212 protein-coding genes, 1 tRNA gene and 1 pseudogene (2 of these 214 only partly in view) are annotated in these 226,208 nt (G+C 74.1%); 86 read left to right on the top strand and 128 right to left on the bottom strand.

The genetic code is table 11. The features are described 5' to 3' along the window. Positions 1-1,017, bottom strand: partial view of a sensor histidine kinase gene (locus I598_RS10370; protein WP_068202893.1) — the 5' portion only. It extends 57 nt beyond the left edge of the window; the window shows 1,017 of its 1,074 coding nt (coding positions 1-1,017); it begins with the start codon at positions 1,015-1,017; its stop codon lies beyond the left edge, outside the window. Positions 1,018-1,186: 169 nt separating this feature from the next. On the opposite strand from I598_RS10370, the gene I598_RS18300 reads away from it, so the two are divergent. Then, positions 1,187-3,526 carry an LPXTG cell wall anchor domain-containing protein gene (locus tag I598_RS18300; protein ID WP_068202894.1) on the top strand — a complete coding sequence of 780 codons (2,340 nt, stop codon included), beginning with the start codon at positions 1,187-1,189 and terminating at the stop codon, positions 3,524-3,526. Between the two features lie 88 nt (positions 3,527-3,614). Here the strand turns inward: I598_RS18300 and clpB are convergent, their stop codons facing one another. Further along, positions 3,615-6,248: an ATP-dependent chaperone ClpB gene (gene clpB, locus I598_RS10380; RefSeq protein ID WP_068202895.1), complete on the bottom strand. Its 2,634-nt coding sequence runs from the start codon at positions 6,246-6,248 to the stop codon at positions 3,615-3,617. 156 nt (positions 6,249-6,404) lie between these two features. Here clpB and I598_RS10385 point away from each other — a divergent pair, with 156 nt between their 5' ends. Together I598_RS10385 and I598_RS10390 are read left to right on the top strand one after the other, a co-directional pair. Next, positions 6,405-7,385, top strand: a complete 981-nt coding sequence (locus I598_RS10385; protein WP_068202896.1) for an LppM family (lipo)protein — start codon at positions 6,405-6,407, stop codon at positions 7,383-7,385. A gap of 10 nt (positions 7,386-7,395) precedes the next feature. Beyond that, positions 7,396-8,394: an alpha/beta hydrolase gene (locus I598_RS10390; protein ID WP_198155676.1), complete on the top strand. Its 999-nt coding sequence runs from the start codon at positions 7,396-7,398 to the stop codon at positions 8,392-8,394. Positions 8,395-8,400: 6 nt separating this feature from the next. Here the strand turns inward: I598_RS10390 and I598_RS10395 are convergent, their stop codons facing one another. Beyond that, the gene (locus tag I598_RS10395; protein WP_068205200.1) at positions 8,401-9,864 is read right to left on the bottom strand and encodes an MFS transporter; all 1,464 of its coding nucleotides are present in this window, start codon (positions 9,862-9,864) and stop codon (positions 8,401-8,403) included. Between the two features lie 82 nt (positions 9,865-9,946). Between I598_RS10395 and I598_RS10400 the strand changes: the two genes are divergently transcribed. The 4 genes from I598_RS10400 to I598_RS10415 all read left to right on the top strand — a co-directional run bounded on the left by I598_RS10400 (position 9,947) and on the right by I598_RS10415 (position 13,285). Further along, positions 9,947-10,387 carry a hypothetical protein gene (locus tag I598_RS10400; RefSeq protein ID WP_157557207.1) on the top strand — a complete coding sequence of 147 codons (441 nt, stop codon included), beginning with the start codon at positions 9,947-9,949 and terminating at the stop codon, positions 10,385-10,387. 85 nt (positions 10,388-10,472) lie between these two features. Further along, positions 10,473-11,162 carry a DUF6766 family protein gene (locus tag I598_RS10405; protein WP_068202897.1) on the top strand — a complete coding sequence of 230 codons (690 nt, stop codon included), beginning with the start codon at positions 10,473-10,475 and terminating at the stop codon, positions 11,160-11,162. 66 nt (positions 11,163-11,228) lie between these two features. Further along, the gene (locus I598_RS10410; RefSeq protein ID WP_068202898.1) at positions 11,229-12,782 is read left to right on the top strand and encodes an AlkA N-terminal domain-containing protein; all 1,554 of its coding nucleotides are present in this window, start codon (positions 11,229-11,231) and stop codon (positions 12,780-12,782) included. Next, on the top strand, positions 12,779-13,285 hold the full coding sequence (locus tag I598_RS10415; RefSeq protein WP_068205203.1) for a methylated-DNA--[protein]-cysteine S-methyltransferase: 507 nt from the start codon (positions 12,779-12,781) through the stop codon (positions 13,283-13,285). Before I598_RS10410 ends, I598_RS10415 begins: the two co-directional genes overlap by 4 nt. A gap of 28 nt (positions 13,286-13,313) precedes the next feature. Here I598_RS10415 and I598_RS10420 read toward each other — a convergent pair whose 3' ends face one another. Continuing rightward, positions 13,314-14,441, bottom strand: a complete 1,128-nt coding sequence (locus tag I598_RS10420; RefSeq protein ID WP_068205204.1) for a hypothetical protein — start codon at positions 14,439-14,441, stop codon at positions 13,314-13,316. A gap of 104 nt (positions 14,442-14,545) precedes the next feature. Then, positions 14,546-15,121, bottom strand: coding sequence for a dCTP deaminase (gene dcd, locus I598_RS10425; RefSeq protein ID WP_068202899.1), 576 nt, complete (start codon positions 15,119-15,121; stop codon positions 14,546-14,548). Positions 15,122-15,347: 226 nt separating this feature from the next. Here dcd and I598_RS10430 point away from each other — a divergent pair. Further along, positions 15,348-15,421, top strand: a tRNA-Gly gene (locus I598_RS10430). Between the two features lie 124 nt (positions 15,422-15,545). After that, positions 15,546-16,283, top strand: coding sequence for a class I SAM-dependent methyltransferase (locus I598_RS10435; RefSeq protein ID WP_068202900.1), 738 nt, complete (start codon positions 15,546-15,548; stop codon positions 16,281-16,283). Here I598_RS10435 and I598_RS10440 read toward each other — a convergent pair. The 6 genes from I598_RS10440 to I598_RS10465 form a co-directional block, all read right to left on the bottom strand. After that, complete coding sequence (locus I598_RS10440) at positions 16,245-16,760, bottom strand: GtrA family protein (RefSeq protein ID WP_068202901.1); 516 nt, start codon at positions 16,758-16,760, stop codon at positions 16,245-16,247. The genes I598_RS10435 and I598_RS10440 overlap by 39 nt on opposite strands. Before the next feature lie 15 nt (positions 16,761-16,775). Further along, entirely contained in the window at positions 16,776-18,287 is a 1,512-nt protein-coding gene (locus I598_RS10445; RefSeq protein ID WP_068202902.1) for a hypothetical protein, read from the bottom strand. Further along, positions 18,284-18,823, bottom strand: a complete 540-nt coding sequence (locus I598_RS10450) for a hypothetical protein (protein WP_068202903.1) — start codon at positions 18,821-18,823, stop codon at positions 18,284-18,286. The genes I598_RS10445 and I598_RS10450 overlap by 4 nt, the downstream gene beginning before the upstream one ends. After that, positions 18,820-19,773, bottom strand: a complete 954-nt coding sequence (locus I598_RS10455) for an NAD-dependent epimerase/dehydratase family protein (protein ID WP_068202904.1) — start codon at positions 19,771-19,773, stop codon at positions 18,820-18,822. The genes I598_RS10450 and I598_RS10455 overlap by 4 nt, the downstream gene beginning before the upstream one ends. Continuing rightward, entirely contained in the window at positions 19,763-20,779 is a 1,017-nt protein-coding gene (locus I598_RS10460) for a glycosyltransferase (protein WP_198155677.1), read from the bottom strand. Before I598_RS10460 ends, I598_RS10455 begins: the two co-directional genes overlap by 11 nt. Before the next feature lie 101 nt (positions 20,780-20,880). Then, complete coding sequence (locus I598_RS10465; protein ID WP_083973176.1) at positions 20,881-21,930, bottom strand: GmrSD restriction endonuclease domain-containing protein; 1,050 nt, start codon at positions 21,928-21,930, stop codon at positions 20,881-20,883. Between the two features lie 196 nt (positions 21,931-22,126). Here I598_RS10465 and I598_RS10470 point away from each other — a divergent pair, with 196 nt between their 5' ends. Continuing rightward, positions 22,127-23,467 (top strand): hypothetical protein, encoded by a 1,341-nt coding sequence (locus I598_RS10470; RefSeq protein ID WP_157557208.1) that lies wholly within the window; start codon positions 22,127-22,129, stop codon positions 23,465-23,467. Between the two features lie 28 nt (positions 23,468-23,495). Here the strand turns inward: I598_RS10470 and I598_RS10475 are convergent, their stop codons facing one another. The 3 genes from I598_RS10475 to I598_RS10485 all read right to left on the bottom strand — a co-directional run bounded on the left by I598_RS10475 (position 23,496) and on the right by I598_RS10485 (position 26,852). Beyond that, on the bottom strand, positions 23,496-24,536 hold the full coding sequence (locus I598_RS10475; protein ID WP_068202906.1) for a pirin family protein: 1,041 nt from the start codon (positions 24,534-24,536) through the stop codon (positions 23,496-23,498). Positions 24,537-25,259: 723 nt separating this feature from the next. Continuing rightward, entirely contained in the window at positions 25,260-26,249 is a 990-nt protein-coding gene (locus I598_RS10480) for a hypothetical protein (RefSeq protein ID WP_068202907.1), read from the bottom strand. A gap of 54 nt (positions 26,250-26,303) precedes the next feature. Next, the gene (locus I598_RS10485) at positions 26,304-26,852 is read right to left on the bottom strand and encodes a DinB family protein (RefSeq protein ID WP_232314131.1); all 549 of its coding nucleotides are present in this window, start codon (positions 26,850-26,852) and stop codon (positions 26,304-26,306) included. Positions 26,853-26,903: 51 nt separating this feature from the next. On the opposite strand from I598_RS10485, the gene I598_RS10490 reads away from it, so the two are divergent. Together I598_RS10490 and I598_RS10495 are read left to right on the top strand one after the other, a co-directional pair. After that, the gene (locus tag I598_RS10490; RefSeq protein WP_068202909.1) at positions 26,904-27,509 is read left to right on the top strand and encodes a TetR/AcrR family transcriptional regulator; all 606 of its coding nucleotides are present in this window, start codon (positions 26,904-26,906) and stop codon (positions 27,507-27,509) included. Between the two features lie 52 nt (positions 27,510-27,561). After that, positions 27,562-28,497, top strand: coding sequence for a cation efflux transmembrane domain-containing protein (locus I598_RS10495; protein WP_083973177.1), 936 nt, complete (start codon positions 27,562-27,564; stop codon positions 28,495-28,497). Between the two features lie 47 nt (positions 28,498-28,544). Here I598_RS10495 and I598_RS10500 read toward each other — a convergent pair whose 3' ends face one another. From I598_RS10500 to I598_RS10515, 4 genes are read right to left on the bottom strand one after another with little or no spacing between them, the layout of a single operon-like run. Further along, complete coding sequence (locus tag I598_RS10500) at positions 28,545-29,063, bottom strand: DinB family protein (protein WP_068202910.1); 519 nt, start codon at positions 29,061-29,063, stop codon at positions 28,545-28,547. 36 nt (positions 29,064-29,099) lie between these two features. Continuing rightward, positions 29,100-29,957, bottom strand: coding sequence for a sugar phosphate isomerase/epimerase family protein (locus I598_RS10505; protein WP_068202911.1), 858 nt, complete (start codon positions 29,955-29,957; stop codon positions 29,100-29,102). A gap of 1 nt (position 29,958) precedes the next feature. After that, a complete protein-coding gene (locus I598_RS10510) occupies positions 29,959-30,936 on the bottom strand; it encodes a DMT family transporter (RefSeq protein ID WP_068202912.1) in 978 nt (325 codons plus the stop codon). Beyond that, positions 30,933-31,562 (bottom strand): TetR/AcrR family transcriptional regulator, encoded by a 630-nt coding sequence (locus tag I598_RS10515; RefSeq protein WP_068202913.1) that lies wholly within the window; start codon positions 31,560-31,562, stop codon positions 30,933-30,935. The genes I598_RS10510 and I598_RS10515 overlap by 4 nt, the downstream gene beginning before the upstream one ends. A gap of 65 nt (positions 31,563-31,627) precedes the next feature. Here I598_RS10515 and I598_RS10520 point away from each other — a divergent pair, with 65 nt between their 5' ends. Next, on the top strand, positions 31,628-32,272 hold the full coding sequence (locus I598_RS10520) for an HAD family hydrolase (protein ID WP_198155680.1): 645 nt from the start codon (positions 31,628-31,630) through the stop codon (positions 32,270-32,272). A gap of 173 nt (positions 32,273-32,445) precedes the next feature. Here the strand turns inward: I598_RS10520 and I598_RS10525 are convergent, their stop codons facing one another. Both I598_RS10525 and I598_RS10530 read right to left on the bottom strand, forming a co-directional pair. Next, a complete protein-coding gene (locus I598_RS10525) occupies positions 32,446-33,117 on the bottom strand; it encodes an NYN domain-containing protein (protein ID WP_157557209.1) in 672 nt (223 codons plus the stop codon). A gap of 80 nt (positions 33,118-33,197) precedes the next feature. Then, a complete protein-coding gene (locus tag I598_RS10530) occupies positions 33,198-33,959 on the bottom strand; it encodes a GAP family protein (RefSeq protein WP_068205209.1) in 762 nt (253 codons plus the stop codon). A gap of 117 nt (positions 33,960-34,076) precedes the next feature. On the opposite strand from I598_RS10530, the gene I598_RS10535 reads away from it, so the two are divergent. Further along, positions 34,077-35,375, top strand: coding sequence for a sensor histidine kinase (locus tag I598_RS10535; protein WP_068202915.1), 1,299 nt, complete (start codon positions 34,077-34,079; stop codon positions 35,373-35,375). Next, positions 35,372-36,028 (top strand): response regulator, encoded by a 657-nt coding sequence (locus I598_RS10540; RefSeq protein WP_083973178.1) that lies wholly within the window; start codon positions 35,372-35,374, stop codon positions 36,026-36,028. Before I598_RS10535 ends, I598_RS10540 begins: the two co-directional genes overlap by 4 nt. A gap of 2 nt (positions 36,029-36,030) precedes the next feature. Here the strand turns inward: I598_RS10540 and mnhG are convergent, their stop codons facing one another. From mnhG to I598_RS10590, 10 genes are all read right to left on the bottom strand, one after another. Next, positions 36,031-36,435, bottom strand: a complete 405-nt coding sequence (mnhG, locus tag I598_RS10545) for a monovalent cation/H(+) antiporter subunit G (RefSeq protein ID WP_068202916.1) — start codon at positions 36,433-36,435, stop codon at positions 36,031-36,033. Then, positions 36,432-36,746 (bottom strand): MrpF/PhaF family protein, encoded by a 315-nt coding sequence (locus tag I598_RS10550; protein ID WP_068202917.1) that lies wholly within the window; start codon positions 36,744-36,746, stop codon positions 36,432-36,434. Before I598_RS10550 ends, mnhG begins: the two co-directional genes overlap by 4 nt. Further along, on the bottom strand, positions 36,743-37,363 hold the full coding sequence (locus tag I598_RS10555) for a Na+/H+ antiporter subunit E (RefSeq protein ID WP_083973179.1): 621 nt from the start codon (positions 37,361-37,363) through the stop codon (positions 36,743-36,745). The genes I598_RS10550 and I598_RS10555 overlap by 4 nt, the downstream gene beginning before the upstream one ends. After that, on the bottom strand, positions 37,360-38,979 hold the full coding sequence (locus I598_RS10560; protein WP_068202918.1) for a Na+/H+ antiporter subunit D: 1,620 nt from the start codon (positions 38,977-38,979) through the stop codon (positions 37,360-37,362). Before I598_RS10560 ends, I598_RS10555 begins: the two co-directional genes overlap by 4 nt. After that, positions 38,976-39,470, bottom strand: coding sequence for a Na(+)/H(+) antiporter subunit C (locus I598_RS10565; protein ID WP_068202919.1), 495 nt, complete (start codon positions 39,468-39,470; stop codon positions 38,976-38,978). The genes I598_RS10560 and I598_RS10565 overlap by 4 nt, the downstream gene beginning before the upstream one ends. Then, complete coding sequence (locus tag I598_RS10570) at positions 39,467-42,346, bottom strand: Na+/H+ antiporter subunit A (RefSeq protein WP_068202920.1); 2,880 nt, start codon at positions 42,344-42,346, stop codon at positions 39,467-39,469. Before I598_RS10570 ends, I598_RS10565 begins: the two co-directional genes overlap by 4 nt. A gap of 135 nt (positions 42,347-42,481) precedes the next feature. Then, positions 42,482-44,497: an NHL domain-containing thioredoxin family protein gene (locus I598_RS10575; RefSeq protein ID WP_068202921.1), complete on the bottom strand. Its 2,016-nt coding sequence runs from the start codon at positions 44,495-44,497 to the stop codon at positions 42,482-42,484. Then, positions 44,476-45,132, bottom strand: a complete 657-nt coding sequence (locus tag I598_RS10580; RefSeq protein WP_068202922.1) for a hypothetical protein — start codon at positions 45,130-45,132, stop codon at positions 44,476-44,478. Before I598_RS10580 ends, I598_RS10575 begins: the two co-directional genes overlap by 22 nt. 47 nt (positions 45,133-45,179) lie before the next feature. After that, a complete protein-coding gene (locus I598_RS10585; protein ID WP_068202923.1) occupies positions 45,180-45,611 on the bottom strand; it encodes a hypothetical protein in 432 nt (143 codons plus the stop codon). 586 nt (positions 45,612-46,197) lie between these two features. Further along, positions 46,198-47,562, bottom strand: coding sequence for an MFS transporter (locus I598_RS10590; protein WP_068205212.1), 1,365 nt, complete (start codon positions 47,560-47,562; stop codon positions 46,198-46,200). 62 nt (positions 47,563-47,624) lie between these two features. Here I598_RS10590 and I598_RS10595 point away from each other — a divergent pair, with 62 nt between their 5' ends. Then, positions 47,625-48,851 carry a GNAT family N-acetyltransferase gene (locus I598_RS10595; RefSeq protein ID WP_068202924.1) on the top strand — a complete coding sequence of 409 codons (1,227 nt, stop codon included), beginning with the start codon at positions 47,625-47,627 and terminating at the stop codon, positions 48,849-48,851. A gap of 43 nt (positions 48,852-48,894) precedes the next feature. On the opposite strand, the gene I598_RS10600 is transcribed toward I598_RS10595, so the two are convergent. Beyond that, positions 48,895-49,269 carry an ArsR/SmtB family transcription factor gene (locus I598_RS10600; RefSeq protein ID WP_068202925.1) on the bottom strand — a complete coding sequence of 125 codons (375 nt, stop codon included), beginning with the start codon at positions 49,267-49,269 and terminating at the stop codon, positions 48,895-48,897. An 83-nt stretch (positions 49,270-49,352) separates the two neighbouring features. Here I598_RS10600 and I598_RS10605 point away from each other — a divergent pair, with 83 nt between their 5' ends. Then, complete coding sequence (locus I598_RS10605; RefSeq protein WP_068202926.1) at positions 49,353-50,768, top strand: FAD-dependent oxidoreductase; 1,416 nt, start codon at positions 49,353-49,355, stop codon at positions 50,766-50,768. A 94-nt stretch (positions 50,769-50,862) separates the two neighbouring features. Here I598_RS10605 and I598_RS10610 read toward each other — a convergent pair whose 3' ends face one another. From I598_RS10610 to I598_RS10635, 6 genes are all read right to left on the bottom strand, one after another. Next, the gene (locus tag I598_RS10610; RefSeq protein WP_068202927.1) at positions 50,863-51,297 is read right to left on the bottom strand and encodes an arsenate reductase ArsC; all 435 of its coding nucleotides are present in this window, start codon (positions 51,295-51,297) and stop codon (positions 50,863-50,865) included. 32 nt (positions 51,298-51,329) lie between these two features. Beyond that, positions 51,330-52,355, bottom strand: coding sequence for a metalloregulator ArsR/SmtB family transcription factor (locus I598_RS10615; RefSeq protein ID WP_068202928.1), 1,026 nt, complete (start codon positions 52,353-52,355; stop codon positions 51,330-51,332). Beyond that, entirely contained in the window at positions 52,352-53,458 is a 1,107-nt protein-coding gene (gene arsB / locus I598_RS10620) for an ACR3 family arsenite efflux transporter (protein WP_068202929.1), read from the bottom strand. Before arsB ends, I598_RS10615 begins: the two co-directional genes overlap by 4 nt. Beyond that, the gene (gene trxB / locus I598_RS10625; protein ID WP_068202930.1) at positions 53,455-54,459 is read right to left on the bottom strand and encodes a thioredoxin-disulfide reductase; all 1,005 of its coding nucleotides are present in this window, start codon (positions 54,457-54,459) and stop codon (positions 53,455-53,457) included. Before trxB ends, arsB begins: the two co-directional genes overlap by 4 nt. A 90-nt stretch (positions 54,460-54,549) precedes the next feature. After that, complete coding sequence (locus I598_RS10630) at positions 54,550-54,771, bottom strand: hypothetical protein (RefSeq protein ID WP_068202931.1); 222 nt, start codon at positions 54,769-54,771, stop codon at positions 54,550-54,552. Positions 54,772-54,833: 62 nt separating this feature from the next. Then, positions 54,834-55,286, bottom strand: coding sequence for a hypothetical protein (locus tag I598_RS10635; protein ID WP_068202932.1), 453 nt, complete (start codon positions 55,284-55,286; stop codon positions 54,834-54,836). Positions 55,287-55,360: 74 nt separating this feature from the next. Here I598_RS10635 and I598_RS10640 point away from each other — a divergent pair, with 74 nt between their 5' ends. Together I598_RS10640 and I598_RS10645 are read left to right on the top strand one after the other, a co-directional pair. Continuing rightward, positions 55,361-55,789 carry a MarR family winged helix-turn-helix transcriptional regulator gene (locus tag I598_RS10640; protein WP_068202933.1) on the top strand — a complete coding sequence of 143 codons (429 nt, stop codon included), beginning with the start codon at positions 55,361-55,363 and terminating at the stop codon, positions 55,787-55,789. Beyond that, complete coding sequence (locus I598_RS10645; RefSeq protein WP_068202934.1) at positions 55,786-56,628, top strand: aldo/keto reductase; 843 nt, start codon at positions 55,786-55,788, stop codon at positions 56,626-56,628. The genes I598_RS10640 and I598_RS10645 overlap by 4 nt, the downstream gene beginning before the upstream one ends. 408 nt (positions 56,629-57,036) lie before the next feature. Here I598_RS10645 and I598_RS10650 read toward each other — a convergent pair whose 3' ends face one another. Next, positions 57,037-57,897 (bottom strand): ABC transporter permease, encoded by an 861-nt coding sequence (locus I598_RS10650; RefSeq protein WP_232314132.1) that lies wholly within the window; start codon positions 57,895-57,897, stop codon positions 57,037-57,039. Beyond that, a complete protein-coding gene (locus I598_RS10655; RefSeq protein ID WP_068202935.1) occupies positions 57,894-58,874 on the bottom strand; it encodes an ABC transporter ATP-binding protein in 981 nt (326 codons plus the stop codon). Before I598_RS10655 ends, I598_RS10650 begins: the two co-directional genes overlap by 4 nt. Before the next feature lie 91 nt (positions 58,875-58,965). On the opposite strand from I598_RS10655, the gene I598_RS10660 reads away from it, so the two are divergent. The 3 genes from I598_RS10660 (at position 58,966) to I598_RS10670 (ending at position 61,463) form a co-directional block, all read left to right on the top strand. Beyond that, complete coding sequence (locus I598_RS10660; RefSeq protein WP_068202936.1) at positions 58,966-59,733, top strand: TetR/AcrR family transcriptional regulator; 768 nt, start codon at positions 58,966-58,968, stop codon at positions 59,731-59,733. A 35-nt stretch (positions 59,734-59,768) separates the two neighbouring features. Next, a complete protein-coding gene (locus I598_RS10665; RefSeq protein WP_068202937.1) occupies positions 59,769-60,059 on the top strand; it encodes an HPr family phosphocarrier protein in 291 nt (96 codons plus the stop codon). A gap of 153 nt (positions 60,060-60,212) precedes the next feature. Next, on the top strand, positions 60,213-61,463 hold the full coding sequence (locus tag I598_RS10670) for an ATP-binding protein (protein ID WP_068202938.1): 1,251 nt from the start codon (positions 60,213-60,215) through the stop codon (positions 61,461-61,463). 4 nt (positions 61,464-61,467) lie between these two features. On the opposite strand, the gene ptsP is transcribed toward I598_RS10670, so the two are convergent. Next, positions 61,468-63,141, bottom strand: a complete 1,674-nt coding sequence (ptsP, locus tag I598_RS10675) for a phosphoenolpyruvate--protein phosphotransferase (RefSeq protein ID WP_068202939.1) — start codon at positions 63,139-63,141, stop codon at positions 61,468-61,470. A gap of 113 nt (positions 63,142-63,254) precedes the next feature. On the opposite strand from ptsP, the gene I598_RS10680 reads away from it, so the two are divergent. Both I598_RS10680 and I598_RS10685 read left to right on the top strand, forming a co-directional pair. Then, on the top strand, positions 63,255-63,701 hold the full coding sequence (locus I598_RS10680) for a PTS sugar transporter subunit IIA (protein WP_068202940.1): 447 nt from the start codon (positions 63,255-63,257) through the stop codon (positions 63,699-63,701). 58 nt (positions 63,702-63,759) lie between these two features. Further along, positions 63,760-64,500 (top strand): GntR family transcriptional regulator, encoded by a 741-nt coding sequence (locus I598_RS10685; protein WP_068202941.1) that lies wholly within the window; start codon positions 63,760-63,762, stop codon positions 64,498-64,500. Positions 64,501-64,504: 4 nt separating this feature from the next. Here the strand turns inward: I598_RS10685 and I598_RS10690 are convergent, their stop codons facing one another. Beyond that, on the bottom strand, positions 64,505-65,569 hold the full coding sequence (locus tag I598_RS10690; RefSeq protein WP_198155681.1) for a chymotrypsin family serine protease: 1,065 nt from the start codon (positions 65,567-65,569) through the stop codon (positions 64,505-64,507). 156 nt (positions 65,570-65,725) lie between these two features. Between I598_RS10690 and I598_RS10695 the strand changes: the two genes are divergently transcribed. Then, positions 65,726-65,938 carry a hypothetical protein gene (locus I598_RS10695; protein ID WP_068202942.1) on the top strand — a complete coding sequence of 71 codons (213 nt, stop codon included), beginning with the start codon at positions 65,726-65,728 and terminating at the stop codon, positions 65,936-65,938. Here the strand turns inward: I598_RS10695 and I598_RS10700 are convergent, their stop codons facing one another. Both I598_RS10700 and I598_RS10705 read right to left on the bottom strand, forming a co-directional pair. Then, complete coding sequence (locus I598_RS10700; RefSeq protein ID WP_068202943.1) at positions 65,939-68,296, bottom strand: YhgE/Pip domain-containing protein; 2,358 nt, start codon at positions 68,294-68,296, stop codon at positions 65,939-65,941. It lies immediately after the preceding gene. Then, the gene (locus tag I598_RS10705) at positions 68,293-71,205 is read right to left on the bottom strand and encodes an efflux RND transporter permease subunit (protein ID WP_083973183.1); all 2,913 of its coding nucleotides are present in this window, start codon (positions 71,203-71,205) and stop codon (positions 68,293-68,295) included. Before I598_RS10705 ends, I598_RS10700 begins: the two co-directional genes overlap by 4 nt. Before the next feature lie 127 nt (positions 71,206-71,332). Between I598_RS10705 and I598_RS17875 the strand changes: the two genes are divergently transcribed. Then, positions 71,333-71,971, top strand: a complete 639-nt coding sequence (locus tag I598_RS17875) for a TetR/AcrR family transcriptional regulator (protein ID WP_068202944.1) — start codon at positions 71,333-71,335, stop codon at positions 71,969-71,971. A 123-nt stretch (positions 71,972-72,094) separates the two neighbouring features. On the opposite strand, the gene I598_RS10715 is transcribed toward I598_RS17875, so the two are convergent. After that, on the bottom strand, positions 72,095-74,212 hold the full coding sequence (locus tag I598_RS10715; RefSeq protein ID WP_068202945.1) for a S9 family peptidase: 2,118 nt from the start codon (positions 74,210-74,212) through the stop codon (positions 72,095-72,097). Positions 74,213-74,362: 150 nt separating this feature from the next. On the opposite strand from I598_RS10715, the gene I598_RS10720 reads away from it, so the two are divergent. Then, positions 74,363-75,529, top strand: a complete 1,167-nt coding sequence (locus I598_RS10720; RefSeq protein WP_198155682.1) for an FAD-dependent oxidoreductase — start codon at positions 74,363-74,365, stop codon at positions 75,527-75,529. Between the two features lie 58 nt (positions 75,530-75,587). Here the strand turns inward: I598_RS10720 and I598_RS10725 are convergent, their stop codons facing one another. Genes I598_RS10725 through I598_RS10735 form a run of 3 tightly spaced genes read right to left on the bottom strand, consistent with a single transcriptional unit; the run spans position 75,588 to position 78,865 of the window. Next, positions 75,588-76,703 (bottom strand): Gfo/Idh/MocA family protein, encoded by a 1,116-nt coding sequence (locus I598_RS10725; protein ID WP_068202946.1) that lies wholly within the window; start codon positions 76,701-76,703, stop codon positions 75,588-75,590. Further along, complete coding sequence (locus I598_RS10730) at positions 76,682-77,380, bottom strand: ThuA domain-containing protein (protein ID WP_068202947.1); 699 nt, start codon at positions 77,378-77,380, stop codon at positions 76,682-76,684. Before I598_RS10730 ends, I598_RS10725 begins: the two co-directional genes overlap by 22 nt. A gap of 57 nt (positions 77,381-77,437) precedes the next feature. Continuing rightward, on the bottom strand, positions 77,438-78,865 hold the full coding sequence (locus I598_RS10735; protein ID WP_068202948.1) for an aminotransferase-like domain-containing protein: 1,428 nt from the start codon (positions 78,863-78,865) through the stop codon (positions 77,438-77,440). 70 nt (positions 78,866-78,935) lie between these two features. Here I598_RS10735 and I598_RS10740 point away from each other — a divergent pair, with 70 nt between their 5' ends. After that, on the top strand, positions 78,936-79,649 hold the full coding sequence (locus I598_RS10740) for a pyridoxamine 5'-phosphate oxidase family protein (RefSeq protein ID WP_068202949.1): 714 nt from the start codon (positions 78,936-78,938) through the stop codon (positions 79,647-79,649). A gap of 18 nt (positions 79,650-79,667) precedes the next feature. On the opposite strand, the gene I598_RS10745 is transcribed toward I598_RS10740, so the two are convergent. The 6 genes from I598_RS10745 to I598_RS10770 all read right to left on the bottom strand — a co-directional run bounded on the left by I598_RS10745 (position 79,668) and on the right by I598_RS10770 (position 86,349). Further along, positions 79,668-79,964, bottom strand: a complete 297-nt coding sequence (locus tag I598_RS10745; RefSeq protein ID WP_068202950.1) for a DUF4287 domain-containing protein — start codon at positions 79,962-79,964, stop codon at positions 79,668-79,670. A 66-nt stretch (positions 79,965-80,030) separates the two neighbouring features. Next, a complete protein-coding gene (locus I598_RS10750) occupies positions 80,031-82,067 on the bottom strand; it encodes a bifunctional copper resistance protein CopD/cytochrome c oxidase assembly protein (RefSeq protein ID WP_157557210.1) in 2,037 nt (678 codons plus the stop codon). A 116-nt stretch (positions 82,068-82,183) separates the two neighbouring features. Further along, positions 82,184-83,647: a dihydrolipoamide acetyltransferase family protein gene (locus I598_RS10755; RefSeq protein WP_068202951.1), complete on the bottom strand. Its 1,464-nt coding sequence runs from the start codon at positions 83,645-83,647 to the stop codon at positions 82,184-82,186. Positions 83,648-83,666: 19 nt separating this feature from the next. Continuing rightward, positions 83,667-84,653, bottom strand: coding sequence for an alpha-ketoacid dehydrogenase subunit beta (locus I598_RS10760; RefSeq protein WP_068202952.1), 987 nt, complete (start codon positions 84,651-84,653; stop codon positions 83,667-83,669). Continuing rightward, complete coding sequence (pdhA, locus tag I598_RS10765; protein WP_068202953.1) at positions 84,650-85,840, bottom strand: pyruvate dehydrogenase (acetyl-transferring) E1 component subunit alpha; 1,191 nt, start codon at positions 85,838-85,840, stop codon at positions 84,650-84,652. The genes I598_RS10760 and pdhA overlap by 4 nt, the downstream gene beginning before the upstream one ends. A 242-nt stretch (positions 85,841-86,082) precedes the next feature. Next, positions 86,083-86,349: a DUF805 domain-containing protein gene (locus tag I598_RS10770; protein ID WP_068202954.1), complete on the bottom strand. Its 267-nt coding sequence runs from the start codon at positions 86,347-86,349 to the stop codon at positions 86,083-86,085. 120 nt (positions 86,350-86,469) lie between these two features. On the opposite strand from I598_RS10770, the gene I598_RS10775 reads away from it, so the two are divergent. After that, a complete protein-coding gene (locus I598_RS10775; protein WP_068202955.1) occupies positions 86,470-87,171 on the top strand; it encodes a hypothetical protein in 702 nt (233 codons plus the stop codon). Between the two features lie 38 nt (positions 87,172-87,209). On the opposite strand, the gene I598_RS10780 is transcribed toward I598_RS10775, so the two are convergent. Further along, complete coding sequence (locus I598_RS10780) at positions 87,210-88,424, bottom strand: pyridoxal phosphate-dependent aminotransferase (RefSeq protein WP_068202956.1); 1,215 nt, start codon at positions 88,422-88,424, stop codon at positions 87,210-87,212. A 224-nt stretch (positions 88,425-88,648) separates the two neighbouring features. Between I598_RS10780 and I598_RS10785 the strand changes: the two genes are divergently transcribed. After that, on the top strand, positions 88,649-89,326 hold the full coding sequence (locus I598_RS10785) for an SDR family oxidoreductase (RefSeq protein WP_068202957.1): 678 nt from the start codon (positions 88,649-88,651) through the stop codon (positions 89,324-89,326). Positions 89,327-89,407: 81 nt separating this feature from the next. Here I598_RS10785 and I598_RS10790 read toward each other — a convergent pair whose 3' ends face one another. Continuing rightward, positions 89,408-90,175, bottom strand: coding sequence for a DeoR/GlpR family DNA-binding transcription regulator (locus I598_RS10790; RefSeq protein ID WP_068202958.1), 768 nt, complete (start codon positions 90,173-90,175; stop codon positions 89,408-89,410). A 62-nt stretch (positions 90,176-90,237) separates the two neighbouring features. Here I598_RS10790 and I598_RS10795 point away from each other — a divergent pair, with 62 nt between their 5' ends. Beyond that, positions 90,238-90,618 carry an NUDIX hydrolase gene (locus I598_RS10795; RefSeq protein WP_068202959.1) on the top strand — a complete coding sequence of 127 codons (381 nt, stop codon included), beginning with the start codon at positions 90,238-90,240 and terminating at the stop codon, positions 90,616-90,618. Positions 90,619-90,633: 15 nt separating this feature from the next. On the opposite strand, the gene I598_RS10800 is transcribed toward I598_RS10795, so the two are convergent. Together I598_RS10800 and I598_RS10805 are read right to left on the bottom strand one after the other, a co-directional pair. Next, on the bottom strand, positions 90,634-90,909 hold the full coding sequence (locus I598_RS10800; RefSeq protein WP_068202960.1) for a hypothetical protein: 276 nt from the start codon (positions 90,907-90,909) through the stop codon (positions 90,634-90,636). A 100-nt stretch (positions 90,910-91,009) separates the two neighbouring features. Continuing rightward, positions 91,010-91,408 carry a VOC family protein gene (locus I598_RS10805; RefSeq protein ID WP_068205217.1) on the bottom strand — a complete coding sequence of 133 codons (399 nt, stop codon included), beginning with the start codon at positions 91,406-91,408 and terminating at the stop codon, positions 91,010-91,012. Between the two features lie 109 nt (positions 91,409-91,517). On the opposite strand from I598_RS10805, the gene I598_RS10810 reads away from it, so the two are divergent. After that, the gene (locus I598_RS10810) at positions 91,518-93,257 is read left to right on the top strand and encodes a pyruvate dehydrogenase (protein ID WP_068202961.1); all 1,740 of its coding nucleotides are present in this window, start codon (positions 91,518-91,520) and stop codon (positions 93,255-93,257) included. 18 nt (positions 93,258-93,275) lie between these two features. Here the strand turns inward: I598_RS10810 and hisC are convergent, their stop codons facing one another. Next, on the bottom strand, positions 93,276-94,364 hold the full coding sequence (hisC, locus tag I598_RS10815) for a histidinol-phosphate transaminase (protein WP_068202962.1): 1,089 nt from the start codon (positions 94,362-94,364) through the stop codon (positions 93,276-93,278). Between the two features lie 141 nt (positions 94,365-94,505). On the opposite strand from hisC, the gene I598_RS10820 reads away from it, so the two are divergent. Next, positions 94,506-94,901: a phage holin family protein gene (locus tag I598_RS10820; protein WP_068202963.1), complete on the top strand. Its 396-nt coding sequence runs from the start codon at positions 94,506-94,508 to the stop codon at positions 94,899-94,901. Between the two features lie 12 nt (positions 94,902-94,913). Here the strand turns inward: I598_RS10820 and I598_RS10825 are convergent, their stop codons facing one another. Together I598_RS10825 and I598_RS10830 are read right to left on the bottom strand one after the other, a co-directional pair. Then, the gene (locus tag I598_RS10825) at positions 94,914-96,494 is read right to left on the bottom strand and encodes an alpha/beta hydrolase family protein (RefSeq protein WP_157557211.1); all 1,581 of its coding nucleotides are present in this window, start codon (positions 96,492-96,494) and stop codon (positions 94,914-94,916) included. Beyond that, entirely contained in the window at positions 96,491-96,721 is a 231-nt protein-coding gene (locus I598_RS10830) for a hypothetical protein (RefSeq protein ID WP_068202965.1), read from the bottom strand. Before I598_RS10830 ends, I598_RS10825 begins: the two co-directional genes overlap by 4 nt. A 129-nt stretch (positions 96,722-96,850) precedes the next feature. Between I598_RS10830 and purB the strand changes: the two genes are divergently transcribed. Then, positions 96,851-98,350, top strand: a complete 1,500-nt coding sequence (gene purB, locus I598_RS10835) for an adenylosuccinate lyase (protein ID WP_068202966.1) — start codon at positions 96,851-96,853, stop codon at positions 98,348-98,350. Positions 98,351-98,423: 73 nt separating this feature from the next. Here the strand turns inward: purB and I598_RS10840 are convergent, their stop codons facing one another. The 3 genes from I598_RS10840 to I598_RS10850 all read right to left on the bottom strand — a co-directional run bounded on the left by I598_RS10840 (position 98,424) and on the right by I598_RS10850 (position 101,618). Then, entirely contained in the window at positions 98,424-99,626 is a 1,203-nt protein-coding gene (locus tag I598_RS10840; protein WP_068202967.1) for an SH3 domain-containing protein, read from the bottom strand. A gap of 85 nt (positions 99,627-99,711) precedes the next feature. Beyond that, on the bottom strand, positions 99,712-101,076 hold the full coding sequence (locus tag I598_RS10845; protein WP_068202968.1) for a hypothetical protein: 1,365 nt from the start codon (positions 101,074-101,076) through the stop codon (positions 99,712-99,714). Continuing rightward, positions 101,073-101,618, bottom strand: a complete 546-nt coding sequence (locus tag I598_RS10850; RefSeq protein WP_068205218.1) for a SigE family RNA polymerase sigma factor — start codon at positions 101,616-101,618, stop codon at positions 101,073-101,075. The genes I598_RS10845 and I598_RS10850 overlap by 4 nt, the downstream gene beginning before the upstream one ends. Positions 101,619-101,785: 167 nt before the next feature. On the opposite strand from I598_RS10850, the gene I598_RS10855 reads away from it, so the two are divergent. After that, positions 101,786-103,372 (top strand): Na+/H+ antiporter NhaC family protein, encoded by a 1,587-nt coding sequence (locus I598_RS10855; RefSeq protein WP_068202969.1) that lies wholly within the window; start codon positions 101,786-101,788, stop codon positions 103,370-103,372. 20 nt (positions 103,373-103,392) lie between these two features. On the opposite strand, the gene I598_RS10860 is transcribed toward I598_RS10855, so the two are convergent. Continuing rightward, complete coding sequence (locus tag I598_RS10860) at positions 103,393-104,241, bottom strand: peptidoglycan-binding domain-containing protein (protein WP_068202970.1); 849 nt, start codon at positions 104,239-104,241, stop codon at positions 103,393-103,395. A 111-nt stretch (positions 104,242-104,352) separates the two neighbouring features. Between I598_RS10860 and pgm the strand changes: the two genes are divergently transcribed. Next, on the top strand, positions 104,353-106,038 hold the full coding sequence (pgm, locus tag I598_RS10865; protein WP_068202971.1) for a phosphoglucomutase (alpha-D-glucose-1,6-bisphosphate-dependent): 1,686 nt from the start codon (positions 104,353-104,355) through the stop codon (positions 106,036-106,038). 49 nt (positions 106,039-106,087) lie between these two features. Here the strand turns inward: pgm and I598_RS10870 are convergent, their stop codons facing one another. The 3 genes from I598_RS10870 to I598_RS10880 all read right to left on the bottom strand — a co-directional run bounded on the left by I598_RS10870 (position 106,088) and on the right by I598_RS10880 (position 107,993). Continuing rightward, positions 106,088-106,393 (bottom strand): GNAT family N-acetyltransferase, encoded by a 306-nt coding sequence (locus I598_RS10870; protein ID WP_068202972.1) that lies wholly within the window; start codon positions 106,391-106,393, stop codon positions 106,088-106,090. Then, complete coding sequence (locus tag I598_RS10875; protein WP_198155683.1) at positions 106,393-106,725, bottom strand: GNAT family N-acetyltransferase; 333 nt, start codon at positions 106,723-106,725, stop codon at positions 106,393-106,395. Before I598_RS10875 ends, I598_RS10870 begins: the two co-directional genes overlap by 1 nt. Positions 106,726-106,901: 176 nt before the next feature. Then, a complete protein-coding gene (locus tag I598_RS10880) occupies positions 106,902-107,993 on the bottom strand; it encodes a VIT1/CCC1 transporter family protein (RefSeq protein ID WP_083973192.1) in 1,092 nt (363 codons plus the stop codon). A gap of 211 nt (positions 107,994-108,204) precedes the next feature. On the opposite strand from I598_RS10880, the gene I598_RS10885 reads away from it, so the two are divergent. Further along, entirely contained in the window at positions 108,205-108,798 is a 594-nt protein-coding gene (locus tag I598_RS10885) for an RNase H family protein (protein ID WP_068202974.1), read from the top strand. Between the two features lie 125 nt (positions 108,799-108,923). Here I598_RS10885 and I598_RS10890 read toward each other — a convergent pair whose 3' ends face one another. Together I598_RS10890 and I598_RS10895 are read right to left on the bottom strand one after the other, a co-directional pair. Continuing rightward, on the bottom strand, positions 108,924-110,369 hold the full coding sequence (locus I598_RS10890; protein ID WP_068202975.1) for a flotillin family protein: 1,446 nt from the start codon (positions 110,367-110,369) through the stop codon (positions 108,924-108,926). 41 nt (positions 110,370-110,410) lie between these two features. Continuing rightward, positions 110,411-110,881 carry an NfeD family protein gene (locus I598_RS10895; RefSeq protein WP_068202976.1) on the bottom strand — a complete coding sequence of 157 codons (471 nt, stop codon included), beginning with the start codon at positions 110,879-110,881 and terminating at the stop codon, positions 110,411-110,413. A gap of 95 nt (positions 110,882-110,976) precedes the next feature. Here I598_RS10895 and I598_RS10900 point away from each other — a divergent pair, with 95 nt between their 5' ends. Together I598_RS10900 and I598_RS10905 are read left to right on the top strand one after the other, a co-directional pair. After that, complete coding sequence (locus I598_RS10900; RefSeq protein WP_068202977.1) at positions 110,977-111,606, top strand: histidine phosphatase family protein; 630 nt, start codon at positions 110,977-110,979, stop codon at positions 111,604-111,606. 117 nt (positions 111,607-111,723) lie between these two features. Then, the gene (locus I598_RS10905; protein WP_068202978.1) at positions 111,724-112,251 is read left to right on the top strand and encodes a PH domain-containing protein; all 528 of its coding nucleotides are present in this window, start codon (positions 111,724-111,726) and stop codon (positions 112,249-112,251) included. Positions 112,252-112,355: 104 nt separating this feature from the next. Here I598_RS10905 and idi read toward each other — a convergent pair whose 3' ends face one another. From idi to I598_RS10950, 9 genes are all read right to left on the bottom strand, one after another. Then, positions 112,356-112,949, bottom strand: coding sequence for an isopentenyl-diphosphate Delta-isomerase (idi, locus tag I598_RS10910; RefSeq protein ID WP_068202979.1), 594 nt, complete (start codon positions 112,947-112,949; stop codon positions 112,356-112,358). A gap of 172 nt (positions 112,950-113,121) precedes the next feature. Beyond that, positions 113,122-113,787 (bottom strand): MOSC domain-containing protein, encoded by a 666-nt coding sequence (locus tag I598_RS10915; RefSeq protein ID WP_068205220.1) that lies wholly within the window; start codon positions 113,785-113,787, stop codon positions 113,122-113,124. Positions 113,788-113,818: 31 nt separating this feature from the next. Further along, positions 113,819-115,252, bottom strand: a complete 1,434-nt coding sequence (locus I598_RS10920; protein WP_198155684.1) for an amino acid permease — start codon at positions 115,250-115,252, stop codon at positions 113,819-113,821. 120 nt (positions 115,253-115,372) lie between these two features. Continuing rightward, on the bottom strand, positions 115,373-117,025 hold the full coding sequence (locus I598_RS10925; protein ID WP_068202980.1) for an ABC transporter permease: 1,653 nt from the start codon (positions 117,023-117,025) through the stop codon (positions 115,373-115,375). Further along, the gene (locus I598_RS10930) at positions 117,022-118,005 is read right to left on the bottom strand and encodes an ABC transporter ATP-binding protein (RefSeq protein ID WP_068202981.1); all 984 of its coding nucleotides are present in this window, start codon (positions 118,003-118,005) and stop codon (positions 117,022-117,024) included. The genes I598_RS10925 and I598_RS10930 overlap by 4 nt, the downstream gene beginning before the upstream one ends. Before the next feature lie 9 nt (positions 118,006-118,014). Next, positions 118,015-118,785, bottom strand: a complete 771-nt coding sequence (locus I598_RS10935) for a TetR/AcrR family transcriptional regulator (RefSeq protein WP_083973194.1) — start codon at positions 118,783-118,785, stop codon at positions 118,015-118,017. A 255-nt stretch (positions 118,786-119,040) separates the two neighbouring features. Further along, positions 119,041-120,921: a hypothetical protein gene (locus tag I598_RS10940; protein WP_157557212.1), complete on the bottom strand. Its 1,881-nt coding sequence runs from the start codon at positions 120,919-120,921 to the stop codon at positions 119,041-119,043. A gap of 85 nt (positions 120,922-121,006) precedes the next feature. Beyond that, positions 121,007-122,647 carry a hypothetical protein gene (locus tag I598_RS10945; protein WP_068202983.1) on the bottom strand — a complete coding sequence of 547 codons (1,641 nt, stop codon included), beginning with the start codon at positions 122,645-122,647 and terminating at the stop codon, positions 121,007-121,009. 117 nt (positions 122,648-122,764) lie between these two features. Then, positions 122,765-124,201, bottom strand: coding sequence for a class-II fumarase/aspartase family protein (locus I598_RS10950; protein ID WP_068202984.1), 1,437 nt, complete (start codon positions 124,199-124,201; stop codon positions 122,765-122,767). A gap of 106 nt (positions 124,202-124,307) precedes the next feature. Between I598_RS10950 and I598_RS10955 the strand changes: the two genes are divergently transcribed. Next, a complete protein-coding gene (locus I598_RS10955) occupies positions 124,308-124,706 on the top strand; it encodes a VOC family protein (protein WP_068202985.1) in 399 nt (132 codons plus the stop codon). Next, the gene (locus I598_RS10960) at positions 124,703-125,443 is read left to right on the top strand and encodes a VOC family protein (protein ID WP_068202986.1); all 741 of its coding nucleotides are present in this window, start codon (positions 124,703-124,705) and stop codon (positions 125,441-125,443) included. Before I598_RS10955 ends, I598_RS10960 begins: the two co-directional genes overlap by 4 nt. A gap of 13 nt (positions 125,444-125,456) precedes the next feature. Here the strand turns inward: I598_RS10960 and I598_RS10965 are convergent, their stop codons facing one another. After that, complete coding sequence (locus I598_RS10965) at positions 125,457-126,071, bottom strand: nucleoside/nucleotide kinase family protein (RefSeq protein WP_068202987.1); 615 nt, start codon at positions 126,069-126,071, stop codon at positions 125,457-125,459. Positions 126,072-126,221: 150 nt separating this feature from the next. Here I598_RS10965 and phnD point away from each other — a divergent pair, with 150 nt between their 5' ends. From phnD to I598_RS10990, 5 genes are read left to right on the top strand one after another with little or no spacing between them, the layout of a single operon-like run. Further along, a complete protein-coding gene (gene phnD, locus I598_RS10970; RefSeq protein ID WP_068202988.1) occupies positions 126,222-127,148 on the top strand; it encodes a phosphate/phosphite/phosphonate ABC transporter substrate-binding protein in 927 nt (308 codons plus the stop codon). Between the two features lie 4 nt (positions 127,149-127,152). Continuing rightward, on the top strand, positions 127,153-127,983 hold the full coding sequence (locus I598_RS10975; protein WP_068202989.1) for a phosphonate ABC transporter ATP-binding protein: 831 nt from the start codon (positions 127,153-127,155) through the stop codon (positions 127,981-127,983). Further along, entirely contained in the window at positions 127,970-128,815 is an 846-nt protein-coding gene (gene phnE / locus I598_RS10980; protein WP_068202990.1) for a phosphonate ABC transporter, permease protein PhnE, read from the top strand. Before I598_RS10975 ends, phnE begins: the two co-directional genes overlap by 14 nt. Continuing rightward, entirely contained in the window at positions 128,812-129,636 is an 825-nt protein-coding gene (locus tag I598_RS10985) for a tyrosine-protein phosphatase (protein WP_068202991.1), read from the top strand. The genes phnE and I598_RS10985 overlap by 4 nt, the downstream gene beginning before the upstream one ends. After that, positions 129,633-130,298, top strand: a complete 666-nt coding sequence (locus I598_RS10990) for a TetR/AcrR family transcriptional regulator (protein ID WP_232314133.1) — start codon at positions 129,633-129,635, stop codon at positions 130,296-130,298. Before I598_RS10985 ends, I598_RS10990 begins: the two co-directional genes overlap by 4 nt. Positions 130,299-130,308: 10 nt before the next feature. Here I598_RS10990 and I598_RS10995 read toward each other — a convergent pair whose 3' ends face one another. The 3 genes from I598_RS10995 to I598_RS11005 form a co-directional block, all read right to left on the bottom strand. After that, positions 130,309-130,638: a TraR/DksA family transcriptional regulator gene (locus I598_RS10995; protein ID WP_068202992.1), complete on the bottom strand. Its 330-nt coding sequence runs from the start codon at positions 130,636-130,638 to the stop codon at positions 130,309-130,311. A 50-nt stretch (positions 130,639-130,688) separates the two neighbouring features. Then, on the bottom strand, positions 130,689-132,281 hold the full coding sequence (locus tag I598_RS11000; protein WP_068202993.1) for an amidohydrolase: 1,593 nt from the start codon (positions 132,279-132,281) through the stop codon (positions 130,689-130,691). Positions 132,282-132,348: 67 nt separating this feature from the next. Next, a complete protein-coding gene (locus tag I598_RS11005; protein ID WP_068202994.1) occupies positions 132,349-132,831 on the bottom strand; it encodes a heme-degrading domain-containing protein in 483 nt (160 codons plus the stop codon). 202 nt (positions 132,832-133,033) lie between these two features. Here I598_RS11005 and I598_RS11010 point away from each other — a divergent pair, with 202 nt between their 5' ends. The 4 genes from I598_RS11010 to I598_RS17650 all read left to right on the top strand — a co-directional run bounded on the left by I598_RS11010 (position 133,034) and on the right by I598_RS17650 (position 136,415). Further along, on the top strand, positions 133,034-133,837 hold the full coding sequence (locus I598_RS11010) for an amino acid ABC transporter substrate-binding protein (protein WP_068202995.1): 804 nt from the start codon (positions 133,034-133,036) through the stop codon (positions 133,835-133,837). Between the two features lie 87 nt (positions 133,838-133,924). Then, positions 133,925-134,578 carry an amino acid ABC transporter permease gene (locus I598_RS11015; RefSeq protein WP_068202996.1) on the top strand — a complete coding sequence of 218 codons (654 nt, stop codon included), beginning with the start codon at positions 133,925-133,927 and terminating at the stop codon, positions 134,576-134,578. Further along, positions 134,571-135,371, top strand: a complete 801-nt coding sequence (locus I598_RS11020) for an amino acid ABC transporter ATP-binding protein (RefSeq protein WP_068202997.1) — start codon at positions 134,571-134,573, stop codon at positions 135,369-135,371. Before I598_RS11015 ends, I598_RS11020 begins: the two co-directional genes overlap by 8 nt. Before the next feature lie 84 nt (positions 135,372-135,455). Continuing rightward, positions 135,456-136,415, top strand: a complete 960-nt coding sequence (locus I598_RS17650; RefSeq protein ID WP_068202998.1) for a hypothetical protein — start codon at positions 135,456-135,458, stop codon at positions 136,413-136,415. Positions 136,416-136,556: 141 nt separating this feature from the next. Here I598_RS17650 and I598_RS11030 read toward each other — a convergent pair whose 3' ends face one another. Further along, a complete protein-coding gene (locus I598_RS11030; RefSeq protein WP_068202999.1) occupies positions 136,557-136,967 on the bottom strand; it encodes a hypothetical protein in 411 nt (136 codons plus the stop codon). Positions 136,968-137,010: 43 nt separating this feature from the next. Beyond that, entirely contained in the window at positions 137,011-137,769 is a 759-nt protein-coding gene (locus tag I598_RS11035) for a MerR family transcriptional regulator (RefSeq protein WP_068203000.1), read from the bottom strand. A 124-nt stretch (positions 137,770-137,893) separates the two neighbouring features. Here I598_RS11035 and I598_RS11040 point away from each other — a divergent pair, with 124 nt between their 5' ends. Beyond that, complete coding sequence (locus I598_RS11040; protein ID WP_068203001.1) at positions 137,894-139,891, top strand: CDP-glycerol glycerophosphotransferase family protein; 1,998 nt, start codon at positions 137,894-137,896, stop codon at positions 139,889-139,891. Positions 139,892-139,936: 45 nt separating this feature from the next. Here the strand turns inward: I598_RS11040 and I598_RS11045 are convergent, their stop codons facing one another. Then, complete coding sequence (locus I598_RS11045; protein ID WP_068203002.1) at positions 139,937-140,404, bottom strand: ribonuclease FAU-1 family protein; 468 nt, start codon at positions 140,402-140,404, stop codon at positions 139,937-139,939. Positions 140,405-140,585: 181 nt separating this feature from the next. On the opposite strand from I598_RS11045, the gene I598_RS11050 reads away from it, so the two are divergent. Continuing rightward, positions 140,586-141,245 (top strand): PepSY domain-containing protein, encoded by a 660-nt coding sequence (locus I598_RS11050; RefSeq protein WP_068203003.1) that lies wholly within the window; start codon positions 140,586-140,588, stop codon positions 141,243-141,245. Positions 141,246-141,269: 24 nt separating this feature from the next. Here the strand turns inward: I598_RS11050 and I598_RS11055 are convergent, their stop codons facing one another. The 3 genes from I598_RS11055 to I598_RS11065 all read right to left on the bottom strand — a co-directional run bounded on the left by I598_RS11055 (position 141,270) and on the right by I598_RS11065 (position 143,666). After that, positions 141,270-142,178 carry a ribokinase gene (locus tag I598_RS11055; RefSeq protein WP_068203004.1) on the bottom strand — a complete coding sequence of 303 codons (909 nt, stop codon included), beginning with the start codon at positions 142,176-142,178 and terminating at the stop codon, positions 141,270-141,272. Between the two features lie 96 nt (positions 142,179-142,274). After that, positions 142,275-143,153 (bottom strand): alpha/beta fold hydrolase, encoded by an 879-nt coding sequence (locus I598_RS11060; RefSeq protein WP_068203005.1) that lies wholly within the window; start codon positions 143,151-143,153, stop codon positions 142,275-142,277. 33 nt (positions 143,154-143,186) lie between these two features. After that, positions 143,187-143,666 carry a hypothetical protein gene (locus I598_RS11065; RefSeq protein WP_157557214.1) on the bottom strand — a complete coding sequence of 160 codons (480 nt, stop codon included), beginning with the start codon at positions 143,664-143,666 and terminating at the stop codon, positions 143,187-143,189. Between the two features lie 143 nt (positions 143,667-143,809). On the opposite strand from I598_RS11065, the gene I598_RS11070 reads away from it, so the two are divergent. The 3 genes from I598_RS11070 to I598_RS11080 are packed head-to-tail and all read left to right on the top strand — an operon-like array spanning position 143,810 to position 147,200. After that, a complete protein-coding gene (locus I598_RS11070; RefSeq protein ID WP_157557215.1) occupies positions 143,810-144,181 on the top strand; it encodes a hypothetical protein in 372 nt (123 codons plus the stop codon). Then, entirely contained in the window at positions 144,178-146,298 is a 2,121-nt protein-coding gene (locus I598_RS11075) for a hypothetical protein (RefSeq protein ID WP_068203008.1), read from the top strand. Before I598_RS11070 ends, I598_RS11075 begins: the two co-directional genes overlap by 4 nt. After that, positions 146,295-147,200 carry a hypothetical protein gene (locus I598_RS11080; RefSeq protein WP_068203009.1) on the top strand — a complete coding sequence of 302 codons (906 nt, stop codon included), beginning with the start codon at positions 146,295-146,297 and terminating at the stop codon, positions 147,198-147,200. The genes I598_RS11075 and I598_RS11080 overlap by 4 nt, the downstream gene beginning before the upstream one ends. Here the strand turns inward: I598_RS11080 and I598_RS11085 are convergent. After that, complete coding sequence (locus tag I598_RS11085) at positions 147,166-147,648, bottom strand: nitroreductase family deazaflavin-dependent oxidoreductase (protein WP_068203010.1); 483 nt, start codon at positions 147,646-147,648, stop codon at positions 147,166-147,168. The two genes, I598_RS11080 and I598_RS11085, sit on opposite strands and share 35 nt — an antisense overlap. A gap of 56 nt (positions 147,649-147,704) precedes the next feature. On the opposite strand from I598_RS11085, the gene I598_RS11090 reads away from it, so the two are divergent. The 4 genes from I598_RS11090 (at position 147,705) to I598_RS11105 (ending at position 151,593) form a co-directional block, all read left to right on the top strand. Beyond that, the gene (locus I598_RS11090; protein WP_068203011.1) at positions 147,705-148,982 is read left to right on the top strand and encodes a sensor histidine kinase; all 1,278 of its coding nucleotides are present in this window, start codon (positions 147,705-147,707) and stop codon (positions 148,980-148,982) included. A 119-nt stretch (positions 148,983-149,101) separates the two neighbouring features. Next, complete coding sequence (locus tag I598_RS11095) at positions 149,102-149,941, top strand: hypothetical protein (RefSeq protein ID WP_068203012.1); 840 nt, start codon at positions 149,102-149,104, stop codon at positions 149,939-149,941. 63 nt (positions 149,942-150,004) lie between these two features. Further along, positions 150,005-150,679, top strand: a complete 675-nt coding sequence (locus I598_RS11100) for an RNA polymerase sigma factor (RefSeq protein ID WP_068203013.1) — start codon at positions 150,005-150,007, stop codon at positions 150,677-150,679. After that, positions 150,676-151,593 (top strand): cation diffusion facilitator family transporter, encoded by a 918-nt coding sequence (locus I598_RS11105; RefSeq protein ID WP_068203014.1) that lies wholly within the window; start codon positions 150,676-150,678, stop codon positions 151,591-151,593. The genes I598_RS11100 and I598_RS11105 overlap by 4 nt, the downstream gene beginning before the upstream one ends. A 58-nt stretch (positions 151,594-151,651) precedes the next feature. Here the strand turns inward: I598_RS11105 and I598_RS11110 are convergent, their stop codons facing one another. Beyond that, positions 151,652-152,077, bottom strand: a complete 426-nt coding sequence (locus I598_RS11110; protein WP_068203015.1) for a phage holin family protein — start codon at positions 152,075-152,077, stop codon at positions 151,652-151,654. Positions 152,078-152,212: 135 nt separating this feature from the next. Between I598_RS11110 and galE the strand changes: the two genes are divergently transcribed. After that, positions 152,213-153,304 carry a UDP-glucose 4-epimerase GalE gene (galE, locus tag I598_RS11115; protein WP_068203016.1) on the top strand — a complete coding sequence of 364 codons (1,092 nt, stop codon included), beginning with the start codon at positions 152,213-152,215 and terminating at the stop codon, positions 153,302-153,304. Between the two features lie 4 nt (positions 153,305-153,308). Here the strand turns inward: galE and I598_RS11120 are convergent, their stop codons facing one another. The 5 genes from I598_RS11120 to I598_RS11140 all read right to left on the bottom strand — a co-directional run bounded on the left by I598_RS11120 (position 153,309) and on the right by I598_RS11140 (position 161,002). Then, positions 153,309-154,292, bottom strand: a complete 984-nt coding sequence (locus I598_RS11120) for a TAXI family TRAP transporter solute-binding subunit (protein ID WP_068203017.1) — start codon at positions 154,290-154,292, stop codon at positions 153,309-153,311. Beyond that, on the bottom strand, positions 154,289-155,632 hold the full coding sequence (locus tag I598_RS11125; protein ID WP_083973198.1) for a sensor histidine kinase: 1,344 nt from the start codon (positions 155,630-155,632) through the stop codon (positions 154,289-154,291). Before I598_RS11125 ends, I598_RS11120 begins: the two co-directional genes overlap by 4 nt. Before the next feature lie 16 nt (positions 155,633-155,648). Next, positions 155,649-156,329, bottom strand: coding sequence for a response regulator transcription factor (locus I598_RS11130; protein WP_068203019.1), 681 nt, complete (start codon positions 156,327-156,329; stop codon positions 155,649-155,651). Positions 156,330-156,392: 63 nt separating this feature from the next. Next, a complete protein-coding gene (locus tag I598_RS11135; protein WP_068203020.1) occupies positions 156,393-158,507 on the bottom strand; it encodes an acyltransferase family protein in 2,115 nt (704 codons plus the stop codon). A gap of 98 nt (positions 158,508-158,605) precedes the next feature. Further along, on the bottom strand, positions 158,606-161,002 hold the full coding sequence (locus tag I598_RS11140) for a beta-L-arabinofuranosidase domain-containing protein (protein WP_068203021.1): 2,397 nt from the start codon (positions 161,000-161,002) through the stop codon (positions 158,606-158,608). Positions 161,003-161,092: 90 nt separating this feature from the next. Between I598_RS11140 and I598_RS11145 the strand changes: the two genes are divergently transcribed. After that, the gene (locus I598_RS11145; RefSeq protein WP_068203022.1) at positions 161,093-161,947 is read left to right on the top strand and encodes a Cof-type HAD-IIB family hydrolase; all 855 of its coding nucleotides are present in this window, start codon (positions 161,093-161,095) and stop codon (positions 161,945-161,947) included. A 4-nt stretch (positions 161,948-161,951) separates the two neighbouring features. On the opposite strand, the gene I598_RS11150 is transcribed toward I598_RS11145, so the two are convergent. Beyond that, positions 161,952-162,554 carry a TetR/AcrR family transcriptional regulator gene (locus tag I598_RS11150; protein WP_068203023.1) on the bottom strand — a complete coding sequence of 201 codons (603 nt, stop codon included), beginning with the start codon at positions 162,552-162,554 and terminating at the stop codon, positions 161,952-161,954. A 59-nt stretch (positions 162,555-162,613) separates the two neighbouring features. On the opposite strand from I598_RS11150, the gene I598_RS11155 reads away from it, so the two are divergent. Beyond that, positions 162,614-163,504 carry an ABC transporter ATP-binding protein gene (locus tag I598_RS11155; RefSeq protein ID WP_068203024.1) on the top strand — a complete coding sequence of 297 codons (891 nt, stop codon included), beginning with the start codon at positions 162,614-162,616 and terminating at the stop codon, positions 163,502-163,504. Next, entirely contained in the window at positions 163,501-165,090 is a 1,590-nt protein-coding gene (locus I598_RS11160) for an ABC transporter permease (protein WP_068203025.1), read from the top strand. Before I598_RS11155 ends, I598_RS11160 begins: the two co-directional genes overlap by 4 nt. Before the next feature lie 76 nt (positions 165,091-165,166). On the opposite strand, the gene I598_RS11165 is transcribed toward I598_RS11160, so the two are convergent. From I598_RS11165 to I598_RS11175, 3 genes are all read right to left on the bottom strand, one after another. After that, positions 165,167-165,430, bottom strand: coding sequence for a GlsB/YeaQ/YmgE family stress response membrane protein (locus tag I598_RS11165; RefSeq protein WP_068203026.1), 264 nt, complete (start codon positions 165,428-165,430; stop codon positions 165,167-165,169). A 97-nt stretch (positions 165,431-165,527) separates the two neighbouring features. After that, the gene (locus I598_RS11170) at positions 165,528-166,031 is read right to left on the bottom strand and encodes an FBP domain-containing protein (protein WP_068205223.1); all 504 of its coding nucleotides are present in this window, start codon (positions 166,029-166,031) and stop codon (positions 165,528-165,530) included. A gap of 240 nt (positions 166,032-166,271) precedes the next feature. Then, on the bottom strand, positions 166,272-171,386 hold the full coding sequence (locus tag I598_RS11175; protein WP_157557216.1) for a DUF7927 domain-containing protein: 5,115 nt from the start codon (positions 171,384-171,386) through the stop codon (positions 166,272-166,274). Positions 171,387-171,613: 227 nt separating this feature from the next. Here I598_RS11175 and nhaA point away from each other — a divergent pair, with 227 nt between their 5' ends. From nhaA to I598_RS11195, 4 genes are all read left to right on the top strand, one after another. Further along, the gene (nhaA, locus tag I598_RS11180) at positions 171,614-173,446 is read left to right on the top strand and encodes a Na+/H+ antiporter NhaA (protein ID WP_083973204.1); all 1,833 of its coding nucleotides are present in this window, start codon (positions 171,614-171,616) and stop codon (positions 173,444-173,446) included. Between the two features lie 137 nt (positions 173,447-173,583). Then, positions 173,584-173,919, top strand: coding sequence for a PadR family transcriptional regulator (locus tag I598_RS11185; RefSeq protein ID WP_068203028.1), 336 nt, complete (start codon positions 173,584-173,586; stop codon positions 173,917-173,919). 1 nt (position 173,920) lies between these two features. Then, positions 173,921-174,913 (top strand): permease prefix domain 1-containing protein, encoded by a 993-nt coding sequence (locus tag I598_RS11190; protein ID WP_068203029.1) that lies wholly within the window; start codon positions 173,921-173,923, stop codon positions 174,911-174,913. Between the two features lie 80 nt (positions 174,914-174,993). Beyond that, positions 174,994-175,629 (top strand): hypothetical protein, encoded by a 636-nt coding sequence (locus I598_RS11195; protein ID WP_068203030.1) that lies wholly within the window; start codon positions 174,994-174,996, stop codon positions 175,627-175,629. 37 nt (positions 175,630-175,666) lie between these two features. On the opposite strand, the gene I598_RS11200 is transcribed toward I598_RS11195, so the two are convergent. Both I598_RS11200 and I598_RS11205 read right to left on the bottom strand, forming a co-directional pair. Further along, the gene (locus I598_RS11200) at positions 175,667-176,281 is read right to left on the bottom strand and encodes a dihydrofolate reductase family protein (RefSeq protein ID WP_068205225.1); all 615 of its coding nucleotides are present in this window, start codon (positions 176,279-176,281) and stop codon (positions 175,667-175,669) included. Positions 176,282-176,332: 51 nt separating this feature from the next. Beyond that, positions 176,333-176,977, bottom strand: coding sequence for a hypothetical protein (locus I598_RS11205; protein WP_068203031.1), 645 nt, complete (start codon positions 176,975-176,977; stop codon positions 176,333-176,335). A gap of 98 nt (positions 176,978-177,075) precedes the next feature. Here I598_RS11205 and I598_RS11210 point away from each other — a divergent pair, with 98 nt between their 5' ends. From I598_RS11210 to I598_RS11220, 3 genes are all read left to right on the top strand, one after another. Further along, positions 177,076-178,068, top strand: a complete 993-nt coding sequence (locus I598_RS11210) for a GlxA family transcriptional regulator (RefSeq protein WP_068203032.1) — start codon at positions 177,076-177,078, stop codon at positions 178,066-178,068. A 65-nt stretch (positions 178,069-178,133) separates the two neighbouring features. Next, positions 178,134-178,364, top strand: a complete 231-nt coding sequence (gene vapB, locus I598_RS11215; protein WP_068203033.1) for a type II toxin-antitoxin system VapB family antitoxin — start codon at positions 178,134-178,136, stop codon at positions 178,362-178,364. Next, on the top strand, positions 178,361-178,771 hold the full coding sequence (locus I598_RS11220; RefSeq protein ID WP_068203034.1) for a type II toxin-antitoxin system VapC family toxin: 411 nt from the start codon (positions 178,361-178,363) through the stop codon (positions 178,769-178,771). The genes vapB and I598_RS11220 overlap by 4 nt, the downstream gene beginning before the upstream one ends. Before the next feature lie 35 nt (positions 178,772-178,806). Here I598_RS11220 and I598_RS11225 read toward each other — a convergent pair whose 3' ends face one another. The 4 genes from I598_RS11225 to I598_RS11240 form a co-directional block, all read right to left on the bottom strand. Further along, a complete protein-coding gene (locus I598_RS11225) occupies positions 178,807-180,075 on the bottom strand; it encodes an arginine deiminase (protein WP_068203035.1) in 1,269 nt (422 codons plus the stop codon). Positions 180,076-180,097: 22 nt separating this feature from the next. Continuing rightward, positions 180,098-181,471 (bottom strand): basic amino acid/polyamine antiporter, encoded by a 1,374-nt coding sequence (locus I598_RS11230; RefSeq protein WP_232314338.1) that lies wholly within the window; start codon positions 181,469-181,471, stop codon positions 180,098-180,100. 215 nt (positions 181,472-181,686) lie between these two features. Beyond that, positions 181,687-182,637, bottom strand: coding sequence for a sugar phosphate isomerase/epimerase family protein (locus I598_RS11235; protein ID WP_068203037.1), 951 nt, complete (start codon positions 182,635-182,637; stop codon positions 181,687-181,689). Between the two features lie 105 nt (positions 182,638-182,742). After that, positions 182,743-186,057, bottom strand: coding sequence for a PQQ-dependent sugar dehydrogenase (locus tag I598_RS11240; protein ID WP_068203038.1), 3,315 nt, complete (start codon positions 186,055-186,057; stop codon positions 182,743-182,745). Positions 186,058-186,469: 412 nt separating this feature from the next. On the opposite strand from I598_RS11240, the gene I598_RS11245 reads away from it, so the two are divergent. Next, positions 186,470-187,699, top strand: coding sequence for an ROK family transcriptional regulator (locus tag I598_RS11245; RefSeq protein ID WP_068203039.1), 1,230 nt, complete (start codon positions 186,470-186,472; stop codon positions 187,697-187,699). Here I598_RS11245 and I598_RS11250 read toward each other — a convergent pair. From I598_RS11250 to I598_RS11280, 7 genes are all read right to left on the bottom strand, one after another. Continuing rightward, the gene (locus I598_RS11250; RefSeq protein ID WP_068203040.1) at positions 187,659-189,053 is read right to left on the bottom strand and encodes an alkaline phosphatase family protein; all 1,395 of its coding nucleotides are present in this window, start codon (positions 189,051-189,053) and stop codon (positions 187,659-187,661) included. The genes I598_RS11245 and I598_RS11250 overlap by 41 nt on opposite strands. Next, a complete protein-coding gene (gene eboE / locus I598_RS11255; protein ID WP_068203041.1) occupies positions 189,050-190,225 on the bottom strand; it encodes a metabolite traffic protein EboE in 1,176 nt (391 codons plus the stop codon). The genes I598_RS11250 and eboE overlap by 4 nt, the downstream gene beginning before the upstream one ends. A gap of 1 nt (position 190,226) precedes the next feature. After that, positions 190,227-191,102, bottom strand: a complete 876-nt coding sequence (locus I598_RS11260; protein ID WP_068203042.1) for a TatD family hydrolase — start codon at positions 191,100-191,102, stop codon at positions 190,227-190,229. 85 nt (positions 191,103-191,187) lie between these two features. Continuing rightward, positions 191,188-191,778, bottom strand: a complete 591-nt coding sequence (locus tag I598_RS17880; RefSeq protein WP_068203043.1) for an EboA domain-containing protein — start codon at positions 191,776-191,778, stop codon at positions 191,188-191,190. Next, complete coding sequence (locus tag I598_RS11270; RefSeq protein ID WP_068203044.1) at positions 191,775-192,677, bottom strand: sugar phosphate isomerase/epimerase family protein; 903 nt, start codon at positions 192,675-192,677, stop codon at positions 191,775-191,777. The genes I598_RS17880 and I598_RS11270 overlap by 4 nt, the downstream gene beginning before the upstream one ends. Further along, a complete protein-coding gene (locus I598_RS11275) occupies positions 192,674-193,516 on the bottom strand; it encodes an SCO3242 family prenyltransferase (RefSeq protein WP_068205226.1) in 843 nt (280 codons plus the stop codon). Before I598_RS11275 ends, I598_RS11270 begins: the two co-directional genes overlap by 4 nt. Next, positions 193,513-194,724, bottom strand: a complete 1,212-nt coding sequence (locus I598_RS11280; protein WP_068205227.1) for an inositol-3-phosphate synthase — start codon at positions 194,722-194,724, stop codon at positions 193,513-193,515. The genes I598_RS11275 and I598_RS11280 overlap by 4 nt, the downstream gene beginning before the upstream one ends. A gap of 112 nt (positions 194,725-194,836) precedes the next feature. On the opposite strand from I598_RS11280, the gene I598_RS11285 reads away from it, so the two are divergent. From I598_RS11285 to I598_RS11295, 3 genes are read left to right on the top strand one after another with little or no spacing between them, the layout of a single operon-like run. Further along, on the top strand, positions 194,837-195,979 hold the full coding sequence (locus tag I598_RS11285; RefSeq protein ID WP_068203045.1) for a winged helix DNA-binding domain-containing protein: 1,143 nt from the start codon (positions 194,837-194,839) through the stop codon (positions 195,977-195,979). Between the two features lie 43 nt (positions 195,980-196,022). Next, a complete protein-coding gene (locus tag I598_RS11290) occupies positions 196,023-196,334 on the top strand; it encodes a type II toxin-antitoxin system prevent-host-death family antitoxin (RefSeq protein WP_068203046.1) in 312 nt (103 codons plus the stop codon). Then, the gene (locus tag I598_RS11295; protein ID WP_232314135.1) at positions 196,331-196,729 is read left to right on the top strand and encodes a PIN domain-containing protein; all 399 of its coding nucleotides are present in this window, start codon (positions 196,331-196,333) and stop codon (positions 196,727-196,729) included. The genes I598_RS11290 and I598_RS11295 overlap by 4 nt, the downstream gene beginning before the upstream one ends. A gap of 8 nt (positions 196,730-196,737) precedes the next feature. On the opposite strand, the gene I598_RS11300 is transcribed toward I598_RS11295, so the two are convergent. Continuing rightward, entirely contained in the window at positions 196,738-197,202 is a 465-nt protein-coding gene (locus I598_RS11300) for a DUF2255 family protein (protein WP_157557217.1), read from the bottom strand. Between the two features lie 174 nt (positions 197,203-197,376). Here I598_RS11300 and I598_RS11305 point away from each other — a divergent pair, with 174 nt between their 5' ends. Then, positions 197,377-197,745, top strand: a complete 369-nt coding sequence (locus tag I598_RS11305) for a hypothetical protein (protein ID WP_068203048.1) — start codon at positions 197,377-197,379, stop codon at positions 197,743-197,745. Here the strand turns inward: I598_RS11305 and I598_RS11310 are convergent. From I598_RS11310 to I598_RS11320, 3 genes are all read right to left on the bottom strand, one after another. Continuing rightward, on the bottom strand, positions 197,723-198,616 hold the full coding sequence (locus I598_RS11310; protein ID WP_083973206.1) for a hypothetical protein: 894 nt from the start codon (positions 198,614-198,616) through the stop codon (positions 197,723-197,725). The genes I598_RS11305 and I598_RS11310 overlap by 23 nt on opposite strands. Then, positions 198,613-199,293, bottom strand: coding sequence for a hypothetical protein (locus I598_RS11315; RefSeq protein ID WP_068203049.1), 681 nt, complete (start codon positions 199,291-199,293; stop codon positions 198,613-198,615). Before I598_RS11315 ends, I598_RS11310 begins: the two co-directional genes overlap by 4 nt. A 93-nt stretch (positions 199,294-199,386) precedes the next feature. After that, entirely contained in the window at positions 199,387-202,125 is a 2,739-nt protein-coding gene (locus tag I598_RS11320; protein WP_068203050.1) for a cation-translocating P-type ATPase, read from the bottom strand. A 189-nt stretch (positions 202,126-202,314) separates the two neighbouring features. Here I598_RS11320 and I598_RS11325 point away from each other — a divergent pair, with 189 nt between their 5' ends. The 3 genes from I598_RS11325 to I598_RS11335 are packed head-to-tail and all read left to right on the top strand — an operon-like array spanning position 202,315 to position 204,166. Next, positions 202,315-202,794, top strand: a complete 480-nt coding sequence (locus I598_RS11325) for a DUF2975 domain-containing protein (protein ID WP_068203051.1) — start codon at positions 202,315-202,317, stop codon at positions 202,792-202,794. Then, positions 202,794-203,021 (top strand): helix-turn-helix domain-containing protein, encoded by a 228-nt coding sequence (locus I598_RS11330; protein WP_068203052.1) that lies wholly within the window; start codon positions 202,794-202,796, stop codon positions 203,019-203,021. Before I598_RS11325 ends, I598_RS11330 begins: the two co-directional genes overlap by 1 nt. Continuing rightward, a complete protein-coding gene (locus tag I598_RS11335) occupies positions 203,018-204,166 on the top strand; it encodes an NAD(P)/FAD-dependent oxidoreductase (RefSeq protein ID WP_068203053.1) in 1,149 nt (382 codons plus the stop codon). Before I598_RS11330 ends, I598_RS11335 begins: the two co-directional genes overlap by 4 nt. A gap of 123 nt (positions 204,167-204,289) precedes the next feature. Here I598_RS11335 and I598_RS11340 read toward each other — a convergent pair whose 3' ends face one another. Together I598_RS11340 and I598_RS11345 are read right to left on the bottom strand one after the other, a co-directional pair. Then, on the bottom strand, positions 204,290-204,661 hold the full coding sequence (locus I598_RS11340; protein WP_418268512.1) for a (R)-mandelonitrile lyase: 372 nt from the start codon (positions 204,659-204,661) through the stop codon (positions 204,290-204,292). 62 nt (positions 204,662-204,723) lie between these two features. Further along, positions 204,724-205,659 (bottom strand): helix-turn-helix transcriptional regulator, encoded by a 936-nt coding sequence (locus tag I598_RS11345; protein ID WP_068203055.1) that lies wholly within the window; start codon positions 205,657-205,659, stop codon positions 204,724-204,726. 156 nt (positions 205,660-205,815) lie between these two features. Here I598_RS11345 and I598_RS11350 point away from each other — a divergent pair, with 156 nt between their 5' ends. The 3 genes and pseudogenes from I598_RS11350 to I598_RS11360 all read left to right on the top strand — a co-directional run bounded on the left by I598_RS11350 (position 205,816) and on the right by I598_RS11360 (position 208,962). After that, a complete protein-coding gene (locus I598_RS11350) occupies positions 205,816-206,718 on the top strand; it encodes an aldo/keto reductase (protein ID WP_068203056.1) in 903 nt (300 codons plus the stop codon). A 118-nt stretch (positions 206,719-206,836) separates the two neighbouring features. Beyond that, positions 206,837-207,874 (top strand): alcohol dehydrogenase catalytic domain-containing protein, encoded by a 1,038-nt coding sequence (locus I598_RS11355; RefSeq protein WP_198155685.1) that lies wholly within the window; start codon positions 206,837-206,839, stop codon positions 207,872-207,874. A 105-nt stretch (positions 207,875-207,979) separates the two neighbouring features. Further along, positions 207,980-208,962: pseudogene (locus I598_RS11360) on the top strand (aldo/keto reductase). A gap of 67 nt (positions 208,963-209,029) precedes the next feature. Here I598_RS11360 and I598_RS11365 read toward each other — a convergent pair. From I598_RS11365 to I598_RS11390, 6 genes are all read right to left on the bottom strand, one after another. Continuing rightward, positions 209,030-213,232, bottom strand: a complete 4,203-nt coding sequence (locus I598_RS11365; RefSeq protein WP_083973208.1) for a PQQ-dependent sugar dehydrogenase — start codon at positions 213,230-213,232, stop codon at positions 209,030-209,032. A gap of 200 nt (positions 213,233-213,432) precedes the next feature. Then, positions 213,433-214,203, bottom strand: a complete 771-nt coding sequence (locus I598_RS11370) for an ABC transporter ATP-binding protein (protein ID WP_068203058.1) — start codon at positions 214,201-214,203, stop codon at positions 213,433-213,435. Next, complete coding sequence (locus I598_RS11375) at positions 214,193-214,951, bottom strand: ABC transporter ATP-binding protein (protein WP_068203059.1); 759 nt, start codon at positions 214,949-214,951, stop codon at positions 214,193-214,195. The genes I598_RS11370 and I598_RS11375 overlap by 11 nt, the downstream gene beginning before the upstream one ends. Then, positions 214,948-216,129: a branched-chain amino acid ABC transporter permease gene (locus tag I598_RS11380; protein ID WP_232314136.1), complete on the bottom strand. Its 1,182-nt coding sequence runs from the start codon at positions 216,127-216,129 to the stop codon at positions 214,948-214,950. The genes I598_RS11375 and I598_RS11380 overlap by 4 nt, the downstream gene beginning before the upstream one ends. Then, entirely contained in the window at positions 216,113-216,997 is an 885-nt protein-coding gene (locus tag I598_RS11385; protein WP_068203060.1) for a branched-chain amino acid ABC transporter permease, read from the bottom strand. The genes I598_RS11380 and I598_RS11385 overlap by 17 nt, the downstream gene beginning before the upstream one ends. A 4-nt stretch (positions 216,998-217,001) precedes the next feature. Then, complete coding sequence (locus I598_RS11390; RefSeq protein ID WP_232314137.1) at positions 217,002-218,249, bottom strand: amino acid ABC transporter substrate-binding protein; 1,248 nt, start codon at positions 218,247-218,249, stop codon at positions 217,002-217,004. A gap of 159 nt (positions 218,250-218,408) precedes the next feature. Between I598_RS11390 and I598_RS11395 the strand changes: the two genes are divergently transcribed. Next, on the top strand, positions 218,409-219,455 hold the full coding sequence (locus tag I598_RS11395) for a LacI family DNA-binding transcriptional regulator (protein ID WP_068203061.1): 1,047 nt from the start codon (positions 218,409-218,411) through the stop codon (positions 219,453-219,455). A 94-nt stretch (positions 219,456-219,549) separates the two neighbouring features. On the opposite strand, the gene I598_RS11400 is transcribed toward I598_RS11395, so the two are convergent. The 4 genes from I598_RS11400 to I598_RS11415 form a co-directional block, all read right to left on the bottom strand. Then, positions 219,550-220,575: a bile acid:sodium symporter family protein gene (locus tag I598_RS11400; protein ID WP_068203062.1), complete on the bottom strand. Its 1,026-nt coding sequence runs from the start codon at positions 220,573-220,575 to the stop codon at positions 219,550-219,552. Between the two features lie 88 nt (positions 220,576-220,663). Further along, positions 220,664-221,461 carry an ABC transporter ATP-binding protein gene (locus I598_RS11405; RefSeq protein ID WP_068205232.1) on the bottom strand — a complete coding sequence of 266 codons (798 nt, stop codon included), beginning with the start codon at positions 221,459-221,461 and terminating at the stop codon, positions 220,664-220,666. A 17-nt stretch (positions 221,462-221,478) separates the two neighbouring features. Further along, the gene (locus I598_RS11410) at positions 221,479-222,441 is read right to left on the bottom strand and encodes an ABC transporter permease (RefSeq protein WP_083973210.1); all 963 of its coding nucleotides are present in this window, start codon (positions 222,439-222,441) and stop codon (positions 221,479-221,481) included. Beyond that, on the bottom strand, positions 222,441-223,400 hold the full coding sequence (locus I598_RS11415) for an ABC transporter substrate-binding protein (protein WP_068203063.1): 960 nt from the start codon (positions 223,398-223,400) through the stop codon (positions 222,441-222,443). Before I598_RS11415 ends, I598_RS11410 begins: the two co-directional genes overlap by 1 nt. 265 nt (positions 223,401-223,665) lie before the next feature. Between I598_RS11415 and I598_RS11420 the strand changes: the two genes are divergently transcribed. From I598_RS11420 to I598_RS11435, 4 genes are all read left to right on the top strand, one after another. After that, positions 223,666-224,379 carry a FadR/GntR family transcriptional regulator gene (locus I598_RS11420; protein ID WP_068203064.1) on the top strand — a complete coding sequence of 238 codons (714 nt, stop codon included), beginning with the start codon at positions 223,666-223,668 and terminating at the stop codon, positions 224,377-224,379. 34 nt (positions 224,380-224,413) lie between these two features. Beyond that, a complete protein-coding gene (locus I598_RS11425; protein WP_068203065.1) occupies positions 224,414-225,187 on the top strand; it encodes an acyl-CoA thioesterase domain-containing protein in 774 nt (257 codons plus the stop codon). Between the two features lie 106 nt (positions 225,188-225,293). Next, positions 225,294-225,857 carry a type 1 glutamine amidotransferase domain-containing protein gene (locus I598_RS11430; RefSeq protein ID WP_068203066.1) on the top strand — a complete coding sequence of 188 codons (564 nt, stop codon included), beginning with the start codon at positions 225,294-225,296 and terminating at the stop codon, positions 225,855-225,857. Between the two features lie 118 nt (positions 225,858-225,975). Continuing rightward, on the top strand, positions 225,976-226,208 hold the 5' end (the start) of the coding sequence (locus tag I598_RS11435; RefSeq protein WP_157557218.1) for a fasciclin domain-containing protein. It continues 424 nt past the right edge of the window; only the first 233 of its 657 coding nucleotides appear in the window; the start codon lies at positions 225,976-225,978; its stop codon lies beyond the right edge, outside the window.

The following is a 226,208-nucleotide window of genomic DNA, read 5'->3' on the forward strand; positions in this document are numbered from 1 at the left end:
CCCTGCGTGCAGGGTGCCTCCCAGCAGCGAGATCCGCTCGCGCAACGCGTCGATCCCGAACCCTCCCGTCGTGAGCCCGGTGGGTGGTCGCGTGGGCCGCTCGTTCTCGACCGTCACCCGCACCTGGTCGTCCGACCGCGCGACCTCGACGGCCGTGGGAGCGCCCGGCGCATGCCGGACGGCGTTGGTGAGGCCCTCGGAGACCACCCGCAGCACGGTGCGGTCGATCAGGTCGGGCGGGTTCCGCAGGGGAGCACCCGCGACCCGCACCGGCTGGCCGACCCTGCGCGCCTCCGCGGCGAGCGCGTCCACGGTGTCAGGACCGCTGCCGTCCTGCGGGGGCGCCGCGGGTGCGTCGCTCAGCACCTCCAGCACCGTCCGCATCTCGGCGAGCGACGCCCGGCACCCTTCCGCGATCTCGGTGGCGGCCCGGCGCACCTCGTCGTCCCGGGTGCTGGTGCCCAGCACCTCCGCCTCGACCACGGCGTAGCTCATCCGCCGGGAGACGACGTCGTGCAGGTCGCGGGCGAGCGCGTCCCGCTCGGCGCGCCGGGCCCGGCCCTCGGCGGCGGCCGACGCGCGGCGGTCGGCCTCCGCCTGCTGGTGCTGGAGACGGCCCGCGGCATAGGCGGCGAGCAGGACCAGGATGCCCAGCCACAGCAGCGCGGGGCTGGCAGCCTCGGTCGTGATCAGCCAGGTGGGCCACGACACCGCGACCGCTGCCAGCACCGCCGCGAGGCTGGTGCGCGACGACGTCACGCGCAGTCCGACCGCGTGCAGCGCACCGAGCGCCGCCACCACGGGAGACACGAGGCTGGCGACGGCGCACCCGGCGAGGACGAGCACGGGGTGGCGGGTGCGGAAGATCAGGAGTGCGGCCGCACAGGTCTGCGCCGCGAGCTCGAGGCCGACCGGCGCCCACCCCGTGCCGGACCCGGCGAGCAGCACCAGGAGCACCCCCGCGACCGCGCACGCGACGGCGACGACCGTGTCCTCCCGCGTCGGGGCGCCGTCCACCCGGCCAGCCTAACGAGCGACGCCTCCCAGTGCGGTGCGGGGCGGCCGCCGGACGACCGACTTTCGGCGGTAGCGACGACCACCGTTCGGGCGTGCCGGGCGACCCCCTCCCGGCGGGAACGTGGAGTCATCAGCAAGAGCACGTACCGACCGAGGACAGGGAAGCATCATGAAGGCACTGCGCACCGTCACCGTCTCCGCCGTCTCGACCGCCCTCGCGCTGGGCGTGCCGCTGACCGCGTTCGCCGCCGAGGGGGACACCTCCCCCGCGACGGCGCCCACCTCGTCGGCCCCGGCCGAGGAGCAGGCCGCCGAGCCCACCGAGGAGTCCACGGAGGAGTCCGGCACCCAGGACGTCGCGACCTCCGACACGTCGACCGAGAGCGGGTCGTCGCCGGCCCCGGTCGACCCGGTCGTGGCCCCCGCACCCGAGGAGCCCACCGACGCGGCGGCCCCCGAGGAGCACGCCGAGGACGTCGAGGACGCCGAGGACGCCGACGAGAGCGCACCGGCCGTGGAGCCCGCCGAGGACGCCGCCGAGGAGCCCGCCTCCGACGAGCAGGCCTCCGACGACGCGACCGACGAGGCCGACGCCCCCGCCGACGAGGCGTCCCCGAGCACGGACACGGACGAGCCGCCCGCCCCCGAGGCAACCGAGGCCACCGAGGAAGCGACGGCTCCCGTCGCGACGGACGCGACCGACGCCGCGACCACGCAGGCCCCGCAGGCGTCGGCTCTCGCCGCGTCCGCGGGCGGCGCCACCGCGCTCTCCGCCACGCAGGCCTCCTACCCCGACTCCGCGTACGAGCCGCACTGGCACGACGGCGGCCAGGACGGCTTCGGCTGCGACTACTGGTACTTCCTCGACCCCGTCGACGGCGGCTCCGGCAAGGACTGGTCGGGCTGGGGCGGGACGCCGCAGCTGCACATCCTGCACCACACCCTCGTGGACGACGACGGCACCGTGCACATGGTCTACGACCGTGACATCGCCGGCTCCTGGTACCACGCGTGGTCCGGCGACGAGACCGTCTCACCCGACCCCGACGGCATCCACTGGGAGAACACCTCGGCCCAGCAGACGATCCTCGTCAACGGGTACCAGGGCGGGAACGACATGACCGCCCGTGCCGCGGACGCCCAGCGGCTCTTCGACCGCGCCGGCGTGGCCGTCAGCCCGCGGATGACGTGGGAGGCCTACCTCGGCCAGTACCAGAGCAGCATTGACGCCGGGTCCTTCACGGAAGCGCAGGTGCGCGAGTGGTTCGACGCCGAGATCGGCAACCGGATGGAGCAGCGCCTCGACTACACGGCGTACGAGGCCACGCAGTTCGCCGTCTGGTACTTCTCCACCGGCCACGACGTCATGGGCCTGATGTTCGACGTCGACGAGAACGACCACGTGACGATCTCGGACAAGGCGCTGCAGCAGTTCGAGGCCATGCCGTACCCCGAGGACGGCAACTGGGACGGTTACGACTCCACCCGCGACTGGGCCTCCGCCTACAACAGCGACCGGATGGCCACCCTGCAGACGGCGGCGTGGCTCATCGAGCAGGCGCTGACGGCCAACGTCGTCATGCCCCAGCCGGGCTTCGTCTCCGACGGGTACGTGAAGCGTGCGGACGGCGCGACGGACTACGGCTTCACCGCCTCGCTGGTCGGCGGGACGGGTGACGTCCACGTCGAGCTCCGCACGGCCGACGGTTCGGCGATGCCCGAGGGCGTCGTGCTCGTGGACGGCCAGGGGCGTGTCGTGGACAGCGTGACCCCCGGGCAGAAGGTGTTCGTCCGGGTCCCGGCGGGGATGTCGGTGGCCGACCTGCCGGCGTTCCAGCTCTGGGGATCCGCCCAGGGCACCCAGCAGGGCAGCCCGCACTTCTACACCGGCATGGACCACACCAACAACGGCGGGGGCACCACCGACCCCGAGACGGGCGAGTGGACGCCGTCGGAGTTCCAGCACTGGTTCATCGGCCTCGGCGAGCTCGACCGGCCGACGACCGCCTGGGACTGGATCGGCGTGACGCTGGCGGACGAGCCCGAGCAGCTGGTCGACCCCGTCGACCCCACGGACCCCGTCGACCCCGCGGACCCGTCCGACCCGACCGAACCGGTCGACCCGGCGGACCTTGAGGACCCGCAGGAGGGCCCGCAGGACCCGGCAGACCCGCGCGACCCCGGCACGACCGACGGTCGCGACGACACCGGGACCGCACGCGGGACCCACCGGGACGGCGACACGGGCGGCAGGCTCCCCGTCGCGCCGATCTACGTGGCCACCGGCGGCGACGTCGTCGAGGGCGGTGCCGACGCGACCGACCCGGCCAACATCCCGGCCGCCGCGGAGACCGCCACGGTGACGGGTCCGCAGACCCTGCCCCGGACGGGCGCGGACGCCGACGCGAGCCTGCTCGCCGCCGCCGCGGCGATCACCCTCGCGGGGACCGGCCTGGTCCTGGCCTCCCGCCGCCGCACGGGGCGCGCGGACGACGGCGAAGGACGCTGACGCGCCGCCGCCAGCGCGGAGCACCACGAACGCCTCCCGACCGGAGCTCCGGTCGGGAGGCGTTCTCGTCGTGCCGGCGGGTCGTCCGTCAGCGGGTCGCGACGCCGGGCTCGGCGGCGAGGCTCAGCGCGAGCCCGGCGCCGTCCCGGTCCACGACGACGGTGTCCCCGTCGGCGACGTCCCCGCCGAGCAGCAGCCGGGCGAGCCGGTCGCCGATCTCGCGCTGCACGAGGCGGCGCAGCGGGCGGGCGCCGTAGGCGGGGTCGAAGCCCTCCAGCGCCAGCCACTCCCGGGCCGCGTCGGTGACCTCCAGCGTGATCCGCCGGTCGGCGAGACGCCGGGCGAACGCCTGGACCTGCAGGTCCACGATCCGGCCCAGCTCGTCCAGGCTCAGCGCGTCGAACAGCACGACGTCGTCGAGCCGGTTGAGGAACTCCGGCTTGAACGCCGCCCGCACCGCCGACATGACGCCCTCGCGCTTCGCCGCGTCGTCCAGGGTCGGGTCGACGAGGAACCCCGAGCCGAGGTTCGAGGTCAGCACCAGGATGGTGCTGCGGAAGTCGACCGTGCGGCCCTGACCGTCGGTGAGGCGGCCGTCGTCGAGCACCTGCAGCAGGACGTCGAACACCTCGGGGTGCGCCTTCTCCACCTCGTCCAGCAGGACGACGGAGTAGGGCCGGCGCCGCACGGCCTCGGTGAGCTGGCCGCCCTCGGCGTACCCGACGTAGCCCGGAGGCGCCCCGACGAGCCGGGCGACGCTGTGCTTCTCGCCGTACTCGCTCATGTCGATGCGCACCATGGCGCGCTCGTCGTCGAACAGGAAGTCCGCGAGCGCCTTGGCGAGCTCGGTCTTGCCGACGCCGGTGGGGCCGAGGAACAGGAACGACCCGGTGGGACGGTCGGGGTCGGCGACGCCGGCGCGGGCGCGCCGGACGGCGTCGGACACCGCGCGCACGGCGGACTGCTGCCCGATGAGCCGCTGGCCGAGCACGTCCTCCATGCCGAGGAGCTTCTCGCTCTCGCCCTGGAGCAGACGACCCGCGGGGATGCCGGTCCAGGCCGCGACGACCTCGGCGACCTCGTCCGCGCCGACCTTGTCGGCGATCATGGGCGTCTCGTCGGCGACGACCTCGGCCTCCTCGAGGGAGGCCTCGGCCTGCTCGGCCTCGGCGAGCTCGCGCTCGACCTGCGGGATCTCCCCGTAGAGCAGGCGGGCGGCGGCCTCGAGGTCGCCCTCGCGCTGGAGCCGGTCGGACTCGGTGCGCAGCTCGTCGATGCGGGCGCGCAGGTCGCCGACCCGGTTGTGGCCCGCCTTCTCGGACTCCCAGCGGGCGGTGAGCGCGGCGAGCTCCTCGCGCCGGTCGGCGAGGTCGGCGCGGAGCCTCTCCAGCCGGTCGGCGGCGGCGGCGTCCCCCGAGTTCTGGGTGTCCTTGAGGACGACCTCCTCCATCTCCAGGCGCGTGACGACGCGCTGGAGCTCGTCGATCTCGACGGGCGAGGAGTCCATCTCCATGCGCAGGCGCGACGCGGCCTCGTCGACGAGGTCGATGGCCTTGTCGGGGAGCTGGCGCCCGGGGATGTACCGGTCGGAGAGGGCGGCGGCGGCCACGAGCGCGGAGTCGGCGATGGTCACCTTGTGGTGCGCCTCGTACCGCTCCTTGAGGCCGCGCAGGATCGCGACGGTGTCCTCGACGGACGGCTCGCCGACGAAGACCTGCTGGAAGCGCCGCTCCAGGGCGGGGTCCTTCTCGATGTGCTCGCGGTACTCGTCGAGCGTGGTGGCGCCGACCATGCGGAGCTCGCCGCGGGCCAGCATCGGCTTGAGCATGTTGCCCGCGTCCATGGCGCCGTCGCCGCCGGCGCCCGCGCCGACGACGGTGTGCAGCTCGTCGATGAACGTGATGACCTCGCCGTCGGAGGCGGTGATCTCCTCCAGGACGGCCTTGAGGCGTTCCTCGAACTCGCCGCGGTACTTGGCGCCCGCGACCATGCCGACGAGGTCGAGCGCGATGAGGCGCTTGCCCTGCAGGGAGGTCGGGACGTCCCCGGCGACGATGCGCTGCGCGAGGCCCTCGACGACGGCGGTCTTGCCGACGCCGGGCTCGCCGATGAGCACGGGGTTGTTCTTGGTCCGGCGGCTCAGCACCTGCACGACGCGGCGGATCTCGGCGTCGCGGCCGATGACGGGGTCGAGGCGGCCGTCGCGGGCCCGCTGGGTGAGGTCGCTGCCGTACTGCTCGAGCGCCTTGTACGTGCCCTCAGGGTTCGGGCTGGTGACGCGGGCGGAGCCGCGCACGGCGGGGAGCGCGGCGCGCAGCGCGTCGGCGGTCGCCCCGGCGGAGGTGAGGGCCTGCGCGGCGGACGACGAGCCCGCGGCCACGGCGATGAGCAGGTGCTCGGTGGAGACGTACTCGTCGCCGAGCGCCTGGGCCTCCTGCCCGGCGGAGGTGAGCACGGTCTGGAGCGCGCGCGACGGCGACGGCTGGGCGACGCTGCCGCCGCTCGCGGTCGGCAGGGCGACGAGCGCGGCGCGGGTCGCACGGCCGACCTGCTGCGGGTCCGCGCCGACGGCCTCGAGCAGCCCGACGGCGACGCCGCCCGTCTGGGCGAGCAGCGCACCGAGCAGGTGGGCGGGTTCGAGCTGGGGGTTGCCGGCGGCCGACGCGGTGGCGACCGCGTCGCCGATGGCCTGCTGCGACATCGTCGTGAACTTCGTGTCCATGGATCCTCCGGTGTCCGTCGTCGTGGTCTACGGATGCCAACGGGTGCAAAGTTGAGTCTATTCCACTCAACTTTCGTCCCGCACCTCCCCGCTCGCCGGGCGTCCGGGACCCGGGGCGGGGATGACGGACGGGGCACGGTGCGGGATGCTGGAGGGGTGACCCACCTCACCACCGCCGCCGGAGCCGCTCGCCAGCGCACCCGCCGCGCCCTCGCCGCCCTGCTCGCCGTCACCGGACTGCTCGTCCTGGCCGGCTGCATGAAGATCGAGATGAACATGACCCTCACGGAGGACGACTCCGTCTCCGGGACGATCGTCATGGCCATCTCCAACGAGGTCGCCGAGTCGATGGGCATGGACGCCGGCGAGCTGTGGGACCAGGCCGGTGGCGAGATGGGCGCCGAGCTGCCCGACGGCGCGTCCCAGGAGCCGTACGCCGACGACGAGTACACCGGCACCACCTTCACGTTCGAGGACCAGCCGATCGAGGAGTTCTCCGGGGCCGACGAGGAGCTGTCGATCGCCCGCGAGGGTGACGAGTACGTCGTCTCGGGCGTCATGGACCTCAGCGAGGGCGCGGAGGGCATGGAGGGGTCCCAGGAGATGCCGCAGGAGATCCTCGACACCTTCCTCGTGACGATCGCCGTGACCTTCCCGGGCGACGTGACCGAGACCAACGGCACCGTCGACGGCACCACCGTCACCTGGAACCCGGCCTTCGGCGAGACCACCGAGATGTCGGCCCGCGGCTCGGCCGTCGCGGGCGGGGGCGCCGCCGGCGGCGGTACGGAGCCGGGCACGGAGGCCTCCGAGGGCTCCGGGGCCGGCACGGACACCGGCAGCACCGACGCGCAGGACGTCGCGGCGACGGACGACGCCGGCTTCCCCTGGTGGATCGTGGGCCTGGTCGCCGGGCTCGCGGTGATCGGCCTCGTGGTCACCCTGATCGTGCGCAACAACCGTCGACCGGAGCCTGCCGCGGCGCCGCAGGGCGACGTCTTCGGGTCCCTGCCCGGCCAGCAGGCGCCCGGCCACGGGTCGCAGCCGGGGCAGACGCCGCCCGCCCCCGGCCAGAACCCGCCCAGCGTCCAGCCGGGCCAGCCGCCGGTCGACCCGTACGACACCAACCCGCGCTGACGGCCGCCCCGTGACCTCCGCACGCGACGACACCGCCCGCCGCCACGCCGTCCCGCCGTCCCCCGGGCCGGCGGACGGCTGGCACGACGACCTGCTCGGCCCGGGCTTCGAGGCCCGGGCCCTCCCCCTGCCCGGCGGCGCCGAGGCGACGCTCGTGCGGCACACGCCTTCCGTCGCACCCGGCGGCGCTCCTGCCCGTGTCGCGGTGCTCGCGGTGCACGGGTTCGCGGACTACTTCTTCCACCCGCACGTCGCCCGCGCGTTCGCCGCCGCCGGGCACGCCTTCTACGCCGTCGACCTGCGCGGGCACGGGCGGTCCTGGGACAGCCACGTCGCGGCGGGCGGTGACCCGAACCTGGTGCCGGACGTCGCGGTGTACGCGCAGGACCTCGACGCCGCCGCCGCCGAGATCCGTGGGGCGGGGCACGACCGGCTCGTCGTGCTCGGGCACTCGACCGGCGGGCTGATCGCCCCGTTGTGGGCGGCGGCGCGCGCCGGGCGGGCGGACGCGCTCGTGCTCAACAGCCCCTGGTTCCAGCACCACGCCGGGCTCCCGCTGCGCTGGGCGGCCGCGGCCCTGGCCGAGGTGCTCGCCCCGGTCGCACCGCGCGCCGTCGTCTCGCACCTGGGCGACGACTACGCCCGCGCCCTGCACCTCGACCACGGCGGGGAGTGGTCGTTCGACCCGGCGTGGAAGCCGCACGCCCCCTTCCCCGTGCGGGTGGCGTGGTTCCGGTCGGTGCGCCGCGCCCAGCGGCGCCTCGCGCGGGGCCTGGACCTCGAGATCCCCGTGCTGGTGCTCACCTCGGACCGCACCACCGCCTCCGAGCACCTCACGTCGGACACCGTGCTCGACGTCGCGCACATGCGCGCGATCGCGCCACGGCTCGGCGACGACGTCAACCTCATGACGATCGCCGGCGGCGCCCACGACCTGTCGCTGTCGCGCTCGCCCGCGCGCGAGGAGTTCCTGCAGGCCGTCGTCGAGTGGGTCGACGCGAGCGTCTGAGCCGGTTCAGCCCTCGCGGGCGTCCTGGGCCGACAGCGGCTCGGCGACGTCCTCCAAGGACCTCCGCTCGGCCCCGACGCCGAGGAACATCGCGACCACTCCCCCACCGATCATGAGCGCGGCGCCGATGTAGTAGCCCACGGCGATGCCGGTGATGTCCCCGGAGCTGCTCGCCGACTCGATGAGCCGCCCGAACAGCAGCGGGCCCGAGATACCGCCGACGGCCGTCCCGATCGCGTAGAAGAACGCGATGCACAGCGCCCGGGTCTCCATGGGGAAGATCTCGCTCGCCGTGAGGTAGGCCGAGCTCGCGCCGGCGGACGCGACGAAGAAGACGACCATGCCGAAGAACGTCAGGGTCCACGCCGTCAGGTCGCCGAGGACCAGGCCCGCCACGGCCAGCAGCACCCCGGACACGATGTACGTGGCCGAGATCATGCGCACCCGCCCGACGCTGTCGAACAGCGGTCCGAGAGCGAGGGCCCCGAGGAAGTTGCTCACCGCGAACAGTGCGATGTAGACGCCCGTCTGGTCGACCCCGAGGAACGTCTGGAGGGTGTCGCCGAACGTGAAGAAGAACGCGTTGTAGAGGAACGCCTGTCCGATGAACATCGCCAGGCACAGCACCGTGCGGCGCGGGTAGTCGCGGAACACCGTGCGGGCGACCCGGGCGAGGCTGATCGTGCGGCGCTGCTTGACGGTGATGTCGGCGTCGGGCTCGGCGAGGTCGCCGCCGTGCTGGTCGACCACGCGCTCCTCGATGTCCGTGACGATCCGCTCGCTCTCGTCCTCGCGGCCGTGGATGAACAGCCAGCGAGGGCTCTCCGGCACGTTGCGGCGCACGAACAGGATGCACAGGCCGAGCACGGCGCCCAGCGCGAAGCAGAGCCGCCAGCCCAGCCACGCGGGTACCAGCTCGGGGTTGAGCAGCGGGATGGTCAGCAGGGCTCCCCCGGCCGCACCCAGCCAGTACGACCCGTTGATGAGGATGTCGATGCGCCCGCGGTACTTCGCCGGGATCAGCTCGTCGATGGCGGAGTTGACCGCCGCGTACTCCCCGCCGAGCCCCATGCCGGTGAGGAACCGCATCGCGTAGTAGTACAGGGGGTTCATGGAGAACGCCGTGAGCACCGTGCCCACCAGATATACGGCGAGGGTGAGGATGAACAGCTTCTTGCGCCCGAACCTGTCGGTCAGCTGCCCGAACAGCAGCGCCCCGAAGCACGAGCCGGTGACGTAGACGGCACCTGCCAGCCCGATGTCCGCGCTCGTCAGCCCCAGTCCGTCCGGCCCCTTGATGGCGTCGGAGAGGTTGCCGACGATCGTGACCTCCAGGCCGTCGAGGATCCACACGGTGCCCAGTCCGACGACGATCATCCAGTGCCACCGGGACCACGGCAGACGGTCGAGGCGTGCCGGGACGTCGGTCGTGATGGTGCGCAGCGGTGCGCTGCTCTTCGTCGAGGCCATGCTCCGGTTGTACGCCTGGGCATCCGTCTTGGCATCCCGAGCCCCGGTTGCGCGCTCGCCCGGGGCGAGCAGCATGGTGATGGTGCAGCCTCGTCGAACGCGCCGCAGGTCCTCTGCAGCGCTCGTGCTGCTCGCCACGGCGGGACTCGCCGGGTGCGGCGCCGGCGAGGACGCGGACGTCGCCGGTGTCGTGACCCGTTTCTACACGGCCGTCGCCACGACGGACGGCGAGGCCGCGTGCGCGGCCCTCGCCCCGGACTCCCGGTCGGAGGTCGTCGGCACCGACCCCGACGGGCGCGCCTGCCCGCAGGCGCTGCTCGCGCCGGAGGGCCCGGGGAGCGTCCTCGTCAGCAGGGCCGCCGACGCCACCGTGCTGGAGGTGCGACGGGCCGGCGGGCAGGCGCAGGTCGTCACCGAGACAGACACGGTCTTCCTCGCCGTGGACGGCACGAGCTGGGTCGTCACCGCGGTGGGCTGCGACCCGAGGGGCGAGCGCCCCTACGACTGCGTGGTCGAGCCGTGAAGGGGCCCCGGGTGTTGTTCGTCACCACGCTCGTCCTGGTGGCGCTCGGGCTGCTGGCCGCCGCGCTCGTCGCCGGGCTGCAGCGATGAGCGGGCGGACCGGCGCGCGCCTGCTGCGCGAGAGCTCGCTCGGCCTGTCCTTCCTGGCCCTGTTCCTGCTCACCCTGGCCGGCCACGCCTGGGCCGGGCACGCCCGCCACGACCGGGAGCAGGTCGCGGCCGGTCTCGATCCGCTCCGACTGGGCGACTACCTCACCTCCTCGGCGTTCTGGGTGGACGTCACCGAGAACTGGCAGTCCGAGTTCCTGCAGTTCCTGCTGTTCATCACCCTCACGGTCTGGTTCGTCCAGAGAGGCTCCCCCGAGTCGAAGCCGGTCGGAGCGGCGGGGCGCGAGTCCGACGCGGAGCAGCAGGTGGGCTCGCACGCCCGCGCCGACTCGCCGGCGTGGGCGCGCGCCGGCGGGTGGCGGCTCGCCGTCTTCTCCAGGTCGCTGACGCTCACGATGGGCGCGGTCTTCGTCGGCTCCTGGCTCGCCCAGGTCTTCACCGGTGCGGTCGCGTACAGCGAGGAACAGCTCCGCGGGCTCCAGGACCCGGTGACCTGGACCGAGTACGTCCTGCTGCCGGACTTCTGGGACCGCACCCTGCAGAACTGGCAGTCGGAGATGCTCGCCGTGCTGGCCATGGTGGTGCTCTCGGTGTATCTGCGCGAGCGCGGGTCGCCGGAGTCGAAGCCTGTCGGTCAACCGCACGACAGCACGGGCGTCGAGGGCTGACGGCAACCACCGTCGTGTCCGATTCCCGCTAGCCCGGGATGGGGTGCGCGGGCGACGATGGACGGCATGAGCACCACGCCCGCCCTCTTCGACGAGCGCTACCGCGTCATCACGGCGCGCGACGTCCGGTTCGACGGGCAGTTCTTCACCGCCGTGCGCAGCACCGGGATCTACTGCCGCCCGTCCTGCCCGGCCCGCACTCCCCTGCCCCAGAACGTCACCTTCTACCTGACGAGCGCCGCCGCGCACGACGCCGGGTACCGGGCCTGCAAGCGCTGCCTGCCGGACGCCGCCCCCGGGACCCCCGCGTGGGACCTGCGCCGCGACCTCGCCGGGCGCGCGATGCGGCTCGTCGCCGACGGCGTGGTGGACCGGGAGGGCGTCACGGGGCTCGCCGCGCACCTGGGCTACACGCCACGCCACCTGCACCGGGTGCTCGTCGCCGAGCTCGGGGCCGGGCCCCTCGCCCTCGCCCGGGCCCAGCGCGCCCAGACCGCGCGGACCCTGCTCACCAGCACCGACCTGCCGGTGGCCGACGTCGCGTTCGCCGCCGGCTTCGGCAGCATCCGCCAGCTCAACGACACGGTCCGCGAGGTCTTCGCCACGACGCCCACCGAGCTGCGCGCCCGGCGACGGACCCCGACCGTCCGCACCGGCACCGGCGGGGACGGCGCTGGTGCCGTGGACTCCCCGGCTGCCGGTGCACCGGGGCGCGTCCGGCTCGACCTCGTCCTGCCGGTGCGCGAACCCTTCGACCTGGCGGACGTCGTCGCCTACCTGGCGGCCCGGGCCGTCGACGGCGTCGAGCAGGCCGACCCGGCAGTCCCCCGCTACGCCCGCACGATGGCGCTGTCGCACGGTCCCGGCGCGGTCGAGGTCACCGGCGCCGGGCCGGGGCGGGTGGCCCTGCACCTCGAGCTCGCGGCGCTGGCGGACGTCGCCACCGCCGTCGCGCGGGTGCGTCGCCTCCTCGACCTCGACGCCGACCCCGTCGCCGTCGACACCGCGCTCGCCGACGACCCGGCCCTCACGGCCGCCGTCGCCGCCGCGCCCGGCCTGCGGGTGCCCGGCACGACCGACCCCCACGAGCTCGTCGTGCGCGCCGTCGTCGGGCAGCAGATCTCCGTGGCGGCCGCGCGCACGCACCTGTCACGCCTGGCCGCCGCGACGGGCACGCCCTACGACTCCGGCCTGCCCGGGCTGACCCGGCTCTTCCCGACCGCCGCGCAGGTGGCCGACGACGGGGCGGGGCACCTCGCGCTGCCCGCCCGGCAGAAGGACACGGTGACCCGGGCCGCGCGGGTGCTGGCCGACGGCGACCTCGCGGTGGACGTCGGCGCGGACACCGCCGCCCTGCGGGCCGACCTCGAGGCGCTGGCCGGCATCGGCCCGTGGACCTCGGGATACGTGGCGCTGCGCGTCCTCGGCGACCCCGACGTCTGGCTCACCGGCGACGTCGCGCTCCGCGCCGGCGCCCGCGCGCTCGGCCTGCCCGACCACCCCCGCGCGCTCGCCGAGCGCGCCACCGCGTGGGCGCCCTGGCGCTCGTACGCGGCCCGACACCTGTGGCGCGCCGCCGTCGGCGCCCGCGTCGCCACCACCCCGAGGAGGACCCCATGACCGCCACCACGACCCTCGCCACCGCCGACGGCCCGTTCACGATCCTCGCCGACGACGGCGTCGTCCTCGCCTCCGGCTGGACCGACGACGTCGCGGGGCTCGTCGCTCTCGTCCACCCCGGCCTGCGGCCCGACGACGTGGAGCCCGTCGACACCGACGACGCGCGGGTCGCCGCTCCCGTCGCCGCGGTGCGCGCCTACTACGCGGGCGACCACGCCGCCGTCGGGCGGGTGCCGGTGCGGCAGCGGTCCGGGGAGTTCCGTCAGCACGCCTGGGACGTGCTGCGCGACGTCGCCCCCGGCGACCCGGTGACGTACACCGAGTACGCCGCCCGCGCCGGTCGGCCCGCGGCGGTGCGCGCCGCCGCCGGGGCGTGCGCGCAGAACGCGGCGGCACTGTTCGTGCCCTGCCACCGGGTGCTGCGCTCCGACGGCACCCTCGGCGGGTTCCGCTACGGGCTCGCCGTCAAGGAGTCGCTGCTCGCCCGGGAGCGCACCGCCTGAGCGGCCCGGTCCTGCGGACCCGACGACCTCAGCCGAGGTCCTCGGGGGCGAGCAGGAACTCCGCCTCGTCGGCGATCTCCCCGCCGACCGCCCGGTGGAGCGCCGCCGCCACCCGGCCCACCAGGTCGGACGCCCGCTTGCGCGCCACCACCAGGGACGGCTGCGGGAACTCCATCTGCGCCTCGTGCAGGTCCGGCGGGTCCCAGACCACGCGGTAGCAGATCGCCCCGTTGCCCGCCCACGGCAGCTCCTTGACGAGGAGCGGCAGGACCTCCTCGCCGTTGACCTCGACCGTCACGTAGCCGTCGTGGCCGAGGTCGATCGTCAGGCCGTACCCGTCCAGCACGACCGGCGCCTGGAGGGCCGCGATGTCGACGTCGTCGGCGCGGGCGTGCAGCTCGCGGCGCAGGTCCGGGTCCATCTTCTCGCCCGGGTACAGCGGCTTCTCCGCGATCCCGGCGGGCGGGCCCTGGTAGTCGGCCCCCTGAGTGGCCAGCACGACACGCGGGTGCACCGCCTGCAGGACGCGGTGCGCGGCCTGCGGGTCCAGCCAGATGTCCGACCAGACGGTCAGGTCCACCGACGCCCCCGGGTCGGGGGTGAGCACGACACCCGCGCCGGCACCGCGTCGGGTCGCCTCCGCCGGGTCGAAGATCCCCGCGACGTCGAGCCGGACCGACCCGCCGAGCCGGCGCGCCGCCGCGACCAGCCAGGCGACGACCCGCTCCTCCTCCCGGTTGGGCAGGGCGCCCGGGAACGCGCGGGCCAGGCCGTCGCGGTCGCCGCCGCCGGGGTAGGGCGGGTCGTCCCACCGTTCGCGGGGCGTCACGACGTCGAACACCATCGCCGTGCCGCCGGGGACCCCGAGCTCGAACCCGTCGCCCTGCGGCGCGTACGGCCCGATGACGTGGCTGTGCCGGCTCAGGCGCAGCACCCCCGGCTCGCCGGGTCCGGCGATCCGCCCGGCGGGCAGGTCGGCGCCCGGCAGGTCCGACGGGACGACGTCCCAGCGCGTCCCGCCGAACCGGGACAGCGCCAGCACCTCCACCTCGTCGACCATGACGTCGTCCGGCACGGCGAGCAGGTGCCGCGCCTGGTGACCCTGCGTCGTCGACCTCGGCAGGCGAGGCAGGGGCGTGGGGGTGGACCGGGCCATCTGGCGCAGCTCCTTCCGGGACCGTGGCGTGCTGACGTGCGAGGTCACCGTACCGGCGCGCCGCGCCGCCGCATACCGCCGTCGTCCGTCCCGGTGGTGCCCGCTCATACGTCGGTGCGGTGGAAGGACTGCCACGACCGGCTCGCCGTCGGCCCCCGCTGGCCCTGGTAGCGCGAGCCGTAGGCGTCCGAGCCGTACGGGTGCTCGGCCGGGGACGACAGCCGGAAGAAGCACATCTGGCCGATCTTCATGCCGGGCCACAGCGTGATCGGCAGCGTCGCGACGTTGCTCAGCTCCAGCGTGACGTGCCCCGAGAACCCGGGGTCGATGAACCCCGCCGTGCTGTGGGTGAGCAGACCGAGCCGGCCCAGGCTCGACTTGCCCTCCAGCCGGGCCGCGACGTCGTCGGGCAGCGTCACCGCCTCGTAGGTGGAGCCCAGCACGAACTCGCCGGGGTGCAGCACCAGCGGCTCGCCCGCGTCCACCTCGACCAGCCGGGTCAGGTCCGGCTGCTCCTGCGACGGGTCGATGAACGGGTACCGGTGGTTGTCGAACAGCCGGAAGAACTTGTCCAGGCGCACGTCGACGCTGGACGGCTGGATCATCGCCGGGTCGTCGGGGTCCAGGACCACCCGCCCGGCGTCGATCTCGGCACGGATGTCGCGGTCGGAGAGCAGCACGTGGACACGGTAGCCCGCCGCCCGGCCGCGCGCGGCCCACGTCTCGCCGGCAGCCCGAGTCTCGCCGACGAGCGTCTCTGGATGTCGCGTTCCGGCCGCTGATCCCCGACGTTCAGAGACGCTCGACGCGCGGCCGGGACGAGCCGGTTCGGTCCAGCGGCCAGGTTTGGGTATGATCACCGGTGCGCGCATCTCGACGGTCCGCCAGGACCGCAGGGACGACCGTGCGGGTGTAGTTCAATGGTAGAACTTCAGCTTCCCAAGCTGATAGCGCGGGTTCGATTCCCGTCACCCGCTCCAGCACGAAGCCCCCGGCCCATGGGCCGGGGGCTTCGTCGTTCCCCGACCCGGCCGCCGGCACGAGGACGCCCGCCGCCGGGTGTCCCTCCACGACGCCCGCGCGTCGCACGGCTAGGTTCGTGCCGTGGAGACGACCGCGCACGGCGGGTCGGCATCCCTCGCCGGCTCCGACTACTGGTGGTACCGCACCCGCGCGCGCCTGCTCCGGACGGTGCTCGGCCCGTACGCCGACGGCGCGGGCGACGTCCTGGACGTGGGGAGCGCGGACGGCCCCAGCGTCGCGTGGCTGCGGGGCCTGCACCACCACGTCACCCTGGACATCGACCCGCGGGGTCTCACGCCGGGCTCGTGCGTGTGCGGGTCGGCGACGTCGCTCCCCTTCGCGGACGCCACGTTCGACCTGGTCGGCGCGTTCGACGTCCTCGAGCACTGCGAGCCCGAGGACGCCGTCCTGGCCGAGGTCCGGCGGGTCCTGCGCCCGGGCGGACGCTTCCTGCTGACCGTGCCCGCCTACCAGTGGCTCTGGAGCGACTTCGACGTCCGGAACGGGCACGTCCGGCGGTACACCCGCGGGCGTGCCGTGGCGGCGCTGGAGGACGGCGGCTTCGAGGTGCGCCGGGCGACCTACGCGTTCGCCGCGACGTTCCCGGCCTTCGTCGTCGAACGGCTCGCGCGGCGGGCCCGCGGGCTGGTGCGGCCCGACGACGGACGTCCCGCCGACGTCGTCCGGCTCCCGCGGACCCCGCCGGCGGTCGACCGGGTGCTCATGGCGCTGGGGTCGGTCGACGACCGGGTGCTGGCCCGCCGGGACCTCCCGTTCGGCTCATCGGTCGTCGTCGCGGCCCGCCGGCCCCTCGCCTGACGCGGGGTCCTCGTCTGACGCGGGGTCCTCGTCGCGCGCGGGTGCGGCGGGGCGCCGGAACGAGAAGTACAGGTGGGCGAAGTAGGTGGCCACGACCGTCAGGGCCAGGGCGACCACCTGCGCGGGCAGGACGGGCAGGCCCGCGAGCTCGACGAAGGCGGGCAGGAGCACGGCGTTGACCGCGAGCGCGCCGAGCTGCACGCCCACGAAGCGGACGAGGTCGAGCCAGACGTCGCCGCGCACCCGGAACACGAAGCGGCGGTGCAGCGTGAAGCCGACGGCGATGCCCACGGCGTAGGCGAGCACGAGCGCGCCGAGGTAGCCGACGACGTCGCCGAGGAGCTGCTCGAACAGCGCGAACGACGCCAGGCCGACGAGCGTGTTGACCGCGCCGACGGCGAGGTACGCGGACTCGCGGCGGCGCAGGACCGCCACGGCGCGCCGCCACCACGGCGGTCGGGTCCGGGGATCGTCCATGGTCGCCGACCTCCGTCAGCCGGCGACGAGGAACAGGGCGCCGACGACCACGACCCATCCGACGGCGAGGACGAGCTGCGTCCGCCGCAGGGCCGTGCTCGACGCCGCAGGGTCGGCGGGGGCGAGGAGGCCGGCGATCGCGATGCCGAGCAGCGGGACGAAGACCGGCCAGTACCTCCCGCTGGAGACGTGCACGAACGGCTGGGACATGAGCAGCGCGAGCAGGAGAGAGGCGGTGACCACCAGGACCTGGGCGTCGGACCGCACGCGTCGTGGGACCAGCAGTGCGCCCGCGGCGACGGCGACGGCGCCGAGGTAGAGCCAGGTCGTCACGGTGATGTTCACCGTGTCGGGGGCTCGCTCGGGGGGCTTCTCGACCCCCTCCAGCGGGGGTCGGAACACGTGGTCGTAGCTGGCCGGGGAGAACGCGTACCGGTGGAAGTTGTCGAGCACGGAGGCGGCGTACCCCGACGGCGTGACGTCGCGCATCGCGTAGTCGCGCATCTGTCGCCGGACCTCCAGGGGGTTCTCCCCGGTCTGCTCGCCCACGGCCCGGGCGTAGCGGGCCATGTTCGTCCAGATGTTTCCCTCGACGCAGGGGCCGAAGCAGAGCTCGTCCCGGTCGCCGAACGCGTAGGCGAGCGAGAGGGACATCGTGGTGGTCGTCGTGACGGGTTCGCCGAAGGTGCGGCTCATGTGCGCGGACCAGGGCGCCATGAGCACCACGACGACGCCCACCGCCACCGCGCACGCGGCGAGGGAGCGGGCGAGCGCCCGGCCGCGCGTGCGCAGGAGGGTCACGACGACGAGCAGGACGAGGACGGCCACGACCAGGGGCAGCGTGCTGGACCGCAGGTAGAGCGCGACCACGAGGGCGAGCCCGAGCAGCGCGGCGTCGCGGAGGCGGACGACGCCGTCGGCGTCGAGCCGGCGCCACATGACGACGAGCAGGGGCACCGTCGCGAGGATCGCGAGGCCCGCCCACCCGTCCCCCCAGGCGCTGGAGCCGAAGAGTGCGTACATCGGGACGAGGCCCGGCACCACGAGCAGCACGGCCGCCGTGCGCCATCCGACCGTCCGGGCGACGACGGCCACGAGCGCGAGGAAGACGGCCGTCGACAGGACTCCGAGGTAGACGCGGACGGCGGCGTCGTCGGCCGCCGGGTCGAGCAGGAACAGCGGGGCGATGAGCAGGGGCATCCCCGGCATGAACCACCCGTTGCCGACGAGGCGCGCCTGGAGCTCGTCCGTCGGGACCTCGTCGCCTTGGACCAGCGCACGGGCGGAGTCGGCGAGGGCGCGGGCACCGGCGGTGTAGGAGACCTCGTCGCCGGCGAGCGGGGCCGGCAACGCCTTGTGCGCCATGACGACCCGCAGCGCCACGTTGAGCAGCACCAGCACGCCGACGACGACCACGGGCATGACGGGCCACCGCGTCCTGACCGCTGGGCCGTTCCCCGCGCCCGTCACGGGCGGCGGCGGGGCGGACGCGGCGGGGTGGACCCGGTCGGCGTCGGTGTCGGTCATGACGGTGCACCCCCCAGCACCGTGGCACCGTCCTGCGGCGGGTCGACCATGTCGATCGCCGGGCAGCCTCGCTCCCCTCGCGGGTCCGCGGCGTCCCGCGGCAGGTCGAGGCGGAAGGTGCCCTGCACGAGGGTGTCGGGCGTCGCGTCCTCGAGCGGCGTGACGTCGAACGCGACCGCACCGTAGCCGGGGGCCTCGAAGAGTGACCAGCCGTCCCGGGTGCCCAGCGAGGTGAAGCCGCCGTCGACGAGGCTGTCCGTGAGGCTCGTCGCGAGGTCGTCCGCGCTCCACCGGTCCCACTGGGCGACCAGGACCCAACGGTCCCCCACGACGTACTGCCGCATGACCTGGTGCCCGACGTCGATCCGTACCTCCTCGGGCAGCGGCCAGCACGGCCCGGCGAGCGGCGGGTCGAGCGCGGGCGGCCCCTGGTACCCCGCCGACAGGTCGGCGCACGACGCGGTCCCGAGGACGCACGTCAGGGTGGCCGCCACGGCGACGGCGCGGTGGAGCGGCCGTCGCCCGCCACGGTTCATCGGGCGGCTCCCGGGCGTCGCAGGGACGCCGAGACGTCCGCGAACGTGGCGCCGATGCCGCTCGCGAGAGTGGTCGTGGCGAGCTCGTCGACCTCGGGCCACACGGTCGACCGGAACCGGAGGTCGCGGGTCTGGAAGGGGGTGCTCGCCGACGTGCCCAGCACGATGGGCGCCCGGCGCTTGGTGATGCGGGAGAGCTCGCCGACGATCGTCGCGAGGGTGACCGCCGTCTGCGAGGCGAGGATCTTCACGACGACGGTGCCCGGCCGGACCTCGGCGAGCCGGTCCACCCCGGCCAGCACCATGCGCGCGGCGTCGCGCACGTAGACGTAGTCCCGCGCGGTGTCCAGGGACACGTAGATCAGCAGCGGCGAGCGCTGGACCTCCGCACGGCAGAGCTGGGTGATGATCCCCTGCGGCTTGCCCAGGTTCTGGCCCGGGCCGTACAGGTTGGCGATCCGCCCCACCAGGACGGTGGCGCCGGACCCTGTCAGTCGGCGCACCGCCGCCTCGGCGGCGAGCTTCGCCGTGCCGTAGGGCGACACCGCCAGGGGCGGCGTGGCCTCGGTGAACGGCGGGTCCGTCGACCCGGAGTAGACGCCGCCCGCGGACGACGCCAGGAAGACGCGCAGGATCGTCCCGGGGTGCCGGTCGCCGGCGGCGAGCAACTCGTCGACGAACGCGTCGAGGACGGCCACCTCACGATCGAGCGCGTCCTGCCCCGTGGCGACGACGCCGGCGCCGGCCGCCCAGAGGAGGTCGACGCGCCCGTACCCGCCCAGCAGCCGTTCGGCGTCCCGGGCCAGGGCCGAGACGGCGTGCGGCGGGTCCTGCCAGGGCACCTTGCTGACGTGGACGGTACGGCCTGCCGTCGCGGCGCAGCCGACGAGCTGCCTGCCCAGCAGGCCGCCGCCACCGACCACCCAGGTCACCCGACCGTCACGTGCCACGGCCGCTCCTGCCGAGGGGCCCCGCCTGGGGGTCGCTCATGATGAGGTACGGCGGCTTGCCCATCGCCATGTTGACCGCCACCCCGATGTACTCGGCGACGATGCCCAGGGCGTAGAGGATGAGTCCGGAGCACAGCAGGACGATGACGACGGTCGAGGTCCAGCCCTCGGGGACGTTCCCGCCCGCGAGCCGGTCGACGGCGAGGACGACGGCGAGGACGACGCCGAAGGTGGCGAACGTCGCGCCGATGAGGCTGACGACACGCAGCCCGCGGGTGCCGCTCGTCATCACCATCCGCCAGAAGTGGGAGACGAGCGTGCGCACCGAGTAGCCGGAGACGCGGTCACCCTCCGAGCGCATCGTCACCGGGCACGTGGTCACCCGGTCGGCGACCCAGCTCAGCGCGACGTCGAGGTAGACCCCCTGCCCGGCGTACGCGGCGACGCTGCGCCCGACCTCGCCGAGCACGAGGCGGTAGCTGTGGAACTTCGTCGCGTCGGCGTCCCCGCCCGAGAGCATGTTGATCAGCAGCTTGGACGCGCGGGACGTCGTGTTGCGGAACGCGGTGTGCGGAGTCTCGTTGCGCGGCGCCGCGTAGACGAGCGCCGACCTTTCCCGCAGCGCGGTGTCGAGGAGCGCTCCCACGTCCGCCGGGTCGTGCTGGCCGTCCTCGTCCATCGTCACCACCCAGTCGCCCGACGAGCTCGCGATCCCCGCGATGGTCGCGGGGTGCTGGCCGAAGTTCCGGCTGAGCCAGACAGGGCGGACCCAGGGCCGTCCCTCCGCGAGCTCGCGGATCACGCCGGCGGAACCGTCGGGTCCGCAGTCGTTGACGAGGATCACCTCGGTCACCCGGTACGGGTGTCCCTCGGGGGTGCGCTGCGTCTCCGTGAGCGGGGCGAGCTCGGCGACGAGTCCGGGCAGATGCCGCTCACCCCTGTAGACAGGGATGATGACCGACAGCGTGTGCTCCTGGCTGTCGCCTGACCGGGCGGCGTCTCCCATGGGGCTTCACTCTAGGTCGCCGTGGTCCCGGCGGCGCGGCGGCCCCGCGGCGCGGCGGTAGCGCGGCGGCCGACCTCAAGGGTGGCCGCCGTCGGGCAGGGCTACTCGCAGGCGACGCCGTCGCCGTCGCGGTCGAGGTGCCGGCCGTAGCCGGGGTCGCCGCGCCGGATCGGGTCGGCGCCGGCGTCGCGTACGGCGGTGCAGTTGTCGTAGCTGACGGCGGCCTCGGCGTCGTCGGCGGGCGCCTCGGTCTGCTCGTCGCTCGGCGCGGGCTCCGACGGCGGCGCGGCGGTCGCGGTCGGCTTCACCCTGATGGCGTCGGCGTCGGCCGGCAGCGGCTCGTCGGGGCAGCCGTCGAGCACGCGTGCCATGGCGTCCTGCTCGGCCTGGGTGACCCACAGCTCGTGGGTCTGCTTCACGGCGACCTGCCGGGCGACGTACGCGCAGCGCACCGCCTTGTGCGGCGGCAGCCAGGTCGCGGCGTCGCCGTCCCCCTTGGCGGCGTTGGTGGGGCCGTCGACGGCGAGGAGGTTCAGCGGGTCGTTGGCGAGCAGCTCGCGCTCGTCGGCGGACAGTTGCTGCGCGCCCTTCTGCCACGCGTCGGACAGGGCGACGACGTGGTCGATCTGCACGGCCGTGGACGTCGACTGCCCGCGCTGGAACGGGATCTGCGTGGCGGTGTACGGGTCGTCGAGGGTGCCGGTCAGGACGACGCAGTCGTGGGTGCCGGCCTTGAAGGTCTCGCCCGTGAGGTCGCGGGCGAGGATGTCGTTGCGGGTGTCGCAGCCGTTGTGGTCGACGTCCGCCCAGGCGGGGCCGAACTCGTCACGGTCGTAGCCGGTCTTCGGGGCGCGCCCCTTGACGGTGAGATCGGCGAGCGCGGCGCGGGCGGTTCCGGCCTCGGGCGTGCCGTCGTCGGACGCCTCGCGCGTGGGCCGGGCGCTGCCCGGCTCCGCGCCGGTGGCCGCCTCGTCCTTCGCCGTCGCCGTCGCCGTCGCCGACGCCGACGGCGACACGTCCACGACGAGCGAGGCGGCGCTGTCGACGGTGGCGCACCCGGTCAGGGCGAGCAGGGCGAGCAGGCTCGCGGTGACGATCGGCGTGCGGCGTCGCGCGGTGGGCCGGTCGGTCGGGTGGTGCGGTGCGGGCAACGCGGGCTCCGGTGCTTGTGGACGGACGAGGGCTGTGGACGGACGACGCCCATTGTGGGGGCTACGTCCGACAGGTCCTGCCCGAGCGGTGGTCGCGGACCGTCGCCGCGCCCGCCGGAGCCCGCTCGCCGCGCGCCCCGGGCAACCGCTGGTTACGCTCCCGAGAGAGGTCGAGGTCGACGCCGTGGGGGCTGGGATGTCGTTGCGTACGGGAATCGTGGCCGCCGCCGTCGGCGCCCTGCTGCTGGTCGACGGCGCCGCCGCCGTCGCAGCACCGGACCTGCGCGAGCCGCACGGCGACGAGCCCGTCTCCTGGCAGTCCAAGACGAGCTCGACGCGGACTCTCCGCGCGGCCGACGCCCGCACGACCGCGGCGTCGACGACCGCGAGCAAGCGCGTCCACACCCTCCAGGTGGTCGTCGCCACCCCGAAGGGCATGACGAAGTCCCAGGTGGCCCGCTACCTGCGCACCTCCGACGTCGACCGGCTGGTCGACGGCGTCGCCCGGTACTGGCGCGAGCAGTCCGCCAACCGGATCACGTTCGTGCGCACCGGCAGCGTGAAGCGCATCGCGACCGGCGACGGCGCCTGCCGCACCCAGCAGCAGATCATCAAGCAGGTGAAGCGGGGCGGCGCCCAGTTCTACGGCAAGGACTGGTACTCGTCGTCGACGCGCGGCCCCGGCCGGCGCGCCCACCTCGTCGTGCTGTACCCGTACCGCAGCGGCGACCACCCCGGCGGGGGCCGGTTCGGGTCGACCTGCGGCGGCACGGTGGGGCTCGGGTCCATCCCGTCGACGACGGGTCGCAACTCCCCCGGCGGCTGGTCGTTCGCGCTCGCGGGCGGACCGAACGGTGCGGCGTCGGGCCAGCGGTGGAGCCACGAGCAGTACCGTCGCGGCGTCGCCACCCTGGCGCACGAGCTCGGGCACAACATGGGCCTGGAGCACTCCGGGGTCGGCTGGTGCTCCGGCAAGAAGGACGGCGGCTTCCGCAGCGACCGGTGCGGTGCGGCCGAGGGCCTGGACCCGCTGGACCTCATGGGGGCCGACTTCGCGGCGCGCGGCGTCCCGGACCTGTCGGGAGCGCAGCGACAGCGGCTCGGCGTGCTGCCGACGAGCGAGCGCCGGGACGTCAAGGGCACCCGCAGCCGCACGGTCCACCTCACGGCACGGGACCGGGACACGAAGCGCCCCACGCTCGTGCGGGTGCGCGACCCGCGCAGCGGCGAGACGTACAACATCGAGCTGCGGCGCAAGGACCCGGGCGTCAGCTACCCGTGGGCGAGCATCCCGTACCGGGCGAGCCGCGACTACACGGTGCGGTACGGCGTGACCGTGAGCCGGGTCGCGGGCGGCCGCTCCACGTGGGCCTATCCCGGGGAGCACCTCGTCGTCCCCATGGGCCCGTCGTCCGCCCGGCGCTCGACCATGCGCGAGGGGCAGACGTTCACGACCCGCACGGGCGGCGTGAAGATCACCCTCCAGAACGTCTCGGACGGCAAGAAGAACGCGCGGCTGCGGATCGTGTTCCGCTGACGCCGCGGCCGCGACGACCGTCGCGGCCTCAGGGCCGTGAGCGCGGGCGCAGCCGGACGTCCGGCAGCACGGGGGCGCGCAGCGGGCCCGAGGAGTACCCGTCGACCTGCCCGAACCGCCGGTCGCCGGCCCCCGGGGTGTACGTCGTCGCGCCGTCGGGCTCCTCGCCGACCTGCGCCGCCCAGGCGTCGCGCGCGGCGACGATCTCGTCGTGGTCGCGGGCCACGAAGTTCCACCACATGACGACGTCCTCGGTGAACGGCGCGCCGCCGATCAGCACGGCACGGACAGGCCGCTCCCCCGCCGCGACGGTGAGCGTGCCGCGGCCCGGTGCGACGTAGCCGAGGGTGGCGGGCGGCACGGCGGCGCCCTCGAACGCGACGTCGCCGGCGTCGACGAGGAGGCCGTGCTCGAAGCCCGGGTCGACGTCCAGGACGACCGAGGTGCCCGGGGCGAGGTCCACCTGCGCGCCGACCAGCGGGGTGTAGGTGCGGGCCGGGGAGACGAGGGTCTCGCCGAGCACGGTCAGCTCCCCCATGAACACATGGACCCGCACCCCGTCCGCGGCGGCGACGGGCAGGTCGCCGTGGTGCTCGAAGTGGGGTGCGACGTCGCGGGCGTCGGACGGCAGGACCGTCCACAGCTGCACGCCGTGCAGCACTCCCGGGCGCACGCGACCGGGCTCCGGCGCGGGCGTCTCCTCCGAGTGCGAGATGCCGTGGCCGGCCGTCATGAGGTTGAGCTCGCCCGGCAGCACCGCCTGGAGGGAGCCGACGGAGTCGCGGTGCAGGATCTCCCCGGCGAACAGCCAGCTCACCGTCTGCAGCCCGATGTGGGGGTGCGGCGGTACCTGCATCCCCTCCGACCCGGAGACGTCGTCGGGGCCGTAGTGGTCGCAGAAGCACCAGGCGCCCACGAGCGAGCGGCTGCGCTGCGGGATGGTGCGCCGCACGGACATGGCGCGCGGCCCGCCGAGCGGGACGTCCCGGGCGTCGAGCACCTCGACGTCGGCCACGGGCGCACCGACGGCGCACACCTGCTCGGTGGGCCGGGTCTCGAGGTTGCTCATGGTGCCGAGGTTACGCGTGGCAGCGCTACCGCGTGCGGCCGAGGCCCCCGGGGCGGCCGGGGGCCTCGGCGTGCCACGTTCCCCGCGCGATCGCTGGCGGGGGCCGTGTCGACGTCACGGCTCCGGTGCTCCTGTCGGTACGACCTGGACCTGGTGCGTCGGTGTCCTGGCCGCGCCGTTCTCCACAGGAGACCGGACGTGGTTGGTCTTCCGGCGCCGCCGGACACCCGCGTCGTCACCCGCGGCCCGCACTCGGTGCGGATCGGCCCGTCGTTCTCCGGTCGACCGTGTCTCTTCGGGTGCTCCCCGTCGAGACCGTTAACGACGTTTCTAGACCCGCCTCGGGACGACGGCAAGAGGTGGGGGCGGGAGATTTCTCGGTCACAGGTTCGTCCACAGTCCGAGGCGCGGAATCCCCACACCGTCCACAACGCTGTGGACAAAATCTGTGGACGACGGCGTGTGCGCGCTCCCGCCCGGCGCCGCGCCGGACCTCGCGACACCCGTCCGACGCCGCACCCGGACCGACCAGGTCCGACGCCCGAGGCACCAAGATCCGCAGGAATCCGCGGATCCGTCGGGAAGTGCCCCGGATGTCCCGTTCCCCGGGGCGGTCCTGCACCGCGCCCGACCGACCCCCACGAGACGCATCGGTGCAGGTGCAGGCGGGGTGCGGTCCCGGCCCGGCCGGTCGTCCACAGCGTTGTGGACAACCGCGGGGCGTCAGATCCAGGCGCGGCCCACCGACTGCTGCTCGACCGTGCGTCGTTCCACGTCCGCGGGCGAGATCAGGAACGCGTCGTCGTCGACCATCATGCCGCCCGCCGCCGCGTGCACCAGCAGCGCCAGCCGGGCCACCGTCGCCCGCATGCGCGCCCGGGCGATCGCGTGCAGGCCCGACGGATGCTCCACCTGGAGCTCGTACGGGTCCTGCGGGACCCACGCCATCCGTACGACGTGCGGCCCGTACTCCCGCCAGTCCACCGCCGCGAGCGCCCGCGGCACCCGGTCCACCCGCTCGGTGGTCACGACGACGGCGCCGTCGTAGGGGGTGCGGGCGACGAGCCGCTGACCGGCGGGGGCCGACGGGTCGGCCTCGGCCGTGGCGACCTGGGCGCGCAGCATCGCCAGGAGCTCACCGGTCGCCACGGGGTGCGCGGCGTACAGGGCGAGGTCGATCGCGGCGGTCGGGTCGGGGAGCAGGAGCTGGCGGCCGTCGGCGAGGAGCCCGCCGCCGTGCCGGCGGGCCACCGCGACGCCCCACTGCACCAGCCGCAGCTCCTCGCCCTCGGGCAGCCCGGCGGCGAACGCGCGGGAGATGCCGTCCCGGTCGTCGGGCGTGGCAGGTCGGCCGACCCGCTGGTCGAAGTTCCCGTCGACGCGGCCGAGCGCGTACGAGACGGCGGGGCCGGGCGCGGCGAGCGGGGAGCTCTCCGCGGCGACGGGGAAGGGTCCGGCGAGGCCGTGCTCCGCGCCGACGCCGAGGACGCCGGGGGCGGCCGGGCCGGGGGTGGGGTCGGCCACGATGCCGCGGAAGCGGGCGCCGGTCATCGGCCGCGAGACCACCGTCGCGGCCGGTTCTCGCAGCCAGCGCACGTCCGCGAACCAGGCGTCGGCCAGCGTCCTGACGGTGGAGGGCTCCGGCCCGGCCGGGAGCACGAGCACGTGGTTCGACGCGTGCTCCGCGGGGACGAGTGCCTGCACGTACGACATGGTGCGCAACCTACTCGCGGTCGTGTTGCGGGCGTGTGTCCGGCCGGACTCGGTTCAGGCGCGGACGTCGTGCAGGTGGTGGACGACGTCGTGCAGGAAGTAGCGGCCGAAGGTGCGCACCGTGAACTCCGAGCCGTTGGACCGTCGCCCGTGGCGGTCGAGGTCCTCGGGCCGCACCGTGTCGAAGCGGGCGGCCACCTGCTCGCCGGCCGTGGTGAGGTCGGTGGCGACGGTGGCGGGCTCGAGCTCGGCGTAGCGGCCCTCCAGCGCGGCGGCGTCCTGGTCCCAGTCGTCGAACGCGGCGTCGTCGTGCGTGAGCATGAGCGTGAGGCGGCGGTCGAAGACGGTGAGGACGTCGCGCACGTGGGCGCCGTACTCGAGGGTCGACCAGACGTCCGGCGCGGGCCGATCGCGGACGTCGTCGCGGCCGAGGGCCGCGCGCCAGCGGGGCAGGGTGTCGCGGACGACGTCGCCGACGCGCGTCGGGTCGACGTCGGTCGGGACGAACCCGCAGTCGGGGCAGGGACGGTCCACGACCCAGGTCCAGTCCTTGGTGTCGGGCACGATGGCGTCGGCCTGGCGGGTGGGGGTGTCGTCGCTCACATCCCGGACCATACACACGGTGTCCTGACACGCGCCGCCTATAGTGTCAGCATGCCCAAGATCATCGGGAACAGCCTGCACGAGCACCGCCAGATGACCCGGCACAAGCTGTTCACCGCGTTGTCCACGCTCATGGCCGAGCGGGGTTTCGACACGATCACGCTCGCCGACATCGCCCAGGCGGCAGGTGTGGGACGCACCGCCGTCTACAACCACTTCTCCGACAAGGAGTCGCTGCTGCTCGGGTTCATCACCCACGAGACCGAGCAGTACGCCCTGACGCTGGAGCGCTCGCTCGCGGAGGTCGAGGAGCCGGTGGACCAGCTGCGCACCTACATCCGCCAGCAGGCCCAGCTCACCCGGGTCTTCCACCTCGCCCCGGGGCCCGACCTGCGCACCGTGCTGTCCCGCAGCACGCTCGCCCGCCTGCGCGAGCACGCCGTCGTCGTCGAGTCGATCCTCAAGCGGATCCTCCACGACGGCATCGAGACGGGCGCGTTCCCGCCCCAGGACATCGACCCGACCGTGCAGCTCGTCAACGCGTGCCTGTCCGGCCGCCTCATCCCCGAGGAGCCGCAGGCCCGCGAGCGCGCGATCCGCGCCACCGAGACGTTCGTGCTGCGCGCCGTCGGAGCCCGGCCGACCGTCGCGGCCTGACGCGCCGCTCCCCCGCCAGGAGAGCGGCGCCACCTCCTCCTATCATCGGGAGATGCCAGCGCCCGCCGAGCCCGGCGTCCTGCCCACCGAGCGGCACAGCCTCACGCTGAGCCTCGTGGCCACGTTCGCCGTCGGCGGCCTCGGCCTCACCTGGGGGATCATCAGCGGCTCACGGGTGATGGTCTTCGACGGCATCTACACGCTGGCCGGGATCGTGCTCACCTGGGTGTCCATGCTCGCCGCGCGCGCCGCCGCCTCGGCCCCGTCCACGGAGTTCCCGTTCGGCCGGAACGCCGCGATCCCGCTGGCGGTCACCGTCCAGGGCGCAGCGCTGCTCGGCACCGCCGGCTACGGCGCCGTCGACGCCGTGATCTCGATCTCCGAGGGAGGCTCCGCCACCAGCGCCCTCCAGGTGATGCTCTACGGCCTCGTCTGCGCCGCCGCGAGCCTCGTCGTGATGCTGCTGCTCCGAGGCCCCGCCCGCCGGTCCGACCTCGCCCGGGCCGAGCTGGTCTCCTGGCGGGCAGGAGTCCTGCTCAGCGCCCTCTTCGCCCTCGGCGGCGGCATCGCGGTGCTGATGGCGTCGAACGGGATGACCGCGGTCGCGGGGTACGTCGACCCTGTCCTGGTGATCGTCGCCTCGGCCGTCGTCATCCCGATGTCGCTCGGGCTCGTGCGCGACGGCGTCCGGGAGCTGCTCGAGGCCGCCCCGACGGCGGCGCTGTCGGCGGCGATCGACGAGGCCGTCCGGGCCGGCACGGCGGCCGGGCTGCCGGCCGACCGCACGCTCCCGCCGCCCATCGTCCGCGCGACCAAGCTGGGTCGCCGCGTGTACGTCGAGGTCGACTTCGTCGTCCAGCAGGACAGCTGGACGGTGTCCGAGGAGGACGACGTCCGCCGCAGCATCACGGCGCACCTCGACGGGCTCGGCTACCGCGTGTGGGCCAACGTCGAGATCACGACCGACGCGCACCTCGCCGCGGACTGAACGCCGCTACCTGCTGTCCCGACGGCCCTGGGGCCCAGGCTCCGGACCTACTCGCCGAGGCCGCCGTCGACGAGCTCGCGGGCGACGTCGAGGTGCCCGGCGTGCCGGGCGTACTCCTGCAGCACGTGGAAGCAGATCCACGTCAGGGTCGGGGGGTCCGACGCGAACCGCCCGCCGACGGCGGCCCGCTCGTCCAGCGGGTGGCCGGTCAGGACGGCCCGGGTCCGGGCCCCCTCCTCGTGCAGCGCGGCCACGAGGGCGTCCTTCGTCGTGCCCGGTGCGACATGCCACGGCGCGTGCGGGTCGCCGTCGACGTGGTCGCCCCAGGGGTCCTCGACGGCCTCGCCCAGGAAGCCCCAACGGAACCAGCGCCGCTCCATGTGCACCAGGTGCGTGAGCAGCTCCAGGGGTGTCCACCCCGAGGGCAGCACGCTCGCCGCGAGCTGTTCGTCGGAGAGGTCCTCGAGCTTCCGTGCCACCGCAGAACGGTAGTAGTCGAGGTAGGCGACGAACTGCGCGGCGACGTCGGAGGAGTCCAGTCGAGGCTCGACGGCGGAGAGAGGCATCCGGTCATTATGACGCGGGCCCGGACCGACCCCGCGTCACCAGGCGTCGGCGGGGCGGTGGTGGTGCTCGGGCGGCGGCGGCGAGTACGGCACCGGCACGGGCGAGGTGTACGCCCGCGCGAACTCCAGGCTCGCCTCGAGGTCGGTGTGCCGCTCGTGGGCGTCGCGCGCCTTGCGGGTCGAGATCTCCAGCACGACGTCACCGGTGAAGCCGCGGCGCGCGAGCTCGGTGAGGACCTTGTCGCAGTGCATGTCGCCGCGGCCGGGGACGAGGTGCTCGTCGCGGGCGTTGAAGGTGCCGTCGGCGAGGTGCACGTGCCGCAGGCGGTCCCCGAACTCGTCGAGCAGCTCCATGCCGTCCTGCTGGGCGATGGCCGCGTGGGACAGGTCGAGGGTCACCGAGTCGTAGCCGTGCTCGGACGGGTCCCAGCCGGGCAGGTACGCCTTGAGCTCGCGGTCGAGGCGGGAGTGGGGGCGCCACGGGTACATGTTCTCCACCGCGACGACGACGTCGCCGGACGCGTTGAGCTCCTGGACCTGCTCCTCGAACCCGCGGGCGTAGCGGTACTGCCAGCGGAACGGCGGGTGCACGACGACGGTGCGCGCCCCGAGCTCGGCGGCCATGTCGACGGTGCGGGCGAGCTTCTCGGCCGGGGACCGGCCCCACACGCGCTGGCTGACGAGCAGCGTCGGCGCGTGGATCGAGCGGATCGGCATGCCGGTGTCGGCGGACAGCCGCTGCAGCGCCCGAGGGTCCTGCGTGACGGGGTCGGACCACACCATGACCTCGACGCCGTCGTACCCGATCTGTGCCGCGACCTCGAACGCGAACGGTGCACGGCGCGGGTAGACCGACGCGGTGGACAGGGTCACGGGGATCGTCGGGGCAGTCATGTCACCACCTTAGGTCCGGGTCCTGAACGTCGCCTGAACACGATCCGCCCGCCCGCCGAACCCCGTTCGAACCGGACACCACGGGCGGCAGCGGGGTCGTGGCCGGCGCGAGGGCGAGGACGAGGAGCGACAGCGCGAGGACGCCGAGCCCCACCCAGCCCCACCAGGCGAGCCGTTCTGCCACGACGACGACGGCGAGCACGGCCGCGACGGCCGGCTCCAGGAGGGTGACGGTGGTGGCGGTGCTGGCGGGCACCCGGGCGAGCCCGACGCCGAACAGGAGGTACCCGGCGAACATCGGGACGAGCGCCATGTACGCGGCGACGGTGAACGCCTCGGGGGTCGCCACGAGCGGCGCGCCCGTGAGCGCCAGGACAGGCAGGAGGAGGAGCCCGCCACCGCCGAACACGGCGCCCATCGCGGCCGGGCGGGCGACGCCGCGCTGCATGAGCCCGTGCACGGCCCACGAGTAGACGGCGTACGTGACGCCCGCGACGAGTCCCAGCAGCACCCCGGCGGCCGTGCCGCCCGCCGTGCCCTGCTCCTCGACCCGGCCCGTGGCGAGCGCCGCGCTGCCGACGACGCCGAGCACCGCGGCCAGCATCCACCACCGGCTGAGCCGCCGTCCGTCGACCCAGCGTTCCAGCAGCCCCGAGAAGAGCGGCGCGGAGGCCAGCGAGACGACCGTCCCGACGGCGACGCCCGCGAGGTGCATGGAGGAGTAGAACGCCAGCGGGTACACCGCGACGCAGACCGCGCCGACGACGACCGTGCGCCGGTGCTCGGCCAGCGCGGGGCGGGCGACCCGCAGCGCGGGCACCGCGACGGCCGCCTGGAGCAGCCCGCCGATCCCCAGCGCGGCCGCGCCGATCGCGAGCGGCCCGGCGTCGGGCGCGAACGTCGCCGCCGTGCCGGTGGTGCCCCAGAGCACCGAGGCGATGGCGATCGCCGCGATCCCGGCGCCCTGCGCACGGTTCACCGCGCGGCCAGGAGGTCGCGGGCGAGGTCGCGGGCGCGGACGAGCCGGGCCGGGCCGCCCTCCAGGCCCGCCCGGCTCGTGGCGCCCTCCAGGAGGAACGCCAGGTGCTCGGCGAGGGCGACGGCCGCGGGCGCCGCGCCCCCGTCCGGGGTCCCCACCGGGTCGCCGCCCGCCCGGGCCGGGTGCGCGAGGTGGGCCTGGAGGTGCTCCGCGAGCAGCGCCTCGACCTCCTCCTTGTGCCGCCGCACGACGTCCCGGCCGGGCGCACCCACGGGGAGCTCGGCGGCTGCGTTGAGCAGCCCGCAGCCACGGAACCCGTGCTCGTACGCGGCGTTCGCGTGGTCGAGGTAGGCGTCGAAGACGGCGAGCACGCGCTCGGACGGGACCTGCGCCCGCGCGACCCGCGCCTCGTAGAGCGCCAGCCACTCGGCGTGCCTCGCCTCCAGGTAGGCGAGCACCAGGTCGTCCTTGGAGCCGAAGTTGTTGTAGAGGCTCATCTTCGCCACGCCGGCCTCCGCGACGATCGCGTCGACGCCGGTGGCGGTGGTGCCGCGCGCGTAGAACAGGCGCGCGGCGGCGGCGAGCAGGCGGTCACGGGCGGGTGCGCCGGATGTCGGAGCGGCCATCGCTCCCCCTCTCGATGAGTAGACAGACCAGTCTACCCAGGAGCGGAGCCGGATAGGCTCGCCCCATGGTGCGTGCGGTGGTGTTCGACGTCGGCGAGACCCTCATCGACGAGACCCGGATCTTCAGCCGGTGGGCGGACCGCCTCGGCGTCCCCCGCGGCACCTTCCTCGGGCTGATCGGGGCGTGCGCCGCCACCGACCGGCCGCTCGCCGACGCGTTCCGGCTCACCCGCCCCGACGTCGACCTCGACGCCGAGATCTCCCGCTGGGCCACCGACGACCCCACCGGCCTGCGCGAGAACTTCGACGCCGACGACCTCTACCCCGACGTCCGCCCGGCGCTCGCCGCCCTGCGGGACGCCGGCCTCGGGGTCGTCGTCGCCGGGAACCAGCCGCCCCAGGCGCGCGCCGCGCTGGAGGCGATGGACCTGCCCGTCGACGCGATCCGCACCTCCGACGAGTGGGGCGTCGAGAAGCCCGCCCCCGAGTTCTTCGCCCGCGTCGCCGACCTCGCCGGGCTCCCCGCGGACGAGATCGCGTACGTCGGCGACCGGCTCGACAACGACGTCCTGCCCGCCGCCGCGGCCGGGATGCGGCCCGTGCTGATCCGGCGCGGCCCCTGGGGGTACCTGCACGCCGCCCGCCCCGACGCCGCCCGCGTCGAGGTGGTCGACTCCCTCACCGAGCTGCCCGCCCTGCTCTCCCGCTGAGCGGCCACCCCTCCGGGCCCCGGGTTCGGTGCGTACGTCGCGGCGACGGCGATCCCCACGAAGTCTTCCCTCTTGCGCACGGACGGCGAGATTGCCTAGATTGGCACCACCCACCCGCGCTACCTCGGTAGCCGGGCCCAGAGCCAGATCCCTTCGGGGATCTGGCTCTTTGTCTATGCCCAGGGGCCCGGCCGGGTGATCGCGCGGCCCGCATCGTGCACGACGTCGGGGAACTGGGCCCGGACCAGAGCGTTGCGTCGCACCTGACGTCGTTCGTCACCGATGAGCGACGGGTGCCTGCTGTTTCTCGGGTCCGCGACGACCACCCGCTTGCCGAGCTGATCGCGGACGACGTCCACCGCCGGCTGGATGTCCGAGTCGTTGCTCACGATCAGCGCGGTGTCGAAGCGGTCCTGAAACCCGTCCGCGACGAGCTGCACGGCGAGGTTGACGTCCGAACCCTTCTCCTCGGTCTTCACGACCTGGACCGTGCTGGCACGACAGCATGAGCACGACGGCTGGTGGGCGTTGCAGCAGGAGCACGTCACGGAAGGAACCCGGAACATCCTGGGCTTGGACACCTTGAACGTTCCCTCGAGGATGTCCACCGTCGGCAGCGTGGCCAGTGCTCGCAGATAGGCATCCTGCCGGACGTGCGCTCGAGGGTCGTCCGACCGCGCGGTGATACGGGCAGTGCAGTACGCGATGCGTACCACTGTGAGGCCCGGCAACATCAACGAGCTCCAGGCCGCGAGGTCGAGCCACTTCTCCGACGTGCCCTTGAGCGCGCCGTAGTACAGGTTGAAACCGTCGATGTAGACGCACGCCCGACCGCTCGAAGCCATGCGGGAGACCCTACTGACCAGGCATGACAGGCACCCCCTCGATCCACAGATGCCCTCCGACGTCCTGCTCGAAAGGGCGGTCACGCCCAGTCGAGCCGCCCCAGGGCGTCCAGCGCCAGGAGCACGCCGACGATCCCCAGCACCCAGCCGGTCATCTCCGCGGCGTTGCGGGTCAGCCACGCCTCGACACGTCGCAGGAACGGGTCGACGGCACGCGCCGCGACCAGGCGCCCGCCGAGCAGCAGCAGCGCCGGGGCGACCATCACCAGGCAGTACGCGGCGAGCACCCCCACCGAGGCGGGCGTGGCGAGGTCGGACGACGCGAGGAGCCCGAGCGCCGCGAGGTACGGCAGCATCGACGCCACCTCGACGGCCACCGCCCCGAGCGCCAACCCCATCAGCGGGCCGACCCCACCGCCGCTCGCGTCCACCCCCATCGCCCGGTGCCGCCACCGCACGAGCCGGCCCGGCCCGGCGCCCGCCGCCTCCCGGCGACGCGCCCGCCTGCCGTCGAACCGGAAGCTGAGCGCGAACAGGCCGACGCCCAGCAGGAGCTGGACGACCAGCACCGGTCGCGCGTCCAGCAGGTCGCCGTACCGGTCCAGCAGGGCCGTGCCGCCGAGCAGCACCAGCACCCCCACCGCCAGGTACGCGGCCGCGACCGTCCCCAGGTAGACGAGCACCCGACCCGCCCGCACCCGACCCGGGGTCAGCAGCAGCCACACCGGCACCAGCAGCGTGCCGAAGCTCGTCGAGTCCACCAGCGCGAGCACCACGAGCACGCCCGCGAGCGCCGCCGGGCCGGCGCCGTCCACACCACCGAGATCCACCGGGAGGTCCATGGCGCCCACCCTGCCGTCCCGCACCGGGTGCCGCGTCCCCCGGTCGGGCGAACCGCGACCACCCGCCTACATCCTTCGGACGACCCGCCGCGCTGTCCCCTGTGCTGGGATGGCACGGTGAGCAGCCACTCCGCGGACACCCCTGGGCGGTGGCGTCGGTGGTCCGCCGACGGTCCGCGGCGGGACGTCGTCGACGCCGCCGCGATCTTCGCGCTCGGCACGCTGCTGCTCGCCGTCGACCTCGTCGGGGTGACGCCCGACGCGGCCCGGATCCTCGACCTGCCACCGGGCGTGCATCTCGCCCTGCTCGCGGCCGGCTGCGTCGTCGTCGCCCTCAAGCGGCGCGGCCCCCTCGTCGCGCTCGCGACCGGCGCCGCCGTCGTCGCGGTCGACCTCGCGGGCGGCGGCAGCCTCGCCCTGCTGCTCGTGCTGTGGGACCTGCTGTTCTCCGCGACCCTGTGGGTGTCGCAGCGCGCCCGGACGATCCTGTGGACGGTCGCGGGGACCATCAGCGTCGTCGGGGCCGTCCTCGCCGCCGAGGCGACGCGCGACCTGCGCGTCCTCGTCTACGCCGTCATCCAGCTCTCCGCGCTGCTGCTCGTCCCGATGTGGTGGGCCGACAACGTCCGGCAGAAGACGGCGCTGGCCGACGCCGAGCGGGAGCGCGCCGACGCCGCCGCCCGCACCGCCGATCTCGAACGCCGCCGCGCCGCCGATCTCGCGCGGCTGGCCGCCGCGGAACGGCACGAGGCCGTGCAGGCCGAACGGGCCGCCATGGCCCGCGACCTGCACGACGTCGTCGCCGGGCACCTGTCCAGCATCGCCATCCACTCCGGCGGGGCGCTCGCCGCACGCCCCGACCCGACCCGCGACCGGGCCGCGCTGGAGCAGGTGCGGGCCAGCGCCGTGGAGTCGCTCACGGAGATGCGGTCGATGATCGAGCTGCTGCGCGCCGACGCCCCCGCCGAGCCCGTGACGGCACCGGGTCGCCTGGCCGGGCTGCACCGGCTCGTGGAGCAGGCTCGGGCGGGCGGGACCGACGTGACGCTCGACGTCGCCGCCGGCGCCCTGCACCCGCCGTCGTCGGCGGTCGTGGAGCAGGCCGTGCACCGGATCGCGCAGGAGGCGCTCACCAACGCCGCGAAGCACGCCCCCGGGCGGCCCGTCACCGTGCGGCTCGACGCCCCCGACGGCCGGCTCGAGCTCCGGGTGGCCAACCCCGTCGCCCCCGGGCCGGTCCCGCCCGCCGACCCGGCCCTGCACGCCGGCACGGGTCTGGTCACGATGGCCGAGCGCGCCCAGGCGCTCGGCGGGACGTTCCACGCCGGGCCCGACGACGGCACCTGGCACGTGCACGCCGTGCTCCCCCGCGCGAGCGCGAGCGCACCGGCCGCGACCGTCGGGGGCCCCGCGTGACCGCGCCGCGCGTGCTCCTCGCCGACGACCACGCGGCGATCCGCGCCGGCCTGCGGATGCTGCTGGCCGACGCCGGCATCGTCGTCGTCGGGGAGGCCGCCGACGGCGACGCCGCGGTGACGAACGCCCGGGCGCTGCGGCCCGACGTCGTCCTCATGGACCTGCGCATGCCCGGCACCGACGGGATCGCCGCGACCCGGACGATCACCGCGGAGGGGCTGGCGGACGTGCTGGTGCTCACGACGTTCGACCTCGACGAGTACGTCGACGGGGCGCTCGCCGCGGGGGCAGCCGGGTTTCTGCTCAAGAGCGCCGAGCCCGCGGCCCTGGTCGACGCGGTGCGGCGGGTCGCCGCGGGCGACGGCGTGCTCGCCCCCGAGGTGACGCGGCGCGTGCTCGCCCGGCTCGTCGCCCGGCCGCCCGCCGTCGTCGTCCCCGCGGCGGCGGCCGTCGACCGGGTCGCGGCGCTCACCGACCGGGAGCGCGACGTCCTCGCGGCGCTCGGCCGCGGTCTGTCGAACCAGGGGGTCGCCGCCGACCTGACCATCAGCGAGGCGACCGCGAAGACGCACGTGTCCCGCGTGCTCGCCAAGCTCGGGGTGACCTCGCGCGTGCAGGCGGCGATCGTCGCGCGCGACGCCGGGCTCGTCTGACCTCAGGCCCGGTCGGCGTCCGGTCCCGGCTCCGCGTCCGTGGGGTTCTCGACGTCGGGCGGCCCCATCTCGTTGGGCACGAACTCGGTCTCGTCGACCTTGCCGGTGCGGAACCCGGCACGGCTCAGCAGGTGCGCCGCGACCGGCGCGGTCGCGAGCTGGAACACGACCACCAGGGCGAGCATCGCGACGGCCGACCAGCTGCGGATTCGCAGCGCCAGGGCGAGCAGCAGCAGGACCAGGCCCAGCACCTGCGGCTTGGTGATCGCGTGCAGGCGGCCCATCAGCGAGTCGAAGCGCAGGGTGCCGATGGCGGCCGCGGCGGTGAGGAACGCGCCCGCGAGGAGGAAGACGGCGGCCGCGACGTCCGCGGCGGTCGTCCAGAAGCCCGGGTCGACGGCGGTCATGGTTCCTCCACCGGGTTGTCCGTCTGGTCGGGGTCGTGCTTCTTCTCCTCGCCCTCCGGCTCCCGGGCCGCGAACCGGGCGATGACGACCGACCCCACGAACCCGACGAGCGCGAGCGCCACGAGGATCGGGATGGTCTCGGTGCGCCGGTTCCACGCGGCCTCGACGGCGATGACGCCCACGAGGGTGGACGCGAGCAGGTCGAGACCGAGGGAGCGGTCGAGCATCGACGGTCCGCGCTCCACCCGCACGAGGGCGAGCAGGGCGGCGACCGCCACGAGCGCCGCGGCGACGACGTAGACGACGATCATCGGTCACCTCCCTGGTCGGCGCCGCCCTGGGCGGCGGTCGTCGCGCCGGCCGCCCCGTCGGGGCCCAGCCCGCAGCGGGCGAGCACGTCGTCGGGCGCGAACGCGCGCAGCACGCGCTCCTCGAGGCGCAGGATGTCGGCCCGCACCGCCTCGGTGCCGCCCGACCGCTCGAGGTCGAGCACGTGCAGGTACACCGCCCCGGTGCGGCGCCGCGTCTCGATGACGAGCGTGCCCGGCACCAGCGTGGACAGCACGGCGGTCGCGGTGAGGAACAGGTCGTCCGGGTTGCGCAGCTGGACCTGCACGACGGCCCCGGACGGCCGGTACCCGGGTCGCAGGGCGAGGAACGCGACCTGGAACGACGCGACGACGAGGTCGAGGGCGAACCGCCAGACGAGCACGACGAACGGCCACGGCCGGAACCGTCCGCGGGCGCTCACGGACGGCAGCGGGAACAGCAGCAGCACCACGAGGGCGAGCGTGGCCCCGCCGACGAGGTTCGCCCACGACAGGTCGCCCCACAGCAGGACCCACACGAGCGTGAGGAACAGCAGCGCGGGCCACTGCCCGAGGGTGTGGCGCAGCCGGCGCGCGAGGGTGCGGCGGGCGGCGATCACGAGTCGTCCCCCGTCGCGTCGTCGGTGATCTCGTCGGACTTGCCGGTGCCGCGGTCGGAGCCGTCGGGGAAGACGGCGTCGACGTACGTCGTGCCGTCCATCGAGGACTCCGCGGCGCGCTCCGCGTACCCGTACAGCGGGCCGGCGGCCACGGTGATCGCCAGCCCGAACGCGATGAGCGCTCCGGCGGGCAGCACCATGCCGCGCGGGAGGCGCACGTCCTCGGGGACGTCGTCGGGGGCGTCCTGCCAGAACGCCTTGTTCCAGGCCTTGACGACGGCGTACAGCGTGAGCAGGGACGTCACCACCGAGCCGATCACCAGCGCCCACGCGAGGCCGGAGCCGTCGCGCACGCCCTCGGTGAGCAGCCCGACCTTGCCGAGGAACCCGGACAGCGGCGGGATGCCCGCGAGGTTGAGCGCGGGGACGAAGAACAGCACCGCGAGGCCCGGCGCGAGGCGGGCGAGCCCGCCCAGCCGGTCGAGCGACGTCGACCCGCCGCGGAACTCGACCAGCCCCACGACGAGGAACAGCGCCGTCTGGACGGAGATGTGGTGCACGACGTAGAAGATCGCCGCCGCCGTGCCCGCCTGGGAGGCCAGGGCCACGCCGAACACCATGAAGCCGATGTGGCTCACCAGGGTGAAGGACAGCAGACGTTTCACGTCGTTCTGCGCGACCGCGCCGAAGATGCCGATCACCATCGTCAGCAGCGCCACGACCATCAACAGACGGTCCACGGCCGGGTCGTCGGGGAACAGCAGCACCTGGGTGCGCAGCATCGCGTAGACGCCGATCTTCGTCAGCAGGCCCGCGAACACGGCCGTGACGGGGGCGGGCGCCGTCGGGTAGGAGTCCGGCAGCCAGAACGACAGCGGGAACACCGCCGCCTTGATGCCGAAGGCGAGCAGCAGCAGGAGCTGCAGCGCCGTGCGCACCGTCGGGTCGATCTCGGGCAGCCGCTCGGCGAGCTGCGCCATGTTGACGGTGCCCGTGGCGGCGTAGACCAGCGCGATGGCCGCGAGGAACACCAGCGACGACATCAGCGTGACGATGACGTACATCGACCCCGCCCGGATGCGTTCCGCCGTCCCGCCGAGCGTCAGCAGGATCGCGGACGCGGCGAGCAGGATCTCGAACCCGACGTACAGGTTGAACAGGTCGCCGGTGAGGAACGCGTTGGCCACGCCCGCGGCGAGCACCAGGTAGGTGGGGTGGAAGATCGCGACCGGGATCGTCTCGCCGACCCGGCTGCCGCCGTCGAGGTCGTCCCCCTCGGGCACGCCCTGGCCCAGCGAGTACAGCAGGACGCACAGCAGCATGACGCCGCTGACGGTCAGCATGAGGGCGGAGAGACGGTCCGCGACCAGGTTGACGCCCACCGGCGCCGCCCAGCCGCCGACGTCCACGACGACGGGGCCCGCGTCCGCGAAGAACATCAGGGCGGCCGACGCGAGGGTCGTGATCGTCAGCGCCGTGACGCTGATGGTCCGCTGCACGTTCGCGTACCGACGCAGCGCGAGCGTGAGGCCCGCGGCGAACAGCGGGACGAGCACGGGCAGCGGGACGAGGGTCGCCGCGTTCCAGGTCTCCGGTCCGGGGATGAGGTCGCTCATCGGGCGCGCTCCTCGTCCTCGTCGCCGACGGTCTCGTCGTGCACCGCGGCCGCTTCCTCGTCCAGCGTCTGCCCCGTCTCCTCGGCGTCCGCGTCGGTGTAGGCCGGGGCGTTCGCCGCGGCGGCGCGCGCGACGCGCTTGTCCTCGACGTCGTCCGCGACCTCGTCGTGCCCGTGGATCTGCCACGAGCGGTACGCCAGCGCCAGGATGAACGCCGTCAGCGCGAGCGTGATGACGATCGCGGTGAGGGTCATCGCCTGCGCGAGCGGGTCGGCCATCGGCTCGTCCTGCGGCGCGTTGCCCACGATCGGCGACGCCCCGGCCCGGCCGCCCGCGACGAGCAGCATGAGGTTCACGGCGTTGCTGATGAGGATGAACCCCAGCAGGATCCGGGTGAGCGGCCGCTCGAGCAGCAGGTAGACCCCGGTGCCGAACAGCACGCCGATGGCGAGCACCAGCACCGCGGAGGGCGTGTTCTGCAGGACGGTCATCGGTTCACCCCCGCCTCGGCGAGCTCGGCCGACGACAGCTCGCCCTGCCGATCGATCTCCGCACCGAGGGTGCGCAGCAGATCGAGCACCAGCCCGACGACGACGAGCATGACGCCGACGTCGAAGAACAACGACGTCACGAGGTGGATCTTGCCGAGCACCGGGACGTACAGGTCGACGATGAAGCTCTCCAGGACCTCGTGGCCGAGCAGCAGGGCGGCCAGCCCCACCCCGGCGGACAGGAACAGGCCGGTGCCGAGCAGGAGACCCGGCTGCACGGGCAGCGCCTCACCCAGCTCGTACCGTCCGCCCGCCAGGTACCGCACGGCCAGCGCGATGCCCACCATGAGGCCCGCGGCGAACCCGCCGCCGGGCGCGTTGTGGCCGCTGAACAGCAGGAACAGACCGAACACGACCATCGAGTGGAAGATCGTGCGGGTCACGACCTCGAACATGACCGAGCGGCGCTCGGGGGCGAGCGTGCTGCCCGCGGCGAGCCAGACCGTGCGGTCGTGGCTCTGGGAACGCTGCGGGTCGGGCGCACGGGACAGCCGCAGGACCTCGCCGCTGCGCTGGCGCAGGAACACCAGCGACGCGACGCCCGTGGCGGCGACGAGCAGCACGGAGATCTCCCCGACGGTGTCCCAGGCGCGGATGTCGACGAGGATGATGTTGACGATGTTGTGCCCGCCGCCGAACTCGACGGCCTCGCCGGGGAAGTCCACGCTGATCGGCGTCGCGACCCGCGCGAGCGGCGCGGCGACGGTGAGCCCCATGATCGCGAGGCCCGACGTCGCGGCGAGGGCGAGCCGCACCCAGCGGCTGGTGGCCAGCGGCCGGTCCGTGAAGTACGGGGGCAGGCGGCGCATGACGAGCACCATGACGACCAGCGTCACGGTCTCGCACAGGACCTGGGTGAGCGCGAGGTCCGGTGCGCCGTGCAGCAGGAACAGGGCCGCGTTGGCGTACCCGACCACGCCCACGAGCAGCACGGCCTTGAGGCGGCGGCGGGCACGCGTCGCCAGGACCGCCGCGACGACGACGATCGCCACGACCGCGGCCTGCGCCGGCTCGTCCCACGGCACGACGTCGACCGGGACGGTGGTGCCGCGCAGCAGGCCCGACGCGATGACCGCACCGGGCGCGACGGCGAGGACGACCAGGACGATGCCGAGGTAGAAGGGCAGCGAACCGCGCTGGGTGAAGGCCGTGACGTCGGCCGCGAGGTCGTCGAGGCGACGCATCGACCGGCGGTAGACGACGTCGGCACCCGTCACCGAGGGCAGCGTGGACTGCCAGCGCTCGATGCGCGTGCGCTGCCAGAACAGCACCGCGCCGGCGATCAGCACCGCCGCGGTGATCGCCAGGACAGGGGTGAAGCCAGCCCAGATCACCAGGTGGCCCGGCTCGCCCGCCGGGTAGAGCGCGGCGTGCGGGGCGAGCAGCGACTCACCGGTCGCGGGCAGGAACGCCAGGGCGACGCCGAGCAGCGCGAGCGTCGCGGGCGGTGCGACCAGCAGCCAGGCCTGACGGCGCACCGGCGTCGGCGAGGCGGCGTCGTCGGGGACGGCCTTGGTGGCGAACGCGCCCCAGGCGAAGCGCAGACCGTAGGCGACCGTCAGCGCGGACCCGACGACGACCGCGGCGAACGCGATCCACTCCACGGCCCCGGCGCCGTGCGTGACGTCGTGCCACAGCCCTTCGAGCGCCGCCTCCTTGGCGACGTACCCGGTGGTGACGGGCACGCCGATCATCGACACGGTGGCGAGGACGCCGGCGCCGGTGGTGATCGGCATGGTCCGCCACAGCCCGGTGAGGCGGCGCAGGTCGCGGGTGCCGGTGGCGACGTCGATCGCACCGACCACGAGGAACAGCGTCGCCTTGAACATGGCGTGCGCGCCGAGCAGGGCGAGCCCCGCCAGGGCCAGCGACTGCGAGCCGAGGCCGAGCAGGAGCACGATGAGCCCGAGCTGGGAGACGGTGCCGAACGCGAGGACGAGCTTGAGGTCGTGCTGGCGCAGCGCCCGGTACCCGCCGAGCAGCAGGGTGCCGCCGCCCAGCAGCACCACGGACCACCGCCACACCGGCAGGTCCGCCAGCGCGGGCGCGAACCGGGCGACCAGGTAGACGCCCGCCTTCACCATCGCGGCGGCGTGCAGGTACGCGGACACCGGCGTCGGCGCGGCCATCGCGGCGGGCAGCCAGAAGTGGAACGGGACGAGCGCGGACTTCGTCGCCGCCCCGGCGAGGAGGCACACGGCCGCGACGACGGCGGCCGCGCCGGTGGGCGGGGCGGCCACCACCTCGGAGATGCGCCACGTGCCCGCCGCGACGCCCAGGACGATCAGCCCGACCAGCATGGCCAGGCCGCCCGCCGTCGTCACGACGATCGCCTGCATCGCCGCACGACGGGACGCCTTGCGGTCCGCGTAGTGACCGATGAGCAGGTAGGAGAAGACGGTGGTCAGCTCCCAGAAGACGAACAGCATGAGCAGGTCGTCGGCGGTGACGAGCCCGATCATGGCGCCCGCGAAGGCGGTGAGGACGGCGGCGAAGCGGCCGGTGCCCAGGGCGTCGCGGGAGAAGTAGGCCGAGCAGTACAGCAGGACCAGCGCCCCGACGCCGCCCACGACGAGCAGCATCAGCCAGGACAGGTGGTCGAGGCGGAAGTCGATCGACAGCTCCAGGCCCGGCACCCAGGAGATGCTCTGTTCCGGGAAGTCACCGTCGAGGACCCGGCCGGTCTGGGCGATCGCGTAGCCGGCGGCAGCCGCGGGACCGAGTGCGAGCACCCAGAACGCGGATCTCCCCAGCCACGCCACGAGAGCCGGCGCGGCGAGCGCCAGCAGGAACACGAGCATGAGCAGTTGGAGCACTGCACTCCGTCCGGTCGGTGGGCGGGGCGAGTCGTCATCCTATCGTTTCGAACCCGCCACCGATGACCGCACGACGACCGGTTGAACACCACAAGGCAGAGCCCGTGCGCCGGATCGGTCGGTCCACCGACGTGGTCAGCCCCGCAGGGGCAGGGTCAGTGTGGCGTCACCGGTGGTGGTCACCCGCACGGGCACGCCCCAGTCCTGCTGCGCGAGGTGGCAGGCGGGGAACACGTCGGGGTCGGGCTCGCCGTCCGGGCCGAGCGGCACGACGTCGCACGACGCCGCCTTGGCGGTGACGTGCAGGACGCCCTCGGTGACGTCGGGGTTGATCCGCAGGCCGCGCGCCAGGTCGGTGCCGGTGCCCGCGCCGTCGAGCAGCAGCTCCGGGGGCGTGGCACTGACGGTGAGCTCGGTGGACGGGCCCCAGCGGTCGTCGAGCTTCTGCCCGGGGGCGGGCGCGAACGGCACCTCGAGGCGGACCTCGCCCGCCGCGACCTCCGTCGCCGGGCGCGCCACCCGGTGGGCGCCGGCGTCCAGCACCTCGCCGGCGACGTCGGCAGGCAGCGCCACCCGCGTGATGCGGTGCGCCGCGGACTCCACGACCAGCAGGTGCACGCCGTCGTCCGTCACCTGCACGACGACGTCGCTCGGCTCCGCGAGCCCCGTCGCGAGCGTCGTGACCGGGCCGCCGAGCCGCGCGCCCGCACCGTCCCCGACGTCACCGGTGGCGTCGTCGCCGTCCGGCACGAAGCGTCGCAGCGCCCCGTTGTAGGTGTCCGCGACGACGACCGAGCCGTCGGGCAGCACCGCCACGCCGAGCGGGTGCTGCAGCAGCGCCTGCCCGGCGTCGCCGTCCCGGTGCCCGAAGTCGAACAGCCCCTGCCCGACGGCGGTGCGCACCCCGACCTCGGAGCCGTCCACCGGTACGACCTGCCGCAGCGCGGAGGTCTCGGCGTCCGCGAGCCACAGCGACCCGTCCGCCGCGGGCGCCAGCCCCGACGGCTGCGCGAACCACGCCGACGCCCCGGGCCCGTCCTCCAGGCCCTCGTTCATCGTCCCGGCGAGCAGCGTCAGCGACCCCTCCTTCTCGTCCAGCGCCCACAGGGTGTGGTTGCCCGCCATCGCCACGACGAACGCCGCGAGCTCAGCCGACCAGGCGACGTCCCACGGCGAGGACAGGTTGACCCAGGTCGGCGGGAGCTTGTCCCCCTGGCCGTGCGCGCGGGGCGCCTCGCCCTCGGGGTGCACGTTCTCCTGCCCGCCCACCATGTACTGGTCGCCCGTCCCCGCGACGGTGGTGACCTGCCCGTCGGCGAGGCGGACGCCGCGCAGGGCATGGTTGACGGTGTCGGCGACGAGGACGTCGTAGCCGAGCCAGGTGCGCAGCTCCTCGGGCACGAGGCACAGCCCGTTGGGCTCGCTGAACCGGGCGGTGTGGACGCCGTCCGGGCCGACGCCGCCGTCGACGAGGCCTCGCTCGCCCGAGCCGATGCGGCGCACGAAGGTCTCGCCGTCGGGCGCGAGCTCCGCGAGGGAGTGGTGCCCGGCGTCCGCGACGAGCAGGTTGCCGCCGGGCAGGGTGACGGCCTTGGCGGGGAACCGCAGCGTGGTGGGTTCCGGGGTGGGCGGCACGTACGGGCCGTCACCGCGGTGGAGCGTGCCCTTGGCGTCGTGCTCGGCGATCAGTTCCTCGACGATCGCCTCGATCGCGGACGCGTGCCCCTCCCCTGCCATCTGGGCGACGACGTACCCCTCCGGGTCGATGACGACGAGCGTCGGCCACGCACGCGCCGTGTACGCACCCCAGGTGACGAGCTCCGGGTCGTCGAGGACGGGGTGGTGCACCTCGTACCGCTCGACGGCGGCGGCCAGCGCGTCGGGGTCCGCCTCGTGCGCGAACTTCGGCGAGTGCACGCCCACGATCACCAGCACGTCGCGGTGCTTCGCCTCCAGCTCGCGCAGCTCGTCCAGGACGTGCAGGCAGTTGACGCAGCAGAACGTCCAGAAGTCGAGCACGACGACCTTGCCCCGCAGGTCGGCGAGGGTGACGTCACGTCCCCCGGTGTTCAGCCAGCCCCGACCGACGAGCTCGGACGCGCGGACACGAGGGAGGGAAGGCGAGGAAGTCACCGGAACATTCTGCGCCATCGAGGGGAAGGGCCGAGCGCCCCCGAGGGCGCGCCAGGGAGGACTCCACGAGCGGCTCGACGACGCCGGGCAGGTCGCAGAGCTCGGCGGAGGGAGGCGCCCTGCCGGGTGACCAGGGCGCGGATCTGCTGGTCCCGGACGGCGGGGTCGGTGAGCTCGACGGTCATCCAGTGGTCGGGCAGGTTCAGCTCGATGCCGATGCCGCGCGACCCGCCGGGGGAGTCGATGCTCGCCATCGCGTGCAGGCCCTCGATGCTGATGCCTGCCCCGGAGTCGTCGCGGAACCTGGTCGGGTCGGTCGAGTCCGCGGCGTCCTCGAGCGCGGCGAGCACGTCGGCGACGTCGAGCTGCATCGGGTCGGGACCCGCCGGGTCGACCACCACGCGCGCCAGGACCGCGCCGTGCCGACGCAGGAACGGCGCGAGCGAGTCGCGCCGCCGCAGGCTGTACGCGCGACCGGGGTCGTCGCCGAGGTGCGCCTCCAGCGCCCGGGGCGAGGTGAACAGGCGCAGCTCGTACGGCTTCGCAGACCCGGGTGCGGCGTCGAACACCCGCACCTGCGGGGTGCCGTCCTCGCGTTCCAGGTGCGGCACGACCACGGCTCCGCCGCCGCGCAGGAGACTCAGGAAGTCCACCGGACATGGGGCTGTCGGTCGTGCCTCCGCGACGAGATCGTCCATCGTCATGGCGCCCCAGTGGGCCTGTCGTCGGCGACGAGGATCCACGTCTCGTCCTCTTCCGACGTGACGCCGATCGCCACGCTCCGGTCGATCGAGGTGGCGACGAACTCTGGCACACCGTAGGTGAGTCCGAGTGCAAGTATCTGTGCGTCAGGTGCGGTGCGGACTCGAATCCACGGAAGTCGAGACGTTCCCTCTCCGCCGACGCTCAGAAGAAACTCGCCCGAGGTGTCGAACAGCCCGGTCGCGGCGGTGATGTGAACCCAGGCGGCTTCGACGGCGCGGGGGTCCGGGTCGTCGTCGGGAACGCGGAGCGTCGGGACGGCCGAGTCGGCGATGAACATACGCCAGACGGCCCAAGCTTCCTCGGCGGTGCCCTCGTGGCCGATGACCGTGAAGCCGGCTTCTCGTGCGGTCGTGAGGGGATCAGCCATCAATTCGGCCCTTCGGGATAGTAGAAGTGGTGCTTTTCACCGACCGGCGCATAGCGCTCAGAGTTGTTGCCCATCCGAAATCGACACCGTCTCTTGAGGTGTCACCCTTGGGCTGCCCAGCGTGGAAGTGAGACGACGAGGCGTTGGGGTCGTTCGTGTGATTCACCACCACGCGCGACCCCGCCTCGGTCTCGAACTGCTCGTACGTGCCGTGCGAACCGCGGTTGGCGCTGTATCGGTCGACCCAGGGCGGTCGCGGCGTCGTCGATCGCCCCGGCGACGTCCTGGTAGTCGCGCCCCCCGGCGAGGACGAGGACGGGGTCGCCGGGGGTGGGGTCGACGTCCAGCCCGACGGGGGACCAGTCGGCGGGCCTCACACCGGCCCGCCCGGACCGGCCGGCGCAGCCGGTGCCGTGGAGCCGTCGCCCTGGATACCGCGGGCGAGATCGGCGTCGAGATCCATCCGCAGATCAGCCACCCGGCACCACCTCCGACCAGGGACGTTATCGATCCGGAACCATCCACGCCATGGGGAACACGCCCCGTCCCGGGCTGGACGGCGATGGGCTCGCACCCGGCAGCTCCCTCAGCTGGCTGCCGCGGCACCCCCGGTGCGGTCACGGATGCCGACGAGGCTGACGAGGCCGCCGACGACGAGCAGCCCGGCGACGACCAGGAGGGTCCGGTGGAAGGAGTCGACGTCGAGGACGCCGCCGACGATGACGCCGGCCAGTGCGATGGCGACGAGCCCGGCGACGCGGGAGACGGCGTTGTTGACGGCCGACGCGATGCCGGCGTCGTGCGGCGGCACGGCGCCGAGGATCGCGGAGGTCAGCGGCGCGACGGTGATGGCGAGGCCGACGCCGAACACGACCATGCCGGGGAGCACCTGGGTGAGGTACGCCGCCCCGGCGTCGGTGGTGAGCAGCAGCAGGTACCCGGCCGCCGCGACGACCGGCCCGACGGTCATGAACCAGCGGGCGCCGTAGCGCCCGGTGAGGGTGCCGAAGCGGGTGGACAGGGCGAGCATCGCGAAGGTGGTGGGGAGCTGGGCGACGCCCGCCGCGGTCGCGGAGTACCCGGCGACCTGCTGGAGGAACAGGGTGACGACGAAGCCGCCGAGGGCGAGCGCGCCGTAGACGGCGGCGGTGGCGATGTTCCCCCACGCGAAGTTGCGCACGGCGAACAGGTGCAGCGGCAGCATGGGGTCGCGGGCGCGCCGCTCCCAGACGACGAACACGACGAGCAGCACGAGCCCGACTCCGAGCACCACCCAGTACCCCTCGACGAGGCCGAGGACGGCCGCGGCGAGGCCGAGCGCGGCGAGCACGGCCCCGGGGACGTCGAGGCGGCGGCCGACCTCCGCCACGGACTCGGGCACGCCCCGCAGCAGCAGGAACGTCACCGCGATGACCGGCAGGTTGATCCAGAACACCCACCGCCACGACAGCAGGTCCACCAGGCCGCCGCCGACGAACGGGCCGACGATCATCGCCGTGCCCGTCCACGCCGTCCACCGGCCGATGGCACGGCCCTGCGCCGCGCCGTCGAACGTCGAGATGATGAGCGCCAGCGAGCTGGGCACGAGCAGCGCCCCGGCGACACCCTGGAGCAGCCGCGCCACGACCAGCACCGCTCCGGTCGGGGCGACGGCGCACAGCACGGACGCGGCCGCGAACCCCGCGAGCCCGATCGCGAGGACGCGGCGGCGGCCGTGCACGTCGGACAGGGAACCGGCGAGCAGGATGAACGACCCGAGCGTGACGAGGTAGCCGTCGACGACCCACTGCTGGAGCGTCAGCCCGGCCTCCCCGGGGCCGCCCAGCTCGTCGGCGATCGCGGGCAGCGCCACGTTGACGACCGTCCCGTCGAGGAACGACACGAACGACGCGAGGATCGCGACCAGCAGCACCCGGCTCCGGGTGCGGTCGGCGGCCGTGGGGCTGCTCACGCGTCCCACGCTAGACCTCGCCCGTACGGTGGCGCCGGTCGGGCAGCGCTAGCGTCGCTCCCATGACCCTGGAGATCCGCCGCAGCGTCCTCGCCGACGTCCCCGCGGCCCGTCGCCTCGGCGACGAGGCGTTCGGCGTCCCGACCCGGCCTGCGCCGGTACCCGACCCGGACGACTGGCCGCGACCGCACACCCGCCCGTGGGTCGCGGCGGTGGACGGCGAGGTGGCCGCCGGGCTGGCGGTGCGGTCCTTCACCTCGTGGTTCCACGGCGCACGGCTGCCGACGGCAGGCTTCGCGGGCGTCACCGTGGCGGCCGAGCGCCGCGGGTCCGGCCTCCTGCGCCCCCTCATGGAGGCGGCGCTCGCCGAGGCGCGCGACCTGGACGAGACCGTCTCGACCCTCTACCCGTCGTCGGCGGGCATCTACCGGGGCCTCGGCTACGAGGTGGTGGGCGCGTTCGAGGACGTGCGGATCCCGATGGCGTCGCTCGCCGCGGTGGCCCCGGCCGGCGACGGCGTGCGGACCCGGCGTGCCACGGCGGCGGACCTCCCGGCGGTGCGGCGCGTGTACGAGGCGTGGGCGTCGGCGCAGAACGGCCCGCTCACGCGCGCCGAGGCACCCTTCACGATGGAGCCGGACGAGATGGTGGGTCCGGGGGCGGACCTCACCGGGGTCAGCCTGGCGGTGCGCGGCACCGGGACCGAGGAGGTGCTCGGCTTCGCGAGCTGGTCGCGCGGGACCGGGTACGACCGCACCACCACCATCGCGGTGGACGACCTCGTCGCGTTGACGCCCGACGCGGCGAGGGCGCTGTGGCGGATGCTGGGCTCGTTCGCGTCGGTGGTGGGCCAGGTGGAGGTGTGCACGTCCGGGGGCTGGTCCGGGACGGACGTCTCCCGGCTGGTCCTGCCGGACCATGCCGCGACGTCGTCGCCGCGCCCGTACATGCTGCGCCTGCTCGACGTGCCGGGTGCGCTGGGCGCGTGCCGGGTACCACCGGTGCGGGCGCGGGTCCCGTTCGCCGTCGCCGACCCGCGGACCCCGGACCTGGCGGGTGCGTGGACGCTCGAGGCTGCGGAGGGCACGGTGCGGGTCGTCCCGGACGACGGTGCGAGCCCGGGCGACCGTCCGACGTTCACCTCCGGGGGGCTCGCCCTGACCTGGTCCGGCGCGCAGTCGACGGCGAACGCTCGCCTCGCGGGCGGTCTGACGGGACCTGGGGAGCACGACACGACGTGGGACGCGCTGTGGGGCGGCCGCCAGGTGCACGTGCGCGACTATTTCTGACGTCCGGACTCCTGACACCCGGTCGCCGCGGAGGCGCGCGGAGTCAGGCCTCGACGCGGGTGACGGCGGCGAGCGCCGCGCCCAGGCCGCTGACGGCCTGCGGCACGAGCGAGTAGTAGGCCCAGCGCCCGCGCTGCTCCCGGTGCAGGAGGCCGGCCTCGACGAGGATCTTGAGGTGGTGGCTCACGGTCGGCTGCGACAGCCCGACGGGGGCGGTGAGGTCGCAGACGCAGGCCTCGGCGTCGGGGCTGGCGGCGACGGTGGCGAGGAGCTGGACGCGGGCGGGGTCGCCGAGCGCCTTGAAGGACCGGGCGAGGTCCTGGGCGACCGCGGGCTCGACGGCGGGGGCGTCGGCGGGCGCGCAGCAGCCGCCGACCGTGACGCGGTCGGCCAGGGGCAGGGGTGCGAGCGCGGTCATGGAGCCATCGTCGCACATATTGACATTCTTCGATACGCGGTCCAGGATCGCCATATCGATGTTTCTCGATGTGAGGAGTGGTGATGAGCGAGGTCGCTCGGAACGATCTGCCGGTGGTCGTCGTCGGCGCGGGGCCCGTGGGGCTGGCCGCGGCGGCGCACCTGCTGGAGCGCGGGCTGGAACCGCTGGTGCTGGAGGCCGGCGACCGGGCCGGCGCGGCGATCGACTCGTGGGGTCACGTCCGCCTGTTCTCGCCGTGGCGGTACGACGTCGACGCTGCGGCACGACGCCTGCTCGCCCCGACCGGCTGGGCCGAGCCCGACCCCGACGTCCTGCCGACCGGCCGCGAGCTCGTCGACGCGTACCTCGCGCCGCTGGCCGCGACCCCGCAGCTCGCCGCCCGCCTGCGCACCGGCACCCGCGTGCTGGCGGTGGCCCGCGACGGCGCCGACAAGACCCGCTCGCTCGGCCGCGAGCGCCGCGGCTACCGCGTACGGACCGTCGACGCGGGTGGTCGCGTGACCGACGTGCTCGCCCGCGCCGTCATCGACGCGTCCGGCACGTTCTCGACGTCGAACCCGCTCGGCGTCAGCGGCCTGCCCGCGGCCGGCGAGGCCGACGCCACCGGGTTCGTCACCGGCCCGCTGCCCGACGTCCTCGGCGCCGATCGCGAGCGCTTCGCGGGCCGGCACACGCTCGTGGTGGGCATGGGCCACTCCGCGGCGAACACCCTGCTCAGCCTCGTGGAGCTCGCGGAGACCACGCCCGGCACGACGATCACGTGGGCGATCCGCGGCGGGTCGGCGCGCCGGCTGTTCGGCGGCGGCACCGACGACGAGCTCCTGGCGCGCGGGCTGCTCGGCACGCGCCTGCGGGACGCCGTGGACGCCGGTCGGCTCCAGCTCCTGACCCGGGTGTCGATCGAACGCCTCGTCCCGGGCGACGGCTCCGTGCAGGTGCTCGGCACCACCAAGGACGCGCCGCTGGCCCTGGACGTGCACGCGATCGTCAACGCCACCGGGTTCCGGCCCGACCTGGGCATGCTGCGCGAGGTGCGTCTCGACCTCGACCCCGTCGTCGAGGCACCGAGCGCGCTGGCGCCGCTCATCGACCCGAACCAGCACTCGTGCGGCACCGTGCCGCCGCACGGCGAGCAGGTCCTCGCCCACCCGGACGACGGCTTCTACCTCGTCGGCATGAAGTCGTACGGCCGCGCGCCGACGTTCCTGCTGGCCACCGGGTACGAGCAGGTGCGGTCCGTCGCGGCGGCGCTGGCGGGCGACCGGGCGGCGGCCGACGCCGTCGAGCTGGACCTGCCTGCGACCGGCGTCTGCTCCAGCGACCTCGCGCTGGAGGCCGACGGCGACGCCGCCGGGTCCTGCTGCGGGACCGCGTCGAGCGAGCCGCAGCTCGTCACGCTCGGCGTCGGCGCACCGTCCGGCGTCGGCTTCGCCTCGGGCGTCCCGCACGGCCGCTCGGGCGACGGCGAGGACGCCTGACCCCGACCGGTGGACAACGCCAGGTCACGACGACGCCGGCCGCCCCGTGGGGTGCGGCCGGCGTCGTCGTCGGTGGGAGGCCCGACCGCCGGACTCAGACGGCGGGCAGCGCGACGGGCTCGACGTCGAGGGAGGCGAGCAGCTCGCGGATGCGACGCTCGATCTCGTCCCGGATGGGGCGGACGGCGTCGATGCCCTGACCGGCGGGGTCGTCGAGCTGCCAGTCCTCGTAGCGCTTGCCGGGGAAGATCGGGCACGCGTCGCCGCAGCCCATCGTGATGACGACGTCGGAGGCCTGCACCGCCTCCGTGGTGAGGACCTTCGGCTGCTCGGCGGTGATGTCGATGCCGCGCTCGGCCATGGCCTCGACGGCGACGGGGTTGATCGTGTCCTTCGGGGCGGAGCCGGCCGAGCGGACCTCGACGGCGCCGCCGGACAGCTCGCGCAGGAACCCGGCGGCCATCTGGGAGCGTCCGGCGTTGTGGACGCAGACGAACAGGGCGGACGGCTTGGTGGTCGTGTCGGTCATGGTGCGGCTCCAGTCGATCGGGGTGAGCGGGCTCAGCGGGTGGTCAGGTCGAGGTCGGGCAGCAGGTCGGCGAGCAGGGCCCGCACCCGGGTGTCGAGCTCGTCGCGGATGGCGGCCACCCCGGCGGGGGACGCCAGGGCGGGGTCGCCCACCAGCCAGTCCTCGTAGCGGGTGCCGGGCAGGACGGGGCAGACGTCGCCGCAGCCCATCGTGACCACGACGTCCGCGGCGCGGACGGCGTCGTCGGTGAGCGGCTTGGGGAACGGGTCTGTCGTGCCGAGCGCGGCGAGCTCGGGCCGCACGGCCGGGTGGACGTCCGCGGCGGGCGTGGACCCGGCGGAGCGGACGACGACGCGGTCGCCGGCGTAGTGGCGCACGAGCGCGGCGGCGAGCTGGGACCGCCCCGCGTTGGCGACGCACACGAACAGCACCTGCGGGCGCGCGTCCTGCGGGAGCCGGGCGAGGTCGGCGAGGCGCTGGCGCGCGAACCGGTCGGTCAGGGCGAGCAGGTGCGCCGACACCTTCGCCGACCGGGCGAGCGCGGTGTACGACTCGCGCACGGTGCGCAGCACGACGTCGGCCCCCACGCCGGGGTGGGTGGCCGTCAGCTCGGCGGCGAGGTGCTCCAGGGCGGCGTCGGCGTCCTCGAGCACCGTGAGGTGCGGGTGCTCGCCCAGGGCGTGGACCGCCGCGGGGGCGAACGACTCCAGCAGGGTGCTGGTCGCCGCCTGATACCCCGGGGTGATGCTGTACCAGACCCACGTGCCGCGACGCTCGGAGGTCAGCACGCCGACGTCGCGCAGCACCTTGAGGTGGTGGCTCACCGTGGGCTGGGAGACGTCGGTCAGGTCCGCCAGGTCGCAGACGCACGCCTCGCCGTCCCGCGCGGTGGCGATGAAGGACAGCATCCGCAGCCGCAGCGGGTCGGCCAGCGCCTTGAGCGTGGTCGCGACGGTGGCGGCGGCGTCGGTGCCGATGGCGTGCGACTCGACCCGTGGACCGCAGCCCGGGTCCTGCACGGTCAGCGGCAGCGCGCCCCGGTTCGTCTCGGTGGTCATGACCTCACCTCGTCCAGCTCTCGTCCCACGCCGTCCGGGCGGGCGGCGTACGGGTCGACGCCGAACCAGCGGCGGGCGACCCCCAGCGACACGTAGACCAGGCCCACCAGCACGGGGACCTCGATGAGCGGCCCGACGACACCGGCCAGCGCCTCGCCGGAGGCGGCGCCGAAGGTGCCGATCGCGACCGCGATGGCGAGCTCGAAGTTGTTGCCCGCCGCGGTGAACGCGAGCGTCGTCGAGCGGGCGTACCCGAGCCGCAGCGCGCGGCCGAGCACCATCCCGAGCCCCCACATCGCCGCGAAGTACACGAGCAGCGGCACGGCGATGCGGACGACGTCGAGCGGGTGGGACGTGACCTGCTCACCCTGGAGGGCGAACAGCAGCACGATGGTGAACAGCAGCCCGTACAGCGCCCACGGCCCGATGCGGGGCACGAACCGCTCCTCGTACCAGTCACGGCCCTTGACCCGTTCGCCGACGAGGCGGGAGGCGAACCCGGCGGCGAGCGGGATCCCGAGGAACACGAGCACGTTGAGCGCGATCTGACCGACGGAGACGTCCAGACCCTGCGTGTCGAGGCCCAGCCAGCCGGGCAGCACGGTGAGGTAGAAGTAGCCGAGCAAAGAGAACGCGACCACCTGGAAGACGGAGTTGACCGCCACGAGCACGGCCGCTGCCTCCCGGTCACCGCACGCGAGGTCGTTCCAGATGACGACCATCGCGATGCAGCGCGCCAGCCCCACGATGATCAGACCGGTGCGGTACTCCGGCAGGTCGGGCAGGAAGATCCACGCGAGGGCGAACATCAGCGCGGGGCCGACCACCCAGTTGAGCACCAGCGAACTGACCAGCAGCCGCTTGTCCCCCGTGACGGCGGCGACCTTGTCGTAGCGCACCTTGGCCAGCACCGGGTACATCATCACCAGCAGGCCGAGCGCGATCGGCACCGAGATCCCGCCGACCTCGAGCGCCACCAGGACGTCCGACAGCGCGGGCACGAACCGGCCCAGCAGCAGTCCGACCACCATCGCCAGCCCGATCCACGCCGGCAGCCAGCGGTCGAGCGTCGAGAGCCGCGGCGCGGCCGGTGCGGCGGTCATCGGGCCTCTCCCAGGTCGGTGTCGAGCGCGTCGGGAAGGTTCTCGGGGTCGGGCTGGTCCTGGCCGGCGAGGTCGGCGAGGTAGGCCTGGGCGTCGAGGGCGGCGGCGCAGCCGGACCCGGCGGCGGTGATGGCCTGGCGGTAGGTGTGGTCGACGAGGTCGCCGCAGGCGAACACCCCGGGCTGGTTGGTGCGGGTGGTGCGGCCTTCGACCAGGACGTAGCCCTCGTCGTCGAGGTCGATCTGCCCGGCCAGGAGCTCGCTGCGGGGGTCGTGGCCGATGGCGACGAACAGGCCGGTGGCGTCCAGGTCGGTCTCGAGGCCGGTGACGGTGTCGTGCAGGCGCACGCCGGTGACCTTGTCCTGGCCGTGGATGGCCACCACGGCGCTGTTCCACGCGAAGTCGATCTTGGGGTCGGCGGTGGCGCGGTCGGCCATGATCTTGGAGGCGCGCAGCGCGTCGCGGCGGTGCACCACGGTGACCTTCGAGGCGAACCGGGTCAGGAAGGTCGCTTCCTCCATGGCGGAGTCGCCGCCGCCGACGACCACGACGTGCTGGTCGCGGAAGAAGAACCCGTCGCAGGTCGCGCACCAGGACACCCCGCGCCCGGACAGGCGCTTCTCGTCGGGCAGGCCGAGCTCACGGTAGGCGGACCCGGTGGCCAGGATGACGGCGCGGGCACGGAACGTCTCCCCGCCGCCGGTGGTGACCGTCTTGACCTGGCCGGTCAGGTCCAGGGTCTCGGCGTCGTCCCACAGGACCTTCGCGCCGAACTTCTCGGCCTGCTCACGCAGCTGTTCCATGAGGTCGGGGCCCTGCACCCCGGTGGGGAACCCGGGGAAGTTCTCCACCTCGGTGGTGTTCATCAGGGCGCCACCGGCGGTCACCGAACCCGCGACCACGACCGGGGCGAGCCCGGCACGGGCCGCGTAGATCGCCGCGGTGTACCCGGCAGGGCCGGAACCCACGATGACGAGGTCGTGGAGGTTCTGTATCGACATGCTTCTATATTGACAGAGTTCAATGCAGGCGCGCAAGACCGCCGAGAGACAACCCTCTGCGGGTGGCGGGGACCAGTGGGCCCGGGGCGATCAGAGCGTGGTGACCGCGCCGACGACGCTGACCCGCACCGGCACGCCGTGGACGTCCGGCGGGACGTCCTTGCGGGCGCGGACGTTGAGGACGTTCACCTGCAGCACCCAGTCGTGGTCGTCCCCGCGCCGGGCGAGCCCGACGCCCTGGACGCCGTCGACGCTGCGCAGCGACTCGCGCAGTTCCGCCTTGGCGGATCGCGCCTCGTTCATGGTGACCATCGAGCACCTCCTGGTGTACCTCCATTGTGCCCCCGACCGACCCCGTCGGCCCAGGGGTGCCGTCAGGTCGCGGCGGCGGCGAGCGCGCGGCGCACCCCGGCCCGCAGGGCGTCCAGGGCGCGGGCGGCGGCGGCCGCGTCGGCGGGCGGCAGGTCCGCCAGGACGGGGCCGACGACGGCGCGCACCCGGGCCTGCACCACGTCGACGAGGTCGCGCCCGGCACAGGTGGGCTCGTCGCCGTCCAGCAGCCCGGCGGCCCGGAGGTCACCGACGAGACGCGGGGCGTCGTCGAGGTGGGCCCGCGCGATGACGTGCTCGGCGAGGCCGGTGCCGTCGTCGGGCGACCTGGCGCCGAGAGCCCCGCCGTCGCGAACACCGTCGCGCTGGAGGGCGAGCCGCAGCGTGACCCAGTGCCGCGGGGTGAGCCCGGTGGGGGCGAGCTCGCGGCGGAGCAGGGCGTCGAGCGCCTTCTCGGTCTCGCCGACGAGCTGCGGGCCGAAGGGGATCTGGTCCACGGGAAGCCTCCATATCGTTGGTGTGGCCAACGATACGCTTTCGTTGGTTGCACCAACAGTCCTATCCTGACTCCATGCCCCACGACAGGATCTCCGCCTTGCCCACCTGGCTCCTGTCCCGCGCCAACCTGCGCGCGCAGCGCCTCCTGCACGGCGCCCTCGCCGCCGCCGGCAGCCGCGGGTACCACTACCGGATCCTCGCCGCGCTCGAGCACGACCACCTCAGCCAGGCCGAGCTCGGCCGCCGCGTCGCCGTCGACCGCAGCGACGTCGTCGCCACCCTCGCCACGCTCGAGAGCGACGGGCTCGTGCACCGCTCCCCCGACCCCGCCGACCGCCGCCGCAACGTCGTCCGCCTCACCCCCGCCGGACGCACGGAGCTCGACCGGCTCGACGCCGTCGTCCGCAGCGTCCAGGACGAGGTGCTCGCACCCCTGGGCCCCGAGGACCGCCGACGGCTCGCCTCGCTCCTCGCCCGACTCGGCGACAGGATGGACCGATGAGCACCACAGCGATCCCGTCCCTGCCCCTCAACAACGGCACGTCGATCCCGCAGCTCGGGTTCGGCACGTTCAAGATCCCGCCGCAGGACACGCGCGACCTGGTCCTCACCGCGCTGGAGACCGGCTACCGGCACATCGACACCGCGCAGATGTACCGCAACGAGGCCGGCGTCGGCGAGGCCATCGCGGCGGCCGGCCTGGAGCGTGACGAGCTGTACATCACCACCAAGCTCAACAACGCGTTCCACGCCCGCGACGACGCGCTCGCCGCGTTCGACCGGTCCCTGGAGACCCTCGGTCTGGAGCACGTGGACCTGTTCCTCATCCACTGGCCGCTGCCCGCCGTCGGGAAGTTCGTCGAGGCGTGGGGAGCCCTGGAGGAGATCTACGCGTCCGGCCGCGCCCGCGCCATCGGCGTCTCCAACTTCCAGCCGCACCACCTGCGTCACCTGTTCGCCGACACCACCGTCGTGCCGGCCGTCAACCAGGTCGAGGTGCACCCGTGGCTCGGCAACGAGGAGGTCCGCGCGTTCGACGCCGAGCACGGCATCGTCACCGAGGCCTGGTCGCCGCTCGGCCGCGGCGCCGTCCTGGAGGACCCGACCGTGGTCCGCATCGCCACCGACCACGGCAAGACCCCCGCCCAGGTGGTCCTGCGCTGGCACCTCCAGCGCGGCGACGTCGTCTTCCCCAAGTCGGTGACGCCGTCCCGCATCGCGGAGAACTTCGACCTGTTTGACGTCGAGCTCTCGCAGGCCGACATGGCCGACATCACCGCCCTCGACCGCGGTGAGCGCATCGGCTCGCACCCGGACGAGATGAACAACACCGGCCGCTGACGGGCGGGTTCGGGGTGGGGGTGGGGGTGGAGGTGGTGCTGCGCGCGGCCGCGTTCACGGTCGCAGGGCGACCTGCCACTTCGGGAAAGAGACGGCCGCGCGCAGCACCACCCCCACCCCGACGGTGGCCCGCTCGCCCCGGGCGCGCCAACGGCACGGCGGAGGGCGTCACGTCGGGTGAGGGCAAGGACGGCGGAGGCCACGGCGGTGACGACCCAGGCGAGTGGCGGGTCCGCCCGCGCCCGTCTCTCTCCCGAAGTGGCAGGTCGCGCAGCGACCGTGAACGCGGGCGGGGTGTGGCGGGGTCCGCGCGCGCCCGTCTCCTTCCCGAAGTGGCAGGTCGCGCAGCGACCGTGAACGCGGGCGCGCGCGGACCCCGCCACACCCCGGCCACCCGAGCAGCGACGATCAGGTGAGGCGGCGCGTCGCCCGGATGCCCACGACCAGCCCCACGGCGCAGGTGATCGCGGCCGCCAGCACTCCCCACAGGACGACGGGGTCCCCGATGTCTCCGGCGAAGAGCGCCCGTTCGGCGTCGACGATGTAGGTGAGCGGGTTGAACTTCGCCGCGACCTGCATCCAGCCCGGGCCGGCCTCCAGGGGCAGCATCATCCCGGAGAGGATGAGCAGCGGGAACAGCAGCGCCTGCTGCACGCCCCAGAACAGCCATTCGCGGTTCTTGGCGGCCAGGCCGAGGGCGTAGGACAGCGCGCCGATCCCGACACCGAACACGCCGAGCAGCACGAGCCCGGCGAGCGCGTACAGGGGGTTGAAGGTGAAGCCGAACGGCAGGCACAGCACGGCGATGAGCAGGCCCTGCACGACCAGCGGCGCGAACTCCTTGAGCGCCCGGCCCACGAGGATCGCGGAGCGCGACAGCGGGGTGGCGAGCACCCGCTCGTAGGAGCCGGTCATGAGCTCGTAGAGCAGGTTGGACCCGGTCATGGAGGTGCCGAACAGCGAGATCATGACGATGACGCCGGGCACGAACCACTGGAGGGTGTCGGCGGTGGACATGCCGGTGCCGCCGAACGTGCCGGTGAGCAGCGGCGCGAACAACCCGAGGAACACCAGCGGCTGGAGCAGGGAGAAGACGAGCGTGAACGGGTCGCGCAGCGTCAGCAGGATCTCGCGGTGGAACACGGCTCGGGTGTCGGCGACGAACTTGCCGGGTCCGGTGCGCGTGACGATCCGCGCCTCCTCGTGGACCGTCCCGGGCGTGGCGGTGGTGGTGTCGGTGGTCATCGGGGCCCCTCCTGCGGTGCTCATGCGGCCTCCTCGCGCAGGCTGCGGCCGGTCAGGTTGAGGAACACGTCGTCGAGGCTGGCCTGCTTGGCGGTCGCCGACGTGGTGGCCAGGCCGACGCCGCGCAGGGCGTCGATGGCTTCGGGGAGTCGTTCGGCCCCTTGGGCGGTGGCGATGCGCACGGTCAGGCCGTCGGGCGCCTCGTCGACCTCGACGGTGCCGGTGTGCGGCGTGCCGTCGCCGACGACGGCGCCGAGCGCCCGCCGGGCGGTGTCGGGCGAGCCGGGCGTGGTGCCGAGGGTGACGACGTCGTCGGCGTGCTCGCGCTTGAGGGCGGCGGGCGCGGCGTCGGCGATGATCTCGCCGTGGTCGATGACGACCACGCGCTCGGCCATGCCGTCGGCCTCCTCGAGGTAGTGCGTGGTGAGCACGATGGTCATGCCGAACCGCTCGCGCATGGCGGTGATGTGCTCCCACAGGTTGGCGCGGGCGTGCGGGTCGAGGCCGGTGCTGGGCTCGTCGAGGAACAGCAGCGGCGGGTGGTTCATGAGGCCGAGGGCGACGTCGAGCCGACGTCGCTGCCCTCCGGAGAGCGACTGCACGGTGCGCTTCTCGAGCCCGCCGAGCTCGAGCGCCTCGATCAGGTCGGCCGCGCGGCGGCGGTACTCGGCGGGCGCCAGCCCGTAGAAGCGCCCCTGGTTGTCCAGCTCGTCGCGCACCTGGTAGCTGAAGCCGCCGCCGTTGCCCTGGCCGATGAACCCGAGCCGGGCCCGCACCTGGGTGGGGTGGGTGACGACGTCATACCCGGCGACGCTCGCGGTGCCCGCGGTGGGGGCCAGCAGGGAGGTGAGCATGCGCAGGGTGGTGGACTTGCCGGCGCCGTTGGGGCCGAGGAAGGCGACGAGCTCGCCCTCGGCGACGTCGACGTCGATGCCCTTGACCGCCTCGACCTTCTCCTTGCCGCGCTGGAAGGTCTTGGTGAGACCGCGCGCTCGGATCATGAGGACCCGCCTTCCGTACGTTGTACTGAAATGGAGCGACGAACGTTAGCATACGCTGTACGGGAAAGCGACGGAAGACCCGGAGGCCCCGATGACCGACACCCGCCCGGCCGAGGACACCAGCCGCCGGCTCGCCCTGCTCTGGGACCCGCCGCAGCCCTCCACCCGGGGCCGGCGCGCCACCCTCACGCTCCCCGACGTCGTCGCCGCGGGCATCGCCGTCGCGCACGCGGGCGGGCTGGAGGCGCTGTCCATGCGCAAGGTCGCGGGCCACCTCGGCGTCGGCGCCATGACCCTCTACACCTACGTCCCCGGCCGCACCGAGCTGATCGACCTCATGATCGACGCCGCGTTCGCCGAGCTCACGCTGCCCGAGCCCGGCGCGCCCTGGCGGGACGCCCTGACCCGGTACGCCACCGAGCACCACGACCTCTACCTGCGCCACCCGTGGATCCTGCAGACCAACATGTGGCGGCTCCCGCTCGCCCCGCACGTGCTCGACGCCGAGGAGGCCGGCCTGCGCGTGCTGTCCGAGGCCGGCCTGCCCGCCGGACGCGTCGTCGAGGTCATCGGGCTGGTCGACTCGACCGTCCGCGGCCTCGCCCGCGCCGCCGTCGCCGAGCAGGCCGAGGGATCGAGCACCGGCACCAGCAACGACGACTACTGGGAGTCGATGTCCGAGTTCTGGGGCACCTGGTTCGACCCCGCCCGCTACCCCACCATGACCCGCGTCTGGGAGGCCGGGGGCTTCGACACCGGCCACGCGTCGTTCGAGGCCACGTTCCAGCGTCTGCTCGACGGCGTCGAGCTCGCCGTCGACCGCGCCGCGGCCGAGCACGGAACCACCGGCCGGGGCTGACGGCGCCGCGCCCGCCGATCCGTCATGATGCGTCCATGGAACGCCACACCGTCGTGGAGATCGCCGAGGGCCTGCACGCCCGCACGGCGGCCCGGTTCGCCCGTCTCGCCGCCGATCAGGGGGTCGCGCTGCGCATCTCGCGCGCAGGCGCCGGTCCCGTGGACGCGGCCAGCGTCCTGGGAGTGATGACGCTCGGCGCCGACGCCGGCACCGCCGTCGTCCTGCACGCCGACGACGACGCCGACCCCGCCACCGCGACCGCCGCCCTGGACGCGCTGGAGGAGTTCCTTGCCAGGAGGGGCGGCGCCCCCGAAGGGACCCCGTGACCCCCGGGCGCAGGCACGGTCGAACGCACACCGCACACACCGGATCGCCCAGGCTGGTTCCGACCCAGAAGGGCGGCCAGTTCCGACTTTCTGATCCGGCGAGATCCGATGAAAGCCTGCGGCAGGTTCCGACTTCACGCTATCGTCGAGGGCATGGAGCACTTGATCGAGCGTCGCATGTCCAGGATCGTCCGTGATCGCTCGGCGACGGCCCCCGTCCTCCTTCTCGAAGGGCCCCGTGGCGTCGGAAAGTCGACCTTGCTCCGTGAGGTGGCGTCAGCCACGGACGCGACGGTGATCGACCTTGATCGCGAGGACTACCTCCAGCTCGCCCACAGCAGTCCGTCGACGCTCGTCGGGGCAGACCTACCGGTGCTCATCGACGAGTACCAGAAGGCCCCGCTGCTCCTGGACGCGATCAAGGCTCGGCTCAACCAGCACACCCAGGCCGGGATGTTCGTCCTCGCGGGATCGACCAGCTACGAGTCCCTTCCGCAGGGAACGCAGGCGCTCACAGGTCGTCTCCAACGGCTGTCGGTCGCACCACTCACGCAGACCGAGATCGACGGGACCGACAACGACCTCATCGCCCGAGCATTCGACGGAGACATCCAGCACCGCCTCGCCGCAACGGCGACCTCGCGGACGGAGTATGTCGCTCGCGTGACACGCGGCGGCATGCCGCTCGCTCTCACCCAACCGACAGATCCCGACCGGTCACGCTGGTTCGAAGCACACGTGCGACAGTCGATCGAGCGCGACGCCGGCGAGCTGCGTCGTATCGGCCGCCGGTCGGACCTCAGGGACGTACTGACGCGCACCGTCGGACAGACCGCCAGCGTCCTCAACATCTCCAAGGTCACCCAGGATGTGGCGCCGTCGTGGGACACCACGTCGGCCTACGTCGAACTCCTCGAAGCACTGTTCCTCGTCCGTCGGCTCCCCGCATGGGGAACGACCGTCCTGCCGCGAAGCATCGAGGCCCCGAAGATTCACGTCGTCGACTCGGGGATCGGCGCCCATCTGCTGCGACTGAGTCCGTCCAAGCTGCGACGACTCGATCCATCCGCCCTCACCGAGTTCGGGCACCTGCTCGAGTCGTTCGTCGTCCAGGAGGCCATCCGGCAGTCGACCTGGATGCACGAACCGGTGACCGCCGGCTACTGGCGCACGCGGGACAACGTGGAGGTCGATCTCGTGCTCGAGCGCTACGACGGCACCGTCGTCGCCATCGAGGTCAAAGCCGGGGACCATGTGAAGAAGGCTCAGATCTCACCGCTCGTCGCACTCCGAGACCGCCTCGGCCCGTCGTTCGCCGCAGGGATCACCTTCTACACCGGCGAGACCGGATATCAGATGGACGACCGCATCCATGCACTTCCGGTCGACCGGCTCTGGACCTGACCTGTCAGAGACCCAGGTCGGTGAGGACGGGACGGATCGCGTCGCGCACCGCCGACCGGGCGGCGATGGGGTCGTCGACCGCCAGCGCGAGGTCGGCGAGACGCCGGCACTCGTCGAGGTCGACGCGCGCCAGGACCGCCGCGACGTCGGCGAGCGCCCGCGGCGTCATCGACAGGGAGCGCACGCCCAGCCCGACGAGCACGGGCGCGAGGGTGGCGTCGGCGGCCGCCTCGCCGCACACCCCGACCGGGCGACCGTGGACGGCGGCGCCGTCGCACGTGGCCCGCACCAGGTCGAGCACGGCGGGCTGCCACGGCGTCGACAGGGTGGCGAGGTCGCCGAGCATGCGGTCCGCGGCCATCGTGTACTGCACGAGGTCGTTCGTGCCGAGGCTGCCGAACGCGGCGTGCTCGAAGACGCTCGCGGCCCGCAGCGCGGCGGCCGGGACCTCGATCATCACCCCGGCCGTGCTCAGCCCGTGCCGGGCGCACGCCGCGACGAACTCGGCGGCCTCGGCGGCGGTGGACACCATGGGCGCCATGACCCACACGTCGGCGTTCTCCGCGTCGGCCGCCGTGGCGATCGCCTGGAGCTGACGGTCCAGCACCGCGGGACGCCGGACGGCGGTCCGCAGACCCCGCACACCGAGCGCCGGGTTGGGCTCGCCGTCGGACGTCACGAACGGCAGCGGCTTGTCGGCGCCCGCGTCCAGGGTGCGCACCACGACCTTGCGGCCCGGGAACGACGCCAGCACCCGCCGGTACGCCGCGACCTGCTCGGACACCGCCGGCTCGGCGCTGCGGCCGAGGAAGCAGAACTCGGTGCGGAAGAGTCCCACGCCCTCCGCGTGCGCCTCGGTCGCGGCCTGCGCCCCCGCAGGGTCGGCCACGTTGGCCAGCAGCTCGACACGGGTGCCGTCGGCCGTCCGGCCGGTGCCGTCGAAGGCGCGGCGGGCCGCCTCGCGCTGCTGCGCCGCGGCGACGGTCGCGGGGTCCGGCGCGCGCACCACGACGCCCGCACCGCCGTCGAGCAGGATGATCTCGCCGTCGACGATCTGCTCGGCGCCGCGCACCGCGACGACCGCCGGGATGCCGAGGGCGCGGGCGAGGATCGCGGTGTGCGACGTCGGGCCGCCACCGCTCGTGACGACGCCGAGCACGACCTCCGGGTCGAGGGTGGCGGTGTCGGCCGGGGCGAGGTCGTCGGCCACGAGGACGAACGGGTGGTCGGGGCGCGGCACGCCCGGCGGGCGCACCCCGATGAGCTCCGCGACGATCCGGTCCCGGACGTCGCGCACGTCCCGGGCCCGCTCGGACAGCGGCGGGCCGATCTTCTCGAGCTGGCGCGCCAGCCCGCGGGCCGCGTCCCAGATGGCGCGCTCCGGGGTGAGCCGGTCCACCCGGATCCGCCGTTCGGCGTCGGACACCAGCGCCGGGTCCGCGGCCATCGCCGCCGTGACCGCCAGCAGGTCCGCAGCCGTGCCCGTCGCTGCGGCGGCCCGCTCCGTCAGCTCGTCGCGCACGCTGCGCGCGGCCTCCCCCAGCCGTTCGACGGCGGTCTCCACGTCCGTTCCGGCGAGGCGGCTCGTGCGGGGCTCCGGCACGGGGTCCGGCATCGTCACCGCTGGTCCTGCCGCGCGGCCCGGGCTGACGGGCGCCCCGGTGAGCGTCGTGCTCACACCGCTCACCTCCCCGGGTCGCGCGAGGGCACGGTGGCCCGGCCCCCTGGCTGGCAGAGTGGTCGATGGTGCAGCCTGTGTCAACAGGTGCCGTCGCCCGACCAGGAGGATCCGTGCCGCTCACCGTCCTGTCCCCCGTCGCGGGGACCGTCGTCGCCGTCACCGACGTCCCCGACCCCGTGTTCGCCGAGCAGATGGTGGGTCCCGGCGTCGGCGTCGAGCCCGCCGACGGCGTCGTCGTCGCCCCCGTCGACGGCCGCGTCGTGTCGCTGCACCCGCACGCGTTCGTCGTGCAGGCCGCCGACGGCGCGGTGCTCGTCCACCTCGGGATCGACACCGTCCAGCTCGGCGGCGCGGGGTTCGACGTCCGCACGACGGTCGGCGACGACGTCACCGCCGGTCAGCCCCTCGTCGCCTGGGACCCGCCCGCCGTGCGTGCCGGGGGCCGCGCCACCGTCTGCCCTGTCGTCGTGCTCGAGGCCGACCCGGCCGCCCTCGTCGTGCTCGCCGCGCCGGGGAGCGTCGTCGCGCCCGGCGACCCGCTGCTGCGCGTCGGCTGAGAGGTCCGGGCGTCTGCCAGACTGCACCGACGGCTCGACGTCGCACCGGGAGGGGACCATGTCGACGGCAGCGGACGCCGCACCGGCCCACCGGTCCGACCGGCTGCGGGCGTACCTCACGGAACTCGTGCGCGAGCTGGCCGTCGGCGACCTCGTCCCGTCCGAGCGGGAGCTCACCGCCCGGTTCGGGGTCGCCCGCACGACGGTGCGCCGGGTCGTGGACGTCCTCGTCGCCGAGGGCCTGCTGGAACGGGCGCAGGGCCGGGGCACGTTCGTCGCCCCGCCGCGTGCGGACTTCCAGATGCGGATCACGACGTTCGGCGAGGAGGTCCGCCGCCGCGGCATGACGCCGGGCTCGCGGGTGCTGGTCGCCGTCACCCTGCCCGCCCCCGCCGGCGTGGCGGACACCCTCGCCCTGGACCCCGGCGCCCTCGTCCACCGCGTGCAGCGGCTGCGCACCGCCGACGGCGAGCCCTGGGCCGTGGAGGACGCGTGGATCCCCGCCGGGCTCGCCCCGCAGCTGCTGCACGGGGGCGTGCCGGAGTCGCTGGACGCCGCCCTGCGCGCCCACGGCCACCCGCCCACCGACGGGGCCGAGACGATCTCCGCCGCGGACGCCACCGAGGAGGAACGCAGGCTGCTCGGCATGCCGGGCACGCGGGCGGTGCTGCGGATCGACCGGCGCACGTTCGCCCACGACGTCCCGCTCATCCACTCGCTGACGTCGTTCCGCGGCGACCGCTACGCCATGTTCGTGCCGCTCGACGGGGCACGTTCCCCCGGGCCGGTCGGCGGCTGACGGGTCACACCAGCCGCACGCCCAGCGCGTCCAGCACGGCGCCGATCGGGTTGACGTACGTCAGCCCGGTGCCGTCGGTGCCGCCCGTCTCCGACCCGGCGAACAGCAGACCGAGCGCCACGCCGTCCGACCGGTACACGACCGACCCGGAGTCGCCGCCCTCGGAGAACGACCCGTCGCGCGTGGACTCCACCTCGATCTGGTCGTCGAACGCGAGGACCCCGAGCTCCGGCCCGTACCCGACGAGCACGTCGTCCATCTCGATGGCGGTCACCCGGCCGAACGTGTGGCCCGTGGTGCGGCCGATCTTCTCCACGGTGTCGCCCGGCACCGCGACGGCCGTGGTCGACACGCGGCCCACGGGGTAGGTGGGGTCGACGTCCGGGTCGTCGAGGAGCGCGACGGCGGCGTCCACCGCCGCGCGCTCCCCGCGCGCCAGCGGCACGACGGCCCCGACGACGCCCACCCGGTCCGCGGGGTCGGTGCCGCCGTCCGCCGGGCCGGGCTGCAGCACGCCGTCGCCGGGCGCGCCGTCGAGGACGTGCCGGTTCGACAGCGCGTAGACGGATTCCGGGGTGCCGGGGAGGGTGACGACGCCGGTGCGGTCGGGGTCCGCGACGACGAACCCGCCGAGGGTCCCCGCCGTGACGTCCACGTGCGCGACGGACACCCCGGGACGCAGCGGTCGCACGCGACCGGTCTCGCCGAGCGCGTAGGCGGTGGCGACGGGCGGCTGGGGCCGCAGGACGCGCTCGCCCGCCGGACGGCCCGCGTCGAGGCGGTGGATGCGGCCGGTGCGGCGGACGTCGACGGCCGCGACCTCCGCGGCGACGCGCCGGACGACGGCACGGGCGGCGGGGACCCCGAGGCGGTAGCGCACCGCGATGGCGAACTCGCCGGGCTCCGCGGCGGGCGCCAGGCCGATCGCGATGGTCGGCGCGCGCACGGCGTCGGCGGGCGCCGCGTCGGGAGCCGTCTGCGCCGTGACACCGACGCCGTAGCGTTCGGCCAGGTCACGGGCGTAGTCGGTGAGCTGTGCCTTCGTCTCGCGTGCCTCCGTCAGGTCCATGCACGCGAGTCTGGCGGACACCTCCGACGTCGTCGCGGCGAACGCGCCGGTACGACGCGACGCCTCGGGCGACCGGTTGAGGAACTTCTGAGGTGTCCGGGGCGATCCGACCCCCGATGGGCGTCACGAACCCGCCGACCGGGGCTCTCTGACGACGTGAGACACGCGACGATCCACGACGTGCACGCCGCGGTGAGCTGGGCCCTGACCCACGACCTGCCGGCGCTGCTGGCGTACCGACAGGTCGCCCACACCGACCGTGGCGCCCGCCCGAAGGCGGATGCCGCGCTGGTCGCGCACTGGCAGCAGTCGACCGGCAGCGGCCGGCCCGCGGTCCTGCCGGGCGGGCCGCTGCCCCGACGGCGCTGATCAGCCCGGCAGCAGCGCGGCCACCCGCGTCCGGCGGGCCCGGGCGGCGGCGCCGAGGCCCAGGCCCAGCCCGGCGAGCAGCCACAGCACCAGGACGGTCAGCGCGCCGGCCAGGCCCCCGACCCCCGGGACGACGACGGCGCTCAGCGCGTCCGACCCGGCGCCGGTCGGCAGGAAGTCGGCCACCGCCACGAGCACCGGCGGGACCGTCCCCACAACGGCCGTGCCGATGAGCAGCACCGTGATGAGCAGGCTGATCCCCCGGCCCACGTTGCCCAGCCAGGCGAGGAACCCGAGGTGCGTGACGACGAACGTCACCGACACCAGGGCGCCCACCCCGATCGCGCCGACCCACGCCCACGCGGACACGCCCTCGACCGCGGCGAGGACCGCCCCGACCAGCGCGCCCGTGCCCGCGCCGATCGCGGCCGGCACCGCCCCGGCCGTGAGCGTCAGGCGCAGCGCGGAACGCGTGGAGCCGAGCGCGTGCGCCACCACCGGCGGGAAGATCGTCATGAGGGCCAGCGCCCCGAGCCACAGGGCCACGACCGCGAACAGCGGGCCCGTCGCCCCCGTGGACAGGTCGGCCACGCCCGGTGCGGACACCGGGTCCGCGACGACCGTCGCCAGGTTCTCCCGCTCGGAGTCGCTGTAGGTGGGGATGCCGTCCACGGTCTGGTCCAGGCCGCCCGCGAGGTCGTCCGTGCCCGAGGCGAGCTGACCGACGCCGTCGGCCAGACCCACCGTGCCCTCGGCGACGCCGTCCGCACCCGTCGCGAGGTCCGTCGCACCGGACTCGAGCTGCCCGAACCCGGACGCCAGGCCCTGCGCGCCGGTCGCCAGGCCCTGCGCACCCGAGTCGAGCTCCCCGAACCCGGACGCCAGCCCGGACACCCCGGTCGCCAGCCCCGCGGCACCCGAGTCGAGCTCCCCCAGGCCGTCCGCGAGCTGCGAGACGCCGTCGGCGACGCCGTCCGCGCCCGCGGCGAGGTCGTCGTTGCCGACGGCCAGCTCGCGCAGACCGTCCGCGAGGTCGGCGTTGCCGTCGGCGATGCCGCGCGTGCCCGTCGCGACGCCCTCGGCGCCGGCGGCGAGCTGTGCGGTGCCGTCCGCGAGCTGCGTGACCTGGTCGCGCGCCCCGACGAGTGCCTCGGAGAACGCGTCGAAGTCGCCCGTGACGTCGTTCGACAGGCTCGACAGGCTCTCCTCGACGGCGGCGAGCTGCACGCACGCCTCCGACGTCGGGGTGGCCTCGCAGCCCAGCGCCGTCGCCGCCTGGTCGAGGGCGTCCTCGACCGCAGCGGCGTTCTCGTCGTAGCCGGCGGCGATCTCGTCGAGGCCCGCCTCGATGTCACCCTCGGACGGGAGCTCGGCGTCGATCGCGCCCGCCTGCTCGGCGAGCCCGCCGATCCCGGCCGCCACCTGGTCCGCGCCGTCGGCGAGGTCGTAGCCGCCGTCGGCGAGGTCGTCGGCGCCGTCCGCGGTCTCCCGGATGCCGCCCGAGACGCCCGCGACGCCGCCCGCCACCTGCTCCGCGCCGTCCACCAGCGGCTTCGTTCCCGACGCGGCGTCCGAGACGCCGTCCGCGAGCTGGTCCGCGCCGTCGGCGAGCTGGTCCGCGCCGTCCGCCGCCGCGCCCACGCCCGCGGCGTACTGCGAGGCACCGGAGGCGAGCTCGTCCGCGCCGTCCCCGGCCTGGCCGACGCCCGCCGCGTACTGGTCGGCACCGTCCGCGAGCTCGCCGGCGCCGTCCGCGAGCTGGTCCGCGCCGTCCGCCGACTGCTCCGCGCCGTCGGCGAGCTGGTGCGCCCCGTCGGCCGCCTGGCCGATGCCGTCGGAGAGCTGGTCGAAGCCGATGAGCACGTTGTCCACGTACGTCTCCGTGAGCGACGACCCCATGACCGACGTCGCCGTCGTCGCGACGATCCGCGCGAGCGCGTCGTCCACCACCCGCCCGCCGGGCGGCGTCGAGATGTCGATGGTGGCCTGCCGGGCGTCCGACGGGTCGTCCGACCCGAACGACGTCGCCGCGGCCGAGAAGCCCTCCGGGATCGTCACGACCGCCGCGTACGTGCCGTCGGCCAGGCCGTCGGCGGCGTGCTCCGCGTCGGTGATGTTCCAGTCGTAGTTGACGTCGGAGTCCTCGGCGCCGCCCACCAGGCCCGCGGTGAGCTGGCGGCCCAGCGGCACGGTCTGGCCGTCCACCTCCACCGGCTCGTCGTCGTTGACGATCGCGGCCTGCACCGTGTCCAGGCGGTCGATCGGGTCCCACAGCGAGGCCAGCAGGATGCCCAGCGCCAGCAGGGGAAGGAGCACGACGGCCGCGACCGCCCACGGGTTCTGCCGCACGCGGTTCATGCCCGCACCTCCTGGGTGGTCGTCGTCGGGGAGTCGGCGGTCGAGGGGTCCTCGCCCGCGGGTGTCCCCGCGAGGTCGGGGTCACCGTGGTCACCGTGGTTGTCGTGCTGGGTGCTCTCCGGCGGAGGCGGTGGCGGCAGCTCGCCGCCGCGCAGCCTCGCCGGGGCGCCGAAGCCGGCGCCGACGTCGAGGACGGGCGTGCCGTCGGGCAGCAGGTCGGTGGCGGACACGCCCGTCGAGCCGACGACGACCGTCACGCCCGCGGCGCGGGCCGAGGCCAGCGCGCCGGCGAGGTCCTGCCGGGGCGTCAGCCCGGTGACGACGTCCGCACGGTCCAGGACCAGCACCCGGGCGCCGGCGCGCACCGCGTCGGCGACCGCCGCGGCGGGTGCCCCGCCGACGTCGGCCGCGTCGACCACGGCGACGCGGGAGCGGACCGACGTGGCCCGCTCCGGCAGCACGAGGCCCTCGACCTTCGCGACGCCCGCGTCCGCGGGGAGCCGCCCGGCGACCGCCAGCAGGAGCGCGCTGACGGGCGCCGAGGAGTCGCCGTGCACGACGAGACCGTCACCGGCCGCGACCCGCACGCTCACGGGCCCCACCACCGGCGGCTCGCCCAGCCCGGGGCCGCGCGGGCCGGCGACCTCGAGGTCGCTCACCACGACGGCGTCGGGGCGGCCGTCGGTGCGCGCCCCGGGCCACGACGCGAGCCGCAGCTCCTTGGCCACGCCCTCGCCCTCGACGTCGAACGTCGGCAGGACGCGGTCGAGCCAGCGCGGGATCCACCAGGCGCGGTCCCCGAGCAACGCCATGACGGCGGGCACGAGCACCATGCGCACCACGAACGCGTCGACGGCGACACCGACGGCGAGGCCCAGCGCGATGGGTTTGAGGGTCATGTCGCCCTCGGGCACGAACGCCACGAAGACGGAGAACATGATGATCGCGGCGGCCGTGACGACCTTTGCGGCCCCCTGGAAGCCGGTCGTGATCGCCAGCCGCGCGCGGCGCCCGTTGTGGACGAAGTCCTCGCGCATGCGGGACACGAGGAACACCTCGTAGTCCATCGCGAGGCCGAACAGCACGCCCATGAGGATGATCGGCATGAACGAGATGACCGGCCCCAGCTTGGTCACGTGCAGGGCGTCGGCGAACACGCCCTGCTCGAAGACGAGCGCCACGGCACCGAACGCCGCCGCCACGCTGAGCAGGTAGCCCACCGTCGCCTTGACGGGCACCCACACCGACCGGAACACCATCATGAGCAGCAGCAGCGACAGCCCGACGACGACGAGGGCGAACGGCAGCAGCGCCTCGCCGAGCTTGTCCGACACGTCGATGCCGACGGCGGTGAAGCCCGTGACGGAGAGGTCGACGTCGTACGTCTCGAGGTAGTAGTCGTGCCGGTCGCGGATCTCCGCGACGAGCGCCTTCGTCTCCTCCGAGTCCGGCGCACCCGTCGGGACGACCTGGATGATGCCGGTGTCGGCGCTCGGGTTCGGGGTCGCCAGCGGGACGTCGGCGACGCCGGGCAGGGAACGCATCTCGTCGGCGAGGTCGTCCATGAGGCCCAGCGGGTCGGTGCTCTCGACGATGGTGCCGGTGACGACGAGGGGGCCGTTGAAGCCGTCGCCGAAGTACTCGGCGACCAGGTCGTACGTCTGGCGCGCCTCGTTGTCCTCCGGCAGGTAGCCGGCGTCGGGCAGCGCGAGGCGCAGGTTCAGCGCGGGCACGGCGAGCGCACCCAGGGCGACGACGACGACGAGGATCGTGGCGATCGGGACCTTCGTGACGGCCTTGACCCAGCCGGTGAAGAAGCGGCTCTCGTGCGCGTCGGCCGGTGCGGCCTGCCGGCGGCCCTTGGCACCCTTGCGGACCTTCTTCGGCTTGGGGCGCAGCCGGTCGCCCGCCATCGCGAGCAGCGCCGGCAGCAGCGTGAGGGACACGAGGACGGCGAACCCGACGGACACGGCCGCCGCGATACCCATGATGGCGAGGAACGGGATGCCCGCGACGCTGAGGCCCACCAGCGCGATCATGACCGTCAGGCCCGCGAACACCACCGCGGAGCCGGCCGTCGCCGTCGACCGGGCGATCGACTCCTCGACGTCCACGCCGTCGCGCAGCAGCTCCTGGTGCCGCGACACGATGAACAGCGCGTAGTCGATGCCCACGGCCAGGCCCAGCATGAGGCCGAGCATCGGCGTGGTGGAGTTGATCGGGCCGAACGCCGTCGCGGCGAGCAGGAGCAGCATCGACACCCCGACGCCCACGAACGCGTTGACCAGCGGCAGTCCCGCCGCGACGAACGAGCCCAGGGTGATCATGAGGACCACCAGCGCGACGACGACGCCGATCGCCTCGATGATGCTCAGCGCCGGCAGCTCGGTGGCGTAGAGCTGGCCGCCGAGGCTCGCCTGCGCGCCGTCCGGGAGGGCGGCCTCGAGCTCGTCGGTGATGTCGTGGAGCTCGTCCTTGGTCGCGTCGCTGATGGCGAACGCGTCCCCGTCGAGCTGGATCTGCACGATGGTGGCCTGGTCGCCGTCGCTGACCGGGGCGGCCGCCTGCTCGTCGTAGGGGGTCGAGACGGCGACGACCTCGTCGATGTCGCCGAACGAGTCCGCGGCCTGCTCGACCGGGGTGCGGACGTCGTCGTCCTCGATGCTCCCGCCGTCGGGGGCGACGACGATCACCTGCGCGGAGACCCCGCTGACCTCGGGGAACGTCGCGGCGAGCTGGTCGAGGGCCTCCTGCGACTCGGTGCCGGGGATGGTGATCGAGTTGTCGAAGCCCTGGAAGACGATCCCTCCGACGCCTCCGACCACCACGAGGACGCCGATCCACGCCGCGACGACGAGGCGGCGGGCGCCGGCCGCCCAGCGGCCGAGCGAGTACAGGGCGGAGGACACAGGCGCTCCCGAGGAGAGGTACGTGCGACGGGCGAGTCGATACGGCACTGTATCCGATACGGAAACGTATCCGATACACCGCTGTATTGGCTAGAGTTTGGTCCGCAACCACCTCCAGGAGGCCTGTGTGACCACCGAGCCCGCCACCAGCGTGCGCTCCCCGCGCCGCGAACGCACGCGCGAACGGCTCCTCGACGCCGCGTTCGCCGTCTTCGCCGACGCCGGCGTGCAGGCCACCTCCATCGAGGCCGTCTGCGAGGCCGCCGGTTTCACCCGCGGCGCCTTCTACTCCAACTTCGCCACCAAGGAAGAGCTCTTCCACGCCCTGTTCGAGCGCAAGGCCCGCGAGCACCTCCAGGCCCTCGAGGCCATGACCAGCACCGTCGACGCCGACTCCGTCGCCACCCCCGAAGGATTCCGCGACACCGTCCGTCGCGTCCTGTCCTCCTTCGAGCTCGACGAGCCCGCGCACCGCCACTGGTGCCTCATGAACGCCGAGTTCGAGCTCCTCGCCATGCGCCACCCCGACGTCGCGCCCGAGTACGTCGCCATCCAGCAGCGCCTGCGGGACGAGGTCGGCGCCGTCCTCGACCGCATCCTCGAGCACTTCGGCCTGCGCTTCGCCGTCCCGACCCCGGCCGCCGTCGACCTCCTCGTCGACGCCGAGATCGCGGGCTCCCGTGCCGCCGTCCTCGGCGCACCGGCGGAGCAGCAGTCGGCCGCCCGGCTCGAACGCCTCGTCGACCTCCTCGTCGTCCCGCACTGACTCGCGGGAACCTGTGCTGACTCGCCGACGTCTGCGCTGACTCGCGAGTCAGCGCACGGACGACCGCGCCGTCGTCGTGGCGGGCACAACGACGGCGCGGTCGACCGGGACGCGAGGGCCAGGTCAGCCCAGGACGGCGGGCAGGACGGTGTCGCCCTCGCCGGCGGGGACGTCCAGGACGTGCTCGGCGAGGAACGCGAGCACCCCGGCGTACCAGACCTTGGCGTGCTGCGGCTTGAGCACCCAGTGGTTCTCGTGCGGGAAGTACAGGAACCGGTGGACGGTGGTGCCGTCGTCGGCGGCCGGCAGCCCCGACTTCGTGAGCAGCTCCTGCCACAGGCGCAGCCCCTCCCCGATCGGCACGCGGTAGTCCTTGTCGCCGTGGACCACCAGCATCGGCGTGCGGATGTCACCGACGTACTTGTGCGGGCTGTGCTGCTCGCCCATCTCCGGCGTCATCTCCCGCGCCCAGTACCAGGCGGCGTCCGTCGTCGGGCCGAACTGGTCGAGCGCCCACAGGGACGCGTGGGTGACGATCGCCCGGAACCGGTCGGTGTGCCCGGCGACCCAGTTCGCCATGTACCCGCCGAACGACCCGCCCATCGCGGCGGTGCGGGTGGCGTCGACGTCGTCGCGCGTCTCGACGGCGTCCGTGATCGCCATGAGGTCGGTGTACGGCGCGTCGCCCCAGGCGCCCCAGCCGCGCTGCACGAACTCCTGGCCGTAGCCGGTGGACAGCGCCGGGTCGGGGAGCAGGACGGCGTATCCGCGCGCCACCATCAGCCACGGGTTCCAGCGCCACGACCAGGCGTTCCACGAGTTCAGCGGGCCGCCGTGGATCCACAGCAGCAGCGGCGCCGGTGCCGCGGACGACGCGCCCTCGGGCAGCGCGAGCCAGCCGCGCACCCGCGAGCCGTCGGCCGCGGTGGTCTCGACCTCCGTGAGCGTGCCGGGCAGCGGCGGGGCGGGGGCGGGCGACGGCAGCGCGACGGCGGCGACCGGCTCGCGCTCCCCCGGCACCCCGGACGCGACGAACGCGGCGAGATCGACCCGCACCGGCGCCGCGGGCGCCGCGTACGACGCGCGCAGGGCGTAGAACGCCACCCCGTCGGGTGCGACGACGACGTCGGAGAACGTCGCGGCGTCGGCGGTGACCCGCTCCACCGTGACCGACGCGCGGTCGGTGTCGAGCGTCAGCAGGAACACGGGGCCGCGGCCGTCCTCGTCGGCGGTCACCAGCAGGCCGGAGGAGTCGGGCAGCCAGGTCGCGCCGGTGGGCCAACGGTCCCAGTCGTCCGCCAGGATCTCCGGCTCGCCCGACCCGTCGAGGGCCACCAGCCCGAGACGCACCACGGGCGCCTCGGTCGGCGACGTGATCGACGACGTCACGTAGGCGACCCAGCGCCCGTCCGGCGAGACCGCGGGGTGGCCCGCCTCGGCGTCGGGGTCGTCGACGAGGGTGCGTCGCTCCCCCGTCGTGGTGTCGATCGCGACGAGGGTCTCGCGGCGGGCAGCACCGGCGTCGGCCACCGTCCACGTCGTGACGAGGGTGGCGCCGTCCGGGGAGAGCGCGGCGCTCGCCTCGTCGAGCTCACGGCCCGCGCCGGTGAGCTGACGCAGGTCGGCGGTGCCGTCGGCGACGTCGGCGAGGGAGAACGCGAAGCGGCGATCGGCGTCGGGGCCGAGGTCGTGGTCCCAGTACCGCACCGGGTAGCCGGTGTGCCAGATCGCGTCGACGGCGAGGTCCTTGCGCTGCTTGCGCAGCTCGGCGTCCTGGGCGAGGTCGTCCGCCGACGGCAGCACCGGGGCCGTGAGGGACACGACGTCGGCGTCCCGGGCCGTGAGCACGCCGCCGACGCCGCCGGGGGCCGTCGCGACGACGCGTGCCTCACCGCCGGCCGGCAGCAGCCACAGCGCCGCCTTCGGGTCACCGGCGTCCTTGCCCGCCTCCGGGTCCGGCCGGGCGGAGGTGAACAGCAGGTCGCCGGTCGCGGCGAACCGTGCGCCCGCCTCACCCTTCGCGCTGCGGGTCAGCCGGCGGGCGGGCCGCTCGCCGGTCGGGTCGACCTCCCACAGGGCGGTCCGGTAGGAGGTGCGCTCCGGGTCCAGGGTCTGCACGGAGGTCACGAGCCGGGTGCCTGTCGGGTCGAGCGTGAGGCCCGCGACGCGGCCGAGGGCGACGTACGCGTCGAGGTCGTGGAACGGGGTGGGCGGGGTCTCCGCCGGGGTGTCGTCGGTCACGACTCGGGTCTACCACACGCGGCCTCCCGGGGGCGCAGACCGACCCTCCGGGAACGAGGCGCCGAACCCCAGGTGAACACCTGTCGAACACCTCGTCGGTTGGTCACCCCCGCCTTGAGAACACCTCGTCGGCTCAGGCAGATTCTGTGCGTGAACCGCGACAGCCACCTGCCCCCGCTCCCGACGAAGGTCGATCTCGCGGTGGTCGGTGCCGGCGTGGTGGGTCTCGCGCACGCCGTCGAGGCGCACGCCCGCGGCCTCTCGGTGCTCGTCGTCGACGCCGCCGCGCGTCCCTCGGGGGCCACGGCGCGCCGTGGCGGGCACGTCGCCGTCACCACGCAGGCGGCCACGGCGCTGGCGTGCGCCCTGACGTCGCGCGAACGCTGGCTGAAGCTCGGCCGGGACGCCGGGTTCGGGGTGCGCGAGTGCGGGTCGGTCGTCGTCGCGCGACACCCGGACGAGCTCGCGGTGCTCGACGACCTCGTGGCGGCCCGCGCCGGGGACGCCGTCGCGCTGGACGGCCGCAGCGTGGCCGAGCGGACGGCGGTCCCCGACGCGCTCGGCGGCGTCTTCCTGCCGCTGGACCTGCGGGTCGAGCCCGCCGCCGCCCTCACCGCCGTCGCCGACTGGCTGGACTCGCACCCGCAGGCGCACGTCGCGTGGGGCACGGCCGCGCAGACCTTCGACGCGGGCAGCGGCTGCACGCTCGTGCGCACGGCACGGGGCGAGGTGGTGGCGCGACGTGTCGTCGTCGCCGTCGGGCACGACGTCGGGCAGCTCTTCTGGGAGGCCGGCGCCGCGGTGTCGACGCTGCGCCGCCAGATGCTGCGGGTCGAGCCGCCCACGCCCGGCGACCCGGGTGCCGGGGCGCGCCTGACCACGGGACCGGTCGTCGTCGGCACGACGACGTTCCTGCGCGACGGCGCCTACACGGCGTCCCGCACGGTCGGGGCCGTGCAGGAGCGGTGGCGGGCCACCCGCCCCGAGGTGCTCGACCACGACCTCCACCTGACGCTGTGCGCGCAGCCGGACGGCTCGCTCGTCGTCGGCGACGGCCTGATGCCCGCCGGCCCCGCCCGCTCCGAGGCGGTGGACGAGCTGCTGCTGCGCGAGGCGGCCGAGCTGCTGGGCGTGGACCGGCTCACCGTGCGCTCCCGCTGGTCGGCGCCGGAGCTGGTGCGCGCCGACGGGGCGGACCGCGACCCGTTCGTCGTCACCGAGCCGCTGCCCGGCGTGCGGACGGTGAACGTGACCGACGGGCTGGCGACCACCACGGCGCTCGGTCTGGCGCCCCGCGCCCTCGACGCGCTGTTCTGAGGTCCGCGCACGGGCGCGGGTGGTGCCCGGGCCTCCCGGGCACCACCCGCGGCGTCGCTCAGCCCCGCCAGACCTCGGGCGCGGTGAGCGGGACGAGCGGCGGGACGGCGGGGGCCGTCGTCATCGCCAGCCGCTCCCCCGTGCCGGCGGACGTCAGCAGACCGGACATGACCTCCATGACGTGCAGGCCGACGTCGCCGCCGGCCCGCGGAGCGCCACCGGCGTCACCGGTCCCGGCGGCCCCGGCCATCTCCAGCAGGCCGATCCCGCGCCCGGCATCCGCGAACCCGGCACTGGGCTCCAGCACCTCCCAGCCGTCGCCGCCGAGCCGGTTCAGCTCGACGTCGCCGGCGAACCGGTTGGGATCGGGCACCACGAGCGAGCCCTCGGTGCCGTGCACCTCGATCGGGCGCGCGTGCGAGGCGACGGCGTCGAAGCTCACCGTGACCGTCGACAGCGCCCCGCCGACGTGCCCGAGGACGCCCGTGACGTGCGTGGCGACCTCGACGGGGACCTGCTCCCCCGCCCGCGGGCCCGACCCGATCGTGCGGGCGTCCCGCGACCGCGACGCCGCTCCCTGCACCCACGCGACCGGGCCGAGCAGGTGCACCAGGCTGGTCAGGTAGTACGGGCCCATGTCGAGCAGCGGGCCACCGCCCGGCGCGTAGTAGAAGCCGGGGTTCGGGTGCCACCGCTCGTGGCCGGCCGACACCCAGGTCGCCACGGCCGCCGTCGGCGTCCCCAGCAGCCCGGCCTCGACCGCCGCCCGCGCCGTCTGGACCCCCGTGCCGAGCACCGTGTCCGGGGCGCAGCCCACCCGGGTGCCCGCCGCCGCGGCGGCGTCCATGACCGTGCGGGAGGCGGCCAGGTCGACCGCGAGCGGCTTCTCGCCGAACCGGTCCTTGCCCGCCGCGGCGCAGGCGAGCGCGACCTGCGCGTGCACGCCGGGCGTGGTGAGGTCCAGCACCGTGGCGACGTCGTCGCCCGCGAGCAGGTCGTCGAGGTCGGCCGCGACCCGCGCGCCCGGCAGGCCCGCGGCGACCTCGTGCGCCCGATCCCGGTCGAGGTCGGTCACCGCGGCCACCCGCACCCGCGGGTGCCCGGCCAGCGTGGCCAGGTACTGCTTCGAGATGACCCCCAGGCCGACGATCCCTACACCGTGCGGCTCGCCCACAGCAGCCCCCTCTCCACGATGGTGCGGACGGTCGGCTCCGCCAGGACGTCCGGCGCGTGCCCCGGGGTCGCGACGAACACCCGGCCCGCGCCCCACTGCCGCGTCCACACGGCCGGGGACATCACCGGGCGGTGCCACGGCTGGTCGTCCCGGGCGGGGTGGGTCGTGGTGGCGAGCACGTCGATCAGGTCGTCGTGCAGCACCCAGTACTGCTCGGTGACCAGCTCGACGTCGTCGAGGCCGCGCGTGATCTCGTGCTCCCGGCCGAGGTCGGTGAGCTCGATCGTGTGCGGCACGAAGTTGTCCGCCGCTCCGCCGGCACGCTCCGCGACCGGCTTGCCGGGGTGGCTCGCGAACTGCCCGCCGACGAGCTGCAGGTAGTCCGAGCTGGCGCGGAACGAGTCCGCGATGCCCCCGTGCCACCCGGCCAGGCCGGTCCCGGCCTCCACGGCGGCCCGCAGCCCGCCGAGCGCGTCGCCGCTGATCTGCGCCATCGTGACGCACTGCAGGACGAGGTCCGTGGCCGCCATCGTGGCGGCGTCGGCGTAGACCTCGACGTCCTCCTCGACGCGCACCTCGAACCCCTCGGCCCGCAGGAAGGGGATGAACAGGTCGGTCGTCTCGCGGGGGGAGTGCCCCTCCCAGCCGCCGCGGACCACCAGTGCTCTGCGTGTCATGACACCTCTTCGTCGTCGAATGTGAGCGATCACCACCCTAACCATCCGGCCGCGGGGTCAGTCGGGAGAACCCGCGGCGAGACCCGAGACGATGGCGTCGAGCGCCCGGTCGAGCTCGTCGTCGGTGACGCCGCCGAACCCCAGCACCAGCCCGGTGAGCGGCGCGCTGCGGCAGTGGTCGGCCAGGAGGGGGAGCCGGAAGCCGGCGCGGGCCGCGGCGTCACGGGCTCGCCGCGCCGCCGCCGCCGAGGTGAGCCACGTCGAGTACATCCCGGCCGACGTCGCCGCGGGCGTCGCGTGGGGCGACAGCCGGTCGGCGACCCGGCGCGCCCGCCGCGCGTACACCCCGCGGGCCGTCCGCACGGTGACGTCCAGCCAGCCGTCGCGGAGCAGGGCCAGCATCGCCCGCTGCGACGGCCACGAGAAGTCGCCGTGCACCGCCTCGCGCCGCGCCAGCACGGCCTCGTGCAGCGGGCGGGGAAGCACCGCCCAGCCGAGCCGCAGGCCCGGCGGCGCCGACTTCGACGCCGTCCCGAGGTACGCGACGCGGTCCCGGTCGAGCGCCGCGAGCGCCGGCACGGGGGCGACGTCGTAGCGCAGCTCGGAGTCGTAGTCGTCCTCGACGACCAGGGTGCCGGTCGCGCGGGCGGCGTCCAGCAGGGCGAGGCGGTCGGCGGCGGGCATGACCCGGCCGAGCGGGTGCTGGTGCGCCGGGGTGACGTAGGCGGCCACGAGCCCGTGCAGGCCGGCGGCCGTGTGCTGCTGCTCGGCGGGCAGGTCGACGACGTCGCGCCCGCCGTCCCGCGCGGTGGCGACGGCCGCGCGGTAGCCCGGGTCCTCGATGCCCACCGGTCCGGGCGGCAGGGTGGCGAGCACCTCGCGCAGCGCTGCCGTGATGCCGGCGGTGACCAGCACGTCGTCGGCGTCGACGACGAGCCCGCGCGTCGTGGCGAGCCGGGCGGCGAGCGCCGTCCGCAGCTCGGGCAGCCCGGCGGGGTCGCCGTAGCCGCGTGGCGGCGTCGCGGTGGACACCTCCCGCCACGCGCGCCGCCACACCGCCGCGTGCCGCGGGTCGATCCACGGCTCGCCCGCGCTGAGGGGGACGAGCCCGGCCGGTGCGCTCGGTACGCTCGCGCCCGCGCGATCCCCCGCCGGGCGGCCGGGTCGCGGTGCGCCGGGAGCCGCCCCGACGTCGGCGCGCGACGTCCTGCCGTCGTCCGGCCGCACGGTTGCGCGGACGGCGTGCGACGCGACGAAGGTCCCCGCGCCGCGCCGGGCCTCGAGCCAGCCCTCGGCGAGGAGCTGGTCGTAGGCCTGCTCGGTGACGGACCGCGAGACGCCGAGCTCGGCGGCGAGCGCGCGCGTGCTGGGCAGCCGGTCGCCCGTGCGCAGCGTGCCGGCGGCGAGCAGGTCGCGGACCTGCCGGGCGAGCTGGGCGGTCAGCGGGTCGGTGGAGCGGCGCTCGAGGTGCACGGGCAGCGGCACGACAGTGTCCTGTTCGACTGGGCGAGAAGTGGCCCTTCCGAGCAGGCCAATACACCTCCAGGGTAGGACCATGACGACGCTCTCCCCCGCCGGGCTGTCCCCCACCGAGCGGACCACCGTGCGCCGCGGCCGGAACCGGGCCGTGACCGACCGCGACGCCCTGCACGACCTGCTCGCCGACGGTCTCGTCGCGCACCTCGGCGTCGTCGTCGGCGACCACCCGGTGGTGCTGCCCAGCGCGTACGCCGTCGACCTCGACGGGCCCGACGACGGCGGCACCCTCTACGTGCACGGCTCCGTCGCGGCCCGCTGGCTCACCACCGCGACGGACACCACCGTCTGCGTCACCGTCACCGAGCTCGACGGCCTCGTGCTCGCCAGGTCCGGGTTCCACCACTCCATGAACTACCGCTCCGCCGTCGTCATCGGGCGGGCGCGGCTGGTCGTCGACGACGCCGAACGGGTGCGCGCGCTCGACGCGATCGTCGACCACCTGGCACCCGGCCGGTCCGCGACCCTGCGCCCCGCCACCCGCAAGGAGCTCGCCGCCACCGCCGTCCTCGCCGTCCCGCTCCGGGAGGCGTCGATGAAGGCCCGCGCGGGCGGCCCGGTCGACGAGGAGGCCGACGTCGCCGCCGGCGGCTGGGCCGGGCACGTGCCCGTGCGCCGCGTCCTCGACCCCGCCGTCACCGCACCCGACGCTGTCGGGCCGGTCCCGGCGCACGTCGTCGACCGCGTGGCGACGCCGCCTGCCCCCCAGCAGCCGGCAGACGCGCCCGCCTAGTCGGCGCCGGTCGTCAGGTCACGTCGCGGGTGCGGGCTTCGTCGCGGCGCCGTCGAGCCAGAGGGTGTCGGACTCGTCGCGGTGGGTGCCGGTGGTGCCGACGTGCTTGTCACCGATGCCCGGGCCCTTGGTGATCACGTGCACCATCGCCATGCCGTGCCCGCGGCCGAGACCGTAGTCGGCGGCGAGCCACTCGAGGATCGGGGCGGCCTTCGTGTCGGGGCCGAACCCCTTCGCCGTGGCCTCGTCGAGCAGGGCACGGGGGGTCTTGCCGGTCTTCTTCTCGACGGCGTCGAGGTAGGCCTGGAACGACATGCTTCCTCCTTGAGCAGGGGCCGCCGTGCGCGGCCCGTCAGATCGGACGTCCGACGCACCCCGGACTCATCGGTCGTCGGGGCGGTCGCGATCCGCCATCTGCGCGAGCATCGCGTTGTAGGCGACGAGGTCGGCGTCGCCGTCCCGCTCGGCCTTGCGGTCCTGGCGGCGGGCCTCCCGCTCGTCCGAGCGGGTCCACTGGATCGCCACGGCGATGGCGAGCACCACGGTGGGCAGCTCGCCGATGCCCCAGGCGATGGCTCCGCCCAGCTGCTGGTCGTCGATGGCGGACTCGCCCCAGGGGCGGCCCATGTTGCCGTACCAGTCGGCCACCAGCAGGGACGTGCCGGTGGTGAGCACGACCCCGAAGAAGGCGTGGAACACCATCGTGGCGAACAGCAGCAGCAGCCGCTGCGGGTACGGCGGGCGTTGCGGGCCCGGGTCGATGCCGACGAGGGCGTTGGCGAACAGGTACCCGGCGAGCGTGAAGTGGACGACCATCCACACGTGCCCGGCGTGGTTGGTGAGCGCCCACTCGAACACGGGCGTGAAGTAGAACGCGACCATGCCGCCGGCGAACAGCACCGCGGCCACCACGGGTCGGGCCATGAACTCCCCGACGCGGGAGTGCACGAGCCCGAGCACCCACTCGCGCGGCCCGCGGGACCCGTCCTTGCGGACGGGCACCGCGCGCAGCAGCAGGGTGACGGGCGCCGCGAGCACCAGCAGCAGCGGCACCACCATGGCGAGGATCATGTGCTGCGTCATGTGGCCGCTGAAGACGACGTGCCCGTAGACCGCGGGGCCGCCGTTGGTGACCCACAGCATGACGACCATGCCCGCGCACCAGGAGATCGTGCGGCCCACCGGCCACCTGTCGCCGCGACGACGCAGCCGCAGCGCCCAGCGCACGTAGACCACGGCCCCCGCCACGCACGCGACGGCGAACAGCGGGTCGAACGACCACTCGGTGAAGTACCGCCCCACCGTCGACTCGGGCGGCAGCGGGTAGCCGGTGAGCTGGTAGGCCGGGGAGGCGTCCACCGGGGTCTCGTCCGGCACGGGCGGTGCGGAGGATCCGAGGGCGACGGCGACACCGGACACCGCACCGATGGTCGCGAGCTCCGCGGCCAGCAGCTGCCAGTACAGGCGCCGCACGCGCCCCGGGTCGCGCTCCAGCCGACCGACGACCCACCGGCGGTGTGCGAGACCGAACCCGCCGAGCGCGAGCAGCAGCACCGCCTTGACGATGAGCAGGATCCCGTACCGGGTGAGCAGGTCCGCGGGCTCCTCGATGCGGATCAGGCCGCTCAGCACCCCGGACAGGCCCACGAGCACGAGGCACCACGCGGCGACCGGGGAGAACCGGGCGACGGCGGACGCGGCGAGCCGGTCGTCGTCGCGGGCGCTGCCGGTGCGGGTGAGGACGACGACGAGCAGCGCCGCGAGCCCACCCACCCACAGGGCGGCGCCGACGAGGTGCAGCAGCATCGCGTTGACGGCGAGGTCGTGGTTGACCGCGCCCGCCGCGTGCCCGGTGGTCGACTGCAGCGCGAGGGCGATCGCGGGCAGCGCGGCCGTCCACAGTGCGCCGACCGGCCCGCGCACCCCCAGGGCGAGCGCGGAGGTCACGGCAGCCAGCAGGATCGTCCACAACCGGATCTGGCCGAGCTCGACGTCCTGCACGAACTGCCACAGGCCCTGACCGAACGCCTGGTCGGACGGCGAGATGGTCGAGACGTACGAGTACTCCAGGACGAGCTGGACCACCGCCGCGACCGCCCACGCGCTGGCGGCCCACCCGGCCACGCTGAGCACACGTTCCAGGTGGCGGCCCGGCGGAAGCAGGAACGCGGCCGCGAACAGCCCGCCGAGCGTCACCGCCACCCCGAGCTCGGTGAGCACCCCGGCGACGGGCAGCCCGAACCGCACGAGCGCCCCGGGGTCGCTGAACGTCCCCAGGGGGGCGAAGGCGTCGGTGAACGACCCGGCGAGGAGCAGCGCGAGCAGCGCCACCACGACGGCGCCCGGCCCGGCGGCGACCAGCCACCAGGGGCGCGCGGACGCCGGTGCGCGACGGGACGTGGTGGCGGTGGCGGTCACGCCGTCCAGCCTAGGCGCAGCCGGGGCGCCGCCCCGACGGCCCCGCTGTGACACTGACCGCCGCGATCTGACACCGACCACCACGAGATCGACCCACCCGGGCCGATCTCGGCGGCTCAGCCCCAGACGAGGCCGTGCGCCGGGTCCTCCAGCACGCGGGCGACGTCGGCGAGGAACCGCGAACCGAGCCCGCCGTCGACGAGGCGGTGGTCGACGCTCAGCGCGAGCTGCGTGACCCAGCGCGGCTTGATCTTCCCCTTGTGCACCCACGGCTGGCGCCGGATCGCGCCGAACGCGAGGATGCCCGCCTCCCCCGGGTTGAGGATGGGGGTGCCCGTGTCGATGCCGAACACGCCCACGTTCGTGATGGTGAACGTGCCGTCCGACATCGCGGTCGGCGTCGTCCGCCCGGCGCGCGCCGTCGCCGTCAGCTCCCCGATCGCCTGCGCGAGCCCGAGCAGCTCGAGGCGGTGGGCGTCCTTGACGTTCGGCACGACGAGCCCGCGCGGGGTGGCCGCGGCGATCCCCAGGTTCACGTAGTGCTTGTAGACGATCTCCTGGGCGGCGTCGTCCCAGCTCGCGTTGATCTCCGGGTGCCGCTTGACCGCCAGGAGCACCGCCTTGGCGGCGATGAGCAGCGGCGTGACGCGGACGTCGGCGAAGTCGCGGTCGGCCTTGAGCTTCTCGACCAGCTTCATCGTGCGCGTCACGTCCACCGTGTGGAAGACCGTGACGTGCGGGGCGGTGAACGCGCTGGCCACCATCGCCTCGGCCGTGCGCTTGCGGACGCTCTTGACCGGCACGCGGGTGGTGCGGCCGTCGTAGGACACGTCGCCCGACGACGCCCACGGCGCGTCGTCGTCGGGGTACGTCGCGAGCCGGCGCGGCTCGGCCGCGTCGTGGTGGGCGACGACGTCCTCCCGGGTCACGATGCCGCCCGGACCGGTGGGGTGCACCGACGCGAGGTCCACCCCGAGGTCCTGGGCGAGCTTGCGCACCGGCGGCTTCGCGAGCACCCGGGGACGGGCGGACGACGGCCCACCGGTCACGGGATCAGCGGCCGGCACGCTCACCATCGCCCGCGCGAGGCCGGGCTGCTGCTCGGGTACCGGTGCGGGCGCCGGTGCCGGAGCGGGAGCCGGCGCGGGGGCCGGCGCGGGGGCCGACACCGTGGCGGCCGGCGTCGGCGCGGCAGGAGTACCGGCGGCGCGGCGACGGCGACGTGCACCGCCCGCCTCGCCCGTGCCGTACCCGACGAGCACGGCACCGGACCCGGCGTCGGCCGCCGGCGTCTGCTCGGGAGCGGGGGCGGCGTCGGCCGAGGAACCAGAGCCGGAGCCGATCTCGATGATGGGGACACCGACGTCGACCGTCGTGCCCTCCTCGGCCAGCAGTGCCGTCACCGTGCCCGCCCAGGGCGACGGGAGCTCGACGAGCGACTTGGCCGTCTCGATCTCGACCAGGACCTGGTTGACCGCGACGGTGTCGCCGACGGCGACCTTCCACTCGACGATCTCGGCCTCGGTGAGACCTTCGCCGACGTCCGGCAGGGGGAAGCGCTGCGTGCTCTGCGTGGTCATCTCGGGTTCTCCGGCGTTCTCAGTGGGCCAGCGCGCGGTCGACGGCGTCCAGGACGCGGTCGACGCTCGGCAGGTAGTCGTGCTCGATCTTCGCCACCGGGTAGGGCGCGTGGAACCCGCCGACGCGCAGCACCGGCGCCTCGAGGGAGTAGAAGCACTCCTCCGAGATCCGGGCGGCGAGCTCGGCGCCCGCACCGAGGAACGTCGGGGCCTCGTGCACGACGACGCAGCGACCGGTCCGGCGCACCGACGCGGCGACCGTGGGGACGTCCATCGGGGAGATCGACCGCAGGTCGACGACCTCGGCGCTCGTGCCCTCGGCGGCCAGGGCGTCGGCCGCGGACAGCGCGGTCGCGACCGTCGGGCCGTAGGCGACCAGCGTGACGTCGGCGCCGTCTCGCACGACCCGGGCCGTGCCCAGCACGTCGGCGGGCACCGGGGCGTCGAGGTCCACGTCGCCCTTGGTCCAGTAGCGGCCCTTGGGCTCGAAGAACACGACCGGGTCCGGCGACGCGACGGCCGCGCGGATCATGTCGTAGGCGTCCTGCGGGGTGGACGGCGACACGACCCGCAGCCCGGCGGTGTGCGCGAACAGCGTCTCCGGCGACTCCGAGTGGTGCTCGACCGCGCCGATACCGCCGCCGTACGGGATGCGGATGACGACGGGCACCTGCACCCGGCCGCCGGTGCGCGAGTGCAGCTTGGACAGCTGGGTGGTGATCTGGTCGAAGGCGGGGAACACGAAACCGTCGAACTGGATCTCGCACACCGGGCGGTAGCCGCGCATCGCGAGCCCGATCGCCGTGCCGACGATCCCCGACTCCGCCAACGGCGTGTCCACGACGCGGTGCTCGCCGAAGTCCTTCTGCAGGCCGTCCGTCACCCGGAAGACCCCGCCGAGCCGGCCGATGTCCTCCCCCATGAGCATGACCTTGTCGTCGCCCTCGAGGGTGGCGCGCAGCCCGGCGGTGATCGCCTTGGCCAGCGGCATCGTCTGCGTGCTCATCGGGCGACCTCCTCGGCGCCGGCGGCCTGCGCCGTCTCGGACTCGTAGCGTGCGAACCACTCGCGCTCGGCGGTGACCTGCGCGTGCTCGGTGGCGTACACGTGGTCGAACATCGTGGCGGCGGGCGGGCCGTCGAGGGCGCGGACACCGGCGCGCAGCGTCTCGCCCAGCGCGTCGGCCTCGGCGTCCAGCGCGGCGGACCAGTCGTCGTCCCAGTGCCCCTCGGCGCGCAGCAGCGCCGCCAGCCGGTCGATCGGGTCGCGCCGGCGCCAGTACTCCTCCTCGGCGCGCTCCCGGTACCGGGTCGGGTCGTCAGAAGTGGTGTGGGCGCCCATCCGGTAGGTGTACGCCTCGACGAACGTGGGGCCGTGACCCGCGTGAGCGCGCTCCAGCGCCTCCGCCATCACGGCGTAGCAGGCCAGCACGTCGTTGCCGTCCACCCGCACGCTCGGCACGCCGAACCCCTCGCCGCGCCGGTACAGCGGCACGCGGGACTGGCGGGTCGTGGGCTCGGAGATCGCCCACTGGTTGTTCTGGCACCAGAAGACCACGGGGGCGTCGTTGACGGCGGCGAACACCAGCGCCTCGTTGACGTCGCCCTGGCTCGTGGCGCCGTCGCCGAAGCACGCCACGACGGCGGTGTCCCGGGCCGGGTCGCCCGTGCCGACAGCACCGTCCCGCTGCACGCCCATCGCGTAGCCGGTCGCGTGCAGCGCCTGCGAGCCGATGACGAGCGTGTACACGTTCACGTTGAACTCGGCCGGGTCCCAGCCGCCGTGGTCCACGCCGCGGTACAGGCGCAGGCGGTCCACCGGGTCGATGCCGCGCACGTGCAGCATGCCGTGCTCGCGGTACGACGGGAAGATCACGTCCTGGCGGGACAGTGCGTGCGCCGGGCCCACCTGGGCGGCCTCCTGGCCCATCGACTGCGCGAACAGCGCGAGCTCGCCCTGGCGCTGCAGCGCGGTGGCCTCGTCGTCGAACCGCCGGGTGAGGATCATGTCGCGGTACATCGCGCGAAGGTCGTCACCGGTCAGGTGCGCGACGCGGGCCGCGTAGGCCGCGTGGTCGAGGTCCCCGGCGTTGTCGGGTTCGACGATCCGCTCGCCGGTGGGGGTGACGAGCTGGACGAGCGGGGTGACGTCGACGGGAGCGTCGTCGGCCCCGTCGGTGGCATGGTGCGGCACATGGTCTCCTTCGCTGGCGGCCCCGGGCGGGGCTGTTCTGCTCCGGCTGCGCACGAGGTTCCTGCCCGTCCGACGGTGCGGACGCGGAGGAACCTACGCCTACGTAGCCTACGCCAGCGTAGGTTGCGGACCCGGGGCGGCACCCCCTGACGGCGCTGCCAATGTCGCGCGACGCGTTTTGGAGGAACCCTCCAAGCCGCCGTCCTCACCAGGGCAGGGACGGGACCGCCCGCACCGCCCTGTCAGCGCTGGTACGGCTGCCCGGACCGCGTCGCGTCCAGCTCGCGCAGCACCGGCCACCGCGAGAACGCGAACACCAGGAACATGATCACGTTGACGACCGGCACCAGCCCGATCAGCACCCACCAGCCCGAGTAGCCGGCCTTCTGGATGACGCGGACGTACGCGATCATCACGACGACCAGGAAGACGAGGTAGACGGCCAGCGCCGCCCCGCCGACGAGCCAGCCGTAGTCGTCGGAGAGCTGGTCGTAGTCCACGGAGTCCATGGCAGCAGTGTTCCCCCGGCCCGCGCCGCCCGCACGGTGACGGACAGTCTGCCTGACCTGGGCCGACGGCTCGTGGTTTGATCTGACCACTTCGCCAGTCTCCGACGGGAGCTCCGCCTCATGCGACGACTTGACCGGGTCTCGCTCGCGCTTGCCGGCTCGGCGGCCGTCTTGATCGGGCTCAGCGGCTGCGGGAGCGACGCAGGTGGCGAGGACTTTGCGCGCGCGCTGGCCTCGGCGTCCGAGAACGTCACCTGGGAACCGTTCCCGGACGACGTCCTCGCCGCCATGCCGTCGACGCGCTACGTCAGCGGAAGCGAGGTGGACATCACACTGTCCGACGCGGTCGTCACCGGGAGGTTCACCACGTGGGAGCCGGGAGAGTCCCTCACCTGGGAAGGCGACTCGGACACCGGCACCGAGGTCGGCTCGGACGACTCTCCGATGGTGCGCCGGGTCGTCCTGGAGCTCCAGGTCGACTCCGTGATCGACCTGCGCGACGGCGTCGAGCTGGGTGACACCGTCTCCGTCACCATTCCTGTCGATGCCACCGCCTCAGCGGACGCGATGGGTGACGGACTGGTCGGTCTCGGCGACGTCGTCGTGTACCTCACCCCCTTCCACGACGACAGCTGGGCCATCTCTCTCGAGTCCGCGCTCGTCGGCGAGGTCATGGACGACGGGACGGTTGATCTGCCCGTCCTCGATGCTGCCCAGGACGGGACGGCACTGAACATGCTCCGCGCCGCCAGCCCTGCGTTGACGCTCGGCGACATGGAGCGGGCCGCGGACGCGGACGTCGTCGTCGATCTCGCCGACTAGGCGGTCACCTCGCGGCGGCCCCTCCTGGCTCGCTCCACCTAGCGACGCTGCGCCAGGAACTCCGCGATCCGGCCGATGGCCTCCTCCAGCACCTCGACGTCGGGCAGCGTGACGAGACGGAAGTGGTCCGGCTCGAACCAGTTGAACCCGGTGCCGTGCGTGACGAGGATCTTCTTGGCCCGCAGCAGGTCGATGACGAACGCCTCGTCGTCGTCGATCTTGTAGACCTCGGGGTCGAGCCGCGGGAAGCAGTACAGCGCGCCGCGCGGCCGCACCGACGTCACGCCCGGGATCTCGTTGAGCAGCCTGTCGGCGAGCATCGCCTGCTCGTGGAACCGCCCGCCCGGCACGATGAGCTCGTCGATCGACTGGTAGCCGCCGAGCGCCGTCTGGATGGCGTGCTGGCCCGGCACGTTGGCGCACATGCGCATGTTGGCCAGCAGCGTGAGCCCCTCGAGGAACTCCGTCGCCCGCTCCTGCGGGCCCGAGACCATGACCCAGCCGGCCCGGTAGCCGCACACCCGGTAGGCCTTCGACAGGCCGGAGAAGGTCAGGCAGAGGACGTCGTCGCCCGCCGCCTTGGCCGCGTGGTGGTGCACGGCGTCGTCGAACAGGATCTTCTCGTAGATCTCGTCGGAGAAGACGACGAGGTCGTGACGGCGGGCGATGTCGACCAGCGCCTCCACCATCTCCTTGCTGTACACCGCACCCGTCGGGTTGTTCGGGTTGATGATGACGATGGCGTGCGTGTTCTCCGTGATCTTCGACTCGATGTCCTCGAGGTCCGGCATCCAGCCGTTCGCCTCGTCGCACCGGTAGTGCACCGGCGTGCCGCCGGTCAGCGACACCGCGCCCGTCCACAGCGGGTAGTCGGGCGCGGGGACGAGGATCTCGTTCCCCTCGTCGACGAACGCCTGCAGCACCATCGAGATGAGCTCGGACACCCCGTTGCCGATGAAGACGTCCTCCACCGACGTGTCCCGCAGCCCGCACGACTGGTAGTACTGCGCGACCGCGGTGCGTGCCGACCAGATGCCGCGCGAGTCGCTGTACCCCTGGGCCTCGGTGAGGTGGTGGGTCATCGACGCGACGATCGACTCCGGCGCCTCGAAGCCGAACGGTGCCGTGTTGCCGATGTTCAGCTTGAGGATGCGGTGGCCCTCTGCCTCGAGGCGCTGGGCCTCGGCCAGGATCGGACCGCGGACGTCGTATCGGACGCCCCGAAGCTTGTTGCTCTGCCGGATGGTACGCACGGGCCCATCTTCGCAGGCGTCCGGGCGTGGTCGTAGGGCCAACCGGCGACAAGTGGACCCCTGTCCTCGGACGTCGAGCGTCTCTGAAGGTCGGGAGTGCAGGCTCGGAACCCGACCTTCAGAGACGCTCGGCCGGGCGGCCTCGAGCAGGACGACCGCAACAGGTGGCACCCGGGCCGTCCGGGTGACACGGTGGAGGGGTCCCCACGTCACGGAGGTCCGTCATGAAGGTCGTCGTCATCGGTGCGCTCGGCAAGGTCGCCCGGCTGCTCGTCCCGCTCCTGGCCGACGGCGGTGCGGGCCCCGGCGTCGACGTCGCGGGCGTGGTGCGCAAGCCCGAGCAGGTGGACCGCGTGGCCGACCTCGGCGGCGAGCCCGTGCTGCTCGACGTCGGGTCGGCGTCGACCGACGAGATCGCGCGTGCGCTCCAGGGCGCCGACGCCGTCGTCTGGTCCGCGGGCGCCGGCGGCGGGAGCCCCGAGCGCACCTACGCCGTCGACCGTGACGCCGCGATCCGCTCCATGGACGCCGCCGCGCAGGCGGGGGTGCGGCGATACGTCATGGTGTCGTGGATCGGGTCGGTCCCCGAGCACGGGGTGCCCGCCGACTCGTCGTTCTTCCCCTACGCGGACGCCAAGCTCGCCGCCGACGACCACCTGCGCGGCACCGACCTCGACTGGACGATCCTCGGCCCCGGCACCCTCACCGACGGCCCGCCCACCGGGCGCATCCGGGTGCTCGGCGCCGGCGAGCACATCGGTCAGGGCGGGGGCGAGGTCCCGCGCGCCGACGTCGCGCAGGTCGCCGCCGCGGCGCTGCGCATCCCCGAGACGGTCGGGCAGTTCGTGCGCTTCTCCACCGGCGACGTCACCATCCCGGCGGCGCTGCGCGACCTGCCCTGAGCATTTCCGGATCAGTTCGGTCGATCGTCACCGGTTCGGTCACTCCTGCGACCGAACCGGTGACGACCGACCGAACCGATCTCATTGCGACGGCTCCCCGGCGTGCACCACACGGACGTGGTCGCGGAGCCGGTCGACGACGCCGGACCCGGCCGGCGCGTCCGTGATGACCGCCGTCACGGCGTCGAACGGCAGCACGGAGTACGGCGACGCGGCACCGATCTTCTCGGCGGACCCGAGCACGTAGGTCTCGGCGGCCCGGGAGGCCAGCAGCCGCTTCATCGCGGCCTCGTCGGCGTCGCCGGTGGTCAGCCCGGCGTCGGGGTGGACGCCGGTGACACCGAGGAAGAACACGTCGGCGGAGACCTGCCGGGCGGCCTCCACGGCGGCGGCGCCCGAGGCGACGGCGGAGTGCTTGAACAGCTTGCCGCCGATGACGAACACGTCGACGGTCGGGTGGGCGACGAGGGCCGCGGCGATGGTCGGGCTGTGCGTGACGACGGTGCAGCGCAGGTCTGCGGGCAGCACTGCGGTGATCGCGAGGGCGGTGGTGCCGCCGTCGAGGAGCACGGTGCTGCCCGGGTCGATGAGGCCGACGGCGGTCGCGGCGACGAGCCGCTTGCTGTCGACGGCGACCTCCTGCCGCCCGGCGTAGTCGGCGAGCGCCGGCGAGACCGGGAGCGCTCCGCCGTAGACGCGCTGGCACAGGCCCTCGGCGGCGAGGTCGCGCAGGTCGCGACGAATGCTGTCCTCGGAGATCCCGAGGTCGGCGGCGACGGTCTTGGCGACGATCTTCCCGTCCCGGTGGAGCACCTCGAGGAGGTGCTCACGGCGCTGGGCAGCCAGCATGAATCCTTGTTCCTTCCGATTTGTTTGCACGTTCCTGCACACTTGTGCCTATTCTAGGCGGCATGACACCGATGCTCATCCTCGTCGCCGGCCCCTACCAGTCCGGCACCGACGGCGACCCCGCCAGGATGCGGGCCAACCTCGACCGCCTCGAGGCCGCCGCCTGGCCGATCTTCCAGGCCGGCCACGTCCCCATGATCGGCGAGTGGGTCGCGCTGCCCGTGCTCCGCTCCGCCGGCGCGACCGTGCACGACCCCCTCGCGAACGACGTCATGTACCCGACCGCCCAGCGCCTCCTGCAGCACTGCGACGGCGTCCTGCGCCTCCCCGGCGAGTCCCGCGGCGCCGACCAGGACGTCGCCATCGCCCGCGAGCGCGGCATCCCCGTGTGGTTCGACGTCGCCGACGTCCCGCGGATCACCCCGGAGCAGTCGGCGGCCTGACCGTTCGGTCGGTCCTCACCGGTTCGGTCGCAGGGATGACCGAACCGGTGACGACCGACCGACCCGACGGCGGGCGACGACGGCCAGGTGCGGTCGCACGCCGGGCACGTGCCGCCGCTCGACCTCGACGACGTCGAAGCCTGCCGCGTCGAGCCGCTCGGCCGCCCCGTCGGCGGACCACGTCCACGCCGGGGCGACCCGGTGGTCGAACGGCGCGAGGTCAGCGCCGTCGAACAGGCCGAGCAGCAGGCCGCCGCCCGGGGCGAGCGCCCGCGCGACACCGACCAGCACCCGGGGTCAGTCGCTCGCGGGCTTGGTCCGTACGCGCCAGGATCTTCCCTCGGGTTTGAACGACCCGTCAACGAGGACAACCGCGACGTCACGTCGACTGTCAGCGCGCTCCGCCCGACGCGACGACCTCCACCTTGAAGCCGTCAACGTCCTCCAGCCACCCGGCGTAATGGGCCGGTCCGCCTGCGCGCGGATACCTGTCTGCGTACAGCGGCGTCCACCCGTGCTCTGTGGCCTCTACCATCAGCACGTCGACGTCGTCGGGCGTGCCGCCGTGAAAGGCGACGTGGTTGAGGCCGGGCCGCCGCCGGTCATGCGTGTCGCCGGAGAGGTTTGGCGACTCTGTGAGCGTCAGGTACGCGCCGCCACACGACCACGACCGGCCCTCGGGCCACACCTGGTCGAGGACAAACCCGAGTCTGCCCAGCAACCAGGACCAGGCAGGTTCAGCAGCGCCCGCGTCGCGCACCCAGAGCTCGAGGTGGTGGATTCCCGGCACCCGCCCACCCAAGCAGGGGTGACGGTCACCACCGGGACCCGACGCGCGCAGCGAGGTCATCCGGGGCAGGGTGGAAGGACCGCCATCCCACGTCTCGGAGGTCCTGACCATGGCCCGCACCGTCGCCGAACACCTTGTCGACCAGCTCGTCGCCGCGGGTGTGGAACGCATCTACGGGATCGTCGGGGACTCGCTGAACCCGGTGGTGGACGCGGTGCGCCGCACCGAGGGCATCGACTGGGTGCACGTGCGGCACGAGGAGGCGGCGGCGTTCGCCGCGGCGGCCGAGGCCGAGGTGACCGGGAAGCTCGCGGTGTGCGCCGGGTCGTGCGGGCCGGGCAACCTGCACCTCATCAACGGCCTGTACGACGCGAACCGCTCGGGCCTGCCCGTGCTGGCGATCGCCTCCCACATCCCCAGCCCGCAGATCGGCACGAAGTTCTTCCAGGAGACCCACCCGGACCGCCTGTTCAACGAGGCGTCGGTGTTCTCCGAGATGATCTCCACGCCGGCGCAGCTCCCCCGCGTGACACGTTCGGCGATCCAGCACGCGCTCGCCGCGCCGGGGGTCGCCGTCCTCACCCTGCCCGGCGACGTCGCGGACGAGCACGTGCCCGACGACGCCGCCCCGATCCTCATCCCCGGGGCGTGCCCGGCGCGCATCGTCCCGCAGGACGCCGACGTCGCCGCGCTCGCCGAGGCGATCGCCGCGGCCCGCAAGGTCATGCTGTTCGTCGGGGCCGGGGCGCGCGGCTCCCGCGACGAGGTGCTGCAGCTCGCGGACCTCGCGGCCGCACCGGTCGGGCACTCGCTGCGCGGCAAGGAGATCATCCAGTACGACAACCCCCACGACGTCGGCATGTCCGGCCTGCTGGGGTACGGGTCGTGCCACGAGGCGATGCACTCCGCGGACCTGCTGATCCTGGTCGGCACCGACTTCCCGTACGACTCGTTCCTGCCCGCGGACGTCCCGACCGCGCAGATCGACGTCGACGCCTCGCACCTGGGCCGGCGCACCCGCCTGGACATCCCCGTGCACGGCGACGTCGGCGAGACGCTGCGGCTGCTCAACCCCCGCCTCGAGCGCAAGCGTGACCGCAAGTTCCTGCGCTCGATGGTGGACAAGCACGCGAAGCTCATGAACAAGGTCGTGGGGGCCTACACGCGCAACGTGGAGAAGCACACGCCGATCCACCCGGAGTACGCGGCCGTCGTGCTGGACGAGGCGGCGGCCGACGACGCCGTGTTCACCGTCGACACCGGCATGAACAACGTGTGGGCCGCCCGGTACCTCACGCCCAACGGGAAGCGGCGCGTCATCGGGTCGTTCATCCACGGGTCGATGGCGAACGCGCTGCCGCACGCCATCGGTGCCGCGTTCGCGCAGCCCGGCCGCCAGGTGGTGGCGCTCGCCGGGGACGGCGGCCTGTCGATGCTGCTCGGCGAGCTCATCACCGCACGCGTGTACGACCTGCCCGTGAAGGTCGTCGTCTTCAACAACGCCACGCTCGGCATGGTGAAGCTGGAGATGCTGGTCGAGGGCCTGCCGTCGTACGGCACCGACTCCCCCGAGGTCGACTACAGCGCGATCGGCACCGCCGTCGGCATCCCCTCGACGCGCGTGACGAAGCCGAAGGACCTCGCCAAGGCGTTCGCGAACGCGTTCGCCACCGACGGGCCCGCGCTGGTCGAGGTCATGACCGACCCCAACGCGCTGTCCATCCCGCCGTCGATCACGTCCGGGCAGGTGCGCGGGTTCGCCACCGCCATGACCAAGCAGGTCCTCGGTGGCGGCATGGGCGAGGTCATGTCGATGGCCCGCTCCAACCTGCGCAACCTGCCCCGCTGAGGGAGGCCGGCAGGACACTCAGCGCCAGGTGGCGGCGAGCTCCAGGAACGCATCGTTGGCGGCGACCTCGCCGATGCTGACGCGGATGCCCTCGCCCGCGAAGGGACGCACGAGCACGCCGGCGGCGGTCGCGGCGGCGGCGAGCTCGCCGGTCCGTTCCCCGGTGGCCAGCCAGACGAAGTTGGCGTGCGTGACCGGGACCTCCCAGCCCTGCGCACGCAACGCGTCCCACATTCGGGTGCGCTCGGCGACGAGGGCGTCGACGTGCTGCGCCATCTCGGCCTGCGCGGGCGGCTGGAGCGCGGCGATGGCGGCCCGCTGGGCGAGGTGGTTGACGCCGAACGGCGTGGACGCCGCCCGGATGCCCGCGGCGAGGCGCGGCTCGGCCAGCGCGTAGCCGACGCGCAGGCCGGCGAGGCCGTAGGCCTTGGACAGGGTGCGCAGCACGACGACGTTCGGGTTGTCGCGCAGCACGGCCAGCGCGTCGGGCGCCTGCTCGTCGCGCACGAACTCCAGGTAGGCCTCGTCGACGACGACGAGCACGTCGCGCGGGACGACGGCGAGGAACCGCTCCAGCTCGTCGGCGTGCACGACCGGACCGGTCGGGTTGTTGGGCGTGCAGACCAGGACGACGCGGGTGCGCTCGGTGACGGCGGCGGCCATGGCGGGCAGGTCGAGCCGGCCGTCGGCGCCCACCGGCACCGTGACGGGCACGCCGCCCGCGACGGCGGTGATGATCGGGTAGGCCTCGAAGGAGCGCCAGGGGAACAGCACCTCGTCACCGGGCTCGACGACGGCCTCCAGCACGTGCTGGAGCACGGCCACGGAACCGTTGCCGACGACGACCTGCGCGGCGTCCACCCCGACGTACCCGGCGACGGTCTCCACCAGCTCGGTGGCGTACATGTCCGGGTACCGGTTGACGTCGGTGGCCGCGGACTGGATCGCGGCGAGCACGGACGTCAGCGGCGGGTACGGGTTCTCGTTCGACGACAGCTTCCACGCGGCCCCGGTCGGGCGGGCGCCCGGCACGTAGGCGGGCAGCGCCGCGATCGCGGCACGCAGCGGGACGGTGGACGACGCGGGGTCTGCGGCAGGGGTGGTCACAGCCGTCAAGGATGCCACCTCGTACGGGCGCCCGGCTCTCGACGGGGTCGACCCGGCCTGGACGGCGTCGCGGGGAACGCACCCGGACGAACCGCGCGTTTCCACTGTCCGAGCGGGGCGCCCCGTGCCACGATGACGGGCATGAACTTCATCCTGCGAGTCCTCGCGACGGGCCTGGCGCTCTGGCTGTGCGACCTGATCTTCGACAGCGTGGAGATCTTCCCGACCGACGACGTCCTCGGCTACATCCTGAGCCTGGCGGGCGTCGCGGTCGTCTTCTCCCTGGTGTCGATGGTCGTGAAGCCGATCGTGACGATCCTGTCCATCCCGCTGCTCATCCTCACGCTCGGGCTGTTCTACCTCCTCATCAACGCCTTCATGCTCTGGCTGACGACCTGGCTGACGAGCCAGGACTGGCTGGGCGACTGGGGCATGACGATCGACGGCGGGTTCTGGTGGTACCTGTGGGTCGCCCTGATCCTGGCGGTCCTGCAGGCACTGGTCGGCCTGGTGGTCCCGAACGGCGACCGCGACTGACGACCGTCGTCCCTAGGGTCGGGAGCGCCCCACCTCGAAGTACGAGGTGCGGGCGCTCTCGCCGTCCAGGTGCTCCTCGATGCGGCCTCCGACGTCCGCGACCTGCTCGTTGCGGGCCTGCCGAGCGAGGTCGAGGGTGCGCAGGTGGGTACCGACCTGGTGCGCCCGGGACACGCTGCCGGACGCGGCCCGGTCGGCGGGGTCCGCGGAGGCACCGAGATCACGGCTGAGGGTGACACGGTCGCGGGAAGCGGGGTTCTCGGAGGCGGAGCGGCCGTCGAGGGAGGACACGAGCTCCTCGGTGTTCTCGACGTGCAGCACGGGCACGCCGCGCGGGGTGGTGAACGTGGCGGTGGGAGCGCCGACGGTGACGACGCCCGCGACGGGGTGCCGTGCGCGGAACCGCGGGTCGGCGGCGAGCGCCGTGACTCCGATCCCGCCGAGCGAGTGGCCGGTGAGGACGACCGGTTCGTCCGGGGCGGCCCCGGCGGCCTCGAGGGCCTGCACGACGCCGGTCATGACGTCGGCCACGCCGTCGAGGCCCGGTCCGGCCATGAGGTCGAGGTCGGTGTCGACGTCGAACGCGTGCTCGCCGGAGACGAGGGCCTGGGTGCCGGGCACGGTGACGACCCAGGTGGCGGGACCGTCGGCGTGCTCGATCCGCTGCACGGCGACGGTGCCGGACGGCACCCCGGGGACCTCACGGTCCGCGACGCCGTTGCCGGCGGGGTAGAGGTCGCCGGTGCGGGCGACGAGCTCGTCGACGGTGCCCGGCGGCTGCCCGCTCCAGCTCGGCTCGCGTCCGCCCAGCTCCGGCGTCACGTCACGCACCCGCAGGTCCCGACGGGGCGCGAAGGCGTCGACCACGGTCGACAGGACGCGGGCGCCACCCGTCACGGAGGCGTCGTGGAGAGCGAGGGCGGGTGCGCCGAGCGCGACGCCCGTCCCCGCGCCGGTGATGGCCTCGTCCGTGTACGGGGCGAGCGCGCGCAGCAGGTCGTCGAGGATCCCGCCGTCGCCGGTCCCGTCGTCCGTCCCGGCGGGGGCGGGCGCTGCGCGTGCCACGGGCGGTGCCGTGCCGACGTCCTCCCCCGCGCCGTCGGCGCCGCCGAGCGCGTCCCACACCCGCGTCGCGCCCCACAGGGAGACGAGCCCGGGCAGCCCGAGGGCAGGATGCAGCGCGATCGACGTCACCGCCAGGCCGAGCGCCCCGGTCACGGCGACGACCGCACCGCCGATCGCCCGCTCCACGGCGGACTCGGCGTCCTCGACGAGTCCGGCGGCGACGAGCAGCCGGTCGGACAGCGAGGTGCACCCGTCCGCCCGCGCCGCCAGCGCGTCGACGGCCTGGTCCACGAGCGTCAGCGCCCACCGGACCCGGCCGGGCAGCGCCGGGTCCGGCTCGCCGAGCGGCGGCGTCCACAGGATCCGTTCGAGCCGGGACCGGGCGCCGAGGCAGTCGCCGACGGCGGCGCCGAGCACGGCGGCGGCGTCCTGGGCCCGCAGCGCGGCGGTGCGCACGGCGTCGCTGTCCACCCGGGACGGGCCGCGACCACCGGTGACGACGAGCGTGTCCCGGGGGTCGCGCGTCACGACGGCTCGCACCCGGCGGCGACCATGGCGGCGAGGACGAGGGCTGCGCCGTCCGCGTCGAGCGTGGTCAGCAGGGCGCCGGACTCCTCGCGGAACGCGTCGCCGCCCGGCGCGGCCCAGTCGAGCGCCGCGGCGAGCCGCAGGGTCGCGGTGGCCTCCTCGAGGCGGCGGCGGGCGGTGCGCAGGTGGTCGGCCGCGGTGGCGATGTCGCTGGTGGTGAAGGACATGGCGCGACGCTAGGTGCGCGGCCTGCGCCGCGGGGCCTGGTGCGCGCCGACCTGTGGACGAGCACCCGGTGGGGACCGCCCTCCCCGGCTGCGGGACGCCACGGCGTCCGCCCGGCGCCCCGTGGGAGAATGCAGCACGTGACCTCCACCTCGCCGCAGCCCGACCAGTCCGCCGCGCCCGCCCGGGTGAGCCTCGCCGACGTCACCCCGCCGATCGCGCTCGGCCCGCTCGACGGCCGCTACCGCGCCGCGGTGGCCCCGCTGGTGGACCACCTCAGCGAGGCGGCCCTCAACCGGGCGCGCATCCACGTCGAGGTCGAGTGGCTGATCACGCTGTGCAACGGGACGGCCGCCGCGCCGGGCGCCGTCGTGCCGGGCGCACCCACCCTCACGGACGCCGAGATCGCCTACCTGCGCCGGATCCCCGCGACGTTCGGCGCGGACGAGATCGCCGAGCTCGCCGCCATCGAGCGCGAGACCGTCCACGACGTCAAGGCCGTCGAGTACTTCATCAAGCGCCGCCTGGCGGCCGACGTCGCCGGGGCCGCCCTCGGGACGACGAGCCTGCCCGCCGCGAGCGAGCTCGTGCACTTCGCGTGCACGTCCGAGGACATCAACAACCTGTCGTACGCGCTCATGGTGCGCGGCGCCGTCGTCGACGTGTGGCTGCCCGCCGCGACCGCCCTCGGCGACCAGATCGCCGACATGGCGCGCGAGCACGCCGAGGTCCCGATGCTGAGCCGCACGCACGGCCAGCCCGCCACCCCGACGACGATGGGCAAGGAGCTGGCGGTGCTCGCGCACCGGCTGCGCCGTCAGGTCCGCCGCGTCGCGGGCGCGGAGTACCTGGGCAAGCTCAACGGCGCCACCGGCACCTACGGGGCGCACACCGTCGCCGTCCCGGGCGCCGACTGGCCGGCCGTGTCGCAGGCGTTCGTGGAGCACCTGGGTCTCACCTGGAACCCGCTGACCACGCAGATCGAGTCGCACGACTGGCAGGCCGAGGTCTACGCCGACGTCGCCCGCTTCAACCGCATCCTGCACAACCTCGCGACCGACGTGTGGACGTACATCTCGCTCGGGTTCTTCCGGCAGATCCCCGTCCCGGGCGCGACCGGCTCGTCGACGATGCCGCACAAGGTCAACCCGATCCGGTTCGAGAACGCCGAGGCAAACCTCGAGATCTCCTGCTCGCTGCTCGACACCCTGTCGGCCACGCTGGTCACGAGCCGCCTGCAGCGCGACCTCACGGACTCCACGACGCAGCGCAACATCGGCCCGGCGTTCGGGCACTCGCTGCTGGCGATCGACAACGTGCGCCGTGGCCTGAAGGCCCTCGCGGTGGACTCCGACCTCATGGCCGCGGACCTCGACGCCAACTGGGAGGTGCTCGGCGAGCCCGTGCAGTCGGCCATGCGTGCCGCCTCCGTCGCGGGCGTCGAGGGCATGGAGAACCCCTACGAGCGCCTCAAGGACCTCACCCGCGGCCAGCGCGTCGACGCCGCCCGCATGCGCGAGTTCGTCGCAGGTCTCGGCCTGCCCGACGACGTCGCCGCGCGGCTCGCGGACCTCACCCCGGCGGGGTACACCGGCGTGGCCGCCCGCCTGGTCGAGGACTACCTGGCCTGACGCACCGCCTCGGGAGGACGGCGCGGCCCCTGCAGGGTGCCGCGCCGTCGTCGTGCTCAGGCCGGGACGCGCGTCACGGGCGGTCCGACGTCAGGTACCGGGACGCGACGTAGCCGGTCTTCGAGCCGACCTGCACCTTGATCCAGCCGCCCGACATCGTCGCGAGGTGCTTGACCCGGGCGTCCCGCTTCAGCGTGGCCACCTTCGCCGTCGACGTCGACGCGCCCTTGCGCAGGTGCAGGGTCGACACGTCGACCCACGAGTACGTGCTCCCCGACGGGTTGCGCACCACCTGCGCGCCGTCCCGCGTGTCGGACAGGTACCGGGCGTGCACCCACCCGTTCGTGCTGCCGTACCGGACGCGCTGCCACGACCCCTTGAGGCTGCGCAGCATCGTCAGGTGCGCGTCGGCGGGCAGCGCCCGGACCACGCGCGCGGACGTCGACGGCTTCGCCCGCAGGTTGAGCTGGGCCAGCGTGTACCGGGACCCCTGCGACGTGTACGACGGCGACACGTAGTCGCGGTGCACCCAGCCGGTGCGGCCGTTGCGGGTGACCTGACGCCACTCGCCCGGCGCGACCCCGGGCTTGCCCTTGATCACGACGTTCGGCTGGAGGGTCCGCAGGATCTTGTACCCCGTGCCGGGCCCGGAACGCAGGTTGACCTTCCCGGCCGTGAAGTAGCCGCACGACGCCGGCGGCGTGGACCGGGTGTAGTTGCGGATCGACCGCTTCGTCAGGTCGACGCCGCGGTACCGGAGGAACTTCAGCGGGTCCACGGTCGAGCCGGAGCCGTACCCGCCCTTCCAGATCTCCAGGTGCAGGTGCGGCGACGTCGACGTGCCCGTCGACCCGACGTCGGCGATGTGCTGCCCCTTCTTCACCGTCTGGCCGACCTTGACCCGGCCGTCGCCGTCGATGACGTGCGCGTACAGCGACGAGAACTTCTTGCCGTCGAGGGTGTGGTCGACGACCACCCACTGCCCGAAGCCGCGCACCGCGCCGGCCTTGACGACCTTGCCCTTCGCGACCGCCCGGACGTCGGTCCCGCTCGCCGCACCGAGGTCCTGCCCCAGGTGGAACGTGGACGCCGAGCGCACCGGCATGCAGCGGGCGCCGTAGTAGGAGGACAGCACGTACGTGTCGTCCTTCAGCGGCGGGGAGACGACCGTGGCCGCCGACGCCGACGGCGCGACGGCGGCGCCGGCCACGACGAGTGAGGTGGTGGTCGCGACCGCGACGAGCGCGCGGCGTGCTCCTGCTCGGATCCGTCCCATGATCTGGCTCTTCTCGTGAGGGGATGGGACGAGCCGCACCGCCCGCCCCTCACGAAGGTAGGTCGCCCCGGGCGACAGCGCGCGTTCACGGCACGACGACGCCCGCCTCGTCGAGAACCTTGTTCGCATTCGTCAGCATTCGGTCGCCGATCTCGTGCCGGCTCTCGAAGTACGCGGGGTTGTCGGCGATGTACCGCACCTGGACGGCGGCATCGAGGTCGGCCAGCCGCTGCACCGTGCCGAGCGTCTGCTTGCACCGGACGTCCACCTCGACGACGCGTGCCCGTTCCGCCGTGCTGCCCACGAGGAGCGGTCGCGGTGCCGGCTCGTCCTGGAAGGCGAGATCGTCCTCGGTGTACCCCAGGGCGAGGAACTCCTCCATGATCGACTCCTCGTCGACGAAGAAAGCGTCGGAGCCCGCCTCGGTCGACGCGCGGTCGATCGCCGCCGCGCGGACCTCGGCAAGGACGGCGAGGGCCTCCTGCTGCTCCGGGGTGTACGCGCCCTCGAAGTCCAGCATCCCGTCAGGGACGAGCGCCTGGGCCTCGGCCGGCTCCAGACCCTCGGCGGCCAGGCACTGCTCCCATTCCTCGACGACGGCGACAGCTTGTCGGGCCACCTTGCGCATCGACGGTTCCAGGTCCTTCCGGCTGGACGCCGTCCGGTAGCCCGAGAGTTCGAGCGTCCCCTCGGGCCTGCCCGTCGATGTCCCTCGCCCCCAACCTGTGGCGAGGAATTCGTCGTGGGTCATGCCCTCGATGCGCTCGGTCGCGGCGTCGGCGCAGTCCTGCCACCGCTCGCCGGCGTCCGGGTCGTCGGCCACGGGAGCGTTGTCCCCCGGGATCGAGGTGTCGTTGAGGTGCGCGGGGTCGTCGGCCCACCCGTACCAGTAGGCACCGCGGTCGATGACCGCGTCGTAGTCGAGTGCCAGGTCCTCCCGCGACCACAGGCCGTACCCGCGCAACCGCTCGTCCCGGACCGGCACGGCCCCCACGAACTCGACCTCGTCCCCGTAGCCCAGGTCCTCCAGGCAGGTGACGTGCAGGTACTGCTCGGCCGTGTCCACCACCGCCTGCTCGCGCGCGGTCAGCACCCAGTCGTCCTCGGGGAACCTGATGGTCCCGGCCTCGTGATCGACGACGGCGTGCTCACCGTCGTCGGGCGACGGCGGGTACACCTCCCAGCCGGGAGACGCCGACGGCGACGGCGAGGTCGAGACCTCCGGCGCCGCGGGCAGCGGGTCGGGCCGCGGGGCGGACGAGGTGCCGGCCCAGGCGAGTCCCCCGGCGACCAGGCCCGCGCAGAGCAGCCCCGTCCCGCCGACCCCGGCGACGGTCCGCCGGGTCCGGCGCCGGTGCCCGAGCGCGAGCACGCGGTCCCGGTCGACGGTGACCTCCGGCGTCCGGTCCGCCAGCGCACGCAGGTTCTCGATCAGCTGGTCGTCGTTCATCGCGAGACCTCCGTCCCGACCGCGGGGACGGAGGAACCGGCGAGCTCGCCCCGCAGCTGCGCGAGCCCCCGGGACGCGGCCGACTTGACCGCTCCGACGGTGATGCCGAGGTCCTCGGCGACCTCGCGCTCGCCGAGGTCGACGAGGTAGCGCAGCACCACGACCCGGCGCCGCCGCTCGGGCAACCTGGCCAGCGCCCGCACCAGCAGGTCCCGGTCGGCGTGAGCGTCGTCCGGCCCCGCCTGCCGGCCGTCGGGCAGGTCGTCCGCGGCGAGCAGGACCTCCCGGCGGTGCTTGCGCCACGTGTCGATCCGGGCGTTCGCCAGCACCTTGCGTGCGTAGGCGAGCGGGTCTCGCGCCCGGGCGCGCGGCCATGCGACGTACGTCCGCACGAGCGCCTGCTGGACGAGCTCCTCCGCGCGGTGCCGGTCGCCCGTGAGCAGGTAGGCCGTCCGGCCGAGCAGCGGCTCCGCCTGCGTCATGAACGCCTCGAACTCGGCGTCGCGATCGACGTCCCCCTCGGGTGCGACGACCACCGGCATCCACCGTTCCGGCACGGTCACGTCCTCTCGTAGCGCTGTCACACGGGGAACACGGGTGACGTCCGGGTAAGGTTGCCCGGCCCTCGGACCAGCGTCGTGGGCGTCCGGATGCCGGGCGGGTGGACCCGCCCTAGCGTCGTGCCTACCCCGACCCGGAGGCTCCCGTCATGATCGAGACGTACCCGGTCCTCACCCTCGTCCCGCCGGTGCTCGCCATCGTCCTGGTCGTCGCCACGCGGAAGGTGCTGCTCAGCCTGGGGGCGGGTGTCCTCGCGGCGGCGCTGCTCGTCGCGGACCTCGCCCCGCTCGACACCCTCCGGCTCGTCTGGGAGGCGTTCGCGGGGATCTTCTGGACGGACGGCGCGGTCAACACCTGGTACGTGTACATCCTCGCGTTCGTGCTGATCCTCGGCGTGATCGCCGCGTTCATCATGATGTCCGGCGGCACGTCCGCGTTCGCCGACTGGGCGGTGCAGCGCATCCGCACCCGCCGCGGCGCGCAGGTGCTGCCCGCGATCATGGGGATCGTCATCTTCATCGACGACTACTTCAACGCCCTCGCCGTCGGGCAGGTCGCCAAGCCGGTCACCGACCGGCACCGGGTCGCCCGCGCGAAGCTCGCCTACATCATCGACTCGACGTCCGCGCCCGTGTCGGTGCTCGCCCCGTTCTCGAGCTGGGGCGCCTACATCATGGGCATCCTCGCGCCGATCATCGCGGCCTCCACGCTCGGCATCTCCAGCGTGCAGGCCTTCCTCGGTGCCGCCGCGAACAACTTCTACGCCATCGCCGCGGCGCTCACCGTGTGGCTCGTCGTCGTGCTGCGGCTCGACGTCGGCCCGATGCGCCGCGAGGAGCTCCGCGCCGTCGAGCACGGGCAGACGTTCGGCGACGACGCGACCGTCCCCGGCCAGCTCTCCGAGGACCTGCCCGTGCACGAGCCCGGCGCCAAGCGGGCGCTGTTCGTGCCGTTCGCGCTCCTCGTCCTGGGCGTGCTCGGCGGCATCGTGTGGACGGGGCACGCCGCCGCCGGGACCTGGTCGCCGGTGGAGATCCTCGCCGAGACCGACCCCGCCGGTTCCCTCCTCGTCGGCGGCGTCCTTGGTCTGGCGGCCGCGATCTACTACTACCTGCGCTACACCGCACCCAACCCGAGGTTCTCCCGGCAGCACTTCGGGCAGGGCTGGGTCGAGGGCGTCAAGGCCATGTGGCCCGCCGTGAGCATCCTGGTGCTCGCGTGGATGCTCACCGGCCTCATCGACCAGCTCGGCACCGGCGCGTACCTCGGCGGGCTCGTCGAGAGCGCCGACCTGTCCCCCGCCTGGCTCGTCCCCATCACGTTCGTCGTCGCCGCGGCGATGGCGTTCGCCACCGGGACGTCGTGGGGTTCCTTCGCGCTCCTGCTGCCGCTGGTCGGCGGCATCATGAACTCCGTCGGCGAGCCCGACCTGCTGCTCCCCGCCCTCGGCGCCGTCCTCGCCGGCGCCGTCCTCGGCGACCACGTCTCGCCCATCAGCGACACGACGATCCTGTCGTCCACCGGCGCCGGGTGCGACGTCATCGTGCACGTCGTCACGCAGCTCCCCTACGCGGGTGCCGCCGCCCTGGCCTCCCTCGTCGGGTACGTCGCCCTCGCCCTCGGTGCGGGGACCGCCGTCGGGCTGGCCGTCACCGTCGTCGTGCTGGTGGGCACGGTGCTGGTGGCCCGTGCCGTGAGCCGGCCCGTCGAGGAGTCCGTGCCCGCGACGACCTGACCGCCCGCGGGCCGCGACGGTCAGTCGGGCCGGCGCAGGGTGAGAGCGTGCCAGGTGCCCGGCCCGACCACGCCGTCCGACGGACGGTCGGACGCCGGGGCGGACGCCGACCGGAAGGCCCGCACCGCCTCCTCGGTGCCGGGACCGAACCGTCCGTCGGCCGGTACGCCGAGCAGCACCTGGGCGGCCCGCACCGCCTCGCCGTCGTCGCCGCGGCGCACCGTCACGACGAGCCCCGGCCAGTCCAGCTGCCCGACGGTCGTGCACAGGAACCGCGTGCGCAGGCCTTGCTGGAAGGCGCGCACGGCGGCGCCGGCCGACGGCCCGAACACCCCGTCGGCGGCCACGTCCGCGCCGTGCGCCCGCAGCAGGTGCTGTGCGGGGCGCACGCGCCAGTTCTCCTCCTGGCGGGACCCGACCTTCACCAGCGGCCACGGCCGCGGGCCGGCCAGCAGCGTGCTGAGGAACGACCACGTCTCCTCGCCCGCCATCCCGTCGACGGTGAGCCCCCACGACTCCTGGAACGACCGCACCCGCTCGGCCGTGCGCGGCCCGAACTCGCCGTCGACCACGAGCGGCGGGTCGCCCGGGGAGCGCGGCAGCCCGAACTGCTGGACCGCCCGCACCGCGTGCCCGGAGTCGCCCCGCCGGGTGCCGACCACCAGGTGCGGCCACGTGCGCGCCCCCACCACGCCGTCGACGTCCAGGCCGTGCGCCGTCTGGAACGCCCGCACGGCCGTGCGCGTCCGCGGGCCGAACACGCCGTCGGCCATCACCGCGTACCCCTGGTCGCGCAGCAGGTACTGCATCCCCTGGACGGCAGGCCCCTCGTCGCCGGTCCCGATCGCGCGCCACGGCTCCACGTTCATCCTGCCCCCTCGATGCCTCTCCGGGAGGGAGCGGGGGCGCACCGCCGCTGATACCCGGTCCGGGAGCGCCGAGGGGGCGACACACCCCCTGGCGACTGGCAGGATCGAGGCATGCACCCTCGCGCCGGTCAGGTAGCCCTCCCCGAAGACCTCATCGACGTCGACCAGGTGGTCGGCGCGTACTACGACCGCACCCCCGACGTCGACGACCCGGCCCAGCAGGTCGTGTTCGGCACGTCCGGCCACCGCGGCTCCTCGCTGGACTCCGCGTTCAACGAGGCCCACATCGCCGCGATCACCCAGGCGATCGTGGAGTACCGCGCAGCCCAGGGCACGGACGGTCCGCTGTTCATCGGCCGGGACACGCACGCCCTGTCGCTGCCGGCGTGGCAGACCGCGCTGGAGGTGCTGGCCGCCGCGGGCGTCACCGTCATGGTCGACGCCCGGGACTCGTTCACCCCGACCCCGGCGGTGTCGCAGTCGATCCTCATCCACAACGGGGCGGCCACGGACGAGGGGGTGCGCACCTCCGGCCCCGGCCTGGCGGACGGCATCGTGGTGACGCCGTCCCACAACCCCCCGCGTGACGGCGGCTTCAAGTACAACCCGCCGCACGGCGGCCCGGCCGGGTCGGAGGCGACGGGCTGGATCGCGGACCGCGCGAACGAGATCCTGCGCGGCGGCGGCCTGGCGTCGGTGCGCCGTGTGTCGCTCGAGGACGCGCTGGCCGCAGGCACGACGCACCGCCACGACTTCCTGTCGACCTACGTGGACGACCTGTCGAACGTCCTCGACCTGGAGGCGATCCGCGGTGCCGGGGTGCGGATCGGCGCCGACCCGCTCGGTGGCGCATCGGTGGAGTACTGGGGGGCGATCGGCGAGCGGTACGGCCTCGACCTGACCGTGGTGAACCCGCAGGTCGACCCCCGGTGGGCGTTCATGACGCTCGACTGGGACGGCAAGATCCGGATGGACTGCTCGTCGCCGTCGGCGATGGCGTCCCTGGTGCACCAGATGCGGCCCGAGGGTGGCGGCGACGCCCCGTTCGACGTCGCGACGGGCAACGACGCCGACTCCGACCGCCACGGCATCGTCACGCCCGACGCGGGGCTGATGAACCCGAACCACTACCTCGCGGTCGCGATCCGGTACCTGTACGGCGGGGCGCGGCCCGACTGGCCGGCGGGTGCCGCGATCGGCAAGACGCTCGTGTCGTCGGCGCTGATCGACCGGGTCGCGGGCGACCTGGGACGCACCCTGACGGAGGTGCCGGTCGGCTTCAAGTGGTTCGTGCCCGGGCTGCTCACGGGCGAGGTCGGGTTCGGTGGCGAGGAGTCCGCGGGGGCGTCGTTCCTGCGCAAGGACGGCCGCGTCTGGTCGACCGACAAGGACGGCATCCTGCTCGCGCTGCTCGCGTCCGAGATCATCGCGACGACGGGGCGGACGCCGTCGGAGCACCACGCCGACCTCGTGGACCGGTACGGACAGTCCTGGTACGCCCGCATGGACGCCGCCGCGTCGCGCGAGCAGAAGGCGCGGCTCGCGGCCCTGTCCCCCGAGCAGGTCACCTCCACGACGCTCGCCGGCGCGGAGATCACCGCGAAGCTCACCGAGGCGCCCGGCAACGGCGCGTCGATCGGTGGCCTCAAGGTCACCACGGAGAACTCGTGGTTCGCCGCCCGGCCGTCCGGCACGGAGGACGTCTACAAGATCTACGCGGAGTCGTTCGTGTCCGCCGAGCACCTGGAGCAGGTGCAGGCCGAGGCCGAGCAGGTCGTGGGCGACGCCCTCGCCTGACCCGCTGCCGCGCGTGCCCCCGTCCGCTGCGGTCGGGGGCACGCGCGCGTCACGGCCGGTCGACCAGGAGGTCCTGCTGCTCCGGGTGCCGGGCGATGTACGCCTTGATGAACGGGCACAGCGGGACCACGCGCTCGCCGGCGGCCCGGACGGTGGCGAGCGCCCCGGCGGCCAGGGCGGAGCCGACGCCCTGCCCCTCGAACTCGGGCGACACCTCGGTGTGCGTGAAGGTGACGACGCCGTCGCGGCGCCGGTAGTAGGCGCCGCCCGCCTCGGTACCGTCGTCGAGCAGGGCGAGGAAGACGCGGCGGTCGGGGTCGTCGCGGACGGTCACGGCAGGTCGTGGGTCGGTCATCAGGCCATCGTGCCCTGGTGATCGTCCTCGGACCAGAGCACGTCCTGGGACTCGGGGTGCCGGTCGAACCACCGGGCGACGTACCAGCAGTCGGGCCGCACGCGCAGGTCGGCGGAGCGGGCGTCGTCGAGGACGTGGGCGACCAGGGCCGCGGCCACGCCGTGGCCGCGGAACTCCGGGACCACGACGGTGCTGGGGATGGTGACGACCTGGTCGGTGCACTCGTAGCGCAGGACCCCGACGACCCGGGCCTCGCCGTCGACGACGACGGACGCCTCGTACCGCTGGTGGTCCGCGTCGTGGCGGACGTCGATGTCGACGGTGGTGGTCACCCCAGGCAATCTACCCGCAACGGCCGACGGCGGGGCGGCCTCGGCGCCACGGAACGGCCGTGACGCAGCACGTGGCAGCCGAGCCCCCTGCGCTCTGCTGCCACGTCCGACGTGGCCTCCACGCTGCTCGATCGGTCCGACCCGTGCAAGGTCTCCCGGGGATTTCACCCGGGTGGTCAGGCGACGGTGGTGCCGAACGCGAGACCCAGCCCGTAGGTGACGGCGGCGGCACCGAACCCGATGACGAGCTGGCGCAGGGCGCGCGACACCGGCGACGTGCCGGACAGCAGTCCGGTGACGGCGCCGGTGACGGCGAGGCAGACACCGACGAGCACGCTCGCGACGACCACGGCCGTCATGCCCTCGAGGCCCAGCAGGTACGGCAGCACGGGCACGATCGCGCCCGACGCGAAGAAGCAGAAGCTGGAGATCGCGGCGCCCCACGCCGTGCCGTGGGTCTCGAGGTCGTCCCCGGCCGCCGCCTCGGCGTCGGCGTCGATGCCCTCGGTGACCCCCGTCGCCGCGAGGCGGGACAGCACGAGGTCGGCCCGCTGCTGCGCGTCGCCGGCGTCCATGCCGCGCGCCCGGTAGACGAGGGCGAGCTCGTTGGCGTCGACGTCGAGGTCGGGCAGGGCGCGGGCCGTCTCCGGGTCGGGGTTCGACGCCTCCAGCAGCTCGCGCTGGGACCGCACCGAGATGAACTCCCCCGCGCCCATGGACAGCGCCCCGGCCAGCAGGCCCGCGACGCCCGTGACGAGCACGGTGCCCGTCGCGACACCGGACGCCCCCACGCCGAGCACGAGGGCGAGGTTCGACACGAGGCCGTCGTTCGCGCCGAAGACGGCGGCGCGGAACGTCCCGGAGAGGCGGTTGCGGCCGCGCGTCGCCAGGGACCGCACGACCTCCTCGTGGATCTGCTCGTCCGCCGCCATCCGCGCCGTCGCGTGCTCCTCGCGCCCGTACACCGAGCGGGCCTCGGCGCGCTGCACGAGCGCGAGGACGAACACCCCGCCGAACCGGCGCGCGAGGAACGCGAGGAACCGGGTGCGCACGTCACCCTGGAGCGGCATGCCGACGTCGTCGCCGAGCAGGTCCAGCCAGTGCTGCTCGTGCCGCTTCTCCGCCGCGGCGAGGGCCAGCAGGATCTCCCGCTCCTCCCCCGAACGTCGGGACGCGAGGTCCCGGTAGACGGCGGCCTCCGCGCGCTCCGCGGCGAGGTACCGGCGCCAGCGGCGGATGTCGGCCGGGGTGCGAGCGGGTGCGTCCATGACCCTCATCATCGCCGCAGGTGGTCGCGCACGGGTTCCGGCCGCCCGACCTGGGCGTCTGCGGACGCCGGGACGGTCGTTTTCGGGCGTCCGTACCTGTACCGTTCACCCGACTGTCACCGGGGGAGGGCACAATGGACCTGTCGCCCGTCCAGGCGACGTTCCACCGAGGGAAGACAGACGGAATCTGCGGAATCCGAGGGACATCGGCGTGATCATTGTCAGCACCGACGGCACCGGCCCGCGCGACGGCGGCGCGATCGGCTGGGCCTGGGTGGCCCACGGCTCGGGCCGGTTCGACTCCGGTGGTGCCGCCGACGGCACCGCCCAGGTCGCCGAGCTCGTCGCGCTGCGCCAGGCGGTCGAGGCCCACCCCGGCGACGAGCCTCTGTTCGTGGAGGCGTCGTCGCAGTACGCGGTGCGGTGCGCGTCGGAGTGGCTGGACGCCTGGAAGGCGCAGGGCTGGCGGACGGCGTCCGGCGGTGAGGTCCCCCACCTCGACCTGGTGCGGGGGATCGACGACGTCGTGACCGGCCGCGGCGGTCCCGTCCGGTTCCGGTGGGCGCGCGGGCACGTCGACAGCCCCTTCACGCAGCGGGCCCAGGAGCTCGCCCGCCTCGCCGCGGAGGACTGGGCCGCCGGCCGCGGCGACCTCGACGGCACCCTGCTCGCCGACCCGATCGACAGCGCCGCCACCCCGGCCGAGCGCCAGCCCGAGCCCGTGGGGGCGCGGCACGGCCGCGACGACCACCGCGGCCCGGTCACCTCCGGCCCCGACTGGGAGCTCGGCACCCTGTTCGACTGACCGGTGCCCGACCGCGACGTCTTCGGTCCCGTTCCGCGGTGCGTCGTCGTCGGACGGGAAGCGCAGGTCGCGCAGCGACCGTGAGCGCGACGACGCACCGCGGGGACGGGCCGGCCGTCACCCCATCAGTTGGACGACCCGTTCGAGGCCGGGACCTCCTTGGCCGCCAGCCCGGAGATGAGCTGGTTGATGTCGACGCCGGTCAGCTCCTTGATGACGGCCTGTCCCTCACCGAGGACGTTCGAGACGTTCTTGGTGAGCGCGGACGCACCGTCGGTGGAGATCACGGTCATGCCCTGGATGGCCGCCATCGGCTCGGCGGCGGCGCGGACGATCTCGGGCAGGCGCTCGATGAGCTCCTGCACGAGGGCGGCCTCGCCGTACTTCTTCAGCGCCTCCGCCTTGGCGTCGGTCGCGATGGCCTCGGCGCGGCCCTCCGCCTCGGTGGCGGCGGCGCGCGCCTCACCCTCGGCGCGGATACCGGCGGCGAGCGCCACCTGGCGGTCACGCTCGGCCTCACCGGCACGACGGACGGCCTCGGCGGCCGCCTCGGCGTCCTGGAGGGCGGCACGCTTGTTCGCCTCGGCGATGGTGGTGCGCTTGAACGCGTCGGCCTCGGTCGCGGCGTTCTGCGAGTCGCGGCGGGCGTTGGCGTCCTGGACCTCGGCGTACGCCTTGGCCTCGGCCGGCTTGCGCACCTCGATGTCGAGGCGCTCCTGCTCCACGCGGGCCTTCTCGGACAGCGCCTCACGCTCCTGCTGCGCGACCAGGCGGTCCTGCTCGGCACGCGCGAGCTGGCCGGCGGCCTCGGCCTCGGCCTGGGCGCGGTCGGTCTCGGCCTTGATGGACGACTTGCGCAGGTCGAGCGCCTTCTGCCGCTCGGCGATCTGCTCGGCGGCCTCGATGACGGCGAACTCCGACGCCCGGCGTGCCTCGGCCTCGGAGACCTCGGCGACCTGGCGGGCGCGGGCGGACTCGGCACGGCCCAGGTTCGCGAGGTAGTCGGAGCCGGGCGTGGAGATGTCGGAGATGTTGAGGATGTCGACCTGGAGGCCCTGCTCGGCGAGGTCGATCTTCGTCGACTCGACGACGCGGTCGGACAGCCCCTTGCGGTCGGAGATGATCTCCTCGATCGTCATGTCGCCGACGATGGAGCGCAGCGAGCCCTCGAGGGACTCGGCGATGATCTCCGTGAGGAGCTCCTGCTGGGAGAGGAACCGCTGGGCGGCACGGCGCACGCCCTCCTCGTCACCGCGAACCTTGAAGTTGATCGACGCCTTGATGGCGATCTTGATGCGCTTGGAGTCGACGCCCTCGACGGTGATGCCGATCTGGCGCTGCTCCAGGGAGATCGCGAAGCCCTGCTGGAGGATCGGCCAGACGAACGTGCGGCCGCCGATGACGACCTTCTGGCCCTGGACGTCCTTGCGGCCGGCACCGCGACCGACGATGACGAGCGCCTGGTTCGGGGGGACGCGGCGGATGCGCTGTGCGACGAAGACGCCGATCGCCAGGAAGGCGACGACGACGGCGGCCACCGCGATGGTGGTCACGAAGGATGAGTCGTTCATGGTGTGCGCGCCGGGGGCGCGGTTCCTCTCTGGTGGGTTGTTCAGGCTTCGGGGCGGTACGGGCCGACCCGCACGCTGTTCGGCTGGTGCTCGAGGACGACGACGCGGGTCCCCGCGGCGATGGGTTCGAGCGACCACGCGAGGCGGCGCTCGAGCTCGCTGGCGGCGTCGAGCGACACCTCGCCGGAGGACTGCGTGATGTCGGTGGTGGCGGTCCCCTGGACGCCGACGAGGTCGACGGCGACGCCGTCCTCGGAGGCGGCGAGGCGTCGGATCATCACCTGGGCGACGACGACGGCGAGGAGCCCGACGACGGCCGACGCGACGTAGGCGACCCAGGTGGGGAGGTCGTTGACGGTGACGATCGTGCCGACGGCACCGAAGACGACGGCGCCGACGCCGAGCGACGTGCCGGAGAGGGCGCCGTCGCCGAGGTCGACGAGGTCACCCACCACCAGGGAGGCCAGCAGCAGGACGAGTCCGAGGGCGCCGATGATGGCGAAGACGAGCACGGGTACTCCGGGTGCGTAGATGTGTCGGGATTGTGAAGGATGCCACAGATATGCCTCCGGATGTCACCCCCTCCGCCGTGCGGGACGATCGAGCCATGAGCGTTCTCGACGACGGCGGGCCACATCTGGTGCTCCTGCGGCACGGTGACACGGAGTGGGCCCTGGCCGGACGGCACACCGGACGCACCGACGTCCCGCTCCTGCCCGCCGGCGAGGAGCAGGCGCGAGCCGCGGGCCGCCGCCTGGCCGGGCTGGCACCCGCCGCGGTGTTCTGCTCGCCCCTGACCCGGGCCCGCCGGACGGCGGAGCTCGCCGGGTTCGGCGCCGGGACGGTCGACGACGCGCTGGCCGAGTGGGACTACGGGCCGGTCGAGGGCCGGACGTCGGCCGAGGTCGCCGCGGCGACCGGCCGTCCCTACGAGATCTTCCGCGACGGCGTCCACGTGCTGCCCGCCACCGCCGACGGGTCGCCCGGCGAGACCCTGGCCGACGTCCGCGCGCGCACCGACGCGTTCCTGGACCGGGTGCGACCGGTGCTGGACGCCGGCGGCGGGCCGGTGCTCGTCGTCGCGCACGGCCACCTGCTGCGCATCCTGGCGACGGCCTGGCTCGGCGTCGAGGCGACGTTCGGCGCCCGGCTGGAGCTCGGCTGCGCCGCGATCAGCGTGCTCGGCACCTCGCACGACCTCCCGACCGTCGAGCTGTGGAACCTCGCCGACCACTGACCGGTCGCGAGGTAGTACCGGAGGTCGTGAGGTAGTGCCCCAGGGGTACTACCTCACGACCTCCGGTACTACCTCGCGGGTCGAGACGCGCCCGCGGGTGGTGCAAGGATGGCGGCCATGGCGTTGAGCGAACGGAACCTCACCGACGGCGAGCAGGTCGTCATGGAGCTGCGGGAGCACCCGAAGGCCCTGGTCTGGCCGATCGTCCTGCTGATCGTGGTGCTCGTCGGGGCCGTCGCCGCGGGTGCGCTGGTCCCCGAGGGGCCCGGTCGGTGGGCCGCCTGGGCGGTGCTCGCCGTCGTCGCCGTCGTCTGGGTGCTCGTGCCGTGGCTGCGGTGGCGCTCGACGTCGTTCACCGTGACGAACCAGCGCATCGCGATGCGCTCCGGCATCACCACGCGCGTCGGCCGCGACATCCCGCTCTACCGCATCAACGACATCTCGATGGAGAAGGACCTGGTCGACCGGATGTTCGGCTGCGGCACCCTCGTCGTCTCCGACGCCACCGAGAAGGCCGGCATGCGCCTGCCCGACGTCCCCGACGTCGAGGACGTCCACCGCCGCCTCCAGGAGCTCCTGTTCCGGGCCGACGACGGCTCCGACGACGGCGAGTGGCCCCCGACCGAGCCCCGTCGTCGGCGCTGACTCACCGAACTCTGCGCTGACTCGCGGGCCGGACCGGGCGCGAGTCAGCGTGAAATGCGTTCAATCAGCGCGGATCGGCGCGAGTCAGCGCAGGTTCCGGTGAGTCAGCGCAGACCGAGGGCTGCGGCGAGGGCGACGGCGCCCGGCGTGCGCTCGGCGGTGGGGACCGCGGCGAGCGCCTCGACCTGCTCGACCATCCACGGGCTGAAGGCCCACGGGGTGGCCTCGACGGCGGTGCGGAACGCGACGGGGTCGCTCCAGGCGTGCTCGGCGACCTCGTCGGGGTTGGGGTCGAGGTCACCGACGACGCGCGCGACGAAGACCGGGCAGATCTCGTTCTCGACGACGCCGGACGCGTCGACGGCGCGGTAGCGGAAGTCGGGCAGCGCCACCTGGACGTCGGTCACCTCGGCGCCGAGCTCGTGGACGACGTGCCGCTGGAGGGAGTCCTCGGGTGCCTCGGTCCAGCGCTGGTGCCCGCAGAACGAGTTGGTCCACACGCCCGGCCAGGTGCGCTTGACCAGGGCGCGACGGGTGACGAGCAGCCGACCGGCGTCGTCGAACAGGTAGCAGGAGAACGCGAGGTGCAGCGGCGTCTCGGTGGTGTGCACCTCCGCGCGCGGGATCGTTCCGGTGCGGTTCCCGGCGTCGTCGCAGGTGACGACGTGGTCCTCGGTCACGGGGGTGTGGGTGCTCATCACCTCATCGTGTCACGGCTGCCGGCGTGCCCGACGTCACGGTTTCTCCCGCATCAGGAGCTCACGCCGCAGGAGTCGCAGCACCCCGCCGACCCGTGCCACGGAACCTCACGCGTCAACCGTCGATGCCGGAGGAACCGCCGCGCCGGGCAGCTCGGCCGACGACGGCCCGTCAGCGGGCGAGCGCCTTGGCGACGCGGGAGCCCATGTCGTCGCTGAGCCGGAGCTCCCCGGCGTCGGCGGCGGCGCGCAGCGCGGCGGCGAGCCGGGCGGTCTCGGCGAAGGCGGGGCGGCCGCCGTTCCACGCGGTGAACCACCCGGCGACGGTGACTCCGTGAGAGGGGCGGTGCACCACCTCGACGGCGTCCCCGGCGGTCAGCTCACCGGTCTCGACGACGCGCAGGTACGCCCCGGTGCGGCCCACCTCGGTGAAGCGTCGCACCCAGCGCGGCGGGGAGCCGAGGCGGCGGGCGAAGGTGGCGCAGGGGGTGCGCGGCTGGGTGACCTCCAGGACGGCGGTGCCGATGCGCCACCGCTCCCCGATGGCGGCCCCGGACACGTCGAGACCGCGGGTGCGCAGGTTCTCGCCGAACAGGCCGGGGGTGACCTCGCGGTTGAGCTCGGGCTCGAAGAACGCGGCGTCCTCGGCGGCGTAGGCGTAGACGGCCTGGTCCTCGCCGCCGTGGTTCGCGCGGTCGGCCTGGACGTCGGCGTAGAGGCCGAGCCGCCCGGCCTTGACCGGCCCCTCGACGGGTCGCTTGTCGATGGCGGTCACGCCCACCGTCCCGGCGTCGGGCAGGAGCTGGTGGACACGACAGACCGCGAGGACCTCACTCATGGGCGTCATGCTGGCACACCGGCGGCGGCCGTCACGCCTCGTCGACGGCGGCCGTCACCCCCCGGCGACGACGGACGGCCTGCAGCGCGGCGTAGGCGACGAGGATCACGACCACCACGCCGGCGGTGGCGGCGAGCTGGGCGCGGGCGGCGGCGTCGGACAGCATGAGGACCACGAGCGCTGCGAGCGCCACGAGCACGGCCCAGGTGAGCCATGGGTAGCCCCAGGCGCGCAGCGGCATCGCTGCGCCGGACTCGCGGGCGGCGGCCTCGAGGCGGGGGCGCAGGCGGAGCTGGGAGACGGCGACGAGCACCCACACGACGAGCAGCACGGCGCCGACGGCGTTGAGCAGGATGGCCAGGAGCGTCTCCGGCAGCAGCCAGTTGAGGCCGACGGCGACGACGCCGAACGCGACGGACACCCACACGGCCACCGCGGGGACGCCGCGCCGCGAGACGCGGGCCGCGACGGCCGGAGCGTCACCGCGGCCGGCGAGGGAGAACAGCATCCGGGAGGTGCCGTAGATGTTGGCGTTGAAGGCGCTGAGCAGCGCGATGACGACGACGACCTCCATGAGCCGCGCGGCGCCGTCGAACCCGGCCATCTCCAGCACGGTGACGAACGGGGAGGCGAGCGCGTCGGCGTCGTCCCAGGGGATGAGCGCGACCATGATCGCGACGGACCCGATGTAGAACGCGAGGATGCGCCACAGGATGGTGCGCGTGGAGCGGACGACGGCGGTGGCCGGGTCGCGGGCCTCGGCGGCGGCGATGGTGACGATCTCGATGCCGCCGAACGCGAAGACGACGGTGAGCAGGCCGGCGGCGATCCCGGCCCAGCCGGCGGGCGCGAACCCGCCGTGCTCGGCCCACCCGCCCAGCACCGACCCCTCGACGGGGATGATCCCGACGACGATCAGCACGCCGACGACGAGGAACCCGACGATGGCAGCCACCTTGATGAGCGCGAACCAGAACTCGGCCTCGCCGAAGTGCCGGACGCCGACGAGGTTGATCGCCCCGAACACCGCCACGACGACGGCCGCCGCGGCCCACTGCGGGACTCCGGGCCACCAGCCGTTGACGATCTCCGCGACGCCGGTGATCTCGACGCCGAGCACCATGATGAGCATGAACCAGTACAGCCAGCCCAGCAGGAACCCGGCCCAGCGGCCGAGCGCGGTCTCCGCGTAGACGGAGAAGGAGCCGGAGGCGGGCAGCGCGGCGGCCATCTCGGCGAGCATCCGCATGACCAGCACGACGAGCACGCCGGCGATGGCGTAGCTGACGAGCACGGCCGGTCCGGCGGTGGCGATGCCGACGCCGGAGCCGAGGAACAGCCCGGCACCGATGGCGGAGCCGAGCCCCATCATCGTCAGGTGGCGGGTCTGCAGGCCGTGCGTCAGCGGTGCGGCACCGGTGCCGGCGGTGGCCGGGGCGGCGTCGGGGGTGGGTGAGATCGTCACCGGGACACGCTAGCCCGGCCTCCTCCCCCGCCGGGCATCGAGCGTGCTGACTTGGCACCTCTTGACCCGGTTTGAGGGGTCGAGCCGGCACGCTCGATGCGTCACACCCGGTGCGGGGCGTCAGGCGGTCATCAGGTCCCGGCGGCGGAACCCGACGAACCCGAGGACGACCAGCACGGCCGTGACGCCCCACAGGACGGCGAGGTCCCCGGCGGCGAAGTCGCCGGAGAACGCGGTGGGCACCCAGTCGAAGGGCGACAGCCGGAACACCCAGTCGGGCAGGTCGAACAGCGCGCCGAACATCCCGATGACGAACGTCCAGGCGAGCAGCGCCCACGCGAGCCCGGTGAGCCGCGGCGCCCACCCGTACAGCGCCACGACGAGCCCGAGGAAGACCCCCAGCGCGGGCAGGTACGTCCACAGCACGGTCGTGTAGTCGCCGAACGTCTGGTCGTCCCAGCCGACGACGACGGCGCCAGCCCAGGTGGTCCAGACGCTGACGGCCAGGAGCACGACGGTGCCGAGCGCCGCCACCGCGACCTGCGCGCCGAGCCAGCGGTGCCGGGACACAGGCAGGGAGAACAGGACTTCACCGCGGCCGGAGGTCTCCTCCGCCTTGGGTCGCTGGGCGACGACGACGGCGTACGCGGCGCAGCACAGCGCCGCGTAGAGGATCATCACGCCGAGGAACGTGACGGAGAGCTGGGACGGGTCGGCGCCGAAGATCTGCTGCGCCACGGGGTTGTCGGCGATGATGTCGCCGACCATCGTGTCGATCTCGGGCATGAGGGTGCCGGTGGCGAACCACAGCAGGCCGAGCCCGAGGCTGCTCCACAGCAGCATGCCGCGCTGCTGCAGCCAGGCCATCGCGAACGGGGAGCGCAGCGACGCCCGCGCGTCGGCCCGCCCAGGACGGGACCGCAGCAGCGCCCCGCCGAAGTCGCGGCGCGACGCCAGCACCGACGCCACCCACAGCAGCACGACGGCGGCGACGACGGACAGCACCGCGGGCCACCAGCGCAGGTCGACGAACGCCCGCATCTGCTGCGCCCACGCGATCGGGGACAGCCAGGACAGCGGGGAGCCGCCCAGCTCGCGCATGTCGCCGACGGCGCGGACGACGAAGGCGGCGCCGAACGCGGCGAGGCTGAGGCCGGTCGCGGTGCGGGCGTGCTCGGTGACCTGGCAGGCCACCAGCGCCACCCCGCCGAACACGAGGGCGCTGAGCCCGGACCCGACGGTCATCGCGAACGAGTCGGCGACGGCGAGGTCCCCGACGGCGACCATCGCCAGCGCCGACAGCACGGCGATGACGGCCTGGGCGATCACCAGGGTGAGCACCGCCGCGACGGCGTGGGCGTGCCGCCCGACGACGGCGGCGCGCACGAGCTCGGAGCGGTTCGACTCCTCCTCGGCGCGGGTGTGGCGCACGACGTGCAGGATCGAGAAGATCGCGAGCGCCAGCACCACCCAGACGATGCCCTCGTTCGCCATGGCGGGCCCGGTCGTGTAGTGGTCGAGGCCGTACCCGGGGCCACCCATGACGATGCCCGCCGGGGTCTCCATGACGGCGGCGCGGCCCTGCTGGGCGACCGGGTCGGCGAAGACGGTGTCCAGCGCGTAGGTGAAGTAGGCGTAGAACGCGACCATCGAGGCGGCCCACACGGACAGCCGTACCCGGTCGCGGCGCAGCACGAACCGCACGAGCGAGCCCGTCCCCGTGAGGGTGCTCCCGCGGGCCACGTCGACGTGCGGCGCGACGGCGGTGCTCATCGCGCACCCGCCTCGACGTCGGACGCCGACGACCCGACCGGGGCGGCGTCACCGGCGGTGAGGTCGTCGCCGTAGTGCCGCATGAACAGCTCCTCGAGCGACGGCGGGGCCGCGGTGAAGGAGTGCACGCCCAGGCCGGACAGCACGGTGAGCACCTGCCCCATGGCGGAGTGGTCGACGTCGAAGGACAGACGCGTGCCGCCGACGTCGTCACGCACGTCGACGTCGTGCACGCCGGCGACGTGCGCGAGGCCGGACGGGTCGCCGTCGACGACGGCGGTGACGTTCGTGCGCGTGAGGTGCCGCAGCTCGTCCAGCGTCCCGGACTCCACGGCCTTGCCCGCGCGGATGATGGTCACGGTGTCGCAGACCTTCTCCACCTCGGACAGGATGTGGCTGCTCAGCAGCACGGACACCCCGCGGGACCTGGCCTGGCGCACCTGCTCGGTGAACACGGCCTCCATGAGGGGGTCGAGGCCGGACGTCGGCTCGTCGAGCACGAGCAGGGAGGCGTCGGTGGCGAACGCCGCGACGAGCGCGACCTTCTGCCGGTTGCCCTTGGAGTAGGTGCGGGCCTTCTTCGTCGGGTCGAGCTCGAACGCCTCCAGCAGCTCCTGGCGACGGCGGCGGTCGGGCTTGCCGCGGAGCCGGGAGAGGTAGTCGATCGCCTCCCCGCCGGTGAGGTTCGGCCAGAGCGTGACGTCGCCGGGCACGTAGGCCAGGTGACGGTGCAGCGCCACGGCGTCGGACCACGGGTCCGCGCCGAGCAGCCGGGCCGTGCCCGACGTCGGGCGCAGCAGCCCCAGCAGCACGCGGATCGTCGTGGACTTCCCCGCGCCGTTGGGGCCGAGGAACCCCGCGACCTCGCCGTGCGGCACGGTGAGGTCGAGGCCGTCGAGGGCGCGGGTGGAACCGAAGTGCTTGTGCAGGTCGTGGATCTCGATCGCGAGGGCGTCGGAGCCCGGTGCGGTGGTGGTCATGGCTACCTCTCAGGGGGAGGGCGGAACGGGGTCGGGGAGGGGCGACGGTGCGTCCGGGCCGGCCTGGTCGGGGCCGGCGGTCGCCGACGACGCGGGTGCGGCGGACGACGGCGGGTCCCCGACGTAGAGGAGGTAGTCGTCGAGCATGCGGCGGCTCGTGAGGAAGCCCTGGGTGTAGAGCTCGACCATGGGCAGGTACTGCTCGTCGAGGAAGCGGCGGACGTACGTCCCGAGGTCCTCCGGGGTCTCGGGCTCGTCCAGCGTCAGGGCGAGCAGCAGGGTGCCGAGCGCGGACAGCACGAGGTAGCGGACCCGCGCCGCCTCGTCGACGGACGGCTTGGCGATGCCCTGGGCGACCGCCTCGCCGGTGTAGACGAGGGCGTCGTCGATCATGTGCTGCACGAACGTCCGCGCGACGTCCCCGCCGGCCTGGAGGGAGCGCAGGACGTAGCCGAGCAGCGGCGCGTACTCGTCGGCCTCCGCGAGCACCTGGAGGAGCTGCCCGTTGGTGGCGCGGCTCATGTTGGCCCGCTTGGCCTCCACGATCCACGCCAGCACGTGCTCGTCGCACGCGGCGTGCAGGGCGCCCTTGGACCCGAAGTGGTGGATGACGAGCGCGGGGCTCACCCCGGCGTCGGCCGCGACGGTGCGCACCGACGCCCCGAACCCGGAACGCGCGAAGCGCACCACGGCGACGTCCCGGATGCGGTCGCGTGCCGACGGCGTGCCGTCGGCGCCGGCTGTCGCACGCAGGTTCTCGCCCGCGGTGGCTGACCTCATGAGGCCAGACTAAACACTTGTTCAGGCTGGTGGCAACGGCTGACGGCGACGGCTGGCGGCCGCTCACCGGGCACGCCAGGGCGCGGGTCCGGTGCGCTCCCCAGCGAGCACCGGCCCCGCGCCCCCTCCCCACGGCCGACCACGTGACGGCCGACCGTGGAGCTCATGGCGCCCCGCGGGCGCAGCGTGGCCTGCCAGCCGGGCGTGGTGCGTCCCCCTGCGACGCTCCACGCCCGGCCGCGGCCGTCGGACGGCTCAGGCGCGGGCAGTCACCCGCCGCCGCGCCGCCAGCAGCACGAGCCCGAGGGCGACCAGCGCCCCCGCGAGCCCGAGCAGACCCGGCTCGGCGCCGGTCGCCGCCAGCGCCCCCGTCCCCGAACCGGCGCCCGACGCGGACGCCGTGACGACGGGCGAACCGTCACCCGTCGCCGCGGTCGGACCGGTGGGGCCGGTCGGACCGGTGGGGCCGGTGGGACCCGCCGGGACGGACGGGCCGCCGGTCGTCGGACCACCCGCGTTGCCGTCGCCGGCGTCCGCGGTGCCGTCGGAGCCGTTCGTGCCGTCGGTGCCGTCGGCGCCGTCAGACCCGTTGGTGCCGTCCGAGCCGTCAGACCCGTCAGAGCCGTCGGACCCGTCCGAGCCGTCGGCGCCGTCCGAGCCGTCGGACCCGTCCGAGCCGTCGTCACCGCCGTCCGACCCGTCGTCACCGCCGTCGTCACCGCCGCCGTCGCCGCCGTCGGAGCCGTTCTCGAGGATGTCGTCGACCAGGCCGTCCTCGGCGAGGATGCTGTCGACGACCCCGGCGAGGTCGCCCTCCAGCAGGTTCGAGACGGTGTCGTCGAGGTCGTTGCGGATCTCGTCGAGCAGGCCGTCCGTGACGCCCTCCTCCGGCTCGTCCGGACCGACGACGTCGTCCACCAGCCCGTCCTCGCCCAGCAGGCCGTCCACCGTGCCCTCGACGAGGTCGCCGGTGCCGAGCAGGTCGTCGACCGCCCCGGTGCCGTCCACGACGTCGGCCACGACCGTGTCGACGCCGCCGTTCTCCAGCACGTCGTCGACCACGCCGTCCTCGGCGAGGACGTCGTCCAGGACGGCGGGCACGTCACCGGCGAGGAGCTCGTCGGTGGCCGAGTCGACGTCGTCGAGCACCGCGTCGACCAGGCCGTCGGTGACGCCGCCCTCCGGCTCGTCCGGGCCGACGACGTCGTCCACCAGCCCGTCCTCGCCCACCAGGCCGTCCACGACGTCCGTGAGGGCACCGTCGGTGCCGAGCGCCTCGTCGAGGTCGCCCGTGGTGCCCTGGAGGCCGTCGAGCGCGGTGTCCACGCCCCCGTCCTCCAGCGCGTCGTCGACCACGCCGTCGTCGGCGACCACGTCGTCCACGACGCCGTCCAGGTCACCGGCCGCGAGGTCGTCCACCGTGTCCTCGACGTCGTCGAGGACGGCGTCGAGGACCTCGTCCGTGACGCCCTGCTCCGGCTCGTCGGCCCCGAGGACGTCGTCCACGAGTCCGTCCTCGCCGACCAGACCCGAGACGGCACCGGACACGGTGTCCTCCGCGCCCAGGGCGTCGTCCACCGCGGCGCCGGTGTCCTCGACGGCGCCCGCGGCACCCTCGACGACGTCGGTCACCGCGTCGGCGGCGTCACCGGCAGGGTCTCCCCCGCCCGATCCGGCACCGTCGCCGTCACCGGCGGGAGCGTCCTCGACGACGTCGTCGAGGAGCCCGTCCTCGGCGACGACCTCGTCGACCGCTGCGGCCACGTCACCCGAGGCGACGTCGTCGACCGCGTCGCTGACGTCCTCCGCGACGGCGTCCACGACGTCGTCCGTCGTCGTGTCGGACGGCTCGTCGGCACCGAGGACGTCGTCCACCGGACCGTCCTCGCCGACGAGGTCGTCCACGACCGTCTCCACGGCCTGGGTGTCGACCTCCGGGAGGTCGACCGGGGTGTCGAGGGTGGCGTCGGACGCCTCCTCGGTGATCTCGGACAGGTTCAGCTCGACCGAGGTGTCCTCGCCGATCTCGACGTCCACGACGTCGCCGTCGGCAGCGTGGGCCGTGACGGCCCCGGCGACCACGAGGCCGCCCGCGAGGAGTGCTGTCCGCAGCACTCGGCGCGCAGTTGTACGCATGTTGTCTCTCCTGTTGTCTGACGGGTTCCGCGGGCGGCGGGTGCTGCCCGCGCCGTGGCCGCGCTCGAGGCGCGGCGCGGGGCCGTCAGGCGGGAGAGACCGGGATGTCGAAGGCCGGCACCGGGAGCGGTGCGAAACTCTCGTGGGCCGGCAGGAGCCACTGGACCGCGCCTGCTCGCGGGTGGTCGGCGAGCGACGCGTGGAGGTCGGCGCCACCGGCACCGGCGCGGGCCGCGCCGGACGGCGCGGCGGGCGCACCGACCGTCGCCGGCTGCGGCGCGGTCGAGGGCAGGTCGGTGGACGACGACGTCGCGTCGACGATGTCCGTGGGTGCCTGGGCGTCCGCCGCGTCGACGGCGGGGGGCGTCACCGGGGCCGCCTGGACGGGCGCCACGGCGACGGCGGTGGCAGCGGGGACGGCGGCGGGAGCGGGGACTGTCCGACCGCCGTCCGTCGGGGCCGGCTGGCCGCCGTCGGGCACGGGTGCCGCGACGACGTCGGCCGGGGTCGCCGCGGGGTCCTGCGCCGTCGGGTCTGCGGCCGCGGGTGCACCGCCGTCGGGCGGTGTGGTGCCAGGGATGCCGCCGGGCGGCGAACCGTCGGGCGCCGAGCCGTCCGGCAGCACGCCGTCAGGGACGAGACCGCCCGGCACGACAGGCTCCAGGCCGTCGACCACCGGACCCGTCACGGGCGCCAGCACGTCCGTCACCGGCGTGACGACGGAGTCGAGGGCGTCCAGGACGGGCCGCGTGACCGGGTCGAGGACGGGTCCCAGCCGGTCGGTCACCGGGGTCAGCGCCCCCGTCACGGGGTTCAGCACGCCGACGACAGGGTCCAGCACCGGCGCGACGGCCTGGACCACCGGGCCGATGGTCTCGGTGACGGGCGCCAGGACCGGCGTCACCGCCTCGACCACCGGGGACGCGGCGTCGGTCACCGGCTGCAGGACGCCGCCGACGAGCTCGACCGCGGGTGCGGCGGTCCCGCTGACCGCCCCCACCAGGTCCAGGACCGGGTCGGTGACGGGCGTGACAGCCTCGACGGTGTCACGCAGCGGCGTGGACCCCGCCTCCGTCGTCGCGGCGTCGGCCTTCGCGCTGACGTCCTTCGCGCTGTCGTCCTTCGCGCTGTCGTCCTTCGCGCTGTCGTCCTTCGCGCTGTCGTCCTTCGCGCTGTCGTCCTTCGCGCTGTCGTCCTTCGCGGCATCGTCCTTCGCACCGCCCGACGTGGCGGAGTCCGTGGTCTTCGCACCGTCCGTCGTGGCGGCGTCGGTCTTCCCTGCGCCGGCCTTCGCGCTGTCCGTCTTCCCGCCGTCAGCCTTCGCGCCGTCAGCCTTCGCGCTGTCCGTCTTCGCGCCGTCAGACGCCGGGGCAGCAGGCTCCCGGGGAGCAGTCGTCTCCTCCGGCGTCGGCTCCTGCGCCGGCCGGTTCGCCTTCTCGACGGCGCGGGTCACGGGTTCGGCGACCTTCTCGACGACGTCCACCACCGGGGCGGTCACGTCTTCGACGACCTCGCCGGTCGCGCCGAGGACCGGGTCGAGCACGTCGTCGGTGACCGTGCCGAGCAGGCCGGCGACGACACCTCGGGGCCTCTCGCGCTCCCCGTCGTCGGCGGAGGCAGCGGTCGCGACGCAGAACGTCGTGACCGTGGCGCCGAGCAGGACGGTCGCGCCGCGCAGCACCACGCGGCGGAGGATGCCCTCCGTGGCGCTCGCCCGGCGTGTCATGCCGCCCCCTGACTGGTGCACGTCCTCACGGCTGGTCGACCGTGATGTGCATCACTCTGGAACAGTTGCCCGCGTCGTGCAACCGCAGCATCGCGAGTCAGCGCACGACGGCGCGAGTCAGCGCACCTGTGTGCGGTTGAGCGAGGGCTGGCGGGCGTCGTGCGTGAGGACGGGGATGCGCTCGGGCAGCTGGGCGAGCCGCTCCGACGTGGCGATGGCGGCCGCGGCGAGGTCGTCGGCGATCTCGGCGCTGAGCCCGAGATAGGCCGCCGGGTCGATGAGGTGGCGCAGCTCGGTCTCGTCGAACACGCCCCCCACCAGCGGGTCGGCGCGCAGCATGTCCAGGAAGGGGACGTCCTCGCGGGCGGCCTCCTGGGCGACCTCGAAGACGATGTCGTGGGCGCGCTGACGGCCGATCTTCTCCCCGAGGGCGAGCATGAGGGACTCCGACCCGATCATCCCGGCGGACAGCGCGATGTTCGCCCGCATCCGGTCGGGGTTGAGCTCGAGGCCGTCCATGATGACTTCGAGCCGCGCCAGCATGTCCCCGGCGAGGACGGCGGCGGACGCCGAGACGTCCTCCAGCAGCGCCGTCATCGCACCGTTCGCCTCCTGGTCGTGGAGCATCGACTCCAGCGCGGGGGCCGCGAGCGCCCGCAGCTCGGCGGACATGGTGAGCAGGTCGAGCGCGAGCTGCGGGTTGCGCTTGTGCGGCATGGTCGACGACCCGACGGTGCCCTCGGGGACGGGCTCGAACGCCTCCCCGAACTCGGGCTGCATGAGCGCGTAGACGTCCTTGCCGATCTTGCCGATGGTCGCGGCGAGCTGGGCGAGGACGAGCACGAGCTCGACGATCCCGTCGTTGACGGACCGGGACGGCACCCGCATGGGGTGCAGCCCGAGGCGGCGTGCCACCCCGGCCTCGATGACGCGGCCGACCTCGCCGAAGGACGCGAAGGTTCCCGCGGCACCGCCCATGAGGACGCAGAACAGGCGGTCGTCGAGGCGTTCGAGGCGCTCGGTGTGCGCGACGAGCTGGTCGATCCACACGGCGACCTTGAAGCCGAAGGTGACGGGCACGGCGTGCTGGGAGTGGGTGCGCCCGGCCATCGGCAGCCCCGCGGAGGCCTCGGCGAGCGTGGCGGCGGACCGCAGCACACGGGAGAGCTGGTGCAGCAGCACGCGGTGGGCGTCCCGCAGCACGAGGACGTCGGCGGTCTGGGTGATGTTCTGCGTCGTCGCGCCCCAGTGCACCCACCCGCCGTGCTTGGAGCCGACGGCGCGCGCGAACTCCTCGATGAGCGGGACCAGAGGGTGGCTGGCCTCGGCGGTGGCGGCGAGCACCCGCTTGATGTCGAGCTTCTCGATGCGTGCCGTCAGGGCGATGGCGCGGGCCGACTCCTGCGGGATGAGCCCGGCGTCGGCCTCGGCGAGGGCGAGGGCAGCCTCGACGTCGAGCCGCGCCTGCCAGCGGTTCTCCCGGGTGAACAGCCTGGCCATGCCAGGGTCGGGCACACGGCCCTCGGTGAACCGGCCGAACGGCGCGACGATCATGGCGGCCTCCCTGGAGGTGCTTGGCTGCTCTCGCATTCTGCCTCAGCCGTGTTGCGGGCATGTGAGGGACAGGTCTCGTGTGGGTGGCCGGGTCCACACTGGACGGATGGCACGCGGTGAGATGTTCCCGATCGTGAACTGCCGGGACCTGGCGGTGGCACGCACCTTCTACGAGCGTGCGCTCGGCGGCGTGGAGGCCTACCGCTTCCCGCCGGACGGCGACCCGGTGTACCTCACGCTGCGGGTCGGCGCCGGTCAGGTGGCGCTGGCCCTCGGCACCACGCCGGCGATGTACGGCGAGGTGCCGCTGCCGGCCTCGGGGCACGCCGTCGACGTCTGCGCGTACGTGCCGGACCTCGACGCCGCGGTCGCCGCGGCCCCCGCCGCGGGGGGCGCCGTGGCCGTCCCGCCCGCGGACATGCCGTGGGGCGAGCGGGTCGCGTACCTGCGCGACCCGGACGGCACGATGCTGCTGATCATCCAGGACGAAGGAGTCGACGCATGACGCAGGACACGACGGGCCGCGTGGCGGCCGTGGACGCACTGGTGCTGGACGTCCCGGACCCGCAGCGGTCCGCGGCGTTCTGGCGTGATCTGACGGGCGGCGAGGTCGAGCAGGCCGCCGAGGGCGACGACTGGGTGACGCTGACCCTGCCGGGCGGGTGGTCGCTGGCGTTCCAGCCGGCGCCGGAGCTCGTGCCGCCGCGCTGGCCGGGGCAGGAGCACCCGCAGCAGCTCCACCTGGACCTGCTGGTCGGTGACGTCCCGGCGTACACGGCGAAGGCCGGGGAGCTGGGCGCGACGGTGCTGCGCGAGTCGGAGCGCTGGACGACGCTCGCCGACCTGGACGGGCACACGTTCGACCTGTGCGTGGGCGACGTCGCGCCGGGGCCGCTGGAGGTGTTCGGCGTGACGTTCGACGTCGCGGACGCCTCGGCGACTGCGGCGTTCTGGGCGCGGCTGCTCGGCGTGGAGGTGACCCACGACGCGGACGGCATGGCGATGATCGGCGGCGACCGGCCGTTGCTGTTCCAGCAGGTCGAGGGCTACAACCCGCCGCGCTGGCCGGACCCGGCGTACCCGCAGCAGGGCCACCTCGACCTGGCGATCGGTGCGCAGTCCCTCGACGACGCGGAGGCCGCCGCCCTGGCGGCGGGCGCGACCAGGCTTCCGGGCGGGGGCGAGACGTTCCGCGTGTTCGCGGACCCGGCCGGGCACCCGTTCTGCCTCTGCCGGATCTGAGCGACCCGGCGGGTCAGCGCAGGAGGAGCGCGGGCCGGTCGGGGTGGTCGACGCGGACGACGACGTCGGCGCGCCGCTCGGGCTGTACCTCCCGCCGGTAGCGGCCGTAGGCGGCGAGCTGCCAGGCGTCGTCGAGCGGCGTGTGGCGCGTCTCGGTGGCCGGCGCGAGCGCGAGGTGGACACCGAGGTCGACGTCGAGCCCGCGCCGCAGCGCGAGGGTGCCGTCGAGCACGACGACGGTGCCCGGCGGGGCCTCGACGTACCCGGCGCGGGTGGAGCGTCCGGTGTCCGGGTCGCGCAGGCTGGGCAGGTAGCGTCCGCGCCGGACGACGGACCGGAGCACCTCCCGGTTCAGGGCCTCCACGTCGATCCACGCGTCCAGCAACGCGTCGGGGTCGCGTCGGCCCTGCTCCAGCCGCACCGACCTGGCCCGGAGGAAGTCCCGCGCGGCGACCCGGCCGACAGGCCGACCGGCGGCGCGCAGCGGCCCGACGAGCGCGTCCGCGAACCGTGCCGTGCCGGTGGAGGGGTGCCCGTCGACCAGTACCCGCACGGTGCCGTCGGCAGTGAGGACCTGCTCGACGACGTGCGCCACCGCCCCGTCGGGAGTCACCGGCTGCGCGCGCACCCCGACATGCTGGCACAGGCGGGTCGCACCGACTGTTCACCCAGGCTTCGGTTCCAGGTCCGGCGGTCTCGTAATTCACGGTCACCTCGCCCGGCTGTAGTTCCCGTATCGCCCGTCGCGATACCCACAGCCCTGTGTGAAAGGACCGCCATGCGCACCCGCGCCCTGCCCGCTCTCGGTGCCCTCGGCCTCGGAGCCGCCCTCCTGCTGTCCGCGTGCTCCGGTGACGCCGAGGCCGACGACTCCGCGCCCGCGGCGTCGGACCCCGACGCGCCGATCACGTTCGCCACGACCCCGCTGGGCGACGACCCCGGCGCCGAGAACCCGATCGAGGCCTTCGCCGAGCTCGTCACCGCCGAGACAGGCCGCGAGGTCGAGATCGTCGACGTGCCCGACTACACGGCGGTCGTCGAGGCCCTGCGCAACCACCACGTCGACATCGGCTTCATGAGCGGCTTCCCGTCCGCCCTCGCCGTCAACACCGGCGAGGTCGACTCCCTGGTGGCATGGCCGGGCAACGACGAGCCGGTCTCCACGTGCCTCGTGCTCGCCGACTCGGAGCTGGAGTCCCTGGCGGACGTCACGCCGGAGACGGTCGTCGCGTTCGCCGACCCGGCATCGAGCTCCGGCTACTTCATGCCGGTGGCGATGCTGCACGAGGCAGGCCTGGAGAAGGACGTCGACTACACGTCGATGTTCTCCGGCGGCCACGACATGAGCTTCGTCGCCCTCGAGGAGGGGCAGGTGGACGTGGCGTGCACGTCGACGACGCTGACGGCGATGGTCGGCACCGACTACTTCCCCTTCGCGGAGGGTGAGACCCGCTCGATCGGCGAGTCAGGTTCCATGCCGGTCGCCGTCACGGTGCTCGCCGACCAGGGCCTCGCCGAGGACAAGCGCTCCGAGCTCCTGGAGGCCCTGCCGCAGGTCTTCACCGAGGAGAACGCCGACCAGCTCGGCGCGATGCTCGAGGCCATGCAGGGCACCGAGCCGATCCTCGAGCCCGGCACCGAGATCTTCCAGCCGTTCGTCGACATCGCGGCGATCGCGGACGTCGACATCTCGGACCTCGGCTGAACCGATGACCACCCTGACCACTCTCCCGCCGTCGGCGCTCGGGACGACGTCCCCGTCGCCGCTCGTGTCCGTGCGGGGCCTGCGGGTCGCGTACGGCGACGGCCCGCTCGTGCTCGACGGCGTCGACCTCGACCTGTTCCCCGGCGAGACGGTCGCCCTGCTCGGCTCGTCCGGGTCGGGCAAGTCGACGCTCATGAAGAGCCTCACCGGGTTCGCCCCGATCACCGGCGGCTCGGCGCACGTCGCCGGGCACGACGTCGGCACGCTGCGCCGCGGCCGGCTGCGCGGCCTGCGCGCCGACGTCGGCCAGGTGTTCCAGCAGTTCAACCTGGTGGGCCGGCTCAGCGTGCTGACGAACGTCCTCACCGGCGCCCTGCACTCCGCCGGCCCCGTCAACGCCGTGGGCGGCTTCACCGGCGCCGACAGGCGCCGGGCCATGGAGCTCCTCGACCGCGTGGGCATCGCGCACAAGGCGACCGACCAGGCGCGCACCCTGTCGGGCGGCCAGCAGCAGCGCGTCGCCATCGCCCGCGCCCTCATGCAGCGCCCCCGCCTGATCCTCGCCGACGAACCGGTGGCATCCCTCGACCCGACCATGTCGCACCAGGTGCTCGACCTGCTGCAGGAGATCGCCCGCACCGACGGCATCCCCGTGCTCGTCAGCCTGCACGTGCTGCACCTGGCGCTGGAGCACTCGGACCGCGTCGTCGGGCTGCGGCACGGCGAGGTGCTGGTCAGCGCGCCGACCGCCGAGCTGGACGCCGAGCAGCTCGGCGTCGTGTACGACGACCCGACCGAGGCGCACGACCAGGAGGCCGACGATGCCGACCGTTGAGACGACCGACCGACGCCGGGCGTCCGAGAAGCCGCGGCTCGACCCCGCCGAGCGGGCTCGGCTGGAGCGGGCGTTCAACGTCCCGCGCGCCCGGTTCCTGCTCGGGGTGCCGGTCGCGATCGCCGTCCTGTACTGGTCGGCCGTGGGCGCGGAGTTCGACTTCGCGAAGCTCGGAGAGGGCGCCGCCAACATGGGCGAATTCCTCGCCCGGATGTTCCCGCCGTCCTGGGACGAGCTCGACGTCATCGTGGAGCAGCTGGTCGAGACGCTCCAGATGGCGGTCGTCGGCACCGTGCTGGGCGCCGGCCTCAGCCTGTTCATGGCGTTCGGCGCGGCATCCAACATCGCCCCGCGCTGGGTCTACTACCCGTGCCGCTGGGTCATGAACGTCATCCGGTCGCTGCCCGACCTGGTGTTCGCGCTCATGTTCGTCTCCGCGGTCGGGCTCGGCCCGTTCGCGGGCATCCTCGCCATGACGATCGGGTCGGTCGGCTCGATCGGCAAGGTGTTCGCCGAGGCGATGGAGGCCGTCGACGACGGCCCCGTCGTGGCGATGCAGGCCGTCGGCGCGTCCAAGCGCCAGGTCGTGCAGTACGGGGTGCTTCCCCAGGCAGGTCCCCTGCTCGTCTCCTACACGCTCCTGCTGTTCGAGGGCAACGTCCGCGGCGCCACCATCCTCGGGATGGTCGGCGCGGGCGGCATCGGCCTCGAGCTCACCACCGCCATGAAGATGTACGACTACGGCCACCTGTCCGCGATCGTCATCTGCATCATCGTGCTGGTCACCGTCATCGACCAGCTCAGCGCCATCATCCGGAGGAAGATCACGTGACCACGCTCGCCCCTGCCCTCGCGGACCTCCCGCTGTCGGCGCCCGTCAACCTGCGCGACCTGGGCGGGATCCCCGTCGCCGGCGGCACCGTCCACCCCGGCGTGGTGCTGCGCGCCGACGACCTGGCGACGATCGACCAGGCCTCCGCGGACGGCCTCGTCGCTCGGGGCCTGCGCGCCGTCGTCGACCTCCGCTCGGCCGACGAGGTGGCGCTGACCGGACGCGGCACGCTCGGCGTCGCACCGCAGGTGACCTACCACCACGTGCCCTTCATGGCGAACATCGGCCAGGCCGCCGACGACACCGGTCGTCCGGGCGGCCGCACGGCCACCGCCGACATGCTCGACCAGTCCCGGTTCGGCGCGATGTACCTGCGCATGTTCGAGGGGGCGGCCAGCCAGATCGTCACCGCGCTCGCCGTCATCGCCTGGTCCCCCGGCGCGGTCGCGTTCCACTGCGCGGCCGGTCAGGACCGCACGGGCGTGCTGGCGGCCGCGGTGCTGCTCACCCTGGGTGCCGAGACCGAGGACGTCGTCACCGACTACTCCCGCACCGGCGCGAACTCCGCGGCGATCCAGGAGCGCATCGCACCCGTGATGGCTCCCCTGCTCGCCCGGTTCGGGTTCGACCTCGACGCCGCCGCGCGGGCCGCGGTGCGCGCCGAGTTCTCCGACGCGCCGATGCGCGAGCTCATCGCCACCCTCACGGAGCGGCACGGCGACCCCCTCGCGCCGCTGCGCGCGGCGGGCCTCACCGACGGTCTCGTCGCCCGCCTGCGCGAGCGCCTCCTGCGGCCCGCCGACGACGCGGACGTGGCGTGACGCCGTCGGTCACCCCGACCCGGCCGGTGCCGGCCCGCCACGAGCGGGCCGGCGTCGGCCACGTCCCCGCCGAACCCGTCCGGCGGCGTCCGGGGCGTCCCCGCGCCGAGGGGCACGACGAGCGCATCCTCGCCGCCGCCGTCGAGCTCGTGGAGTCGGGCGAGGAGGTCACGGTCGGGAAGGTCGTGGAACGCAGCGGCGTGAGCCGGGCGGCGATCTACCGCCGCTGGCCGGGCATGACCGACCTGGTGGCCGCGGCCCTCGACCACGGTCGGGAGCCGTACGACATCTCGCTCGACGGCGACCTCCTGGCGAACCTGCTCGCCGCGTTCACCCCGGACGCGCACCCTGCGGCCGGCGGCTACTCGGAGGAGCGGTTCCGGCTGCGGCTGCGGCTCGCCCTGACGGACCGGCGGCTCGCGCAGGCGTACTGGCGCTCCCACGTGGCCCGGCGTCGGCCGGGGCTCGAGGCGGTGCTCCGCGCCGGGATCGAGCGCGGCGAGCTGCGGGACGACCTCGACCTGGACGCCTGCATGGACCTGCTCACCGGCGTCGTCTACTACCAGTACGTGGTGCGCGGCGAGTCGCTCGACGACCCGCAGGTGGTGCGCCGCTGCCGCGAGGCGATCCGCGTCGCGTGGCACGGGATGCGCGCCGCCTGACCTCGTCCGGTCAGGCGTGCTCGACGCAGCGGGTGGTGGACGGCCGCACCGCGAGCCGCTCGGCGGGGATCTCCCGACCGCAGACCTCGCACACGCCGTAGGTACCGGCCGCCCACCGGTCGAGGGCGTCGAGCGCGGCCCGACGGTCGGCCTCGGCGTCCGCGAGCAGCGCGGCGGCCTGCTGCCGCTCCCACGCGAGCGTCGCGCCCTCGGGGTCGTGCTCGTCGTCGACGTTCTCCGAGCGGACGGACGCGACGATGCCCTCGACGGTCGCGCGGTGCCGGGCGATCCGCTCGTCGGTGGCCGCGACCCGCGCGCGCAGGTCCTCCTCGACTCCCATCCGGCCAGTCTGCCCCCGACGACCGACACCCCGACGGGCCGGGGTCGGGCTCAGAACGCCCGGTACGTCCAGCGCCCGGCGACGAGCGTCCCCGCGACGGGCAGCTGCCGCAGCCGCCGCGCGAGCGTCGCGGCGTCCCCGCCGACGGCGAGCGGGTCGACGTCGAGCACGGCGACGTCGCCCGGGTCGCCGACACGCACGGTCGTGCCGCGCCCGTCGGTGGACGCCGCGAGCGCCACGGCGACGTCGATGCGCTGCTCCGGGTGCCAGGAGGGGCGGCCGTCGCGCTCGCGGGTGACGGCCGCGGAGATCGCCGCCCAGGGGTCGAGGGGGGCGACGGGTGCGTCGGAGCCGAAGGTGAGCGTGACCCCGGCGGCGGCGAGGTCGGCCAGGGGGAAGGTGCGTGCACCGCGGCCGGCCCACAGGGAGTCGGTGGCGTCGCGGTCGTCCATGGCGTGCTCGGGCTGCACGCTGGCGGTGACGCCGAGCGCGGCGAAACGGGCGACGTCGGCGGGGCGCAGGAGCTGGGCGTGCTCGACGGAGCCGCGCGCGCCGGACGCCTCGAACGCGTCGAGGGCGAGGGCGTTGGCGTGGTCGCCGATGGCGTGGATCGCGCAGCGCAGCCCGGCGGCGTGGGCGCGTGCCATGAGGGGGACGAGGTGGTCGGTGGCGACGTTGAGGATGCCGTGCGCGTCGGGGCCGCTGTGCCCGACGTACTCGTCGAAGCAGAACGCCGTGAGGGTGTTGAGGGAGCCGTCGGAGATCACCTTGAGGGGGCCCTGGGTGACGAGGTCGGCGGCCGGGCCCGCGTGGGGTGCGAGCGGGTCGCCGTGCGCCAGCCCGGCCTCGACGACGGCGCGCAGGTGCTGCTCCCAGACGCCCGCGCGGACGCGCAGCCCGTCCCAGCCGGCCTCGGCACGACGGCGCCACGCGGTGAGGTTGTCGGCGACCTCGAAGTCGACGACGCCGACGACGCCGCGCTCGGCGGCGGCCTGGGCGGCCTCGGCCACGAACGTGTCGGCGACGTCGTCGGTGACGGTGACGATGGCCGGGGAGGCGGGCATCCACTCCTCCTCGCGCAGCAGCCCGGTGGGGTGCTCGCCGATGCCGAGGTAGCGCAGGCCTGCGGTGGACGCCCAGGCGGAGTGCAGGTCCCCGGACAGCAGGATGACGGGCACGTCGCCGGCGACGGAGTCGAGGACCGCGGCGCTGGGTTCGTCCGTCCAGGTCGCCCAGCGGAACCCGAAGCCGACGAACGGGCGGCCGGGGGCGGGGTGCCGGGCGGGGTCGACGAGCGCCGCCCCCACGAGCGCGGCGGCGTGGGCGGGGCTCGTCGCGGCCGACACGTCGAGCCGACGCCGCACCATCGCCCACTGCGTGAGGTGGGTGTGGGTGTCCCAGAGCCCGGGGACCACGGTGCGGCCGTCCACGTCGACGCGTTCCGGGGCGGCGCCGTCGCCCCAGCCCGCCGAGGCCCGCGCGACGGCGTCGTGGCCCGTCCCGGCAGGGACGACGGCGGCGACGCGGCCGCCCGCGAGCAGGACGTCGACGAGGCGGTCGGGCGCCCCGGCGGGGCGGGCGTTCGCGAGGAGGACGGTCACGGCGCCACCGTATTCCACGTCGTCGACCCGGTCGCCGACCATGCCTTGGCGGCCCGTCCGGGCGCCGGGACGGGCCGCCAGGTCGGGCGCTGTCAGGGCATGATCGGCGTCAGGCGGACGTGGCGACGAAGGCCCGCAAGGCCTCGACGACGAGGGCGTGGTCGTCACCCTGGGCGAGCCCCGACACGGTGGCGACGCCGACGATCCCCACGCCGTCGACCCGGATCGGGAACGCGCCGCCGTGCGCCGCGTACTCCTGGAGCGGGAGCTGATGCGTCTCGTTGAAGTCGCGCCCGGAAGCCCGCGCGCGCAGCCCCACCAGGTACGACGACGCCCCGAACCGGTACACGACGCGCACCTTGCGCTCCACCCACGAGTCGTTGTCCGGCGTGGTGCCTTCGCGTGCGGCGTGGAACACCTGCTGAGAGCCCTTGCGCACGTCGATCGTGACGGGCAGGTCGCGTTCGGTCGCGAGCTCGACGAGCAGGCAGCCGAGCCGCCAGGCGTCGTCGTGGGTGAACCGGGGCAGCACGAGCTCGTGCTCAGCGGCCTCGACCTCGGCGATCAGGGCGGCGACGTCGTCGGTGCTCATGGGCCCAGCCTCGCACGCCGGCGCGGACCCGATCATCGGGTGGTCTCGCTCACAGCGGGAATGCGCTCCGCGGCCTACCGTGTTGCCACGGGATGACATCGAGACCGTCGATGTCACCGATGCACCGGGTCGATACGAACCGCTCGCACCGCCCCGGAACCGCCCGGCGAGACCCGCCGTCGGCCACGACACAGGAGAACTCATGCGACACCAGCGCGCCCTCATCGCCACCCTGACGGCCACCGTGACCGCCCTGGCGCTGGCGGCCTGCGGCTCCTCCGACGACGACGCGGCGTCGGGTGCGGGCAGCGGGCTGGGGCTCGTCGAGGACGGCACCCTCACCGTCGCGACCGAGGGCACCTACCGCCCGTTCACGTTCCACGACGCCTCGGGCGAGCTCGTCGGCTACGACGTGGAGGTCGCGGAGGCCGTCGCCGAGGAGCTCGGCCTGGAGATCGAGTTCGCCGAGACCCAGTGGGACGCGATCTTCGCGGGCCTCGACGCGGGCCGGTTCGACACCATCGCCAACCAGGTGTCCATCAACCCGGAGCGCGAGGAGCAGTACGTCTTCTCCCAGCCGTACACGGTGTCCCGCGGCGTCGTCGTCGTGCCGGAGGGCGACACGTCGGTGTCGAGCTTCGCGGACCTCGACGGCCTGACCGCCGCCCAGTCGCTCACGAGCAACTGGCGCACCCTCGCCGAGGAGTCCGGCGCCACGGTCGAGCCCGTCGAGGGCTGGGCGCAGGCCGTCGCGCTGCTGGAGCAGGGCCGGGTGCAGGCCACCATCAACGACTCGCTCACCGTGCTCGACTACCTCAAGGAGAACCCGGACGCGCCGATCCAGGTCGCCGCGGAGACCGAGGAGACGTCCGAGTCGGCGTTCGTCGTCACCCCGGAGCGCGAGGCCCTCGCCGAGGCGATCACCGGTGCGCTGGAGACCCTCGCCGCGGACGGCACGCTCACCGAGCTGTCCGAGAAGTACTTCGGCGACGACGTCACGCAGTGACGTCCCCGCACCACGCCGGGGCGGCGGTCCACGTGACCGCCGCCCCGGTGGCGTACCCGGCCCCGCACGGGATGACATCCTGACCCGATGGACGTCCAGCTCTTCCTCGACTCCTGGTGGCCGCTGGTCCTCGCCGGGCTGACGGGCACGATCCCGCTCGCGCTCGCCTCGTTCGCGATCGGGATCGTCCTCGCGCTCGGCGTCGCCCTGCTCCGACTGTCCGCGAACAGGTTCCTGGCGTGGGTCGGCCGCTTCTACGTGTCCGCCGTCCGCGGCACCCCGCTGCTCGTGCAGCTCTTCGTCATCTTCTACGGCCTGCCGTCGATCGGCGTGACGATCGACCCGTGGCCGAGCGCCGTCATCGCGTTCTCCCTCAACGTCGGCGGGTACGCCGCCGAGGTGATCCGGGCCGCGATCCTGTCGGTGCCCACCGGGCAGTGGGAGGCCGGCTACATGGTCGGCATGTCGCGCGGACGCACGCTGCGGCGCATCATCCTGCCGCAGGCCGCCCGCGTGTCCGTGCCGCCGCTGTCCAACACGTTCATCTCGCTGGTCAAGGACACCTCGCTGGCGTCCCTCATCCTCGTCGCAGAGATGTTCCGCAAGGCGCAGGAGATCACGAGCTACACCTACGAGTTCATGCTGATCTACGTCGAGGCGGCGCTGATCTACTGGATCTTCTGCACCGTGCTGTCGTTCGCGCAGAGCCGGATCGAGAGGAAGCTGGAGCAGTATGTCTGAGACCCCGCTGCTCACCGCGAGCGCCCTGCACAAGTCGTTCGGCGACAACCACGTGCTGCGCGGTGTCGACCTGGAGGTGCGGCGCGGGCAGGTGGTCGCGCTCATCGGACCGTCCGGGTCCGGCAAGACGACGATGCTGCGCTCCCTCAACGGGCTGAGCACCCCGGACGCGGGCACGCTGGCGTTCGACGGCGGCCCGAGCGTCGACTTCGCCGCGACGGCGGGTGCCCGGGGACGCGCGGCCCGCGCCGCGCAGGTCGCCCGCGACGCCGTCCGCGACCGCTCCGCGATGGTGTTCCAGCACCACAACCTGTTCCCGCACCGCACGGTGCTGCAGAACGTCACCGAGGGACCGACGCAGGTCCGCCGTGTCCCCCGCGCCGAGGCCGACGCGCGCGGCCGTGAGCTGCTCGCGCGTGTCGGGCTCGCCGACAAGGCCGACGCCTACCCCCGCGAGCTGTCCGGCGGGCAGCAGCAGCGCGTCGGCATCGTGCGGGCGCTGGCGCTGCAGCCCGACCTGCTGCTGTTCGACGAGCCGACGTCGTCCCTCGACCCGGAGCTCGTCGGTGAGGTGCTCACCGTGATGAAGGAGCTCGCCGACGACGGCTGGACGATGGTCGTGGTGACGCACGAGCTGGCGTTCGCGCGCGCGGTGGCCGACGAGGTGCTGTTCCTCGACGGCGGCGTCGTGGTCGAGCGGGGTGCACCCCGGCAGATGTTCACCGAGCCCCGCGAGGAGCGGACCCGGCAGTTCCTGCACCGGATCCTGCACCCCCTCGACGGCCTCGACTGAAACCGCCGAGAGGGCATGCTCGGCGGTGGCAGGGGGCCGGCGGTCCCCCGCGACGGGGGCGGGCGCGCCCGCTACCGTCGGGGAGTGACCCGACTGGTGCTGCTCCACGGCCGTGACTCCGGCGACGTCGACCCGGACGACGTCGAACGGCGGTGGCTCGCCGCGCTGGCCGCGGGGCTGGACGCCGTCGGGTCGGACGTGCGGCCGACCGACGACGACGCGACGTTCGTGCACTACGGCGCGATGCTGGACGCGTTCACCGGCGGCACGCCGACCCCACCGGTGACGACGCACGCGGAGCGGGCGGACGGCTACCTGCCGCTGCTCGCCGGGCTGGACGCCGCCGGGGCGCGGTTCGTCCTGGCGGTGGCGCGCGAGGTGCTCGCCGGGGTCGGCGGCGACGTCCCGGCCGCCCCGGTCACCCCCGCCGCGGGAGGTGTCGTCGGGGACGCCCTCGCCGTGGCGCTGGCGTCCGCCCTCGCCGCGATCGACCGGTGGGTGCCGGGGCTCAGCGGCGCGGTGGTGCTGGTCCTCGCCCGTGACGTCCACACGTACCTGCACGACCCCGACGCCCGGGCCGCCGTCGAGGCCGGGGTGCTCGCGGCGCTGCCGGACGACGAGCCGGCGGTCGTCGTCGCGCACTCCCTGGGCGCGGTGGTGGCGTTCCAGGTGCTGCGGTCGCGGGCCGCGGTCGGCCGGGACGTCCCGCTGCTCGTCACGCTCGGAGCGCCGCTGGCGATCGCCGCCGTGCGGGACGCCGTCGCCGCCGTCGCCCCGCTCGCGTGGCCGGCACCGGTGGACCGGTGGGTCGCCGTCCGCGACCCGCGCGACCTGCTCGCCCCGCAGGACCTCACGCCCGAGACGTTCCCGCTGGACCCGCCCGGCCCGGGGATCGAGAACGTGCACGTCCGCAACACCGCCCTGCTGCGTCACGCGGCGGCCACGGTCCGCGACGACCGCCCGGCGGGGTACGCCGCGACGCCGGAGGTCGCGGAGCTGCTGCTGGCGGCCGGGGTCTTCCCGCCGTCCACGCCCGCTGGGTGAGAACCGGCGTCGCCGGCACCGCCGAGGGCGCACTTCCTGCGGCGTCGTCCACCGATGCGTGAGGAAGGGCGGCACCGGCCACGGCCGACGCAGCGCACCTCCGGTATCAGCCGGTGATGCCGGAGGAACCGCGGCGCGGGGCTACCGGGTCGGCAGCAGCCGGGCGAGCGCGTCGACGAGGTCGACGGAGTCGCCGTCCTTGCCACCGGCGCCGAGCACCAGCGGCGGCCGCGACGGCGTCGGCCGCACGCCACGGACCCGGTCGAGCACGGACAGCGGCGCGATGAGGACGTAGAAGTCGCCGTCCGCGGAGACCGCGGCCGTCCGGTCGTGGCGCAGGTACCAGCCACGCAGCGGGGTGCGGGCCGTCCCACGACCCCCGTAGCCCTTGACCTGCAGCGGCTCGGTGGGCAGGCCAGCCGCGACGGCGGCCGCGACGAACTCCGCGAGCATCGCCTCCGCCCGGGCGTGCTCGGCGTCCTGCCGGGCCGCCAGGCGGGCGGCGTGCTCGTGGGCGGCCTCGGTGCGCCGCCGGACCCAGTCGTCGCTCATCGGTGCAGTCTCGCACCCTCCGCCCCGGCGCCGGCCGCGCCCGCTACAGCTCGCGCTCGGCGTAGCCGACGAGCGCGTCCCGGACGAACGTCGCGCCGTCGAGACCGCCGTAGTTCTGCGCGAACCGCGGGTCGGCGACGTACATCTCGGCGAGGCCGACGACGTACTCCTTCGACGGGCGGCCGACGTCCGAACCGGGCGTGCCCGGCACCGAGGCCAGCCACGCGACGTGCCGCGCGGCGAGCGCCTGCGCGTCCGGCGACGTCGGGTCCGTCCCGGCGTCCGCGGCAGCGGCCCAGGCCTCGCTCAGCGCCTGGACGCGGGCCTTGAAGTCGGCCCGCTCGTCGGCGCCGAGCCCGCGCCACCACCGGTCGCCCTCCGCGTACGCGTCGGCGCCCCAGCGCTCGGTCACCTCCTGCTCGTGGCGCGTGTGGTCGAACCCGTCGAACATGTCCTCGGCCATGATCGGCCTCCCTTCGGTCAGTGCGGTGAGCGTGCGGCCCACCGACGCGATCTGCCGGTCCACCCGGCTGCGCTCGGCGCGGAGCGCGGCGAGGTGACCGCGCAGGGCGTCCGCCTCGTCGGTCTGCTCGTCGAGGACGGCGGCGACGTCGGCCAGCGGCAGCCCGAGGTCTCGCAGCAGCAGGATGCGCTGGAGGCGACGGACGGCCGCGTCGTCGTACTGGCGCAGCCCGCCGGGCCCGGTGCCCGACGGCGCCAGCAGCCCGATCTGGTCGTAGTGCCGCAGCGTGCGGCTGGAGACCCCCGCGAGGCGGGCGACGTCCTGGATGGATCGGCTCATGGGATCGACGGTAGAGGTTGACGTCGCGTCAAGCGCAAGGCCCGTGACCTGGGACCGGCAGGTTCCCTGTAGGGTCGCCCCGGCCCCGCGATCGGGTGTCGGGGCCCATCCGTTCGGAGGACCCATGTCGAAGGCCCCGCCGCGCACGCTTCGCGTGCGCCTCCTGCCGGACCGGCTCCGGCTCACCGTCGAGCACGGACCGGGCCGCCCGGTCGACGCCGTCGGGACCGCCCTGCGCGGAGAACCGGTCGACCACTGGGCCCCGTGCCGCCCGACGGACGACGGCCGGACGGCGGAGATCGACCTCGCCGCCCTCGTGGCGCGGTACCCGGACGACGCCGTCGTCGACCTCTGGTACCGCGACGAGGCCGGCCCGGACCAGGAGGTCGAGCCCCGGCGCCTCGGCCGGTTCCCCCGCACCGTGCGGGAGGACCCCCTGTCCGACCTGGTCGTGGCGGGGACCAGCCTGCGGCTGCGGGTCAACGTGCACGGCAACCTCGGCTTCCTGCTGGGGGAGACGGTGCCGCCGCGCCGGTTCGCGGTCGACGGGACCCGGCTCGAGCACCGCGACGGCGTCCTGTCGTTCGAGGGCACGGTCACCGCGTTCGACCGCCGGCTCGCCTCGGTCGCCCTGACCACCCAGGGGCGGCAGAGCGAGGTCCTGACGTCGTCGCCGATGACGGTCACGCTCGACCCGGGTGCGGCCGAAGGTCTCCACGGTGCGGTCGTGCACCGGTTCGCGGGCTCCCTGGACCTGCGCGAGCTCGTCGGCGCGGCGAGCACCGACACCCTCCTGGACCCCCGGATCGTCCTCACCGACAGCGCGGGCCACGTGCAGAGCCTCAAGCTGCACGAGCGCATGGCGGTCCAGGGGACCCTGGCGACCGCGTCGTTCCCGCTGGCCGACCAGGTGGTCCAGCTCGTCCCCCGCTTCACGTTCCTCGGGGGGAACCTCACGGTGAACGTCGTCCGGCTCGCCCCGGACGCCGCCGCCGCCCTGGAGCGCATGAAGCGGCGCCCGTGGTGGGTCGCGGTCGCACGCCGCACGCTCGGCATCTGGATCGTCGGCGAGGTGCCCTACAAGGCCCAGGACAACGGTTACCACCTGTTCCGCTGGATCCGCAGGAAGCGACCCCTGCGCCTCGCCTACTACGTGATCGACGAGGCGGCACCGGACCGTGAGCGCGTCGAGCGCCTCGGGCGGGTCGTCGTCAAGGGCTCGGCGAAGCACGTCGTCCTCGCCACGTGCGCGTCACGGATCGTCGGGACCCACCACACCGAGTACCTGCTCCCGACGCCCGACCCCGACTACCTCCGGCACGTGCCCGCGGCCCGCGTCATGCTCCAGCACGGCATCCTCGGCACCAAGAACCTCACCTCGACGTACGGCCGCGGCGGGACGGCGACGCTCGCGGCCGACGTCTTCCACGTCAGCTCCCCGCGCGAACGCGCCATCGTGGTCGAGGACCTCGGGTTCGCTCCCGAGCAGGTCCGGGTGACGGGGCTGCCCCGCTTCGACACCCTGCTCGCCCCGCCGGAGGCGCCGCCCGCCGGACTCCTGGTGATCCCGACGTGGCGCAGCCGCATCACGTCGCGGCAGCAGTTCATCGACAGCGAGTTCCTCGCCCGCTGGCGCGGCTTCCTCACCCGGCCCGGGATCCGCGCGCTCGCCGGGAACGGGGAGCAGGTCTCCGTCATCCTGCACCCGAACATGCGGGTCTTCGCGGACGTCCTCGAGTCGTTCGGGCACGACGTCTTCCGTCAGGGCGAGCGCGACGTCCAGGGCCTGATGCGCGAGCACGCGGCGCTCGTCACCGACTACTCGTCGGTCGCCTTCGACTTCGCCCTGCAGGAACGGCCGGTGTTCTACTTCCAGTTCGACCGGGAGGCGTACTTCCGCGGCACGTCGAGCCACCTCGACCTCGACGCCGAGCTGCCGGGCCCCGTGTTCACGGACGAGGAGGCCCTGGCGGACGCGGTCGTCGCGTCCGCGGCGGCCGGCTTCCCCATGGAGGGCGAGTACCGCGAGCGGGCGCGGCGGTTCTTCCCCGCGCACGACCGGAACAGCTCCCGGCGGGCCTACCGTTCGGTGCGCCGCGCGCGACCGGCGCGGGACCGCTGACGACCTGACCGGGCCGTGCCGAGCCGTGCCGGACCGGTCACGATGTCAGGCGGGGATCGCCTCCGGCGCAGGCAGGACGGCGCGGGCCGCGCGTCGCACCCACAGGTCGGACGCCGCGCCGAACGGCTCGGCACGCGTCGCGACGTCGTCCTGTGCCTCCTGCCACGCCGCGCGGGCGAGGTCGACCCAGGCGCGCGGGTACGACGGCGAGCGCTGCACGAAGTCGGCGAGGTCGAGGGCGTGCACGGTGCCGTCGGTGTCCCGCTCGACGTCGAGGTCGAGGTCGACGAACCAGCTCACCGGCGCGGCCGCGACGACGCCGGTCGCGACGTCGACGCGGACCCGCCCGTCGTGCCGGAACCAGGCGACCCACGGGTCGGCGACGGGCAGGAGCAGGGCACCGTCGGGCACGGCGAACCAGTCGCCCCACTCGTCGCTGCCGAGCACGACGGCGGTCCAGCGGGTACGGACGGCGCCGCACGGCTTGCGCTTCTCGACGACGACCTGCGTCATGCCCGCTCCTTTCCGTCGTGCCGGCGGCGGACGCCGCCGCGGGTGTGACGACGATAGTGACCGCCGTCACTGTCGCGGAAGCCCCGCGGCGATGACCATCGGCCACCGATCAGGTGAACGGCTGGTGAACACGCCCGCGCCGGGGATGGCGGGGGCGGGCCCCGGATCGCAGGATGGGGGCATGACCCGACGACGTCACCTGAGGTCCCTGCCTGCCCTGACGCTGGTCGCGGCGCTCGCGCTGGCCGGCTGCACCGACGACTCCCCGTCCGACGACGCGACGGCGGAGGGCTCGCCGGCCGTCACGCCGTCGCAGAGCGCCGGCACCGCGACGGGGTCGGCCGCGCCCGACGACGACCCGAGCGCCTCGCCGGAGGCGGACGAGGACGCCGCGTCGCCGAGCGCGGAGCCGTCCGAGGGGTCGGGCGGGGACGCCGACGTCGACCCCACGACGGGCGCGCTGGCGGCCGTGGCGCTGGCCGCCGCCGAGGCCGACGGCACGCCCTACGCGATCGACACGGAGGCGGGTAGCTGGCAGGTCGACGTCGCCGTGGACGGCGCGAGCGTGGAGGTGACGGTCGACCCGACGGGCACGGAGGTGCTGGGCACCCGGGACGACGACCTCGACGCGGAGGACCGCGCGGCGCTGGGCGACGCGACGGTGCAGCTGCCGGAGGCGGTCCAGCGGGTGGTCTCGCAGACCGGGGGCACGCTGCGCGAGGCGGACCTCGACGCGGACGCCCCGGCCAGCTGGAGCGTGTCGGTGACGGTCGGCGGCGCCGAGCAGGAGTTCGACGTCGACACCGCGACGGGCGAGGTCACCGAGGACACCACGGACTGACCGCCGCGGCCCGGCGGGCGCCGCTCAGCCCGGCAGGACGTCGTCGGCCGTCGGGAACGACGGCTGCGCGCCGTGCGTGGTGACGGAGTAGGCGCCCGCGCGCACGGCGGTGCGCGCGGCGTCGGCGAGGGTGTCGCCGGCGAGCAGCCGCCAGGCCAGCGCCCCGACGAACGCGTCGCCCGCCCCGGTCGTGTCGACGGCGCGGACGTGCGGCGACGGCACGACGACCGGCGCCCCGCCGTCGGCGGCGGGCTCGGCGACGACGGCGCCCGCCGCGCCCATCGTGAGCACGACGGACCGCGGCCCGAGCTCCAGGAGGCCCTCGACGACGGCGAACGGCGCGTCGGGCACGGGCCGTCCGGCGTCGTCGAGCAGCCGGCGGGCCTCGCCCGCGTTGACGACGAGCGGGTCGGCGAGGGCGAGCACCTCCGGGTCGAGCGGGACGACCGGCGCGAGGTTGAGCAGGACGCGGCCGGTCGCCGCGCGGGCGGCGGCCTCGATCCCGGACACGGGGATCTCCGCCTGGACGACCACGACGCCCGCCTCGGCGAGCAGCCGGGAGTGCCGGGCGACGACGTCGGCGTCCACGGTGGAGTTCGCGCCGGGGACGACGACGATGGAGTTCTCGCCGTCCGCGGCGACCGTGACGAGCGCGACGCCGGAGCTGCCGTCCACCTCGGCGACGGCGTCCAGGTGGACCCCGGACACCCGCAGGCCGAGGAGGGCGGTCTCCGCGAAGGGGCCGTTCCCGACGGCGCCCACGAGCCAGACGTCCGCACCGAGCCGCGCCGCCGCGACCGCCTGGTTGGCCCCCTTGCCGCCGGGCAGCACCGCCATCGAGTCGGCGAGCACCGTCTCCCCCGGCAGGGGCGGCGCGGCGACGCGCGTGACGATGTCGGCGTTGACGGATCCGACGACCACGATCGAGGGCATGGCGCGGGTGACCTCCGGTGACGGCTGGGGACGGCCGGACCATGATCCCTCACGAATGTTTCGGGCACCGTCGTCGTCCACGTGCGGCGCGGCGGCTCAGGCGGCGAGGACCTCCCGGAGGCGGGCGGCGAACTCCGCCGGGTCGTTGTCCGGCGACCACTCGTTGCGCATGAACCCGCCGTGGTCGCCGGGGAACTCCGCCGGCGGCGTGCCGAGCGCCGCGGCCAGCGCAGCGGCGCCCCGCGCCGCGAGGGTGCCCGGGGGCGACGTGACCCCCACGGCGGGCAGCACCCGCAGGTCGCCGGCGGCCGTCAGAGCGCGCAACCGGTCGAGGTCGGGCTCCCACAGCGGCATGGTGAGCAGCGACTTGCCGAGCAGCAGGTCGTCGCGGCGGCCGTCGTCCTCGGCGGGCATGCCGAACTGTGCCGGGTCCGGCGCGGGCCGGTCCAGGTACGCCTGGTCGATCGGCTCGGTCGTCATGACGAGCTGGACGAACTTCGCCATCGCCGGGCCGAAGCCCGACCGGCGGTAGGTCTCCACGATGTCCGCCTGGGCCTGCACGGCGAGGTCGCGGTCCGGCAGCATCGAGGTCAGCGGCGGCTCGTGCGCGACGAACGTCCGCACCTCGTCGGGGTGGTCGGTCGCCCACGCGAGCGCGGTCACCGCGCCGCCGGACGACCCGAGGACGTCGAGCGGGCCGAGCCCGGCGGCCTGCGCGACGGCGTGCAGGTCGGCGGCGTGGTGCTCCACCGTCACGTCACCGTCGTCGAGCAGCGTCGAGCGGTCGGTGCCGCGCGGGTCGTAGGTGAGCACGGTGCGGTCGCCGAGCTCCGCCACGAGCTGGGCGAAGCCGGAGGCCTCCATCGGGCTGCCGAGGACGAACAGCGGCGGGTGCGTGCCGCCCTCGGTCGGGGTGTGGACGTCGTAGGTGAGGACGGCGCCGGGCACGTCCAGCGTGCGGGTGTCGGTGGTCATGTCGGGTGGACGGAGACCACCGCCGGAACTCATCTACTCCTCGTCGGGCGAGCTCTCCCAGTCCTCGTCGTCCTCGATGGTGAAGGACCCGCCGAAGTGCACGGAGGAGGGGTCGACGCCGAGGCCCTCGGCGATCTGGCGGCGCATCTTCTCGGCCATCGTCAGACCCGTGGACGTCTCGTTCATCGACCGGTAGGTCTCGGCGTCGACCCCGTAGCGCGACTGCGTCCAGGCGTCGAACGCCTCCTCGTAGGCCGTGCTGGCGGCCTCGACGACGAACTCCGCGACCTCGCCCAGGGGGAAGTTGCGGGTCCGCGGGGGCCTGCCCTCGACCGCGGCGAGCGTGATCGCCAGGATGCCGTCGGCCACCTGGTGCGAGACGAGCTCGGGCCGACGGAAGTACTCGGTGGCGCGGTGCTTGAGGTGGACCACCAGCAGCTCGTCGCTCACCGGTTCGCTCGTGGGGGGCTGCGGGTAGGTGCGGGGCTCGGGTCGGGTGGTCGTGTCGCTCATCATCTCCGAGGATGCTCCCGCGGAGCGGTTTTGTCACGACGGTTCTCCACCGGCGCAACGGTGTCCTGCGCCACCCGACGTCCGTCCACAGGCCTGTGGACGACGCCTGCGGGGCGGCGACCCGCGCGGCTAGCGTCCCCGCCATGTCCCGACTCGCCCTCGACACCGACGAGCTGACGGCCGCCGCGCTGGCGCTGCGCGGCGCCGCCGACCATCTGGCGGCCGCGCGCGAGCACCTCGAGCCGCGGGGCGACCGGCCCGGAGGGCATCCGCTGCTCGACGGCGCGATCCACGACCTCGGTGCGGGCTGGTCGGCCCGGCACGGCGCGCTGGTCGAGGCCCTGGCGTCCCAGGCCGACGCCCTGCGCGGTGCCGCCGACCGGTACGCGGACGCCGAGCGGGTCACCCTGACCGGGCTGGCCCGGCTCCTCCTCGGGGAGGGACCCGCAGGCCCGGGCGGCCCGGCTCCCGGCGTCACCCCGGGCGGGGCCCCGACGACGGCGACCGCGCTGTGACGACGGACCTCGACCTGGCTCCCCTGACCGGATCCCCCGCCGGGCTGGCAGAGCTCGCGGGGGCCGCGACCCGGGCGGCGGGCGCGCTGCACGGTGTCCGCGACGACCTCGCCCGCGTCGCCGGCGCGCTCCGCGGGCACCGCTCGGGCGCGGTCGACGCCGCCCGGGAGCTGCTCGCCCGTCTCACCCTCGACGTCGTCCTGTGCGCCGACGTCCTGCGCACCGTCGCGGGCGTGCTGGCGCAGCGCGCCACCGGGCTCACGAGCGAGCAGGACGCGGCCGCGCGCGCACTGACCGCCCGCGACGACGCGCTCGCCCGGCTGGCACGCGCCGAGGCGGACGAGGTCCTCGCCCTCCGGGCCGACCCGCTCGTTCCCCTCCCGGACGCCGCGCGAGACGCGTGGGACGCCCGCGTGCGGGCCGTGCAGGCCCGCGAGGACGTGGCCGCGGCGGAGCGTGCGTGGCGGGACGCCCGGGACGCGAAGGACTCCGCGTCCCGGCAGGCCGCTCCCCTGCTGGACGGCCTCGCCGACGCCCGCGCGGTCGCGGTGTCCGCCCGGCACGGCGTCGGGGCCGCCGACCACGCGACGGCGTGGGCCCGCGGCACCGACCTCGCCGCCCGGGTCCCGGTCGCCCTGGGCGGCGACCGGCGCGCGCGCGACGCCGCCCGCACCGACCTGTTCGCCGCGATGACGGCCGCCGACGGCGACCCGGCCCTGTGGACGGCGTTCTGGGACGCGGTGGACCCGGCGTCCCTGCTGGCCGTGCTCGGCACCGACCCGCCGCCCGGCGCCGTGACCGCCCTCTCCGGCGGCCTCGGCGTGTGGGCGGCGAGCGCCGCGCGGGACGAGCAGCGCGACCTCGGCGACCGGCTCGTCCGGGGAGTCGGCGTGGGCACCGCCACGGCGGACCGCGCCGCCCGGCTCGGCGACCTGCTGGGCGCGGCGCGACTGCCCGCCGCGGTGTGGACGGGCGCCGCCGACGCGGTCGTGGAGCGGCACCGGGCCACCGGCCAGGACGACGTCGAGGCGACCGACCTCGCGCCGCTCGTCGTCGCGGTCGCGGACGGGCTGTCCGCGCACCCGCGGGCCGCGCTCGACCACCTCGCCCCGGTCGATCCCGACGACCTCCGCGAGCGCCTCCACGTCTGGTTCGGCGCGACACCGCCGGACGGCTGGCCCGACGGCGGCGTTGCCGTGACGGGCATGCTCGCGGCGGCCGTCGCCGTCGGGTCGCGGGCGGACGTCCCGACGCAGCAGCGCACGGCGCTGGTCGTCTCGGTGGTGACGAAGGTCGTCCACGGCTACCGCGGGTTGCTGTCCGTGAACGCGCCGGTCGGCGGCAGCGCCGTGGGCAACGTCGTCGACGTCTACCGGCCGTACCTGGAGTCCGTCGACGAGAACGTCCACCTCCAGCAGGACGGCGATCCTCGACCCGGTCCGGGCCTCCTCCTGACCGACCTCGGCGACAGGGGCCGCGTGGAGGGAACCTCGATCCCCTGGTCGACGGCGCAGCCCCGCCTCGACCCGTTCGCCCTGCGGGAGGTCATCACGGCGACGTCGGCCACCCCGGCGGACGCCGGTCGGTGGCTGTCCGCCCTCGACGACCACGTGGAGGCCACGGTCACGGTGGCCACCGAGCGCGACCTCGGACCCGACGCGCGCGAGCGGCTCTTCCTCGACACCCTCGACGACGTCGGGTTCGTGAGCGGGTCGATCCAGTCGCCGGTCATCGCCGACGCCGAGCAGGCCACCGGGCTGGGGTCGGTGGCGGCGACCGGCGCGGGGGTCGGCCTCAGCCTGGCCACCGCCTTCTCGTCCGCCGGTGTGTCCGTCGCCGCGACCGCTGCCGGTGCTGCCCTGCCCGGGCTGGTGCCCGACCACGTCGACGCCGCCCGGAGCGAGGTCCTGCGCACCGAGCCGACGCTCCGCGACCGGTTCGCCGCACCCCTCAACCGGGCGGCGGTCGACCTCGACGTCGCGGCGGGAGCGTCGCCGGACGACGCCGAGCGGCGCAACGAGGCCCTCGCCCCGGGCGGCGAGGGCGCCACGAAGAGCTTCGGGAACGGCTACGCCCTCGGATCAGATCTGGCACGCACCCTGGGAGAGACCACATGAACGCACGACGCACGCTGACGCTCCTGGCCCGCGGGGAGGTGGTCGTGCCGGTGGCGAGCCTGAGCGTCGTGGCGCTGCTGATCGCCACCCTCCTGTCGTGGGGGCCCGCCTGGTCGCAGGCGCGTGCCGAGGCGAGGGCGGAGGCGGCGGCACGCGCCGCCGCCGCGGCCCGGGCCTGGCGCACCGAATCCTGGACGATCACCGTCGCCGACGTGCCGCAGGGCGCGGTGGTCCCCGTGCAGGACGACTGGCTCGGCGACGTCGGCCCCTGGTACGAGCACGTCGAGGCCCCTGTGCCGTACCGCGTCCCCGGGCTGCGCCACCTGATGGCCGGCGTCTACGACGGCTACTGGGCTCCGCTGACGGACGTGCAGGACTCCCTCCACGGGGTCAGGTCCGGGCCGGTGGAGGTCTTCAGCCAGACCTTCGTGATCGGGTCGGCGGCCGCGGACGGGCACGCGCTGGCGCCGGACCTCCTGGTCGGGGACCTGCGGGACGACGTCCGCCAGGCGCGTGAGCTCGCAGCGCGAGGAGGGGAGGCCGTCCCCGCGGACGACCCGACGCTGCTCGTCGACCCCGAGGTGTCCACGACCTGCCCGTCGCGCGACGCGTGCCCCCGCCCGGCGCAGGGCGCCCACCGCCTGGTGGTCACGGGTGTCGAGGCGGTGCCGTCGTGGATCGAGCCCCGCCGCGTGACGGTAGCGGCGACCTGGGTCGACGACGTCCTGGTGGCGGTCGCGACGCTGTCGCCCGTCGGCGCGGACGTCCCCGACGAGGTCAGCGCCCCGCACCTGCTGGACGTGCTCGCGGCCAAGGTGCGGGCCGACCCGCCGGCGCCGGCGGCCGAGGACCTGACGGAGGCCGCCGTCAGCCGGCCGGGGGCAGGAGGCGAAGCTCGATGACGGGCACGACGCGGCGCCAGTCCACCTCGCCCTGGGCGGCGGCGAGCGGCACGGCCCACTCCGCGACGACCGGCTCGAAGGTCCGCCACCTGCTCGGGTGCGCGGCGGCGTACCGCTGCAGCAGGGCGACGGTCTCGTCGGGGTCGAGCCGCCGGGCGTGGGCGCGCGCCCCGCGCCGGCGGCCGAAGGACACCAGCACGCGCGGCTCGGCCGCGACGTTGCGGACCCACTGCGACCGGGGCCCCAGGCCGGAGACGACGACGAACCGGTCGTCGTCGGGCCGCTCGGCGACCTCGAGCACCACGGCGCGCAGCTCACCGCTGCGACGCCCCCGGTGCTCGAGCAGCAGCAGCTCCTCGCCCATCAGCGCGCCGAGGCCCGCGCGGTACAGCGCGATCGGCGCACGGACGAGCCCCCGGACGTGCAGCAGCCGCGAGACGAGGGTCATGGTTCCAGGCTAGCGCCGGTCCGGCGGGGCTCGACGGTCGGTCCTACGATGACGGCGTGCCAGCGCAGGCCCCCTCGGACGACCCGGATCCCCGCGGCCCGGCCGCGGCGTCGAGGACGTCCCGGCGGCGGTCGGACGTCGTCCTGGCGGTCGCCACGACGGCGGGCGTGACGGTCGCCGGCGTGCTCGTCCCGGGAGGGACGGCAGACGGCGGGGACCCGGCCCGGGCGGCGGCATCGGCCCTGGTCGCCGTCGTGGTGGGTGCCCTCGTCCTCCTGCGGCGCCGCGCGCCGTCGACGATGCTCGCCCTCACCGCCGTCGTCACGGTCGCCGCAGCCGTCGCCGACGTGCCCGCGGCAGCGAGCGCCCTGCCGACGGTCACCGCGCTGGCGGCCGCGGCCGCGGGCGGCCGTGCACGGGCGGCCGCCGGGACCGGCACGCTGGTGGTGCTCGCCCTGACCGTCGACCGTGCGGTCCTCGACGCCGAGGGAGCCGCCATGGCGCTGCCGGTCCCGGCGGCCGCCGTGCTCGACACGGCACTGGTCGTCGCGGCGGTCGCCGTGGGCGTCGCGACGCACCTGCGGGGCCGGCTCCGCGCCCTCGCCACCGAGGCGGCGGAACCTGGGCCCGCGGTCCCTCAGGAGGGCGGGTCCCGGCACCGTGAGCACCTGCGGATCGCGCACGACCTGCACGACGTCGTCGCCCACCACCTCTCGATGGTGGCGCTGCACTCCGGCGTGGCGAGCGCCGCCGTCGGCCGGGACGACGACGCGGCGCGGACCGCGCTGCGGCACGTCACGGAGGCCACCTCCGTCACGCTGCACGAGCTGCGGGCGACGACCCTGGTGCTGCGCGCCGGCACGGACCCCGGCACCGGCCCGACGGCGGGGTCCCGCGGCGTGCTCCCCGCGGCGACGGGACCGGCCGGCCTGTCGTCCCTGGTGGAGCCGGTCCGGGCTGCGGGGGTGGACGTCGTGACACGGGTCGAGGTGCCGGCGGCGAGCATCGACGCGAGCGTCGACGCGGCGGCGTACCGGATCGTGCAGGAGGCCCTGGCGACCGTGGTGCGGCACGGCGCGGCACGGCGGGCGGTGGTGCGGCTCACCACCAGCGACGGACGGCTGCGCATCACGGTGTCCGACGACGGACGTGGCGCGGCTGCCGACCGCGCCGGCGCCGACCCGGGAATGGTCGCGGTGCGCGAGCGGGCGCTGGCCCTCGGCGGCAGCCTCACCGTCCGCGACGTGCCCGCCGGTGGGCTGACCGTCGTCGCCGACCTCCCGGCACGGCTCCGGGAAGCCCCGCGCCCCACCTCCGTGGCGGCCACGCCGTAGCACCGCGGGCCGCGGCACCGCAGGCCGCGGTGCCGCGGGCGTGAACCCTGCGGGCGCCCGCCGGACATCCTCAGACAGCGGGCACGGGTTCGTGGCCACGGTGCGGTGAGGGAGGCGCGGTGACGACGACGAGCGGCGGCACGGACCAGCAGGGTCACGTCGAGCTGGGCGGGGTGACGGCCACGGGGACGGACACGTGGCGCGTCGCCGTCCGGGTCCCGGCGATGGCGCACCTGCCGCGGGAGGCGGGACTGCCGGTGCTGCACGGCCTCGACCTGGTGCGACGGCTCGGCCAGCTCGTCGCGAACCGCTGCCTGGGCGTCCCCGGCGACCACGAGCTGGTGGTGAGCCGCATGGACTTCCACCGGACCGGACGGCCCCTGCGCCTGCCCCCGGCCGGTTCGATCGGGGCGAGCGCGTTCGTGCACGTGCACGACCTCCAGGAGCGCCGCGGCACGGTCCGGGCCTTCGACGCGTCGATGGTCCTCCGTGTCGGGTCGCAGGAGGTGGCGCACGGCGGCGGAGCGGCGCGCTGCCTCGACCCGACGACCTACACCCTCCTGCGGCGCGACACGCCTGCCGCCCCGCCGCGCCACGACGTGGAGCACCTCCTGGACGTGCGGCGCCGGGGCGACCGGCTGCTCGCGCAGGTCGGATGGGACGCCGCGGACCCGCTGATGAGCGCCCGGTCGGACCGGATCTCGGCCCTCGCGCTGGCCGCGGGCGCCCTGCGCGCCGCCCAGGTGCTCCGGCCCGGACGGGACGTCACGGGCGTCTCGCTGTCCCTGGACCGGTTCGTCGACTGCGCCCCGCCCCCCGACCTGCTCGCGCACGCGGCGCAGGACGCGGTCGAGGTCTCGGTGCTCGCGCGTCGCACGGTGGCGGCCCGGTCGACGGTCCGGCTGGCACCTGCCCGCGAGCCCGCCGGCCCCGTCAGGGACCTCTTGCGCGGCCCCTGACCTGCGGGCACGCTGTACGCAGGCCGCACCGCACGGCCAGGGGGCTTGCCGGGAAGGACCGTCGTGCACCCCGACCTCGACGACGCCGCGCTCTGGCTGCGCGTCCGGGCCGACGACGAGGCCGCCTTCGCGACGCTGTTCGCCCGGTACCACCCGCGGGTGCTGCAGGCCGTCGCCGGGATGCTCGCGGACGTCGCGGGGGCCGACGTCCCCGCCGTCGCGGCCGACGTCCTCCACACGGCGTGGCGCCGCCGGTCCGCGGTCGTGGTGGACGCGGCGCTCTGGCCGTGGCTCCGCGCGGTGGCCGTCCGGCTGTGCGCCAACGAGCGGCGGCGCTGCCTGCGCCGGCGCCGCCTCGCGGCACGCCTCGCGACGCTCGACGCCGGCGACCTGGTCGAGGCCGACCACGCCGACGGCGTGGCCGGGCACCTGGCGCTCGCCGAAGCCCTGACCCGCCTGCGGCCCGGCGACGCGGACGTCGCCCGCCTCGCCCTGATGGAGGACCTCACGACCTCCCAGGTCGCGGCCCGGCTCCGGCTCCCGCTCGGGACGGTGAAGTCGCGCCTGCACCGCGTGAGGATCGTGCTCCGACGGCACCTGGGGCCAACGCCCCGTGGTCGTCCCGCCGGACCCGCCGACGCCGGCACCGACGCCGACCGGACGTCCACCCCGCCGGACCCGCCGACCTGCGACGCTGGTCCCATGGACGCAGGACCCGGCACCGACGGCACCCGATGAGCCACGGTCACGCGCACGACCACGCGCCGACCGGCGGAGCCCACCGCGGCCGCCTCGCCGTCGCGCTCGGCATCACGCTGACCGTCGTCGTCGCCCAGCTCGTCGGCTCGCTGGTCACGGGCAGCCTGGCGCTGCTCGTCGACACGGCGCACCTGCTGGTCGACGCGTCCGGGCTGGCGCTCGCGCTCTCGGCGGCGCACCTGTCGCTGCGCCCCCCGACGCCGCGCCGCACGTGGGGACTGCGCCGCGCCGAGGTCCTGGCGGCGCTCGCCCAGGCGGCGCTCCTGCTGGGCGTCGGGGTGTTCGTGCTGGTCGAGGCCGTGCGACGCCTCAGCACGCCCCCGGAGATCCCCGGCGTCGAGCTCCTCGTGTTCGGCGCCGTCGGGCTCGTCGGCAACCTCGCCGCGCTGGCCGTCCTGGCCTCGCGCCGGGACGCGAGCCTCAACCTGCGCGCCGCGTTCCTCGAGGTGCTCAACGACGCGCTCGGGTCGGTGGCGGTCGTGGTGGCGGCGGTCGTCGTCCTCACCACGGGCTTCCAGGGCGCCGACACGATCGCCGCGCTCCTCATCGGCGCGCTCATCCTGCCGCGCGCCCTGCGGCTGCTGCGCGACGCCGCGGCCGTCCTGCTGGAGTCGACGCCTCCCGGTCTCGACCTCGACGACGTGCGCGCGCACCTGCTGCGGGTCCAGCACGTGCGCGAGATCCACGACGTGCACGCGTCCCTCATCGCGACGGGCCTGCCGCAGCTCTCCGCGCACGTCGTCGTCGAGTCGGGCTGCTTCACCGACGGTCACGCCGGACGCATCCTCGACGAGCTCCAGGAGTGCGTCGCCGAGCACTTCGGCGTGGAGCACACGACGTTCCAGGTGGAGCCCGAGACGCACCCCGGGCACGAGCACCCGACGCACGCCTGACCGTCAGTCCGCGAGCACCCGGTCCACGACGTGCTCGGCGACGGCGGGCGCGCCGACGTCAGGCGTCGTCGGCCCTGCGGTCGCCCTGCAGGGCGTTCTTCAGCATGACCGCCGGGAGCAGGAACGTGGCCAGCATCGTGACGAGCCAGACGATGACGGGGCCGAGGATCCAGCCCTGCCAGCCGTCGATCGCCAGGCCGTCCGAGGCCACCAGCTCTGCGACGAGCAGCGCCGCGTAGGTGGTGATCAGGCCCACCGCGCCGAGCAGAGCCGGCGCGTTGCGGCGGGCGATCTGCGCGAAGAACGGCGACAGGATCGCCTGGCCGAGCGCGAAGATCACCACGACGAGCACGAACGCCAGCGGGTTCCCCCAGTCGATGTCGAAGGTCTCCCAGCCGAAGGCGTTGAACAGGATGTCGGTGAGCACCATGCCGATCGCTGCCGCGAGGAGGAAGATCGCGGTGCGTGCCAGAAGTCGGATCATGCATCGAAGGGTGACACACCTCACCTTTTGCCGCGCGCCATCCTCTGGAGAACCTCAACTCCCGTGCCCGTGACCGTGCACCGTCGCGAGCATGGCACCCCGAGCAGAGGCGCAGAGTCGACCGGGGGGTGTGTCGTGCAGGTCCTGGTCACGGGCGGGGCCGGCTACGTGGGGTCGCACGTCGTGCTGGCCATGCTGGCGGCCGGCCACGACGTGCACGTCGTCGAGGACTTCACGCGCGGCTCCCCGGCAGCGATCCACCGGGCCGAGCAGCTCGCGGGGCGGCAGGTCACGGTCCACGCCGCGGACGTCGCGGACATCGACACCACCGAACGGATCTTCGCCGGCACCCCCTTCGACGCGGTGGTGCACCTCGCCGGCCTGCACCGGTCCGGGACGGCCCCGAGCCGGGTGCTCGACCTCTACGAGACCAACCAGGCGACCACGTTCACCCTGCTGCGCTGCATGGCCTGGTACGGGGTGACGCGGTTCGTCCTGTCGTCCACCGCCGACGTCTACGGTCCCGCACGAGGTGACGGCACCCTGGGGGTCGACTCCGTGCGGGTGCCCCGCACCCCGCTGGGCCGCAGCCTGCTCGGCAACGAGCACCTGCTCCACGACCTCGTGGAGAGCGGTGCCGGGCTGCGCGCCGCCGTCCTGCGCCGCTTCGCGACGGGGGGCGCCCACCCGTCGGGCCGCCTCGGTCAGGCGGCCGCCCGGTCGACGACGTCGCTGCTGCCCCGGCTGACGCAGGTCGCGACCGGACGCCGGGAGGTGCTCGAGGTGCCCGGGGCGGGCCGGGCGACGCACGACGGCACGCCCGTGCGGGACGTCGTCCACGTGGCCGACGTCGCCGACGCCTACGTCGCCGCGCTCGGCGCCCTGGACGGCTCGCCAGGGGTCCGCACCTGGAACGTCGGCACCGGCCGGGGCAGCAGCGTGCTCGACGTGCTCCGCACCTTCGAGGAGGTGACGGGCCGCACCGTGCCCCACCGGGTCGTCGAGCCCGCCGACCGGGTGCGGGACAGCGTCGTCGCCGACGTCGACGGGACCGTCGCGGACCTCGGCTGGACGCCCCGCCGCGGGCTGGCCGACGTCTGCCGCGACCACTGGCGGTGGGCGCAGGACAACCCGGACGGGTACCCGGAAACGCTGGTGCCGGAGCCGCCGTGGCGCGGGGGCGTCGGCCACCGGCTGCGCGTGCTGTCCTCGCTCGCCCCGTCGTGAGGCGTCAGACCTTCGTGTCGCGGTAGTAGCGCAGCGCTCCCGCGTGGAGGTCCACCGGGGTGGTGTAGACGGAGCGGGTACGGTCGAGCAGCGCCGCCGACGGCACCTGCCCGGCCAGGGTCGCGCGGTGGGCGAACAGGGTCGCGACCAGCCCGTACGCGGCGTCCTCGGACATGCCGCCGGGCACCACCAGCACGTTCGGCACGGCGAGCGTCTCGACGTCCGCCGCGGACCCGTACACGCCCTCGGGCACGACGCCGTGGCGGTAGCCGTCACCGTGCTGCACGCGCAGCTGGTCGACGACGCCCTCCAGCGGGACGAGACGCAGCGGCACCTCCTGCGACAGCTCGACGAGGCCGGGCGTGCGCAGGCCGCCCGACCAGAAGAACGCGTCGATCGTCCCGGCGCGCAGCGCGTCGATCGACTCGGTGATCCCCAGCTCGGAGACCTGGAGGTCGGCGGCGTCGACACCCGACGCCGCGAGGACCCGCTCGGTGATGAGCGCGGTGCCGGAGCGCGGCGCGCCGGTGGACACCCGCAGCCCGCGCAGGTCGGCGATCTCCTCGACGTCGGAGCCGGCTGGCACCACGAGGTGCCCGAAGTCGTCGTAGACGCGGGCGAGGGCCTGCACGTCGACCGGTGCGTCGAAGTCCCCGCGGCCCGCCACGGCGTCCTCCAGCGCGTCCGCCGCGGTGAACGCGACGTCGGCGGCGCCGTCGTCGAGCAGGTGCAGGTTGTCGACCGACCCGCCCGTCTCGAGGACCTCGACGTCGATCCCGTACCGGTCCTCCAGGACCTCCGCGAGCGCCTGGCCGTAGCCGTAGTAGATGCCGGTGGTGCCGCCCGTGGCGATGGTCAGCTCGTCCGGGAGGTCGGCGGCCCACGAGTCCTGGCCGCCCGAGCAGCCGGCCAGGGCGGCGGCCGTGAGCGCGAGCGACGCGCAGGCGGCCACGGCACGTCGGACGTGGCGTCCGGTCGGGGTCGTCATGCGGGGTCCTCCCAGGACGGCACGAGCAGGTGGGCACGCAGCCCGCCCCCGGCGGGCAGCTCGAGCCGCAGCCCGCCGCCGGCGGAGGCGAGCAGCTCGGACGCGATGGCGAGCCCGAGGCCCGAACCGCGCACGGCGCTGTGCCCGGGGCTGCGCCAGAACCGGTCGGTGAGCCGGTCGAGCTGGTCGGCGGGGACCCCGGGGCCGTGGTCGCGCACGGTGATCTCGACCATCGTGCCGTCGCGGCGCACCCCGACCTCGACGCGGCTCGAGGCGGGCGAGAACTTCAGCGCGTTGTCGACGATGGTGTCGAGCGCGGAACCGAGCGCGGTCGGGTCGACCGCCCCCCACAGCACGTCCTCGGCCGCGTCGACGGCGAACTCCCGGTCGGGGTCCAGGAGGCGCCAGCCGTCGGCGTGCCCCGCCACCAGGTCGACGACGTCCACCGGCTGCACGGCCCCCATCGTGGAGCCCTCGGCGAGCAGCAGCAGCGCGTCGAGGATCTGGGCCATGCGTTCCGCCTCGGCGCGCACGTGCTCGACCTCCGCGCTGTCGTCCTGGGGCACGCTCAGCGCGAGCGCCTCGATGCGGAGCATGAGCGCGTTGAGCGGGTTGCGCAGCTCGTGGGACGCGTTGGCGACGAACTCCTGCTGACGGCGCATCAGCTGCTCGACCCGTTCGGCCATCTCGTTGAACCGTCCGACGACCTGACGCAGCTCGGGCGGTCCCGTCGACAGCGGGATGCGCTCGTCGAGCCGACCGCTGCCCATCTGCTCCATGGCGCGGTCGACGGCGCGCACGGGGCGCAGCACCCAGCCGGCCGTCCGGTCGGCGACCAGCAGCGCCACCAGGGCCGTCACGACGCCGCCCGCGATGAGGATCGCCCACGAGTACCAGATGCCGCGGCGCACCTGCGCGGTGTCGGACGACGTGACGAGCGCCCCGACGACGTCGCCGCCGTCGAACACCGGCTCGGCCACGACGATCTCCTCGGTGTCCCACGGCCACACGTCGTCGTGGAGCTCGGCGCGGCGCCCGGCGAGCGCGGCGGCGCGCTCGGGGACCTGCGTGACGTCGAGCCCGGCCGCGGCGACCGGGTTGCCCGCCTGGTCGACGACGGCCGCGCGCACCCCGTACAGCTCGTGGTACCGGTCGAGGTCGACCTGGACGAGGGTCGGGTCGTCGGCGAGGATCGACTGCCGCGCGGTGATGCTCAGGTACGACGCGTCGCGCAGCCGGTCCAGGAAGACCTCCTGGTGGTGCGCCCGCGTGATGCTGACGACGTAGAACATGCCGAGCAGCAGCAGGATGAGAGCGATCGGCACGTAGATCAGTGCCATCAGGCGAGCGCGCACGTCACCGCCGACCTGCGATGCGGTACCCGACGCCCCGCACCGTCTCGACGACGTCGGGCTCGTCGAGCTTGCGGCGCAGCGACGCGACGTGCACCTCCAGCGTGCGGCCGAGACCCTTCCAGCTCGATCCCCACACCTCGCGCAGGATCCGCTCGCGGGAGAGCGCCGTACCGCGGTGGCGCACGAGCAGCGCCAGCAGGTCGTACTCCTTGCGGGTCAGCCCGATGACGTCGCCGTCGGCCCGGCGGACCTCCCGCGCGGCGAGGTCGACGCTCAGGCCGCCGGCGTCCACGACGCCGGCGTGGGCGCGCCCGTCCCACTCGCGGGACCTCCCGCGGCGCAGGACGGCGTCGATGCGGGCCAGCACCTCGCGGATGTCGTACGGCTTGGTGACGTAGTCGTCGGCGCCGAGCTCGAGGCCGCGCACGCGCGCCTCGAGCTGGGTCCGGGCGGTGACCATGATGATCGGCGTGTCCGAGACCTTGCGGATGCGACGGCAGACCTCGAACCCGTCCATGTCCGGCAGGGCGAGGTCGAGGAGCACGAGGTCGGTGCGCGGGTTGAGCGCGTCGAGCGCGCTCGCGCCGTCGGCCGCACGGATCACCTCGTACCCGTGCTTGCCCAGGACGGAGACCAGCGCGCCGGCGACGTGCTCGTTGTCCTCCACGACCAGCAGCTGCACAGGGACGAACCTAGCGGATGCGGCCCGGTGCGCGGTGGGTGAGGTCCGTCGTGCGAGCCCCGCTCAGGAGATCGCGTCGACGGCCCGCAGCTCCCGCAGGAGGTATGGCGCCATGGTCCGGGTGTAGGTGGTCGTCAGGTGGCTGTTGTCGCGGTACACGTTGACGCCCCCGATGACGGACGGGCAGCGCCGGTCGTCGCAGTAGTAGTCGGTGAGGTCGAGGTGGCGGCTGCCGGGGACGGCCTCGACGGTGGCGGCGAACGTGTCGGGGAACGGGAAGGCGCGCTTACGGGAGATGTCGCAGCTGGTGGCCTCGACGACGTCGAGCTTCTCGAGGCACTTCGACGGGCCGGTGCGGTGCCAGGGGTTGTCCGTCAGCCCGATGATCGGCACGCCCGCGGCGGCGACGGGACGCCAGTCGGCGGCCATCCGGTCGACCTGCTCGGAGGCGGTGCCGGAGAGCATCTTGACGTACCCGGTGGTGACGACGGCGTCGATGCGGTCGGCGTTGTCGACGAGCCAGGGACGCAGCTGGTCCTTCCACGTCTCGCAGGTCTCGGAGCGCTGCGGGTCGTCGTAGTTCATCAGCCCCGTGGTCCACGCGCACGTCGCCTTGAGCTGCGGCGTGAGGCTGATGTGGCCCTCCTCGGCGAGCGCGATGAAGGCGGGCAGCATCGCGCGGGCGTGCGAGTCGCCGACGAGCACGAGGTGCGGGACGTCGGGGTCGTCGACGGGACCGAAGGTGCACTCCTTGAGGACGTCCTCGTCGCCCTCGACCCAGCAGGCCGGGTAGTCGGCGTAGTCGCCGCCGACGGCCTCGGGCGCGGGGACGAGCATCCCGTCCAGGTCGGGGTTGTCGCAGGGGTTCTCCGGGTCCATCGACCCGGCGCCGAAGCAGGGCGGCATGTCGGCCACGAGCCGCTCCGCGACGGCCGCCTGCTCCTGGGCACGGGCGTCGGCGACGGCCCAGCCTGCCCCGGCGACGGCGGACACCGCGAGCGCGACGACCGCGGTGATGCCGAGGGCGCGTCCGGGCCGCTGGAGGCCCCAGCGGTGCGTGAACCTCGCCGGGTCCTCGACGTACCGCTTGGTGAGGGCGGAGAGCACGACGACGCCGACGAGCAGCAGCACCCGGTCGAGCAGCCCCGCCTCCCGGCCGAGGACGAACGGCGCGAGGATGATCACGGGCCAGTGCCACAGGTACAGCGAGTACGAGATCTCCCCCGTGTACTGCACCGGGCGCCACGTCATGAGCGGTGCGGGCGACAGCGACCCGGACGGCGTGCCGGCCACGATGACGACCAGGGTCGCCACGACGGGCAGGATCGCGGCCGTGCCGGGGAACGGGGTGGCCGCGTCGTAGAGGAGCCCGCAGCCGGCGATCGCGGCGAGCCCGCCCCAGCTCAGCACCACCCGCACCCCGCCGGGCAGTGGCCGCACGCCCCGCGCGAGCAGGAGGGCGAGCAGGGCACCCGCGCCGAACTGCCAGGCGCGCGTGGTGGTGACGAAGTAGGCCGACGACGGGTTGTCGACGGTCAGCCACAGCGAGTAGGCGAACGACGACGCGGTGGCCACGCCGAGCACGACGGCGGTGGCGGCGCGCGGGGAGCGCCGCAGGCGCACGGCCAGGGCACAGGCGCCGAGGACCAGCAGCGGCCACACGAGGTAGAACTGCTCCTCGACCGACAGCGTCCAGTAGTGCTGGACCGGCGAGGGGTCGTTCTCCGCGGCGAGGTAGTCGACGGCGTCGGCGGCCAGCACCCAGTTCTCGACGTACAGGGTCGCGCCGATCGTCTCCCGGAACCACTGCTGCCACAGCGTCACGGGGACCAGCAGGAACGTCGCGACCGCCGACACGGCGATCACCAGGTAGGCGGCGGGCAGCAGACGGCGGGCACGCCGGGCCCAGAACCGGGCGAGCCGCACGCGTCCGGTCGACTCGACCTCACGGAGCAGGTGGCCGGTGATGAGGAACCCGGAGATGACGAAGAACACGTCGACGCCGACGTACCCGCCGGGCACCCGGCCGGGCCAGAAGTGGAAGAGCAGGACCAGGACGACCGCGAGGGCACGCAGCGCCTGGACCTCGAGCCGGACCGGGGTGGCGGTGGCCTGGACGGGACGCCGGGCGGCGTGGTCCTGGTCGGGCCTCTGCCCGGGGCGGAGCGTCGTGCTCACGTCGCGTGTCCGTTCGGTGGAGGGAGGTGACGGGTCATCCTACGAGAGCACGGCGCAGCACCCCCAAAGCACCTGCACAGCACCGGCGCGGCGCCACGTCAGGCGTCGCCGAAGGTCCGCACGCCGTGGACGCGGCACGGGACGTCGGTGGCGGGCTCGCACCGCACCTCGACGCGCCGCCCGGTGCCGGGCAGGGGCAGGTCGAACTCGACGAACCCGTCGGGGTCGGCGTGCCGGGCGTCCCCCGCGACCCGGTGCGTCACCGCACCGTCGAGCGTGACGGTGACCGGACCGTCCTCCGGGCGGAGCGTGAGCCCGAGGGACGTCGCGCCCTCGGCGTCGAGCGTGTAGGCGAACCAGCCACCGGGCTCGGCAGCGCGGTGGGTGCGGCCGGCGAGGACGCCGACGGCCGATCTCTCGGCCCGCACCGCCTTGGCGTTCTCGAAGTTGTTGCCGTCGAACACGGTGAGCTCGTCGACGGTGGCGGCGGCCCGCCGTCGCTCCTGCGCGGCCCGGTCGGCGCGGGCCCGTGCGGCCGGGGATCCCTGCTCCTCGACGTGCAGGTAGATCGCGTACCGCTCGTCCCAGCGCAGGTGGTGCGGGGCGTAGACGAGGTCGTCGCCGTCCAGGGTGCCGTGCGGGGCGAACCTGACGGTGCCGTCGGCGGCGTCGGGAAGGCGGCGCAGCGGCGCTCCGGCGAGGTGCGCTGCGACCGGGGTCCCGGCGGGGAGGGTGAGGACGTCGCGGGCGTGCGGGTCGTGGTCGGAGATCCGCACGAGGATGCCGGTGGGCTCGCAGGCGTCGACGTCCGCCGGGCCCAGGCCTGCCGACAGCACGACGGGCCCGTACCGGAACGCCACGAACGACGGCTCGTCCCCGGTGGGGTGGGCGGTCACGCGGGCCGGGAGCCGGTAGGTGATCGTCGTGCCGGGTCGCACGTCCCGCAGGACGACGTGGCCGCCGTCGCGCTCGGGCGTGACGGCCGCACCGTCCAGGGCGAGCTCGGGCCGCGCGCACCAGTCCGGGACGCGGAGCCGCAGGGTGACACCGGTCTGGCCGGGTCGGGCGTCCGCCGCCGGTTCGAGCGCCTCGACCCGGAGCGTCACGGTGTCGGACGCCGGGAGAAGGCCCTCCTGCACGACGCGCATGCCGAGCCCGGCGGCGTCGAGCGTCGAGGGGTGGAAGCCGTCGACCCGCACGCCCTCGGCGTCGAGGGCGTAGAGGGTCGCGCCGAGGCCGGCGAAGCTCTCCATCCCCGTGCCGGTGCAGCACCAGAACTCCGTCTCCGGTGTGTGCACGACCTTGTGGTAGCCCGGCGCCATGGCGTTGAAGTAGGTGGTCGTCCCCCGTTCGGGGTGCTGCGAGGCCAGGATGTGGTTGCGCAGCGCGAGCTCGTCGTAGTCGGCGTACCGGGACTCGCCCGTGGTCTCGTAGAGCGCGCGGGCGAGCCGGCGCATGTTGTACGTGTTGCAGGTCTCGGCGGTCTCCGCGTTGCCCCGCACCCCCTGCCGGGCGGCCCGCTCGTACAGGGTGCCGGGGGCGTGGAAGTGCTCGGCCTGGCTGTTCGCCCCCGTGACGTAGGTGTGGTCGCGCAGCACGATGTCGAAGAACTGCTCGGCGGCGGCCCGGTAGGTGGGGAGGTCCGCGCGGGCGTCGTCGGTCAGCCCTGCGGCGGTGTGCGGGTGCTCGGTGAGCACCCGGTAGCGGGCCAGGGCGCCGATGAGCTTGGGGATCGTGGTGTTGGCGTGCCGGCCGGGCAGCACGTCGCGTCCGGCCGCGAGCTCGCGGAACAGGTCGACCTCGTCGAACGCCTCGGCGGCCTCCCGGAGGCGGAGGTCGCCGGTGACGGCGAGGAGCCGGTAGAGCGCCTCGTTCATGCCGCCGTACTCGGTCCGCAGCAGGACCTGGCGGGAGTCGAGCGCCACGACCCGACGGTGGACGGCGAGCCCGAACGCCGTCGCCACCCGCAGCGCCCGGGCGCCGGTGCGGCCGTCGACCAGCGCGTGGACGTCGAGGAGCCCGGCGAGCACCTTGTGCAGGTCGTACCAGGGCACGAGCACGTTCTCGTCGGACTCTCCCGTGCCCTGCACCTGGTCCAGGGCGGACTCGCGGAAGGCCGAGACGTAGCCCGCCGAGCCCGGGTGGGCGGCGGCGTAGGCCTCCTGGCAGCGCTCGAGGCCGAGCACCCCGGCGCGGACCTGCGCCAGCAGCGCCTGGCGGGTCGTGTCGTCGCGGCACGACGCGGCCGACGCGGCCAGCGCGGAGAGGTGGTGGCCGAGCGTGTGGCCGCGGAAGTTCACCGCGTCGCTGCGCTCCCAGCCGCCGTAACCCTCGGGCGTGGTCGGCGGGAGGCCGGCGACCCGGTAGAACTCGAACAGGAAGCGTTCCGCGTCGAGCGACAGCAGGTAGGCCCTCCCCCGGTCGGTGGCCGCGACGAGGAGGGGGTCGTCGAGGCGGACGGCGGTGGGGTGGGGGGTGCTCAGGACGGCGGCCATGGGGCTCCTTCGCGCGGGGTCGGCTCCGACTGGCATGTTAACGCTCACACTCCGTCCGCCTTCCCTCTGTCGGCATGATGGACTGAGGGCATGCCGACCTCTGCCGCGCCCCGCCCCGACCGGATCCGCCTCGTCGTCTCGGACATGGACGGCACCCTGCTCGACCCGGCGGGCGAGGCCCCGGCGGACCTGTACCCGCTCCTCGAGCGGCTGCACGCGGCGGGCATCACGTTCGTGCCCGCGTCGGGACGACAGCGCGCGACCATCGCCGCGACGTTCCCGGCCGACCGCACCCCGGCCCACGACGCCCTGGTGATCATCGCGGAGAACGGCACGCTGGTGACCCGCGGTGACGAGGTGGTGTCCCTCGACGTGCTCGACCCGGCGGTGGTGGCGGAGGTCGTCCGCGCGGTGCGCGGGCTCGGCACGTCCCGCGGCGGCGGCGCCGTCCTCGCCGGGACGCGCGGCGCGTACGTCGAGCGGTCGGACGCGGCGTTCGTCGACCACGTGCGCACCTACTACAACGAGCTGACGGTGGTGGACGACCTGCTCGCCGTCGACGACCGGGTCCTCAAGGTCGCGGTCTACGACGACGTCGACTCCGCCACGGGCACCCTGCCGGCGCTGGTGCACCTGCGGGCCACCCACCAGGTCGTGGTGTCGAGCCCGCACTGGATCGACGTGATGGAGGCCGGCGTGAACAAGGGGGTGGCGCTGCGCCGGCTCCAGGCGGAGCTCGGCGTCGGGCCCGACGAGACGATGGTGTTCGGGGACTACCTCAACGACGTGGAGATGCTGGACGCCGCGACGTGGTCGTACGCGATGGCGGACGCCCACCCGGACGTCCTGGCCCGCGCCCGGTTCACCGCGCCGAGCAACGCCGAGCACGGGGTGGTGCGGGTGCTGGCGGCGCTGCTGGACGACGCGACGCGACGCTCCGCCTGAGCGCTCACCGCGCCGGGAGCGGTCCGGTGAGGTGCCGTTGCACGGCGGGGGCGACGAGCGCGACGGCGTCGTCGAGCGGCAGGTCGCACAGTGGTGCGACCACGAGCACGTAGCGGGCGAGCACGAGGCCGACGACCTGGGTCATGGCGAGCTCGATCCGCAGGCGGCGCTCGGGCTCGGGGATCTCCCCCGCCAGACCGGCCAGCAGCGTGCCCTCGACGACGTCGCGCAGGCGGTCGCGGGCGACGTCGTGCGTCAGCGCGGACCGGACGACGATGAGCATCTGGTCACGGGTGGCGGGCGCCTCGAAGAGTCCGAGGAAGGTCCGGGTGAGCCGCTCCCCGAGGCAGTCGACGCCGTCGCCGAGCGCGGCGAGCACGCGGCCGAGCGCCTCGTCGGGCAGCGTCACGGTGGCGGCGAACAGCCCGTCCTTGTCCCCGAAGTAGTGGTGCACGAGGGCGGGGTCGACCTCGGCGCGCGCGGCGATGCGGCGCAGCGTGGCTCCGCGGAAGCCGTGGGCGGCGAACTCGGCGCGGGCGGCCTCGACGATCTCCTGGCGCGTGGCGGTGCTGCCGGGGCGGCGTCCGGTCCGGCGGGGCGAGGTCATGGACCGAGCGTAACTCATCGGCTGTTGACTTCAACGGATGATGAATTCATGCTGTCCTCATGGACGAGCTGACGATCGAGGTCCGCGGCCTCGACAAGCGCTTCGGGAGGTTCCAGGCGCTCGACGGCCTCGACCTCACGGTCGAGCAGGGTCAGGTGCACGGGTTCCTCGGGCCCAACGGCGCCGGGAAGTCCACCACCATCCGCGTCCTGCTGGGGCTCCTCCGCGCCGACGGCGGCACCGTCCGCCTGCTCGGCGGGGACCCGTGGCGCGACGTCGTCACGCTCCACCGCCGCCTCGCCTACGTCCCCGGCGATGTCTCCCTCTGGCCCGGGATGTCGGGGGGCGAGGCGATCGACCTGCTCGGCGAGCTGCGCGGCGGCCTCGACCCGGCACGGCGCGCGGAGCTCGTCGACCGCTTCGAGCTCGACCCGACCAAGCGCGGCCGCCAGTACTCCAAGGGCAACAAGCAGAAGGTGGCCCTCGTGGCGGCACTGGCGTCCGACGCCGAGCTGCTCGTCCTCGACGAGCCCACCTCCGGCCTCGACCCCCTCATGGAGGCCGTGTTCCAGCGGACCGTGGGCGAGGCCAAGGAGCGCGGCGTCACCGTCCTGCTGTCCAGCCACATCCTGTCCGAGGTCGAGGCGCTGGCCGACCGCCTCAGCATCATCCGCGACGGCCGCGTCGTCGAGACGGGCACGCTGGCCGACCTGCGCGGGCACGCGCGCACCGCCGTGCACGCCGTGCTCGGCCGGATCCCCGACGTGCTGCCCGCAGTCCTGCAGGACGCCACGCTCGACGGCCCGCGCCTCGCCGCGAGCGTCGACTCCGCCCGCCTCACCGAGGCCATGACCGCGCTCGCCCCCTACGGCCTCACCAGCCTCACCGTGTCACCGCCGTCCCTCGAGCAGCTCTTCCTGCGGCACTACGCCGACGAGGACACCCGGTGAGCCGCGTCGTCGGCGTCCGGCCTCTCCTGCGGGCGTCACTGCGGCAGGAGGGGCGGTCGTTCGTGCCGTGGATCCTCGTCGTGACCGCGCTCTCGGTGACGTCGATCCTCGTCTTCCCGTCCGTCTTCCCCACCCTCGCGAGCCGGCAGGCGCTGGCCACCACCATCGGCGCGAACCCCGCGCTGAGCCTCGTGTTCGGCGCGCCGGGCGACCTCACCACCGCCGAGGGCTTCAACACGTGGCGCGCGCTCGCGCTCGGCGGGTTCCTGGCCGCGCTCATGGCGATCTTCACCGTGGTCCGCGCCAGCCGCGGCCAGGAGGACTCCGGGCAGGCGGAGCTGCTGGCCTCCGGGGTCATGAGCCGGTCCACGCGCCTCGTCGTCGCGGTCGCGATGGCGCTGATCGCCTCGGTGGCGCTCGGCGTCGTGTGCGCCCTGGCCACCTGGGCGGCCGGCAGCGACCCGGGCCCCGCCTGGCTGCTGTCGGCGACGTTCACCGCCAACGGGTGGATGTTCGCGGCCGTGGCGGCGGTGGCCGCCCAGCTCGGGTCGGAGGCGCGCACGGCGAGCGGCCTCGCCGTCGCCGTCGCGGGGAGCCTGTTCCTGGTGCGCGGCTACCTCGACTCCGTCGAGGCGGCCGGCTGGACGACCTGGCTGACGCCGCAGGGCTGGATGCAGCGGACCGCGCCCTCGATCGACGACGACTGGTGGCCGCTCCTGCCGGCGGTCGCCCTGACCGCCGTGCTGCTGGTCGTGGCGTTCGCCCTGCAGGCGCGGCGCGACTTCGGGCAGGGCGCCCTCGCACCCCGGCCCGGCCCGGCCCACGGCGCAGTACGGTCCGTGGGCGCGCTCGCGTGGCGCCTCGGTCGCGCCTCCCTGGTCGCGTGGACGGTCGCCTTCACGTTCCTCGGCGTGGTGTTCGGCTCGCTGGCGAGCTCGGTGCCCGACCTGCTCGCCGAGGACTCGGGCGTGGCGCAGGTCCTCGCCGCCGGCGCCACCACCCCCGACCAGCTCGTCGGCGAGTTCCTGGTGACGATCCTGTCGCTCCTGGGGATCATCGCCGCGGTGTCGGGCGTGCAGGTCATGCTGCGGGTGCGGGCCGAGGAGCTCGACGACCGGGTGGAACCGCTCCTCGCGGGCGCCGTGGCGCGCACCCGCTTCTACGCGGCGCACGTGCTGCGAGCGCTGGCGGGGCCGACCCTGGCGATGCTCGTCGGCGGCACCGTGGTCGCGCTGCTCGCGGGCGACGCCGGCCTCGGTGTCACCGTCGGTGACGTGCTGCTCCAGGCCGTGGTCATCGTCCCCGCGGTGTGGACGGTGGTGGGGGTCTCGGTAGCCGTCGTCGGCGCCCGGCCGCGGGTCACGGTCGCGGCGTGGGCGGGCGTGCTGGTCTCGTTCGCGCTCACGCTGCTCGGCCCGACGTTCGGCCTGGACGACTGGGCACTGGGGATCAGCCCGTTCTGGCACGTCCCGCACGTCACGGCGGCCGACGTCGACTGGTCCGGGCTCGGCTGGGTCTCGCTGTTCACGGCCGGCTTCGTCGCGATCGGGCTCGCCGGGTTCCGGCACCGCGACCTGGCGCGCTGACCCCGGACGGCACGTCGCCCCCGACCGTCGGACGGTCGGGGGCGACGAGCCGTTCCCGGCAGGGTCGGGATCCGGGCTACCGCCGCCGCGAGGAGCCCGCCACGAGGGACACCCCGACGGCGGCGAGGCCGATCTGCAGGGCGAGCTCGATCCAGTCGATCCCGCCGGTGTCCCGCACCCCGATGAGGCTCGCGAGCCACGTGCCGATCAGGGCGGCGACGATCCCGACGAGGATCGTGGCGATGATCGAGATGTTCTGCCGACCGCGCAGCACGAGCCTGCCGAGCGCCCCGATGACGGCGCCGATGATGATCGCGGTGATGATGCCGCTGACGGTCATGATGCTCCTTGTCGTCCGGTTCGTCCGAGGTGTCCGAACCTAGCCCCGGTGCGGACCCGCCGCGACCGGGACGCCGGACGTCCCGGCCGCGAAGGGCTCAGCGGGTGCTCGACACCTCGGCCAGGAACCGCGACGACCGCTCGCGCAGGCCGTCGATGCGTCCCTGGACGAACGCCGCCCGACGCTCCGGGTCGCTGCCGACCTCGAACGCCAGGGGGCGACGCCGCACGTTGCGCGAGCACCCGAAGTCGGTGCAGACGAGAGTGCCGACGGAGTTGCCGGCCTTGCCCGACGCCCCGGCGCGGCGGGCGACGTACAGCGACACGTCGGCGTCGTCGACGACGTCCTCGCACCAGGCGCACATGCCCTTGCGGCCGCGGCCGGACTTCGCGTCGGCGGCGCGCAGCAGGATGCCGACGACCTCGCCGTCGACCTCGGCCACGACGTACGCGGCCAGCGGCGCCTTGCGGTCGATCCAGCCCAGGTAGTCGAGGCGGTCCCAGTCGACGTCCGCGAGGTCGGGCAGGGTCGCCTGCTTCGCCTCGCGCTGGGAGGCGTTGACGAAGGACGCGCGGATCTGCTTCTCGGTCAGAGGGTTCACGAGGGTCTCCCGGTGTTCGGGGGCCGTCGGGTGCGCAGCGGCGCACAGGAGCACGACGGCGGGGGGGTGGGTGGGCAGCACGGTGCGGCGCCGACCGGCCTCCAGGGTCAGACGGCGCGCGGGCGCGCGAGGGCCGAGCAGGCCGCGCGGGCCACCCCGCCTTCCGCGATGCTGCGCATCGACCCTCCTCGTCTCGGTGGGCCGCGATCACGACCCGCCGTCCATGGTACGCCCGGGCACTCAGTCCTGGGTGCGGCGGCGTCGGACCGCCCCCAGCAGCACCGCGCCGGTCACCAGGAGCAGCACGGCGACCGCGACGACCGCCGCCACGTCGGCACCCGTCCACGGCAGCGGGTCACCGCCGGGCACCGTCGGGCTCGGGGCCGGCGCGGCAGTGGGCGTGCCGCCGTCCGTCGGCGTCGGTGCGGGCGTCGGGGACGGCGTGGGCGTGGGGGAGGTCGTCGGCACCGGCGACGGCGTCGGCGGGACGACGACGGTCTGCGCCGAGCACGCCGGTGCGAGCGACGGGGCGGCCCCCGGCTCGGCGACCGCCGCGGAGCTCGGCACGGCGGAGCAGCTCGACTCGGCCGGACCGGTCACGGTGTTGACCAGGGTGGTCTCCGTGTCCAGGGCCTCGTCCACCGTGACGGAGAACGTGAGCGTCGCGGACTCCCCCGGCGCCAGGACGCCGGTCCACACCAGGTCCGGCAGCGCCGAGTCGTCGACGGTGCCCGATGTCGCCGCGGCGTCACCGTCGTAGGTCGCGCCGGTCAGCACGTCGGTGAGGTCGTCGACGACGACCGCCGGGCGGTCCGGCCCGTAGCCGACGGTCCCGTCGTTGGTCACCGTGACGGTGTAGGTCAGCGTGTCCCCCGGCGCGGCCTGCGCGACGTCCACCGACTTGGCGACGTCGAGCGAGCGCGGCGGGATCGTCACCGAGCAGCCGTCCTCCGTCCCGGTGGCACAGCTCGACTCCGCCGGGCCGGTCACGACGTTCTCGGCGACACCGTCCCCCGAGCCCGCCGGGCCCGTCGTCACCGTGTAGGCGATCGTCGCGGTCTCGCCCACCGCCAGCGGCCCGGACCACGTCAGGGTCGGCAGCGCCGAGTCGTCCACCGTCCCGACGTCGGCCGTGGCGTCCCCGGCGTAGGTGGCGTCGTCGAGCAGGTCGGACATGTCGTCCGTCACCGTCGCCGGGTCGGCGTCCGTGTACGGCACCTGTCCCGAGTTGGTCACCGTGATCGTGTACGCGACGTCCTCGCCCGGCACGAGCGCGTCGTCCGGAGTCGCGGACTTGAGGATCGTCAGCCCGCTGACCGGCGTGCTCGTCGAGCAGCCGCCCTCGGTGCCGTCGGTGCAGGTCGACTCCGGCGGGCCCGTGATCACGTTGTCCAGCGAGTGGTCGCCCGTCACCGGGTCGGCCACCGTCACCGAGTACGTGACCGTCGCGACGTCACCGGGCGCGAGCGCGCCCCGCCACTGCAGCGCCGGCGAGGCGAACTGGGTCGCCCCGGTGCTCGGGTCGGCGTCCCCGTCGTACGTCGCGTCGTCCAGCACCCCGGACAGGTCGTCGGTGAACCACGCCGGGTCGGCGCCGTCGTACGCCACCCGTCCGACGTTCTCCACCGTCACCGTGTACGTCACCGTGCCGCCCGGTGCGACGGACGCCGGCTCGGCCTCCTTGGTCACGGCGAGGGCCCGGACGGGGGTGGACGTGGCGCACCCGGCGGGCACCGGGTCCGCCCCGGCGTCGCAGGTGCCCTCGACCGGGCCGGTCACCGTGTTGTCCAGCACCCCGTCCCCCGTGAGCGGGTCGGCCACCGTCACCGAGTACGTGATCGTCGCGACCTCGCCCGGTGCCAGCGCCCCGCTCCACACCAGCGCGGGGAACGCGCCGTCGTCCACGGTGCCGACGTCGGCCGTCGCGTCGCCCGCGTAGGCCGCGTCGTCGGCGACCCCCGCCGCGTCGTCCGTGACGGTGGCCGGCGACCCCGCCGTGTACGGGACGTCGCCGGTGTTCTCCACGACGATCGTGTAGGTGACGGTCCCGCCCGGGAGCACCTCGGCCACGTCCGCCGACTTCGTGATCTCCAGCGCGCGCGGCGGGATCGTGACCGAGCAGCCCTCCTCGGTGCCGTCCAGGCAGTTCGACGCCGGCGGCCCCGTCACCGTGTTCAACGCCGTGCCGTCCCCCGTGCCCGGGTCGTCGACCGTCACCGAGTACGTGATCGTGGCCGTCTCGCCGACCGCCAGGGCCCCCGACCACGTGAGCGTCGGCAGCGCCGAGTCGTCCACCGTGCCGACGTCGGCGCTCGCGTCGTCGCCGTACGTCGCGTCGTCGACCACCGCCGACAGGTCGTCCGTCACCGTGGCCGGGGCGCCCGTCGGGTAGTCGACCTCGCCGGAGTTCGTCACCGTCACCGTGTAGACGATCTGCTCCCCCGGGACCAGGTCCTGGTCGGGCGTGGCGGACTTGAGGATCGTCAGCTCCCGGACGGGCGTGCTCGTCGAGCAGCCGTCCACCGCACCGGGCTCCACGCCCGAGCAGCTCGACTCGTCGGGCCCGGTCACCACGTTGTCCAGCAGGTGGTCGCCCGTCACCGGGTCGTCCACCGTCACCGAGTACGTGACCGTCGCGACCTCCCCCGGGTCGAGGGTGCCCGTCCAGGTCAGGGTGGGCAGCGCGGAGTCGTCGACCGACCCCGTGTCGGCCGTCGCGTCGCCGTCGTACGTCGCGTCGTCGAGCACGCCGGACAGGTCGTCGTCGAACGTCGCGGGCGCGACCACCGTGTAGGGCGCCTGCCCCGTGTTCTCGACCGTCACCGTGTACCCGACGACGCCGCCGGGCAGCGTCTCCGCCGGGTCCGCGACCTTGACGATCTCCAGCGACCGCACCCGCGTCGTCGTCGTGCAGCCCTCCTCCGTGCCGTCCACGCACGTGGACTCCACGGGTCCGGTGACGACGTTGGTGAGCACGCCGTCGCCCGTCACCGGGTCGTCGACCGTCACCGAGTACGTGACCGTCGCGGTCTCGCCGACGTCCAGCGCGCCGGACCAGGTCAGGGCCGGCAGCGCCGAGTCGTCGACCGACCCGACGTCCGCCGCCGCGTCGCCGTCGTACGTCGCGTCGTCGAGCACCTCGGTGAGGTCGTCGGTGAACGCCGCCGGGCTGCCCGCGGTGTACGGCACGTCCCCGGAGTTCGTCACGGTGACCGTGTAGGTGACCGTGTCGCCCGGGACCACCACGGTGGCGTCCGCCGTCTTGGTGACGGCGAGCCCGCTCGGCGGGATCACGACGAAGCAGCCGTCCTCCGTGCCGTCGACGCAGTTCGACTCCGGCGGACCCGTCACCCGGTTCACGGCCGTCCCGTCGCCGGAACCCTCCTCCCCCACCGCCACGGTGTAGGTGATCGTCGCCGTCGCGCCGACCGCCAGCGGACCCGACCACGTGATGACCGGCAGCGCCGAGTCGTCCACCGTCCCGACGTCCGCCGCCGCGTCGCCCTCGTACGCGGCGTCGTCGAGCAGCTCGCTCATGTCGTCGGAGATCGTCGCGGGGTCGTCGGCGGTGTAGTCGTACCGGCCGGTGTTGGCGACCGTGATCGTGTAGGCGATCTCCTCGCCCGGTACCAGGGCCTCGTCCGGCTCGGCCGACTTGGTGATCGTCAGCCCGCGCACCGGGGTGGACGTCGAGCAGCCGTCCTCCGTGCCGTCCACGCAGGTGGACTCCCCCGGGCCGGTCACCACGTTGGTCAGGACGCCGTCGCCGCCCGGCGGGTCGTCCACCGTCACCTCGGCGGTGACCGTGGCGGTCTCGCCCACGCCGAGGGCACCCGACCAGGTGAGCGTCGGCAGGGCGGAGGTGTCCACCGTCCCGGCGTCGGCGTCGGCCGCGACGAACGTGGCGTCGTCGAGCACCCCCGCCAGGTCGTCGGTGAAGGTCGCCGGGTCGTCGTCCGTGTAGGCCACCTCCCCCGAGTTCTCCACCACCACCGTGTACGTCACCGTGTCCCCGGGGGCCGCGTCGGCGACGTCGGCCGTCTTGGTGATCGTCAGGCCAGCCTCGGGCTCGTCGTCGGTGAACTCGACCGTCGCGTCCGCGGGCGGCGCCAGCCCCGTCAGGGCGGAGATGTCGTCCGGGCCGTTCGTGTACACGGCCGCGGTGTCCGACGTCACGTCCACGGAGAAGGTGCAGGTCTCGAACCCCTCCGGGAACGCCGGACCGTTCACCGACAGCGTGGTCGCACCGGCCACCGGACCCCAGAAGTACTGTCCGCAGGTGTCGGTCGCGTTCGGCGGGTCCGCGACGACGAGTCCCGGGGCCAGGTCGTCCGTGAACGAGTAGGCGGGCTTGGGGCCGAGCTCGCTGGTGTTCGTGACGGTGAACGTCAGGGTCGACGTCGATCCCACGGGGGTCACCGCCGGGTCGAACGACTTGTCGAGCTGGTTGGTCACGTCCTCGGCCCACACGTTGTCGATGACGAAGTCGTTCCCCTGGCCGACCCCGACCCCGTTCTCGGCCTCGATCGTGTAGGAGCCCGGCGGGACGTTGACCCCGGTGTGGAAGAGCGAGGAGGTGAAGGTGCCGACGTGGACGGTGATCTCCTCCCCGTCCGGGGTCGTCACCGTGGTCTCCGGGAAGCCGCACGGCTCGAAGTTCGGGCTGAGGCCCTGGTCGGTGATCGGGAAACGGTTGCCCGCGTCGTCGACGAGGTCGAACATCAGCACCGACGGCGAGGACTCGCAGTTCATCGCCGCGACGTCGGCGCTCAGGACCACCTGGCGCTCGTCGGGCACGGTGATGGGGGTCTGCGACGCGCCGACCACGAGCCCGGAGGCGATGGGCTCCGCGTTGGACGTGTAGTAGGCGACCGCCGCGTTCGTCTCGGGCGACGGGTCACCCGCGTGCTCGCCGATCGCCGTGGTCATGCCCTGCAGGTGGTCGAAGCTCGCCTCGGGGGTCTCGGTGCCGATCGTGGAGTCCGCGTTCGTGCAGTCCTCGGGCAGCTGAGTGCTCGTGGCGTCGATGACGAAGCCGTTGCAGTTCGGCCGGTCCGCCCACGGGGGGTCCGCGGTGTAGGTGGTCTGGAGGCCGACGTAGTCCGGCAGGAGGAGGTTCTGCCCGTCGCCCGCGTTCTCGTAGTCCTCCGAGAACAGCGGGACCGGCGGTTGCGGGACCCCCGGGTCGCCCGGCGCGGCGGCCGCCGGGGGCGGCGCGGTCGCCGTCAGGCCGGTCGTCACCACCGCGCCCGCGAGCGCCAGCGTCAGCGCGGTCGTCGCCGCGACGGTCCTGCGGGTCCCTGCCCGCCGTGCCACCGTCCGGCTGCGCCGGCGGGTGGTCGTGCCCCTGTTCACGCCGTCCGCTCCGTCCCCGATACCCTGCACCTGCCTCTGTCGCCACTCTCGCACCACCGGGTCGAGTTGTCGCGACATGCGACGAAGAGTTCGCCCTGAGACGTTTTCGCCCCGCTCGGGCGGGTTTCCGCCGGCAACGATCGGCCGGTCCCGGCCCGTGGTCCCGACTGGCCACGACGCCTCGCAGCGGCGACCCTGGTGCCGTCACCCAGTCCCCGGAGGACCCCATGGCACGCTCCCTCCTCGAGCGGCTGCGCACCGAGTCCGGTGCCGCGCTGCTCTTGATCGCCGTCACGCTGTTCGCCCTGCTCTGGGCGAACTCGCCGTGGTCCGGGGCCTACGAGCACCTGTGGGAGACGCCGGTGCTCGTCGAGATCGGCGACCTCGCGTTCGACATGGACCTGCACCACTGGGTCAACGACGGCCTCATGGTCGTGTTCTTCTTCGTCGTCGGCCTCGAGGTGCGCCAGGAGCTGGCGCTCGGGTCGCTGCGGCAGCGCCGCCAGCGGCTGCTGCCGGTCGTCGCGGGGACCGTCGGCGTGCTCGTGCCCGCCGGGATCTACCTCGCCGTCGCCGGGCGGGTCGCCCCGGAGGGGTGGGGCGTCGTCGTCGGCACCGACACCGCGTTCCTGCTCGGCGTGCTGGCGCTCGTCGGGCCGACGATGTCGAGCCAGCTCCGCGTGTTCCTCCTGACGCTGTCGGTCGTGGACGACTTCCTCGCCGTCACCGTCATCGGCGTCTTCTACTCCGAGGGGGTGCGCCTGACCCCGCTCCTGATCGCGGTCGCCTGCCTCGGCGCGCTGTGGCTGCTCGGCCGGATGCGGGCCTGGCGCAGCGGGCCCTACGTGGTGGTCGTCGTCGTGCTGTGGGGCGCCACCGTCCAGGCGGGCATCCACCCGTCCATCGCCGGGATGCTCGCCGGGCTGCTCGTGCCCGCGGTCGCGACCCGGCGTGACGACGTCGTGGCGGCCAAGGGCCTGTTCCGCGCCTACTGGCAGTCGCCGGACGCGAGCATGGCGCGCGACGTCCGGCTCGGTCTGGCCCGCTCCATCTCGGTGAACCAGCGGCTGCACGAGGTGCTGCGCTCGCCCGTGTCGCTCGTCGTCGTGCCGGTGTTCGTGCTCGCCAACGCGGGGATCGACCTGCGCGGCGGCGCGCTCGGCGCGGCGCTCGCCTCGTCGGTCACGTGGGGCGTCGTGGCGGGGCTCGTCGTCGGCAAGCTGGTCGGCATCGGCGCGGGCACGTGGATCGCGCTGCGGCTGCGGCTGGGCACCCTGCCCGACGGCGTGGGCCCGGGCAGCGTGCTCGGCGGGGCGGCGCTGTCCGGCATCGGGTTCACGGTGTCCCTGCTGGTGGCCGGGCTGGCGTTCGACGACCCGGCGCACACGCAGGCCGCGACCATCGGCGTGCTGATCTCGCTGGTGCTCGCGAGCCTGCTCGGCTGGGCGCTGTTCTCCCTGGCCCGGGTGCGGTGGGGCGAGACCAGCGCCGACCTGCCGGTGCAGCTCGACCCGCCCGTCGACACCCACCGTGACCATGTGCGCGGCGACGACGACGCGGCGCACACGGTCGTGGAGTACCTCGACTTCGAGTGCCCGTTCTGCGCGCGGGCCACCGGCATGTGGAAGGACCTGCACGAGCACTTCGGCGACCGGGTCCGCTACGTCGTGCGGCACCTGCCTCTCGACGACGTGCACCCGCACGCGCGGCTCGCCGCGGTGGCCGCGGAGGCGGCACACCGCCAGGGTCGGTTCTGGGAGATGCACGACCGGTTGTTCGCCCACCAGTCGCACCTCACCGCGGACGACCTGCGGGAGCACGCAGCCGCCGTCGGCCTGGACCTCGACCGGTTCGACGCCGACGTCGCCGACGAGGCGCTGCACGCCCGCGTGGAGGCCGACGTCGACAGCGCCCGGGCGAGCGGTGCGCGCGGCACGCCGACGTTCTTCCTCGACGGCCACCGGCACCGGGGTCCGCACGACGCCGGCACGCTGATCGCGGCGCTGGAGGCGTCGGAGCGCGCCGCCGCCGCCGATCCCGCGCGGCGCCGGCGGTCCTGACCACGCGGTCCCTGTTCCGTCGAGCGTCTCTGAAGGTCGGGAATCAGCCGTCCACTCGCGACATCCGGAGACGCTCGACGCACGTCTGGAGCCTGTGCCGTTGCCTATAGTGTGTGACGCACAGTAATGTGACGGCCATGAGCGAGACCGAGTCCCTCGACACGCACCTCCAGGAGCTGCGACGCGGCACCGTCGTGCTGGCGTGCCTGCGGCTGCTGCGGACGCCGGGCTACGGGTACGGCCTCCTCCAGGAGCTGGACCGGCGCGGGTTCACCACCGACGCCAACACGCTCTACCCGCTGCTGCGCCGCCTGGAGAAGCAGGGGCACCTGGTCAGCGAGTGGAACACCGACGAGTCCAGGCCGCGCAAGTTCTACCGCACCAGCGACGCCGGCGCCCGCCTGGCGCGCACCCTCACCGACGACCTCCGCGCGATCACGACGGCGGTCGACGCCCTGCCCGAGGAGAGCTGACATGGCTGCCGGAACGGACGCCCCCACCCTGACCGACCGCTACGTCGAGACCGTCGTCCGGGCGCTGCCGGCACGGCAGCGCGACGACGTCGCCCGCGAGCTGCGCGCCTCCGTCGCCGACCAGGTCGAGGGGCGCGTCGAGGCCGGCGAGCCCGCCGACGTGGCCGAGCGGGCCGTGCTCACCGAGCTCGGCGACCCCGACGAGCTCGCCGCCGGCTACGCCGACCGCCCGCTGTGGCTGGTCGGACCCCGCTTCTTCGTCGCCTGGCGACGCCTCGTCGTGCTGCTGCTGTGGATCGTGACGCCGATCGTCGCGTTCGCCGTCGCGCTCGGGCAGACGCTGAGCGACGCCGGGCTCGGCGCCACGATCGGCACGACCGTCGGCGCGACGATCACCACCGGCGTCCACCTCGTGTTCTGGACGACGGTCGTGTTCGCCGTCCTCGAGCGCCACGCCACTCCCGCGGAGGCCGGGATCGAGCCGTGGACCCTCGACCGGTTGGCCGCGCCGGAACGGGCGCGGGCGCCGTTCTGGGAGATGGTCACGACCCTCGTCTTCCTGGCCCTGGCGGCGGGCGTGATCGTGTGGGACCGCCTGGTCGGCCTCGCCTGGGTCGAGGGCGCCGGGTGGACGGGCGAGTGGATGCCCGTCCTCGACCCGGCGCTGTGGCCCTGGTGGGTCGCCGCGCTCTTCGCCGCGATGGCCGCCACCGCGGCGCTGTCGGTCGCGGTCTGGGCCCGCGGCGGCTGGACGTACCCGCTCGCCACGGGCAACGCGCTGCTGAACGTCGTGGTGGCCGGCCCCACGATCTGGCTGCTCGCCCAGGACCGGCTGTTCAACCCGGAGCTCGTCACCGCCCTGACGGCGATGGGCGCGGAGGACCTCGACGACGTCGTGCCGACCGTGTTCGCGTTCCTCGTCGCCGGGATCGCCGTCTGGTCCGTGATCGACGCCTTCCGCAAGGCGCACCGCCGGGCCCGGGAGGTTCGATGAGCACCGGCCACCCCTGTCGCCGCAGGTCGCGGCTGCCCTAGGGTGCGGTCGCACGTCGTCGTCGCCACGGAGGTCCGCTCATGTCGTTGTACGCACGGAAGCCCACCCGGTTCGCCCGCCAGCTCACCGGGGACCTGCTCCTGGTCGCCTGGACCGGCGCGTGGGCGTGGGTCGGCCTGACGGTGCACGACCTCACGGCGGAGCTGGCCCGCCCCGGGCTGGCGACGGCGACGGCCGCCGACGACATCGCGAGCCGCTTCCACGACGTCGAGGGCACGATCCAGGGCGTCCCGGCGGTCGGCGACGACCTCGCCCTGCCCTTCGGCGAGGCCGCGGCCGCCGCCGCCACGGTGGCCCACGCGGGGCGTGCGCAGGCAGAGACCGTCACCGACGTCGCGTTCTGGCTGGGGATCGCCGTCTTCCTGCTGCCGGTGCTGCTGGTCGCCGTGCTGTACGTGCCGCTGCGCGTCGCCTTCGTACGGCGCACCGCTGCGGCCCGACGGCTCGCCGCGTCCGACCCGGCGCTGCTCGCCCTGCGGGCGATGAGCAACCTGCCGCTGCGGACCCTGGCCAAGGTCTCGGCGGACCCGGTCGGGGCGTGGCGCGACGACGACCCCGTCGTTGTCCGCACCCTGGCCGACCTCGAGCTCGACCGTCTCGGCCTGCCGCCGGCCCGGACGAAGCCGCAGCGCCCGGCGCCGCAGCCGGTCCGGTAGCACGCAACGAGCGGCCGTGCCGCAGCGCGACCACCGTCTAGGGGGACAGCTGCCGGCGACGCGTGCCGTCCGCGGTGCGCCGGTACGTGAGGATGACGACGCCGCTGGGGGTGACCACGCTGTCAGTGAGGTCGAACCCGGCCGCACGTCCCTGGTCGTCGAACATGCGCTTGCCGGTCCCCAGCACGACCGGGAAGACGAGCAGGCGGTACTCGTCGACGAGGTCGAGCTCGGCGAGCCCACGGACCAGCCGGGCGGAACCGAGCACGAGAAGGTCGCCGGTCGCCCGGTCCCTGACGTCCACGACCGCCGGAGCCAGCTCGCCGACGACCGCGTGGGAGTTCGACCAGCCGAGGCGACCCGGCGACGACGTGACGACGAACTTCGGCATGCGGTTCATGGCCGCGACGGCGGGCTCGGACTCGTCGGCGCCCGACCACGCGGCGGCGAGGATGTCGTAGGACCGGCGGCCGAGCAGCATCCCGCCCGCGCCCGTCGTCGCCGTCCGCAGGAACGCGTCGACCGTCCCGTCGGCGTACGGCACGATCCACCCGCCGTGCTCGAACCCGCCGTCCCTGTCCTCGTCCGGCGACAGCGGGGACTGGACGACCCCGTCGATGCTGACGAAGTTCACCACCACGATCCGGCCCATGAGCACCCCCTCGGTCCGATGATGCGCCGCCAGGGCCTCTCCCGCCGGGGATCACATCCACAGCGGCACCAGGAGCACGCCCACCCCGAGGGTGAGGTCGAGGCCGGCGCACCACTCGGCCAGCGAGCGGGACACCACCTCGTGCCTCCTCCAGTGCACGACGTCCCAGACCGTGTGCCCGATCAGGCCCACCGCCACGACGACCCGGCCCAGGTCCGGGTCGAACGCGAGGGCCGCGAACGACACCCCGAGGAACGCTGCCGCGCTCCACGGCTGCCACCGGTACAGGTCCTGGCGGCTCCACGTGCCCTGCACCGCGCCCACCAGGACCGCCGCCGCGCACAGGAGCAGCAGCCCGACGAGCACCCCGGTGGGGGGCGCCCCCGCGAGCCGCGAGCCCACCACCAGCACGGTGAGCGCGCCGACGACCGGCCACGACCACCCCGGGCGGACCAGCGCCGCGACGACCACGTACCCCGTCGTCGCCAGGAGCAGGACCATGAGCACACCCGAGACGTCGTGCGGGTCGTCGAGGGCGATCTGGAACCCACCCAGCGCCACGCCGGCCACGAGGGGCCAGCGGCGCACGACGGTCCCGAGCAGGCCGACGCCTCCTGGCCGGCCGGGGTCCGGGCCCGCCGACGGGACGGGGGAGCTGGTGGTGGCCGGCGACGGTGCCGAGGGGTTCGTGTCCATCCCTCGACGCTAAGGACGCCGGGAGGGCGTCGGGGCGGGCACCGTGATTCGTGGCCGGAATCCTGGGACACTCGTCCGAACGCCACCGAGGGGGCACGATGACGACCCGTCCCGTCGCGGTGATCGCCTACGACGGTGCCGAGCTGCTCGACATCGCGTGCATCACCACGCCGTTCTACCTCGCGAACCACGTCGTGCCCACGCACGACGCCTACGACGTGCGGGTGGTGAGCCTGGACGGCGGCCCGGTCCGCACCGAGTCCGGGCTGACGCTGCACGCCGACGGCGCCCTGCAGCTCCTGGCGGGCCCGGTGGACACCGTGGTGGTGAGCGGTGGGCTCGGGCACCTGCACGCGGCCACGCTCGCGCCGCTGCTGCACCACGTGCGACGGCTGGCCGCCGACAGCCGCCGGGTGGCGTCCGTCTGCACCGGGACGAGCGTGCTGGCCGCCGCCGGTCTGCTCGACGGCCGCCGCGCGACCACGCACTGGCGGTTCGCCGCCGACCTCGCCCGCCGCCACCCCGAGGTCACCGTCGACCCGGACCCGATCTTCGTCCGGGACGGCAACGTCGCGACCGCCGCCGGGGTCACCAGCGCGCTCGACCTCACCCTCGCGTTCATCGAGGAGGACCTTGGTTCCCGCGTCGCGCGCATCGTGGCGCAGAACCTCGTCACCTACCTCCAGCGGCCGGGAAACCAGGCACAGATGAGCCTCTTCACGGCGCAGGTCGGTGCCGCCGACGAGCACGGCACCGTCCGGGAGGCGGTCGGCTTCATCACGACCCACCTCGACGGCGACCTGTCGACGGGGGCCGTCGCCGCGGCCGTCGGCGTCAGCCCCCGGCACCTGGGCCGACTCTTCCGGGACCACACCGGTCGGCCACCCGCGCAGTTCGTCCGGCGGGCCCGCATCGAGGCCGCCGCCCGGCTGCTGGAGTCCACCACCCTGCCCGTCGCCACCGTCGCGCACCGGTGCGGGTTCCGCTCCGCCGAGGCGCTCCGCCAGAGCTTCACCAGCCACTACGCGACGTCGCCGACGTCGTACCGGACGCGGTTCGCACGCGCCGCTGCGGAGGGACCGGCGCCCTGAGGCACGCCTCCGGCGAGAACGTCGATGCTCGTATATCCTCCTCGTATATACCGAGGAGGTCGACGATGCGCACGACGGTCTTTCGCAACAACCGGACGCAGGCGGTCAGGCTGCCCAAGGCGGTGGCTCTGCCGGACGACGTCCGCGAGGTCGACGTGCGGGTCGTCGGGCGGACCCGTGTGATCGAGCCGGCCGGCACCGGCTGGGACGAGTGGTTCGATCACGGCCTGCGCGTCGGCGACGACTTCCTGACGGACCGGGACCAGGGCGAGGCCGACGACCGGGCAGGGCTGTGAACACCCTCTACCTGCTCGACACGAACATCCTCATCGCCCTGCTCCGCGACCGCGGCGACGCTGCCCGACGACGGCTCGTGGAGGCGACCGGGCGCGTCGGCGTCTCGACGATCAGCGAGATGGAGCTCGAGTACGGGATCGAGCGGTCGGCGAGCCCGGCCCGCAACCGTCAGGCCGTCGACGAGCTCCTGTCCCTCGTGGAGGTCATCGACCTCGACTCCCTCGCCGCGATGCACGCGGGCCGCATCCGCGCCGTCCTCGCCGCCCGCGGGACGCCGATCGGACCGTACGACGCCCTGCTCGCCGGGCACGCCCGGTCGCTCGGGCTCGTCATGGTGACGAACAACGTCCGCGAGTTCTCCCGGGTCCCCGGGCTGGAGGTCGAGGACTGGTTGTCCGAGCCCTGACCGGCGTCCGCTCGGCCCGCCGCGGGGCCCGCACGTCAGTCCAGCGGGTCGCGGACCAGCGGGCAGGTCATGCAGTGCCCGCCGCCGCGGCCGCGGCCGAGCTCGGCTCCGACGATGGTGATGACCTCGACGCCCTCGCGACGCAGGGCGGCGTTGGTGAGGGTGTTGCGGTCGTAGGTGAACACGACGCCGGGCTCGAGAGCGACGGCGTTGTTGCCGGAGTCCCACTGCTGGCGCTCGGAGGCGTACACGTCCCCCGCGGTCTCGACGACGCGCAGGGCGGGCAGACCCATGGCGCGGGCGACGACGTCGACGAACGGCGTGCCGCCCTCGTCGCTGACCTCCAGGCCGGGGGCCTTGTCGGAGGGGCGCAGGACGTACGGGTGGATGCCGTCGACGATGCGCGGGTGCACGGTGACGAGGTCGCGGTCCGCGAACGTGAACACGGTGTCCAGGTGCATGGCGGCGCGCAGCCGCGGCATCCCCGCGACGACGACCTGCTCGGCGGCGCCGGCGTCGAACAGCGCCTTGGCGAGCTGGCTGATGGCCTGCCGGGAGGTGCGCTCGCTCATCCCCACCAGCACGACGCCACCGCCGACGGGCATGACGTCCCCGCCCTCGAGGGTGGCCTGTCCCCAGTCCTGCTCGGGGTCGCCCCACCAGACGGTGGAGTCGGCGTAGTCGGGGTGGAAGGAGTAGATCGCCTTCATGAGCAGCGTCTCCTCCTTCCGCGCCGGCCAGTACAGCGGGTTGAGGGTGAGGCCGCCGTAGATCCAGCAGGTGGTGTCCCGGGTGTACAGGGTGTTGGGCAGCGGCGGCAGCAGGTACTCGCGGGCGTCGGGCGTCTCGCGGGCGAGCGACACGTAGCCGGTGCGGAAGTCGGTGGGCAGGTCGTCGGTGGACAGCCCGCCGATGAGGTACCGGGAGAGCTCGCGCGGCGTGAGGGTCTCCAGGTAGGCGCGGGTGCCGTCGACCAGTCCCAGGCCGACCTGGTTCGGCACGACCTTCAGGTCGAGGAGCCAGTCGCGGGCGGCGCCGATCGCCATGGTCTCGGCGAGCAGGTCGTGCAGCTCGACGACCTCCACCCCCCGGTTGGTGAGCTTGTTGACGAAGTCCAGGTGGTCGCGCTGCGCGGACTCCACCCACAGGACGTCGTCGAACAGCAGCTCGTCGGAGTTGCTGGGCGTCAGTCGCTCGTGCGCCAGCCCGGGCGCGCACACCAGCACCTTGCGCAGGCGACCCACCTCGGAGTGCACGCCGTGCACCGGTCGCTGCACGTCCTCGGTCCCTCGTCCCAGCCTCATCGATCGTCCTCTCGTCGGGGTCTCACAGCTCGATCCACCCGGCCGCCAGCGCCACGACACCGATCACGGCACCGGCCGCGACGACGGCGAACAGCGTGAGCTCGACCGGGGTGAAGACACGTCGTCCCTGCTCGCGTCGGGTCATGGCGAACAGGACGGTGGCGGGGGCGTAGAAGATCAGCGACACCAGGAGGAACTCCCACCCGGCCGCGAAGACGAGGAACACCGTGTACACGGTGGCCAGGACGGCGACGACGAGGTCCCCGCGCAGCGTGCCGGGCGACGCGCCGTCGTACGTCTCGCGGGTCGCGCGCAGCTTGACCGCGTAGGCCGCCGCCAGCAGGAAGGGGATCAGCGTCATCGACGCCGTGAGGTCGAGGGCGAAGTCGAAGGCGTCGGCGGAGAAGTAGGTGACGACGAGGACCACCTGCGACAGCGCGGTGCTCAGCAGCAGCGCGTTGACGGGGACGTCGTCGTCGGACCGGGCGAGGAACCGCGGCATGTCGCGGTCCTTCGCGGCCACGTACATGACCTCGGCCGCCATGAGGGTCCACGCGAGGTAGGCGCCCAGCACGGACACGATGAGCCCGACGCTGACGAACACCGCACCCCAGGAGCCGACGGCGGCCTCCAGCACGCCCGCCATCGACGGCTGGCGCAGCGCGGCGATCTCGCCCACGGGCAGGATGCCGTACGACACGATCGTCACCGACGCGAAGACGCACAGCACGGAGACGAACCCGAGGATGGTCGCGCGGCCGACGTCCTCGCGGCGGCGCGCGTGCCGCGAGTAGACGCTCGCGCCCTCCACGCCGAGGAACACGAACACGGTGACGAGCATCGTGGCACGCACCTGGTCGAACAGGGAGCCGTATCCCTCACCGCCCCAGTTCGCGGCGAACACCTGCGGGTCGAACGCGAAGATCGCGAGCAGGACGAACACCAGGATGGGGATGACCTTCGCGACGGTGACGACGCGGTTGATCGCCGCCGCCTCCTTGACGCCCCGGCGCACCAGCAGGAAGAAGGCCCACAGCCCCACCGAGGACAGGGCGATCGCGAGCACGGTGTCGCCCTCGCCGAGCGCGGGCACCCACTGCCCGAGCGTCGACATGATGAGCACCCAGTAGGTGACGTTGCCGACGCAGGCGCTGGCCCAGTACCCCGCCGCGGAGAAGAAGCCCGTGTACTCCCCGAACCCCGCCTTGGCGTACGCGTACACCCCGGCGTCCAGGTCGGGGCGGCGCATCGCGAGCCGCTGGAACACCAGCGCGAGCGTGTACATGCCCGCCCCGGCGATCACCCACGCGACCAGCGCGCCCGCGACCCCCGTCTCGCCGGCGAACCGCGCGGGCAGCGAGAACACGCCCGCCCCCACCATCGAGCCGACCACCATCGCGGTCAGGGTGACCAGCGTGACCTTCGTCCCGGTGGTCCTCGTCGCCTCGTCGGTCACCACTACCTCCGCGGGTCGGCTGCAACCTGGCACGATGCTGGCACGACCGGCCCGGATCGGCGCGGGCAACGTCGGCGAGAACGGGTCGGAGCTCGTCGACGACGCGCGGACGGGCGCCCGGGGAGACCCCGGACGCCCGTCGAGGAGCTCGTCGGTCAGAACGAGTAGCACGTGAGGAAGTCGAACGACTCCTCGGCGAACTCCTTGTCGGCCGGTGCGCCGTCCCGCTCGAGCACGTACAGCTTCACCTTGCCCTGGGCGGCGTCGAGGATCGGGCCCCACTCCATGTCGCCGTCACCCACGTTGCCGGGGATGCCCCGCCCGTCGCCGTTGAGGTCGCCGTCCTTGATGTGCAGGAGCTCGACGCGGTCGCCGTGCTCCTCCAGGAGCGCAGCCACGTCGACGCCGGCGTCGGCCGCCCAGAAGGTGTCGAGCTCGAAGGTGACGTACCGGGGGTCGGTGTTCTCCACCAGGATCTCCCAGGCGCTCTTCATCTCACCGGTCTCGGGGTCCGCGTACTGCGTCGTGAACTCCGACTGGTGGTTGTGGCCGAAGAACTTGCCCGTGCCGTTCTTCACCGAGCGCTCGCCGAGCCGGTTCATGGTGTCGGCGGTGGCGAGGACGTTCTCGTAGCCGCCCCCGATCCCGGGCGCGGCGAACCCGCCGGACCCGACGTACTTCTGCCCCAGGTCCTTGGCGTACTCCAGCGTGGTGTCGAACGTCGCCTCGGTGGTGCTGCCGTGCGAGCTGGGCGCTTTGAGCCCGTAGCTCTTGAGGACGTCGCGGAACTCCGCGACCGTGTAGTCCTCGTAGGAGCCGAAGCCGCCGGGCGAGCCGAACGGCTCGACGTTCTTGAAGCCGATCTCCTCGAGCTCGGCGAGCACCCCGTCGATGCCGATCTGGCCCTGCCAGCCGAGGTAGCTGAACAGCTGGATCGAGATCTTGCTCGCGGGGATGCTCCGGCCGGCGCACTGTGACGCGCCGTTCGCCTTGTCGCTCTTCGGTGCCGCGACCGCCGAGGTGGTGCTGCCGGCGAGCAGACCGCCGGCGAGCAGCGCGGCGGTGGCGGTCGTGGCGAGCATCCGGTGGGTGATGGTCCTGCGCATGGTTCCTCCTGGGGATGGTCCGACGTCGTCGTTGGTCAGGTCCCCGCCGGCGTCGTCGCCGGTGGGACCCGGTGGGGGCACTCAGGTGCCCCCACCGGGGGTCTGTCAGCCGAGCTCCGCGACGAGCGCCTGGGCGTCGCGGACGAGCACCTCCTCGTCGGTCGCCGCGGCGAACCGCTCGAGCGCTGCAGCGGCCTGGGCGTCGCGACCGGCGGCCAGGTGACGGGTGGCCTGCCCGAGGAAGGCGTCGAGGCGGGCCGCCTCGGGCTTCGTCAGGGCACCGTCGGCACGGAGCCGCTCGACGTGGGCGGCGAGGTCGTCGACGGAGGTCGTGACGACGAACGTCACGGTGCTCTCGGTCGTGTTGCCGGCCTGGTCCGTGGCGGTCGCGACGAGCACGTGCTCGCCGAGGTCCAGCGTCCACAGGTCGAGCGCGCCCGGCTCGACCGCCTCGCCGTCGAGCGTGACGTCCGAGGACGCGACGCCCGACGTCGCGTCGGTCACCTCGACCCCCAGGTCGAGGGTCGTCGACGACCCGAGCTCGGCGCCGTCCTCGACGCCCGACACGGTGACCTCGGGGGCCGTGGTGTCGATGCGGACGGTGACGGACCCGACCTCGGAGACGTTGCCGCCGGTGTCCGTGACCCGGTACTGCACCTCGTGGACGCCGTCGTCGTCGATCGTGACGGGCTGGAGGTTGCCGGTCCACGGGTGGCGGACGCTCTGCCACGTCTCGCCGCCGTCGTACGACACCTCGCCGTCGCCGACCTGGCCGTCGTCGGACGCGTCCAGGGTGAGGGTGACCGGGCCGGTGTACCAGCCGTTGTCGCCCGTCGGCTCGGCCGGGTCGAGCACGGCCGTGACCTCTGGCGCGGTGGCGTCGGTGACGCCCGGACCGGTGAAGGTCAGGGTGTCGAGCTCGACGCCGCCGGTCGAGGTGACGAAGAGCTCGCCGGTGCCCTCGGGGAAGGCCGTGACGTCGCCCGCCACCGTCTCCCAGCCGGTCGAGCCGATCGTCGCGGTGGCGAAGGGCTCGGCGTCGGCCGCGCCCCAGCGCAGCGAGATGGTGCCGTCGCCGGAACCGCGGACGTCCACGCCGTCGATCCCGGTGAAGTTCACCGGGTCGTAGGCGAGGTGGTCGCCCGCGTCGAACGAGGTCACCTTGGACAGCGCGCCCGCGGTGTCGTCGCTCACGACCTCCACCCCGGTGAGGGTGTCGGCGTGCTCGGCCTCCTGCACGAACGTGTTGAGCAGCAGCGACACCTCGTCGGTGGCCGGCGGGATGTCCCCGTTGCCCTGGTCGGTGTACGTCGCGACGACGACGCCGTACAGCTTCTCCGTCGCACCGTGCTCGGGGGCGTCGGCCGGGGTGGCCCAGGCGCCGGAGCAGCCGCTGCCCAGCACCTCGGGGTGGGCGTGCGTGTCGTGACCGAGCCCGAACGTCCAGGACAGGTTCGCGCAGACGGTCTCGTCACCGTCCTCCGGGTCGGACGTCGTGAACGTGTACGGCACGGCGTCGCCCCAGGCGAAGAACCCGCCGTCCGGCGGGGCCTCGGCGGTGAGGGTGGGTGCCACGTTGCCGACGGTGATCGGCTGGGAGGTCACGCCGCGGCGACCGGCCGGGTCGGTGACCCGCAGCCGCACGGTGTACTGGCCGAGCTCGGCGTAGGTCGTGGTGACCTGCGCACCGGTCTCGTCGAAGGTCCCGTCACCGTCGAGGTCCCACTCGTAGGTGAGCTCGGCGCCCTCCGGGTCGGTCGACCCGGACCCGTCGAGCGTCACGGTCAGCGGCGCCTCGGAGGAGGAGATCGGGTCGGCGTCGATGACGGCCGTCGGCGCCTTGTTCCCCTCGGCGTAGTCGATGCGGTACAGGCCCGCCTCGGGGTTCTGCCGGAAGAACCCGTTGCCGTAGTCGAGCAGGTAGAGCGAGCCGTCCGGACCGAACTCCATGTCGATCGGGCCGTCGGTGATCGCCTGCACGTTGGCGGTGAGGTCCGCGTTGGGCAGCACGTGCTCGACGTGGGTGACGGGGCCGTCGCGGTCCGGGACGGTGAGCGCCGCGATGTAGTCCTGCGAGAACTCGTACATGAACGCCTTGCCGTCCCAGTACTCGGGCCACTGCGTCTCCGGGCCCTCGGGGTCGAACGCGAACGTCGGGCCGCCCATCGGGCCCTGGCCGCCCTGCGCGTCGAACTCGACGAACTCGTCGAACGGCTGGTCGCCCGGGTTGTCGCCGTAGTGCACCTGCGGCGCGGTCGCCGGCGGCAGCACGTCGAGGCCCGTGTTCCAGGTCGAGCTGTTCTCGGCCCCGGCCTCGCAGTCGAACCACTCGCCGGCGGACGCCGTCGCGAAGTCCCACTCGTTGTAGTTGGCGTTCGGGCCGTGGCAGTACGGCCACCCACCGTTGAGCGGCTCGGTGGTGGACTGCCACTCGACGTAGCCCATCGGGCCGCGAGCCGGGTCGGCGACGCCGGAGTCGGGGCCGTAGTCGCCCCAGCTCACCGCGCCGGTGACGTCGTCGACGTCGATGCGGAACGGGTTGCGCAGGCCCATGACGAAGATCTCCGGGCGCGTCTGCTCGGTGCCCGGCGGGAACAGGTTGCCGTCCGGGACCGTGTAGCTGCCGTCGTCCTCGACGTGGATGCGCAGGATCGCGCCGCGCAGGTCGTTCGTGCTGCCCGCGCCACGCCGGGCGTCGAATCCGGGGTTCATGCCGGGCGCGTTGTTGTTGGGGGCGAAGCCGTTCGCCCCGGGGGTGCCGGCGGGGGTGTTGTCACCGGTGGACAGGTAGAGGTTCCCCTCGGCGTCGAAGTCGATGTCGCCGCCCACGTGGCAGCACTGCCCGCGCTGGACCTCGACCTCGAGGATCTTCTGCTCGGTGCTCAGGTCCAGCGCGCCGGCCTCGGCGTCCCACTGGAAGCGGGAGAGCTGGTTGTAGCCCTTCCACTGGTCCCAGTAGGAGACGTCCTCGCCGGCGGGCAGGGAGTTCGGTGCCGATCCCGTCGGGGTGGTCTCCGGGTAGTCGCCCTCCATGACGCGCGGCGCGTAGTAGAGGTAGACCCAGCCGGACTCGGCGAAGTCGGGGGCGAGGGCGATGCCCTGCATGCCGTCCTCGGAGTTCGCGTAGACGTCGACGGTGTTGACCACCTCGGTGACGCCGGTGCCGGGGTCGGTGTGGCGGACCGAGCCGTCGCGCGCGGTGTGCAGCACGGTGCCGTCGGGCATGACGGCCAGGCCGATCGGTTCGCCGGTGTTCTTGGTGAGCAGGATCTTCTCGTAGTTGGACCAGTCGAGCGCCGCGTCGGCGCCCTCCTCGGACCCGTGGTCGATGCCGTCGTGGGCCGTGGCCGTGACCGGTATCGCGAGGGCTACCGTGGCCGCCGTGAGGGCGGCGACGAGGCGTGAACGCCTAGAATTCACCGTGCACTTCCCTTCGAGGTCAAGTGCGTGAGGACCCCGCCGTCTCGCCCCGTCGCTGCCACGACGGACCCGGCTCGCGGCGGGGTTCTCTCACGTGTGCTGGCGGGTCCGGAGGTCGCTCCGGGGCCCGTTCGTGCGTCGTCGGGGCGCGGTGCCCCGGTGTCCACCGTCGTTCGCCGTGCGCCCGGACGGGCGGGGCGGTCTGAGGATGCCGCAGGGGCATCCCGGTCGTCGGACCTGGCCGGCCGCGGGGGCGGGCGTCGTCCGTCCTGTGCTGGGCAGCGTCGGTGCTGCCTGGTCGTCCCTGACCACGATCACGACAGTAGCGCACTTCTGTCAGACGTCAAGCAAAAGGCGTCGAAGCGTTGCCACATAACGCGTGACGGCTGGTCGAACATGGTTGACTGGTCCCATGACGACGACGCCGGAGCACGACGACCTCGCCCCCGTGCTCCGCGCGCTGCGCGACGGCCTGCCCCGCACCCGCGCCCAGCTCGCCCGCGAGCTCGGGCTCTCCCGGTCGACCATGTCGACCCGGGTCGACGACCTCCTCGCCCTCGGGCTGGTCGCCCCGACGGGGGACGCGGGCTCCACCGGCGGGCGGCCCGCCAGCACCTTCGCGTTCACGCCCGGCGCACGGATCGTCGCGGGCGTCGACCTCGGCGCCACCCACGCCCGGATCGTCCTGACCGACCTCGCCGCCCACGAGATCGCGGACCACCGCGAGGAGGTCTGCATCGCGTCCGGCCCCGGCCCCGTCCTCGACCGGGTCGTCGAGGTCGTGCACACCCTGCTCGCCGAGGCCGGTCGCGACCTCGCCGACCTCGCCGGCGTGGGCGTCGGGCTGCCCGGCCCCGTCGACCACGCGAGCGGGCGCCCCACGAAGCCCCCGATCATGCCCGGGTGGGACGGCCACGACGTCGCCGGGCACCTCCACGCGGGCCTTGGGAGCGCTCCCGTGCTCGTCGACAACGACGTCAACCTCATGGCGCTGGCCGAGCACTCCTCGGCGCTGCCGCAGGTCGAGCACCTGCTCTTCGTCAAGGTCGCCACCGGCATCGGCGCGGGCATCATCGCCGACGGCCGCGTCCACCGCGGCGCGCAGGGCAGCGCCGGCGACCTCGGCCACGTCGCCGTCCCCGGCGGCGAGCCCGTGCCCTGCACCTGCGGCAACACCGGCTGCCTGGAGGCCGTCGCGGGCGCCGCCGCCGTCGCCGCCCGGCTGCGCGAGCACGGCGTCGAGGCCCGCACCAGCGACGACGTCGTCGCGCTCGTCCGGGGCGGCAACATCGTCGCCACCCAGGCCGTCCGCGACGCGGGGCGCGCCGTCGGCGCCGTCCTCGCGTCCTGCGTCAGCCTCCTCAACCCGTCGGCGATCGTCGTGGGCGGTTCGATGGCGCGCGTCGGCGAGCACCTCGTCGCCGGCATCCGCGAGGTCGTCTACGCCCGCCCGCTGCCGCTCGCGACGCAGAACCTGCGCGTCACCACCAGCCGCATCGGCGCGCACGCCGGCGCGCTCGGCGGCGCCTGGCTCGCCGTCGAGAACGCCTTCGACACGCCGGGCCTGCTCACCCGCGGCACGGCGGGCGCCGCGGACGCGCTCAGCCCGGTGGCACCGCTGCCTGCCGCTCAGGTCGGCTGACCCCGGTCGCCAGGCCGACCAGCAGGTCCCGCACGGCCGTCGCCTCGACGCGCTCCGGCATGTCGACCGGCTCCGAGCACAGCAGCACGGGGCCGTCCGCCGGGTCGGCGGGCAACCGGCCGTGCGTGCCGCGCACCGGCGCCGGGTCGAGCGGCACCACCCGCATCGTCGAGCGCACGCCCAGCTTCTTGCGGGCCACGTGCGCCGCCGCCCGCACCTTCGCCCACCGGCCGTCCCAGAACAGCTCGGCGGGGTCGTAGCCGGGCTTCTTGTGGATCTCCACCGACCGCGCGAAGTCGGGGGCGAGGTCGTCGTCGAGCCAGTAGTAGTAGGTGAACCAGGCGTCGGGCTCCGCGACGAGCACGAGGTCGCCCGCCCGGTCGTGGTCCAGCCCGTACCGCTGCTTGCCGGCGTCGTCGAGCACCTCGGCGACGCCGGGCACCCCCGCCAGCAGCTCGGCCACCTGCGCCCGGTCGGCCGGATCGGGCACGTAGACGTGCGCCACCTGGTGGTCGGCGACGGCGAACGCCCGCGACGTCCACGGGTCCAGCAGCTCGCCGGTCGCGTTGTGGTGCACGTGCAGCAGACCCGCCCGGCGCAGCACCCGGTTGACGTCCACCGGACGGCGGGCCGGCGTGATGCCGTACTCGCTGAGCGCCACGACGGTCGTCCCCGTGCGGGCGGCGTCGTCGAGCAGCGGGGCGAGGACCTCGTCCACCTCCCGGGCCGCGGCCGCCGCCTCGGGGGCGTCCGGCCCGAACCGCTGGAGGTCGTAGTCGAGGTGCGGCACGTACACGAGCGTCAGGTCGTGGTCGGGCATCAGGTCCCGCGCCGCGGCGACGATCCACCGCGACGACGCGATGCCCGCCGTCGGGCCCCAGTAGGTGAACAGCGGGAACGGCCCGTGCCGCGCGACCAGCTCGTCGTGCAGGGACGGGGGCCAGGTCCAGCAGTCGGGGTCCTTGCGACCGTCCGCGTGGTAGACGGGACGCGGCGTGACCGTGGAGTCCGCGGTCGAGCCCATCGCGAACCACCAGCAGACGTTCGCCACCCGGTAGCCGGGCCGGGTGCGGCGGATCGTCTCCCACACCTTCTCCCCGGCAATCAGGCGGTGGTGCTGACGCCACAGCAGCGGCTCGCCCAGGTCGCGGAAGTACCAGCCGTTGCCCACGACGCCGTGGTCGCGGGGCAGCAGCCCGGTGAGGAACGTGGCCTGCGCCGAGCAGGTGACCGCGGGCAGCACGGTGCCGAGCCCGGCCCGCCCGCCGCCGTCGGCCACCGCCCGCAGGCGCGGCATGTGCTCCAGCAGGCGGGGCGTCAGCCCGACGACGTCGAGCACGAGCAGCCGGCTCACAGCGCCACCACCCCTCGCGCGGCGAGCTGGTCCCGGGTCCAGGCGAGCTCCGCGGCGATGCCGGCGACCAGGCCGGCGTCGTCCACGGGCCGCAGGTCCTCGGGCAGCACCGACCACGTGTACGTCTCGGTCTCCAGGTGCTCGACGAGCGGGTGCGCACCCCCGACGAGCCGGTCCAGCGCCGTGCCGAGCACGTCGGTGGTGCTGGTCAGCGGCTCGCGCGGCCGCGCGTGGAGCGGCACGTGCACGTGGACGCGCCACGGCCCGTCCGTCGGCAGGCCGGGGGCGCCCGCCCGGCCGAGGGCGTCCGGGAGGTCGTCGCGGCGCACCACGCCGCCGTCGCGCAGTGCCCGCGTCTGGTGCAGGAACCGCGCCTCGACGAACTCCTCCAGCGCCGCGAGCGCCGCCGGGTCCCGCGGGTCGGGGCAGTGCAGCGCGGCGGAGACCTGCGTCTTGACGACGTCCAGCCCGGCCCCCGCGACCGCGGCGAGCGCGGCGTCCGGGTCCTCGAACTCGGTCGCGAGGTGGCACAGGTCGAGGCACACCCCGAGCCGTCCCGCGTCCACGCCGCGCAGGTGCTCGGCGAGCCCGACGGCGGTCTCGCCGACGCACCCCGGTTCCGGCTCGAACGCGACGCGGATCGTGCGACCGGTGTCGGCCTCGACCTTCGCCAGGCCGTCGGCGAGGCGGTCGAGCCGGTCGCGGGCCGCGGCGGCCCGGCCCGCGTCCCAGGGTTCCCGCCAGGCCAGGGGGAGGGTGCTGATGCTGCCGCGGTCGACGTCGTCGGGCAGGATCGCGGCCAGCACGCGGGCGGCGTCGAGCGTGTAGTCGAGGCGCGCGTCGTCGGTCCAGTCCGGCAGGTAGACGGCCTTCTTGACCACCGGGGCGTGGAAGTCCCCGTAGGGGAACGCGTTGACCGTGACGACCTCCAGGCCGTCCCGGTCGAGGGCGGCCCGCAGCTCGTCGGTGCGGGCCGGGTCGGCGGCGAGCTCGTGGACGGCCCGGGCCGGGAGCCACAGGCCGAGGCCGAGCCGGTCGGCGTCGAGCCGCCGCCGCACCGGGCCCGCGAACCGGCGGAGCTGGTCGTGCAGGCCGCGGGTGTCCTGCGCCGGGTGGACGTTCGTGCCGTAGGAGACGTGCAGCAGCGTGCCGTCGGGGTGGCGGAACCGCATGTCACACCTGCCCGGCGGGGGTGGCGGGCTCGCCGCGGCGCACCGAGTTGCCCTGGAACTCCCCGGACGACGCGGCGCCGTCCGCGTCGAGCAGCAGGCGCCCGCTCTGCCCGTAGAACGCGACGGGGTTGCGCCACAGGACGCGGTCGACGTCGTCGTCGGTGAACCCGGCGGCGAGCATCGCCTGCCCGGTGCGCCAGGTCTTCAGCGGGTCGGACCTCCCCCAGTCGGCCGCCGAGTTGACCAGCACCCGGTCCAGGCCGCGACGACGCAGGATCTCGACCATGCGCCCCTCGTCCATCTTGGTGTCGGGGTACACGGAGAACCCCGCCCAGCAGCCGGCGTCGTCCACGACGTCCACCGTCACCTCGTTGAGGTGGTCCACGACGACCATCTCGGGCGCGATCCCGACCTGCGCGACGATCTCCAGGGTGCGGCGGGTGCCCGCCGCCTTGTCCCGGTGCGGGGTGTGGACCAGCACGGGCAGGTCGTGCTCGCCGGCCAGCTCGAGCTGGCGCACGAACACCCGCTCCTCGTCGTCGGTCATCGAGTCGAAGCCCGTCTCGCCGACCGCGACCACGCCGTCCTTCTCCAGGTAGCGGGGCAACAGGTCGAGCACGCCGTGGCAGCGCGGGTCGTTGGCCTCCTTCGGGTTCAGGGCGATCGTCGCGTGGTGCACGATCCCGAACTGCGCGGCCCGGAACCTCTCCCAGCCGAGCAGCGCGTCGAAGTAGTCGACGAACGAGCCGACCGACGTGCGGGGCTGTCCGAGCCAGAACGCCGGCTCGACGAGCGCGCGCACCCCGGCGTCGCGCATGCGCTCGTAGTCGTCGGTGGTCCGGGACGTCATGTGGATGTGGGGGTCGAAGATGCGCACGGGCCGTCTCCTTGTCGGGGGCCGAGCGTCTCTGGAGGTCGGCCATGAGACGCGCACGGCGGACCTTCAGAGGCGCTCGGCGGGGTCAGGGGGTGGTGGCGAGCAGGTCGAGGGCGTCGGCGGGGACGTCCCGGCCGGCCGCGCGCCGCTCGGCCGCGTAGGCGGCGACCATGCGGTCGAGCTCGGCGTCCCGGCGGGCGGGCAGGTCGGCGACGACGGCCAGCGGCACGCCGGTGAACAGGCACTTGAGCACACCGTGCCGCCAGGCGTCGTCCGGCAGGTGGGCGGCCGCGTACGGTCCCATCGCGGCGGCCACCAGCCGGGAGTCGTTGGTGCGCAGCGCGTCGTGCAGCAGCGGCACCGCGGCGTCGCCCACGTCGAGGTCGGGCAGGGCGAGCAGGACGGCGCGGCGCTCGTCCGCGTCGCCCGTGCGGTACAGGTCGTCGGCGACGGCGGCCGTCCCGTCCGGCCCGGCGCCCTGCGTCGCCGCGACCAGCAGCCGCACGCGGGCGACGTCCTGCACCGCGTGGCCGCCCGGTCCGGGGCCGCGGCCGACCGCGCGGGCCGCGCGGGCGAACGCCCCGGGCAGCGTGTCCGGGGAGGCGCGCACCTGCGCCACCAGGGCGACGAGCCGCGCCTCCGCGGCCGGGTCGAGCGTCGTGCGTGCCAGGGTCATCCGGTCACCCCCACCTCGTCGTGGACCTCGTGCCTGCCCGCGGACGCCGGCCGGACCGGCACCCCGGCGGTCGTGGCGGCGTCCCGCAGCGCGGTCATGCTGGTCGTCGCGAGCCGGGCGGCGGCGTGCGAGTGCCGCGGCAGCTCGATCGACGCGAGCCCGTCGTACCCGACCTCGTCGAGCGCGGCGAGCACGCCCGGCAGGTCGACCTCTCCCGCGCCGAGCTCCAGGTGCTCGTGGACGCCCGGCAGCATGTCGTCCACCTGGACGTGCGCGACCAGCGCACCCGCGGCGCGCACGACGTCCGGTCCGGGCGCGTCCTCGACGCAGGTGAGGTGGCCGACGTCGATCGTCAGGCGCAGCCGGTCGGGGTTCCCGAGCGCGTCACGCAGCCGCACGACGTCCGCGACCTTCTCGACCAGCATCCCGGGCTCCGGCTCGAACGCGAGGTCGACCCCCGCGTCGTCGGCGAGCATCAGCACCTCCGCGGTCCCGGCGACGAGACGGTCCCAGCCGGTCGCGGGCGACGTGCCCGCGGGGAGCACCCCCGACCAGAGGTGCACGGCGGGGGCGCCGAGGTCGACGGCGACCCGCACCGCGGTGGCGAGCAGCTCGACGCGACGCTCGCGCCCGGCGTCGGACACGAGCGTCGGCTCGTGCTTGCGGCGCGGGTCGAGCACGTAGCGGGCGCCGGTCTCGACGACGACGGCGAGCCCGTGCCGGTCCAGCAGCCGCGCGACGTCGCCGGTACGCCGCGCCAGGTCGGGGGCGTGCGGGTCGAGGTGCATGTGGTCGAGCGTCAGCGCGACCCCGCCGTAGCCGAGGTCCGCGAGCAAGGCGAGGCAGTCCTCGAGGCGGTGGTCGGCGAATCCGTTGGTGCCGTAGCCGAGCGTGATCACGTGGGGCTCACCGCCCGGGCGCCGAGGCGGGCCAGCGGGACCGCGGCGAGCAGCCCCACGGCGGCCGCCACGGCCCCGTGCCCCGCCAGCAGGGCGGCCTGCAGGGGCACCATCCCGCGGATGCCGACGCCCGTGGCGCGCCGGGCGGTGGCCGCGTCGGGCCGGCGCACGACGTCCACCTGGGCGGGCAGGACGGCCGCGGCGTACGTCGCGGCGAGCGCGACGGCGGGCACGCGGGCACGGCCCGGGGCGAGGGCGGCTCCCGCGGCCGCGGCGACGGTCGTGGCGACGGCCGCCCGGCCCTGGCCGGTGGTGGTGCCGTGCACCTCGCCGCGGCTGACCGCCGTCACGGCGAGGGTGTGCACGCCCATCACGGCGGCGGGCACCAGCCCGGCGCGGCGCCCCGCGGCGCCCATGAGCACGTCGAGGAACCGGGTCGCGGCCATGACGGCCGGGCCCGCCGGCGTCGGCTTGGCGACGACGTCGTAGGTCCAGACGGTCGCGGCGAGCGCGGCGGCGACGGCGAGGGGCCGCCGCCCCGCGACCGCGGCGGCCCCGAGACCCGCGGCGGTCAGGCCCCCCGCGAGCGCCAGCGCCTCCCCCGGCCGCACCCGCCCCGACGGCAGGGGCCGCTCGGGGCGTTCGGTCGCGTCGAGCTCACGGTCGGCCCAGTCGTTGAGGGCCATGCCCGCCCAGTAGAGGCACGCCGAGGCCACCGGGAGCGCGGCGGTGCGCTTCCCGCACGGCCAGCCGGCCGCGGCGGCACCCGCGAGCGTGTCGCCGGGCACGGTGAGCGCGGCGGGCAGCCGGACCAGCTCGGCGGCGTCCCGCCACCTCATGCGGCACCGTCGGACGCGGCGGCGCCGCCCGCGTCCGGCGCGCCGTCGCCCAGGGTCGCGCACCACCGGGTCAGCGTCTGCCACTGTGCTGCCAGGGCGTGCTCGGTGCTGCCGAGGGGGTCCTTGAAGAAGAACCCCAGCTCTCCCAGCGGTCCGGCGAGCCCGACCTCGTGGGCGCGGGCGACGAGGCGGGCGAGGTCGAGCACGAGCGGCGCGGCGAGGGCCGAGTCGCAGCCCTCCCACGTGACCTGCATCCGCATGCGGGTGCCGAGGAAGCCCTCGAAGGTCACGTGGTCCCAGGCGGTCTTCCAGTCGCCCAGGTCGGCGACGTGGTCGATGCGGACGGGACCCTCGACGGGGTAGCCGAGCACCGCCTCGACCGTCATCGCCTTGGTGGCCGTCTTGCTGGCCGCCGCGGCCGGGTCGGCGAGGGTGCGGCCGTCGCCGCCGCCGAGGATGTTGAACGCGGACCACGACCTCACCGCCAGGGCACGGGTCGCGAACATCGGCGCGAGGGTCGCCTTGAGCAGCGTCTCGCCGGTCTTGCCGTCGCGGCCCGCCCACGGCAGGTGCAGGGTCTTGGCCAGCTCCTCCAGCGCGGGGGTGCGCGGCCCGGTGGACGGCGTGAAGCAGACGACGGGGCAGCCGGCGCGGAACGACGCGTACGCGTAGAGCGACGACGGCGGCAGCGGCGCGGTGCCGTCGTCGAGGCGGCGTTCCAGCTCGGCGAGGGTGCCCACGGTGTGGGCCTGCGGTGCGGGCGGCTCGGTGCTGGTGAGGTCGACGACGACGACGCGCTCCAGGTCGTGCGCGGCGCGGAACTCCTCCAGGTCGGCCTGGAGCCGGTCGGCGGTCGCCCGGTCGGCGGTCCCGGTGGCACCGGGGCGGACGCGGGCGTCGACGGCGGCGAGGTCGTCGGCCAGCGCGGCCACCGTGGCGGCGGGCACCACGCCCGAGGCGGCGAGCTCGTGGGCGCGGTCGAGCATGCTGCCGCCGACGTCGTGGCCGCCGATCACGAGGTCGCCGATGCCGACCAGACCGGCGCGAGCGACCTCGGGCAGCTCGCTGACCAGGCCGGTCACGGGGGCTTGGCCGCGCGCGAGCGCGAGGGCGCCGAGGGTGGCTGTCGTGGCGACCGACCCGCGGGCACCGAGGAACCACAGGCCGGTGCGTCGTCGCGGCGGCGTGCTGGAGTCGTCGTAGACCATGGTCCGCACGCTACGCCACTTATGATTTCTGTCAAGCAAATGTCGATGGGCTGACGACAAATCTGTACGCAGCGCCCTTGCGGGTGGAGCGCAGCCCCGGCACAGTCGGGGCGTGGACGTCTCGCCCGCGGCGCTCGGACGCGCCACCCTGGCCCGCCAGCACCTGCTGGGACGGAGCGACCTGCCCGTGCCCGAGGCCGTGCGCGCCGTCGCCGCCGTCCAGGCGCAGGAGCCCGCCGCACCGTACCTTGCCCTGTGGAACCGCGTGGCCGGGTTCGACCCGGCCGACCTCGACGACGCGTTCGCCACCGGCACCGTCGTGCGCTCCACCCTCGTGCGGGTCACCCTGCACGCCGTCCACGCCGACGACTGGGCGTCGTTCCACCGCGCCGTCACCGACCCGCTGCGCGGGTCCCGGCTGTACGACCGCCGGTTCGCGCCCGCCGAGCTCACCCCCGCCGAGGTGAACGACGTCCGCGACGCCCTGCTCGCCTTCGCCGCCGAGCCCCGGACGCAGGACGAGCTGACGGCCGAGCTGACGCGGATGCTGGGCGCCGAGCGCGCCCCGGCCGCCTGGTTCGCGCTGCGCACCTTCGCACCGCTGCACCACGTCCCCACCGGGCCACCCTGGTCGTACACACCCACCCGCCGCCGGTACCGGGCCGGTGCGACGACGGGCGCCGACGCCTCCCCGCCCGGCGACGACCCCGCCGTCGTGCACCTGCTGCGCCGCTACCTCGAGGCGTTCGGCCCGGCGTCGGAGGCGGACTTCGGGCGGTTCGCCCTGCTGCGCCGCCCCTTCACCGGCCCGGCCGTCGAGGCGCTGCGCGACGAGCTCGTCGTCCTGTCCGGGAAGGGCCCGAGGGCACTGCTCGACCTGCCCGACGCCCCGCGACCGCCCGCCGACACCCCCGCCCCGCCGCGGCTGCTCGGCATGTGGGACTCCGTGCTGCTCGCGCACGCCGACCGCACGCGCGTGCTGCCCGAGGAGCACCGCACGCACGTCATCCGCCGCAACGGCGACACCCTGCCCGCCGTGCTCGTCGGCGGGCGGGTCGTCGGGGTGTGGCGCGCCACCGTCGACGGCGTCGACGCGGCGCTGTTCGAGCCGGTCGGGCGCGCGGACCTCGACGGTCTCGAAGCGGAGGCCGCCGCCCTGCGCACCTTCCTCGCCGACCGCGAGCCCGCCGTGTTCAGCCGGTACCGCCGCTGGTGGGAGCAGCTCCCCGCCGACGACGTCCGGCACCTCGCGTGATGACGCCCTTCCTCAAGGTGTACATCAGACGTAAGATCTGTCCATGAAGACGGTTCCTGTACCGGAGGACCTCGACTCCCTCCCGCGCCTGAAGGTCTCCGAGTTCCGCAGCCGGCTCAACGACGTCAACGCGGACAGCGGCCCGGTCCTGGTCGTCGCCCGAGACCGACCCAAGTTCGTCGTGGTGCCGGTCGCCGACATCGACGAGCTGACGAACGAGCGGTTCGCCGCCGCGATGGGAGTCCTGCGCCGTCTCATGCCCCCGGAGGCCGTCGAGTCCGAGCTCGCCGAGCTCGAGGCCCTGCGCGACTCCGAGGGCACCGTCCTCGACCTGGCCGAGGACCTCGACCGGTGAGAGCGCTGCTCGACACGAACGTCCTCGTCTCGATGCCCGACGTCGTCGTCCAGGAGATCGACCGGTATCGAGCCTCGACGGTGTCGCGCGCCGAGCTGGAGTTCGGCGTCAGCGCGGCAGCGCTGCGCGGGCAGGAACAGATCGCGACCATGCGTCGCCTGCGGCTCGACGCCTTGGACGACGCCGGGATCTGGCTCCCTTTCGACGCGCGCGCCTCCCGGGAGTACGGCGCTGCCGCAGCGCGGGTGCTGGCCGGCGGGGCGGTCGCCTCACGTGCCCGCCACAAGGACGGCCTCATCGCCGCCCATGCGCTCGCGCTGGAGGCACCGGTCATGACGTACAACGTCGCCGACCTCGAGCGTCTCGGGGTACGGGTCCTGCTGCCGCCGGCCTGACGCCGAGGTCAGCAGGCGACGCAGGGCACCTCGTCGCCCGCCGCCGTGCCGGTGCGACCGGCACCGACGAACCGGCGACGATCACGGACCGCGGCGCGAGCGACGGCCGCCCGCTCGGCCCAGGTGAGGCGGCGGGCGTCGAGCCGGAACGTCGTCGCGGCGGCCGCGTCGGACGTCAGCGCCCGCACCTTCTCCGGCGTGCAGCGGCCGTACTTGGCCCGGAAGGCCGCGTCCAGCGGGCCGTGCACCTCCGGCGCCACCTCGGCCAGCAGCACCGGGTGCTCGACACCGGCCACGACCACGTGGGCCCGCTGCCCGTGCGTCCCCGACGAGCGCGTACCGCCGGGCATCGACCGGACGTACAGGTGCCGGCCGAGCGCGACCAGCCACGTGGTGACCCCCGGCCCGTCGTCGGTGCGCAGGCGCACGGTGGGCGTCGTCGCGAGGTCTCGCAGGCTGGTGGTGGCAGACATGGTCGTCTCCTCGCGGTGGTGCGGTCGGGTGGTCGTCACGGGCGTCGGATGGATAGAGGTGTCCTTCGTCAGGGGTGGGGGTCGACGTGTCCAACCCCGCGGGACGCCACCGCATTCCCCGCCACCCGGCACCTCGTCGTCACCGCGGGGGCCCGGGTGGGTAGCGTGCGGTCCATGACCACCCACGACCTCCCGTCCTCCCCCGGCTCGGTGGTGGCGCACGCCGCCGGCGCCGCGCTGCTGGTCAACGCGGTGCCGCACGGCGTGCACGCCCTGTCCGGCTCGTCGTTCCCGAGCCCGTTCGCCGACCCTCCGGGCGTCGGTCCGTCGACGCCGACCGAGAACCTCGTGTGGTCCGGCACCAACGCGGTCGCCGGCGCCTGCCTGCTGCTGGGTGTGGGCCGGTTCCGGTTCGGGGCGAACCTCGACACGCTGGTCACCGTGACCGCGGGGCTGCTCGCCGCCTACGGCATCTCGCGCCACTTCACGGGCGTCGCGGCGCGGGCGGCGTCCGACGACGTCACCCCGGGAACGGCAGCCTGAACCGCACGTCGGACACCGGGACGACGAGGGTGGAACCGTCGTCCGTCCACCGCTCGGGGACGAGGAACAGCGTCCCGTCCCCCTCCGCGAGCAGCCGCAGACCGGTGTAGCGGAACCGGAACCGGTCGCCGTCGTCGGCCCGCAGCGGCTCCTGGGTGACGACGTCGTCGCCGAGCTGGAGCCGCTGCTCCGTGTCCAGGACGACGGCGGGCAGCACACCGAGGTCGGCGGCGAGGTCCGACGCCTGCGTGTACCCGGCCCACTGCGCGATCGTGGCCGTCGCCCAGAACAGGGCGGCCACCACCGTGAGCACCAGCAGCACCTCGACCGTCCGCACCGGGTCCGCCGCGCGCACCACCCCCGTGCGGCCGCTCCCGGGCGCGTGGCTCGCCAGCACCAGCCCGTAGGTCGCCAGCGCCGCCCCGCAACCCAGCACCGTCGGCGCGACGAGCGGGTACAGGACCCAGTCGCCCACCGCCGGGAAGGCCAGCACCAGCGCGACGCCGAGCAGCAGCACGACCGACCCGACGGCCACCAGGGTGCGGGCCGTGCGCCGGTGCCGCGCGGCGTCCGCGGCGGCCAGGCGGCGACGCACCACGCCGTCGGCGAGCAGCAGCGCCGCCCCGCCGAGCAGCAGCACGAGCATCGGGACGAGCAGCACGCCGGGACTGCGCATGACGAAGTCCTGCGTGCCGAGCCCGAGCAGGTCGACGTCGACCCCGAAGTACTCCAGCTGGGCCTGCGTGTGCACGTACCCGAAGTAGAACAGCACCGCCGTCACCAGGGTCACCGGCGCGACGACGCCGCCCACCACCGACCAGACGTGCGCGAACGTCCCGCGGCGGGTGTCGTCCGCGGCGGGGCCGGTCACGACGTCCCGCTCTCCTCGGTGGACCCGCCGCCGGTGTCGCCGTCGTCGTCCGTGTCCGTGCCGCCGCCGTCGCCGGCGCCGGCGCCCTCGTCGGTGTCCGGGGAGGACGACCCGACCGGCCACCCCTCCGGTGCGCTCATCGTCCACACGGCACCCTCGCCGAGAGCGGCGCGGTAGGCCTCGCAGGCCTCCTCCGACTCGCAGGTGGCGTAGGCGGTGGCGACGACGTCGACGGTCTCGGCTGTCGGTGAGTCGGGGCGGACGGCGACCGTGCAGCCGCTGCTGCCGACGTCGAGCGTCGCGCCGCTGCACGTGGCCGAGCCGGGGCAGCCGACGTCGACCACGCCCGCCGCGGTCGCGGCGACGTCGGTGATCGTCACCTCGACGCCGTCGGGCGGCGTGGCCTGGAGGAACGCCTCGCCGCACCAGGCGTCGTCGACGAGCACGAACTGCTCCCCGCCGATCGGCAGCCCGGCGAGCTCGATGCGCGGCGTGCCGTTCCCGCCACCGCCACCGTTCCCGTTGCCGTTGCCGTTGCCGTTGCCGTTGCCGTTGCCACCGGTGGTCTCCTCGGCGGTCGGGCCGACGTCGTCGTCCGGGGGCGAGGTGACGATGCCGCACCCGGCGGAGACGGTGAGCAGCAGCGCCGCGGCCAGCGCGGCGAGTCGTCGCGACATCGTCCGTCACCCCCCTGCCTCGTGGTGGCCGGGGCGCCCACGGGCGCACCGGCCCTCGTCTCTGGGGAGGCGGGCCCGGGACCTGCTGATACGTCAGTGCCGGCGACGCCCCAGCCACTTGACGGCCTCGACGAGGCCGAACACGACGACGGACAGGCCGGCGCACCTGGCCCAGGCCCCGATGCCGATGGCGGCGGAGTCGAACCAGTCGTGCATGACGGGCACGTAGACGAACACGCACTGCAGCACGACGAGCGCGACGGCGGAGATCCAGATGACGCGGTTCCCGCGCAGCACGTCGAGGGTGAGGCTGGAGCGGTCGAGGAACCGGCAGTTGAACAGGTAGGCGAGCTGGCCGAGGGCGAGCATGGTGACGGCGGTGGTCTGCGCCTCGGCCAGCGGGGCGCCCTGGGCCCGCTCCCAGGAGAACAGCGCCATGGTGGCGCCGCCGATGAGCAGCGACACGACGAGGATGCGGCGCAGGAACACGGCGTCGAGGATGTTCGCGGCCGGGTCGCGGGGGGCGCGGCGCATGACGTCGGGCTCGGCGCGCTCGTACGCGAGGCCGAGGGACAGGGTGACGGCGGTGATCATGTTGATCCACAGCACCTGCACGGGCGAGAGCGGCAGGGTGAGGCCGAACAGCACCGCGACGAGGATGACGAGCGACTGGGCGCCGTTGGTCGGCAGGAGGAACAGCACCGACTTGCGGATGTTGTCGTAGATCCGCCGCCCCTCCTCGACGGCCCGCTCGATGGTCGCGAAGTTGTCGTCCGCGAGCACGACCTCCGCGGCCTCCTTGGTGGCCTCGGTGCCCTTGATGCCCATGGCGACGCCCACGTCGGCCTGGGTGAGCGCGGGGGCGTCGTTGACGCCGTCGCCCGTCATCGCGACGACCTCGCCGTGGGCCTGGAGGGCGGAGACGATGCGGATCTTGTGCTCGGGGCTGGTGCGGGCGTAGACGTCGACGTCGCGGACGACGGCGCGCAGCTTCTCGGTGCTCATCGCCTCGAGCTCGGGGCCGGTGAGGACGGCCGGGGCGTCATCGCCGTCGGCACCTCCGACGGGACGGTCGACGATCCCCATCTCCCGGCCGATCGCCACGGCGGTGCCGGCGTGGTCGCCGGTGATCATCTTGACGCGGATGCCGGCCCGACGGCACTCCGCGATGGCGTCGACCGCCTCCGGGCGGGGCGGGTCCACGATCCCGACGAGCCCGCACAGCTCGAGGCCGCGGTCGACGTCGTCGGCGTCGAGGCGGCCCGCGTCGTCGGGCGCGGTGGTGCGGGCGGCGGCGAGGACGCGCAGCCCCTGCCCGCCGAGCTCGTCGATGTGCGCCTCCCACGCCGCGCGGTCGAGCGGTTCGGCGCCGCCGTCGGGCGTGGTCTGCGTGGCGCAGCGGTCGAGCACCCGGTCGGGTGCCCCCTTGAGGTGCACGAACGTCGCGCCGGACGGGTCGCGGTCGAGGGTGGCCATGAACTTGTTCGCCGACTCGAACGGCACGACGGCGACGCGCGTCCAGCCGGCGGGGTCGACACCCGCCTTGGTGCCGAGGGTGCGCAGCGCGCCCTCGGTGGGCTCGCCGACGAGCCGCCAGCCGTCGGCGTCCTCGTCGTCGGGCACGAGGCGGGCGTCGTTGCACAGCATCATCACGGTGGCCAGCGCCGCGAGGTCCCGGTGCGCGTCGAGCGTCGCGGCGGTGCCGTCGGCCGTGGTCAGCGCGCCGACCGGCGCGTACCCGATGCCCTCGACGGCGTAGGTGCCGCGTCCGGTGCGGACGGTGCGGGCCGTCATCTCGTTCTTCGTCAGCGTGCCCGTCTTGTCGGAGCAGATCGTCGTCACCGAGCCGAGCGTCTCGACGGCCGGGAGCTTGCGCGTGATCGCGCGCCGCCGCGCCATCTGCTGCACGCCGAGGGCGAGGGTGATGGTGACGAGCGCGGGCAGGCCCTCCGGCACGGCCGCGACGGCGAACCCGATGGACGCCGAGATCAGCTCCGGCACGTCGAAGTCGTGCAGCACGCGGCCCACCAGCACCATCACCAGCGCCATCGCGAGGATGACGACGGCCAGCACCTTGCCGAACCGGTCGAGCTGCTTCGTCAGCGGCGTCTCCAGGCTCTGGACCTCGGAGATCATGGTCTGGATGCGGCCGATCTCCGTGCCCTGACCGGTCGCCGTGACGACGCCCACGCCCTGGCCCGCCGCGACCAGGGTGCCGGAGAACAGCATGCTCGTGCGGTCCCCCACCCCCGAGTCCGCCGGGACCGCCGCGGCGTCCTTCGACGCGGGCACCGACTCCCCGGTGAGCGCCGACTCCTCCACCCGCAGGTTCGTCGCGTCGATCAGGCGCACGTCCGCGGGCACGCGATCGCCGGAGCGCACGCGCACCACGTCGCCCGGGACGACGTCGTCGGCGTCCACCGCCGCCCACGCGCCGTCGCGGCGCACCTCCGCGGTCGTCGACAGCATCTGGCGGATGCCGTCCAGCGCGCTCTCGGCGCGTCCCTCCTGGATGAACCCGATCGCCGCGTTGATGACCGCGACGGCGAGGATCACCGTGAAGTCCACCCAGTCGCCCAGCACCGCCTTGAGTGCCGCCGCGACCAGCAGGATGTAGATGAGGATGTCGTCGAAGTGCACGAGGACCCGCTTCCACAGCGGGTCGCGCTGCGGCGGCGGCAGCCGGTTGGGGCCGGCGTCGGCCCGTCGCGCCGCCGCGTCGGCGGAGGTCAGGCCGTCGCGCGAGCCGTGGAGACCGGCGAGCACGGCGGCCGGGTCGGACGCCCAGGGCGTCGACGTGGTCCCGGTCGTGGCGTCGGACGTGGAGGACATGAGCCCATTCGACCCTCGGTCCCGCGGCGGCGCGCGGCGAACCTCGCGCCGCCCGCCCGGCGCGACGGCGCGGGTTCGCGCTGCTCGGCCGACGGCAGGCCGGGGAGCAACCGTGAAGGGGTCGAGGGCATATCGTGCAGCGATCCATACCTATTGACTTTCGATAGGCGCAGGCGCGAGAGTCACGTCATGTCCCGGACCTCACGCCTCGTCGTCCCGCTCCGCGCCGTCCTCGCCGCTGTCCTCGTCGCGCTGCTCGCCACCCAGGTCGTCGTGCTGCCCGCCGTGTTCGCGCGGATGGCTGAGCAGACCCCGGAGCTCGCCGGGCTGCGCTGGCCGCTCCTGGCCCTGACCGTCGTCGTCCTCGCGTGCGTCGAGGTCGTCGTCGTGTGCTCCTGGCGGCTCCTGACGATGGTCCACGAGGACCGGATCTTCAGCACCCAGGCCCTCGGCTGGGTCGACACCATCCTGGGTTCCGTCGCCGTGGCGTGGCTGCTCGTCGCCCTCGCCGGCGTGCTGGTGGTCGCGGCCGCCGGACCCACCGGGGTCGCCGCCCTGCTGCTGGTCGTCGTGCTGGTCGGCGCCGCCGTCGGGCTGCTCATGGTGGTCATGCGGGCGCTGCTCGTCCAGGCGACCACCCTGCGCACCGACCTCGACGGGGTGATCTGATGCCGATCGTCGTCCGCCTCGACGTCGAGCTGGCCCGCCGCAAGATGAGCGTCGGCGAGTTCGCCGAGCGGGTCGGCCTCACCCCCGCCAACGTCGCCGTCCTGAAGAACGGCCGGGCGAAGGCCGTCCGGTTCTCCACCCTGGAGGCCATGTGCCGGGTCCTGGGCTGCCAGCCCGGCGACCTGCTCGAGTGGGTCGAGGACGACACGACCGAGGAGGACCGATGACCGCCCGGATCCCGTCCGCGGACGTCCTCGTCGTCGGCGCCGGCCTGGCCGGACTGCACACCGCCACCGGGCTGGCGCAGCGCGGCCACGACGTCGTCTTGGCCGAGCGTCGCCCCGACCTGGGCGGCACGGTGCGCACCACCGGGATCTTCGTGCGCCGCACCCTGGAGGACTTCCACCTGCCGCCCGCGCTGCTCGGGCCGGCGGTCCGCCGCATGGTCCTCTACCCGCCGTCCCACCGGCGCCCCGTCGTGCTGGACAGCCCCCGCGACGAGTACCGCGTCGGGGACATGCGGGGCCTCTACCGCGACGGCGCCGAGCAGGCCGCTGCGGCCGGCGTGCGGATCCTGCTCGGCACCCGGTACCTGGGACGCGCGGACGGGCGGCACGTCCTGGAGGGTCCGGACGGCACGGTCGAGGTCGGCGCCCGGTACGTCGTCGGGGCGGACGGCGCCCGGTCGGGCGTGGCCCGCGAGCTCGGCCTCGACCGCAACCGCGAGCTCCTGGTCGGCGCCGAGCACGTGTTCGCCGTGCCCCGCCGGGACGTCGTGCCCGCGTTCCACTGCGTCGTCGACCCGCGGCTCGCACCCGGGTACCTCGCGTGGGTGCTCGACGACGGCGAGCACGCGCACGTCGGCGTCGCCGGGTACGCGCGCCGCTTCCCGCACGGCATGCACCACGCGCTGCGGCAGTTCGCCGCGACGGCCCCCGGGCTGCGCGGGACCACCCGCCCCGAGCACGTCGAGCACCGCGCGGGGCCGATCCCCGTCGGCGGCCTGCTGCGGCGCATCGCGTCGCCCGACGGCCTGCTCGTCGGCGACGCCGCCGGTGCCGTGTCCCCGCTCACCGCGGGCGGCCTCGACCCGTGCCTGCGCCAGTCCGCGCACGCCGTCGACGTCCTCGACCAGGCGCTGCGCACCGGACGGCCCGACCCGCTGCGCCGCTACGACGGCGCCGCCCTGCGGACGCAGTTCCGCGGCCGGATCGCCATGCGACGGGGTCTCGGCCTCGTGCGCACGCCCGCCGTCGCCGAGGCCGGGGTCGCAGCCCTGCGCACGCCCCCGGGGCGCGCCGCGGCCCGGCGGATCCTGTTCGGCGACGGGTCGTTCCCCGACCCGGTGCCTGTCCCCGCGCTCGTCCGGTGAGCGCGGTGCCGGCCCGCACCGACCGCGCAGCCTCCGTCAGCGCCCTCGGAGATGCTCCACCAGGAGCTCCAGTCCGACGACCTCCACGCGATCCACGGTGGAGCGGTCGGTGCCACCGTGCCGTCAGGGGCGTGCGTACTCGTCGTCCGTGACGTGCTCCAGCCAGGTGGTCGTGGACGCGGGGTCGTCGGCGTTCTCCAGCATGGCGAGGTGCTCCATGAAGTCGTCCGGGGTGGCGCCGTGCCAGTGCTCCTCGCCGGGCGGGCAGTAGACCGTCCCTCCGGCGGGCACCTCCACGACGCCGTCCCGCGTCCCGACGAGCGCGACCCCGGACGTCACGTGCAGCGACTGCCCGCGCGCGTGGGAGTGCCAGGCGGTGCGGGCGCCGGGCGCGAACCGGACGAGCGCCACGACCATCCGCTGGTCGGCGTCCTGCGGCACCACGATCGGGTCGAGCCACACGTCCCCGGTGAACTGCTCGGGCGGGTTCTTCATGGTGGCGGGCTTGGGCAGCACCTGCACGGTGACCTCCTGGTCGGTCGGGTGGGGATGCGGGGTCAGTCGACCCGGCCGGGGGCCGCGTCCTGCGCGCCCGGAGCCGCCGCGGTGGCGGACTCCGCGAGCGCCGTGGCGGCCCAGGTCGCGAGAAGCTTCAGGCCGTCGTCGGACGGCGAGCCGGGCGCGGCGGTGTAGACGTTCAGCTGGAGCCCCGGGTCCCCGGGGAGCTCGAGGGCCTCGTAGTCGAGCTCGAGCGCACCGACCTGCGGGTGGTGGAACACCTTGGTGCCGGTGCGGTGGAGCCGCACGTCGTGGGAGGCCCACAGCCGCCGGAAGTCCTCGCTGCGGGTCGAGAGCTCGCCGACGAGCGCGGTGAGCGTCGAGTCGTAGGGGTTGCGCCCGGCCTCGGTGCGCAGGATCGCGACGGCGTCGTGCGCGACCTTCGGCCACTTGTCCCCCCAGTAGACCTGGGCGGCGGCGGTGTCGAGGAAGTGGAAGCGCGCGGTGTTGAGCGGCTCGCCGGGCACGAACGACGGCGAGTCGTACATGGGCGCGTACAGGGCGCGGCCGAGCGCGTTGGTGGCGAGCACGTCGAGCCGACCGTTGCGGACGACGGCCGCGGCGCCCGTCATGGCGTCGACCACCCGCTGCACGACGGGACGCACGGTGGCGGGTCGACGACGCCGGGCGCGGGTGCGGGCGGCGCCGGTCGTGTTCGCGGCCCGCGCGAGGTCGGCCAGGTGGGCGCGCTCGGCCTCGTCGAGCTGGAGCGCCTCGGCGAGCGACTCCAGCACCGACTCGGACACGCCGCCGAGGTTCCCCCGCTCCAGGCGGGTGTAGTAGTCGACGCTCACGCCCGCGAGCATCGCGACCTCCTCGCGGCGCAGCCCCGGCACCCGCCGGTTGCCGCCGTAGGCGGGCAGCCCAGCGCGGTCCGGGGTGATCCGGGCACGGCGCGAGGCGAGGAACTCTCGTGTCTCGGCCTTCAGGTCCATGCCTCGACGGTACGTCCGGGCCGCCGGGCATGGGAGGTCCTGGCAGTACCCGGGACGGCCGGCGCTCTCCCGCTCCGCCAGGTCGTGACGGGTTCCCGGCAACGGGGTACCAGCAGGGCCTCCCGCGACACCGCGCCACGACCTAGCGTCGAAGGCATGACCGTGAACGAGATCCCCACCCTCACCCTGAGCAACGGGGTCGAGATGCCCGCCCTCGGGTTCGGCGTCTTCCAGACCCCGCCCGACGAGACGACCACCGCCGTGACCGAGGCGTTGCGGGTCGGCTACCGGCACGTCGACACGGCCGCCGCGTACGGCAACGAGGCGGGCGTCGGCGAGGCGCTGCGCCGTTCCGGGCTGGACCGGTCGGACGTCGTCGTGGAGACGAAGGTCTGGGCGAGCGACTACGGCTACGACGAGACGCTGCACGCGTTCGAGAAGTCGTCGGCCAAGCTCGGCCTCGAGCAGATCGACGTGCTCATCCTCCACCAGGTCGCGGCGAACCTGTTCGACCGGACGATCGACGCGTACCGCGCGCTCGAGCGGCTGCTGGCCGACGGCCGTGTGCGCGCCATCGGCGTCAGCAACTTCCCCGTCGCGCGTCTGACGCAGCTCATGGACGCGACCGACGTCGTGCCGCACCTCAACCAGGTCGAGCTGCACCCGTACCACTCGCAGCCGGCTCTGCAGGAGTTCCACCGCGAGCACGGCATCCTCACGCAGGCGTGGTCGCCCATCGGCGGCATCACGTTCTACCCCGGACCGTGGGGCGACGAGCGGCGCAGCGTCATGGACGACCCGACGATCACCGAGATCGCCGCGGCCCACGGCGCGTCCCCGGCGCAGGTCATGCTGCACTGGCACCTGCAGCAGGGCCGTTCGGCGATCCCCAAGTCGGTCAACCCCGACCGGATCCGGCAGAACCTCGACGTCATGGGCTTCACCCTGTCGGCCGAGGACCTGGCCCGTATCGACGCCCTGGACACGGGCACGGGCAGCGGCCCGGACCCGGAGCGGGAGTTCGACGAGCCCCAGCTCTTCCCGATCCCCGAGGCCTGAGCCGGAGCGAGCTTGCGAGTGCAGGCTCAGGCCGACCAGACAACCCGAGGCCCGAGGCCTGAGGCCTGAGGCCTGCCGTCCAGCTTCACGACGACCGCACCACCGAGAGGCATCACCCATGCGAGCAACGTTCATGTACGGCGCGGGCGACGTCCGCGTCGACGAGGTCCCGGACCCGACGATCGTCGAACCGACGGACGCGGTCGTCCGCGTCACGCTGGCCTGCGTGTGCGGGTCGGACCTGCACCCGTACCACTCGATGCCGGCGTCCGAGGAGGGTGTCCCGATGGGGCACGAGTTCCTCGGTGTCGTGGAGCAGGTCGGTGACGCCGTCACGGACCTCGCTCCCGGGGACCTGGTCGTGTCCCCCTTCGCGTTCTCGGACAACACCTGCCCGTTCTGCCGGGAGGGCTTCCACACGGCCTGCCGGCACGGCGGCTGGTACGGAGCCGGGGGCGTCGGCGGTGCGCAGGCGGAGAAGATCCGCGTCCCGCAGGCGTCGGGCACGCTGGTGAGGCTGCCCGCCGACGTCGACGAGAAGCTGCTGCCGTCGCTGCTGACCCTCGCCGACGTCTACCTGACCGGCTACCACGCCGCGTTCATGGCGAAGGTCTCCCCGGGCCAGACCGTCACCGTGATCGGTGACGGCGCCGTGGGCCTGTCCGCCGTGCTCGCGGCGCAGCGGATGGGTGCCTCGACGATCATCCTCATGGGCCGTCACCAGGACCGCACGGACCTGGGTCGGAAGTGGGGCGCCACCGACGTGGTCGCCGAGCGTGGCGAGGAGGGCATCGCGAAGGTCCTCGAGCTCACCGGCGGCGAGGGCTCGCACGCCGTGCTGGAGGCCGTGGGCCACATGCCCGCCTACGAGCAGGCGTACCGGATCGTGCGCCCCGGCGGGGTCGTCTCCCGCGTCGGCGTGCCGCAGTACGAGGACGCGCCCGTCGGCTTCGGGTCGCTCTTCGGCAAGAACGCGACCCTGAACGGCGGCCCGGCCCCGGTGCGCGCCTACCTCGAGGACGCCATCGCCCAGGTGCTCGCCGGCGAGCTCGACCCGGGCGCCGTGTTCGACGCCGAGGTGTCCCTCGACGACGTCGCGGAGGGCTACCGCCTCATGGACTCGCGCGAGCGCATCAAGGTCCTCGTGCGTCCCTGACCGCGGCGCGGGAGGGCGGGTCACGTCCGTCCTCCCGCGGCCGCCACGACGCGGCGCGTCGCGTCGAGCCCGCCTGAACCCGACCTGGATGACTTGGAGATCACGATGCACTCACGAACGCTCGGCCAGGGCCTGGAGGTCTCGGCCGTCGGCCTCGGGGCGATGGGCATGTCCCAGTCCTACGGCCCCAACCCGGGTGACCGGGACGAGATGGTCGCCGTGCTGCGCGGCGCCGTGGAGCGCGGGGTGACGTTCGTCGACACCGCGGAGGTGTACGGCCCGTACGTCAACGAGGAGCTCGTCGGGGAGGCGCTGGAGCCGCTGCGCGACCAGGTGGTCATCGCGACGAAGTTCGGCTTCGACATCGCGGGTGGTCAGGGCGGGCTCGACTCCCGGCCGGAGCAGATCCGCCGGGTTGCCGACGCCTCGCTGCGACGGCTGCGCACCGACCGGATCGACCTCTTCTACCAGCACCGCGTCGACCCGGACGTCCCCATCGAGGACGTCGCCGGGACGGTCGGCGAGCTCGTCGCCGCGGGCAAGGTGGGCCATCTCGGGCTCTCCGAGCCGTCGGCCGCCACGATCCGCCGCGCCCACGCCGTCCACCCCGTCACCGCCGTGCAGAGCGAGTACTCCCTGTGGACGCGCGACCCCGAGCCCGAGGTCCTGCCCACGCTCGCCGAGCTCGGCATCGGGTTCGTCCCGTTCAGCCCGCTCGGCAAGGGGTTCCTCACCGGGACGGTCGACACCTCGACGTCCTTCTCCGAGGGTGACGTCCGCGCCACGATCCCGCGGTTCAGCGAGGCCAACCGCGCCGCCAACCAGGCCCTGGTCGACCACGTCCGCGCGCTCGCCGAGGCGCGGGACGCCACCCCGGGCAGGTCGCGCTGGCGTGGCTGCTGGCCCAGCAGCCCTGGATCGTGCCGATCCCCGGCACCCGCCGCCTGTCGCGGGTCGAGGAGAACGCCGCCGCGACCGCCGTCGCGCTGTCCGCCGACGACCTCGCCGACCTGGACGCCCTGGCCACCCGCCTCGGCGTCGCGGGCGACCGGTACAACGCCCACCACCTGGGGCTCGTCGGCCGCTGAGCGCCGGCACGGGAGAGCCCCCGACCTGCGCGAGCAGGCCGGGGGCTCTCCGTCTCGGGCGTGCCGCCTACGACACCGTGGTGTCGAGGACGAACGTCACGGTGGTGGTGTTCCCCGCGACGTCGTGCACCACGAGGGTGTTCTCCCCCGCGACGGCGCCGAACACGCCGGGCCGCACGAAGTTGAGGTCGGACCAGACGTTGTCCGTCAGGTTCTTCTCCACCCCGTTGAGGGTCAGGCGGTCGATCTTCTTGGCGTCGTACAGCTTGTACGACACCTTGGCGTAGGTCCCGTCGGCGCCGACCGTGAAGTCGGAGCCGGTCTTGACCGTGACCTGCGGCGCGACGGCGTCGAGGAAGAACGTCACCGTGGTGGTGTTCCCCGCGACGTCGTGCACCACGAGGGTGTTCTCCCCCGCGACCGCGCCGAACGCGCCCGGCTTCACGAAGTTGAGGTCGGACCAGACGTCGTCCGTCAGGTCCTTCTCCACCCCGTTGAGGACGACCTTGTCGACCTTCCCGGCGTCGTGGAGCTTGAACGACACCTTGCCGTAGGCGCCCTCGACGCCGGTGGTGAACTCGGCGCCGTCCTTGACGGTCACCGTCGGGGCGGTGGTGTCCGCCGGGGCGGCGGCCGTCACCGTGAGGTCGCGCAGGCGGCCGTTGTTGTCGAACGAGCCGAAGCCCACCCGGCCCTCGCCGAACGTGGAGTCGTTCGCCGTGAGCAGCGGGTCCTCGAGCCCGTCGACGTAGACCGCGATGTCGCCGCTGTCCACGCACCGCACGACGCGCACGTCGTGCCACTCCTCGTCGGTGACCGCCGGGGGTGCGCCGACGGCGCCGTCCCACTGGTCGTCGATCCGCTCACGGTCGGTGTTGTTCACCTTGAAGATGCCGTTGTGGGCGTAGATCGTGTTGTCCTGCGAGAGGTGGGCGTAGTAGTACTCGGTGTCCGACTGCCAGCCGAACACCACGATGACGTCGCGGTTGTTGACCGACGCGGGGGCGTCGAGCCGGACCTGGCCGGTCAGCTCGAACGACCCGAGCTCCGGGCCCTCGGTGAGGACGGCGTACTCGAACGGCCGGCGGATGCCGTCGTTCGGGTTGGTGCCGGGCTCGGTGAGGACGACCTCGTCGCCGGGGAACGCCCACTTGGCGGGGGTGCGCGGCGCCCAGTCGTCCGCCGACATGACGTCGGTGATCTCCTGGCCGTCCGGGGTGCACGACGGCGCCTCGGGCTCGACCGGCTCGGTGGCGCCGAACAGCGCGTACTGCGCGGCGACCTGCTCCGGCGTCGGGACGACGTCGAGGAACATCAGGTCGTCCATGCGGCCGTTGAACGGGTTCGACTCCCGCGTGTTCTGCGGGTAGCTGCCACCGATCTTGATCCCGGCCGGGGCGGTGTCCGACGTGACGCCGGAGTCCCACGTGTTGGACGCCGTGTAGGTGCCGTCGAGCTCCTCACCGTTCATGAAGAGCTTCATCTCGCCGTCCGCGAAGTCGAACGTCGCGGCGAGGTGCACCCACTTCCCCTTCTGGAGGATGTCCTGCCAGGGCAGGTCCGCGGCGTACGTCCACGACCCGGCGCCGTCGACGCGGCGGCCGAGCGCGACCACCTTGAGCTCGCCGTTGACCGTGATGACCTCCAGCAGCGCGCGGACGGCATGACCGTCCGACGTGCCGGTGAGGACGCCGGCCAGACCGATCGCGTTGTAGCGGTCGGTCGCGTTGGCGGTGCCGGAGTTGAGGGCCGGGTGGTCGCCGGTGGGCTTGAACCAGCCCATGACGGCGGCCTCGTCGGTCCCCGCGAACGCGTCCAGCGTGTCCACGCCGTCCGCGTCGTAGACGCCCGCCTTCCAGTCGTCGTTCGACGCCGTGGTCGGGCTCATCTGCTGCGTCTGCAGCGCCTCGCCCGCACCCGCGTAGGCGCGGTCGGCGACGCGCATCTCCACCCCGCCGTTGATGAGCGAGATGTTCGTGCCCGACCAGCCCTGGTCGGCCTCCGACGTCGGCGCCCCGGCGACGGGGTGGTCGAAGTCGTAGTGCGCGACCAGGTTCGGCGCGAGCTCCGGCAGCGCGAAGGGCGACTTCGCGGTGACGGTCCGGGCGCCCGTGACCTTCCAGATCTTCCCGTTCGCCTTGGCGACCAGGTAGAGCTCGCCGTCGGCGTCGGAGCCGAACCGCAGGTCGACGCGCTGGTCGCCCACGAGCTCGGCGAACGTCGTCTCCTGCCCGTCCTCGAAGACCCGGAGCTGGTCGATCGTGGCGAGGTCGGCGACGTCGCCGTCGTTGCGCACCATCTCGTCGGCCTCGGTGGACAGCACCCACCCGCGCACCAGGTCGGTGAACAGGTACTTGCCGCGCAGCTCGGGGATGTCCCCGCGGTACACGAACCCGCCGTTCACGGCCACGCCCGCGTCGCCGGTCTGGCCGGGGTCACGGTTGTGATCGTAGGCCGCGACCGGGTAGGTGAAGCCGTTCTGGGCGTCGTCGGCGGGCAGCGGGTAGATCTGCCGGTTGTCGGCCCGGAACGAGCCCTCCCGGACGGACCACCCGAAGTTGTCGCCCGGCTCGACGGCGTAGACCGACTCGACCTGCCACTCGCCGATGTGCGCGAGGTACATCGTGTGGTCGCCTGCCGGGTCCCAGCTGATGCGGTGCGGGTCGCGCAGGCCGACGGCGTAGATCTCCGGCAGCGCGGTCGCGTCGTCGAGGAACGGGTTGTCGGCGGGGATGCCGTACGCGCCGTTCGCGGAGTCGTCGCCCGACGGGTCGATCCGCAGGACCTTGCCCTGCGGCGTCGCGAGGTTCTGCGGGTTGCCGTTGCCGACGCCGTTGCCGCCGTCGCCGACGAGCACGTAGAGGTTGCCGTGGTCGGCGTCACCCTCGGAGACCGTCGGGTTGAAGGCGATCTGCTGGACGGTGTGCACGCGCCCGGCGAACGGGACGCGCAGGATCTCGCGCGAGGTCCCCGCGAACGTCTCGGCCGACGGGTCGGTCGCCTTCCACTCGGTGATGACGCTGTGGAACGCGGTGTTCCCGTAGCCGGGGAAGTCCGGCGTGTCCTGCGTCAGCGCCGTCCCGGCCTCGGTGTGCACCGTGTAGAACAGGCCGTTCTCCGCGAAGTCCGGGTGGAACTCCGCCGAGCCCAGGCCCGTGCCCAGGCCCGCGCTGTTGTGGAAGTTGTCGATGAACTCGTCGCGCACGTTGAGGTACTCGACGTGCTCGCCCGACTCCTTGTCGACCAGGTAGAGGGCCTCGTTGTTGTCCGGCACCATGAGGCGGCCGGAGCCGTCCGGCACCTCGTCGAGGTGCGTGATGCGGTTGTGCCGCACCAGGCGCTGGTCCTGCGTCGCCGGGGTCGTCTGCGACTCCGGGAGCTGCGCCAGCTCGGTCACCTCGATGCCGAGCGTCGAGAGCTCGGGGTCGGGCAGCGGGTTGAGCAGGGGCGCCTCGGGCTGGGTCCCCCCGGCCGCGCAGTCCGCCGGGTTGCCCGTCGGGTTGGCGAGGTTCTCCCCCGCGGTGTCGATCGCGACGTCGTCGAGCATGAGCCGCCCGGCGCTGCTGGACCCGTTGATCCAGAAGAACCGGTCCAGCGCACCGGAGACGGCCTGCCGGAACCCGAACTGCTGCTCGGTGCCCTCCGGGAGCCGTGTGATCTCCTCGTACGGGCCGCCCTGGCTGTACACGGTGACCTTGTCGGCGGCGTTGTCCGCGACGATCCACACGCACTGCCACGTGTCCCGCGACCAGACGCCGGCGGGCTTGAACGACCCGCCGTCCCGCACCAGCATCACGTCGTCGTTCTGGTTGTTGACGTAGGCGCGGCTGTTCACGTAGTCGGTCGGGTTGTCGACGTCGGTGACGCCGAACGACGTGTCCACGCTGCCCGTCCGCATGAACCGGAAGAACACGGTGCCGGTGGTCCCGTCCGCGATCGGCGGGATGGCCCGGGAGGACCGCTGCCCCCCGCCCACGGACTCCAGGACCTGGTTGTTCGCGTTCAGCGGGTCGGCGACGACCCGCGGGGCGGCGGACGACGTCCAGCCGTCCTGCCCGTTCAGGGCCGTGCGCTCGTACTGCTCGAAGTTCAACAGCTCGGTGAACTCCTCCCCCGGCTCTGCCGCGGCAGCGGGGGCGGTCGTCAGGACGGTCCCGACGAGGGCGGCTGCCGTGACGGCGGCCGCGAGTCGTGCGGCACCCGGGGGTACGGTGCCGCGGCCGGTGCGCCGTGAGCGGGTCGCCCACGTTCTGGGGTTGCGCTGATGCATCCGTCTACCTCTCAACATCGTTGTCGATCGGGGATGTGTCTTTCCTTGCCACCCGTCGGGCAGGTGCGCCCGGCGGGAGTCGGGGTGGCTGCGCGCGCAGCCACCACCGGTGCCCGGTTCGACGGTCACGGGCACCGGTGGGGTCTCGGTGTGGGCGGTGGTCGCCGCTGCTGCTCAGCGGTACGTCGTCAGGGCTGGGGTCATGCGACCGCCGAGCCCGACGGGCGCCCGCCCAGGTACAGCTCGGAGAGCTGCGGGTCGGCGAGGAGCTCGGGCGCCGGCCCGGTGATGTGGACGCGGCCGAGGTCGAGCACGCAGCCGATGTCCGCCGTCTCGAGCGCCCGGCGGGCGTTCTGCTCCACGAGCAGCACCGCTACGCCGGCGTCGCGCATCCGCACGACCTGCTCGAACACGGTGCCCGTCGTCTTGGGGTCGAGGCCCATCGACGGCTCGTCGAGCAGCACGACCCGCGGGCTCACCATGAGCGAGCGCGCGAACTCGACCTGCTTCTGCTGCCCGCCGGACAGCAGGCCGGCGAGCTGCTTCCACCGCTCCCCGACGATGGGGAACAGCTCCTGGACGAACGCGACGCGCTCGGCGACCTCCTCCTTGTCGCCGATCGTGTAGGCGCCGAGCAGCACGTTCTCCGCGACCGTCATCTCCCGGAACACGCTGTGCCCCTGGAGCACGTGCGCCAGCCCCGAGGACAGCATCTCCTGCGGGCCCTGGCCGGTGACGTCCTCGCCGCCGACGAGCACGCGCCCCGACCGCGGCTTGAGCAGGCCGCTGGCCACCTTCAGGACGGTGGACTTGCCGGCGCCGTTCGGGCCGACGAGGCACACGACCGTGGAGGCCGGCACCCGGATCGTCAGGCCGCGCAGCACCATCGCCGCCCGGCCGTACCCGGCCTGGACGTCGTCCAGCTCCAGCAGGTACTCGGACCCCTGCGCGGGGTTCTGGTCAGACGCCAAGGTAGGCCTCCAGGACTCGCGGGTCGGACTGCACGACGGCGGGGGTGCCCTCGGCGATGGGCGCACCGCGGTCGAACACGATGACGTGGTGCGACAGGCTCATCACCATGTCCATGTTGTGCTCGACGACGAGGAACGTGCGGCCCTCGGCGTTGAGCTCCTGGACGAGGGTCCCGATGCGCCCGATGAGGGCGGGGTTCACGCCGCCGGCGGGCTCGTCGAGCATGATCGTGTCGGGGTCGCCCATGAGCACCCCGGCGAGCTCGAGGAGCTTCTGCTGCCCGTAGGACAGGTTGCGCGCCTCGACGTTCTCCAGGTGGTCGATGCCGACCCGCACCAGCAGCGCGCGGGCCTTGTCGATCTCCTCCGCGTTGCGGGCCCCGCGCAGCAGCTCGCGGAGCCTGCTGTTGCGGACGGCGACCAGCATGTTCTCCAGCACGGTCATGCGGGGGAAGATGCGGCACAGCTGGAAGCTGCGGCCGATCCCGGCCCGCGCGATCTTGTGCGATGCCTTGCCGGTGATGTCCTCGCCCTTGAACGTGACCGTGCCGGAGTCGGGCTTGATCATGCCGGTGACGCAGTTGAAGAACGTCGTCTTGCCGGACCCGTTGGGCCCGATGAGGGCGTTGATCTTGCCGTGGTGGAAAGTCACGGTGGCGTCCTGCACGGCGTGCACCCCACCGAAGGACTTCGTGAGCCCGACGGTCTCGAGGTTGCGGGTCGTGGGTGGTGCGGTCGTGGTGCTCATCGTCCCTCCTCGTCGGTCGGGGTGGTGGGGGTCGCGGCGGGCTCGGCGTCGGGCGTGGCGCCCGAGGACGCCGACGACGCGGCGCGGTTGTGCTCCAGGAGCTCGGCGGCGGTCATCTCCCGGATGGAGGAGTCCTGCGGGCCGAACCTCTGGACGAGGCTCTTGACCGCCGGGATGATCCCGTCGGGCATGAAGAGCACGACGACGCCGAGGAGCACCGCGGTCGCGACGAGGTGGAGCTGCGTGTCCCCGAACTCGAGCTTGAAGTACTCCAGCCCGGTACCGACGATGAGGGCGCCCAGGAGCGGGCCGAACAGGTTCCGGACGCCGCCGAGCAGCGCCATCAGCACCATGTACGTGCCGAGCATGATGGAGAACTGGAAGATCGGGTCCAGGTCGCCGAACCACAGCGCGTACAGGCCGCCGGCCAGGCCCGTGAAGGTGGCCGAGACGACGTAGGCGACGAGCTTGTAGTTGCGGGTCGGCACGCCGAGGGCCTGCGCCTTGTCCTCGTCCTCCCGCACGGCCTTGAGGCCGGTGCCGAACCGCGAGCGGTCGATGACCCACCAGCAGACGAGCATGACGGCCAGCAGGGCGGCGAACAGGTAGAAGAACACCTGGTGGTGCTCGGGGCGCAGCAGGTCCGGGAACGGCCGCGGCACGACGAGACCGTCGGACCCGCCGGTGAACGAGCCCCAGCCCTGGAAGACCAGGAGCATGATGAGCACGAACGAGATGGACACGATGACGAACGACGCGCCCCGGACCCGCAGCGCGGCGATGCCGACGGGGATCGTCACGAGGAGCACGACGAGCGCCCCGACCAGCAGCGCGACGAAGCTCGGCAGGCCGACGTCGCGGATCAGCAGCCCGGTGGCGTACGCCCCGAGCCCGAAGAACGCGGCGTGACCGAGCGAGACGTAGCCGGTGAACCCGCCCATGAAGTTCCAGGCGGTGGCGGTGCAGGCGTAGCTGAGGATGACGACGCCCGCGGACAGGATGTACGGGTTGGGCGCGATCGTGGGGAAGGACAGGACGAGCGCGGCGCCGACGACGAGCGCGACGAGGCGCACGACGCGCCCGGTGCCGGACCGCCGCGGGGCGGCGGTCGTGGCGGCACCGGCCGGGGAGCCGGCGGAGACGTCCTGGGTGGGCCGGGTGTCAGAAGCGTTGGGCAAGGCGACCTCCGAAGAATCCCTGGGGCCGCAGCATCAGCGTCGCGAAGAGGGCGACGTAGAAGATGGTCTGCGCCCACGTGGTGCCCAGCGGCACCTGGAGCAGGCTCTGGCCGATGCCGAGCACCATGGCGGCGACGGCGGCACCCGGGATGGAGCCCAGGCCGCCGACGACGATGATCGCCATGAGCGGGCCGATCCAGTGCCAGTGCAGCGACGGGTAGATCGTCGCGTCGAGGGAGAGCGCCGTGCCGCCGATCGCGGCGGTCGCGAGGCCGAGGCCGAAGCCGAAGCCGGCGACCCGGTCGGTCTTGATGCCGACGAGCTGTGCCGCCTCCTTGTGCTGGATGGTGGCCCGCAGGGCGAGGCCGAACCGGCTGTGCTTGAGCAGCAGGTACAGCAGGCCGAGCGACAGCGCGGCGAGGGCGAACGCGACGAGCTTGACGACGGCGACCTGGGCGCCGAGGAAGTTCAGGCTCTCCCCCGAGTACGGGAGCTGGATGCGGCGCTGGGTGCCGCTCCACACGAAGCCGATCATGCCCTCGATGAAGAGCGCGACGGCGAACGTCAGGAGCACCGACATCATGGTCAGCGTGGCGGGCCGCAGCCGGGTGATGAGGAGCCGCTGCATGCCGACCCCGACGAGGAAGAACAGCGGCACCGTGACCACGAGGGAGAGCAGCGGGTCCATGCCCGTCTGCTCGTTGAAGTACCAGGCGAGGTAGGCGGCCAGGATGAGGAACGCCGAGTGGGCGATCATCACCACGCGCATCACGCCGAAGTACAGGGTGAGGCCCGCTGCCAGGAGGGCGTAGAGCCCTCCCAGCAGCACGCCGAGCACGAGGCTCTGGAAGAGGAGCGTGGTCGTCACGTGCTCACCACTCCGGCTTCGGGAAGATCAGGTCGGCTTCCTTGGTGTCCTCGGGCAGGACGATCTGGATCTCGCCGTCGACGTACTGCTGGATGAGGTGGGCGCCCTGCGGCTTACCCGTCTCGTCCCAGGTCAGCGGCCCGACGACGGTGTCGACCTCGTTGGAGTGGAGCCAGTCGACGAGCTGCTGCTGGCAGTCGCCCTGCTCGGCGCAGCCGACGGCCTCGACGGCGGCGGCGACGACCTGGCCGGTGGTGTACGCGTTGGCCTCGTCCTCGCCGGGCGGGTTGCCGTGGAGCTCGGTGTACCGCTCGACGAAGTCGACGTTGGACGGCCAGGTGGCGGTCTCGGTGTAGCCGGTCGGGGAGAGGATGCCCTCGGTCTTGTCACCGATGGCGGCGGCGAACTCGGGGTTGGTCGGCGCGGTGGAGAACGCGGCGAGCTTCGGCTGGTAGTCGAGCTGCTGCAGCGACACGATGAGGTTCACCGCGTCCTGGTACTGGGTGCCGCCGATGACCATGTCGGCGCCGGAGTCGTTGATCTTCGCCGCGATGGACGAGAAGTCCGTGGTGTTGGGCGGGTAGACCTCGTCGACGACGATCTCCAGGCCGCCCTCGGCGAGCTTGTCCCGCAGGCCGTAGGCGGTGCCCTGCGCGAACGGGTCGTCCATGGAGGCGACGGCGACGGTCTGCGGCCGCTCGCCCTCGGGCATCGCGAGGATCTCCTCGGCGAGGTAGTTGTAGTGGTCGTCGGCGACGGCGGGCGCGGCGTAGAACAGGTTCTCGAAGCCCTGCTCGAAGACCTCGGCGGCGGCGCCGGCCGGTTCGACGAACAGCATCCCGTACTCCTGGGCGACGCGGGCGCTGGGCACGACGAGGCGGGTGGAGAACGGGCCGAAGACGAGGTCGACCTGGTCCTGGGCGATGAGCGCCTCGTAGTCCTGGACGACGCGGTCGGCGTTGGACTGGTCGTCGAGGATCTTGAGCTCGACCTGCCGGCCGAGGAGCCCGCCGTCCTCGTTGACGAACTGGGCCCACGCCTCGTAGCCGCGCTGGACGCCCTTGCCGGGCTCGGAGAAGTCGCCGGTGAGGGGCAGGGAGATGCCGACGACGATGGGGTCGTCCGACCCGCCACCACCCGGCTCCTCGGCGTCGCCGGAGCACGCGGTGAGGACGAGGGCGGCGGCGGACAGACCGGCGACGGCGGCGAGGGCGCGCCGGGGGTGGCGGCGCGGGGTCATCCGTGGGGACATGAACTGTCTCTCCTACTTCGTCGTAGTGAAGACCAACTGGGGAGGTACGTCGGTGTACGAAAGCGCTTTCCGTAAGCGCTTTCGCTACAGTACGACGCGGGGGGCCGCTGTGGCAAGCGTCACAGCGACACCGAGCAGGGTGATCCCGGAGGGACACGGATGGCACGAGAGACGAAGAGGTCTCAGGGACGCAGCGCGCTGCGCCTCGTCGACGTCGCCGAGCGCGCGGGCGTCTCGCTCGCGACGGCGTCGCGCTCGCTGTCGGGCAGCGACGGCGTGTCCCAGGCGGTCGCCGCGCACGTCAGGCACGTCGCGCAGCAGATGGGCTACGTCGCCAACGCGCACGCCCGCACCCTCGCCGGCGGCACCACGTCGGTCGCCGGGCTGCTCGTGTACGAGGTCGGCGACCCCTACTTCGCCGAGATCGCCAGCGGCGTGGTCAAGGTCGCCGCCACGCACGGCTGGAGCGTGCAGATCGGGCACACCGAACGCCGGGCCAGCGACGAGGCCGTCCAGCTGCGCCTCATGCGCGCGCACCGCGTCGGCGCCATCGTCATGGCCGGCTCCGGGTACGTCGACGCCGCCATGGAGGCCGAGGCCGAGAAGGAGCTCACCGCCTTCGAGGACGACGGCGGACGGGTGGTCGTCATCGGCCGGCACCACGTGCGCGCCGACGCCGTGCTCGCCGACAACACCGCCGGCGGCGAGGCCGTCGCCGCCCACGTGCTGGGGCTCGGGCACCGACGGCTCGCGGTCGCCGCGGGACCCGACCACCTCACGACCATCGCCGACCGCCTGACGGGCATCCGTGCCGCCGTCGCGGCGGCGGGCCTCGACCCGGGCGCGCTGCCCGTCGTGCACGCACCCTTCACCCGCGAGGGTGGCCGCGACGCCGTGGCCCGGATCCTCGCCGAGCACCCGGGCACCACCGCCGTCCTCGCCCTCAACGACGCGATGGCCACCGGCGTGGTCTCCGGCCTGCGCGACCGCGGGCTCGCCGTCCCCGGTGATGTCTCGGTGACCGGGTTCGACGACATCCAGGTCGCCCAGGACCTCAGTCCCGCGCTCACCACCGTGCGGCTGCCCATGACCGAGATGGGTGCCGTCGCGCTCGAGCTGGCGCTGCGCCCCGCCGCCGCCCGGCCACGGCGGCGGCACCTCGCCCACGCCCTCGTCGTGCGGGACTCGACGGCGCCGCCGCCCTGACCCTGCGCGTCGAGCGTCTCTGAACGTCCCTGATCCGCGGCCGATGCGCGACGTGCAGAGACGCTCGCCGGCCGGCGGCGCCCGACGGAGCGGGTCAGGACCTGGCGGCCGCCGGTTCCGGCTCGTGGCCGAGCCGCCGGGCGAGCACCGAGCAGACGACGAGCTGGATCTGGTGGAACACCACCAGCGGCACCACGACGGCACCCAGGGTCGCCGCGGGCAGCAGCGCCGACGCCATCGGCAGGCCGGTGGCCAGCGACTTCATGGAGCCGATGAGCAGGAACGTGATGTTCTGGTCGCGGGGCAGGCGTAGCGCACGGCCGCCCCACCACGTGATCGCGAGCATGACGGCGAGCAGCACGACGGCGGAGCCGACGATGACCAGCACCGCCCACACCGTCATGTCGTCCCAGATCCCCTCGGCGGTGGCGCCGCTGATCGCGGTGAGCACGATGAGCAGGATCGTGCCGCGGTCCACGGCCTGGGTGACGCCCTTGTGGCGGCGCACCAGGTCGCCCACCCACGGCTGGAGCAGCTGGCCCACCACGAGCGGCACGAGGAGCTGCAGCAGCACCTTCTCGATGCCGCCCACGCCGACGGCTGCGCCGTCCTGCGCCGCCACGCCACCCAGGAGGCCGATGACGAGCAGCGGCGTGGCCACGAGGCCGACGACGTTCGACAGGGTCGCGCCGCAGATCGCCCCGGCGACGTCGCCGCGCGCCACGGACGTGAAGGCGACCGCCGAGTTCACGGTGGACGGCAGGAGCGAGACGCACAGCAGGCCGATGGCGATGCTCTGCCCCACGAGCGGCCCGACGACGGCCGACAGCCCCAGCCCGACCAGCGGGAACACGACGAACGTCGCGACCAGCAGCGCGCCCTGGAGCTTCCAGTTCGTCAGCGACCGCAGGATCTCCCGCGTCGGGAGCCGCGCCCCGTACAGCAGGAACAGCAGCGCCACGGCGACGTCCGCGACGACGTCGAGCGTGCCCCGCACCCCGTCCGGGATCGGCACGACGATGCCCACGACGAGCGCCAGGAGGATCGCGACGACGAACGGGTCGACCCACTTCTTCAGGTGCGCCCACCACCGGGTCGGTCGGCCGGGTCGTCGTGTCATGCGGAGGTCCTCTCGTGCGGTCGTGACGAGGTTACGCGCCGTCCGCGCGGAGCCGTGCCTCGGCCGCGGCCGGTGGCGTGCGGGAGCGTCACGCGGCGGCCGTGGCCGGGAGCGGTGCGTGCACGAGGGTCTCGAGGCGGCGCTCGAGCGCGTGGAACGCCGGCGCCGTGGTGTCGCGGTGCTCGCCCAGCTCGACGGGCACGACCTCCCGGACGTGGCCCGGGACGCCGTGGGAGGCGCCGCCGGCCATGACGACGACCCGGTCGGCGAGGTAGACGGCCTCCTCGATGGAGTGGGTGACCAGGATGATCGTCGTGCCGACGCGGCGCCGGATCGCCGCGAGCTCGTCCTGCATCTGCCGGCGGGTGAGGGCGTCCAGCGCGCCGAGCGGCTCGTCCATGAGCAGGACGGACGGGTGCAGCGCGAGGACGCGGGCGATGCCGACCCGCTGCTGCATCCCGCCGGAGAGCTGGTGCGGGTACGCCTCGGTGAAGCGCGACAGCCCCACGAGCTCCGCGTGCTCCGCGGCGCTCTCCTTCGCCTCGCGGCGGGACGCGCCCGCCTGCCGGAGCCCGTAGGCGATGTTCTCGCGCACGGTCAGCCAGGGGAACAGCCCGTAGTCCTGGAAGACGACGCCACGGTCGGGGCCGGGCCCGGTGACGGGGACGCCGTCGACGAGGACCCGGCCCGCGGTGGGCCGCTCGAACCCGGCGACCATCCGCAGCAGGGTGGACTTGCCGCAGCCGCTGGCACCGACGATCGCGACCGACTCCCCGGGCGCGATGTCGAGCGTCACGTCCTGCATCGCGGCGGTGGGGCCGCCGTAGCTCTTGGCGAGGGCGTCGACGACGACCGCCCCCGCGGCGGTACCGGTGCTCGTGGTCATGATGTCTCCCGGGGTGGTCATCGGTCGTCCCGCAGGAGGGGACGGCCGCGGGCGGCGAGGCGGACCAGCCCGACGAGCAGGCGGTCCGTGGCGAAGCCGAGCAGACCGATGACGATCATCCCGGCGACGATGAGGTCGGTCTGGGCGATGACCTTGGCCTCGGTGATCATGGCGCCGAGGCCGAGGTTGATGCCCGTCATCTCGCCGACGACGAGCAGCGCCCAGGCCAGCCCGAGGGACACCCGCAGGCCGGAGACGATCCCCGGGACGGCGGCCGGCACCACGACGGTGGTCAGCCGCCGCCACCGGGGCGCCCCGAGCATCGCGGACGCCTCCAGCAGGCGCGGGGGCACCTGCTGCACGGCGGTCACGGTGTTGACCAGCACGGGGAAGAACGCGGCGAGGAACACCAGGAAGATCGCCTGGTTGTCGCCGATGCCGATCATGATGAGCGCGAGCGGCGCCCAGGCGGTGACGGGGATGGGGCGGACGACGTTGAGGGTCGGTTCGAGCATCCGGCTCAGCCGCGCCGAGCGCCCCATGAGGACGCCGAGCGGGATCGCCAGGACGGCCGCGAGGAGGAAGCCCCACAGCGCCCGCACGAGGCTCGCCCAGGCGTGCTGCCAGAGCCGGCCGCTGTACGAGTCGTCGATCGAGCCCAGCCCGACGAGGTCGACGAGCCGCGCGAGCACCTCCCCGGGGGTCGGCAGCTCGCCCATCCGGATCCCGCCGGGGAACGTCCAGCCCTGGGTGGCGCCGAGGTACCAGAGCGCCACGACGACCACCGGGACGGGCAGTGCCCACAGCCAGCCGGTGAGGTGCCGCCCGGCGCCCCCGCGGGCGCGCCCGCCGGGCGGGTCCGACGGGGCCGGCACCTCGCCGGGTGCCGGTGGCGTTCCGGGTGCCGGCGGCACGCCGGTGCCGGTGCCCGTGCCGGTGGTCACGTCCTCGGTCCGGGTGCTCGTCCCGGCGGAGGTCATCAGTCGCCCTCGCCGGCGAACGTGTCGGCGACGACGTCGGTGACGGCGGGCGCCTCGTCGATGACGGCGAGGTCGACCATCTCCCCGGCCAGCGCCTCCACCTGCGCGAGGTACTCGTCGTCCAGGTCGGCCCGCAGCCAGATGTTCTCCGTCGCGCTGTCCAGCACCTCGGGCTCGAACGAGAACTGGTCGGCGACGCCCTCCTTCCACGCCTCGGGGTCGGCCAGGAGCGCGTCGACCGCTGCCGCGTGGGTGTCGACGACCTCCTGGACGAGCTCGGGGTCCTCCTCGACGAGGGTGCCGGTGGTCGCGAGGCCGATGTTGACCGGCCCGATGGCCGTGTCGTAGATCGAGGTGACCTCGTGGGCGCCGGCGAGCAGGGCGACGGAGACGTTGACCTCGGCGCCGGCGAACGCGTCGATGTCGCCACGGGCCAGCGCGTCGGCCATGTCGGCGTAGCCCAGGTTGACCAGCTCGACGTCCGTCTCCGGGTCGATGCCGGCGGCCTCCAGGGTCAGGCGCAGCGCGATCTCCTGCGACGAGCCGGGCACGATGCCGATCCGCGCCCCGGCGAGGTCCTCGACGCCCGCGACGTCGGGCGAGCCGATGATCCCGGAGCCGCCGTCCGCGCCCGAGGCGACCAGCCGCACGTCCTTGCCCTGCGCGACACCGGAGATCACCGTCGGGACGCCCATGAGGGCGAAGTCGACGTCGCCGGTGAGCACCGCGTTGAGCTGGTCCGTGGAGTTCGCCATGGGGACGACCTGGATCGTCATGCCGTCGGGCGCGTGGTCGGCGTAGGTGTACGGCGCGTAGAGGTGCGGCTGGCGCTGGGTGGCGACGCGGACCACCTCGCCGTCAGCGTCGGAGGCGGTGGCCTCCCCGGTGCAGGCGGTGAGCGTCGCGAGGGCTGCGACGGCGGCGAACGGGGCGAGGGCGCGGGCGTGGTGGCGGTTCACGAGGGGTCCTTCCGAGGAGGTTCCGAGCGACTTCCGACGGGTCAGGGAGCGGGACTCGGGGACCTGGCGAGGGCACGGGGTGCGCACTTCTCAAGATTGGTCCGACCAAGTGATCGTCACGCTAGGTGCGCCGGACATCGAAAAACTAGGGCTCAACACGCTTCGAAACAGGAGTTTTACCTCGACGGAACACGCCCGACCAGGAAGGATTGGTCTGATTGGTACACCACGGGGCCGTAAAACCCCACGAGAGCCGAGGAACGACATGACCGACCCGCTCACCGCCCCGCCCCCGGCCAGGCAGACCCTCGCCGTGACGCTCGCCGCCCGCCTGGAACGCATGATCGCCACCGGAGAGCTCGGCCCCGGGCAGCGGCTGCCCGCCGAACGCGACCTCGCCCGGGACCTCGACGTCTCCCGGACGACGCTGCGCGAAGCCCTGCAGAAGCTCGACGAGAAGGGGCTCGTCGAGCGACGCCAGGGGCGCGGCACGACCGTCGTCGAGCGGCCCGTCGAGGCCCTGCAGATCCTCGGCCTCCACCAACCCGCCGACGCCCTCGGCGCCGCGGCCGAGCTGCGCGCCCTCGTCGAGCCGTCCGTCGCGGCGCTCGCCGCCACCCGGGCGACCCGTGCCAACCGGCTCCAGCTCGCGGACGTGCTCGCCCGCACCACCGACGACCTCACCGCCCGGCAGTCGCTCGAGCGCGACACCGAGTTCCACCTGCTCCTCGCGCACGCCACGTCGAACCCGCTGGTCACGGCCCTGCACGGCCTGATGACGGAGTGGACGCTCCCGCAGCGGCTGCGGTCCCACGCCACCCCGGAGTCACGCGCCACCTCGCTGCGGGGCCACCGGGAGATCTACGCGGCGATCGAGGCCCGGGACGCCGACGCCGCCCAGGACGCCATGCGCCGGCACCTCGACGACGTCACCACCACCGGACCGCGCACGGACGTCGGCGTCGAAGCCGTCGGATGACCGGTGCGCCGGGCGGCCTGCCAGGATGTCGGCCATGCCGTACTTCCGTCGCACCGACGCCACGACGTTCGAGCCCACCGCCCAGGTCGGGGGCGCCTGGAACACCGCCGAGCAGCACGTCGCGCCGACGTTCGGGCTGCTGGCGCACCTGGTCGAGGCCGACCGGGTGGCGCGCGGCCGCCACGACCTGGCGGTGACGCGGCTGTCGTACGACATCTGGGGCCCGTACCCCCTCTCGACGATGACGACGGCCGTGCGGGTGCTGCGCCCGGGGCGCGGCGTGGAGCTGGTCGAGGCGGAGACGTGGTGCGGGGGGCGGCGCAGCGTGACGCTGCGCGCCTGGCTCGCCGCCGGGGGCGACACGTCCGACCTCGCCGCGGGGGCGCCGGCGTCGGTGCCGGGGCCGCAGGACGTGCCCGCGTGGGACCCGACGACCGACTGGCCGGGCGGGTTCGTCGCGTCGATCGAGGTCCGCCGCGACCTCGTCGAGCCGGGTCGGGGCGTGGTCTGGGTACGCACGGACGTCCCGCTGCTCGACGACGAGGACGTGTCGCCGCTGGCGCGCACGGCCGGGCTGCTGGACGTCGCGAACGGCATGTCGGTGCGGGCCGACCCGCGCCGGGTCGCGTTCCCGAACCTCGACCTCGCTGCCCACCTGCACCGGCAGCCGGACGGCGGGTGGCTCGGCCTGGACACGTCGGTGACGTTCGGGGCGGGCGGCGCCGGGCTGACCGCCGCCGTCCTGCACGACGTCTCGGGTGCGTTCGGCTCCCTCGCGCAGTCGCTCGTGGTGCGCCGAATGCCCTGACCTCCGGGGCCGTGACCAGCGGCGACGGGCCCGCCGTGCGTCCTGCCGGGCGACGTGCCTACGGTGGGCGGCCTGACGGAGACCCCGACGGAGAAGGAGCACCACCGTGCCGACCACCGACCTGACCGGACGCACCGTGCTGGCCATCGTGACGAACTACGGCGTCGAGCAGGACGAGCTCGTCGTCCCGCTCGAGCACCTGCGGGAGCGGGGTGCGATCGTCACGGTCGCGGCCACGAGCACGGACCCCGTCGAGACCCTCGTCGGCGACAAGGACCCGGGGCGGACGGTCGCGCCGGACGTCCTGCTCGACGACGTCGACCCCGCGGACTTCGACCTGCTGCTCGTCCCGGGCGGCACCCTCAACGCCGACACGCTGCGCCTCCAGCAGGCCGCATCGCGCATCGTGCGGGACTTCACCGGCTCGGGCCGGCCGGTCGCGGCCATCTGCCACGGGCCGTGGGCGCTGGTCGAGGCAGGCGTGGTCGCGGGCAAGACGCTCACGTCCTACGCGTCGCTGCAGACCGACGTCCGCAACGCCGGCGCGGCCGCCTGGCGCGACGAGCCCGTCGTCGTGGACGACGCCGAGGGCTGGCGCCTCATCACGTCGCGCGACCCCGGCGACCTGGACGCGTTCCTCGGCGCGATCGACGACACGCTCGCCGGCTGACGTCGCCCCGATCGCTCGGGCTGCATCCACGGCACCTCTCCGGGGCGAACAGCAGGCACGGGTGCGACCGCACCCGCGGCCACCCGGCCGCCGAGCTCGAGCACTTCGGGAGTCGATGATGTCGTCGCTTCGCCACACCGTCCGCCGCGCCACCGCCGCCGCGTCGATCGCCGCCCTCGGCCTGGTCGGGGCCGCCCTCGCCGCGCCGCCGGCCACGGCCGCCCCCTCCGGCACCACGAGCCTCGCCGCCGTCCTCGCGGCCGACGGCGACACGTTCGACCGCAACTGGTACGACTTCGACATCGTCGACCAGGCCGTGGCCGCCGTCCTGGCCGCGAAGCCGGACAGCCC

The sequence above is a fragment of the Isoptericola dokdonensis DS-3 genome (genome assembly GCF_001636295.1).
GTDB classification, from domain to species: Bacteria; Actinomycetota; Actinomycetes; order Actinomycetales; family Cellulomonadaceae; genus Isoptericola; species Isoptericola dokdonensis.

What these genes read in the sequence shown, in the direction of transcription:
- nhaA (WP_083973204.1), top strand. Translation starts at nt 171,614, where the DNA reads ATGGCACGCTCCCTCCTCGAGCGGCTGCGCACCGAGTCCGGTGCCGCG.
- I598_RS10640 (WP_068202933.1), top strand. Translation starts at nt 55,361, where the DNA reads ATGCCCCACGACAGGATCTCCGCCTTGCCCACCTGGCTCCTGTCCCGC.
- I598_RS10520 (WP_198155680.1), top strand. Translation starts at nt 31,628, where the DNA reads ATGGTGCGTGCGGTGGTGTTCGACGTCGGCGAGACCCTCATCGACGAG.
- I598_RS11105 (WP_068203014.1), top strand. Translation starts at nt 150,676, where the DNA reads ATGAGCCACGGTCACGCGCACGACCACGCGCCGACCGGCGGAGCCCAC.
- phnE (WP_068202990.1), top strand. Translation starts at nt 127,970, where the DNA reads ATGCCGACCGTTGAGACGACCGACCGACGCCGGGCGTCCGAGAAGCCG.
- I598_RS11375 (WP_068203059.1), bottom strand. Translation starts at nt 214,951, where the DNA reads ATGAGCACCACGACCGCACCACCCACGACCCGCAACCTCGAGACCGTC.
- vapB (WP_068203033.1), top strand. Translation starts at nt 178,134, where the DNA reads ATGCGCACGACGGTCTTTCGCAACAACCGGACGCAGGCGGTCAGGCTG.
- I598_RS11165 (WP_068203026.1), bottom strand. Translation starts at nt 165,430, where the DNA reads ATGACCGTCAGCGGCATCATCACCGCGATCATCATCGGCGCCGTCATC.
- I598_RS10930 (WP_068202981.1), bottom strand. Translation starts at nt 118,005, where the DNA reads ATGACCACCACCGCACCGGGCTCCGACGCCCTCGCGATCGAGATCCAC.
- I598_RS10905 (WP_068202978.1), top strand. Translation starts at nt 111,724, where the DNA reads ATGGCGTTGAGCGAACGGAACCTCACCGACGGCGAGCAGGTCGTCATG.
- I598_RS11010 (WP_068202995.1), top strand. Translation starts at nt 133,034, where the DNA reads ATGCGACACCAGCGCGCCCTCATCGCCACCCTGACGGCCACCGTGACC.
- I598_RS11145 (WP_068203022.1), top strand. Translation starts at nt 161,093, where the DNA reads ATGCCGACCTCTGCCGCGCCCCGCCCCGACCGGATCCGCCTCGTCGTC.
- I598_RS11395 (WP_068203061.1), top strand. Translation starts at nt 218,409, where the DNA reads ATGGCACGAGAGACGAAGAGGTCTCAGGGACGCAGCGCGCTGCGCCTC.
- I598_RS10685 (WP_068202941.1), top strand. Translation starts at nt 63,760, where the DNA reads ATGTCGACGGCAGCGGACGCCGCACCGGCCCACCGGTCCGACCGGCTG.
- I598_RS10415 (WP_068205203.1), top strand. Translation starts at nt 12,779, where the DNA reads ATGACCGCCACCACGACCCTCGCCACCGCCGACGGCCCGTTCACGATC.
- I598_RS10740 (WP_068202949.1), top strand. Translation starts at nt 78,936, where the DNA reads ATGACGACGCTCTCCCCCGCCGGGCTGTCCCCCACCGAGCGGACCACC.
- I598_RS10655 (WP_068202935.1), bottom strand. Translation starts at nt 58,874, where the DNA reads ATGATCCGAGCGCGCGGTCTCACCAAGACCTTCCAGCGCGGCAAGGAG.
- I598_RS10890 (WP_068202975.1), bottom strand. Translation starts at nt 110,369, where the DNA reads ATGAACGACTCATCCTTCGTGACCACCATCGCGGTGGCCGCCGTCGTC.
- trxB (WP_068202930.1), bottom strand. Translation starts at nt 54,459, where the DNA reads ATGTCGATACAGAACCTCCACGACCTCGTCATCGTGGGTTCCGGCCCT.
- I598_RS11230 (WP_232314338.1), bottom strand. Translation starts at nt 181,471, where the DNA reads ATGGTGGTCGGCTCGATGGTGGGGGCGGGCGTGTTCTCGCTGCCCGCG.
- I598_RS11405 (WP_068205232.1), bottom strand. Translation starts at nt 221,461, where the DNA reads ATGACCACGAGCACCGGTACCGCCGCGGGGGCGGTCGTCGTCGACGCC.
- I598_RS10395 (WP_068205200.1), bottom strand. Translation starts at nt 9,864, where the DNA reads ATGGCCTCGACGAAGAGCAGCGCACCGCTGCGCACCATCACGACCGAC.
- I598_RS11005 (WP_068202994.1), bottom strand. Translation starts at nt 132,831, where the DNA reads ATGAGCACCGACGACGTCGCCGCCCTGATCGCCGAGGTCGAGGCCGCT.
- I598_RS10700 (WP_068202943.1), bottom strand. Translation starts at nt 68,296, where the DNA reads ATGAACCGCGTGCGGCAGAACCCGTGGGCGGTCGCGGCCGTCGTGCTC.
- I598_RS11425 (WP_068203065.1), top strand. Translation starts at nt 224,414, where the DNA reads ATGCCGTACTTCCGTCGCACCGACGCCACGACGTTCGAGCCCACCGCC.
- I598_RS11315 (WP_068203049.1), bottom strand. Translation starts at nt 199,293, where the DNA reads ATGTCGCGACGACTCGCCGCGCTGGCCGCGGCGCTGCTGCTCACCGTC.
- I598_RS10975 (WP_068202989.1), top strand. Translation starts at nt 127,153, where the DNA reads ATGACCACCCTGACCACTCTCCCGCCGTCGGCGCTCGGGACGACGTCC.
- I598_RS10475 (WP_068202906.1), bottom strand. Translation starts at nt 24,536, where the DNA reads ATGAGCAACCTCGAGACCCGGCCCACCGAGCAGGTGTGCGCCGTCGGT.
- I598_RS10560 (WP_068202918.1), bottom strand. Translation starts at nt 38,979, where the DNA reads ATGAGCGACCTCATCCCCGGACCGGAGACCTGGAACGCGGCGACCCTC.
- I598_RS11355 (WP_198155685.1), top strand. Translation starts at nt 206,837, where the DNA reads ATGCGAGCAACGTTCATGTACGGCGCGGGCGACGTCCGCGTCGACGAG.
- I598_RS11410 (WP_083973210.1), bottom strand. Translation starts at nt 222,441, where the DNA reads ATGACCTCCGCCGGGACGAGCACCCGGACCGAGGACGTGACCACCGGC.
- I598_RS11280 (WP_068205227.1), bottom strand. Translation starts at nt 194,724, where the DNA reads ATGGTCTACGACGACTCCAGCACGCCGCCGCGACGACGCACCGGCCTG.
- I598_RS10575 (WP_068202921.1), bottom strand. Translation starts at nt 44,497, where the DNA reads ATGGCGCAGAATGTTCCGGTGACTTCCTCGCCTTCCCTCCCTCGTGTC.
- I598_RS11035 (WP_068203000.1), bottom strand. Translation starts at nt 137,769, where the DNA reads ATGAGCCGATCCATCCAGGACGTCGCCCGCCTCGCGGGGGTCTCCAGC.
- I598_RS10770 (WP_068202954.1), bottom strand. Translation starts at nt 86,349, where the DNA reads ATGGACTCCGTGGACTACGACCAGCTCTCCGACGACTACGGCTGGCTC.
- I598_RS10450 (WP_068202903.1), bottom strand. Translation starts at nt 18,823, where the DNA reads ATGAACCGTGGCGGGCGACGGCCGCTCCACCGCGCCGTCGCCGTGGCG.
- I598_RS10840 (WP_068202967.1), bottom strand. Translation starts at nt 99,626, where the DNA reads ATGGGACGGATCCGAGCAGGAGCACGCCGCGCGCTCGTCGCGGTCGCG.
- I598_RS10755 (WP_068202951.1), bottom strand. Translation starts at nt 83,647, where the DNA reads ATGACCACGCAGAGCACGCAGCGCTTCCCCCTGCCGGACGTCGGCGAA.
- I598_RS10615 (WP_068202928.1), bottom strand. Translation starts at nt 52,355, where the DNA reads ATGACCACCGAGACGAACCGGGGCGCGCTGCCGCTGACCGTGCAGGAC.
- I598_RS11085 (WP_068203010.1), bottom strand. Translation starts at nt 147,648, where the DNA reads ATGACCCTCGTCTCGCGGCTGCTGCACGTCCGGGGGCTCGTCCGTGCG.
- arsB (WP_068202929.1), bottom strand. Translation starts at nt 53,458, where the DNA reads ATGACCGCCGCACCGGCCGCGCCGCGGCTCTCGACGCTCGACCGCTGG.
- I598_RS11190 (WP_068203029.1), top strand. Translation starts at nt 173,921, where the DNA reads ATGGCTGCCGGAACGGACGCCCCCACCCTGACCGACCGCTACGTCGAG.
- I598_RS10860 (WP_068202970.1), bottom strand. Translation starts at nt 104,241, where the DNA reads ATGAACGTGGAGCCGTGGCGCGCGATCGGGACCGGCGACGAGGGGCCT.
- I598_RS10650 (WP_232314132.1), bottom strand. Translation starts at nt 57,897, where the DNA reads ATGAGCACCGCAGGAGGGGCCCCGATGACCACCGACACCACCACCGCC.
- I598_RS10960 (WP_068202986.1), top strand. Translation starts at nt 124,703, where the DNA reads ATGACGCAGGACACGACGGGCCGCGTGGCGGCCGTGGACGCACTGGTG.
- phnD (WP_068202988.1), top strand. Translation starts at nt 126,222, where the DNA reads ATGCGCACCCGCGCCCTGCCCGCTCTCGGTGCCCTCGGCCTCGGAGCC.
- eboE (WP_068203041.1), bottom strand. Translation starts at nt 190,225, where the DNA reads ATGCGGTTCCGCCACCCCGACGGCACGCTGCTGCACGTCTCCTACGGC.
- I598_RS11080 (WP_068203009.1), top strand. Translation starts at nt 146,295, where the DNA reads ATGAACGCACGACGCACGCTGACGCTCCTGGCCCGCGGGGAGGTGGTC.
- I598_RS10525 (WP_157557209.1), bottom strand. Translation starts at nt 33,117, where the DNA reads ATGGCTTCGAGCGGTCGGGCGTGCGTCTACATCGACGGTTTCAACCTG.
- I598_RS10940 (WP_157557212.1), bottom strand. Translation starts at nt 120,921, where the DNA reads ATGCGTACAACTGCGCGCCGAGTGCTGCGGACAGCACTCCTCGCGGGC.
- I598_RS10995 (WP_068202992.1), bottom strand. Translation starts at nt 130,638, where the DNA reads ATGGGAGTCGAGGAGGACCTGCGCGCGCGGGTCGCGGCCACCGACGAG.
- I598_RS11000 (WP_068202993.1), bottom strand. Translation starts at nt 132,281, where the DNA reads ATGGTCGGCGACCGGGTCGACGACGTGGAATACGGTGGCGCCGTGACC.
- clpB (WP_068202895.1), bottom strand. Translation starts at nt 6,248, where the DNA reads ATGGACACGAAGTTCACGACGATGTCGCAGCAGGCCATCGGCGACGCG.
- I598_RS10670 (WP_068202938.1), top strand. Translation starts at nt 60,213, where the DNA reads ATGGAGCACTTGATCGAGCGTCGCATGTCCAGGATCGTCCGTGATCGC.
- I598_RS10880 (WP_083973192.1), bottom strand. Translation starts at nt 107,993, where the DNA reads ATGGACGCACCCGCTCGCACCCCGGCCGACATCCGCCGCTGGCGCCGG.
- I598_RS10605 (WP_068202926.1), top strand. Translation starts at nt 49,353, where the DNA reads ATGAGCGAGGTCGCTCGGAACGATCTGCCGGTGGTCGTCGTCGGCGCG.
- I598_RS10460 (WP_198155677.1), bottom strand. Translation starts at nt 20,779, where the DNA reads ATGGGAGACGCCGCCCGGTCAGGCGACAGCCAGGAGCACACGCTGTCG.
- I598_RS10420 (WP_068205204.1), bottom strand. Translation starts at nt 14,441, where the DNA reads ATGGCCCGGTCCACCCCCACGCCCCTGCCTCGCCTGCCGAGGTCGACG.
- I598_RS10845 (WP_068202968.1), bottom strand. Translation starts at nt 101,076, where the DNA reads ATGAACGACGACCAGCTGATCGAGAACCTGCGTGCGCTGGCGGACCGG.
- I598_RS11390 (WP_232314137.1), bottom strand. Translation starts at nt 218,249, where the DNA reads ATGTCCCCACGGATGACCCCGCGCCGCCACCCCCGGCGCGCCCTCGCC.
- mnhG (WP_068202916.1), bottom strand. Translation starts at nt 36,435, where the DNA reads ATGACCGCCGTCGACCCGGGCTTCTGGACGACCGCCGCGGACGTCGCG.
- purB (WP_068202966.1), top strand. Translation starts at nt 96,851, where the DNA reads ATGCAGCACGTGACCTCCACCTCGCCGCAGCCCGACCAGTCCGCCGCG.
- idi (WP_068202979.1), bottom strand. Translation starts at nt 112,949, where the DNA reads ATGAGCACCCACACCCCCGTGACCGAGGACCACGTCGTCACCTGCGAC.
- I598_RS10855 (WP_068202969.1), top strand. Translation starts at nt 101,786, where the DNA reads ATGATCGAGACGTACCCGGTCCTCACCCTCGTCCCGCCGGTGCTCGCC.
- I598_RS10445 (WP_068202902.1), bottom strand. Translation starts at nt 18,287, where the DNA reads ATGACCGACACCGACGCCGACCGGGTCCACCCCGCCGCGTCCGCCCCG.
- I598_RS10500 (WP_068202910.1), bottom strand. Translation starts at nt 29,063, where the DNA reads ATGCCTCTCTCCGCCGTCGAGCCTCGACTGGACTCCTCCGACGTCGCC.
- I598_RS10665 (WP_068202937.1), top strand. Translation starts at nt 59,769, where the DNA reads ATGGAACGCCACACCGTCGTGGAGATCGCCGAGGGCCTGCACGCCCGC.
- I598_RS10810 (WP_068202961.1), top strand. Translation starts at nt 91,518, where the DNA reads ATGGCCCGCACCGTCGCCGAACACCTTGTCGACCAGCTCGTCGCCGCG.
- I598_RS10440 (WP_068202901.1), bottom strand. Translation starts at nt 16,760, where the DNA reads ATGGACGATCCCCGGACCCGACCGCCGTGGTGGCGGCGCGCCGTGGCG.
- I598_RS11185 (WP_068203028.1), top strand. Translation starts at nt 173,584, where the DNA reads ATGAGCGAGACCGAGTCCCTCGACACGCACCTCCAGGAGCTGCGACGC.
- I598_RS10515 (WP_068202913.1), bottom strand. Translation starts at nt 31,562, where the DNA reads ATGGCCGCTCCGACATCCGGCGCACCCGCCCGTGACCGCCTGCTCGCC.
- I598_RS10630 (WP_068202931.1), bottom strand. Translation starts at nt 54,771, where the DNA reads ATGGTCACCATGAACGAGGCGCGATCCGCCAAGGCGGAACTGCGCGAG.
- I598_RS10410 (WP_068202898.1), top strand. Translation starts at nt 11,229, where the DNA reads ATGAGCACCACGCCCGCCCTCTTCGACGAGCGCTACCGCGTCATCACG.
- I598_RS11400 (WP_068203062.1), bottom strand. Translation starts at nt 220,575, where the DNA reads ATGACACGACGACCCGGCCGACCGACCCGGTGGTGGGCGCACCTGAAG.
- I598_RS11060 (WP_068203005.1), bottom strand. Translation starts at nt 143,153, where the DNA reads ATGACCACCGACACCCGCACGCTGGACGTGCCCGGCGCCGTCCTCACC.
- I598_RS11030 (WP_068202999.1), bottom strand. Translation starts at nt 136,967, where the DNA reads ATGAGCGACGACTGGGTCCGGCGGCGCACCGAGGCCGCCCACGAGCAC.
- I598_RS11210 (WP_068203032.1), top strand. Translation starts at nt 177,076, where the DNA reads ATGACGACCCGTCCCGTCGCGGTGATCGCCTACGACGGTGCCGAGCTG.
- I598_RS11225 (WP_068203035.1), bottom strand. Translation starts at nt 180,075, where the DNA reads ATGAGGCTGGGACGAGGGACCGAGGACGTGCAGCGACCGGTGCACGGC.
- I598_RS11050 (WP_068203003.1), top strand. Translation starts at nt 140,586, where the DNA reads ATGACCCGACGACGTCACCTGAGGTCCCTGCCTGCCCTGACGCTGGTC.
- I598_RS11065 (WP_157557214.1), bottom strand. Translation starts at nt 143,666, where the DNA reads ATGAGCGACACGACCACCCGACCCGAGCCCCGCACCTACCCGCAGCCC.
- I598_RS10955 (WP_068202985.1), top strand. Translation starts at nt 124,308, where the DNA reads ATGGCACGCGGTGAGATGTTCCCGATCGTGAACTGCCGGGACCTGGCG.
- I598_RS10645 (WP_068202934.1), top strand. Translation starts at nt 55,786, where the DNA reads ATGAGCACCACAGCGATCCCGTCCCTGCCCCTCAACAACGGCACGTCG.
- I598_RS11015 (WP_068202996.1), top strand. Translation starts at nt 133,925, where the DNA reads ATGGACGTCCAGCTCTTCCTCGACTCCTGGTGGCCGCTGGTCCTCGCC.
- I598_RS10915 (WP_068205220.1), bottom strand. Translation starts at nt 113,787, where the DNA reads ATGAGTGAGGTCCTCGCGGTCTGTCGTGTCCACCAGCTCCTGCCCGAC.
- I598_RS10945 (WP_068202983.1), bottom strand. Translation starts at nt 122,647, where the DNA reads ATGACACGCCGGGCGAGCGCCACGGAGGGCATCCTCCGCCGCGTGGTG.
- I598_RS11335 (WP_068203053.1), top strand. Translation starts at nt 203,018, where the DNA reads ATGACCGCCCGGATCCCGTCCGCGGACGTCCTCGTCGTCGGCGCCGGC.
- I598_RS10935 (WP_083973194.1), bottom strand. Translation starts at nt 118,785, where the DNA reads ATGAGGTCAGCCACCGCGGGCGAGAACCTGCGTGCGACAGCCGGCGCC.
- I598_RS10530 (WP_068205209.1), bottom strand. Translation starts at nt 33,959, where the DNA reads ATGGACCTCCCGGTGGATCTCGGTGGTGTGGACGGCGCCGGCCCGGCG.
- I598_RS11325 (WP_068203051.1), top strand. Translation starts at nt 202,315, where the DNA reads ATGTCCCGGACCTCACGCCTCGTCGTCCCGCTCCGCGCCGTCCTCGCC.
- I598_RS10795 (WP_068202959.1), top strand. Translation starts at nt 90,238, where the DNA reads ATGACACCGATGCTCATCCTCGTCGCCGGCCCCTACCAGTCCGGCACC.
- I598_RS11205 (WP_068203031.1), bottom strand. Translation starts at nt 176,977, where the DNA reads ATGGACACGAACCCCTCGGCACCGTCGCCGGCCACCACCAGCTCCCCC.
- I598_RS10565 (WP_068202919.1), bottom strand. Translation starts at nt 39,470, where the DNA reads ATGACCGTCCTGCAGAACACGCCCTCCGCGGTGCTGGTGCTCGCCATC.
- I598_RS10585 (WP_068202923.1), bottom strand. Translation starts at nt 45,611, where the DNA reads ATGGCTGATCCCCTCACGACCGCACGAGAAGCCGGCTTCACGGTCATC.
- I598_RS10495 (WP_083973177.1), top strand. Translation starts at nt 27,562, where the DNA reads ATGCCAGCGCCCGCCGAGCCCGGCGTCCTGCCCACCGAGCGGCACAGC.
- I598_RS10600 (WP_068202925.1), bottom strand. Translation starts at nt 49,269, where the DNA reads ATGACCGCGCTCGCACCCCTGCCCCTGGCCGACCGCGTCACGGTCGGC.
- I598_RS10760 (WP_068202952.1), bottom strand. Translation starts at nt 84,653, where the DNA reads ATGAGCACGCAGACGATGCCGCTGGCCAAGGCGATCACCGCCGGGCTG.
- I598_RS11300 (WP_157557217.1), bottom strand. Translation starts at nt 197,202, where the DNA reads ATGTCTGCCACCACCAGCCTGCGAGACCTCGCGACGACGCCCACCGTG.
- I598_RS10925 (WP_068202980.1), bottom strand. Translation starts at nt 117,025, where the DNA reads ATGAGCACCGCCGTCGCGCCGCACGTCGACGTGGCCCGCGGGAGCACC.
- I598_RS11055 (WP_068203004.1), bottom strand. Translation starts at nt 142,178, where the DNA reads ATGCCCTCGATCGTGGTCGTCGGATCCGTCAACGCCGACATCGTCACG.
- I598_RS10490 (WP_068202909.1), top strand. Translation starts at nt 26,904, where the DNA reads ATGCCCAAGATCATCGGGAACAGCCTGCACGAGCACCGCCAGATGACC.
- I598_RS11195 (WP_068203030.1), top strand. Translation starts at nt 174,994, where the DNA reads ATGTCGTTGTACGCACGGAAGCCCACCCGGTTCGCCCGCCAGCTCACC.
- I598_RS10730 (WP_068202947.1), bottom strand. Translation starts at nt 77,380, where the DNA reads ATGACACGCAGAGCACTGGTGGTCCGCGGCGGCTGGGAGGGGCACTCC.
- I598_RS10870 (WP_068202972.1), bottom strand. Translation starts at nt 106,393, where the DNA reads ATGACCGACCCACGACCTGCCGTGACCGTCCGCGACGACCCCGACCGC.
- I598_RS11155 (WP_068203024.1), top strand. Translation starts at nt 162,614, where the DNA reads ATGGACGAGCTGACGATCGAGGTCCGCGGCCTCGACAAGCGCTTCGGG.
- I598_RS11110 (WP_068203015.1), bottom strand. Translation starts at nt 152,077, where the DNA reads ATGATCCGACTTCTGGCACGCACCGCGATCTTCCTCCTCGCGGCAGCG.
- I598_RS17880 (WP_068203043.1), bottom strand. Translation starts at nt 191,778, where the DNA reads ATGACCCTGGCACGCACGACGCTCGACCCGGCCGCGGAGGCGCGGCTC.
- I598_RS11045 (WP_068203002.1), bottom strand. Translation starts at nt 140,404, where the DNA reads ATGACGCAGGTCGTCGTCGAGAAGCGCAAGCCGTGCGGCGCCGTCCGT.
- I598_RS10480 (WP_068202907.1), bottom strand. Translation starts at nt 26,249, where the DNA reads ATGTCGTACGTGCAGGCACTCGTCCCCGCGGAGCACGCGTCGAACCAC.
- I598_RS10950 (WP_068202984.1), bottom strand. Translation starts at nt 124,201, where the DNA reads ATGATCGTCGCGCCGTTCGGCCGGTTCACCGAGGGCCGTGTGCCCGAC.
- I598_RS10820 (WP_068202963.1), top strand. Translation starts at nt 94,506, where the DNA reads ATGAACTTCATCCTGCGAGTCCTCGCGACGGGCCTGGCGCTCTGGCTG.
- I598_RS10790 (WP_068202958.1), bottom strand. Translation starts at nt 90,175, where the DNA reads ATGCTGGCTGCCCAGCGCCGTGAGCACCTCCTCGAGGTGCTCCACCGG.
- I598_RS10775 (WP_068202955.1), top strand. Translation starts at nt 86,470, where the DNA reads ATGCGACGACTTGACCGGGTCTCGCTCGCGCTTGCCGGCTCGGCGGCC.
- I598_RS11150 (WP_068203023.1), bottom strand. Translation starts at nt 162,554, where the DNA reads ATGACCTCGCCCCGCCGGACCGGACGCCGCCCCGGCAGCACCGCCACG.
- I598_RS10660 (WP_068202936.1), top strand. Translation starts at nt 58,966, where the DNA reads ATGACCGACACCCGCCCGGCCGAGGACACCAGCCGCCGGCTCGCCCTG.
- I598_RS11245 (WP_068203039.1), top strand. Translation starts at nt 186,470, where the DNA reads ATGACGACGACGCCGGAGCACGACGACCTCGCCCCCGTGCTCCGCGCG.
- I598_RS11420 (WP_068203064.1), top strand. Translation starts at nt 223,666, where the DNA reads ATGACCGACCCGCTCACCGCCCCGCCCCCGGCCAGGCAGACCCTCGCC.
- I598_RS10505 (WP_068202911.1), bottom strand. Translation starts at nt 29,957, where the DNA reads ATGACTGCCCCGACGATCCCCGTGACCCTGTCCACCGCGTCGGTCTAC.
- I598_RS11125 (WP_083973198.1), bottom strand. Translation starts at nt 155,632, where the DNA reads ATGGCACTGATCTACGTGCCGATCGCTCTCATCCTGCTGCTGCTCGGC.
- I598_RS11200 (WP_068205225.1), bottom strand. Translation starts at nt 176,281, where the DNA reads ATGGGCCGGATCGTGGTGGTGAACTTCGTCAGCATCGACGGGGTCGTC.
- I598_RS11120 (WP_068203017.1), bottom strand. Translation starts at nt 154,292, where the DNA reads ATGACGACCCCGACCGGACGCCACGTCCGACGTGCCGTGGCCGCCTGC.
- I598_RS10785 (WP_068202957.1), top strand. Translation starts at nt 88,649, where the DNA reads ATGAAGGTCGTCGTCATCGGTGCGCTCGGCAAGGTCGCCCGGCTGCTC.
- I598_RS11290 (WP_068203046.1), top strand. Translation starts at nt 196,023, where the DNA reads ATGAAGACGGTTCCTGTACCGGAGGACCTCGACTCCCTCCCGCGCCTG.
- I598_RS18300 (WP_068202894.1), top strand. Translation starts at nt 1,187, where the DNA reads ATGAAGGCACTGCGCACCGTCACCGTCTCCGCCGTCTCGACCGCCCTC.
- I598_RS10830 (WP_068202965.1), bottom strand. Translation starts at nt 96,721, where the DNA reads ATGTCCTTCACCACCAGCGACATCGCCACCGCGGCCGACCACCTGCGC.
- I598_RS10550 (WP_068202917.1), bottom strand. Translation starts at nt 36,746, where the DNA reads ATGATCGTCGTCTACGTCGTCGCCGCGGCGCTCGTGGCGGTCGCCGCC.
- I598_RS10850 (WP_068205218.1), bottom strand. Translation starts at nt 101,618, where the DNA reads ATGCCGGTGGTCGTCGCACCCGAGGGGGACGTCGATCGCGACGCCGAG.
- I598_RS11350 (WP_068203056.1), top strand. Translation starts at nt 205,816, where the DNA reads ATGACCGTGAACGAGATCCCCACCCTCACCCTGAGCAACGGGGTCGAG.
- I598_RS11020 (WP_068202997.1), top strand. Translation starts at nt 134,571, where the DNA reads ATGTCTGAGACCCCGCTGCTCACCGCGAGCGCCCTGCACAAGTCGTTC.
- I598_RS11070 (WP_157557215.1), top strand. Translation starts at nt 143,810, where the DNA reads ATGTCCCGACTCGCCCTCGACACCGACGAGCTGACGGCCGCCGCGCTG.
- I598_RS10405 (WP_068202897.1), top strand. Translation starts at nt 10,473, where the DNA reads ATGAGCGGGCGGACCGGCGCGCGCCTGCTGCGCGAGAGCTCGCTCGGC.
- I598_RS11305 (WP_068203048.1), top strand. Translation starts at nt 197,377, where the DNA reads ATGACCACCCACGACCTCCCGTCCTCCCCCGGCTCGGTGGTGGCGCAC.
- I598_RS10595 (WP_068202924.1), top strand. Translation starts at nt 47,625, where the DNA reads ATGACCCTGGAGATCCGCCGCAGCGTCCTCGCCGACGTCCCCGCGGCC.
- I598_RS10610 (WP_068202927.1), bottom strand. Translation starts at nt 51,297, where the DNA reads ATGACCGACACGACCACCAAGCCGTCCGCCCTGTTCGTCTGCGTCCAC.
- I598_RS10470 (WP_157557208.1), top strand. Translation starts at nt 22,127, where the DNA reads ATGTCGTTGCGTACGGGAATCGTGGCCGCCGCCGTCGGCGCCCTGCTG.
- I598_RS11140 (WP_068203021.1), bottom strand. Translation starts at nt 161,002, where the DNA reads ATGGCCGCCGTCCTGAGCACCCCCCACCCCACCGCCGTCCGCCTCGAC.
- pgm (WP_068202971.1), top strand. Translation starts at nt 104,353, where the DNA reads ATGCACCCTCGCGCCGGTCAGGTAGCCCTCCCCGAAGACCTCATCGAC.
- I598_RS10690 (WP_198155681.1), bottom strand. Translation starts at nt 65,569, where the DNA reads ATGGACCTGACGGAGGCACGCGAGACGAAGGCACAGCTCACCGACTAC.
- I598_RS10745 (WP_068202950.1), bottom strand. Translation starts at nt 79,964, where the DNA reads ATGTCGTTCCAGGCCTACCTCGACGCCGTCGAGAAGAAGACCGGCAAG.
- I598_RS11365 (WP_083973208.1), bottom strand. Translation starts at nt 213,232, where the DNA reads ATGCATCAGCGCAACCCCAGAACGTGGGCGACCCGCTCACGGCGCACC.
- I598_RS11340 (WP_418268512.1), bottom strand. Translation starts at nt 204,661, where the DNA reads ATGAAGAACCCGCCCGAGCAGTTCACCGGGGACGTGTGGCTCGACCCG.
- I598_RS11040 (WP_068203001.1), top strand. Translation starts at nt 137,894, where the DNA reads ATGTCGAAGGCCCCGCCGCGCACGCTTCGCGTGCGCCTCCTGCCGGAC.
- I598_RS11320 (WP_068203050.1), bottom strand. Translation starts at nt 202,125, where the DNA reads ATGTCCTCCACGTCCGACGCCACGACCGGGACCACGTCGACGCCCTGG.
- I598_RS11275 (WP_068205226.1), bottom strand. Translation starts at nt 193,516, where the DNA reads ATGAGGTGGCGGGACGCCGCCGAGCTGGTCCGGCTGCCCGCCGCGCTC.
- I598_RS11235 (WP_068203037.1), bottom strand. Translation starts at nt 182,637, where the DNA reads ATGCGCAGGACCATCACCCACCGGATGCTCGCCACGACCGCCACCGCC.
- I598_RS10900 (WP_068202977.1), top strand. Translation starts at nt 110,977, where the DNA reads ATGAGCGTTCTCGACGACGGCGGGCCACATCTGGTGCTCCTGCGGCAC.
- I598_RS11330 (WP_068203052.1), top strand. Translation starts at nt 202,794, where the DNA reads ATGCCGATCGTCGTCCGCCTCGACGTCGAGCTGGCCCGCCGCAAGATG.
- I598_RS11345 (WP_068203055.1), bottom strand. Translation starts at nt 205,659, where the DNA reads ATGGACCTGAAGGCCGAGACACGAGAGTTCCTCGCCTCGCGCCGTGCC.